Origin of the sequence: Pseudomonas anuradhapurensis (assembly GCF_014269225.2) — a bacterium.
GTDB classification, from domain to species: domain Bacteria; phylum Pseudomonadota; class Gammaproteobacteria; order Pseudomonadales; family Pseudomonadaceae; genus Aquipseudomonas; species Aquipseudomonas anuradhapurensis.
In genome coordinates, this window is the sequence record NZ_CP077097.1 from 360687 (window position 1) to 591372 (window position 230686).

The 230686-nt window shown below is 61.5% G+C and carries 198 protein-coding genes, 8 tRNA genes, 3 rRNA genes and 7 pseudogenes (2 of these 216 only partly in view); 153 read left to right on the forward strand and 63 right to left on the reverse strand.

Annotated elements, in window-relative coordinates; all coding sequences use genetic code 11:
- Window positions 1-461 carry the 3' portion of a lipopolysaccharide kinase InaA family protein gene (locus HU763_RS01595; RefSeq protein WP_186687487.1) on the forward strand. Its footprint begins 292 nt before the window's first position, so only the last 461 of its 753 coding nucleotides appear in the window; its start codon lies off the left edge, out of view; the stop codon is at window positions 459-461.
- The gene (locus HU763_RS01600) at window positions 461-1903 is read left to right on the forward strand and encodes a lipopolysaccharide kinase InaA family protein (RefSeq protein ID WP_170027899.1); all 1443 of its coding nucleotides are present in this window, start codon (window positions 461-463) and stop codon (window positions 1901-1903) included. The genes HU763_RS01595 and HU763_RS01600 overlap by 1 nt, the downstream gene beginning before the upstream one ends.
- On the opposite strand, the gene HU763_RS01605 is transcribed toward HU763_RS01600, so the two are convergent.
- The 8 genes from HU763_RS01605 to HU763_RS01640 form a co-directional block, all read right to left on the reverse strand.
- Window positions 1864-4887, reverse strand: coding sequence for a dermonecrotic toxin domain-containing protein (locus HU763_RS01605; RefSeq protein ID WP_186687484.1), 3024 nt, complete (start codon window positions 4885-4887; stop codon window positions 1864-1866). The genes HU763_RS01600 and HU763_RS01605 overlap by 40 nt on opposite strands.
- Window positions 4888-4958: 71 nt before the next feature.
- Entirely contained in the window at window positions 4959-5135 is a 177-nt protein-coding gene (locus HU763_RS01610; RefSeq protein WP_170027901.1) for a hypothetical protein, read from the reverse strand.
- Window positions 5132-6244, reverse strand: a complete 1113-nt coding sequence (locus tag HU763_RS01615; RefSeq protein ID WP_170027902.1) for a PepSY-associated TM helix domain-containing protein — start codon at window positions 6242-6244, stop codon at window positions 5132-5134. The genes HU763_RS01610 and HU763_RS01615 overlap by 4 nt, the downstream gene beginning before the upstream one ends.
- Window positions 6245-6298: 54 nt before the next feature.
- A complete protein-coding gene (locus tag HU763_RS01620) occupies window positions 6299-8731 on the reverse strand; it encodes a TonB-dependent siderophore receptor (RefSeq protein ID WP_186687482.1) in 2433 nt (810 codons plus the stop codon).
- A 199-nt stretch (window positions 8732-8930) separates the two neighbouring features.
- Complete coding sequence (locus HU763_RS01625) at window positions 8931-9887, reverse strand: FecR domain-containing protein (RefSeq protein ID WP_186687480.1); 957 nt, start codon at window positions 9885-9887, stop codon at window positions 8931-8933.
- Entirely contained in the window at window positions 9884-10402 is a 519-nt protein-coding gene (locus tag HU763_RS01630; protein WP_170027905.1) for an RNA polymerase sigma factor, read from the reverse strand. The genes HU763_RS01625 and HU763_RS01630 overlap by 4 nt, the downstream gene beginning before the upstream one ends.
- A gap of 396 nt (window positions 10403-10798) precedes the next feature.
- Window positions 10799-11509, reverse strand: coding sequence for a 3'-5' exonuclease (locus tag HU763_RS01635; RefSeq protein ID WP_200627265.1), 711 nt, complete (start codon window positions 11507-11509; stop codon window positions 10799-10801).
- Window positions 11506-13443 (reverse strand): DUF294 nucleotidyltransferase-like domain-containing protein, encoded by a 1938-nt coding sequence (locus HU763_RS01640; protein ID WP_186690768.1) that lies wholly within the window; start codon window positions 13441-13443, stop codon window positions 11506-11508. Before HU763_RS01640 ends, HU763_RS01635 begins: the two co-directional genes overlap by 4 nt.
- 116 nt (window positions 13444-13559) lie before the next feature.
- Here HU763_RS01640 and HU763_RS01645 point away from each other — a divergent pair, with 116 nt between their 5' ends.
- Entirely contained in the window at window positions 13560-14099 is a 540-nt protein-coding gene (locus HU763_RS01645; protein WP_186690759.1) for a response regulator, read from the forward strand.
- Between the two features lie 145 nt (window positions 14100-14244).
- Here the strand turns inward: HU763_RS01645 and HU763_RS01650 are convergent, their stop codons facing one another.
- Window positions 14245-16422, reverse strand: coding sequence for a malate synthase G (locus HU763_RS01650; protein WP_186690521.1), 2178 nt, complete (start codon window positions 16420-16422; stop codon window positions 14245-14247).
- 450 nt (window positions 16423-16872) lie between these two features.
- On the opposite strand from HU763_RS01650, the gene HU763_RS01655 reads away from it, so the two are divergent.
- Window positions 16873-17391, forward strand: coding sequence for a glycine cleavage system transcriptional repressor (locus HU763_RS01655; protein ID WP_170027910.1), 519 nt, complete (start codon window positions 16873-16875; stop codon window positions 17389-17391).
- Window positions 17392-17740: 349 nt separating this feature from the next.
- On the opposite strand, the gene rarD is transcribed toward HU763_RS01655, so the two are convergent.
- The 4 genes from rarD to HU763_RS01675 form a co-directional block, all read right to left on the reverse strand.
- Window positions 17741-18628 carry an EamA family transporter RarD gene (rarD, locus tag HU763_RS01660; protein ID WP_186690522.1) on the reverse strand — a complete coding sequence of 296 codons (888 nt, stop codon included), beginning with the start codon at window positions 18626-18628 and terminating at the stop codon, window positions 17741-17743.
- Between the two features lie 64 nt (window positions 18629-18692).
- Window positions 18693-19667 (reverse strand): serine/threonine protein kinase, encoded by a 975-nt coding sequence (locus tag HU763_RS01665; protein ID WP_186690523.1) that lies wholly within the window; start codon window positions 19665-19667, stop codon window positions 18693-18695.
- Window positions 19668-19762: 95 nt separating this feature from the next.
- Window positions 19763-20527 (reverse strand): TOBE domain-containing protein, encoded by a 765-nt coding sequence (locus tag HU763_RS01670; protein ID WP_186690524.1) that lies wholly within the window; start codon window positions 20525-20527, stop codon window positions 19763-19765.
- A gap of 177 nt (window positions 20528-20704) precedes the next feature.
- A complete protein-coding gene (locus HU763_RS01675) occupies window positions 20705-21436 on the reverse strand; it encodes a ComF family protein (protein WP_186690525.1) in 732 nt (243 codons plus the stop codon).
- Window positions 21437-21525: 89 nt separating this feature from the next.
- On the opposite strand from HU763_RS01675, the gene bioB reads away from it, so the two are divergent.
- The 9 genes from bioB to HU763_RS01720 all read left to right on the forward strand — a co-directional run bounded on the left by bioB (window position 21526) and on the right by HU763_RS01720 (window position 31930).
- Window positions 21526-22584: a biotin synthase BioB gene (bioB, locus tag HU763_RS01680; protein ID WP_170027915.1), complete on the forward strand. Its 1059-nt coding sequence runs from the start codon at window positions 21526-21528 to the stop codon at window positions 22582-22584.
- Window position 22585: 1 nt separating this feature from the next.
- The gene (bioF, locus tag HU763_RS01685; protein WP_186690526.1) at window positions 22586-23758 is read left to right on the forward strand and encodes an 8-amino-7-oxononanoate synthase; all 1173 of its coding nucleotides are present in this window, start codon (window positions 22586-22588) and stop codon (window positions 23756-23758) included.
- On the forward strand, window positions 23751-24482 hold the full coding sequence (locus HU763_RS01690) for an alpha/beta fold hydrolase (protein WP_186690528.1): 732 nt from the start codon (window positions 23751-23753) through the stop codon (window positions 24480-24482). The genes bioF and HU763_RS01690 overlap by 8 nt, the downstream gene beginning before the upstream one ends.
- The gene (gene bioC / locus HU763_RS01695) at window positions 24475-25293 is read left to right on the forward strand and encodes a malonyl-ACP O-methyltransferase BioC (RefSeq protein WP_186690530.1); all 819 of its coding nucleotides are present in this window, start codon (window positions 24475-24477) and stop codon (window positions 25291-25293) included. Before HU763_RS01690 ends, bioC begins: the two co-directional genes overlap by 8 nt.
- Before the next feature lie 10 nt (window positions 25294-25303).
- Entirely contained in the window at window positions 25304-25984 is a 681-nt protein-coding gene (gene bioD, locus HU763_RS01700; protein WP_170027919.1) for a dethiobiotin synthase, read from the forward strand.
- Between the two features lie 194 nt (window positions 25985-26178).
- Complete coding sequence (locus HU763_RS01705) at window positions 26179-26475, forward strand: pyrroloquinoline quinone biosynthesis protein PqqE (RefSeq protein ID WP_186690532.1); 297 nt, start codon at window positions 26179-26181, stop codon at window positions 26473-26475.
- Window positions 26476-26759: 284 nt separating this feature from the next.
- The gene (locus tag HU763_RS01710; RefSeq protein ID WP_186690533.1) at window positions 26760-28565 is read left to right on the forward strand and encodes a phenylacyl-CoA dehydrogenase; all 1806 of its coding nucleotides are present in this window, start codon (window positions 26760-26762) and stop codon (window positions 28563-28565) included.
- Window positions 28566-28745: 180 nt separating this feature from the next.
- The gene (locus HU763_RS01715) at window positions 28746-30029 is read left to right on the forward strand and encodes a GGDEF domain-containing protein (protein WP_186690534.1); all 1284 of its coding nucleotides are present in this window, start codon (window positions 28746-28748) and stop codon (window positions 30027-30029) included.
- A 122-nt stretch (window positions 30030-30151) separates the two neighbouring features.
- Window positions 30152-31930, forward strand: a complete 1779-nt coding sequence (locus HU763_RS01720; RefSeq protein WP_186690535.1) for an acyl-CoA dehydrogenase C-terminal domain-containing protein — start codon at window positions 30152-30154, stop codon at window positions 31928-31930.
- Between the two features lie 280 nt (window positions 31931-32210).
- Here the strand turns inward: HU763_RS01720 and HU763_RS01725 are convergent, their stop codons facing one another.
- Window positions 32211-33134: a LysR family transcriptional regulator gene (locus tag HU763_RS01725; RefSeq protein ID WP_186690536.1), complete on the reverse strand. Its 924-nt coding sequence runs from the start codon at window positions 33132-33134 to the stop codon at window positions 32211-32213.
- Between the two features lie 210 nt (window positions 33135-33344).
- Here HU763_RS01725 and HU763_RS01730 point away from each other — a divergent pair, with 210 nt between their 5' ends.
- Both HU763_RS01730 and HU763_RS01735 read left to right on the forward strand, forming a co-directional pair.
- Window positions 33345-34625, forward strand: coding sequence for an aspartate aminotransferase family protein (locus HU763_RS01730; protein WP_186690537.1), 1281 nt, complete (start codon window positions 33345-33347; stop codon window positions 34623-34625).
- A 152-nt stretch (window positions 34626-34777) separates the two neighbouring features.
- Window positions 34778-34936, forward strand: coding sequence for a YqaE/Pmp3 family membrane protein (locus HU763_RS01735; RefSeq protein ID WP_009681539.1), 159 nt, complete (start codon window positions 34778-34780; stop codon window positions 34934-34936).
- A 132-nt stretch (window positions 34937-35068) separates the two neighbouring features.
- Here the strand turns inward: HU763_RS01735 and HU763_RS01740 are convergent, their stop codons facing one another.
- The 9 genes from HU763_RS01740 to HU763_RS01780 form a co-directional block, all read right to left on the reverse strand.
- The gene (locus HU763_RS01740; protein ID WP_186690538.1) at window positions 35069-36889 is read right to left on the reverse strand and encodes an alpha/beta hydrolase family protein; all 1821 of its coding nucleotides are present in this window, start codon (window positions 36887-36889) and stop codon (window positions 35069-35071) included.
- Window positions 36855-38015 (reverse strand): pyrroloquinoline quinone biosynthesis protein PqqE, encoded by a 1161-nt coding sequence (gene pqqE, locus HU763_RS01745; RefSeq protein WP_170027927.1) that lies wholly within the window; start codon window positions 38013-38015, stop codon window positions 36855-36857. Before pqqE ends, HU763_RS01740 begins: the two co-directional genes overlap by 35 nt.
- Window positions 37987-38262, reverse strand: a complete 276-nt coding sequence (gene pqqD, locus HU763_RS01750) for a pyrroloquinoline quinone biosynthesis peptide chaperone PqqD (protein WP_186690540.1) — start codon at window positions 38260-38262, stop codon at window positions 37987-37989. Before pqqD ends, pqqE begins: the two co-directional genes overlap by 29 nt.
- A complete protein-coding gene (gene pqqC / locus HU763_RS01755) occupies window positions 38259-39014 on the reverse strand; it encodes a pyrroloquinoline-quinone synthase PqqC (protein WP_186690543.1) in 756 nt (251 codons plus the stop codon). The genes pqqD and pqqC overlap by 4 nt, the downstream gene beginning before the upstream one ends.
- A gap of 156 nt (window positions 39015-39170) precedes the next feature.
- Window positions 39171-40082 (reverse strand): pyrroloquinoline quinone biosynthesis protein PqqB, encoded by a 912-nt coding sequence (pqqB, locus tag HU763_RS01760; protein WP_186690545.1) that lies wholly within the window; start codon window positions 40080-40082, stop codon window positions 39171-39173.
- Between the two features lie 79 nt (window positions 40083-40161).
- Entirely contained in the window at window positions 40162-40233 is a 72-nt protein-coding gene (pqqA, locus tag HU763_RS01765) for a pyrroloquinoline quinone precursor peptide PqqA (protein WP_003243383.1), read from the reverse strand.
- A 159-nt stretch (window positions 40234-40392) separates the two neighbouring features.
- On the reverse strand, window positions 40393-42693 hold the full coding sequence (gene pqqF, locus HU763_RS01770) for a pyrroloquinoline quinone biosynthesis protein PqqF (protein ID WP_186690546.1): 2301 nt from the start codon (window positions 42691-42693) through the stop codon (window positions 40393-40395).
- Between the two features lie 124 nt (window positions 42694-42817).
- Window positions 42818-43612 carry a carbon-nitrogen hydrolase family protein gene (locus HU763_RS01775; RefSeq protein WP_186690547.1) on the reverse strand — a complete coding sequence of 265 codons (795 nt, stop codon included), beginning with the start codon at window positions 43610-43612 and terminating at the stop codon, window positions 42818-42820.
- A gap of 14 nt (window positions 43613-43626) precedes the next feature.
- The gene (locus tag HU763_RS01780) at window positions 43627-45309 is read right to left on the reverse strand and encodes a flavin monoamine oxidase family protein (protein WP_186690548.1); all 1683 of its coding nucleotides are present in this window, start codon (window positions 45307-45309) and stop codon (window positions 43627-43629) included.
- A gap of 808 nt (window positions 45310-46117) precedes the next feature.
- On the opposite strand from HU763_RS01780, the gene HU763_RS01785 reads away from it, so the two are divergent.
- Entirely contained in the window at window positions 46118-46408 is a 291-nt protein-coding gene (locus HU763_RS01785) for a hypothetical protein (protein ID WP_186690182.1), read from the forward strand.
- 12 nt (window positions 46409-46420) lie between these two features.
- Here the strand turns inward: HU763_RS01785 and HU763_RS01790 are convergent, their stop codons facing one another.
- Window positions 46421-46882: an Lrp/AsnC family transcriptional regulator gene (locus HU763_RS01790; RefSeq protein ID WP_112251518.1), complete on the reverse strand. Its 462-nt coding sequence runs from the start codon at window positions 46880-46882 to the stop codon at window positions 46421-46423.
- Window positions 46883-47040: 158 nt separating this feature from the next.
- Here HU763_RS01790 and HU763_RS01795 point away from each other — a divergent pair.
- The 4 genes and pseudogenes from HU763_RS01795 to HU763_RS01810 all read left to right on the forward strand — a co-directional run bounded on the left by HU763_RS01795 (window position 47041) and on the right by HU763_RS01810 (window position 51704).
- Window positions 47041-47596: pseudogene (locus HU763_RS01795) on the forward strand (serine acetyltransferase).
- A 511-nt stretch (window positions 47597-48107) separates the two neighbouring features.
- Entirely contained in the window at window positions 48108-49505 is a 1398-nt protein-coding gene (locus HU763_RS01800; protein ID WP_186690180.1) for an ATP-binding protein, read from the forward strand.
- A complete protein-coding gene (locus HU763_RS01805) occupies window positions 49502-50485 on the forward strand; it encodes an O-methyltransferase (protein WP_186690178.1) in 984 nt (327 codons plus the stop codon). Before HU763_RS01800 ends, HU763_RS01805 begins: the two co-directional genes overlap by 4 nt.
- A 130-nt stretch (window positions 50486-50615) precedes the next feature.
- On the forward strand, window positions 50616-51704 hold the full coding sequence (locus HU763_RS01810) for a DNA cytosine methyltransferase (RefSeq protein ID WP_186690176.1): 1089 nt from the start codon (window positions 50616-50618) through the stop codon (window positions 51702-51704).
- A gap of 2 nt (window positions 51705-51706) precedes the next feature.
- On the opposite strand, the gene HU763_RS01815 is transcribed toward HU763_RS01810, so the two are convergent.
- The 3 genes from HU763_RS01815 to HU763_RS24645 form a co-directional block, all read right to left on the reverse strand.
- The gene (locus HU763_RS01815) at window positions 51707-52114 is read right to left on the reverse strand and encodes a very short patch repair endonuclease (protein WP_186690174.1); all 408 of its coding nucleotides are present in this window, start codon (window positions 52112-52114) and stop codon (window positions 51707-51709) included.
- 340 nt (window positions 52115-52454) lie between these two features.
- Window positions 52455-52577: a hypothetical protein gene (locus tag HU763_RS24845; RefSeq protein WP_264081900.1), complete on the reverse strand. Its 123-nt coding sequence runs from the start codon at window positions 52575-52577 to the stop codon at window positions 52455-52457.
- 15 nt (window positions 52578-52592) lie between these two features.
- Window positions 52593-52826: a hypothetical protein gene (locus HU763_RS24645; protein ID WP_225931914.1), complete on the reverse strand. Its 234-nt coding sequence runs from the start codon at window positions 52824-52826 to the stop codon at window positions 52593-52595.
- Window positions 52827-53339: 513 nt separating this feature from the next.
- On the opposite strand from HU763_RS24645, the gene virB5 reads away from it, so the two are divergent.
- From virB5 to HU763_RS01845, 5 genes are all read left to right on the forward strand, one after another.
- Window positions 53340-54125: a P-type DNA transfer protein VirB5 gene (virB5, locus tag HU763_RS01825; protein ID WP_225931915.1), complete on the forward strand. Its 786-nt coding sequence runs from the start codon at window positions 53340-53342 to the stop codon at window positions 54123-54125.
- A 1-nt stretch (window position 54126) separates the two neighbouring features.
- Window positions 54127-54618, forward strand: a complete 492-nt coding sequence (locus HU763_RS01830; RefSeq protein WP_186690172.1) for a hypothetical protein — start codon at window positions 54127-54129, stop codon at window positions 54616-54618.
- Window positions 54615-54869: an EexN family lipoprotein gene (locus tag HU763_RS01835; RefSeq protein WP_186690170.1), complete on the forward strand. Its 255-nt coding sequence runs from the start codon at window positions 54615-54617 to the stop codon at window positions 54867-54869. Before HU763_RS01830 ends, HU763_RS01835 begins: the two co-directional genes overlap by 4 nt.
- Entirely contained in the window at window positions 54866-55951 is a 1086-nt protein-coding gene (locus tag HU763_RS01840; protein ID WP_225931916.1) for a TrbL/VirB6 family protein, read from the forward strand. The genes HU763_RS01835 and HU763_RS01840 overlap by 4 nt, the downstream gene beginning before the upstream one ends.
- A 287-nt stretch (window positions 55952-56238) precedes the next feature.
- Window positions 56239-56430 (forward strand): antitoxin VbhA family protein, encoded by a 192-nt coding sequence (locus tag HU763_RS01845; protein WP_186690168.1) that lies wholly within the window; start codon window positions 56239-56241, stop codon window positions 56428-56430.
- A 254-nt stretch (window positions 56431-56684) separates the two neighbouring features.
- On the opposite strand, the gene HU763_RS01850 is transcribed toward HU763_RS01845, so the two are convergent.
- The 8 genes from HU763_RS01850 to rpsU all read right to left on the reverse strand — a co-directional run bounded on the left by HU763_RS01850 (window position 56685) and on the right by rpsU (window position 67592).
- Entirely contained in the window at window positions 56685-57551 is an 867-nt protein-coding gene (locus HU763_RS01850; RefSeq protein WP_186690166.1) for a helix-turn-helix domain-containing protein, read from the reverse strand.
- Complete coding sequence (locus HU763_RS01855; protein ID WP_186690163.1) at window positions 57548-57772, reverse strand: DNA-binding protein; 225 nt, start codon at window positions 57770-57772, stop codon at window positions 57548-57550. Before HU763_RS01855 ends, HU763_RS01850 begins: the two co-directional genes overlap by 4 nt.
- A 212-nt stretch (window positions 57773-57984) precedes the next feature.
- Window positions 57985-59046, reverse strand: coding sequence for a site-specific integrase (locus HU763_RS01860; RefSeq protein WP_186690161.1), 1062 nt, complete (start codon window positions 59044-59046; stop codon window positions 57985-57987).
- Window positions 59047-59172: 126 nt separating this feature from the next.
- Window positions 59173-59249: transfer RNA gene (locus HU763_RS01865), tRNA-Ile, on the reverse strand.
- Between the two features lie 16 nt (window positions 59250-59265).
- Window positions 59266-63009, reverse strand: a complete 3744-nt coding sequence (locus HU763_RS01870; RefSeq protein WP_186690159.1) for an EAL domain-containing protein — start codon at window positions 63007-63009, stop codon at window positions 59266-59268.
- A 163-nt stretch (window positions 63010-63172) separates the two neighbouring features.
- A complete protein-coding gene (gene rpoD / locus HU763_RS01875) occupies window positions 63173-65023 on the reverse strand; it encodes an RNA polymerase sigma factor RpoD (RefSeq protein WP_170027940.1) in 1851 nt (616 codons plus the stop codon).
- 67 nt (window positions 65024-65090) lie between these two features.
- Complete coding sequence (dnaG, locus tag HU763_RS01880; RefSeq protein WP_186690157.1) at window positions 65091-67073, reverse strand: DNA primase; 1983 nt, start codon at window positions 67071-67073, stop codon at window positions 65091-65093.
- 303 nt (window positions 67074-67376) lie between these two features.
- Window positions 67377-67592 carry a 30S ribosomal protein S21 gene (gene rpsU, locus HU763_RS01885; protein WP_003255575.1) on the reverse strand — a complete coding sequence of 72 codons (216 nt, stop codon included), beginning with the start codon at window positions 67590-67592 and terminating at the stop codon, window positions 67377-67379.
- A gap of 204 nt (window positions 67593-67796) precedes the next feature.
- Between rpsU and tsaD the strand changes: the two genes are divergently transcribed.
- Complete coding sequence (gene tsaD, locus HU763_RS01890; protein ID WP_170027942.1) at window positions 67797-68822, forward strand: tRNA (adenosine(37)-N6)-threonylcarbamoyltransferase complex transferase subunit TsaD; 1026 nt, start codon at window positions 67797-67799, stop codon at window positions 68820-68822.
- 3 nt (window positions 68823-68825) lie between these two features.
- Here tsaD and plsY read toward each other — a convergent pair whose 3' ends face one another.
- Entirely contained in the window at window positions 68826-69395 is a 570-nt protein-coding gene (gene plsY, locus HU763_RS01895) for a glycerol-3-phosphate 1-O-acyltransferase PlsY (protein ID WP_170027943.1), read from the reverse strand.
- Between the two features lie 74 nt (window positions 69396-69469).
- On the opposite strand from plsY, the gene folB reads away from it, so the two are divergent.
- A complete protein-coding gene (folB, locus tag HU763_RS01900) occupies window positions 69470-69826 on the forward strand; it encodes a dihydroneopterin aldolase (protein ID WP_019471281.1) in 357 nt (118 codons plus the stop codon).
- Entirely contained in the window at window positions 69817-70326 is a 510-nt protein-coding gene (gene folK, locus HU763_RS01905; protein WP_186690155.1) for a 2-amino-4-hydroxy-6-hydroxymethyldihydropteridine diphosphokinase, read from the forward strand. Before folB ends, folK begins: the two co-directional genes overlap by 10 nt.
- Window positions 70327-70417: 91 nt before the next feature.
- Here the strand turns inward: folK and HU763_RS01910 are convergent, their stop codons facing one another.
- From HU763_RS01910 to HU763_RS01960, 11 genes are all read right to left on the reverse strand, one after another.
- Window positions 70418-71524, reverse strand: coding sequence for a multifunctional CCA addition/repair protein (locus HU763_RS01910; protein WP_186690153.1), 1107 nt, complete (start codon window positions 71522-71524; stop codon window positions 70418-70420).
- A 55-nt stretch (window positions 71525-71579) separates the two neighbouring features.
- On the reverse strand, window positions 71580-73148 hold the full coding sequence (locus tag HU763_RS01915) for a SpoVR family protein (protein ID WP_170027946.1): 1569 nt from the start codon (window positions 73146-73148) through the stop codon (window positions 71580-71582).
- Window positions 73145-74416 (reverse strand): YeaH/YhbH family protein, encoded by a 1272-nt coding sequence (locus tag HU763_RS01920; RefSeq protein WP_186690151.1) that lies wholly within the window; start codon window positions 74414-74416, stop codon window positions 73145-73147. Before HU763_RS01920 ends, HU763_RS01915 begins: the two co-directional genes overlap by 4 nt.
- Window positions 74417-74556: 140 nt before the next feature.
- On the reverse strand, window positions 74557-76479 hold the full coding sequence (locus tag HU763_RS01925; protein ID WP_170027948.1) for a PrkA family serine protein kinase: 1923 nt from the start codon (window positions 76477-76479) through the stop codon (window positions 74557-74559).
- Between the two features lie 281 nt (window positions 76480-76760).
- Complete coding sequence (glpE, locus tag HU763_RS01930; protein WP_186690149.1) at window positions 76761-77093, reverse strand: thiosulfate sulfurtransferase GlpE; 333 nt, start codon at window positions 77091-77093, stop codon at window positions 76761-76763.
- 14 nt (window positions 77094-77107) lie between these two features.
- Window positions 77108-77974: a symmetrical bis(5'-nucleosyl)-tetraphosphatase gene (locus HU763_RS01935; protein WP_186690147.1), complete on the reverse strand. Its 867-nt coding sequence runs from the start codon at window positions 77972-77974 to the stop codon at window positions 77108-77110.
- Complete coding sequence (gene apaG, locus HU763_RS01940) at window positions 77974-78354, reverse strand: Co2+/Mg2+ efflux protein ApaG (RefSeq protein ID WP_186675034.1); 381 nt, start codon at window positions 78352-78354, stop codon at window positions 77974-77976. Before apaG ends, HU763_RS01935 begins: the two co-directional genes overlap by 1 nt.
- A 144-nt stretch (window positions 78355-78498) precedes the next feature.
- The gene (rsmA, locus tag HU763_RS01945; RefSeq protein ID WP_186690145.1) at window positions 78499-79299 is read right to left on the reverse strand and encodes a 16S rRNA (adenine(1518)-N(6)/adenine(1519)-N(6))-dimethyltransferase RsmA; all 801 of its coding nucleotides are present in this window, start codon (window positions 79297-79299) and stop codon (window positions 78499-78501) included.
- Entirely contained in the window at window positions 79296-80285 is a 990-nt protein-coding gene (gene pdxA / locus HU763_RS01950) for a 4-hydroxythreonine-4-phosphate dehydrogenase PdxA (RefSeq protein WP_186690143.1), read from the reverse strand. The genes rsmA and pdxA overlap by 4 nt, the downstream gene beginning before the upstream one ends.
- Complete coding sequence (gene surA / locus HU763_RS01955; protein WP_170027954.1) at window positions 80282-81601, reverse strand: peptidylprolyl isomerase SurA; 1320 nt, start codon at window positions 81599-81601, stop codon at window positions 80282-80284. Before surA ends, pdxA begins: the two co-directional genes overlap by 4 nt.
- A complete protein-coding gene (locus HU763_RS01960) occupies window positions 81582-84389 on the reverse strand; it encodes an LPS-assembly protein LptD (RefSeq protein WP_186690141.1) in 2808 nt (935 codons plus the stop codon). The genes surA and HU763_RS01960 overlap by 20 nt, the downstream gene beginning before the upstream one ends.
- Before the next feature lie 130 nt (window positions 84390-84519).
- On the opposite strand from HU763_RS01960, the gene HU763_RS01965 reads away from it, so the two are divergent.
- From HU763_RS01965 to HU763_RS01975, 3 genes are read left to right on the forward strand one after another with little or no spacing between them, the layout of a single operon-like run.
- A complete protein-coding gene (locus tag HU763_RS01965; protein ID WP_186690139.1) occupies window positions 84520-85539 on the forward strand; it encodes an aminoglycoside phosphotransferase family protein in 1020 nt (339 codons plus the stop codon).
- Window positions 85536-86207: an N-acetylmuramate alpha-1-phosphate uridylyltransferase MurU gene (gene murU, locus HU763_RS01970; RefSeq protein WP_186690137.1), complete on the forward strand. Its 672-nt coding sequence runs from the start codon at window positions 85536-85538 to the stop codon at window positions 86205-86207. Before HU763_RS01965 ends, murU begins: the two co-directional genes overlap by 4 nt.
- A gap of 1 nt (window position 86208) precedes the next feature.
- A complete protein-coding gene (locus tag HU763_RS01975; protein ID WP_186690134.1) occupies window positions 86209-86976 on the forward strand; it encodes a TerB family tellurite resistance protein in 768 nt (255 codons plus the stop codon).
- Window positions 86977-87105: 129 nt separating this feature from the next.
- Here HU763_RS01975 and HU763_RS01980 read toward each other — a convergent pair whose 3' ends face one another.
- The gene (locus HU763_RS01980; RefSeq protein WP_186690132.1) at window positions 87106-88098 is read right to left on the reverse strand and encodes an alpha/beta hydrolase family protein; all 993 of its coding nucleotides are present in this window, start codon (window positions 88096-88098) and stop codon (window positions 87106-87108) included.
- A gap of 95 nt (window positions 88099-88193) precedes the next feature.
- On the opposite strand from HU763_RS01980, the gene HU763_RS01985 reads away from it, so the two are divergent.
- The 9 genes from HU763_RS01985 to trpE all read left to right on the forward strand — a co-directional run bounded on the left by HU763_RS01985 (window position 88194) and on the right by trpE (window position 99132).
- Window positions 88194-90581: a PAS domain-containing sensor histidine kinase gene (locus HU763_RS01985; protein ID WP_186690130.1), complete on the forward strand. Its 2388-nt coding sequence runs from the start codon at window positions 88194-88196 to the stop codon at window positions 90579-90581.
- A 7-nt stretch (window positions 90582-90588) separates the two neighbouring features.
- The gene (locus HU763_RS01990; RefSeq protein WP_170034010.1) at window positions 90589-91221 is read left to right on the forward strand and encodes a response regulator; all 633 of its coding nucleotides are present in this window, start codon (window positions 90589-90591) and stop codon (window positions 91219-91221) included.
- 306 nt (window positions 91222-91527) lie between these two features.
- Window positions 91528-92652, forward strand: coding sequence for an ABC transporter ATP-binding protein (locus HU763_RS01995; protein WP_170027961.1), 1125 nt, complete (start codon window positions 91528-91530; stop codon window positions 92650-92652).
- Between the two features lie 40 nt (window positions 92653-92692).
- Complete coding sequence (locus HU763_RS02000) at window positions 92693-93727, forward strand: ABC transporter substrate-binding protein (RefSeq protein ID WP_186690128.1); 1035 nt, start codon at window positions 92693-92695, stop codon at window positions 93725-93727.
- Window positions 93728-93787: 60 nt separating this feature from the next.
- On the forward strand, window positions 93788-95035 hold the full coding sequence (locus tag HU763_RS02005; RefSeq protein ID WP_170027963.1) for an ABC transporter permease: 1248 nt from the start codon (window positions 93788-93790) through the stop codon (window positions 95033-95035).
- An 11-nt stretch (window positions 95036-95046) separates the two neighbouring features.
- Window positions 95047-95874: an ABC transporter permease gene (locus tag HU763_RS02010; RefSeq protein ID WP_170027964.1), complete on the forward strand. Its 828-nt coding sequence runs from the start codon at window positions 95047-95049 to the stop codon at window positions 95872-95874.
- A 217-nt stretch (window positions 95875-96091) separates the two neighbouring features.
- Window positions 96092-96766, forward strand: coding sequence for a ribulose-phosphate 3-epimerase (gene rpe, locus HU763_RS02015; RefSeq protein ID WP_170027965.1), 675 nt, complete (start codon window positions 96092-96094; stop codon window positions 96764-96766).
- A complete protein-coding gene (locus HU763_RS02020) occupies window positions 96763-97581 on the forward strand; it encodes a phosphoglycolate phosphatase (protein ID WP_186690125.1) in 819 nt (272 codons plus the stop codon). Before rpe ends, HU763_RS02020 begins: the two co-directional genes overlap by 4 nt.
- Before the next feature lie 69 nt (window positions 97582-97650).
- Window positions 97651-99132: an anthranilate synthase component I gene (gene trpE / locus HU763_RS02025; RefSeq protein ID WP_170027967.1), complete on the forward strand. Its 1482-nt coding sequence runs from the start codon at window positions 97651-97653 to the stop codon at window positions 99130-99132.
- A gap of 137 nt (window positions 99133-99269) precedes the next feature.
- On the opposite strand, the gene estP is transcribed toward trpE, so the two are convergent.
- Entirely contained in the window at window positions 99270-101150 is a 1881-nt protein-coding gene (estP, locus tag HU763_RS02030; protein ID WP_186690123.1) for an esterase EstP, read from the reverse strand.
- A 368-nt stretch (window positions 101151-101518) separates the two neighbouring features.
- Between estP and HU763_RS02035 the strand changes: the two genes are divergently transcribed.
- From HU763_RS02035 to HU763_RS02050, 4 genes are all read left to right on the forward strand, one after another.
- Complete coding sequence (locus HU763_RS02035; protein ID WP_003259809.1) at window positions 101519-102112, forward strand: aminodeoxychorismate/anthranilate synthase component II; 594 nt, start codon at window positions 101519-101521, stop codon at window positions 102110-102112.
- A gap of 9 nt (window positions 102113-102121) precedes the next feature.
- Window positions 102122-103171, forward strand: coding sequence for an anthranilate phosphoribosyltransferase (trpD, locus tag HU763_RS02040; RefSeq protein ID WP_170027969.1), 1050 nt, complete (start codon window positions 102122-102124; stop codon window positions 103169-103171).
- Window positions 103168-104001, forward strand: coding sequence for an indole-3-glycerol phosphate synthase TrpC (gene trpC, locus HU763_RS02045; RefSeq protein ID WP_186690122.1), 834 nt, complete (start codon window positions 103168-103170; stop codon window positions 103999-104001). The genes trpD and trpC overlap by 4 nt, the downstream gene beginning before the upstream one ends.
- 113 nt (window positions 104002-104114) lie before the next feature.
- On the forward strand, window positions 104115-104819 hold the full coding sequence (locus HU763_RS02050) for a lipoate--protein ligase family protein (RefSeq protein ID WP_170027971.1): 705 nt from the start codon (window positions 104115-104117) through the stop codon (window positions 104817-104819).
- On the opposite strand, the gene crp is transcribed toward HU763_RS02050, so the two are convergent.
- On the reverse strand, window positions 104816-105460 hold the full coding sequence (gene crp, locus HU763_RS02055) for a cAMP-activated global transcriptional regulator CRP (protein ID WP_170027972.1): 645 nt from the start codon (window positions 105458-105460) through the stop codon (window positions 104816-104818). The two genes, HU763_RS02050 and crp, sit on opposite strands and share 4 nt — an antisense overlap.
- Window positions 105461-105650: 190 nt before the next feature.
- Here crp and HU763_RS02060 point away from each other — a divergent pair, with 190 nt between their 5' ends.
- Window positions 105651-106073: an OsmC family protein gene (locus HU763_RS02060; protein WP_170027973.1), complete on the forward strand. Its 423-nt coding sequence runs from the start codon at window positions 105651-105653 to the stop codon at window positions 106071-106073.
- Between the two features lie 133 nt (window positions 106074-106206).
- Here the strand turns inward: HU763_RS02060 and HU763_RS02065 are convergent, their stop codons facing one another.
- The 6 genes from HU763_RS02065 to hemJ all read right to left on the reverse strand — a co-directional run bounded on the left by HU763_RS02065 (window position 106207) and on the right by hemJ (window position 110632).
- On the reverse strand, window positions 106207-107247 hold the full coding sequence (locus HU763_RS02065) for a DUF2157 domain-containing protein (protein WP_186690120.1): 1041 nt from the start codon (window positions 107245-107247) through the stop codon (window positions 106207-106209).
- Window positions 107248-107257: 10 nt separating this feature from the next.
- Window positions 107258-107905, reverse strand: a complete 648-nt coding sequence (coq7, locus tag HU763_RS02070) for a 2-polyprenyl-3-methyl-6-methoxy-1,4-benzoquinone monooxygenase (RefSeq protein WP_186690118.1) — start codon at window positions 107903-107905, stop codon at window positions 107258-107260.
- 65 nt (window positions 107906-107970) lie between these two features.
- Complete coding sequence (locus tag HU763_RS02075; protein ID WP_011531867.1) at window positions 107971-108309, reverse strand: histidine triad nucleotide-binding protein; 339 nt, start codon at window positions 108307-108309, stop codon at window positions 107971-107973.
- Window positions 108310-108372: 63 nt separating this feature from the next.
- Window positions 108373-109155 (reverse strand): SDR family NAD(P)-dependent oxidoreductase, encoded by a 783-nt coding sequence (locus HU763_RS02080; protein WP_170027976.1) that lies wholly within the window; start codon window positions 109153-109155, stop codon window positions 108373-108375.
- Window positions 109156-109221: 66 nt separating this feature from the next.
- Complete coding sequence (locus HU763_RS02085) at window positions 109222-110178, reverse strand: NAD(P)H-dependent flavin oxidoreductase (RefSeq protein WP_170027977.1); 957 nt, start codon at window positions 110176-110178, stop codon at window positions 109222-109224.
- A 28-nt stretch (window positions 110179-110206) separates the two neighbouring features.
- Complete coding sequence (gene hemJ, locus HU763_RS02090; RefSeq protein ID WP_186690116.1) at window positions 110207-110632, reverse strand: protoporphyrinogen oxidase HemJ; 426 nt, start codon at window positions 110630-110632, stop codon at window positions 110207-110209.
- Window positions 110633-110773: 141 nt separating this feature from the next.
- Here hemJ and argC point away from each other — a divergent pair, with 141 nt between their 5' ends.
- Window positions 110774-111808, forward strand: coding sequence for an N-acetyl-gamma-glutamyl-phosphate reductase (gene argC / locus HU763_RS02095; protein ID WP_025337480.1), 1035 nt, complete (start codon window positions 110774-110776; stop codon window positions 111806-111808).
- A 145-nt stretch (window positions 111809-111953) separates the two neighbouring features.
- Window positions 111954-112304: an iron-sulfur cluster insertion protein ErpA gene (gene erpA, locus HU763_RS02100; protein WP_170027979.1), complete on the forward strand. Its 351-nt coding sequence runs from the start codon at window positions 111954-111956 to the stop codon at window positions 112302-112304.
- Between the two features lie 59 nt (window positions 112305-112363).
- On the opposite strand, the gene HU763_RS02105 is transcribed toward erpA, so the two are convergent.
- Window positions 112364-113455 carry an anhydro-N-acetylmuramic acid kinase gene (locus HU763_RS02105; RefSeq protein ID WP_186690114.1) on the reverse strand — a complete coding sequence of 364 codons (1092 nt, stop codon included), beginning with the start codon at window positions 113453-113455 and terminating at the stop codon, window positions 112364-112366.
- A 3-nt stretch (window positions 113456-113458) separates the two neighbouring features.
- Window positions 113459-114883 carry a peptidoglycan DD-metalloendopeptidase family protein gene (locus HU763_RS02110; protein WP_186690112.1) on the reverse strand — a complete coding sequence of 475 codons (1425 nt, stop codon included), beginning with the start codon at window positions 114881-114883 and terminating at the stop codon, window positions 113459-113461.
- 213 nt (window positions 114884-115096) lie between these two features.
- On the opposite strand from HU763_RS02110, the gene tyrS reads away from it, so the two are divergent.
- The 56 genes from tyrS (at window position 115097) to bfr (ending at window position 158792) form a co-directional block, all read left to right on the forward strand.
- Complete coding sequence (tyrS, locus tag HU763_RS02115; RefSeq protein WP_186690110.1) at window positions 115097-116296, forward strand: tyrosine--tRNA ligase; 1200 nt, start codon at window positions 115097-115099, stop codon at window positions 116294-116296.
- Window positions 116297-116868: 572 nt separating this feature from the next.
- Window positions 116869-118405: ribosomal RNA gene (locus HU763_RS02120) — 16S ribosomal RNA — on the forward strand.
- A 77-nt stretch (window positions 118406-118482) separates the two neighbouring features.
- Window positions 118483-118559, forward strand: a tRNA-Ile gene (locus tag HU763_RS02125).
- Window positions 118560-118565: 6 nt separating this feature from the next.
- Window positions 118566-118641 (forward strand) — tRNA-Ala (locus tag HU763_RS02130).
- A gap of 249 nt (window positions 118642-118890) precedes the next feature.
- Window positions 118891-121782: ribosomal RNA gene (locus HU763_RS02135) — 23S ribosomal RNA — on the forward strand.
- A gap of 134 nt (window positions 121783-121916) precedes the next feature.
- Window positions 121917-122032: ribosomal RNA gene (rrf, locus tag HU763_RS02140) — 5S ribosomal RNA — on the forward strand.
- The 16S, 23S and 5S rRNA genes sit together here with 2 tRNA genes alongside, the layout of an rRNA operon.
- Before the next feature lie 252 nt (window positions 122033-122284).
- On the forward strand, window positions 122285-123244 hold the full coding sequence (gene birA / locus HU763_RS02145; protein ID WP_170027983.1) for a bifunctional biotin--[acetyl-CoA-carboxylase] ligase/biotin operon repressor BirA: 960 nt from the start codon (window positions 122285-122287) through the stop codon (window positions 123242-123244).
- A complete protein-coding gene (locus tag HU763_RS02150; RefSeq protein WP_170027984.1) occupies window positions 123234-123983 on the forward strand; it encodes a pantothenate kinase in 750 nt (249 codons plus the stop codon). The genes birA and HU763_RS02150 overlap by 11 nt, the downstream gene beginning before the upstream one ends.
- A gap of 7 nt (window positions 123984-123990) precedes the next feature.
- On the forward strand, window positions 123991-124416 hold the full coding sequence (locus tag HU763_RS02155) for a hypothetical protein (protein WP_170027985.1): 426 nt from the start codon (window positions 123991-123993) through the stop codon (window positions 124414-124416).
- 152 nt (window positions 124417-124568) lie between these two features.
- Window positions 124569-124652, forward strand: a tRNA-Tyr gene (locus tag HU763_RS02160).
- 24 nt (window positions 124653-124676) lie between these two features.
- A tRNA-Gly gene (locus HU763_RS02165) sits at window positions 124677-124750 on the forward strand.
- Window positions 124751-124779: 29 nt separating this feature from the next.
- Window positions 124780-124855 (forward strand) — tRNA-Thr (locus HU763_RS02170).
- Between the two features lie 78 nt (window positions 124856-124933).
- On the forward strand, window positions 124934-126127 hold the full coding sequence (tuf, locus tag HU763_RS02175; RefSeq protein ID WP_170027986.1) for an elongation factor Tu: 1194 nt from the start codon (window positions 124934-124936) through the stop codon (window positions 126125-126127).
- Window positions 126128-126181: 54 nt separating this feature from the next.
- Window positions 126182-126257, forward strand: a tRNA-Trp gene (locus HU763_RS02180).
- Between the two features lie 44 nt (window positions 126258-126301).
- Window positions 126302-126670, forward strand: a complete 369-nt coding sequence (secE, locus tag HU763_RS02185; protein WP_003257081.1) for a preprotein translocase subunit SecE — start codon at window positions 126302-126304, stop codon at window positions 126668-126670.
- A gap of 9 nt (window positions 126671-126679) precedes the next feature.
- Window positions 126680-127213, forward strand: coding sequence for a transcription termination/antitermination protein NusG (gene nusG / locus HU763_RS02190; RefSeq protein WP_003255501.1), 534 nt, complete (start codon window positions 126680-126682; stop codon window positions 127211-127213).
- A gap of 119 nt (window positions 127214-127332) precedes the next feature.
- A complete protein-coding gene (gene rplK, locus HU763_RS02195) occupies window positions 127333-127764 on the forward strand; it encodes a 50S ribosomal protein L11 (RefSeq protein ID WP_003255500.1) in 432 nt (143 codons plus the stop codon).
- Window positions 127764-128459 carry a 50S ribosomal protein L1 gene (rplA, locus tag HU763_RS02200; RefSeq protein ID WP_170027987.1) on the forward strand — a complete coding sequence of 232 codons (696 nt, stop codon included), beginning with the start codon at window positions 127764-127766 and terminating at the stop codon, window positions 128457-128459. Before rplK ends, rplA begins: the two co-directional genes overlap by 1 nt.
- A gap of 197 nt (window positions 128460-128656) precedes the next feature.
- Complete coding sequence (rplJ, locus tag HU763_RS02205) at window positions 128657-129157, forward strand: 50S ribosomal protein L10 (RefSeq protein ID WP_003257082.1); 501 nt, start codon at window positions 128657-128659, stop codon at window positions 129155-129157.
- 80 nt (window positions 129158-129237) lie between these two features.
- Complete coding sequence (gene rplL / locus HU763_RS02210) at window positions 129238-129606, forward strand: 50S ribosomal protein L7/L12 (RefSeq protein WP_170027988.1); 369 nt, start codon at window positions 129238-129240, stop codon at window positions 129604-129606.
- A gap of 219 nt (window positions 129607-129825) precedes the next feature.
- The gene (gene rpoB, locus HU763_RS02215; protein WP_170027989.1) at window positions 129826-133899 is read left to right on the forward strand and encodes a DNA-directed RNA polymerase subunit beta; all 4074 of its coding nucleotides are present in this window, start codon (window positions 129826-129828) and stop codon (window positions 133897-133899) included.
- 64 nt (window positions 133900-133963) lie between these two features.
- Complete coding sequence (gene rpoC / locus HU763_RS02220; protein WP_170027990.1) at window positions 133964-138163, forward strand: DNA-directed RNA polymerase subunit beta'; 4200 nt, start codon at window positions 133964-133966, stop codon at window positions 138161-138163.
- A gap of 211 nt (window positions 138164-138374) precedes the next feature.
- Window positions 138375-138746, forward strand: a complete 372-nt coding sequence (gene rpsL, locus HU763_RS02225; protein ID WP_003257088.1) for a 30S ribosomal protein S12 — start codon at window positions 138375-138377, stop codon at window positions 138744-138746.
- A gap of 106 nt (window positions 138747-138852) precedes the next feature.
- Window positions 138853-139323, forward strand: a complete 471-nt coding sequence (gene rpsG, locus HU763_RS02230; RefSeq protein WP_003246741.1) for a 30S ribosomal protein S7 — start codon at window positions 138853-138855, stop codon at window positions 139321-139323.
- Between the two features lie 30 nt (window positions 139324-139353).
- The gene (gene fusA, locus HU763_RS02235; protein ID WP_186678990.1) at window positions 139354-141498 is read left to right on the forward strand and encodes an elongation factor G; all 2145 of its coding nucleotides are present in this window, start codon (window positions 139354-139356) and stop codon (window positions 141496-141498) included.
- Window positions 141499-141528: 30 nt separating this feature from the next.
- On the forward strand, window positions 141529-142722 hold the full coding sequence (tuf, locus tag HU763_RS02240) for an elongation factor Tu (protein ID WP_170027986.1): 1194 nt from the start codon (window positions 141529-141531) through the stop codon (window positions 142720-142722).
- Window positions 142723-142863: 141 nt separating this feature from the next.
- A complete protein-coding gene (gene rpsJ / locus HU763_RS02245) occupies window positions 142864-143175 on the forward strand; it encodes a 30S ribosomal protein S10 (protein ID WP_003186070.1) in 312 nt (103 codons plus the stop codon).
- A gap of 80 nt (window positions 143176-143255) precedes the next feature.
- Complete coding sequence (gene rplC / locus HU763_RS02250) at window positions 143256-143891, forward strand: 50S ribosomal protein L3 (RefSeq protein WP_003257089.1); 636 nt, start codon at window positions 143256-143258, stop codon at window positions 143889-143891.
- Between the two features lie 12 nt (window positions 143892-143903).
- Complete coding sequence (gene rplD / locus HU763_RS02255) at window positions 143904-144506, forward strand: 50S ribosomal protein L4 (protein WP_008089819.1); 603 nt, start codon at window positions 143904-143906, stop codon at window positions 144504-144506.
- Window positions 144503-144802 (forward strand): 50S ribosomal protein L23, encoded by a 300-nt coding sequence (gene rplW / locus HU763_RS02260; protein ID WP_003255484.1) that lies wholly within the window; start codon window positions 144503-144505, stop codon window positions 144800-144802. The genes rplD and rplW overlap by 4 nt, the downstream gene beginning before the upstream one ends.
- A 14-nt stretch (window positions 144803-144816) precedes the next feature.
- On the forward strand, window positions 144817-145641 hold the full coding sequence (rplB, locus tag HU763_RS02265) for a 50S ribosomal protein L2 (protein ID WP_170027992.1): 825 nt from the start codon (window positions 144817-144819) through the stop codon (window positions 145639-145641).
- A gap of 16 nt (window positions 145642-145657) precedes the next feature.
- Window positions 145658-145933, forward strand: coding sequence for a 30S ribosomal protein S19 (rpsS, locus tag HU763_RS02270; protein WP_003255482.1), 276 nt, complete (start codon window positions 145658-145660; stop codon window positions 145931-145933).
- Window positions 145934-145944: 11 nt separating this feature from the next.
- Window positions 145945-146277, forward strand: coding sequence for a 50S ribosomal protein L22 (gene rplV / locus HU763_RS02275; protein ID WP_003103908.1), 333 nt, complete (start codon window positions 145945-145947; stop codon window positions 146275-146277).
- 13 nt (window positions 146278-146290) lie between these two features.
- The gene (gene rpsC, locus HU763_RS02280; protein ID WP_003255481.1) at window positions 146291-146977 is read left to right on the forward strand and encodes a 30S ribosomal protein S3; all 687 of its coding nucleotides are present in this window, start codon (window positions 146291-146293) and stop codon (window positions 146975-146977) included.
- A gap of 12 nt (window positions 146978-146989) precedes the next feature.
- Window positions 146990-147403 carry a 50S ribosomal protein L16 gene (rplP, locus tag HU763_RS02285; RefSeq protein WP_003255479.1) on the forward strand — a complete coding sequence of 138 codons (414 nt, stop codon included), beginning with the start codon at window positions 146990-146992 and terminating at the stop codon, window positions 147401-147403.
- Complete coding sequence (rpmC, locus tag HU763_RS02290; protein WP_002555481.1) at window positions 147403-147594, forward strand: 50S ribosomal protein L29; 192 nt, start codon at window positions 147403-147405, stop codon at window positions 147592-147594. Before rplP ends, rpmC begins: the two co-directional genes overlap by 1 nt.
- A gap of 2 nt (window positions 147595-147596) precedes the next feature.
- Window positions 147597-147863 (forward strand): 30S ribosomal protein S17, encoded by a 267-nt coding sequence (gene rpsQ, locus HU763_RS02295; RefSeq protein ID WP_008089812.1) that lies wholly within the window; start codon window positions 147597-147599, stop codon window positions 147861-147863.
- Between the two features lie 23 nt (window positions 147864-147886).
- Window positions 147887-148255: a 50S ribosomal protein L14 gene (gene rplN / locus HU763_RS02300; RefSeq protein WP_003243907.1), complete on the forward strand. Its 369-nt coding sequence runs from the start codon at window positions 147887-147889 to the stop codon at window positions 148253-148255.
- 11 nt (window positions 148256-148266) lie between these two features.
- A complete protein-coding gene (gene rplX, locus HU763_RS02305; RefSeq protein WP_013970637.1) occupies window positions 148267-148581 on the forward strand; it encodes a 50S ribosomal protein L24 in 315 nt (104 codons plus the stop codon).
- Window positions 148582-148601: 20 nt separating this feature from the next.
- Window positions 148602-149141 carry a 50S ribosomal protein L5 gene (gene rplE, locus HU763_RS02310; protein ID WP_003257095.1) on the forward strand — a complete coding sequence of 180 codons (540 nt, stop codon included), beginning with the start codon at window positions 148602-148604 and terminating at the stop codon, window positions 149139-149141.
- Window positions 149142-149154: 13 nt separating this feature from the next.
- The gene (rpsN, locus tag HU763_RS02315; protein ID WP_003255472.1) at window positions 149155-149460 is read left to right on the forward strand and encodes a 30S ribosomal protein S14; all 306 of its coding nucleotides are present in this window, start codon (window positions 149155-149157) and stop codon (window positions 149458-149460) included.
- 209 nt (window positions 149461-149669) lie between these two features.
- The gene (gene rpsH / locus HU763_RS02320; RefSeq protein WP_009681971.1) at window positions 149670-150062 is read left to right on the forward strand and encodes a 30S ribosomal protein S8; all 393 of its coding nucleotides are present in this window, start codon (window positions 149670-149672) and stop codon (window positions 150060-150062) included.
- A 12-nt stretch (window positions 150063-150074) separates the two neighbouring features.
- Window positions 150075-150608: a 50S ribosomal protein L6 gene (gene rplF / locus HU763_RS02325; protein WP_170027993.1), complete on the forward strand. Its 534-nt coding sequence runs from the start codon at window positions 150075-150077 to the stop codon at window positions 150606-150608.
- Window positions 150609-150618: 10 nt separating this feature from the next.
- Window positions 150619-150969 carry a 50S ribosomal protein L18 gene (gene rplR, locus HU763_RS02330; protein ID WP_009397496.1) on the forward strand — a complete coding sequence of 117 codons (351 nt, stop codon included), beginning with the start codon at window positions 150619-150621 and terminating at the stop codon, window positions 150967-150969.
- Window positions 150970-150972: 3 nt separating this feature from the next.
- On the forward strand, window positions 150973-151473 hold the full coding sequence (gene rpsE, locus HU763_RS02335) for a 30S ribosomal protein S5 (RefSeq protein WP_003255465.1): 501 nt from the start codon (window positions 150973-150975) through the stop codon (window positions 151471-151473).
- A gap of 2 nt (window positions 151474-151475) precedes the next feature.
- Window positions 151476-151652 carry a 50S ribosomal protein L30 gene (gene rpmD, locus HU763_RS02340; protein WP_028690238.1) on the forward strand — a complete coding sequence of 59 codons (177 nt, stop codon included), beginning with the start codon at window positions 151476-151478 and terminating at the stop codon, window positions 151650-151652.
- A gap of 3 nt (window positions 151653-151655) precedes the next feature.
- Window positions 151656-152090, forward strand: coding sequence for a 50S ribosomal protein L15 (rplO, locus tag HU763_RS02345; RefSeq protein WP_170027994.1), 435 nt, complete (start codon window positions 151656-151658; stop codon window positions 152088-152090).
- Window positions 152091-153422 (forward strand): preprotein translocase subunit SecY, encoded by a 1332-nt coding sequence (gene secY, locus HU763_RS02350; RefSeq protein WP_003257108.1) that lies wholly within the window; start codon window positions 152091-152093, stop codon window positions 153420-153422.
- Between the two features lie 28 nt (window positions 153423-153450).
- On the forward strand, window positions 153451-153567 hold the full coding sequence (rpmJ, locus tag HU763_RS02355) for a 50S ribosomal protein L36 (RefSeq protein ID WP_002555468.1): 117 nt from the start codon (window positions 153451-153453) through the stop codon (window positions 153565-153567).
- Between the two features lie 131 nt (window positions 153568-153698).
- Window positions 153699-154055, forward strand: coding sequence for a 30S ribosomal protein S13 (gene rpsM, locus HU763_RS02360; protein WP_003257112.1), 357 nt, complete (start codon window positions 153699-153701; stop codon window positions 154053-154055).
- Between the two features lie 18 nt (window positions 154056-154073).
- Window positions 154074-154463 carry a 30S ribosomal protein S11 gene (gene rpsK / locus HU763_RS02365; RefSeq protein ID WP_003255454.1) on the forward strand — a complete coding sequence of 130 codons (390 nt, stop codon included), beginning with the start codon at window positions 154074-154076 and terminating at the stop codon, window positions 154461-154463.
- A gap of 15 nt (window positions 154464-154478) precedes the next feature.
- Complete coding sequence (gene rpsD / locus HU763_RS02370; protein ID WP_087503320.1) at window positions 154479-155099, forward strand: 30S ribosomal protein S4; 621 nt, start codon at window positions 154479-154481, stop codon at window positions 155097-155099.
- Between the two features lie 22 nt (window positions 155100-155121).
- Window positions 155122-156123, forward strand: coding sequence for a DNA-directed RNA polymerase subunit alpha (locus HU763_RS02375; RefSeq protein ID WP_003255452.1), 1002 nt, complete (start codon window positions 155122-155124; stop codon window positions 156121-156123).
- 42 nt (window positions 156124-156165) lie between these two features.
- The gene (rplQ, locus tag HU763_RS02380; protein ID WP_003255451.1) at window positions 156166-156552 is read left to right on the forward strand and encodes a 50S ribosomal protein L17; all 387 of its coding nucleotides are present in this window, start codon (window positions 156166-156168) and stop codon (window positions 156550-156552) included.
- Between the two features lie 172 nt (window positions 156553-156724).
- The gene (locus tag HU763_RS02385; RefSeq protein WP_186690400.1) at window positions 156725-158164 is read left to right on the forward strand and encodes a catalase; all 1440 of its coding nucleotides are present in this window, start codon (window positions 156725-156727) and stop codon (window positions 158162-158164) included.
- Window positions 158165-158327: 163 nt separating this feature from the next.
- Complete coding sequence (gene bfr / locus HU763_RS02390; protein ID WP_084857331.1) at window positions 158328-158792, forward strand: bacterioferritin; 465 nt, start codon at window positions 158328-158330, stop codon at window positions 158790-158792.
- 134 nt (window positions 158793-158926) lie between these two features.
- On the opposite strand, the gene uvrA is transcribed toward bfr, so the two are convergent.
- Entirely contained in the window at window positions 158927-161761 is a 2835-nt protein-coding gene (gene uvrA / locus HU763_RS02395) for an excinuclease ABC subunit UvrA (protein WP_186690399.1), read from the reverse strand.
- A 129-nt stretch (window positions 161762-161890) separates the two neighbouring features.
- Here uvrA and HU763_RS02400 point away from each other — a divergent pair, with 129 nt between their 5' ends.
- The 3 genes from HU763_RS02400 (at window position 161891) to HU763_RS02410 (ending at window position 164476) form a co-directional block, all read left to right on the forward strand.
- The gene (locus tag HU763_RS02400; RefSeq protein ID WP_186690398.1) at window positions 161891-163285 is read left to right on the forward strand and encodes an MFS transporter; all 1395 of its coding nucleotides are present in this window, start codon (window positions 161891-161893) and stop codon (window positions 163283-163285) included.
- Window positions 163286-163294: 9 nt separating this feature from the next.
- Entirely contained in the window at window positions 163295-163834 is a 540-nt protein-coding gene (locus HU763_RS02405) for a single-stranded DNA-binding protein (protein ID WP_170027998.1), read from the forward strand.
- Window positions 163835-164017: 183 nt separating this feature from the next.
- Complete coding sequence (locus tag HU763_RS02410; RefSeq protein WP_186690397.1) at window positions 164018-164476, forward strand: hypothetical protein; 459 nt, start codon at window positions 164018-164020, stop codon at window positions 164474-164476.
- A 222-nt stretch (window positions 164477-164698) separates the two neighbouring features.
- Here HU763_RS02410 and HU763_RS02415 read toward each other — a convergent pair whose 3' ends face one another.
- The gene (locus tag HU763_RS02415) at window positions 164699-166099 is read right to left on the reverse strand and encodes an aminotransferase-like domain-containing protein (RefSeq protein ID WP_186690396.1); all 1401 of its coding nucleotides are present in this window, start codon (window positions 166097-166099) and stop codon (window positions 164699-164701) included.
- 413 nt (window positions 166100-166512) lie between these two features.
- Between HU763_RS02415 and HU763_RS02420 the strand changes: the two genes are divergently transcribed.
- From HU763_RS02420 to HU763_RS24940, 23 genes and pseudogenes are all read left to right on the forward strand, one after another.
- Complete coding sequence (locus HU763_RS02420) at window positions 166513-167538, forward strand: TauD/TfdA family dioxygenase (RefSeq protein WP_170028001.1); 1026 nt, start codon at window positions 166513-166515, stop codon at window positions 167536-167538.
- A 31-nt stretch (window positions 167539-167569) separates the two neighbouring features.
- Complete coding sequence (locus HU763_RS02425) at window positions 167570-168355, forward strand: sulfite exporter TauE/SafE family protein (protein WP_170028002.1); 786 nt, start codon at window positions 167570-167572, stop codon at window positions 168353-168355.
- Window positions 168356-168378: 23 nt separating this feature from the next.
- Entirely contained in the window at window positions 168379-169140 is a 762-nt protein-coding gene (locus HU763_RS02430; RefSeq protein ID WP_186690395.1) for an SDR family NAD(P)-dependent oxidoreductase, read from the forward strand.
- A gap of 331 nt (window positions 169141-169471) precedes the next feature.
- Entirely contained in the window at window positions 169472-171028 is a 1557-nt protein-coding gene (tssA, locus tag HU763_RS02435) for a type VI secretion system protein TssA (RefSeq protein ID WP_186690393.1), read from the forward strand.
- Between the two features lie 33 nt (window positions 171029-171061).
- Window positions 171062-171562, forward strand: coding sequence for a type VI secretion system contractile sheath small subunit (gene tssB / locus HU763_RS02440; protein ID WP_170028005.1), 501 nt, complete (start codon window positions 171062-171064; stop codon window positions 171560-171562).
- 27 nt (window positions 171563-171589) lie between these two features.
- Window positions 171590-173062, forward strand: coding sequence for a type VI secretion system contractile sheath large subunit (gene tssC / locus HU763_RS02445; RefSeq protein ID WP_170028006.1), 1473 nt, complete (start codon window positions 171590-171592; stop codon window positions 173060-173062).
- Between the two features lie 9 nt (window positions 173063-173071).
- Window positions 173072-173488, forward strand: a complete 417-nt coding sequence (tssE, locus tag HU763_RS02450; RefSeq protein WP_170028007.1) for a type VI secretion system baseplate subunit TssE — start codon at window positions 173072-173074, stop codon at window positions 173486-173488.
- A gap of 85 nt (window positions 173489-173573) precedes the next feature.
- The gene (gene tssF, locus HU763_RS02455) at window positions 173574-175361 is read left to right on the forward strand and encodes a type VI secretion system baseplate subunit TssF (RefSeq protein ID WP_186690391.1); all 1788 of its coding nucleotides are present in this window, start codon (window positions 173574-173576) and stop codon (window positions 175359-175361) included.
- Window positions 175325-176332, forward strand: coding sequence for a type VI secretion system baseplate subunit TssG (tssG, locus tag HU763_RS02460; protein ID WP_170028009.1), 1008 nt, complete (start codon window positions 175325-175327; stop codon window positions 176330-176332). Before tssF ends, tssG begins: the two co-directional genes overlap by 37 nt.
- Window positions 176333-176338: 6 nt before the next feature.
- Window positions 176339-178963 carry a type VI secretion system ATPase TssH gene (gene tssH / locus HU763_RS02465; RefSeq protein WP_186690389.1) on the forward strand — a complete coding sequence of 875 codons (2625 nt, stop codon included), beginning with the start codon at window positions 176339-176341 and terminating at the stop codon, window positions 178961-178963.
- A gap of 10 nt (window positions 178964-178973) precedes the next feature.
- Window positions 178974-180494 (forward strand): sigma 54-interacting transcriptional regulator, encoded by a 1521-nt coding sequence (locus HU763_RS02470; protein ID WP_186690387.1) that lies wholly within the window; start codon window positions 178974-178976, stop codon window positions 180492-180494.
- 83 nt (window positions 180495-180577) lie between these two features.
- Window positions 180578-180718 (forward strand): type VI secretion protein, encoded by a 141-nt coding sequence (locus HU763_RS02475; RefSeq protein ID WP_170028012.1) that lies wholly within the window; start codon window positions 180578-180580, stop codon window positions 180716-180718.
- Window positions 180719-180736: 18 nt separating this feature from the next.
- Complete coding sequence (gene tagH, locus HU763_RS02480) at window positions 180737-181918, forward strand: type VI secretion system-associated FHA domain protein TagH (protein ID WP_186690385.1); 1182 nt, start codon at window positions 180737-180739, stop codon at window positions 181916-181918.
- 5 nt (window positions 181919-181923) lie between these two features.
- Entirely contained in the window at window positions 181924-182430 is a 507-nt protein-coding gene (gene tssJ, locus HU763_RS02485; protein ID WP_186690384.1) for a type VI secretion system lipoprotein TssJ, read from the forward strand.
- The gene (gene tssK / locus HU763_RS02490) at window positions 182427-183758 is read left to right on the forward strand and encodes a type VI secretion system baseplate subunit TssK (protein ID WP_170028015.1); all 1332 of its coding nucleotides are present in this window, start codon (window positions 182427-182429) and stop codon (window positions 183756-183758) included. Before tssJ ends, tssK begins: the two co-directional genes overlap by 4 nt.
- Before the next feature lie 2 nt (window positions 183759-183760).
- On the forward strand, window positions 183761-184630 hold the full coding sequence (gene icmH, locus HU763_RS02495) for a type IVB secretion system protein IcmH/DotU (RefSeq protein WP_186690382.1): 870 nt from the start codon (window positions 183761-183763) through the stop codon (window positions 184628-184630).
- Window positions 184631-184644: 14 nt separating this feature from the next.
- Window positions 184645-188160: a type VI secretion system membrane subunit TssM gene (gene tssM, locus HU763_RS02500; protein ID WP_186690381.1), complete on the forward strand. Its 3516-nt coding sequence runs from the start codon at window positions 184645-184647 to the stop codon at window positions 188158-188160.
- Window positions 188160-188888, forward strand: coding sequence for a PP2C family protein-serine/threonine phosphatase (locus tag HU763_RS02505; RefSeq protein WP_170028018.1), 729 nt, complete (start codon window positions 188160-188162; stop codon window positions 188886-188888). Before tssM ends, HU763_RS02505 begins: the two co-directional genes overlap by 1 nt.
- On the forward strand, window positions 188885-189964 hold the full coding sequence (locus HU763_RS02510) for a serine/threonine-protein kinase (RefSeq protein WP_186690380.1): 1080 nt from the start codon (window positions 188885-188887) through the stop codon (window positions 189962-189964). The genes HU763_RS02505 and HU763_RS02510 overlap by 4 nt, the downstream gene beginning before the upstream one ends.
- A 79-nt stretch (window positions 189965-190043) precedes the next feature.
- Window positions 190044-193019, forward strand: a complete 2976-nt coding sequence (locus tag HU763_RS02515; RefSeq protein ID WP_217884024.1) for a type VI secretion system Vgr family protein — start codon at window positions 190044-190046, stop codon at window positions 193017-193019.
- Entirely contained in the window at window positions 193016-197701 is a 4686-nt protein-coding gene (locus HU763_RS02520; protein WP_217884025.1) for an RHS repeat-associated core domain-containing protein, read from the forward strand. Before HU763_RS02515 ends, HU763_RS02520 begins: the two co-directional genes overlap by 4 nt.
- 8 nt (window positions 197702-197709) lie before the next feature.
- Complete coding sequence (locus HU763_RS02525) at window positions 197710-198099, forward strand: Imm50 family immunity protein (RefSeq protein WP_186690755.1); 390 nt, start codon at window positions 197710-197712, stop codon at window positions 198097-198099.
- A 217-nt stretch (window positions 198100-198316) separates the two neighbouring features.
- Window positions 198317-198682 (forward strand): annotated as a pseudogene (locus tag HU763_RS24940) (hypothetical protein); the annotation flags it as partial.
- A 25-nt stretch (window positions 198683-198707) separates the two neighbouring features.
- Here the strand turns inward: HU763_RS24940 and HU763_RS02530 are convergent.
- A complete protein-coding gene (locus HU763_RS02530; RefSeq protein WP_186690757.1) occupies window positions 198708-200342 on the reverse strand; it encodes a hypothetical protein in 1635 nt (544 codons plus the stop codon).
- 495 nt (window positions 200343-200837) lie between these two features.
- Here HU763_RS02530 and HU763_RS02535 point away from each other — a divergent pair, with 495 nt between their 5' ends.
- From HU763_RS02535 to HU763_RS02640, 24 genes and pseudogenes are all read left to right on the forward strand, one after another.
- Window positions 200838-201356: an Hcp family type VI secretion system effector gene (locus HU763_RS02535; protein ID WP_011531920.1), complete on the forward strand. Its 519-nt coding sequence runs from the start codon at window positions 200838-200840 to the stop codon at window positions 201354-201356.
- Between the two features lie 270 nt (window positions 201357-201626).
- The gene (locus tag HU763_RS02540) at window positions 201627-204647 is read left to right on the forward strand and encodes a type VI secretion system Vgr family protein (RefSeq protein ID WP_217884026.1); all 3021 of its coding nucleotides are present in this window, start codon (window positions 201627-201629) and stop codon (window positions 204645-204647) included.
- Complete coding sequence (locus tag HU763_RS02545) at window positions 204644-209326, forward strand: RHS repeat-associated core domain-containing protein (protein ID WP_225931917.1); 4683 nt, start codon at window positions 204644-204646, stop codon at window positions 209324-209326. Before HU763_RS02540 ends, HU763_RS02545 begins: the two co-directional genes overlap by 4 nt.
- Window positions 209326-209655, forward strand: a complete 330-nt coding sequence (locus HU763_RS02550; protein WP_186690747.1) for a hypothetical protein — start codon at window positions 209326-209328, stop codon at window positions 209653-209655. The genes HU763_RS02545 and HU763_RS02550 overlap by 1 nt, the downstream gene beginning before the upstream one ends.
- Before the next feature lie 174 nt (window positions 209656-209829).
- Window positions 209830-209969, forward strand: a pseudogene (locus HU763_RS24945) (IS5/IS1182 family transposase); the annotation flags it as partial.
- A gap of 765 nt (window positions 209970-210734) precedes the next feature.
- Window positions 210735-210911, forward strand: a complete 177-nt coding sequence (gene comJ, locus HU763_RS24950) for a competence protein ComJ (protein ID WP_186690751.1) — start codon at window positions 210735-210737, stop codon at window positions 210909-210911.
- Window positions 210912-210969: 58 nt separating this feature from the next.
- Window positions 210970-211125: a hypothetical protein gene (locus HU763_RS02560; protein WP_186690748.1), complete on the forward strand. Its 156-nt coding sequence runs from the start codon at window positions 210970-210972 to the stop codon at window positions 211123-211125.
- A 629-nt stretch (window positions 211126-211754) separates the two neighbouring features.
- Window positions 211755-212018: a PAAR domain-containing protein gene (locus tag HU763_RS02565; protein WP_170028031.1), complete on the forward strand. Its 264-nt coding sequence runs from the start codon at window positions 211755-211757 to the stop codon at window positions 212016-212018.
- A gap of 228 nt (window positions 212019-212246) precedes the next feature.
- Window positions 212247-212573 carry a hypothetical protein gene (locus HU763_RS02570; RefSeq protein ID WP_217884027.1) on the forward strand — a complete coding sequence of 109 codons (327 nt, stop codon included), beginning with the start codon at window positions 212247-212249 and terminating at the stop codon, window positions 212571-212573.
- 522 nt (window positions 212574-213095) lie between these two features.
- Window positions 213096-213188: pseudogene (locus HU763_RS02575) on the forward strand (transposase); the annotation flags it as partial.
- 2 nt (window positions 213189-213190) lie between these two features.
- Window positions 213191-214037, forward strand: a pseudogene (locus tag HU763_RS02580) (RHS repeat-associated core domain-containing protein); the annotation flags it as partial.
- The gene (locus tag HU763_RS24955; protein WP_225931951.1) at window positions 214038-214136 is read left to right on the forward strand and encodes an HNH endonuclease; all 99 of its coding nucleotides are present in this window, start codon (window positions 214038-214040) and stop codon (window positions 214134-214136) included.
- A gap of 8 nt (window positions 214137-214144) precedes the next feature.
- Window positions 214145-214576, forward strand: a complete 432-nt coding sequence (locus tag HU763_RS02585) for a DUF4265 domain-containing protein (RefSeq protein ID WP_186690750.1) — start codon at window positions 214145-214147, stop codon at window positions 214574-214576.
- Window positions 214577-214686: 110 nt separating this feature from the next.
- A pseudogene (locus tag HU763_RS02590) lies at window positions 214687-216705 on the forward strand (RHS repeat-associated core domain-containing protein); the annotation flags it as partial.
- Between the two features lie 5 nt (window positions 216706-216710).
- Window positions 216711-217304 (forward strand): hypothetical protein, encoded by a 594-nt coding sequence (locus HU763_RS02595; RefSeq protein ID WP_186689747.1) that lies wholly within the window; start codon window positions 216711-216713, stop codon window positions 217302-217304.
- 87 nt (window positions 217305-217391) lie between these two features.
- Window positions 217392-218192: pseudogene (locus tag HU763_RS02600) on the forward strand (IS5 family transposase).
- A 345-nt stretch (window positions 218193-218537) separates the two neighbouring features.
- On the forward strand, window positions 218538-218801 hold the full coding sequence (locus tag HU763_RS02605) for a PAAR domain-containing protein (protein WP_170028031.1): 264 nt from the start codon (window positions 218538-218540) through the stop codon (window positions 218799-218801).
- A gap of 199 nt (window positions 218802-219000) precedes the next feature.
- Window positions 219001-222069, forward strand: coding sequence for a formate dehydrogenase-N subunit alpha (gene fdnG, locus HU763_RS02610; protein ID WP_186689745.1), 3069 nt, complete (start codon window positions 219001-219003; stop codon window positions 222067-222069).
- Complete coding sequence (fdxH, locus tag HU763_RS02615; RefSeq protein ID WP_186689744.1) at window positions 222069-223019, forward strand: formate dehydrogenase subunit beta; 951 nt, start codon at window positions 222069-222071, stop codon at window positions 223017-223019. Before fdnG ends, fdxH begins: the two co-directional genes overlap by 1 nt.
- A complete protein-coding gene (locus tag HU763_RS02620) occupies window positions 223016-223672 on the forward strand; it encodes a formate dehydrogenase subunit gamma (protein WP_186689743.1) in 657 nt (218 codons plus the stop codon). Before fdxH ends, HU763_RS02620 begins: the two co-directional genes overlap by 4 nt.
- Window positions 223673-223676: 4 nt before the next feature.
- The gene (fdhE, locus tag HU763_RS02625) at window positions 223677-224597 is read left to right on the forward strand and encodes a formate dehydrogenase accessory protein FdhE (RefSeq protein WP_186689742.1); all 921 of its coding nucleotides are present in this window, start codon (window positions 223677-223679) and stop codon (window positions 224595-224597) included.
- 160 nt (window positions 224598-224757) lie between these two features.
- The gene (gene selA, locus HU763_RS02630; RefSeq protein ID WP_186689741.1) at window positions 224758-226185 is read left to right on the forward strand and encodes an L-seryl-tRNA(Sec) selenium transferase; all 1428 of its coding nucleotides are present in this window, start codon (window positions 224758-224760) and stop codon (window positions 226183-226185) included.
- Window positions 226182-228104 carry a selenocysteine-specific translation elongation factor gene (selB, locus tag HU763_RS02635; RefSeq protein ID WP_186689740.1) on the forward strand — a complete coding sequence of 641 codons (1923 nt, stop codon included), beginning with the start codon at window positions 226182-226184 and terminating at the stop codon, window positions 228102-228104. The genes selA and selB overlap by 4 nt, the downstream gene beginning before the upstream one ends.
- Before the next feature lie 6 nt (window positions 228105-228110).
- Window positions 228111-228206: transfer RNA gene (locus HU763_RS02640), tRNA-Sec, on the forward strand.
- 64 nt (window positions 228207-228270) lie between these two features.
- On the opposite strand, the gene HU763_RS02645 is transcribed toward HU763_RS02640, so the two are convergent.
- A complete protein-coding gene (locus HU763_RS02645) occupies window positions 228271-229257 on the reverse strand; it encodes an asparaginase (RefSeq protein WP_420831030.1) in 987 nt (328 codons plus the stop codon).
- Between the two features lie 72 nt (window positions 229258-229329).
- Window positions 229330-230686, reverse strand: the 3' portion of a protein-coding gene (locus HU763_RS02650) for an alanine/glycine:cation symporter family protein (RefSeq protein ID WP_186689736.1). 86 nt of this gene lie beyond the right edge of the window; the window shows 1357 of its 1443 coding nt (coding positions 87-1443); its start codon lies off the right edge, out of view; its stop codon occupies window positions 229330-229332.

The following is a 230686-nucleotide window of genomic DNA, read 5'->3' on the forward strand; positions in this document are numbered from 1 at the left end:
TGTTCTATGGCGAGCGCAAGCAAGCCGGCCAGCACCGGGCCATCCTGATGACACGCGCCCTGGACGAATGGGCCGACCTCGACAGCCTGCTGGCGCGCTGGGCACAACTGGGCGATGGCGATCGCAATGGCATCCTGCAGGCCTGCGGCCAACTGGCGCGTACCCTGCACAGCGCCGGGCAGGTGCACGGTTGCTTCTACCCCAAGCACATCTTCCTGCGCCAGCGCCGTGAAGGCTGGGACGCGCAACTGATCGACCTGGAAAAGACCCGACCCCTGCTGTTCGGCATGCGTGACCGTCTCAAGGACCTGGAGCCGCTGCTGCGCCGTGCCCCGGCCTGGAGCGAGCACGATGTCCGTACCTTGCTGGCCAGTTACCTGGCGCAGCCGGCCGATGGCACGCTGGTCGATACCTGGCTGCAACGCCTGACGCAACGCCGTCGTGAAAAAGAGGCCCGCTGATGCGTTTGTCCGAATTGAAAGAAGCCGGGCGCAACCCGTCGCTGCCCCTGAGCATTACCCTGGCCGACGCCGCCGGCAGCGCTGACTTGCAACTGCTCAGCCTGTTGCGCGTGCTGCCGGGCCAGCGCTATGTGGGCGCCGGGGTATGGCGCGGCACCCCGGTGCTGGCCAAACTGCTGGTCGGTAGCAACGCTGCGCGGCATTTCCAGCGCGAACTGCAGGGCGTGAAGCTGCTCGCCGAGCAAGGCCTGACCACGCCGAAGCTGCTGGCCGATGGCCTCAAGGAAGGCGAGGGCGGCTGGTTGCTGTTCGAGTTTCTCGACGGCGCCGAAAGCCTGGCCGATGCCTGGGCGGCCGTGCAAGACCTGCCGGTGCTGGCCGACGAGCAGCACCTGGTGCTGGGCGAGGCGCTCACTGCGGTGGCGCACATGCATGCCCAGGGCCTCTGGCAGGAGGACCTGCACCTGGACAACCTGTTGCGCCACGGCGGCAAGCTGTACCTGATCGACGGCGCCGGTATCAAGGCCGAAACGCCCGGCCAGCAACTGTCGCGCCCGCGTGTGCTGGAAAACCTCGGGGTGTTCTTCGCCCAGTTGCCCAAGCGCCTGGAGCCGTTCATCGAAGAGCTGCTGGTGCACTACCTGCTGGCCAACGCCGAGCACGCGTTGCCGCTCGAGGCGCTGCAGAAGCAAGTGGACAAGGTGCGCAGCTGGCGGCAGAAGGACTACCTGGAAAAGGCCGGTCGCGAATGCAGCCTGTTCAGCGTCCAGCGCAGCCTGTCAGGCCTGCGCGCGATCCGCCGTGACGAGGTCGAGGCCCTGTTGCCGGTACTGGAGCAGGCCGACCAGTTGCTCGACCAGGGCCACCTGTACAAGACCGGTGGCGCCGCCAGCGTGGCGCGCATCGAGGTGAAGGGGCGCCAGCTGGTGCTCAAGCGTTACAACATCAAGAACACCGCGCACTGGTTCAAACGCTTCTGGCGCCCGAGCCGGGCCTGGCATTCATGGATCGAAGGGCACCGCCTGGAGTTCCTCGATATCGCCACGCCGCGCCCGCTGGCAGTGCTGGAGCAGCGCGTGCTTGGCTTGCGCAGCCGCGCCTACCTGGTCACCGAGTACATCGATGGCCCGGACCTGGCTGCCTGTTTCGCGCCTTATGTGGAAAATGGCGACGCCCCTGAAGAGCAGGTGGATGCCTTGGTCCAGGTCATGCAGCAGCTGATTCGGGAACGCATCAGCCATGGCGACTTCAAGGGCCACAACCTGTTCTGGGACAACGGCCGCTGGTCGCTGATCGACCTTGATGCAATGTGCCAGCATGCCACCCAGCTCAGCTTCGCCCCGGCCTACGCCCGTGACCGGGCGCGGTTGTTGCGCAATTGGCCGAGCGGCAGTGCCTTGCATCAGCGCCTGGACCGGCTGCTGCCCAAGCTGGCCGAATAATCCTGCGGTAACGCCAGCCAGTCGCTGCCACGCCCGACCTGGCGCACCCGGATGCGCCATTCGCCGTCCTGATGACGCAGCACCGCCCAGGCAGGTACTGCGCCAGACAAGGCATCGGGGAAAATCAGGTGATAATGCCCGGCCAGCAGATGGCGCCGCACCGGCAGCTGCTGGTTGTGCAGCTGCAGGTAGTACCTGCCGTTGTCGTTGAACAGGTTGTTGTCCGTGCCATCCGCAGCGCCCTCAAGCAGTGTTTTCAGCCGGCACTGCTCGAGCAGGTGCGGGATGTCTGGCAAGCCGTCGTGCCAGAGCAGCGGAGAATCAACGACCCAGTTGCCATCCTGGTTACGCCTGATCGGCAGCTTCAGGTAGGCGTAAGGCTGGTCGGGGTCGGTGGCGCGCCAGCGCGCGCCGTCAAAACTGACATTGAAGTAACGGCCCAGGTTATCCCGTACGAAGTATTGGCTCAGCCCCGGGGAACTCGACGGTTGTTCATACACAGCCTCGCCATGCGCCGAATCGATCCGATAGCGCAGCCGGGCAGCGACTGGCGCTGTTTCGTAATGACCTGGCAGCGGCACCGGTGGTGGTTTGGGCAGCCCTCGCAAGGCGCGGCGCATCAGGCTGGAGCCTGCCATTTCGTTCAGCCCGGCGGTGGCATGGCCAAGGGCCGCGACAGCATGGTGCAAGGCGCTTGCATGGTCGTCCTGCTCGTAGGCCTCGAAGCCGTCCCATATGGAGATCGCCATGCGGCCGAATGCCAGGGCGATCAATGCCCGTTGCGGCAGTATGAACGTGACCATGTCCAGCACCAGCCTGAGCACGTTGACCGAGAATTCGCCCAGCAGTTCTTCATTGCTGCGGGTGACGGTATCGGTGTGGGCCATCAGGCTTTGCACCTCGGCGCGGTACAGCGCCTGATACAGGTTGCCGGTAATGGCATCGCGAGTGATCAACGCGCCCAGCCGGCCTTTCTGCAACCGCTCCTTGAGTTTTTTCCCGCTGGCCCGTGGCAGGCGCTGGACCAGGTAGTCTTGCAATGCCGGGTCACTGCGCATGGCCCGGATCAGCGCCTTGGTATCACTGTATTCGCGCCAGTAGCGCCGGTCCGGAACGTCGGGGCAGTAGACGACGATACGTTTCGAGTGCTCTGGCGAAACCAGCAGCAATACCCCCATCAGCGTGTCGCCCTGCACCAGCAGCTGCTGGACTGTCACACGCTGCTCATTGAAATAGGGGCGGGCGTGGCTGTCTGGGGCGCTGATGACCGTGCGGGCCCAACCGTAGCCCTGTTCGAGTGTGTCGGGGAGAAAATGGCCGACATAGCGTGCTTTCACTGCTTCGGCATTCATCCGTGCGCGGCTGATCTGCGCATGGGCTGTCTGGCGCCAACGGCCTTCGGGCGAGTCAAGCAGCTGGGTGCGCAGGTAAGCCTGATAGCCACTGCCCGCGTTCAGGCGTCTCACGATCTGTTTAACCCGCAGGGGTGTCAGCGCCGGCAGCGCTTCACCGTGCAGGTGGACATGCGCGGTAAGCCAGTAGTCCACGTCGAACCAGGCGATGTTCAGCAAGGCCAGCTCATCCAGCCGGTAGGTATGCCTGACCAACTCGATGGTGTCGCCTGCCTGGCGCCGGCTGGCTACCGGAACGTAGCCCGTGGTACTTCCCAGGGGTAGCGGGTTGATGATCGGCCCGACCTGTCGAGCCAGGGTGACACTGATGGTAATGTCACGCGGGTCGCAGTCCAGGCCCGGTTCGCGTTGCAGGTATTCACGCAGGCGCAGGTTGACCCAGTTCAGCAGGGAATGCCTGTGGTTGAACTGTTCCAGGCTGAGGATGCCGGGAGCGCTGGCCGCTTCGATGGCCACGACCAGTTCCTGCAGGGTCTGCATGATGTGGGCGACGCCCTGCTGCGAAGTGGCGCGTAACCAGTTGGGTAGATGCTTTTCGAGTAGCAGGCCGTAGCGGTTGGCCAGCGGGCCGCGGCTACTGACGGAGCGCCGTATGTCGAGCGCCGCAGCCAGGGCCAGATCCAGCTGCTCGATATCGCGCTGTTTGCCGAGCTTCCAGGCCTGTTGCCAGCTGTAGCTCAGTTGCCTGGCCTGGGCATCGCGCAGGGTCGAGGCGAGGTAGTCGGCCAGGTCTTCTGTATACCAGTCGTAGCGCAGGCGCTCTGAACGACGGGCGTTTTGCTGGTTGTCGGGGTCGATCATCAGTTGCAGCAAGTGTTCGCTCTGCTGCGGGTCTTCCAGGCGCTCGCATACCTCCGTGTGCAGGTCGGCCAGGTTGTCGAAGGCCTCGATGCCGTGTGCGGCACTGCACAGCAGTACCCGGCCAACCGGCTCAAGATGATCGAGCATTCGCCCTTCGGCGCCGTGTTCGGTGAGCACCAGGAAACCTGGTACATGGCTGCGCCAGTTGGGCGCCGTACTGTCGAGCAACAGGCGATAGGCCTGGGGACGCGCGGCGGTCGGCAAGTGGCGACGTTGCCAGGGCTGCGGCAGTTCCAGGTAGGTTCTCAATAGGTGTACATGCGCCGCTGACAGGGTCTGGTCGGTGGTGCGCAGGCGGATCTCCGCATCCAGTTGCTCGCGGTACAGCACGGCAAGGCGCACGGTGCGGGTCAGGCCTTTGTTGTCCGGCTCCAGCCAGTACGCTGCCAGGCGGGCATGTAGCGTCTGACGAATGGTTTTGCAAAAGCCGTCGATATGGCCGCTGAAATCCAGTGGCAGGTTGAGCGCCGGGTAGTCGGCATGCCTGATCGGGCTGCCTGCGGGCAGGCGGAAGGTACCGCCATCGAACAGATGGAAACCCACCAGCTGCAACAGTGGCTGGGCCCCGAAGTACAGCGTGCGGGCGTTGATGGAAAGGCCTGGGAATAGTCGCGCGAGCGTCAGGTCCAGGTGGTGCTCGACCCCCTCGATGGGTGGGAGCAGTGCATCAAGCTGGTTGTCCAGGGTCTGGAAAAGGGGGGGGATCGGCATGGTCCGTCTCCTGTAGTGAGGGCGGACCATGCTGCGCCAAGGCGCCAGGGCTGCTGTGTTAGCGGGCTACCTCAGCGGTGCCACAGGCCCCGTAGCGAAAACCACGCGGGCAGGCCCAGGCCTAGCCAGGAAAGCCCGTCCCACCAGCGGTCACCGAGCAGGGCGGCGAACAGCCCGAGTGCGGTCAGCGCGGCGATCAGCGCAGGCCAGGCGAAGATACGCGCAGTGGCTTGTGACCTGTGGCTCATGCACGTGCCTCCCTGGCTTTGCGTTGTTTGCCCCACCACAGGTACAGCCCGCTGCACAGCACCACAATGGTCAGCACATCGAGCACCGCCCAGAGGATCTGCATCGGCCTGCCGCCGTAATCACCGAAATGCAGCGGTTGCGACAAGCCCATGGCGTCCATGTACCAGGGGCGCTCGCCAACCGCGGTCAGTTCAAGCGTGCGGGCGTCGATCAGTACCGGTGTGAACAGGTGCGAACTCAGGTGCGTGGCGCCATTCATGAATACGGCGTAGTGGTGTTCGCTGGAGAAGCGCGTACCCGGGAACGCGATGAAATCCGGTCGCATGCCAGGCGCGGCCTGCGCGGCAATTTCCAGCAGGCGGGTGGCCGGGGCGCGCTCGCTGAGCGCTGGAGCGTCGCGGTACGGCGCGACCATGGCGGCCAGGCTGTCGTTGCGCCAGGCGGCGATGACCAGGTCGGACAGGGCACTGATCACTCCGGTTACACCTACCGTCAAGGCCCAGACAAGGGTGACCACGCCGATCAGGTTGTGCAGGTCGAGCCAGCGCAGGCGCCGCGACTTGTCGTGGCGGACTGTGGCGAACGCCAGGCGGCGCATGAACGGCGCATACAGCACGGTGCCGGAAACGATCGCGACGACGAACAGCAAGCCCATGAACGCCAGCAACAGTTTGCCCGGCAGCCCGGCGAACATGTCCACATGCAGGCGCAGCATGAGCATCATGAAGCCGCCGTTGGCCGCGGGCATGGCGACTGCTTCGCCGGTGCGTGCATCGAGCATGAAGGTGTGCGACGAGTTGGGCTCGGTACCGGCAGTGGCCGCGGTGATGGCGACCACGCCGTTGGGTTCGTCTTCGTCATAGCCGAAGTACTGCACGACCTCGCCGGGGCGGTGCTGCTCGGCCTTGATCACCAGCTGTTGCAGGTCGAGGTGCGGGGTGTCGGCTGGCATGTCGCGCAGCTTCGGCGCGTCGCCGAGCAACTGTTCGAGCTCGTGGTGAAAGATCAGCGGCAGGCCGGTCAGCGCCAGCAACAGCAGGAACAGGGTGCAGACCAGGCTGCTCCAGGTGTGGATCGTCGACCAGCGGCGGATGGTTGGGCTTTTCATCACTGTCGGGTATCTGCCTTGTTGGACCTGGGCCGCAAGGCGGCCCCAGCTCACTCAGAACTTGTAGGTGGCACTGGCCACGACGCTACGTTCGTCGCCGTAGTAGCAGTAGTAGGAATCACAGGTCGACAGGTAGTCCTTGTTCAGCAGGTTGGTCGCGTTGATCGCCACGGACGCGCCCTTGAGGCTGTTGTCCAGGCGCCCCAGGTCGTAATGCACCGCTGCATCGAACACCGTGTAGGCGTTGGCCTTGCCCAGGTAGGTATTGGCCTGGTCGCCATAGGTATTGCCGGTATAGCGCGCACCCAGGCCGATGCCGAAGCCATCGAGTACGCCCGCATGCCAGGTGTAGTCGCCCCACACCGACGCCTGCTGGTTGGGCATCAGTTGCAGGCGGTTGCCTTTGAAATCGCCGTCCTGCACTTCCGACTTGGCCAGGGTGTAGGCAGCAATCACCTTGAGGTTCTCGGTCACATCGGAAACCGCTTCAAGTTCCAGGCCACGCACCTTCACTTCGCCGGTCTGGCTGGTGATGGTCACGCCACCAACGGTGTCGGTCACCGCGACGTTTTTCTGGGTCAGGTCGTACACGGCTGCCGACAGCAGGGTGCTGGAGCCCGGTGGCTGGTATTTCACGCCCAGTTCCCACTGCTTGCCTTCGGTGGGCTTGAACGAGTCGGTTGCCGAGGCACTGGCATTGCTGGATGGCTGGAACGACTCGGCATACGACAGGTAGGGGACGAAGCCCGAGTCGAACACGTAGCTGATGGCTGCGTTGCCGCTGAACTGCTGGTCGCGCTGGGTATTGGTGGCATCGCCCTTGTTGAAGAACTTGGTGCTGGTATGCACCCAGTCTTCGCGCCCGCCCAGGGTCAGGCGCCAGTTGCCGAGCGCCATCTGGTCCTGGACATACACGCCGGTCTGGCGGGTTTTCTGGTTGTAGTCATAGAACGCGGTGGTGCGGTCCGGACGGGTGATCGGCAGCCCGTAGACCGGGTTGTTGACGTTGCTGTCCGGCACGTTGAAGCCGAATATCGACAGGTAGTTGGTGTTGATGCGCTGGTGGTCCAGACCGAGCAGCAAGGTGTGGCTGATGTCACCGGTGGCAAAGTCGGCCTGGAAGTTGTTGTCCACCGCGAACTGGCTGATGTCTTCGTCGGTGTTGGTGGACATGCGGCTGACCGTGCCGTCGTCCTTCACCGGCGGATTGTCCTTGTTGTAGCTGCCGGGCGTGATGGTCTGGAAGGCCAGATCCGACTTGGTGTAGCGCAGGTTCTGACGGAACTGCCACACATCGTTGATGCGGTGCTCGAAGGCGTAGCCCAGCGCGTAGTAGGTACGGTCGTAGAACTCGTAGTCAGGGTCACCCAGGTTCTTGTGGTGGGAGATCTTGCCGAACGGCATGTCGATCTTGGTGCCCTGGATCGGCCGGAACTGGCTGGTGGCACCGGTATCGTCGCGGGTGAACTGGGTGAGCAAGGTCAGCGAGGTGTATTCGTCGATGTTCCAGGTCAGGCTCGGGGCGATGTTGTAGCGCTTGTCGTCGATATGGTCGATCTGCGTGCCACCGTCGCGGATGACCCCGCTGACGCCATACAGAAAGCGGCCTTCGGCATCGATTCTGCCGGTGCTGGCAAAGTTGATCTGGCGATGGTTGTCATTGCCATATTGCAGCTCGATCTCATGCGCGCTGTCGGCCTGCGGGCGGCGGCTGAGCATGTCCAACAGGCCGCCGGGCGGGGTCTGGCCATAGATCGACGAAGCCGGCCCGCGCAGCAGGGCTAGGCGGTCGAGGTTCCAGGTTTCGGCTTTAGGGTTGGCGTATACGCCACGTGGCAACGGCAGGCCATCGAGAAACTGGGTTGGCTCGAAGCCCCGCACGCGCATCCAGTCATAGCGCGTGTCGCTGCCGAAGCTGGCCGACACGATACCCGGCATGTAACGCACGGCATCGTCGAGGCTATGCACGCCACGGTCTTTCATCTGTTCGCGGGTGGCGACAGAAACCGAACGCGGCAGCTCGACCAGTGCGGTATCGGTCTTGGTGCCGGCGGCGCTGCGCTTGGCCACGTAGCCTTCGACCGGGCCCCACGCGCTTTCGCTGATGCTCGCCGCCTCGATGGTGGTTGCCGGCAGCGCCAAGGTACCTTCCGCGACTGCCACCAGGCTGTAGCTGCCTGCGTTGCTCTGTTGCAGTTGTAACCCCGTGCCGCGCAGGGCCGCCTGCAGCGCGCCCAGGCCGTCATACTGCCCATGCACCGGCGCCGAGCTGCGGCCGCTGACCAGCGCCGGGTCGATGACCAGGGCGATGCCGGCCTGGCTGGCGATCTGGTTGAGGGTGGCGGCCAGCGGGGCGCTCGGCAGGTCGTAGCCGCGTGGGGCGGATTGCTCGGCGGCGCACAGGGCAGGGCTGGCCAATGGCGCGGCTACCGCGATGGCCAGGGCCACCAGGCTGGGGCGCAGGATACGTTCAACAGCACGGGACATGCAGCGGCTCCTCGACGGGTAAGTGCTTACTGCTTCCTTGCCGAGCGAGATTGGAAAAGTGACAGGGCGAATCTGAAAAATATCGAGAATTATTTGAAATTGGCTGTTCCTGTCTTGGCCTTTTCGTGGGTACCCGTACCCACGGGTATTCCACGAAGCTTGCAATCTGGGTGAGTCCTGCGTGAGCTGGCCTGTTTGCTTACTTGGGCACCACGTTCACCCACCACTGGGTATGTCGCTGGAGCTTCACCGGCAGTACCGGCAGCAACGACGCCAGGGCCAGGTCGGTATCGGTCAGCGGGAAGCTGCCGGTCACCCGCAGGTCGGCGACCTTGTCGTCCACCCCGAGGTAACCGCTGCGGTACTGGCCCAGCGCCGCCAGCAGGTCAGCCAGGCGCACGTTGTCCACCACCAGCATGCCGCGGGTCCAGGCGTCGGCACCGGCGGCTACCGCGCCGACCCGGCCAAGGCCGTTGGCGTGCATCAGCACTTGCTGGCCTTCGCGCAGCACCTGTTCCTCGCCGCTGTCCAGCGGCTGAGCAGCTACCGCGGCCTGTAGCACCTCCAGGCGCGTACCGTCGGCCTCACGGCGCACCAGGAAGCGCGTGCCCAATGGGCGCAGGCGCCCGTCGGCGGTACGGACCAGCAGCGGCCGCGGGTCCTGATGGCCGGTCTGTACCGAGATTTCGCCCTGGTGCAGCACGATGATCCGTTGTTCGCCCGCGTAGTCGATATCGACGGCGGTATGGCTGTTCAGGCTCAGCAATGTGCCGTCTTCCAGGCGCAGGGTACGCAGTTCGCCGGTAACGGTGCGTTGGTCAGCCAGCCAGTAGCTGGGCGCGAGCGACGGCGCGCCAACCCAGGCCAGCAGCGAGCCGAGCAGCAACATGCCAGCCAGCCCGCTGCCAACCTTGCCGATCCGTCGGCGCAGGCCGACGCGCGACTGCAGCAGGGCCTGGCGTGCCGGGCCGACGGCGGTGCCGACACGCTGGTCCATTGCGCCCAGCTGGCGCCAGGCGCGGGCATGCTCTTCGCTGGCAGCATGCCAGCGCATGAATTCACTGCGCTCATCGGCCGTACTGCTGCCACCGTCGAGGCTGAGTTTCCAGGCAATCGCGGCTTCCAGCACGCGGGACGAAACCGGGGCACTGCTCACGTCGGCTCCCCGTACAGGGCCGTGTAGCACTGGCGCAGGCCCTGGGCGATGTACTGGCGCACGCGCGACACCGAAACGCCCAGGCGCTCGGCAATTTCGGCATGGCCCATGCCATCCAGGCGGTTGTACAGGAAGGCTGCGCGGGCCTTGCTCGACAGCTTGCCCAGCAGGCGGTCGATGGCCTTGAGGTCTTCGAGGATCAGGTGTTGCAGCTCCGCAGACGGTTGCTCGGCTTGCGGCATCAGGGCCAGCTCGGCCAGGTAGGCCTGCTCCAGCGCGGCGCGGCGGAAGTGATCGAACAGCAGCCCCTTGGCCACCGCGGCGAGGAAGGCGCGTGGCTCACGTGGGGTGTCCAGTCGCTCGCGGCCGAGCAGGCGCACGAAGGTGTCCTGGCTCAGGTCTTCGGCACGCTGGCGGCAGGCCATGCTGCGCTGCAGCCAGGCGAGCAGCCAGCCGCGATGGTCGCGGTACAGCGCACCGACCAGATCGGCGTGTGGGCTCTGTGCAGAAGACAAGCAGCGTCCCCCCGGAACGTATGCATTAACTAACGATAATTATTCGCGATTGTTGCAGAGGCAAGGGGAGGGTGCAATGGGCGCTTATCGGATGACCAGTATGGCTGGGGTTGGCTGGTGTTGGGCGTGGGTGGTGTAGCGCCTGTGAGATCGCGCGCCGCCCGCGCGGCGCATCGCGAGCTGCGCTCGCTCCTACGTTTGTTTCGGGCCAATCATTCCTGTGAGATTTGCGCGCGAACGCCTTGGCGCATGACGGGATATCGCGTGGTATGAATCAGGCGGTCGCGCGCGCCTGTTACAGGCGTTACTGGCCTGAAACAAACGTAGGAGCGAGCGCAGCTCGCGATGCGCCGCGCGGGCGGCGCGCGATCTCACAGGCGCCGCACTACTCAAACCTCACAAGCCGTGACTCTGCACCTTGCGCCGCCGCCATCCGCGCAGCCGCTGTTCCAGTTGCAACGGGCTATCCAGCTGCTGGCGCCGGGCCTGGCTGAACAGGATCAGCGCCAGTTCGGCGGTCACCAGGGCATCGGCACTGGCATGATGGCGCTCTTCCACCTGCAGGCCGAAGCGCGCTACCCAGTCATCGAGACCGGCTTCGCGCAGTACCGTGTCGGGGTTGAGCATGGGGGCCAGTTCGGCGATGTCGAGGAAAGGCGACTGCAGGCGATAGCCCAGGCTGTCCTTCAATGCGCGGGCCAGCATGCGCTGGTCGAAGGGGGCATGGAATGCCAGCACCGGGCTATTGCCGATGAAGTCGAGCAGATCGAGCAAGGCTTCGGCCGGGTCGCAACCGGCAGCCAGGGCACTGGGGCCCAGGCCGTGGATCAGCACGCTGGGGTTGGTCTTCTGCGTTGGCCGGTGCAGAGTGCGCTCGAACTGCTGGGCAAAGTCGATGGCGCCGTCTTCGATCGCCACGGCGCCGATCGACAGCACCTGATCACGGTTGAGGTTGAGGCCGCTGGTCTCAAGGTCCAGTACCACCCAGCGCTGCTCACGCAGGGTACAGACCCCCAACGGTGCGGGTTTGGGCAGCCGGGCCAGGCGCTGGCGGGTGGCCGCATCCAGCTCGGGCGCGCTGGGGCGCAGCCAGGCGAACAGGCTCATAACTGGTACCGCAGCGCCAGGCTGCTCTGCAGGCGCTGGGCCTGGCGCAGGGATTCGCGCAGGATGCGCCGGTCAAGGTGGTTGAGGCTGTCCGGGTCGAGCCGGTTGGAGTAGGGCAGGTTATCGCGTGTCTGGCGCTGGTGCTGCTGCATGCGGGTTTGCTGGATGAAGTGGTAGGCCTCCTCATACGCGGCGCCGTCCTGCGCCTCGATGATGCCCTTGGCCACCAGCTGGCGCAGGCGCTCCAGGGTATTGCAGGCAGCAATGCCATTGGCCAGGGCCAGTAGCCGGGCACCATCGACGAAGGGCGTCAGGCCCTGCACCTTGAGGTCGAGGGTGGCGGCCTTGTCGTTACCCTGGCGGGTCAGCACGAACTCGCGCAGGCGGCCAACCGGCGGGCGCTGGCGCAGCGCGTTATCAGCCATCATGCGCTGGAACAGGCGGTTGTCGGCCACTTGCTCGAGCAGGCCCTGGCGCAGTTGCTCGCAACCCTGCTCGTCGCCCCACACCACCCGCAGGTCGAAGTAGATGGTCGAGCCCAGCAGGTTTTCCGGGCTGGCTTCGCGGACGAAACCGGCAAAGCGCCGAGCCCATTCGCTGCGCGACAGGCAGAGCTCGGGGTTGCCGGCCATGACGTTGCCCTTGCACAGGGTGAAGCCGCATTGGGCCAGGCATTGATTGATGTACTGCGCCAGCGGCAGCAGGCGGGTGCGGATGGCGTCGGCTTCGGCGCTGTCGGCTGCTTCGAAGAGGATGCCGTTGTCCTGGTCGGTATGCAGGGTTTGCTCGCGACGTCCTTCGCTGCCAAAGCACAGCCAGCTGAATGGCACGCCGGGGTCGCCGCGCTCGGCCAGCGCCAGCTCGATTACCCGGCACACGGTGTGGTCGTTGAGCAGGGTGATGATCTGGGTTATCTGCGTGGATGACGCGCCATGCGCCAGCATGCGTTCGACCAGCTGGCTGATTTCGCCGCGCAGCGAGACCAGGGTCTCCAGCCGTGGCGCATGGCGGATGGTGCGCGCCAGGTGTACCAGGTCGACTCGCTGCAGGGAAAACAGGTCGCGTTCCGAAACCACCCCGCACAGGCGGCGGTTTTCCACCAGGCATACGTGGGCAATGTGCCGCTCGGTCATCGCCATGGCCGCGTCGAAGGCGCTGGCCTGGGGGCTGAGGTAGAACGGCTGGGCGGTCATGTGTCGTTCGATCGGCGCGCCCAGCTCGGTATCGGCGGCGGCCACCACCTGGCGCAAGTCACGCAGGGTGAAGATGCCGGTCGGGTAGCGCTGTGCATCGACCACCACGATGCTGCCGACCTGCTGCTCGTGCATCAGCCTCACGGCATCGCGCAGCGGGGTGTCGGCGCTGCACACCACCGGGTGGCGCATGGCCAGTTCACCCAGGGGTGTGTTCAATGAATACTGGGTGCCGAGGGTTTCCACCGCACGCTGGCGCACCTGCTGGTTGACCTGGTCGAGCAGGCTGCTGACGCCGCGCAGGGCAAAATCGCGAAACACTTCCGACATCGAGAACACGCGGATGAACGCTGCCTTGTTCAGTTGCAGGCAGAAGGTGTCCTCACCGGCCAGGTGCTCCGTACGGGTCGCCCGCTCGCCGAGCAATGCCGCCAGCGGGAAGCATTCGCCGCTGGTGATCTCGAATGTGGTCTCGACGCCAGGCTTGACCAGGTGCTGGCGCTCGCCAACCACGCGGCCCTGCTTGACGATGTAGAAGTGCTCCACCGGCCCGTCGGCTGGTTTGACGATGCTTTCGCCGCTGGCATAGAAGCGCAGCTGGCACTGTTCGACCAGGTAGGCCAGGTGGCTGTGTTCCATCTGGTTGAACGGCGGAAAGCGCTGCAGGAACTGCAGGGTGCCCTGGATGTTCTGCAGCACTGCTGTCCTGCCCGCCTGGCTGTAGGCGTCCTTTTTGCTCATGAAACTGACCGTATCGCTATGCCGATCTATATATATCTATATATAGGTGCCGGCCATGTTGTTCTCTGCCTCCATGGTCGGCTTGCAGCGGGGTGGTGCCCATTGGACGTAAGTCTATGGGCCGCCCTGTCAAAGACCCGACGAAAGGCGAAACGGGTAACGCAAGTTCTGTGGTCCTAATGCTGAAGCGGAGTTTTTTTGACGAGATGACCATGGTTGAGCCACACGACATCCTGAGCGACGCCGAGCGCGAAGCCTTGGCCTTGGCCAATGCACCAGTAGCCGCCAGGCCACTGGTGCTGGTGGTGGATGACAATGCGGCGAACCGCGATGCACTGATCTACTACCTGAAAAGCCGGGGTATTGATTGCGTAGGGGCGGACGGCGCCGAGGAAGCCAGGCTGTACTTGCATTACCAGCCGCGGATAGGCTTGATGATCACCGATTTGCGAATGCAGCCCGAGGACGGCCTGACGCTGATCCGGCAGGTTCGCGAATCGGAGCGGGCGGCGTTGTCGATCATCGTGGTGTCAGGTGACACCGATGTCGAAGAGGCAGTGGACGTGATGCACCTGGGGGTGGTGGATTTCCTGTTGAAGCCGGTGGACCTGGACAGGCTGCTGGAGCTGGTGAGGAAAGAGTTGCAGATATTGTGAAGCAGGTGAGGGGCTACTTTGCAGCCCACTCGCGAAACAAGGCCGCTGCTACAGGAACGCCGCACGTTCGATGCCTGCGTTGTTCCTGTAGCAGCGGCCTTGTATCGCGATGGGGCCGCAAGGCGGCCCTTTTGGCGGATGCTACCTACAGCCCGTTACGCGCCTTGAACTCACGGCGACGGCGGTGCAGTACCGGCTCGGTGTAACCGTTCGGCTGCTTGCCACCTTCCAGCACCAGCTCCACAGCTGCCTGGAATGCGATGTTGTCGTCGAAGTTCGGCGCCATCGGCCGGTACAGGGCGTCGCCTGCGTTCTGCTGGTCGACCACCACGGCCATGCGCTTGAGGCTTTCCAGCACCTGCTCCTGGCTGACCACGCCGTGGCGCAGCCAGTTGGCCAGCAGCTGGGCCGAGATGCGCAGGGTGGCGCGGTCTTCCATCAGGCCGACGTTGTTGATGTCCGGCACTTTCGAGCAACCCACGCCCTGGTCGATCCAGCGCACCACGTAGCCGAGGATGCCCTGGGCATTGTTGTCCAGCTCGTTGCGGATCTCTTCGGCCGACCAGTTGGTGTCGGCCGCCAGCGGGATGGTCAGGATGTCATCCACCGATGCCGGGGTGCGCGAGGCCAGCTCACGCTGGCGCGCCTGCACGTCAACCTTGTGGTAGTGCAGGGCATGCAAGGTGGCGGCGGTCGGCGACGGCACCCAGGCGGTGTTGGCACCGGCCAACGGGTGGGCGATCTTCTGCTCGAGCATGGCCGCCATCAGGTCAGGCATGGCCCACATGCCTTTGCCGATCTGGGCACGGCCTTGCAGGCCGGTGGCCAGGCCAACGTCGACGTTGTTGTTCTCGTAGGCGCCGATCCACTTCTCGTTCTTCATGGCGCCCTTGCGCACCACGGCGCCGGCTTCCATCGAGGTATGGATTTCGTCGCCGGTGCGGTCGAGGAAGCCGGTGTTGATGAACACCACGCGCTCGGCTGCGGCCTTGATGCAGGACTTGAGGTTGACCGTGGTACGGCGTTCCTCGTCCATGATGCCGACCTTGACGGTGTTGCGCTTCATGCCCAGCAAGTCTTCGACGCGGCTGAAGATCTCGGCGGCGAAGGCGACTTCTTCCGGCCCGTGCATCTTCGGCTTGACGATGTACACGCTGCCGCTGCGGGTGTTCTTGCGGCTGGTGTTGCCGTTGAGGTTGTGCAGGGCGATCAGGTTGGTGAACAGGCCGTCCTGGATGCCCTCGGGAATTTCGTTGCCCTGGGCGTCGAGGATCGCCGGGTTGGTCATCAGGTGGCCAACGTTGCGCACGAACAACAGCGAACGGCCGTGCAGGGTCACGCTGCCACCGTTGGGCGCGGCGTACTCGCGGTCCGGGTTCATGGTGCGGGTAAAGGTCTTGCCACCCTTGCTCACGTTTTCCGCCAGGTCACCTTTCATCAGGCCCAGCCAGTTGCGGTAGACCACCACCTTGTCATCGGCGTCGACAGCGGCGACCGAGTCTTCGCAGTCCATGATGGTGGTCAGCGCCGACTCCATCAGGATGTCCTTCACACCGGCGGCGTCGGTGCTGCCGACCGGGGTGCTGGCATCGATCTGGATTTCGAAGTGCAGGCCGTTGTGCTTGAGCAGCACGGCAGTCGGTGCGCCGGCATCACCGTGGAAGCCGATCAGCTGGGCGTCGTCACGCAGGCCGCTGTTGCTGCCACCTTTGAGGGCGACGACCAGTTTGCCACCTTCGATGCGGTAGCCGGTGGAATCGACATGCGAGCCAGCTGCCAGTGGCGCGGCTTCATCGAGGAAGGCGCGGGCGAAGGCGATCACCTTGTCGCCACGCACCTTGTTGTAGCCCTGGCCTTTTTCGGCGCCGCCTTCGTCGCTGATGGCATCGGTGCCGTACAGCGCGTCATACAGCGAGCCCCAGCGGGCGTTGGCAGCGTTCAGGGCGAAACGGGCGTTCATCACCGGTACGACCAGCTGTGGGCCGGCCATGTGGGCGATTTCTTCGTCCACGTTCTGGGTGGTGGCCTGGAAATCGTCAGCTTGTGGCAGCAGGTAGCCGATTTCCTGGAGGAATGCTTTGTAGGCTGCGGCGTCGTGGGCCTGGCCTTTGCGTGCCTGGTGCCAGGCGTCGATCTTGGCTTGCAGCTCGTCGCGCTTGGCGAGCAGGGCTTTGTTCTTTGGAGCGAGGTCATTGATGATCTTCTCTGCACCCGCCCAGAACTGCTCGGCGACGATGCCGGTCCCGGGGATGGCTTCGTTGTTCACGAAGTCGTACAGGACCTTGGCGACCTGAAGGCCACCGACTTGAACGTATCCAGTCATTGCTTGCCTCACTCTGCTCAGCTATTTCGCTCTTCTGTATTAAGCCTGTAGCGCTTCTCTAAACACGGCACCAGTGCATGCGCCCAAGGAATGCCCGAGCGCGGCTGGGTGCGGCCTGCCAGACTGGCTGGCAGACAGTGTGCGTATTTTCACAGGCGCCTTGGCAGACATCCAAACAGCGTTTTGTAGTCCGCGCCACGGGATACTACATGAAGCAGTAGGCGGGGCAAAATCAGACTAAAAGCGCCGTTATGCGACCCGTTGGTCGCGTATGGTCACGCTGGGAGTGGGTATGTTCGCAAAAAACAGGTGGATTGTTCCAGATAAATCTTGAAACAGTACACGATTCGTTATGCAAATTGCCCTGCGGCAGGTTGCCGCGCCTTGCCTATACTGAGTCGATCCCCTGATTTCCTGCCGCCCGGCGCGGTCCGACACGAGGAACGGCTTGTGGATCATCTTGTACTGACTGTGATTGCCCCGGACAAGGCCGGGCAGGTCGAACGCATCGCCCAGTGCATTGCCGACCACAGTGGCAACTGGCTGGAAAGCCGCATGTCGCGCATGGCCGGGCAGTTTGCCGGGATCCTGCGGGTGGCGGTGCCGGCAGAAAACTACGCCGAGCTGGTGGCGTCGTTGCAGGGGTTGGTGCGGTATGACATTCGCGTGCTGATCGCCGAGAGCGGCATCGAGCCGTCATGCACCTGGAAACCGATTGCCATGGAGCTGGTAGGTAACGACCGGCCAGGGATCGTGCGTGACATTACCCGCTTGCTGGCGGACCTGGGCGTGAACCTTGAGCGCTTCACGACAGAGGTGCGCCCGGCGCCAATGAGCAGCGAGCCGCTGTTTCATGCCGATGCGTTGCTGGCCATGCCGTTGACCCTTTCGCTGGATGAGTTGCAACAGAAGCTGGAGAGCCTGGCGGATGACTTGATGGTGGAATTGAAGCTGCGGCCGCAGGAGTAATCAGAGAATGCCGGGGCCGCTTTGCGGCCCTTCGCGACACAAGGCCGCTCCTACAGCAAACCGGTTTACCCACAGCTTTCGCGATCCCAGGTAGGAGCGGCCTTGTATCGCGAAGGGCTGCAAGGCAGCCCCCTGCGGTTATCCCGATATCACGGGGAAGGCCCTGTGGATAACCTGGGGGTGCACCTCTCCAGCCCACAAGATCCGCGCTCTGCACAGCTTTGCTCAAAAAACACCCAAAAATCAGCAGCTTGTGCACAAAGCACGGGGACGAGGGTGTGGATAACCTTTGGAGATGTCGCTGCAGGCCCCGAGCCACGAGGCTTGCAGCATAATGGTTGTTTTTTGATCAGCTGCGCTTGCGCAAGCTCAACCACGCATCGACGCTGTACACCGCCAGCCCCGCCCAGATGAACATGAACGCCACCAGTGTGCTCGGCGACAGATGCTCATCGAACAGCAAGACTGCCTGCAGCAGCACCAGGGTTGGCGCCAGGTACTGCAGGAAGCCCAACGTGGTGTACGGCAGGTGCCGCGCGGCAGCGTTGAAGCACACCAGGGGTATCAGCGTTACTGGCCCTGCGGCCATCAGCCATAACGCTTCGCTGCTGGTGTAGAACGCGCCCTGGGCACTCATTGCCGCCGGGTGCAGCAGCAACCAGCCAAGGGCCAGCGGTACCAGCATCCAGGTTTCCACCACCAGGCCCGGCAGTGCCGCCACCGGCGCCTGTTTGCGGATCAACCCGTAAAAGCCGAAGCTCAGTGCCAGCGCCAGCGACACCCATGGCAGGCTGCCTACGTGCCATACCTGCTGGGCTACGCCCACGGCGGCCATCGCCACTGCCAGCCATTGCAGGCGGCGCAGGCGCTCGCCAAGAATCAGCATGCCCAGCAGCACATTGATCAGCGGGTTGATGTAGTAGCCCAGGCTGGCCTCGAGCATGCGGCCGTTGTTCACCGACCAGACGTAGGTCAGCCAGTTGCCGGCGATCAGCGCCCCGCTCAGGGCCAGGGTGCCCAGCCGGCGCGGGTTGTCGCGCAGCTCACGCCACCAGCCAGGGTGTTTCCACACCAACAGCAGCAGTGAGCCGAACAGTGCCGACCACAGTACCCGGTGGACAATGATCTCCACCGCCGGGACGCTCTGGATCGCTTTGAAGTACAGGGGAAACAGCCCCCAGATGATGTAGGCGCTGAGGCCCAGTAGGTACCCGCGACGCGGGTTTGCGGCGTGCATGCAAAATCCTTGCTTAGGTAGCTAAATAACGCGACGCCTATTGTAGACAGAGACGGGCATGCTTCTAGAACAATTTCAATGCCGGTTCATCCAAGGCCGCCAACTGTTCACGTAGTGCCAGAATCTGGTCGCCCCAATAGCGCGGCTGGCCGAACCAGGGGAAGCTGGGCGGGAAGGCGGGGTCGTCCCAGCGCCGAGCCAGCCAGGCGCTGTAGTGCAGTTGGCGCAGGGCGCGCAGCGGTTCGATCAAGGCCAGTTCGCGCGGGTCGAAATCGTGGAACTCGTTGTAGCCATCGATCAGCTCGGCGAGTTGCCCCAGGCGCTCCTCACGGTTGCCAGCCAACATCATCCACAGGTCTTGCACGGCCGGGCCCATGCGACAGTCGTCAAGGTCGACCACGTGGTACACCTCGTCGCGATGCATCAGGTTGCCGGGGTGCAGGTCGCCGTGCAGGCGGATGAGCTGGTGCGGTGTGCGGGTGTAGGTGTCTTCCACGCGCTTGAGCAGGTCGCGGGCCACCGACTCGAAGGCCGGCAGCAGGTCACGGGGCACAAAGCCGCCTTCCAGCAGGGTGTTCAGCGAGGCGTGGCCGAAGTTTTCCACAGCCAGCGCCTCGCGGTGCTCGAACGGTTTGCTGGCGCCTACGGCATGCAGGCGACCAAGCAGCTGGCCAAGGCGGTAGAGCTGGTCAAGGTTGCCTGGCTCCGGGGCGTGGCCGCCACGGCGGGGGAACAGCGCGAAGCGGAAACCCTGATGTTCGAACAAGCTGCGGCCGTGGTGCTGCAGTGGCGCAACCACCGGCACTTCGCAGTCGGCCAGTTCGGCGGTGAAGCTATGCTCTTCGAGGATGGCCGCATCGCTCCAACGGCCTGGGCGGTAGAACTTGGCCACCAGCGGCTGCGCGCCCTCGATACCCACCTGGTAGACGCGGTTCTCGTAGCTGTTCAGCGCCAGCACCCGGGCATCGCTGAGAAAGCCCAGGCTTTCCACGGCGTCCAGGACTAGGTCGGGGGTGAGGGTGTCGAAGGGGTGGGACATGAGGGCTCCGGGGGGTAAGCGGCATGGGGGCCATGGTACCGCGTTATGCCTGTGTCGGCCTCTTCACGGGCACACCCGCGCACCGCGCAACCAGCCTAGGCGGGAACCCCGATCAACACATAAGAAGGATGAAACTGCACCCGTACCGTACTGCCATTCGCCACCCGGTGCTCAGCCAGCCAGTGCGCCTCGGCAAACGCACACAGCGTCTGCCCGTTGCCCAGCGCCAGCCGCACCTCGCTCGGCCCATCAGGCTCCGCCAGCACTTGCTCCACCGTCGCCTTCAGGCAGTTGCTACCCGTTTCGGCCTCTTCCCCTGGCGCCAGCAACCGCACCCACCCGGCCTTGAGCAGCGCCACCACCGTTGTTCCCGGAGTCAGCTCCAGCCGGGCAGTGCTGTCATGCGTGATCAGCGCCTCGATCTCCAGCCCGCCGCCCAAGGCCAGGCTGACGCGATCATGCCGTCCCTCGCGGCGAAGGCCGCTGACCTGCCCCTGCAACTGGTTGCGCGCGCTGGTGCGCAGCATCAGGCGACCAAGCAGGTCGAGGTCACTGGACTGTTCGGCCGCTTCGAGGATTTGCGCCTGCAGGGCCTGCAGGCGCTGATACAGGCGCAGTACCCGCTCGCCTTCCAGCGACAAGCGGGCACCACCGCCGCCACGCCCGCCGGTGCTGCGCTCGACCAGCGGCCGGCTGGCCAGGTTGTTGAGTTCGTCGATGGCGTCCCAGGCGGCCTTGTAGCTGATCCCCGCTGCCTTGGCGGCGCGGGTGATAGAGCCTTGCTCGGCAATGTGATGCAGCAGGGCGATGCGCTGGGGGCGGCGGGCGATATGCTGGGTGAGGAGGGCGGGCAGGGACATAGGTAATGTAGTCGTCAACGGATAAAGGGACGGTGCCTCTCCTGTTCGGGCCAGTCAAGTGAGCCGGGGCCGTTTCGCGCCCCATCGCCGGCAAGCCAGTTCCTGCAGGGGCAACGTTGACTCCACGGCAACGCTCTCCGTGCAGGAGCCGGCTTGCCAGTGATGGGGCACCTGAAATCACACATGACCCGGCTTGGGCGTGCGTGCCAGGCAATACACATCGACCTGCCGCGCCCCGGCCTTGCGGAGTACTTCGGCAACCGCCTGCGCGGTGGCGCCGGTAGTCAGCACGTCATCGACGATGGCGACATGCCTGCCCGTCAACTCGCCTGCCACGGCGAACGCCTGGCGCAAATTGCGCCGCCTTGCCGATGCATCCAGTTGCTGTTGTGCAGGCGTGTCGCGGGTGCGTGCCAGCAACCGTTCGTCGCAATGTATGCCGAGTTGTGCCGACAACCAGCGCGCCAACATGCCTGCCTGGTTGAAGCCGCGCTCGCGCAGTCGACGCCTGGCCAGGGGCACCGGCAACAGCAGGTCGGGCCGGGCCAGCCCTTCGGCGAAGCGATGCAGCAAGCCATGCCCGAGCATTTGGGCCATCAGTCGCCCCAGGGGCCACTGGCGCTTGTGCTTGAAGCGGCTGACCAGCGTGTCTACCGGAAAGCCGAAATGCCACAGCGCAACCACCCGCTCGAAAGCCGGCGCACGGCGGCTGCACTGCGCGCAGGTCAGGCCAGCCATTGGCATGGGCAGGGCGCAGCGCAGGCATTGATCAACCAGCCAGGGCAGCTCCTGTTCGCAGGCGACGCACAACGGGTAGGCCTGCTCGGCACGTTCGTCGCACAATAGACACGTTTGATTAATAATTAACCACTTGTAAACCAGCCTTTTCCATTGCGGTTGACAGTTCATAGGCCTTCCATGACTATGCGAGCTATCCGTGATGCGCTGGCGGGCTTTCCTATCCCGGCGCCAGCTACAGCCTAAACAAGGAAACACCGATGAGCGCCAGCACAACTGCAACAACACGTCACGACTGGTCCCTGGCCGAGGTCAAGGCGCTGTTCCAGCAACCGTTCAATGACTTGCTGTTCCAGGCGCAGACCGTGCACCGCGCGCACTTCGACCCGAACCGCGTGCAGGTTTCGACCTTGCTGTCGATCAAGACCGGCGCCTGCCCGGAAGATTGCAAATATTGTCCGCAATCCGGCCACTACAACACCGGGCTGGAAAAACAGAAGCTGATGGAAGTGCAGAAGGTGCTGGAAGAAGCCGCACGCGCCAAGGCCATCGGCTCCACCCGCTTCTGCATGGGCGCGGCCTGGAAGCACCCGTCGGCCAAAGACATGCCCTACGTGCTGGAAATGGTCAAAGGCGTGAAGGCCATGGGCCTGGAAACCTGCATGACCCTCGGCAAGCTCGACCAGGAGCAGACCAAGGCCCTGGCCCAGGCCGGCCTGGATTACTACAACCACAACCTCGATACCTCGCCGGAGTTCTACGGCAGCATCATCACCACCCGCACCTACAGCGAGCGCCTGCAGACCCTGGCCTACGTGCGTGATGCCGGGATGAAGATCTGTTCCGGCGGCATCCTCGGCATGGGCGAGTCGCTGGACGACCGCGCCGGCCTGCTGATCCAGCTGGCCAACCTGCCCGAGCACCCGGAGTCGGTACCGATCAACATGCTGGTCAAGGTCGCCGGCACGCCGCTGGCCGAGGAAGAGGACGTCGACCCGTTCGACTTCATCCGCATGCTGGCGGTGGCGCGTATCCTCATGCCCAAGTCGCACGTGCGCCTGTCGGCCGGCCGTGAGCAGATGAACGAGCAGATGCAGGCCCTGGCCTTCATGGCGGGCGCCAACTCGATCTTCTACGGCGAAAAACTGCTGACCACTGCCAACCCGCAGGCCGACAAGGACATGCAACTGTTCGCACGCCTGGGCATCCAGCCCGAAGCACGTGAGGAACATGCCGACGAAGTGCACCAGGCAGCCATCGAGCAGGCGCTGGTCGAGCAGCGCAGCAGCGAGATGTTCTACAACGCCGCGTCTGCCTGAGATGGCCTTCGACCTGGCCGCGCGCCTGGCCGAACGGCGCGCGGCGGACCTGTATCGGCAGCGGCCACTGCTGCAGAGCCCGCAGGGGCCGCAAGTGGTGGTCGACGGCCAGCCCCTGCTGGCCTTCTGCAGCAACGATTACCTGGGCCTGGCCAACCACCCGCAGGTGATTGCCGCCTGGCAGGCCGGCGCCGAGCGCTGGGGCGTCGGTGGTGGCGCCTCGCACCTGGTGGTCGGCCACAGCACCCCGCACCATCAGGTGGAAGAGGCCCTGGCCGAACTCACCGGGCGCCCGCGCGCGCTGCTGTTCTCCACCGGCTACATGGCCAACCTGGGCGCTATCACTGCGCTGGTGGGGCAGGGTGACACGGTGCTGCAGGACCGTTTGAACCACGCTTCGCTGCTGGATGGCGGGCTGCTCAGCGGGGCCCGTTTCAGCCGCTACCTGCACAACGACCCGGCCAGCCTGGCCAGCCGCCTGGACAAGGCGGTCGGCAATACCCTGGTGGTGACCGATGGCGTGTTCAGCATGGACGGTGACCTGGCCGACCTGCCGGCACTGGCCGCTGTCGCCAAGGCGCGCGGCGCGTGGCTGATGGTCGACGATGCCCATGGCCTGGGCTCCCTCGGCAATCAGGGCGGCGGTGTCGTCGAGCACTTCGGCCTGGGCGTGGATGAGGTTCCGGTGTTGATTGGCACGCTGGGCAAGGCGTGCGGTACCGCCGGTGCCTTTGTCGCTGGCAGCGAAGAACTGATCGAGGCGCTGGTGCAATTCGCCCGCCCCTACATCTACACCACCAGCCAGCCACCGGCGCTGGCCTGCGCCACGCTGAAAAGCCTGGAACTGTTGCGCCGCGAAACCTGGCGCCGCGAGCACCTGGCGGCGTTGATTCGCCAGTTCCGCGAGGGCGCGCAGCAGATCGGGCTGCAATTGATGGACAGCCCGACGCCGATTCAGCCGATCGTCATCGGCGACAGCGCGCAGGCCCTGCGCCTGTCGCGCATGCTGCGCGAGCGCGGCCTGCTGGTGACGGCCATCCGCCCGCCTACTGTACCGGCGGGTAGCGCACGCCTGCGGGTGACCTTGAGCGCCGCCCACAGTGAGGCGCAGGTGCAGCTATTGTTGAATGCATTGGCCGAGTGTTATCCACAGTTGGAGAGCGCCGATGCGTAATCGACTTGTTCTGTTGCCCGGCTGGGGCCTGGGCACTGCGTCCCTGGAGCCGCTGGCCGCCAGCCTGCGCGGCCAGGACGCCCGCCTGCAGGTAGAGCTGATGCCCCTGCCGGAGCTGCCTCACAGCGATGTCCAGGCCTGGATCGAGTACCTCGATCGCAAGCTGCCGAACGATGCCTGGCTGGGTGGCTGGTCGTTCGGCGGGATGCTGGCCAGCGCCCTGGCGCACAAGCGCGGCGACCACTGCTGTGGCCTGCTGACCCTGGCCAGCAACCCTAGTTTCGTCGTGCGCCCGGGCTGGCCCCACGGCATGGCCGAAGATACCTTCGGCACCTTCCTCGACGGCTGCCGTAGCCATACCCAGGTCACCCTCAAGCGGTTCCGTACGCTATGCAGCGACGGTGCCCAGCAACCCCGTACCCTGCTGCGCCAGTTGGGTATCGGCGTGCCGGACACCGACCCGTTGTACCTGGCCACCGGCCTGGAAGTGCTGGCCAAGCTGGATACCCGCGAAGCCCTGCAGGCCTACGCCGGCCCGCAGCTGCACCTGTTCGCCGGCAGCGACGCACTGGTGCCGGCAGAAGCGGCTAAAACCCTGAGCGAGCTGTTGCCTGATGTGGAAGTGGGCCTGGTCGAAGACAGTTCCCACGCGTTCCTGCTGGAGTACCCGCAGGAGCTGGCGGCGGGCATCAAGAGTTTCCTGCATGAGAGTGGCGATGACTGACCTTTCCCGTCCGACCCTGCCTGGCGCACTGCCCGACAAGCGCCAGGTGGCGGCTTCGTTCTCCCGCGCTGCGGCCAGCTATGACAGCGTGGCGGCGCTGCAGCGTGCCGTGGGCCTGAACCTGCTGGCGCAGTTGCCGCAAGGCCTGCAGCCGTCGCGCTGGCTGGACCTGGGCAGCGGCACCGGCCACTTCAGCCGGGCGCTGGCCGAGCGTTTCGCCGCCGCCAGCGGCGTGGCGGTGGATATCGCCGAAGGCATGCTGCGCCATGCGCGCAACGAGCAAGGTGGGGCGCACTATCACGTCGCTGGCGATGCCGAGCGCTTGCCGTTGCGGGATGCCAGCGTCGACCTGGTGTTTTCCAGCCTGGCGGTGCAATGGTGCGACCAGTTTGCCAGCGTGCTGGCAGAAGCGCGGCGGGTATTGCGACCGGGCGGTGTGCTGGCCTTCAGTAGCCTGTGCGTGGGTACCCTGGATGAACTGCGCGCCAGTTGGCAGGCGGTGGATGGCCTGGTGCATGTGAACCGCTTCCGTCGCTTCGAAGACTACCAGCGGCTGTGTGCGGCCAGCGGCCTCGAGCAACTCCAACTGCAGCGTTGCCCGCATGTGCTGCACTACCCTGATGTGCGCAGCCTGACCCACGAACTGAAAGCCCTGGGTGCGCACAACCTGAACCCAGGGCGGCCTTCCGGGCTGACGGGCCGGGCGCGCATGCAGGGCTTGCTGCAGGCCTACGAGGCGTTTCGCCAGCCCCAAGGGCTGCCAGCCACTTATCAAGTGGTCTATGGTGTGTTGCGCAAGACACAGGCGTGAGGGGAGCGAGATGAGCCAGGCCTATTTCATTGCCGGTACCGATACCGACGTTGGCAAGACCACCATCGCTGCCGGGCTGTTGCATGCGGCGCGCCTGCAAGGCTTGAGTACGCTGGGGGCCAAGCCGGTGGCGTCGGGTTGCACGATGACGGCGAAAGGGCTGCGCAACAGCGATGCCCAGGCGCTGATCGATGAAAGCTCGATCAAGCTGCCCTACGAGCAGGTCAACCCGTTTGCCTTCGAGCCGGCTATCGCACCCCATGTGGCAGCACGTGAGGCGGGGGTGACCCTTGCGGTACCGGAGCTGCTCGCGGCGATGCGCAATGTGCTGCAACAGAATGCCGATTTCACCCTGATCGAAGGGGCCGGCGGTTGGCGCGTGCCGTTGTCGGGGCAGGCCAACCTGTCCGACCTGGCCATTGCCCTCAAGCTGCCGGTGATCCTCGTAGTGGGGGTGCGGCTGGGGTGCATCAGCCATGCCCTGCTCAGCGCCGAGGCAATCGCCCGTGACGGGCTGCAACTGGTGGGATGGGTGGCGAACATCATCGAACCCCGTACTTCGCGGCTGGAAGAGAACCTGGCCAGCCTGGCTGAGCGGTTGCCGGCGCCTTGCCTGGGGCGGGTGCCCAAGCTCAAGCAGGCCAGCGCCGATATGGTGGCCGAGCATCTGCAGCTGGATCTGCTGGATTAGGCGGTTCCAGGCCAGGCCCCTCCGCGGGCACGGCCGCTCCGGCAGGTACTGCGCGGGGTTCAGGTAATCGGGCTACCAGGTATACCCGGGGCCTATCGAATGGCACCAGGCCATTAGGGATTTAAACGGGCCTTTTTGCGCCCGGCCTGCTTTAATTGGGCCTGTTCGTCATCCAGCGTCAATGGAGTCCTGACATGGAAATCACCGGTAGCTCCGCCTACTACGCAGGCCTGAGCGCAATCCAGACCGGCCAGAACCGCGTCGATCAGGCTGCCAGCCAGATTGCCAATACCACCGCCGAACGTTCTGCCACCAGCCAGTCCAGCGACTTTCAGGCTGAACGCTTGCGCGCGGTCGACCGCAGCCAGCAGATGGACCTCGCCACCAGCACCGTGCAATTGGCCGTGGGCAACCATGAGGTCGAGCTTGGCGTGAAGATCGCCAAGGCATCCGACGAAATGCTCGGCCGGTTCATCGATACCTACGCCTGATACGGCGGCCTTTCCCGAACCCGACGCTATCCCTGTGGGAGCGGCTTTGCCCGCGAATGCGTCCGCCCGGACATCTCTGTTTTCCGGGCTGGCCCATTCGTGGGTAAACCCGCTCCCACAGGGGTTGTGTCATGGCTTGGCGTTTTTGCCATTTTTCGTGGCGTAAATGGCACCATAGTCCATCCTTGACATAAGACGGAGCTAAACGTAAGTTTCAAACAACTGTTTGATCGTTGCCGCATGGCGCGCGTCACCCCACAGAACTCACCTAGAGGTTCATCGCAATGCCTGACTACAAAGCCCCCTTGCGTGATATCCGCTTCGTTCGTGACGAACTGCTCGGCTATGAGGCGCACTATCAGAGCCTGCCGGGTTGCCAGGACGCCACGCCCGACATGGTCGACGCGATCCTTGAAGAAGGCGCGAAGTTCTGTGAGCAGGTGCTGTCGCCGCTGAACCGTGTGGGTGACCAGGAAGGTTGCACCTGGAGCGAATCGGGCGTGAAAACCCCGACTGGCTTCAAAGAGGCCTACCAGCAGTTCGTCGAAGGCGGCTGGCCGAGCCTGGCGCATGATGTCGAGCATGGTGGCCAGGGCCTGCCGGAGTCGCTGGGCCTGGCCCTGAGCGAAATGGTCGGTGGGGCGAACTGGTCGTGGGGCATGTACCCTGGCCTGTCCCATGGCGCGATGAACACCATTTCCGCGCACGGTACCCCTGAGCAGCAGCACACCTACCTGACCAAGCTGGTCTCTGGCGAGTGGACCGGCACCATGTGCCTGACCGAACCGCACTGCGGTACCGACCTGGGAATGCTGCGCACCAAGGCCGAGCCCCAGGCCGACGGCAGCTACAAGGTGTCGGGTACCAAGATCTTCATTTCCGCCGGTGAGCACGACATGGCCGACAACATCGTCCATATCGTCCTGGCCCGCCTGCCGGATGCACCGGCCGGCACCAAGGGCATCTCGCTGTTCATCGTGCCGAAGTTCCTGCCTGACGCCGAAGGCGGCGTGGGTGAGCGCAACGGCGTCAGCTGCGGCTCGATCGAGCACAAGATGGGCATCCACGGCAACGCTACCTGCGTGATGAACTTCGACGGCGCCACCGGCTTCCTGATCGGCCCGGCCAACAAAGGCCTGAACTGCATGTTCACGTTCATGAACACCGCCCGGCTGGGTACCGCACTGCAAGGCCTGGCGCATGCCGAAGTGGCCTTCCAGGGCGGCCTGAAGTACGCCCGTGAGCGCCTGCAGATGCGTTCGCTGACTGGCCCGAAAGCACCGGACAAGGCGGCTGACCCGATCATCGTCCACCCCGACGTGCGTCGCATGCTGCTGACCATGAAGGCCTTCGCCGAAGGCAACCGTGCAATGGTGTATTTCACCGCCAAGCAAGTGGACATCGTCAAGTACAGCCAGGATGAAGAGGAGCGCAAGAAGGCCGATGCCCTGCTGGCCTTCCTCACCCCGATCGCCAAGGCGTTCATGACCGAAGTCGGCTTCGAGGCCGCCAACCATGGCGTGCAGATCTACGGCGGCCACGGTTTCATCGCCGAGTGGGGCATGGAGCAGAACGTGCGCGACAGCCGTATCTCCATGCTGTACGAAGGCACCACCGGCATCCAGGCCCTGGACCTGCTTGGCCGCAAGGTACTGATGACCCAGGGCGAAGCGCTGAAGGGCTTCACCAAGATCGTGCACAAGTTCTGCCAGGCGCAGGAAGGCAACGATGCGGTGAAGGAGTTCGTCGAACCGCTGGCGGCGCTGAACAAGGAATGGGGTGAGCTGACCATGAAAGTGGGCATGGCCGCCATGAAGGACCGTGAAGAAGTGGGCGCGGCCTCGGTCGACTACCTGATGTATTCCGGTTATGCCTGCCTGGCCTACTTCTGGGCCGACATCGCCCGCCTGGCCGCCGAGAAGCTGGCTGCCGGCACCAGCGAAGCGGCGTTCTACACCGCCAAGCTGCAGACTGCGCGCTTCTACTTCCAGCGTATCCTGCCGCGTACCCGTACCCATGTGGCAGCGATGCTGTCGGGTGCCGACAACCTGATGGCGATGGACGAGGAAAGCTTCGGCCTGTCCTACTGATTCAACAGTTGTAACTGAAACCCGCCTGCCTTCACCGGCAGGCGGGTTTTTTTGTGTTTCAGGCCCGGCGCGGCCCCTTTTGCAGGGGCAGTGCCTGATTTGAAATTCAACTGTTCATGTGCACTGCCGATGAAGTATGGGCACAATGCCACCATTGATCTGCCGGGTTGGAGATTACCCTTGCTTCGTCTTAATGCTGTTCGCGCGAGCCACTTCCTGCCTTCGCTGATCCTGTTGCTGGCAGGCCTCGCCGCGGCTTATGTGAGAGACCTCAGTGTCTTTTTCACATCGCTGTTCAATGTCCTGCCCACCTTGGTCCTGCTGCTGGGCGGCGCCTATTGCGCGGTATACCGTCGCCAGCGCGAGCTGTTCCTGATGCTCACGGTGTATATCGCCTACTTTTTGCTCGACACCCAGACCGACTTCTACCGTGACCATGGTCGCGTACGCGAGGATGCGGCGTTGGTCTTCCACTTGGTGTGCCTGTTGCTGCCGGCCCTGTTCGGACTGTATGGCGCCTGGCAGGAGCGCACCCATTTGCTGCAGGACCTGGTCGCCCGTGGCGCCGTGCTGTTTGCCGTCGGCAGCGTGGCGCTGGCCCTCGAGCAAAGCTATCCCGAAGCGCTGCTGACCTGGCTGGCAGAAATCCGTTGGCCGTCCCTGCATGGCCAGTGGATGAGCCTGATCCAGATGGTCTACCCGCTGTTCCTCGGCGTATTGATCCTGCTGGTGGTGCAGTACCTGCGCGCTCCCCGGCCGCTGCACGCCGCGTTGATCTCGGGCCTGCTGGGTATTTTCTGGATGTTGCCGCAAACCTTCATCCTGCCGTTCACCCTGAACATCATGTGCAGCCAGGTGATGCTGATGATCGCGGCTGCGGTGGCCCACGAGGCCTACCAGATGGCCTTCCGCGACGAGCTGACTGGCCTGCCGGGGCGCCGCGCGCTGAACGAGCGCATGCAACGCCTGGGGCGCAACTACGTGATCGCCATGACCGATGTGGACCACTTCAAGAAGTTCAACGACACCCACGGCCACGATGTCGGCGACCAGGTGCTGCGCCTGGTCGCCAGCCGCCTGTCCAAGGTGACCGGCGGTGGCCGGGCCTACCGTTATGGTGGCGAGGAGTTCGCCCTGGTGTTCGCTGGCAAGACCGCCGAAGAATGCGTGCCGCACGTGGAGGCGGTGCGCGAGGTGATCGCCAATTACGTGATGCACCTGCGCGACCAGCATAGCCGCCCGCAGGACGATACCGCCGGGCGCCAGCGGCGTGCAGGCAGCAGCGGTGGGACGGTGTCGGTCACCATCAGCATCGGCGTAGCCGAGCGCCAGGCCGAGCATCGCAACCCCGAGGCTGTGCTGAAATCCGCCGACCAGGCGCTGTATAGCGCAAAGAGCGCAGGGCGCAATTGTGTCATGGTGCACGGGCAACAATCGCAGCGTGGCGCGGTGCGCATGGCGTGACTGAAACTGACTGTACGGTCTGGTGATGACCCTATGTGTCGTAAAAGTTGTTCGGTTACACTGCTCGTTACCCAGTGTCGCGGTTCCCCGAGACCGCCCCGACCGACTAGCGAGAGGTTGTCATGGCTGAATATAAAGCGCCCGTGCGCGACATGCGCTTCGTACTGAATGAAGTCTTCAACGTGGCCGAGCAGTGGGCGCAACTGCCCGGGTTGGCCGAGGTTGTCGATGCCGACACAGCCATGGCGGTGTTGGAAGAAGCCGGCAAGGTCACTGCCAGGTCCATCGCGCCGCTCAGCCGCGCCGCCGATGAAGAGGGCTGCCACTGGGACAATGGTGCCGTACGCACCCCGGCCGGCTTCATCGAGGCCTACAACACCTACGCCGAGGGTGGCTGGGTGGGGGTGGGTGGCGACCCGATGTTCGGCGGCATGGGCATGCCCAAGGCCATTTCGGCCCAGGTAGAAGAAATGGTCAACGCCTCCAGCCTGGCGTTCGGCCTTTACCCGATGCTGACCGCCGGTGCCTGCCTGTCGATCAATGCCCACGCCAGTGAAGCACTGAAGGAAAAGTACCTGCCGAACATGTACGCCGGTGTGTGGGCGGGCTCCATGTGCCTGACCGAGCCGCACGCGGGTACCGACCTGGGCATCATCCGCACCAAGGCCGAGCCACAGGCCGACGGCAGCTACAAGGTCAGCGGCACCAAGATCTTCATTACCGGGGGTGAGCACGACCTGACCGAGAACATCATCCACCTGGTGCTGGCCAAGCTGCCAGATGCACCGGCTGGGCCGAAAGGCATTTCGCTGTTCCTGGTGCCGAAGTTCCTGGTCAATGAAGACGGCAGCCTCGGCGCGCGCAACCCGGCCACCTGCGGCTCCATCGAGCACAAGATGGGTATCCAGGCTTCTGCCACCTGCGTGATGAACTTCGACGAAGCCGTCGGCTATCTGGTCGGCGAGCCGAACAAGGGCCTGGCGGCGATGTTCACCATGATGAACTACGAGCGCCTGGGCGTGGGTATCCAGGGCCTGGCCTCGGCCGAACGCTCCTACCAGAACGCCGTGGAATACGCCCGCGAGCGCCTGCAGAGCCGCGCCCCGACCGGGCCGCAAGCCAAGGACAAGGCCGCCGACCCGATCATCGTCCACCCGGATGTACGCCGGATGTTGCTGACCATGAAGGCACTGATCGAAGGTGGCCGAGCCTTCTCCACCTACGTGGCCATGCAGCTGGACAGTGCCAAGTACAGCGAGGACGCTGGCGTGCGCAAGCGCAGCGAGGAGCTGGTGGCATTGCTGACGCCGGTAGCCAAGGCCTTCCTCACCGACCTTGGCCTGGAGTGCGCGGTGCACGGCCAGCAGGTGTTCGGCGGGCATGGCTACATTCGCGAGTGGGGGCAGGAGCAGTTGGTCCGCGATGTGCGTATCACGCAGATCTACGAAGGCACCAATGGCATCCAGGCCCTGGACCTGATGGGGCGCAAGGTGGTGGCCAGTGGTGGCGCGTACTACCGCCTGTTCTCCGACGAGATTCGCCAGTTCATTGCCAGTGCAGGTAGCCAGCTGGAGGAATTTGCCAAGCCGCTGGCGGCCAGCCTCGACCAGCTCGACGGGCTGACCGAATGGGTGCTGGAACAGGCCAAGGGCAACCCGAATGAAATCGGCGCGGCTTCGGTCGAGTACTTGCACGCCTTTGGCTACGTGGCCTACGCCTACATGTGGGCGTTGATGGCGCGGGCGGCGCAGGCCGGTGACGGGGATGAGGCGTTCTACGCGGGTAAGCTGGGTACGGCGCGCTTCTACTTTGCGCGGTTGCTGCCACGGGTGGATTCGCTGGTGGCTGCGGTGAAGGCGGGCAGTGAATCGCTGTACCTGCTGGATGCTGAGCAGTTTTGACAGGTTATGGGGCCGCGCAGCGGCCTCGATTCCCAACCGGCATGCGAAAAATCTGCTCGTGTAAGCTTTTTCCTACATGACGTGGTGACTTTTCACCACTGTTCTCACATTGGATCCACGGTTAATCTTTCCCACATGGACGTTGCGCAGGAAGCGCAAAGTACAGATCACGGAAGACAACGAAGGAACACCTGCCAGGATGGCGGGGCGATACGGATGTCACAGGGAAACAGTCTGGAAAACCCCGCTTAGGCGGGGTTTTCTTTGTGCCCGCGTTTTCTCAGGCGAGCACATCCAGTGGCGATGCCCCCACCAGGCGGGCGTCGGTTTCTTCCTCCAGCAGCGTGCGCAGCAGCTCCACCGAGGCCTGCTGGCGCTGGGCATCGCGAAACACCAAGCCCACCTTCAGCGGCACGCGCGGCTCGCTCAAAGGCTTCCACAACAACGCCTGGTCATCCTCGGCGGCCTCCTTGGCCCGGCCCGGCAGGATGGTCGCCAACGCCGTGTGGGCCAGGCTGTCGAGTATTCCGGCCATGTTGTTCATTTCCGCCTGTACCTGCGGCCGACGCCCCTGGCTGGCCAGCTGCGCCTGCCAGATCTGGCGGATCTGGAATTCTTCGCCCAGCATCAGCATGGGCAGCTCGGCGGCCTGGCGGATGGATACCTTCTTGAAGTCCTTCAGCGGGTGCGTCGCGGGGATGACCAACTGCAGCTCATCTTCGTACAGCAACAGGCCATGCAGCCCCGGCTGGCGTGGCGGCAGGTAACTGATGCCGATGTCCAGGCTGCCGTTGAGCAGGCGCCGCTCGATTTCCAGCCCCGACAATTCGTAGATCTGCACCACAAGGTGCGGCTGTGCCCTGCGCAGGCGTTCGAGCAGTTGTGGTACGAGGCTGGGGCGCACGGTCTGCAGCACGCCGATGGCCAGGGTGCGCAACGACTGGCCCTTGAAGTTGCGCATCGCCTCGTGGGCGCGCTGCAGGCCGTCGAGCAGCGGCAGGGCATGGTTGTACAGGGTATGCGCAGCCAGGGTCGGCAGCAGGCGCTTGTTGCTGCGCTCGAACAGGCTCAGGTCGAGGCTGTGCTCCAGCTGGCGGATCTGTTGCGACAGCGCCGGCTGGGACAGTGACAGGCGTTCGGCGGCACGGCCCACGTGCCCCTCTTCATACACCGCGACGAAATAACGCAGTTGGCGGAAATCCATAAGTGATACTTATCGAAAATGCTGGAAAAACGAAATGGCCGAAACCCCCTGCGAGGCCTAGTCTATCGCTGTATTCCAAAGGGTTACAGCGATGAATGAATCGATTGTTACCCCGGATGAAAAACACTTTTGATAGGAAAGGCAAAATATCGAGTGGCGGCAAGCAGACCGCACCGACAACGCCTTCTACCGTGATTGGTTGGAGCCCTGATGAACCTGTTCAAGCTGCGCCGCCCGGCCCTCTCCGCCGTCGCCGAGCCCAAGCGTGCGCCGGTGATCGTGCCGGAAGCGCCGCAGCTGTCGCATGAGCGACTGATGCCTGGCAGCGAACGCGCCGCGCAGGTATTCGTACGTGGCCAGGGTTCCTGGCTGTGGGACAACGACGGGCATGCCTACCTGGACTTCACCCAGGGCGGCGCGGTCAACAGCCTGGGGCACAGCCCCAGCGTGCTGGTCAAGGCACTGGGCAACCAGGCCCAGGCGCTGATCAACCCGGGTTCGGGTTTCCGCAGCCGTGGTTTGCTGGAGTTGGCCGACCGCCTGTGCCAGAGCACCGGCAGCGACCAGGCCTACCTGCTCAACAGCGGTGCCGAAGCGTGCGAGGGCGCGATCAAGCTGGCGCGCAAGTGGGGTCAGCTGCACCGCAACGGCGCCTATCACATCATCACCGCCAGCCAGGCGTGCCACGGCCGTAGCCTGGGGGCGCTGTCGGCATCCGACCCACTGCCGTGCAATCGTTGCGAGCCCGGCCTCCCCGGCTTCAGCAAGGTGCCGTTCAACGACCTGGCGGCGCTGCACGCCGAGGTCAACTCACGCACCGTGGCGATCATGCTGGAGCCGATCCAGGGCGAGGCGGGTGTCATCCCGGCGACGCAGGAATACCTCAAGGGGGTGGAAACCCTCTGCCGCGAGCTGGGCATCCTGCTGATCCTCGACGAAGTGCAGACCGGCATCGGCCGCTGTGGTGCGCTGCTGGCCGAAGAAAGCTATGGCGTGCGTGCCGACATCGTCACCTTGGGCAAAGGCCTGGGGGGCGGTGTGCCACTGGCAGCGTTGCTGGCCCGGGGCACGGCGTGCTGCGCCGAACCTGGCGAACTGCAGGGTAGCCACCATGGCAATGCGCTGATGTGTGCCGCAGGCCTGGCTGTGCTGGACGCCGTGCAGGAGCCTGGCTTCTTTGCCCAAGTGCAGGACAACGGGCGCCACCTGCGCGAAGGCCTGAGCCGCCTGGCCGGGCGTTACGGCCAAGGGGAAGTGCGCGGGCAGGGTCTGCTGTGGGCACTGCAGCTGAAAGAGAGCCTGGCCCAGGAGCTGGTGAGTGCAGCCCTGCACGAAGGCCTGCTGCTCAGTGCGCCACAGGCGGATGTGGTGCGCTTCTCGCCGGCCCTGACCGTGAGCAAGGGCAACATCGACGAAATGCTGCTGCGCCTGGCCCGCGCCTTTGCCCGCCTGCACGCCCGCCAGCAGGCGCGCCGGGAAATGCCGGCATAGCGGGTTGGCGAAACCGAGAATTCTACGAACCGTCTGGCGTTCCTGCGCATCGCCCCTGGCCTGTTTCATTCGGCCCGGGGCGTTTTTTTTGCGCGTGGAACCTCTGTGGCGAGAGGCTAGTCTGTGAGGTAACCCCTTCAGGAGAGACTCGCATGGACTTCATACGCATCATCATCGCCATCATCCTGCCGCCGCTGGGGGTGTTCCTGCAGGTGGGGTTCGGCGGGGCGTTCTGGCTGAACATTCTGCTGACCCTGCTGGGTTACATTCCGGGGATCGTGCACGCGGTGTACATCATCGCCAAGCGCTGAGTCCTTCTGGGGCTGCTTTGCAGCCCATCGCGACACAAGGCCGCTCCTACAGGTGCATGCCCTATTCGGATTCACGCGATCCCTGTAGGAGCGGCCTTGTGTCGCGATGGGCCGCAAAGCGGCCCTCGAATCTCACCCCCCCAACACCCGACAATAGAACTTCCACTCTTCTTCCAGCGCGTGCGCCAGGTTCTCGGCCTTGCGGAACCCGTGCCGCTCGCCTGCATAGAAGTGCCCTTCGGCCTCGATCCCGTTGGCCTGTAACGCCGCTAGCATCGAGCGCGTCTGCTCCGGCACCACCACCGCATCCAGTTCGCCCTGGAAGAAAATCACCGGCACCCCGATCTGCCCGGCATGCAGCAGTGGCGTGCGCTGGCGGTAGCGCTCGGCGTCATGCTGCGGGTCACCGATCAGCCAGTCCAGGTAGTCGCCCTCGAACTTGTGCGTGGCCCGGCCAAGCGCCAGCGGGTCGCTGACCCCGTACAGGCTGGCACCGGCGCGGAATACATCATGAAATGCCAGGGCGCATAGCGTGGTATAGCCGCCAGCGCTACCGCCGCGAATGAACGCCTTGCTGCGGTCGATCAAGCCACGTGCCGCCAGGTGTTCGACAGCCGCACAGGCATCGGCCACGTCGCTTTCTCCCCAGCGCAGGTGCAAGGCCTGACGGTATTCCCGACCGTAGCCGGTGCTGCCCCGGTAATTGAGGTCGGCTACGGCGAAGCCGCGCTGGGTCCAGTACTGCACGCGCGTGTCGAGTACCGGATAACACGCCGAGGTCGGCCCGCCATGGATGAACACCACCAGCGGCGTGGCCCCTTGCGAGCGCGCTGCCGGATAGAAAAAACCGTGCGCCTGGTGGCCGTCACTGCCATAGTCGATCGGCTGCGGCAGGCTGATATGCGTGGCTGCAAGCACTTGCGCGCCACCAGCCAGAACGCTGACCTGGTGGTTGTTGCGGTCGATGCTGATGACTGCCGGCGGACTTATCGGCGAGGCGGCTATGGCGTACAGGTGGTCGGCATCCATGGCCAGGCTGCGAAAGCGCGTATAGGCACTGGCGAATCGCTCCAGGCCATCGACGGTGCGTAGCCCCAATTGCCCAAAGCCGTCTTCGAACCAGCTGGCCAGGTAACTCTGCTGCCCCAATGCCAACCAGGTGCTCGCGCCCAATTGCCAGGGGGCGGCGGCATGGTCCGCCGGCTCGGCAGGCAGCGCCTGCCAACCACCATCAAGCTCACCCCAGGGCTGCCAGAAGCCGTTACGGTCGGACAGGCAATAAAGCCGGCCTTGGGCATCGAAGCGTGGCTGCTGCAGTGACTCGTCGGCACCGGCCACATACTGCGCGGGCCCCCATTGGCCGCTGTTGTCGCGCGTGCGGCACATCAGCCGGGTGACCGTCCAGGGCTGCGCCGGGCGGTCCCACTCGATCCACGCCAGGCGCTGGCCATCGGCACTCACGGTGGGCGAGGCGTAGAAGTCGGCGCCTTCGGCAAGCACCTGCCGGCTTCGTTCCGCCAGGGCAACCAGTCGATGCTCGACCCGTTCGCCATGCCGCTCTTCGACCGCCAGCACCAGGCCGGCGTGCCACTGCAGGTCGCCGTAGCGGCAATTCGCGTCGTGGCTCAGAGGCCGTGGCGCTGCTGCTGCCAGGCCCTGGGTGTAGACCTGCTGGTCCTTTTCGTTGACGAACAGCAGTCCGTCGCCGCCCAGGCAGAAACTCCCCCCACCGTACTCATAGACCCGGCTGCGCACGCTGAAACCATCAGGTGTCAGGCAGCGGGCCTGCTGGTGCTGCCAATGCCAGATGCGGCACGCGCCATCGGCGGGGCGGAACTCGTTCCAGAACAGCCCGGCAGCGCTGACCTTGAGTTCGGCGAAGTCTGTGCCGGCCGCGACTGCCTGAGCCGCACTGAATTCAGCCGCGGGCGATGACACGGGAGTTTCGCTCATTGCGGAAGGTCATCTGTTCAATCGCGAGCTGGGCGCTTTCCGCCTCCTCGCGGGCCTTGAGGATGACGCCGTGGTCGGCCGACTTGGCGCACACCGGGTCGGCGTTGCTGGCATCGCCGGTCAGCATGAAGGCCTGGCAGCGGCAGCCGCCGAAGTCCTTTTCCTTCTCGTCGCAGGAACGGCAGGGTTCGCGCATCCATTCATAGCCACGGAAGCGGTTGAAGCCGAACGAGTCGTACCAGATATGGCGCAGGTCGTGGTCGCGCACGTTGGGGAACTGCACCGGCAACTGGCGTGCGCCGTGGCACGGCAGCGCGGTGCCGTCCGGGGTGATGGTAAGGAACAGGCTACCCCAGCCGTTCATGCAGGCCTTGGGGCGTTCTTCGTAGTAGTCCGGGGTGACGAAGATCAGCTTGCACGGGTTGCCTTCGGCCTTGAGCTTGTCGCGGTACTCGTTGGTGATGCGTTCGGCCCGTTCGAGCTGCGCGCGGGTCGGCAGCAGGCCCAGGCGGTTGAGATGGGCCCAGCCGTAGAACTGGCAGGTGGCAAGCTCGACGAAGTCCGCTTCCAGGGCGATGCACAGCTCGATGATGCGGTCGATCTTGTCGATGTTGTGCCGATGGGTGACGAAGTTGAGCACCATCGGGTAGCCGTGGGCCTTCACCGCACGGGCCATTTCCAGCTTCTGCGCAAAGGCTTTCTTCGAGCCGGCCAACAGGTTGTTCACCTGCTCGTCACTGGCCTGGAAGCTGATCTGGATGTGGTCCAGGCCAGCCTTCTTGAAGTCGGCGATGCGCGCCTCGGTCAAGCCGATGCCCGAGGTGATCAGGTTGGTGTAGTAACCCAGCCGGCGCGCCTCGCCGATCAGCTCGGCGAGGTCCTGGCGCACCAGCGGCTCGCCGCCGGAAAAGCCGATTTGCGCGGCGCCCATTTCCCGCGCTTCGGCCATTACCTTGAACCACTGCGCGGTGCTCAGCTCCTGACCCTGGGCGGCGAAGTCCAGCGGGTTGGAGCAGTACGGGCACTGCAGCGGGCAGCGGTAGGTCAGCTCGGCCAGCAGCCACAGCGGCAGGCCGACTGCGGGCGTGGGTGGTAACTCAGGCGAGGACGATCCAGTGTTCGGCACGGGCCACCTCCATGAACTGCTCGATGTCGTCGGCCACTTGCGGGACACCGGGGAACTGTTGTTCGAGTTCGGCAATGATCGCGGCAACGTCGCGCTGGCCGTCGATCAGGCCTCCGATCAGGGCTGCGCTGTCGTTGAGCTTGATCATGCCCTCGGGGTACAGCAACACGTGGCCCTTTTGCGCCGGTTCGTACTGGAAGCGGTAGCCGGGGCGCCAGTTCGGCACTTGATTACGATCGAAACTCATAGGGTGATCCCTTTGTGCCATACCCGTTCCTGGGTGACGGAGTGATAGGGCGGGCGGTTCAGCTCGTAGGCCATGCTCATGGCGTCGAGCATGCTCCAGAGGATGTCCAGCTTGAACTGCAGGATCTCCAGCATACGCTCCTGGCCTGCGCGGGTGGTGTAGTGCTGCAGGGTAATCGCCAAGCCGTGCTCGACGTCACGCCGGGCCTGGCCCAGGCGGGTGCGGAAGTATTCGTAGCCGGCCGGGTCGATCCACGGGTAGTGCTGCGGCCAGCTGTCCAGGCGCGACTGGTGGATTTGCGGGGCGAACAGCTCGGTCAGCGAGCTGCTGGCCGCTTCCTGCCAGCTGGTCCGCCGGGCAAAGTTGACGTAGGCGTCCACGGCAAAACGTACGCCGGGCAGCACCAGCTCCTGCGAGCGTAGCTGGTCCGGGTCCAGGCCCACGGCCTGGCCCAGGCGCAGCCAGGCTTCGATACCGCCGTCTTCGCCGGGTGCGCCATCATGGTCGAGCAGGCGCTGGATCCACTCGCGACGTACTTCGCGGTCCGGGCAGTTGGCCAGGATCGCGGCGTCCTTCAGCGGGATGTTGACCTGGTAGTAGAAGCGGTTGGCCACCCAGCCCTGGATCTGCTCGCGGGTGGCGCGGCCCTGGTACATCGCCACGTGGTAGGGATGATGGATATGGTAGTAGGCGCCCTTGGCGCGCAGGGCCTGCTCGAATTCGGCAGGGGACATTGGCAGTGCGTCGCTCATTCGGCTGGCTCCTGTATAGCTGAGTCTCGGCTCACCTCGCCCCCTGTGGGAGCGGGCATGCCCACGAACACCGGCCAAGCCGGTGCCATACACCGTGTCGGATTTTTCGCGGGCATGCCCGCTCCCACAGGGTTTGTGTCACCTCAAGGGCTGTGCTTACAACTCGATACTCATGCCGTCGAAGGCCACTTCCACACCCCGGCGCAGCACTTCGGCACGCTCGGGCGAGTCTTCGTCGAGGATCGGGTTGGTGTTGTTGATGTGGATAAGTACCTTGCGCTGGCGCGGGAAGGCCTCGAGCACCTCCAGCATGCCGCCAGGGCCATTCTGCGCCAGGTGGCCCATTTCACGCCCGGTACGGGTGCCTACGCCACGGCGCTGCATCTCGTCATCTTCCCACAGGGTGCCGTCGACCAGCAGGCAGTCTGCGCCGTCCATCATCGCCAGCAGCTTGTCGTCCACCTGGCCCAGGCCTGGGGCGTAGAACAGCTTGCCGCCGGTGCGGGTGTCCTCGACCAGCAAGCCAAGGTTGTCGCCGGGGTGCGGGTCGAAGCGGTGCGGCGAGTAGGGCGGTGCGGCGCTGCGCAGGGGGAACGGGGTGAAGAGCAGGTTGGGGCAGGCGTCGATCACGAAGCTGCCTTGCAGTTCGATGCGGTTCCATTGCAGGCCGCCGTTCCAGTGGCTGAGCATGTTGAACAGCGGAAAACCGGTGGTCAGGTCCTGGTGGACCATGTCGGTGCACCATACCTGGTGCGGGCAGCCTTCGCGCAGGCTGAGCAGGCCGGTGGTGTGGTCGATCTGGCTGTCCAGCAGCACGATGGCGTTGATGCCGGTGTCACGCAGGGCGCGGGCCGGTTGCATCGGCGCAAAGGCCTGGAGCTGGGCGCGGATATCGGGCGAGGCATTGCACAGTACCCAGTGCACGCCGTCGTCCGACAGGGCAATGGACGACTGGGTGCGTGCCGTGGCCCGCAAGGTGCCGTCACGGTAGCCCTTGCAGTTGACGCAGTTGCAGTTCCACTGAGGGAACCCGCCACCGGCGGCGGAACCGAGAACCTGGATATACATGGCCACTCTCTATGCAGAAAACCGTAGCGAATAAACGAAAACGCCCCGGCAGGCCGAGGCGTTGAACCCTAAGCCAGGCTTAGCGGTTGGCGAAGTACATGGTGACTTCGAAGCCGATGCGAAGATCAGTGTAAGCAGGTTTGGTCCACATGGAATTACTCCTTCCGGATGAGGGTTGGGTTTGTCAGCTAATACTAGGGTACCGCCATGGGCTGGAGGTTCCCTTGATTCGAGATTGCGCTATCTTACAAGAAATAGGTGTACCGAAAGGTTAATTATTAGCAAAGTGTCCTTGCAGCTAGCGTAATAATCACGCGGTCGCGGTCAACCAGGCGCCATCTGGCGCGGCGGCGTTGGCCAGGCACAGCCACCTGCTGTCGTTGCCGAGCAGGTGGTCCAGCAGGTCATCCAGATCCGCCTGCTGGGTGCCCATAATCGCCCTGCGCAGCGCATCCAGCCCACCAGCTTGCGTGGCCAGGCATGTCTGCCATGCCCATTCGGCAACTTCCTCGTTGGCCATCGCAGGTTCCGCGAATTGCCCGGCCAGTGCCCGGCGAGCGGCCGGATCGAAGGTAACGCCTTGGCGTAGCAAGGTGAGCAGGTGTTCGAGTATCTGCGCCTGGCTGGTGTGCGGCGACTGCACGCCGAACAGCAGGCCGCCGACCCCTTCGACCTGACGAAAGGCACTGAATACCGCATAGCCGAGCTGCAGTTCTACCCGCAGCCGTTGATAAACCGGCCCTTGCAGCGCTTGGGCGAGCAAGCGGCCAGCGGCTTCCATCGCCGCCGGCAAGGGGCAGAACAGCAGCAGGGCATGTTCACTGCCGGGGGCGTCGACCTGTTGCCAGCGGTGGTTGGCCCAGGCCGGTAGTGGGCCCGGCGCCGAACCTTGGCCGGGGCAATGCAGCAGCGCCGTCGCCAACGCATTCAGGGGGGGGGCGTCGAAGCCGACCGCCAGGCCATGCCAGCGCGCCTGCTGCCACAGGCTGTCGAGCTGGGCTTGTGCCAGCGTGCCGGGCGCACCAGGCGCCGGCAGCGCCCCCAGCACCGCGTCGGGTAGTTGCTTGAGCAGGGCCCTGAGCGGGATCAGTGCCGCAGGCGGCGGCGAGGACGCCTGCCAGCTGTCGGCCGGTGGCGATACAAGCAGCGTCAAGGCCTGCTGCACGGTGCGTAGTACCGCTGCCGGCAACCCGGCGCAGCGCAGTTGCCAGTATTCGCCAGCGGCACTGAACTGCAGCTGCACTGCCACGCGGGCGCAGCGCTCCTGCAGCGGCTGCAAGGCGCGTTCGAGGACCGGGTACAACTGTTGGCCTGCGGCTGAGGGAACCTGCCAGCGCAGGTACAGTGCCGCGTATTGGCGGGTACCGGGGAGCTGGTCGCTGATCTGCAGTGCCGCCGGCAGCGGTTGCGGCCTGGCAGCAGGCAGTTCGGCCTGGAGCAAGGGCTCGCCAGCGGGTAACTGCCAGTGCCCATGCACGCGACTCGGCAGGCCTGCCAGCAGGGCACGGAAGGCCTGCAGGGCTTGCCCAGGCAAACCGGCGAACGCTTGGCCGGCGCTGTCCCGTCGGGCCAGCTCAATGGCGCTGGCACTGCGTTCGCGGCTCTGCTGCAGCAACTCGAATTCGGCATTCAATGGCTCTGCCGCGGCCTGGCGGAGGAAGCCGAACCAACCCTGCAACAGGGCATCGACCTCTTCCCGGCAGGCGTCCTCGGTAAGCTGCAGGTCGATATGCCACAACAATTGCCCAGCGTACGCATACAGCGCCTCGGCCTTGAAACCCCGCAGCCAGCCACGCTGGCGAAGGGCCGCCAGCCAGGTGCCCGGGCGGCTGTCGCCAAGGCAGCTGATCAGCAGTTCCAGGGCTTGCTCGGCGCCCGCAGGCAGCTGCGCGTGGCTGAACACCCGCGGCAGGGTCGCGGCCGCCAGCGGCGGTGGCAGGGCCTGAGGTACACGTGCACCCGCGGTGAACTGCGCGGCATGCTGGCGGCCGAGCAGTTCCAGTTCATCCAGCGGCTGCGGGCCGCAGAGGCTCAGGGTAACTTGGCCGCCCTGGTAGAAGCGCTGGTGAAAACCCTGCAACGCTTGCTGGAAGGCCGGGTCGTGCAAGGCCAGGGTGTAGCGGTTGCCGGCATGAAAGGCAGCCAGCGGATGCTCGGGCGCCACCGCCTGCAGCAGGGCAAACTGCTGCTGGGCTTGCGGGTTGCGTGACCAGGCAATGAACTCGGCATGGATCACTTCGCGTTCGCGACGTTGGCGCTCGATGCCCAGGTCCGGTTCGGCGAGCATCTGGCACAAGCGCTCGAGCCCGCCTGCCAGGGCACTGGGCGGCACCTCGAAGAAAAAGTCGGTGGTGCGTTCCCGGGTGCTGGCGTTGACCTGGCCGCCCAGTGCCTGCACGTAGCGCATCAGGCCGTCTTCAAGCGGGAAGCGTGGGGTGCCGAGGAAGAACAGGTGTTCCAGAAAGTGCGCAAGCCCGGGCCATTTGCCCGGGGCATCGTGGCTGCCCGCGTGCACCCGCAGGGCCGCGGCCGACCGCTTCAGGCGCGGGGCGTGGCGCAGGGTCAGCTGCAGGCCGTTGGCGAGGCTCAGTTGGCGGGTGGCGTCAGGCATGGGGGCTCCGGTTGTTGCATGCCATGCTAACCCATTTGCTGGCAGGCTCGGCCTCTTTGCGGGTAAGCCCCTCAGGTCCGGAGCAAGCCTCGGTCCTGTGGGATGCATGCCCGCGAAAGGGCCTTCAGCTTTTACGCAGGTGCAGCTCCTGACGCAGATCGGTCAGGTAGGGGAATGCCGCCCGTCCCTGCACCACCCGGTCATGCTGGAGTTCGGCCAGCAACTGGCATTCGTCATGCCCGGCCATCGCCAGCAGGCTGCCATCGGGGCCGATGATGCTGCTCTGCCCACAATAGTGGATCTCGCCTTCCGCACCGCAGTAGTTGGCATACACCAGGTAGCACTGGTTCTCCTGTGCCCGTGCTCGCACGGTCACCTGGCAGACGAAGTCGTACGGCGCCATGTTCGCCGTCGGCACCAGGATCAGTTCGGCACCGTCCAGCGCCAGGCGGCGGGCATTCTCCGGGAACTCGATGTCGTAACAGATCAGCAGGCCGACCTTCCAGCCCTCCAGTTCCACCACTGGAAAGTGGTCGGGGCCTGCGCTGAACATCGAGCGGTCCAGTTCGCCGAACAGGTGGGTCTTGCGATAGTTGCCCAGGCTGCGACCCTGTGCATCGATCAACTGCACGCTGTTGTAGATCGCGCCGTCATCGCCGCGCTCCGGGTAGCCATAGACGATGGCGATGCGGTGCGCCTGGGCGATCTCCACTACCTCCATGGCTGCCGGGCCATCGTCGGCCTCGGCCAGGCGCCCGACCTGGGCCAGGCCGATGTTGTAGCCGGTCAGGAACATTTCCGGGCATACCAGCAACCGGGCGCCGCGTTCGGCCGCCAGTTGCGCCTGGTGGCGCAAGCGTTGCAGGTTGCCGGGCACGTCCAGTGGCTTGGGCGCGCCCTGGAACAGAGCGATGCGCATGCTGCCTCCTTGTCTCAGTCCGCCAGGGTGATCGGGCCGATTTCGTTGAACACGTCGCCTGGGCCAGGGTTTTCCGGGTGGGTGCGACCACCGAAGTGGTTCATGATACCCCACACCGCATTCAGCGAGGTTTGCACAGCGCCTTCGACCCAGGCGGGGGTCCAGGACACGTCGTCACCGGCGATGAAGATGCCACGCTGCTCGGCAGGCATGTCTTGCTGCATGAAATGGGCATACATGCGCTGGTTGTAGCGGTAATGGCCTGGCAGCGCGCCCTTGAAGGCACCGAGGAAGTACGGGTCGGCTTCCCAGGAAACGGTGATCGGGTCGCCGATGATATGCCCGGCGATGTCGGTCTTCGGGTAGATCTTCTTCAGCGCGTCCAGGGCCAGTTGCACGCGTTTTTCCACCGGGTGCGGGAGCATTTTCAGGGCGTCGCTCATCCAGGCGTAGGACAGGCAGATCACCCCCGGCTTGTCGTCGCCGTTGTCGAACAGGTAGGTGCCGCGGGTGAGGCGGTCGGTGAGGGTCATGCTCATCAGGTCGCGGCCGGTTTCCGGGTCCTTGTCCTTCCAGAATGGCCGGTCGACCATGACGAAGGTCTTCGACGATTGCATGTAGCGGGTGCGGTCCAGGGCCATCCACATCTTTTGCGAGAACAGCGATTCCTCGCAGTCGATCTGGGTGGTCAGCAGCCAGGTCTGGCAGGTGGCGAGCACGGCGCTGTAGTGCCGCGTGTCGCCCCAGTTGTCGGTGACCGCCAGGCGGCCGTCGGCAGCGCGGGCGATGCGCTTGACCCCGGTACGTGGCGCGCCGCCATGCAGCGCGCTCAGGCTGGTGCCTTCGGGCCAGTGCACGCAACGCTCCGGCACATGGCGCCAGATGCCTTGCGGCACCTGCTCCACCCCGCCGACCACCAGATGCTGGTGGTCGTCGCAATTGGTCATCACCACGCGGAAGATTTCCAGCATCGAGTTGGGGAAATCCGAGTCCCAGCCGCCGGTGCCGAAGCCGACCTGGCCGAACACCTCACGGTGCTGGAAGCTCAGCTTGGCGAACGAGCGCGAGGTGGCCACGAAGTCGTAGAAGGTGCGGTCGTCCCACAGCGGTACCAGCTTGTTCCACAGCTCTTTCAGGCGCGGCACGTCACGGTCGCGGATGGCCTGCTGGATGTCGGCGAACTGGGCGCCGCTTTCCAGCGCGTCGGCCCAGGCGTCGGCCACTTCCTGGAACAGCTTGGGCAGGTCGCCGGGTTTTTCGGCGTAGTAGGTCTGGCCTTCCAGGTCGATAACGGTGCTGCCCGAGGCCGGGGTCAGCGGGTTGGGGAAGGGCTTGGTTTCCAGGCCCAGCTTGTCCACATAGTGGTAGAAGGCGGTGGACGACACCGGGAAACGCATGCCGCCCAGTTCGGCGATGACCCCGTCGGTACCGTTGAAGGCTTGCGAGCGCAGCCGGCCACCCAGTTTGGAGGCCTCGTACACCACCGGCTTGAGGCCCAGCTTCATCAGCTCGTAGGCCGCCACCAGCCCGGCGATGCCGGCGCCGACGATGGCCACTTCCTCACCATGGCGCTCGGCCGGGATGCTGCCCAGGCCTGCGGGATGTTCCAGCCAGTCGTCGAAGGCGAAGGGAAAGTCCGGGCCGAAAATGGTGATGGGCTTTTTGCCGTCGGCGGGGTGGCGGTTTTTCTTGTTCATGGAGTGACCTTGCCAGAGGGGCTGCGCGAGGAGCGGAGCCTGAGTATAGGAGATGCCTGGGGTCATTTTAGGGAGTGGGGTGTTCGTTATTAAGGCTTATTGTGTTGTCTGAATGTAGGTTTTTTCGTCTAAATGATTGTTTGATTGTTATTTTTGACGGGTTTTCGTCTTGAGGTTTGTGGTGTCTGTGCGATCGAGCGCTGCCCGCGCGGCGCATCGCGAGCTGCGCTCGCTCCTACGTTTGTTTCGGGCTATTTATTCCTGGGGGATTGGCGCGCGGACCCTTTGGCGCATGGCACGATATCGTGTTGTATGCACCAGGCAGTCGCGCGCGCTTTTCACAGGCGTTACTGGCCCGAAACAAACGTAGGAGCGAGCGCAGCTCGCGATGCGCCGCGCGGGCGGCGCTCGATCGCACAGGCCCTGCAAATCGCAAGGCAAGCCCCTAGTGGCCCTCATGCGCCCTATCGGCATCCCGCGCATTTTGAAAGGCGCTGATCAGCCAATTCCTACACCCATCCCTAGATTCAAAGAATTACCCTACGCCAGCTATAGCCTCGGTCTGGCTGCGTGGGAAACGCCTCATCGTTAACTTCACTGGGTCGCCGCTGTTCGGGCGAGCGGGTGTGAGAACCCATCCTCCAACTTCGCACCAAGGCTTGTGTCATGGCAGCTGTGCGCGGGCAGGCTTCGGCCTGGCCGGATTTCCAAGTTGGCCGGTTTCTCACCCCGTGCATGGCTGCCGCCCATATCCCGTGAGAAGGAGTTGGCCGGCAGTTTCCTCAAGACTCAATTTGGAAATTGCATCGTGAAGAAATCTGATTCAGGCCAACCCGCAAAACTGCAACCCACCGCCGAAAAAACCTTCTGCAACTGCGAATCCAGCCACCCGCCGCTGTTCGCCATCCGCCCCGGCATCGACGCCGCAGACGCTCTGGTTCACGCCTGCCTTCTGGCCCGTGGCCTCGATCAGATCGTCACCGACTACGCCCAGCACCATGCACCCGAGCGCAGCCGCGACCTGGTCTGGGCGATGCAGCATTGCGCCGAAAGCCTCTCGGCGATCCTGGACAGCCTGCTCGACGCCCAGGAGGCCTGAGTGCCAGCCAGCTCAGAGCGGCTGCCCGCGGTCCACCTTGCTGCTGAGGATGATCGATGTGGTGGTCTTCTCCACCCCGTCGACACTGCCGATCTGGTCGAGCAACTGGTCCAGCTGTTCGGGCGAGTCGGTACGCAACCAAGCCACATAGTCGAACTCGCCGCTTACCGCGCACAGCTGCTGCACCTGCCCCATGGCACTCAAGCGCCGCACCACCTCCTTGCCCGAGCGCGGTTGCACCTTGATCCCCACATACGCTTGCAGGCCGCCGCCCAATACCCGCTGGCCCAGACGCACGCCATAGCCGGAGATGACCTTGTTCTTCTCCAGCCGCTCCAGGCGCGAGTTGACGGTAGTGCGGGCGATACCCAGCTGGCGGGCAAGGGTGGCGACACTTTCGCGGGCGTTGATCTGCAGCAGGGCGATCAGCTGGCGATCGATTTCATCCAGCGTGATGGAACGGGAATCCGACATGGCAAGTCTCTACGGTTGGCTCGCTAGCCTAGCCAGCGAGCGCTGACCAGAGCAAGTGCGGTTACAGAGGGCCTGCCGACACGATGCTCTGTCGACTGGACTGGCCAGGCGGCTGTGCCTTGGGCATCATGCAGAACATATCCAAATGGATCTTCAGCGTGAACCTCGACTATCTTTTCGAATGCTGGCGACTGGAAGTCTCCAACAAGAAAAAGGCCGGACGCCGCATCAGCCTACTGTTCAACGTGCTGCGTCGCGCACGCAAGGACAACAAACTACGGTTTCTCTTCGCCTTCCGCCTGGCCCAGTACTTCAGCGCCCGAGGCGGCGTGTTCCGGCGTCACGCGCGGCGCATGCAGCAACGGCTCAATCGCAAGTACGCCGTGGATATCGACATCGGCGCGCAGATCGCCCCCGGCCTGCGCATAGGGCACCTGCCCGGCGTGGTCATCACCCGGCACCGTTAGCATCGGGCGGAATTTTTTCATTCGGCAGAACTGCTCGATCGGCATCAAGACCCTGGGCTTGCAGGAATACGCGCTGCGCATTGGCGACAACGTGAGCATGGGGGCCAACAGCTGTATCGTTGCTGATCACATCGACATCGGGGACGACGTGGTGATCGGGGCAATGTCGCTGGTTACGCGGGATATTCCGGGCGGAATGACTTTCTACAATCCGCGACAGGTTGAGATGCGGCCGCGAGGGGAATAGCCAAAAACGTTTCGTTCATAACGGCTATTCATCAATGAGCCGAATACTGATCCTATTCGGCTCACTATCGGATGCAAGCGAGTTGTCTGGGGCAAGAAACACGAAAGCCGCGCAATTGCGCGGCTTCGTCGTAGCTGGTGGGCCCACACGGACTCGAACCGTGGACCAAAGGATTATGAGTTCGCCAATGACACCGCTGCGTTAGGTTTCATTGGGTTACACGAGAAAAAGGTACAGTACGCGAAAGGACGGGGCAATCAGTACGTTAGCGAACGCTACGTTACAGGCGAGGTCCTTCGTGGTGTACCGCTGGTGTACCTACGCTTCAGATGCGCGGCCTGAGGGCAGTCTTTACCGAGACTGCCCTTGGATCCGGGCGAACCATGGCAGCGGAAGCCCTTCGCGCTCGGTGAAGCCTTTTGGGGCGGTGCCTTGTGAACCAGGCTAGTACTCGTATAAATTCGCCTCATTCTAAGAGTGGCTATGGCCACAAGGTCTGGAAGGGACGCACATGACTCAACAGGTAAACGCTACTCCAGCAAAGCGTTTCTTCGTAGAGATGCTAACTCGAGATATTGAACTTAAAGATTCGATTCTCGATCTGCTTGACAACTGTATTGATGGTGTCATGCGAGAGCAGAAGGATGAGCTTGATGCTTCGCAGCCTTACAAAGGCTTTGAGGCGAAAATCACCTTCAATAAAGAGTTCTTCCAAGTTAAGGATAATTGCGGTGGGATCCCACGAGGTGTGGCGCTCGAACGTGCGTTTCGCATGGGGCGTCCGGATAGAGATACCGACAAAGATATACCTACCGTAGGTGTGTATGGCATTGGTATGAAGCGTGCCATATTTAAAATGGGACAGAATGCTGTTGTAACGTCCCATGCTTCAGATGCGGTGTATAAGGTCGAAATCACACCTGAATGGTTGGAGAAGGACGACGATTGGCTTTTACCTATCTCCGAAATCGAAGCTGTAGAACAAGAACCTCGCGGGACCACGATATACGTAGATCAACTGCACTCTGGCGTCTCTAGACTATTTTCTGATGCAACTGGATTTGTTGCTGACCTCATAAGATCAATTTCCGCCTACTATGGTGGAATAATCTTGAAAGGTTTTAAAGTGTATGTGAACGGTGAGCTCGTATCGCCGTTAGGTGCATCTTTTGTCTTGGATAAAGATACGTTTAAAGAAGATGCGCAGCTGGCGCCCTACGTTTATACAGGTGAATATCAAGGCGTTAAAATTGAGCTTGCTGTTGGGTTCTACCGTAATCTGCCTACAGACGACGAGGAGGAAGACTCTCTTTCGGGTAGGCCTTCTACGGAGCATGCAGGCTGGACTTTGATCTGTAATGATCGAGTCGTGCTGTATGCAGATAAAACAAAAGTTACCGGCTGGGGCGAAGCAGGTGTTCCTCAGTACCACACACAGTTTGTTTCTATTGCGGGAGTCGTGAGTTTTAAATCGAACGACGCCTCACTTCTGCCGGTTACCACAACTAAGCGCGGTATTGACGGAAACTCTGAGCTTTACCTTTCTGTAAAAGAATTCATGCGGGAAGGCATGAAGTTGTTCACCGACTATACAAATAAATGGAAAGGGCCGGCCCGAGATAGGCCCGATTTCAGCGGTCGCGCAGTGTCTGCAACCGCATCCGATATCGCTCGTATGATTCCTCAAGAACATTGGACTCAAGATAGAAAAAGCTCCATTAAGGGTAACAAGTACAAACCGGTCTTGCCTGTTCCGCCTAAGGAAGATGAATACAGATTCATTAGATTCTCTCGTCCTTTGAACGATATTCGTCGAATGGGCGAGCATTTCTTCGATAATGCGGACATTGCTCCTGGTGAAATCGGTGGCTTCTGCTTCGACGAAGTATTGAAGAGGGTGGACGAATGAGTACTGGTGGTAATATTCCTTACCACCTTAGGCAGAACAAAGCGATTGAACGTAATCTGTTCATAGATTTGCTTTCACGGATTGGTAGATATCGCAATATCTCTGCTTACCGATATGTAGGGTTTGGTGGCCCGTTTTTAGAAGACTTTAAGCATTTGCATTCGGCTCTTCGAATATCTGACATGATTTCGCTAGAAATTGATCAGAATGTATATGCGCGACAGAAGTTTAATAGGCCTATTTCTTGCGTGGAGCTGCGGAAAGAGTCTAGCGGTGACTTTTTGTCTAATTATGATTTTGAGGACGAAACAAACGCTATTGTCTGGTTCGACTACGCTACTCCCGACATTGGGGGGCAGTTATCGGAGGTGCAACGATTAATTGAAAAGCTAGGCCATGGAGATATTTTCAAGATCACAGTTAACGCCAGTCCTGGAACGCTCGGGCATACAGATGCTAATCATCAAGATATGCTCTCGCTTAGAGCGCAAACAGCATTAAATAGGCTTGGTGATTATGGGCCGCCAACGGTGAGCTCCACTGATGTGACAACTAAAAGCTATCCTGGTTTATTGTTGAAGGCACTTTTGAATGCTGCCAAACATGGTTTGTCAGGTGATCGTGGGCTGATAGTCCAAGGGCTTACAGCTTTTGTCTACAGCGATGGCCAGCAGATGCTTACCTTTACTGGCGCTCTTTTGCACGAAAACGAGCTTTCAGATTTTTTCGAAAAAACCAGACTCAATTCGTGGCCATTTTTTAATGACTGCACAAAAGCTCCTCGATTGATTAGTGTTCCAGCGTTTTCTGCGAAAGAGAGGGTGCATGTTGAGTCCATGCTTCCAGGCGCGGATGCTGATGAGATAATCGAATCTTTGCAGTACTACGTAGGCGGTACACAACAAGCTGCGAAAACGGAGATTAACAATTTTATAAATTTCTACCGTTTATATCCTTGGTATTCGCGAATAGTTCTGTGAGTGCCTCCGTTCCTTGGCGCTTGGCATAGGTGAGACAGAAGGCGAGCGCCTGGAGGGGGATTCTGTCGGGTTCCGATCGACAACGCGCCGCGAATGGGGTATAGTGCCGGGCATTTAAAGTGGGATTCTTATGCCGACGTTACTAGACCTTTTCAGCGGTTGTGGGGGACTGACACTCGGTTCCAAAAATGCTGGCTTTACTACGGAGCTGGCAGTCGATATCGACCCGATTTTATCCAGCTCGTTTGGAGTGAATTTTCCTGATACTCCGTTTCTGAATGCTGATGTAACCAGCCTTACTAAAGCGAAACTGAAGGCCTTACTGCCGTCGGGAGTGGACGGTGTGATTGGTGGTCCACCCTGCCAAGGCTTCAGCGGGATGGGTAAAGGCTCTCCAGACGATCCGCGACGTGCGCTTTTGGCTGAGTTTTTTAGGATTGTTTCTGATGTAAAACCAGCCTTTTTCTTGATGGAAAATGTTCCAGGCCTGATTTTCCCCAATAATAGGCAGGAGCTGGACACAGCTATAGCATCTCTCAAGGGAAAGTGGGAGATCATCGGCCCTATAATTCTTGATGCGTCAGATTTTGGAGCGCCGACTAAGCGACGGCGAGTTTTCGTATTTGGTTTTGACAAGCGAAAAATGGTTGTTCCAAAATTAGAGGACATCATTAAATGTGATGCTCCGCGTGTTTCTGTAAAAGATGCCATTTGGGATCTCGGTGGTGCTGTTTTGGCCGGCCAAGATTTTTGGCGTTATGGGGCGGAGAGTGATATCTCTGCATATGCCAAAAAAATGAAATCAAAGAGTGAGGGGTTCACTGCCCATCAGCTAACAGAGCATCGTCCCGAAACGCTGCGTCGCTTTTCTTTAGTGCCACAAGGTGGTGTCGATCCAGTTGGAAAGTATAAGCGGCTCTCTTGGGACGGGCTCTGCCCAACGCTCAGGGCTGGTACCGGAAGTGACCGTGGGTCGTATCAGGCGGTTAGACCGCTACACCCCGTAGAGCATAGAGTTATCACTCCTCGGGAGGCCGCGAGATTACAAGGTTTCCCTGATGATTTTGTTTTTCATGCCACCGTATGGCATAGCTGTCGCATGATAGGAAATAGTGTGTCGCCTATAATTGCAGAAACTCTTTTGAAAAATATTAGGAATTTTATGGGCAAGGGTTCAGGGAGTAAGCTCCAGCTTGCTGAGGAGGTTGATGGGGTCTGAGATTATTGTGGAGATAAGAAATTTTTCACAATTTCCGAAAGGGTTTGAAGATTCCTTGTTTCACATTGCCAAATGTCTAAGCATTTCCAATCAAGCTCGTCTAGTTTTTTGAGGTTTTGACTATCTCGGATACGATTTTTTTCTATTTTATCCTTCCAGAATTCTAATTTTGTTTTAGGTGGTCGGCCGTACTTACAATTGTGCCCATGCCAAAAGCAGCCGTGGATAAATATTATTTTTCGACGGCTGCGCAGCACGATGTCAGGGCTTCCTGGCAGGTCTTTTATGTGTAAGCGATATCGATAGCCGAGGCTAAATAACAAGCGGCGCACAATCATCTCTGGCTGTGTGTCTTTACTTTTGACTCTTGACATAAGCCAGCTTCGATGTTCAGTAGTCAGTCTGTCCATAGTTTAATTCAAGCACTAGGCGCACTGATTGCCAGGCGCTGCTATGGCTGAAGTAACTTGTCATTAGCTATCATATTGCGGAAGTTGGCAGTTGAAGGAGAAAAGTGGAAGCTCGGGCTGGGTGCGAGTACCCTTACCGTCACGTTAAACGATACCTTTCCACCGATCGCTCAGAGGATTTGAGTAGTGTTCAGCTTAATCTAGTTTCCACCTTTCTAGACTGGCCCGAATAGAATTACTGACCACATCCGAGTGCTTGTCGATCAGGCGGGTGAGCGCCTCGATCCGCTCCACGGCGATCGGCTCGTAATGACCTTCACTCAAGCGCCAGTCGATCTGGTTAAGGCCGGCCCAGGGCGAGTAACTGATCGTTGGACTCGCCTACGGCGTCGATTTCGGACATGCCGCACTGCGGTTCGTGGGTAAGCCCGGTGCGGATGGTATCGACAACCCAGCGCCGCATAGAACAGCGTTCAACCTAGGCGCGTTCTTTGACGGCTGCTTTTTCTGAGGCGGTCAGCAGGATTTTGAAGCGCTCCTTCGGCTCCTTGATTGTCTCTGCTTGTCGGTAGGTTTTCGGTTGGGGATTTGCATCTGCTTTGGCTAGCTGATGCTCAATAGCCTCTTTGAGCGCGCCCCCAGGTGTTTTACCTAGGCCGTCGCAATAGGCCACCCAGCGCGCTTGTAGCTCTGCGCCCAGGTGGACGTTCATAGCTCCTAGCCTTCTGCATAACGATCTTTCAAACGCTGCAATGCGAAGCGCAAGGGGGACCCTTGCAAACTGTGTGCGCACAGTTTACCGGCGGTTAGCCTATCCTGCGGTAGCTCTCACCTCGTCAACAGGTGTCGGTTTTTTCGTCATGACGAAATTCTTTTTCTGTGCGTGAACCGTATGGCTGTATGACAGAGTTACGGCGCTTTGCCTATCCTGCAGTAGCCCTCCTTAAAGATAAGAGTTTCGTCATGACGAAGAAATTGGATGTACGGCACGCCAAGAGATAAAGCCACAATGGGATAATTAATTTTGCCGATGTATAATATTTTGGTTAATTAAACGAGCGCTGCAACCGCCTCGCTGATGCTTTGCGCATTATGGGCGCGGCCCTTAAAAGACGGGGCCTACACCGGGTAAGACTGGCGCATAGTCACCCCAAGAACGGTGCAACCGTGCTGGGTGCGATTCCTAAACAGATCGACAGGCCGGACAGACGGCCCAGTGTTCACCATGTCCAATGGAGAGGTGACTATGGGGCTGTTCAAACGTCTCGCCTTTAAAGGCGTCCGACCGTTTAGTTTCGGGACAACACTCGCGTTGATGCTCGGCTCGCAACAGGGATATGCGCAAATCCCTGTAACCGTCACTACCCAAGTGACGGATTCCCCCCTGACTGTTGCAGAGTTTGCATCTAACACGACTCGCTGGGCCCAACAGGTTCAGCAGATGGCATCTCAGATTGATCAGATGAAGCAGCAGTACGGCGCACTCACGGGGTCGCGTGGGCTCGGTCGAGTATTTGATGATCCGCAGCTGCGAGAGTATCTGCCCCAAGATTGGCAGGCTGTGTATGACGCAGTGAAGCGTGGCGGCTATTCAGGCCTGAATAGCCGTGCTGGTTCGATCTATTCGGACAACAAGGTGTTCGATGCCTGCGAAAGCCTGGTTCAGGATCAGCAGCGCGATGCTTGCCGAGCACAGGCGGTGAAGCCGTCACAGGATAAAGCGTTGGCTCTGGAGGCCTATGACCAGGCCGAAGCCCGACTGCGTCAGATTGATCAGCTCATGGGGCAGATCAATCAAACGCAAGATCCCAAAGGGATCGCAGAGCTGCAAGGTCGCATCGCGGCAGAGCAAGCGATGATCCAGAACGAGCAGACCAAATTGCAAATGTTCCAAATGGTCGCTGAGGCTGAGGGCAAGATCCAAGAGCAGCGACAACGGGAATTGAATGCCCAGGTGCTCGACAAAAGGGGCTACAAGAATCGCGAAGTGCTGAACCTGGGAGGCAACTGAAATGATCTCGTACGCTCATATCCTCCCCTTGGTCGTGTGCTTCTTCATCCTCACTTCCTTACGACGATTCTGGATTTGCATCGGCCGGTTCGGGGCTTTGAAAGAGGTGTCACGACGTGCACCTGAGTTGATCCAGAGCGATCTCCTGGCTGCGTCGGCCGCGATCATGCCTTTTGTACTGGCGCTTGCCGATTGGTTGCAGATAGTGCCGCCCCGAGCAACAGGGCCAATCTCCTCAACGCTCGCCGTTTTGATCTCGTTCGCATGTGCACTGGGTTCGTCGCTATTGATTTCGAGGTCCGAATCCCGCATCGCGGGTAGTTGGGCAGGGACAAGGGAAAGCGCGTTGAGAACGCTTGCAGCACTTCAGATTATCAACGCTGCTGAGCTGGCCTATTCGCTGAAATTTGCTGGGGAGTTCCGCACGGAGGCGGAGCATGTGCTGCCTCGTGAAGTGAATGGGGCGGATCAGAATCGGGAGGGCCGGAAATGACAGCCTCTCGTTTCTCAATTGTTGTTTTGTTTCTGCTCACGGGCTGCGGGGCGGATGAACCGGTCCATTCTGTCGATTGGTACAAAGCCCACAGTTCGGAAAGGGATATCCATATATCGGAGTGCGAGCGACATGCCGGGACTCTGGCTCTTACGCCGAACTGCGTTAATGCCAAGCAAGCCAGGAATGAGCAGCAGCTTGATCAGCGCGGCTATCGGAAGCGTGACGTGCTGAATCTGGAGGGGAAATGACCATGGGGTCTAATATCTACGAATGGATAGGTGGCTCAGTCGACGCGGTGTTGAACAGCTACGTTCAGCTGATGGCCCATAGTGTCATTGATGACTTCTCGGGCTTGTTCGTTGTCGCCGGTGGCCTATTTTTCATGACCCTGGGCCTTTTGTCGATCGGTGGTTTCATCGAACATCCCCTTCCACATCTCTTTAAGCTGATGCTGAAGTGGGTATTTATCGGCGCACTGGCACTCAATGCTGATACGTACCTTGGTTGGGTGGTGGAAGCGATTCGCGGCCTGGAGGCTGGCTTGGCAGATGCATTTTCGCCAAACGGCGACGGTGTAGCTGCGACATCGGTCTATCAGGTGATTGATAGAGCTATGACCGACGGCTTGGATATCTTTTCCGATCTCATTGCGCGCGCAGGAAGGCGTGGGATTACCGAGATAGGCATGATTCTTTATGACGGGGTCATCGCTGGAACGATGCTCTTTGCAACATTCCTGATCACGCTACCCGCTGGAGCGATGATCATTACAGCGAAGGTACTTTTAGCGTTTTTGCTTGGGTGCGGCCCGTTGTTCATTGCAATGCTGCTTTTCGGCCAGATGACCAGCAAGTGGTTCGATCAATGGTTCGCCCAGGTGATGACCTATGTCATTCAGTGTGCTGCTGTCACGTCAGTGCTGACGCTTGGGATGAAATTCTTTTCGGTAATGTTGGCAGATGTGCAGCCCACTGCTGGAAACGGCCCAGCGACCGACATGCTGGAGATCCTCGCGTTGAGCGGGATCGTGCTCTACATGGTTTATCAGGCTTACTCTTTAGGAGGCCAGCTTGCAGGTGGTTTGTCGTCCAGTGCGATCACATTGCGGCAGATGGCTCAGGCTGCGATAAACCCAGCCAAGGCGGTCTTCAATACAGTTAATCCGATGTCAACGCGCCGTGACCTGCAGTCGGGCATGATGACCACTGCAAGAGGTTTGAATCATGTAATCGCAGGGAACAGCGTTTGGAATCCCGCCTACCGGCAGCATGTCATGCAGAACCTGGGCAAGAACTGGGGTAGGGCGAGAGGAGGGAAGGTCGGCAGTTAAGGGTCTACTGGTACCGTGGAGCATGCTGCGCGCCCTGGCGGGCTTACCCAAAGGGGCTCTGCCCCTCTGGACTTCCCGCCCTCGCCGGTAGCAGGGGCCGCTGGGAAAGGCATCCAGCAGCCCCCGCACATAGGATTGGAGGTGCACAGCGTCAAGGGTTCGCTTCGCCGTCATCCTCGCCCGGTCCCGTTTCACGGGCTGCGGCCTCCGGTGACGCCCTTGACCCTCGTTTATCTGTTTAGCGCTGAAATTGTCTTGCTTTAGTCACCGACACGAGGGGAAGGCCCGTGAATACTTCGGAGAGCATCATCATCACGAGTGCTGAGCGGGAGCGGCGTCGGAAGGCTGTCGAGTATGCTTGCGCCTCAATCGGGCTCGAGGGCTTTGTATTGAGCGTTGAAGAAAAGCGACGCACTCAAGCTTTTGTGGACGGGAAGCTCACCTTGACCGAATTTGTTTCAGCCAGCAGCCACGAATAGCTGGAAGCTGGGTCAAGGGCATCACCGCAAGCCGCAGCGGAGCGCAGCCCGGAGGGCGAGCACCGAACGGGTGAGGATGATGGGCGTAGCCGTACCCTTGATGCAGCTGTAAGCGACCAAGCCTAGCGACAGGGGGAGGAACAAGGCGAAGCCGCCGGACCTGCCCCTGCCGCCCGTCCGGCAAGGATAGGACGCGGGATGCAACCGAAGGGATTGCCCAAGCGAAGCGCGGAGCATCTGGATGCATGGCTTATCTAAAAACTGATTTTCGATCCTGAAGTAACTCCGTGTTTAATGTGCTGCCACCGTGCTCTTTTTTCTGCATCTGAAATGGTCGATGTTGGTTGATCCAACTGATCATTTGGCTTGGGCGTGTTGATGTCTAGTCTTCGTCGATTGCGTTTTTCTGCCACAGCTAAGCCTGCATTCGCTACGAATGTGCCTTTTCTGAACTTACTAATTATCCCCCTCATCCATCTGCTTGGGCTGGTTTTGATGCTGTGCGTAGCCAGTGCACCTTGCAGCTCGTCCAACAGCGTTTGTGCTGTCGTGCGTTCGAAACTTTCCATCATTTCCATGATTACCTTCTTCTCTGAACGGGAGGTGAGCATGTGAGGCCAGATTAGTTGACTTTTGGTGGTTTCCCCATGTTCGCTGTAATTCACGGGATCAGAGTCGCCGTGTAGATTGCCCTTCGGTAGTTGTTGTAGTGATTCTTTATTTGGATTCTCTGTAGGTTTATGGGGTGACAACATCTTGTCATCCCCCGGTGACATATGTGGCACCGAGGGAGAGACACTATGGTCGGTGGCCGGTGTCTTCCTGGCGGGGGGAGGGTCACATTTTGTCAGGGGGGTGAAAATTTCGAGCGTGTATCTATTCGAGCTCTGTCCGCCATCACTTCTGAACTGCTTGCTCACTGTCACGAATTTCTTTGCTTCGAGCTCCTTTAGTACCCTTTGTACAGTTCGCTCCGAAGTACAGCATTTTCTCGCTATGATGCTGATTCTCGGCCAGCAAACACCTAGGTCGTCAGCGGCATCCGCCAAGGCCATTAAAACAATTTTTGACGATGGCGGAAGGTGCTGATCCCATGCCCAGTTTGAGGCTTTGATGCTCATCCCAGAGCACCATCTAACTCCAGTACATCGTTAACTTGTATGGTTCGGAAAAACACTCGTCGCCCAACGCGAACTACAGTTGGCTTTAGCTTTTGTGCCAGATCCGAATTGTTGTACATGGCGACTCTGAACCCGGCTGGAGACTTGCCGAGCAAGCTTGCTACCTGGGCTAGACTCATCAGCGGGCCAAATCGGTCGAGGAGGTATTCTTCTGCAGTCATGGGCTTCTCCGTGCTTACGTTGATTAACGTCTCGTTGTAAGTACGGCTGAAGCTATCAGTATATTTTGGTGACAGTAAAGATGCAGATTTCTAGTGCTACTGTCACCAATTTCGAGTTTAGGTCCTCTGGAAAACAACTCGGAAAACAATTTGAAAACACGTTGACAACAGTGTGGCAACAGAAAGAAAACAATAGGAAAACGAAGTGGAGGTTATTTAGTTCCTAGTTTGTCTAGCTTGTGAACTAACTCTTCAGCCCGCAGATGAGTGTAACGCTTGAGCATCTGCATCGATTTATGCCCGCTGATTGCCGAGACTTCTTGATCTGAAAGGCCGCCCTCAACCAGTCTACTCACGGCTTCGTGCCGCAGATCGTGAAAACGGAAGTCCGGCACGCCAGCCTTTTTCTTGATGACGGCCCAGATCTTGGTGAACGCATAGGGGCGACGCTTTCCATCACGCCCGGGCTCACCGAAAAAAACCAGATCGCAGTCAATTGGCCGCACGGGATTCGCCAAGGCGACGCGGAAAACCTCGGTAGCGAGCTTCGTCAACGGAACCGTGCGAGCACTATCATTTTTTGTATCCGACAGCCGGACGATCCGTTTTTGGACATCCACCTGTGATCGCCGCAGGCCTGCGATCTCTGATGCTCGCATACCCGTTGCCAAGGCTATCTGGACGATCCAGCCCAGCATTGGATTGCTGTGCTTGCCCACAGCGGCCATAAGGCGCTTTTCCTCATCAGCCATCAGGCGCCTGTTACGACCTTCACCGGGGCTCGGTTTTCGAATGTTGAGCACGGGGTTAAAGGTGAGGCCAAGTCCCCACTCCTGAATTGCGACTGTGAACAGGTGGCTGAGCAGGGCAAGCTCCAGCCGCACAGTGTTATTACTCGTGGGTTGGCCGCGGTTGGTCAGCGAGCCCAGACGTGTATCGCGATAGTTGGCGATCACCTCGGATGACAGAGCTGCAAGCGAATACTTTCCCAGGTGCTGGATCAGCTGCTGAGCCTTGGTCGCCTCGGCCTTCTGCGTGGTGGGCTTCTTGGTAGGGCTAACTTCGCGCAGATATCGCTGCAGCGCATTTTCGAGTGTCAGTCGCTCGGACCCGCTGCGCTGGATATAGACACCCCGCACCATTTCATCTTCGGTGCGCCGCGACCAATCCTCGGCGTCGCGTTTGGTGCGGAAGGTTTTGGCGTTGGTCGGCCATCCGGTCTTACGGATGACGGCCTTCCAAGTGCCGGCAGGGGTTTTGACGATTGTGGCCATCTGAAGGACTCCAAAGGCGTGCAAGCGAAGCCGCACTGTACCTAATTTGTACCTTCGGACCATAGGACTGATCCGGCTACCACAAACCCAAAAAGCCGAAAGCCGCGTAGTACGCGGCTTCAAGGTTGGTGGGCCCACACGGACTCGAACCGTGGACCAAAGGATTATGAGTCCTCTGCTCTAACCGACTGAGCTATAGGCCCTCAGTAAGTGGCCGGATTATAACGAGGGTTTCGCACCTGTGCCATCTGAAAGATCCGATAGTGCTATGCGAAGGAACCCTGCCGCAAACTCCTCCGGTGGCAGCGGCAGGCTGACGATGTAGCCCTGGATCTGTTCGCACCCTTCAGTTGCCAGAAAACGCTGCTGGGCCTGGTTTTCCACGCCTTCGGCAATGATGGTCAGCTGCATGCTGCGGCCCAGGGCGATGATTGCCCGGGCGATGGCTGCATCGTGCGGGTCATCGGGCAGGCCGCGGATGAACGACTTGTCGATCTTGAGAATGTCCAGCGGCAGGCGTTTGAGATAGCTCAGGGAGGAATACCCGGTGCCGAAGTCGTCTATGGCCAGTTGCACGCCCAGCTTCTTCAATTGGTACAGCACGGCCAGGGCTTCTTCTGCCTGGCTCATGATGAAGTTTTCGGTGATTTCCAACTGCAGGTCGCCAGCTTGCAGCTGGTATTGCCTGAGCAACTGTTCGATACGCCGGGCCAGGTGCGGGTGGCGCAGCTGCGCGCCGGCGAGGTTGATCGACAGCGGGCCGAAGGGTTCGTAGTGCTGCTTCCAGGCCTGTATCTGGCGGCAGGCCTGCTCCAGTACCCAGTCGCCAAGCTGGAGAATGGTGCCGTTTTCTTCCGCCAGGTGGATGAAATGTTCCGGCGGCACTTCACCAAAGGTCGGGTGGCTCCAGCGGATCAATGCTTCGGCACCCACCAGGCTCTGGGTCCTGAGGCTGAGCTTGGGCTGGAAGCACAGGCTCATTTCATTACGTTCGATGGCGCGGCGCAGCTCGTGCTCCAGGGCAATGCGTTCACTGGCTTGGGCAGTGAGGTCGAGGGTATAGGCTTCGACGCGGTTGCGGCCTTTGGCCTTGGAACGGTACATCGCCGCGTCGGCGTTGCGAATCAATGTGGAAACGTCGGTGCCGTCCTGTGGATAAAGGCTGATGCCGATGCTGGCGCTGGTGAAGAACTCATGTTCGCCGGCCTGGAACGGCGCGTTGAAACAGGCCAGCAGCTTGTTGGCGATGGTGCTGGCGTCGCTGGGTTTGTGCAGGCCCGGCAGCAGGATGATGAATTCGTCACCGCCCAGGCGGGCCACGGTGTCGACGTCGCGTACCTGCTCCTTCAGGCGTTGGGCGATGCCCTTGAGCAGCAGGTCGCCGACCGGGTGACCGAGGCTGTCGTTGATGTGCTTGAAGCGGTCGAGGTCGAGGAACAATACCGCGCCCTGGCGGTTGGACTCCTGTTCACTGGTGAGTACGGCCTGCAGGCGGCTTTCGAACAGGGTGCGGTTTGGCAGCCCGGTGAGCGGGTCGTGGTGAGCCTGGTAGTCCAGCTTGGCCTGGGCGTGCTTGAGGCTGGAGATGTCGGCAAACACCGCGACGAAGTGGGTGATTTCGCGCTCGCTGTTGCGCACGGCGCTGATGGTCAGCCAGCCGGGGTACAGCTCGCCGTTCTTGCGTTTGTTGTAGATCTCGCCTTGCCAGTGGCCTTCGTCGGTCAGCTGGTGCCACATGGCTGCATAGAAGGCGCTGTCGTGCTGGCCGGAGGCGAGCAGGCGCGGGGTCTGGCCGAGTGCTTCAATCTCGCTGTAGCCGGTGATTTCGGTGAAGGCGCGGTTGACCGCACTGATGCGCTGGTCGATGTCGGTGATCAGCACCCCTTCGGCAGTGTTCTCGAACACGGTGGCAGCCAGTTGCAGCTTTTCCTGCATCAGGTGGCGCTCGGTGATATCGCGGGCGATGGTCAGCATGCAGTCTACGCCGGCAATCGGCAGGGGCCGGGCGGACAGTTCGCAAAGGCGGATCTGCCCGTCGCTGCGGCGAATGTGGCAGATGAAGTCACGCACGAAACCGTCGCGGTTGAGCTGCTCGACCAGGCGCTTGCGCTCGTTGAGGTCGACCCAGATGCCCAGGTCCAGCGAGGTCTGGTCGAGGGTCGGGTTGAGGTCGTAGCCGGTGAGGCGACAGAAGCCCTCGTTCACTTCAAGCAGCAAGCCGTCGGTCTGGCGCGACAGCAGCAGGCCGTCGGGGGAGGCGTGGAAAGCCTTGGCGAATTTTTCTTCCGAGGTTTGCAGCTGTTCCTGGGTTTCCTTGAGCTGGCTGATGTCGCGCACGGCCACCACCAGTGCTGGGGTGCCGTCGAGCTCGAAGGTTTCCGCCGAGGTCAGGCCGGTGAACAGTTGGCCGTTGCTGCGTCGGAAGCTCATCTCCAGGTTACGGATACCGCCCTGGTGCAGACGTTCGAGCAGGCGCGGGCCGGTACCTTCGACGCCCCACAGGTTCAGGTCGGTGGCCGTACGGCCGATGACCTGGTCCGGGGTCAAGCCGATCTGCTCTTCGAAGGCTTCGTTCACCTCCAGCAGGCAGCCGTCGCTGTGGCGGGCGATCAGCAGGATGTCCGGGCACTGCTGGAACACCGAGGCGAACTTCTGTTCCGACAGGCGCAGGGCGTTCTCGGTGCGCTTGGTCTCGCTGATGTCGATCATCAGCCCGCGCATCACCGGTTTGTGGCCGTACTCAATCATGCTGACGATGTTGCGCACCCACAGCGGCTGGCCATCGGCGCGGATCACCCGATAATCCAGGCTGTGATCACGCCCAGCCGCCGTTTCGCTGTCGCAATAGGCCTGGGCCCAGAGGGCGTCATCCGGGTGCAGGATGCTGCGCCAGAAGCCGGGCTTGAGCCATTCGCTGAGTGGATAGCCCAGCAGGTCCTCGGCGTGTGGCGAAACGTAACTGTAGATGAAGTCGTTGGCGTCGGCTTCCCAGGCAATGGCGGAAAGGCTCTCGACCAGGCTGCGGTAGCGGTATTCGCTGCTGCGCAGCTCCTGTTCGAGGGCGATGCGCCGGGAAATTTCTGAGCTGAGGCGGCGGTTGATGCGGATGACCACCGCCAGCACCACCATCAGCAGCAGTACCGCCGGCAGGCCGTAAGTCAGCAAGTCGGACCAGAACATCCGTTGGTCGACCACATTGCCCACCCAGCGTTGCTGGATCTGGCTGACTTCGCCGCTGCTCATGTCGGCAATCACCTTGTCCAGAATCCCGACCAGTATCTTCTTGTCACGCGGCACACCCATGGCCAGTTGGTAGCGGTAAGGGGTCTCGCCGCTGACGTAGAGGCCATCGAGCTTCAGCTGGCGCAAGCTCCAGATACTCGAGGCGAGGTCGCCGACCACGGCGTCTACCTGGTCGGTGGCCAGGGCCTGCAGCGTGGAGCTGACATTGGGCAAGGCCACCAGGTTGAGGTCTGGGTGGTGCGTGCGCAGTAATTCGTGCGGGGCGTAGTTCTCCACCACGGCAACCTTCAGGCCGTACAGCTCGTCGAGGTTGCGCGGCTGTGCAGCGCCTTTATGGGCGAGGATGACGATGGGGAAATCGAGGTACGGGCGGGTGAAGGCCAGGTAGCCTTGGCGCTCGGGGGTGGACATGATGCCGGGCAGCAGGTCGATGCGGTTTTCCCGCGCCATCGCCAACACTTCGGTCCAACTGCGCGGTTCGACCGGTTTGAGCGTCACCTCCAGGCGTTGCTGGATGGTGGCGATGTAATCGGCGGCCAATCCCTGGTACCGGCCCTCCTGGTCGCGAAACTCGAACGGTGGCCAAGAGGCGTCTACACCCAGGCTCAACTGCGGATGGGCAGCCAACCAGGCTTTTTCCTCATCTGTCAGGGTCAGGGCGCCGGCCGCTGTGTTCCACAAAAGCAGGAACATCAACAGGATGGCCGGCAACAGGGACATAGCGGCCTCGCTTTCAGGGGGGACTGAAGTCGAGTGTAGACGGGCATTGCTGCTGGTGTTGGGTGGAAGGTGGAGTCTTTCGTGCAGGCCTGCACGATCCATGCGGGAGTGGCAGGTTGCACAGGGCGGAAAGAAAAACCCCGGCCTGGGCCGGGGTTTGTCATCACTCGTCGAGGAAGGAGCGCAGGTGCTCGCTGCGAGTCGGGTGGCGCAGTTTGCGCAACGCCTTCGCTTCGATCTGACGGATCCGCTCACGGGTCACGTCGAACTGCTTGCCTACCTCTTCGAGCGTATGGTCGGTGTTCATGTCGATACCGAAGCGCATGCGCAGTACCTTGGCTTCACGCGCGGTGAGGCCGGAGAGCACGTCGCGGGTGGCTTCCTTGAGGCTTTCGACCGTGGCCACATCGATCGGGGACTGCATGGTCGAGTCCTCGATGAAGTCGCCCAGGTGCGAATCTTCGTCGTCACCGATCGGGGTTTCCATGGAGATCGGCTCTTTGGCGATCTTCAGTACCTTGCGGATCTTGTCCTCAGGCATTTCCATGCGCTCGCCAAGTTCTTCCGGGGTCGGTTCGCGACCCATTTCCTGCAGCATCTGGCGGGAAATACGGTTGAGCTTGTTGATCGTCTCGATCATGTGCACCGGAATACGGATGGTGCGTGCCTGGTCGGCGATCGAACGGGTAATCGCCTGACGGATCCACCAGGTGGCATAGGTCGAGAACTTGTAGCCGCGACGGTATTCGAACTTGTCCACCGCTTTCATCAAGCCGATGTTGCCTTCCTGGATCAGGTCGAGGAACTGCAGGCCACGGTTGGTGTACTTCTTGGCGATGGAAATCACCAGACGCAGGTTCGCCTCGACCATTTCTTTCTTGGCGCGGCGGGCCTTGGCTTCACCGATCGACATGCGACGGTTGATTTCCTTGATCTCGGCAACGGTCAGGCCGCTTTCGTTCTCAAGGTCGATCAGCTTCTGCTGGCAAGCGACAATGGCAGCGTCCTTTTCACCCAGGGCGGCAGCCCACTTGGTGTTGCGCTTGGCCAGGTCACCGCTCCAGGTCTGGTCGGTTTCGTTGCCCGGGAACATGCGCAGGAAGTCGGCGCGCGGCATGCGCGCATCACGTACGCACAGCTGCATGATGGCGCGTTCTTGCTGGCGCAGACGGTTCAGGGCGTCACGCACACGCTCTACCAGTACCTCGAACTGCTTGGGTACCAGCTTGATCGGCATGAACAGGTCGGCCAGGGCCTGCAGGGCCTCGATGCTTTCCTTGTGGGCGCGACCGTTTTTCTTCAGGACCTTGTTGGTGGCCTGCAGCTGATCGGCGACGGCACCGAAACGCTGGCGGGCGACTTCCGGGTCCGGGCCGCTCTCGGCCTCTTCCTCGTCGTCACCGCTTTCGGATTCTTCCTCGTCGTCGTCGGACTCTTCCTTCGCGGTCGCGGCCTTGGCGCCCGGGATCGGCACTTCCTCGGTCGGTGCAGCGATGTTGTCGTCAGGGTCGATGTAACCGCTGAGAACGTCGGACAGCCGGCCACCTTCGCTGGTGACACGGTCATATTCGCCGAGAATGTAGTCGACAGTGCCCGGGAAGTGGGCGATGGCGCCCATGACTTCACGGATGCCTTCCTCGATACGCTTGGCGATTTCGATCTCGCCTTCGCGGGTCAGCAGCTCGACGGTACCCATTTCGCGCATGTACATGCGCACCGGGTCGGTCGTGCGGCCGATATCGGTTTCAACTGCCGCCAACGCAGCAGCGGCTTCTTCGGCCGCAGCTTCGTCGGTGTCGGCTTCCGCCAACAGAAGGGCATCCGCATCCGGAGCACTCTCGAATACGTTGATCCCCATGTCGTTGATCATGCGGATGATGTCTTCCACCTGTTCCGGATCTGAAATATCCTCAGGCAGGTGGTCGTTGACCTCCGCGTAAGTCAGGTAGCCCTGCTCACGACCGCGGGTGATCAACTCTTTGATACGAGACTGCTGTTGCGCTTTTCCGGACATAACACCCTATCCACTGAAGGTCTTGGCGGGCAAAAAACAAGCCGAGGATTATACCCGAGCATGGGCCTCACGCGCCAGATGAGGTCGGCGTTTGTGCGGGAACATTCCGGCTCAGCAGGGCGAGGAGCTGGGATTTCTCCTCGCTGGTCAATTCGCTTTGACGTGATTTCCTGAGCAGTTGTTCCAGGCTGCGCTCGCGTTGGCGGGCGGACAAGCTAGTTATAGTGTCGAAAAACTGTTGTTCAAGGTTGTCGGCCACGATCAGCCATTCCTTTTCCGCCAGCGCCCGTAGCAGGCGGCCCTGTTCGGTGCCGTGCCAACGTGCGATCAACTGCATTGAGCTTAGCCCAGGATTTTTCTGCGCGGCTTCGATCAGGGCCACCAGCAGCTGGCTGTACAGGTGTTCTTCGTCGGCAAAATGGCTGGCATCTTCCACCTTGCCGGCCAGCAGCGGGTGGTGCAGCAGCGTGCGCAGGGCGGCCAGGGTTGGCGGTTCGACCGGGGCCGGCACGCGCGGTGGCGCTTCGTCACGTTGTTGCCAGGGTTTGCTGCCCTTGCGGTTCTTGTCCCAGGGCTTGTCGCCCCATTGCTTCTTGCCGGCGCCCTTGTTCGGCTTCCACGCCTGTTCCTGCTGGGCAGGGGCGTAGTCGTGCTGCGGCATGTCGCCGTAGTCGGGGGTGTAGCTGGCCATGGCGTCGTAATCGTAGCCAGGGTCGTAGTCCGGCACGTTGCCGGGGGCCGGGGCGTGTTGCGCCAGTTGCTCGACCTGCTGCGGGTCGAGGCCGGTAATTTCGCGCAGGCGGTTGCGCATCAGCTGGCGCAGGTTGGCGCCGGGGATCTTTTCGATCAGCGGTGCTGCCAGGGTCGCCATGTGCGCCTTGCCTTCCAGCGAGCGCGGGTCGGCTTCCACGCCCAGTTGCTCGAAGAAGTAGTCGGCCAGCGGCTGGGCGTGCTGGTTGATGCGGGCCATGAAGGCATCGGTGCCTTCGGCGCGCACCAGGCTGTCCGGGTCTTCGCCTTCGGGCAGGAACAGGAAGCGCGCACGGCGGCCGTCCTGCAGGTTCGGCAGGGTCGACTCCAGGGCGCGCCAGGCGGCCTTGCGCCCGGCCTGGTCACCGTCGAAGCAGAACAGCACGCTGGGCACCACGCGGAACAGGCGCTTGAGGTGCTCTTCGCTGGTGGCGGTGCCAAGGGTGGCCACGGCGTTGCGCAAGCCCTGCTGGGCCAGGGCGATGACGTCCATGTAGCCCTCGACGACGATGATCTCGTCGAGGTTGCGGTTGTGCTTGCGTGCCTCGTACAGGCCGTACAGTTCCTGGCCCTTGTGGAACACCGGGGTTTCCGGGGAGTTCAGGTACTTTGGCTTGTCGTCGCCGAGCACCCGGCCACCGAAGGCGATGATGCGCCCACGGCTGTCACGGATCGGGAACATCACCCGGTCGCGGAAGCGGTCGTAGCGCTTGCCGCTTTCGGCGTTCTCGATCAGCAGGCCGGCGTCGATCATCACCTTCTGCTGCAGGCTGTCGGCACCCAGGTGCTTGAGCAGGTTGTCCCAGCCTGGCGGGGCGAAGCCCAGGCCGAAGTCGCGGGCGATTTCCCCGGACAGGCCGCGGCCCTTGAGGTAATCCACCGCCGCCTTGCGGGTCGGGTGGCTGCGCAGGGCCTGGCGGTAGAACTCCGAAGCGGCGTCCAGCAACGGGTACAGCGGCGAATCGGTGGGCTGGCGCGGTTTGTGCTCGCGGCGACCTTGCTCGCGGGGTACTTCCATGCCAGCGGCGCGGGCCAGCTCCTCGACCGCCTGGGGGAAGTCCAGGTTGTCGTGGTCCATGACGAAGCCCAGGGCGTTGCCACCGGCACCGCAGCCGAAGCAGTAGTAGAACTGCTTGTCGGGGCTGACCGTGAAGGAAGGGGTCTTTTCCTTGTGGAACGGGCAGCAGGCGGAGTAGTTCTTGCCGGTCTTTTTCAGCTGGACGCGCGAACTCACCACGTCGACGATGTCGAGGCGGTTGATCAGGTCGTCAATGAAACTCTGGGGAATCAGCCCGGCCATGGCAGTCTCGTCATCTGGCAACTGGCAAGTCTAATCGCTCACACGCCGAATGGGGCGGGTGCCGCTTGGAGAAGTACGAGGGAAAATGTGCTCGTCGCCAGCCCGGTGGGGCCCGTCAGTCGGACGTGCACGTCTGGTCATACAACAAGAAGGACCAGCTCTGACGTTTCAGGCAGGTTGCCCATGTGCAGTTCGCAAGAAGCTTGTGCAGGGCCTTGAGCTAGCTGCTCTAGTTTGAAGCGACCACTGCCATCGCCCGGCGGTTAGCCGGGCAGGGCAGAAGCTTTGCGTAGAACGCCTGTATTAGTACAGACGAACGGCGCGGCGCTGTTCGCGCTGAACTTTCTTGGCGTGACGCTTAACAGCAGCAGCTGCTTTGCGCTTACGCTCGGCGGTCGGCTTCTCGTAAAACTCGCGGCTACGAACTTCAGCCAGTACACCGGCTTTTTCGCAGGAGCGCTTGAAACGACGCAGAGCTACGTCGAAGGGTTCGTTCTCTTTAACTTTGACGGCTGGCATCCAGGGCTACCTTAATTCATTACCGGGGTAGACGTGCTCCTGGCAAAACAAAGGTGTGCTGGAGAACGTCGGTTTTCAAGGGTTGCGGATGTTAACCCTTAGCAAGCCGGAATGCAAAGCCTCTGATCGAAAACCGCTGGTCGGCATCCGACACGAGGACTATCATGCGCGGCTTCGAATTCAGCCCCCACAAGGGACGAGCCCATGCTAGTACTGGGATTGGAAACATCCTGCGACGAAACTGGCGTCGCATTATATGACAGCGAGCGTGGTTTGTTGGCCGACGCACTGTTCAGCCAGATCGACCTGCACCGTGTGTTTGGCGGTGTGGTGCCCGAGCTTGCCTCGCGTGACCACGTCAAGCGCATGCTGCCGCTCATCCGCCAGGTGCTGGACGAGGCCGGCTGCGTCGCCACCGAGATCGACGCCATCGCCTACACCGCCGGCCCTGGCCTGGTCGGTGCCTTGCTGGTGGGCGCGTCCTGTGCGCAGGCACTGGCCTTTGCCTGGGATATCCCGGCGATTGGCGTGCACCATATGGAAGGCCACCTGCTGGCACCGATGCTGGAGCAGAACCCGCCGGAGTTTCCGTTCGTCGCCTTGTTGGTTTCGGGTGGCCACACCCAGCTGGTGCGCGTCGACGGCATCGGCCAGTACGAGCTGTTGGGCGAGAGCCTGGACGACGCCGCTGGCGAAGCGTTCGACAAGACCGCCAAGCTGATCGGCCTGAACTACCCCGGTGGCCCGGAAATCGCTCGCCTGGCCGAGCGCGGTGTGCCGGGGCGCTTCGTCTTCCCGCGGCCGATGACCGACCGCCCGGGCCTGGAGTTCAGCTTCAGCGGCCTGAAAACCTTCGCCCTGAACACCTGGCAGCAGTGCCGCGATGCTGGTGACGACAACGAACAAACCCGTTGCGACCTGTCCCTGGCGTTCCAGCAGGCGGTGGTGGAGACTCTGACCATCAAGTGCAAACGGGCGCTGAAGCAGACCGGCCTCAAGCGCCTGGTCATCGCCGGTGGCGTCAGCGCCAACAAGGCCTTGCGGGCGTCCCTCGAAGACATGCTCGCCAGCATCAAGGGCAACGTGTACTACGCGCGCCCGCAGTTCTGCACCGACAACGGCGCGATGATCGCCTACGCTGGCTGCCAGCGGTTGTTGGCCGGGCAGCAGCAGGACCTGGCCATCAGCGTGCAGGCACGCTGGCCGATGGAGCAGTTGCCGCCGGTCTGATGGCTAGAAATGCCGTTCCCGCCCGGCGAACAGGTCGCGCAGGTTGTTGCGGTGGCGCCAGACGATCATCAGCGTGAGCACGCTGATCGGCAGCAGCGCCTCTGGTTCGCGCCAGGCGAGCAGGGGCAAGGTCAGCGGCGTGGCGATCAGCGCCGCCAGCGAACTGGTGCGGGTAAGGTAGAAGGTCAGCAGCCAGGCGCCGATGGCCAGCAGTGCGGCCGGGAAGTACAGGGCCATGAGCATGCCGGCGGCAGTTGCCACGCCCTTGCCGCCGCGGAAGCGGAAGTACAGCGGAAACAGATGGCCCAGCACCGCGCACACGCCAACCCAGGCCTGCGCGTGCAGGTCCAGCCCGGCAAGGCGGGCGAGCCATACCGGCAACAGGCCCTTGCACAGGTCGCCAAGCAGGGTCAGGATCGCCAGCTTGCGGCCTGCCAGGCGTAGCATGTTGGTGGCGCCAGCATTGCCTGAACCGCTGGAACGCGGGTCCGGGCTGCCCGCAAGGCGGCTTAGGACGATGGCGAAGGACAGCGAGCCGAGCAGGTAGGCGAGCAGCGCCAGTAACCAAAACATGCTAACTATTCCGGGCGAGGACGCCCTGATTCTAACGGCGCCAGTCGCCCTTGTCGTGCTGTGGAGAGAAGTGCTTGGACAGAGTGTTCATCGAAGGCCTGGAAGTCGATACCGTCATCGGTGCCTATGACTGGGAGCGGGATATTCGCCAGTGCTTGCGCCTGGACCTGAGCTTCGCCTGGGACAACCGCCCGGCTGCGGCCGGTGACGACCTGAGCCTGGCGCTGGATTACGCCAGTGTGTCGGCGCGTATCCAGGCGTTTGCCGAGCAGGCCCGTTTCGAACTGGTGGAAACCTTTGCCGAGCGCCTGGTGGCAACGCTGATGGAGGAGTTCCACATCCCATGGGTGCGGTTGAAGCTGACCAAGCCGGGTGCGGTGCCTGCGGCCCGTGGTGGTGTTGGCGTGGAGATCGAGCGCGGATGTCTCTGAGCACGGTGTACCTGGGCCTTGGCAGCAACATCGATCGCGAGGCGCACCTGTGTGCCGGGCTCGATGCACTGGCCGGCATCCTGACCGACATGCGTTGTTCGCCGGCGTTCGAAAGCCAGGCGGTGGGTATCAAGAGCGGGCCGTTCATCAACTTCGTGGTGACTGGGCAGACGGCGCTGCCGTTGATCGAGCTGGACCGCCGGTTGAAGTTCATCGAGGCCGACAACGGCCGCTATGCGCCAGACCGCAAGGGGCTGCCGCTGGATATCGATGTGCTGATGTATGACGATTTGTTGGGCACGTTCGATGGGCTGGTGCTGCCCCGTGCCGAGATTCTGAAGAATGCCTTCGTGCTGTGGCCGCTGGCGTTGCTGGCGCCCGACCTGGTGCATCCGGGGGTGGGCAAGAGCATGGCGCAGTTGTGGCAGGAAGCGCGGATTGACCAGGTACTGGCACCTGTTGCCTTCGAGTGGCGTGGGTTGCAGCTGACGCCGGCTTGAGCCTGTACCGGCCCTTTCGCGGGCACGCCCGCTCCCACAGGTAAAGCACTGTTCTGTGGGAGCGGGCGTGCCCGTGATGAGGCCGGTGAGATCAGCCGAGCTGGTAAGTCTCAAGCGCTTTTAACCGCTCAGCTTTGAGCGCTTCGCCCAGTGCCTGCCCAGTCAGCCCGGCCTGCACCAGCGGTTTCACATCCACCGCCCGCGCTGCCACTGCTGCCCCTCGCAGGTAATCGGCCTGTGGATAACCTACTTTGCCCTCGCCCAGTGCGATCATCTGGCAAGCGATCAGGAAGTCCTCGAACCGCTGCGGCCGCCGGTACACATCGAACTTCTGTAACAGCTCCAGCAACGCCGTCGCTGGCAACGCCAGCGCCTGGTTGCCTTGCGCCAGGCACTCCCCGGTCAGCAACGCCAGCTCCTGGCATTCCCGCGGCGCCTTGAAGCGCTGGTTGACGGCTTTGATCGAAGCGGGAGCCAGCCCGTGCAGCAGGCAGGCCCAGCGTACGTGCAGGGCCTGCTCATGCAGTGCAGCCTGCTCCAGCGCCAGCATTGCCTGGGTATGCTCTCCCAGCTCGGGCAGCAGCTCCGCCAGGGCGCCACAGGCCTGCAGGACCTGGAAGAACACCTGCGGCTGCGCTTCCATCAGCGCCAGCTCGATTTCCTTCCAGCTGCGTTCGGCAGTCAGCGCCTGCAGCTCGCCGGAAGCACTGATCTGGCGCATCAGCTCCAAGGTTTCCTCGGCCACCCGGAAACCCAGCGGTGCATAACGGGCAGCGAAGCGCGCAACGCGCAGCACACGCAAAGGATCTTCGGCAAATGCCGGGGAAACGTGGCGTAACAAGCGTTGATCAAGATCGTTCTTACCGTGATAGGGGTCGTACAAGACGCCCGCTTCGTCCTCGGCCATCGCATTGATGGTCAGGTCGCGGCGTATAAGGTCTTCTTCCAGCGTCACTTCGGGGCTGGCGTGGAAGGTGAAGCCACCGTAGCCACGCCCGCTCTTGCGCTCGGTGCGTGCGAGGGCGTATTCCTCGCCGGTGGTCGGGTGCAGGAACACCGGGAAGTCGGCGCCGACCGGCCGAAAGCCCTTGGCGTGCATTTCCTCGACGGTGGCGCCGACCACCAGCCAGTCGATATCGCTGACCGGGCGGCCGAGCAGGCGGTCGCGCACGGCGCCGCCGACTTTGTAGATGTGCATGTGCAACTCTCCATAACTGCCGACAGGATAACCTGTCGACAGCCATGGCGTTGCATCAGAGGTGGTGGATGACGGCCAGGTCCATGCGCCCGTAGTCGGCGTTTTCGCCGTGCTCGCCGCGCGGTGGCATGTGGTGGGTCTTCATCACCTGGTCGCCCTGCACGGTCTCCAGGTGGATGTCGAAGCCCCACAGGCGATGCAGGTGCTTGAGCACTTCATCGGTGGAATCGCCCAGCGGTTTACGGTTGTGTTGTTGGTGGCGCAGGGTCAGCGAGCGGTCGCCGCGGCGATCGACGCTCCAGATCTGCACGTTCGGTTCGCGGTTGCCCAGGTTGTACTGCGCCGCCAGTTGCTCGCGAATGATCCGGTAGCCGGCCTCGTCATGAATGGCGGGCACCAGCAGGTCGTCGCGCTGGTCATCATCGAGAATGCTGAACAGCTTGAGGTCACGCATCACCTTGGGTGACAGGTACTGCAGGATGAAGCTCTCGTCCTTGAAGCTGCTCATGGCGAACTTGATGGTAGAAAGCCAGTCGCTGCCGGCAATGTCGGGGAACCAGCGGCGATCTTCTTCGGTCGGGTTTTCGCACATGCGGCGGATGTCGGTGTACATCGCAAAGCCCAGTGCGTACGGGTTGATGCCGTTATAGTAGGGGCTGTCGAAGCCAGGCTGGAACACCACGCTGGTGTGCGACTGCAGGAACTCCATCATGAAGCCTTCGGTGATCAGGCCCTCGTCGTACAGGTCGTTCATCAAGGTGTAATGCCAGAACGTCGCCCAGCCTTCATTCATCACCTGAGTCTGGCGCTGTGGGTAGAAGTACTGGGCAATCTTGCGCACGATGCGCACCACTTCACGCTGCCACGGCTCCAGTAGCGGGGCGTTCTTCTCGATGAAATACAGGATGTTTTCCTGTGGTTCGGCGGGGAAGCGCGCATCATCGCGTTCGTTGCCCTTGTCAGCGCTTTTCGGGATGGTCCGCCACAGGTCGTTGATCTGCCGTTGCAGGTGCTCCTCGCGTTCTTTCTGCCGGCGCCGTTCCTCTTCGGCGGAAATCGGGTAAGGGCGCTTGTAGCGGTCGACGCCATAGTTCATCAGCGCATGGCAGGAGTCGATCAGGTCCTCCACGGCATCGATGCCGTGGCGTTCCTCGCACTGGGCGATGTACTGCTTGGCGAACACCAGGTAGTCGATGATGGAGCTGGCGTCGGTCCAGGTGCGGAACAGGTAGTTGCCCTTGAAGAAACTGTTATGGCCGTAGCAGGCATGGGCGATCACCAGTGCCTGCATGCACATGGTGTTCTCTTCCATCAGGTAGGCGATGCACGGGTCGGAGTTGATCACGATTTCGTAGGCCAGGCCCATCTGGCCCCGGCTGTAGGACTTTTCCGTGCTGAGGAACTGTTTGCCATAGGACCAGTGGTGATAGCCCAGTGGCATGCCGACCGAGGCATAGGCGTCCATCATCTGCTCGGCGGTAATCACCTCGATCTGGTTGGGGTAGGTGTCCAGGGCGTAACGCTCGGCCAGGCGGCTGATTTCCCGGTCGTAGGTCTGGATCAGTTCGAACGTCCACTCGGACCCGGTGGAAATGGGTTGGCGTCTCTGTGCTCTGGCGGTCATGTGGCTAACCTGCGCTGGAAGAGTTCACGGAAGACCGGGTAGATGTCGCCGGCCGATACCAACTGCTGCTGGGCGAACGTGTCGGGGAAGGCTTCGCCGATGCGCTCGTATTCGTACCACAGCGCCTGGTGCTCACGTGGGGTGATCTCGACGTAAGTGTAGTACTGCACATGCGGCATGATCTGCTTGGACAGGATCTCGCGGCAGATCGGCGAGTCATCGTTCCAGTTGTCGCCGTCCGAGGCCTGGGCGGCGTAGATGTTCCAGTCGCTGGCCGGGTAGCGCTCGGCCATGATTTCCTGCATCAGCTTGAGCGCGCTGGAAACGATGGTGCCGCCGGTTTCCCGCGAATAGAAGAATTCTTCCTCGTCGACTTCACGAGCGCTGGTGTGGTGGCGGATGAATACCACTTCGATGCGGTCGTAGTTACGCTTGAGGAACAGGTACAGGAGAATGAAGAAGCGTTTGGCAATGTCCTTGGTGGCCTGGGTCATCGACCCGGACACGTCCATCAGGCAGAACATGACCGCCTTGGAGCTGGGGTTGGGCTGCTTGACCAGCAGGTTGTACTTGAGGTCGAAGGTGTCGAGGAAGGGCAGGCGGTTGATCCGTGCCTTCAGGCGTTCGATTTCCTGTTCGACTTCCTGGATATCGCTGAAGTTGTCCGGCTCTTCGATCTTCAGGCGGGCAAGTTCCTTCTGCGCCTCGCGCAGCAGGGCACGGCTGCTGCCGGTGAGGGCGATACGCCGGGCATGGGCCGAGCGCAGGGTGCGCACGATATTGATGCGCGACGGGTTGCCTTCGTTGGCGATGCCGGCGCGCACGGTCTTGAAGGTGTCGGCACCGGTCAGGTGGCGTTTGACCAGGTTGGGCAGTTCGAGGTCCTCGAACATGAATTCGAGAAACTCTTCCTGGGTGATCTGGAAGACGAAGTCGTCCATGCCCTCGCCGGAATTGCCGGCCTTGCCACGCCCGCTACCACCCCCGCCTCCTTGTGGCCTGGGGATGTGTTCGCCGGCGGTGAATTCCTTGTTGCCCGGGTGCACGATGGTCTGCTTGCCGCCGCGGCCATGGTGCAGCACCGGTTCGTCGATGTCGCGCCCCGGAATGCTGATCTGCTCGCCATGTTCCATGTCCATGATGGAACGGCGGCTCACCGCCTCTTCGACGGCTTTCTTGATGTGTTCGCGGTACCGCCGCAGAAAGCGCTGGCGGTTGACCGTGCTCTTGTTCTTGCCGTTCAGGCGTCGGTCTATAACGTAGCTCATGGTCCCTCCGGTAGCTGGAGCAGCTGCAAGCCACAAGCTTCAGGCTGCAGGAAAGAGCAGCCACCGCTGCTGCAGGCTGCAGCGCCGGGCTTGCGCTCGGCGCCGTGCAGCCTGGAGCTCGCGGCTTGTAGCTTGCCGCTTTATTGCGATTTCCTGACCCGCAGGTACCATTCCGACAGCAGACGAACCTGTTTGTCGGTGTAGCCACGCTCCACCATGCGCGTGACGAAGTCGTTGTGTTTCTGTTGGTCCTCCTTGCTGGCCTTGGCGTTGAAGCTGATGACTGGCAGCAGGTCCTCGGTGTTGGAGAACATTTTCTTCTCGATCACCACCCGCAGCTTCTCGTAGCTCAGCCAGCTCGGGTTCTTGCCGTTGTTGTTGGCCCGGGCACGCAGCACGAAGTTGACGATTTCGTTGCGGAAATCTTTCGGGTTGCTGATGCCGGCCGGCTTCTCGATCTTCTCCAGCTCTTCGTTGAGGGCGATACGGTTGAGGATTTCGCCGGTTTCCGGGTCGCGGTATTCCTGGTCCTGGATCCAGAAGTCGGCGTACAGCACGTAGCGGTCGAAGATGTTCTGCCCATACTCGCTGTAGGACTCCAGGTACGCAGTCTGGATCTCCTTGCCGATGAACTCGATGTAGCGCGGTGCCAGGTACTCCTTGAGGTAGCGCAGGTAGCGTTCGCGCACTTCGGCAGGGAACTGTTCCTGCTCGATCTGCTGCTCCAGCACATACAACAGGTGTACCGGGTTGGCGGCCACTTCGTGCGGGTCGAAGTTGAACACCTTGGACAGGATCTTGAAGGCGAAGCGGGTCGACAGGCCGTTCATGCCCTCGTCGACGCCTGCGGCATCGCGGTATTCCTGGATCGACTTGGCCTTTGGATCGGTGTCCTTGAGGTTTTCCCCATCGTACACCCGCATCTTCGAGTAGATATTGGAGTTTTCCGGTTCCTTGAGGCGCGACAGCACGGTGAACTGGGCCAGCATCTTCAGCGTGTCCGGGGCGCAGTGGGCCTTGGCCAGCGAGCTGTTGACCAGCAACTTGTCGTAGATCTTGATCTCATCGCTGACGCGCAGGCAATACGGCACCTTGACGATGTAGATCCGGTCGATGAACGCCTCGTTGTTCTTGTTGTTGCGGAAGGTGTGCCACTCCGATTCGTTGGAGTGGGCCAGGAGGATCCCGGAGTAGGGGATGGCGCCGAGGCCTTCGGTACTGTTGTAGTTGCCCTCCTGCGTGGCAGTGAGCAACGGGTGCAGGACCTTGATCGGTGCCTTGAACATTTCCACGAATTCCATCAGGCCCTGGTTGGCCCGGCACAGCGCACCCGAATAGCTGTAGGCGTCGGCGTCGTTCTGCGGGAATTCCTCGAGCTTGCGGATATCCACCTTGCCGACCAGGGCCGAGATGTCCTGGTTGTTCTCGTCACCCGGTTCGGTCTTGGCAATGGCGATCTGGTTGAGGATCGAGGGGTACAGCTTGACCACCTTGAACTTGCTGATGTCACCGCCGAACTCCTGCAGGCGCTTGGTGGCCCAGGGCGACATGATGGTGTTCAGGTAGCGCCGGGGGATGCCGAATTCCTCCTCGAGAATCGCCCCATCTTCGCTGGCGTTGAACAGCCCCAGGGGCGACTCGAACACCGGCGAACCCTTGATGGCATAGAACGGAACCTTTTCCATCAGCTGCTTGAGTTTTTCCGCCAGCGACGATTTACCGCCGCCCACCGGGCCCAGCAGATAGAGGATCTGCTTCTTCTCTTCCAGGCCTTGGGCGGCATGGCGGAAGTACGAGACGATCTGGTCGATGCACTCTTCCATGCCATGGAAGTCGGCAAACGCCGGATAGCGGCGGATGACCTTGTTGGAGAAGATACGCGACAGCCTGGAGTTGGTAGAGGTGTCGATCAGCTCTGGCTCACCGATGGCCAGCAACAGGCGTTCGGCCGCCGATGCGTAGGCACTGCGATCCTCTTTGCACAGCTCGAGGTACTCCTGCAGCGTTAATTCTTCCTGGCGCGTTGACTCGAAACGTTGTTGGAAGTGGCTAAAAATACTCATGACGTCACCTCGCTCGATACGTTGAGACGACGCCGGATCAGTCAGCTGATGCTGGCACGCAACCGGGTTGCCGATTGCTGTATACCCCCCAAACACCCTGTAACGCTACCGATGACCCGCACGCCGGTGTACCGGCTCTCCCCTTTTTCTGGATGGCCTGCGCTTAAGAATAGTTGGTTATCCGCAAGGTCAAGGGCGAGGGATGGAGAAGTTGCGAACGACCGTTCGTCAGATAAGGCGCGAGCCCGCACAGGGCGCGGGCTGCAGTGTAGATGAAAAATTTATTCGGCAGCGCCCTGGGCGGTCTCGGCCGGGTAGGTGGCGCGCCACAGCTCGAAGCCGCCGTCGACACTGTAAACGTCGGAGAACCCTTGGTTGACCAGGTAGGCTGCGGCGCTCTGGCTGGAGTTGCCGTGGTAGCACACCACCAGGGTCGGGGCATCGAGGTCGGCATTGCGGATGAACTCGGCGACCGAATGGTTATCCAGATGCTTGGCACCGGTAATGTGGCCGGCGGCGAAAGCCTGGGAGTCGCGAATGTCGACGACCACCGCACCTGGTTGCTTGCGAAGCTCCAAGGCCTGCTCGGGAGGGATGCGCTTGAATTCGCTCATGGGTACTACTTCCTTCAGGTGTGGTCGTTGAGTGTAGTGGGTTGTGCCGGTTGGCGCAGGGTGCCGTCGTCGGCGCAGTCACAGCGGTGGTATTCGCCGCTGTCGACGTTATACAGGGTCATGGCGCCACCCCATACGCAGCCGGTGTCCAGGGCAATGATGCCGGGTTCGTCAACCTGGCCCAGCAGGGCCGCCCAGTGGCCGAAGATGATCTTCACGTGGCGTGAGCGGCGCTCCTTGTGGGCGAACCAGGGCTTGTAGCCTTTGGGGGCGGTGTCCAGGCCTTCCTTGCTCTTGAGGTCGAGTTTGCCCTCGGCGGTGCAGAAACGCATGCGTGTGAGGTAGTTGGTGATGACCCGCAGGCGTTCGACGCCGCAGAGGTTCTTGCTCCACTTGTTCGGTTCGTTGCCGTACATGCCGTCCAGGTACTGCTTAAGGCGGCTGTCGTCTCGCAGCACCTCTTCGACTTCACCGGCCAGCGCCAGGGCTTTGCCCAAGGTCCATTGCGGTGGGATGCCGGCGTGGACCAGGGCAATGCCACGGGGCTCGTCGTAGTGCAGCAGCTTTTGCTGGCGCAGCCAGTCGAACAGCAGGTCGGCGTCGGGCGCTTCGATGATTTCGCGCAGGGTGTCGCTTTTCTTCAGGCGCTCGACGTTATGCCAGACGGCCAGCAGGTGCAGGTCATGGTTGCCCAGCACACAGACCAGCGACTGGCGGATCGAATACAGGAAACGCAGGGTCTCCAGCGACTCGGGGCCACGGTTGACCAGGTCGCCGACCAGCCACAGGCGGTCGACGGCGGGGTCGAAACTGACGCGTTCGAGCAGGCACTTGAGTGGCTGCAGGCAGCCCTGCAGATCCCCGACAGCGTAGGTAGCCATCAGTGCAGCGCCCCGGGCACCGCCAGGCGGAAGGGTGCGATCTGGGCATCGAAGCGTTTGCCGTCTTCGGCGAACATCTGGTAGCTGCCCTGCATGGTGCCTACGCGGGTGCTGATGACGGCGCCGCTGCTGTAGGTGTGGCTCTGGCCGGGGGCGATGTTGGGCTGCTGGCCGACCACGCCGGCACCGCGTACTTCCTCGACCTCGCCGTCACCGTTGGTGATCAGCCAGTGGCGCGACAGCAGCTTGGCGTTGAGCGAGCCGTTGTTCTGCACGGTGATGGTGTAGGCGAAAGCGAAACGACTGTTTTCGGGGTCGGATTGTTCTTTGAGGTAGCGGGTCACGACGCTGACGTCGATCTGATAGCGGGGGTCGGACATGCAAGGGCCTTGGGAAAACTGACGCAGTAATGCAGTCTAGGCCATTGAGCGGGGGGAGGGCCAGCGGTGTGGGGGGTTGAGGGCTTTGTTGTCAATCCCGGCCCTTTCGCGGGTTTACCCGCGAAGAGGCCGGTACAGGCTGAATCAGGCTTGCTGATCGGCCAGTTGGTCAGCCAGGCGCACGAAGGCCGCCAGGTCCAGCTGTTCAGGGCGCAGGCTGCCGTCCACACCCGCAGCCTCGATGGCCGCGCTGTCGAGCAGGCCTTTCATGGTGTTGCGCAGGGTCTTGCGGCGCTGGTTGAAGGCTTCGCGTACCACCTGCTCCAGCAGCTTTGCATCCTTGGCCGGGTGCGGCAGCACTTCGTGCGGTACCAGGCGGACGATGGCCGAATCCACTTTTGGTGGCGGGTTGAAGGCACCTGGGCCCACATTGAACAGATGCTCCACACGGCAGTGGTACTGCACCATGATCGACAAGCGCCCCCAGTCGCCACCGCCAGGGCCGGCGGCCATGCGCTCGACCACTTCCTTCTGCAACATGAAATGCATGTCGCGGATCAGCCCGGCATGGCTGAGCAGGTGGAAGATCAGCGGGGTGGAAATGTTGTAGGGCAGGTTGCCTACTACCTTCAGGCTGCGCGCTGGCACGCCCAGCTGGTTGAAGTCGAACTTCAGGGCGTCGCCCTGGTGCAGGCGGAAGTTGCTGCGGTTGGCGAACTTGTGCTGCAGGATCGGCACCAGGTCCTTGTCCAGTTCCACCACGTCCAGCTGTGCGCCGCTGCCCAGCAGGCCTTCGGTCAAGGCGCCCTGGCCCGGGCCGATTTCCAGCAGGTGTTCACCAGCCTTGGCGTTGATGGCACGCAGGATGCGGTCGATGATGCCGGCGTCGTGCAGGAAGTTCTGGCCGAAGCGCTTGCGCGCCCGGTGTTGGTATTGCTCGTTCATGGTCGGTTCTCGGCCATCTGGTAGGCGGTGTCCAGCGCGACGCGCAGGCTGCCGGTGTCGACCTTGCCAGTGCCGGCAAGGTCCAGGGCGGTGCCGTGGTCAACCGACGTGCGGATGATCGGCAGGCCCAGGGTAACGTTCACGGCTGCGCCAAAGCCTTTGTACTTGAGTACCGGCAGGCCCTGGTCGTGATACATCGCCAGCACCGCATCGCAGTGCTCCAGATATTTGGGGGTAAACAGGGTATCGGCCGGCAGCGGCCCGCGCAGGTCCATGCCCTCGGTGCGCAGGCGGGCCAGGGTCGGCTCGATGATGTCGATTTCCTCGCGGCCCAGGTGGCCACTTTCACCCGCGTGCGGGTTGAGGCCGCACACCAGGATGCGCGGGTTGGCAATGCCGAACTTGTCACGCATGTCTGCGTGCAGGATGCGGGTCACACGTTCGACGCGCTCGGCAGTGATGGCGTCGGCAATGTCGCGCAGCGGCAGGTGGGTGGTCACCAGGGCGACGCGCAGACCGTGGGTGGCCAGCATCATCACCACTTGTGCGGTGTGGGTCAGTTCGGCAAGGAATTCGGTATGCCCGGAGAAGGCGATGCCGCTTTCGTTGATGACGCCCTTGTGCACGGGCGCGGTGATCATCCCGGCGAAGTGCCCGTCCAGGCAGCCTTGCCCGGCGCGGGTCAGGGTTTGCAGCACGAACGCAGCATTGGCCTTGTCGAGCTGGCCAGGAATTACCGGGGCCGCCAGGGGCGTGTCCCAGACGTACAGGCTACCCGCCGGTGCGGGCTGCTCGGGCCATTGGCCCGGCGCTACCGGCAACAGCTTGACGGCCAGCCCCAGCTGGGTGGCCCGCTCGGCGAGCAGGTCACGGCTGGTGATGGCAATCAGGGGGTGGGGCTGGGCGTCTGCGGCGAGCAGCAGGCACAGGTCGGGACCTATGCCGGCTGGTTCGCCGGGGGTGACGGCGAAGCGCAGGGGCTTCACGGGGCGGCCTGGTCAGCGCCAGGCAGCTTGATTTCAACGTAGGCTTCGTCGCGAATCTGGCGCAGCCAGGTTTGCAGCTCTTCGTCGTACTTGCGGTTGCGCAATACGTTCATGGCCTGCTGTTCGCGAGCCTGCTCGGTGCTGTCGGTGGCGCGGCGGCCCAGCACTTCGAGGACATGCCAGCCGTACTGGGTCTTGAACGGACGGGTGACTTCGCCTTGGGTAGCGTTGGCCATCTGCTCGCGGAACTCCGGTACCAGGCTGTTCGGGTCGACCCAGTTGAGGTCGCCACCGTTGAGCGCGGAACCCGGGTCTTCCGAGAAGCTCTTCGCCAGTTCGCCGAAGTCCTCGCCGTTCTTGATGCGCTCGTACAGGCGCTCGGCCAGTTGCTCGGTGGCCGCTTCGCTGCGGATTTCGCTCGGCTTGATCAGGATATGGCGTACGTGCACTTCGTCACGCAGCACGTTCTCGCTGCCGCCGCGCTTCTCCTCGAGCTTGAGGATGATGAAGCCGTTGGGGATGCGGATCGGCTGGGTGATTTCACCCACCGGCATGCTGCTGAGCATCTTGGCGAAGTCCGGTGGCAGCTGGCCGGCTTTGCGCCAACCCATCTCACCGCCTTCCAGGGCGTTTTCGCTGGCCGAGTGGGCAATCGCCATCTGGCCGAAATCGGCGCCCTGGCGCAGTTGCTGGTACAGGTCACCGACCTTGCGTGCAGCCTTCTGGATATCGTCCGAGCTGGCCGCTTCCGGCGTCGGGATCAGGATGTTGGCCAGGCGGTACTCTTCCGACATCTGCATCTTGCCCAGGTCGGAGTTGAGGAAGTTCTTCACTTCCTGCTCGGACACCTGGATGCGTTCGGCCACACGACGCTGGCGCACGCGGCTGATGATCATCTCGCGCTTGACCTGCTCGCGGGCGTCGTCGAACGACAGGCCGTCGCGGGCCAGGGCGGCACGGAACTGGTCCAGCGACATGCCATTGCGCTGGGCAATGGTGCCGATCGCCTGGTTCAGTTCTTCATCGGTGATGCGGATGCCGGAGCGTTCGCCGATCTGCAATTGCAGGTTCTCGACGATCAGGCGCTCCAGTACCTGCTGGTCCAGCGCGCCGGCAGGCGGCATGCCGCCTCCGCGCTTGGCGATGGTTTGCTGAACTTCGCGGACGCGCTGGTCGAGCTGGCTTTGCATGACCACGTCGTTGTCGACGATGGCCACCACGCGATCAAGAGGTTGTACCGCGGCATGCACCGCGCCACTCAGCAATGCGACGCCCAGCAGCGCTGGGCGCAGTCGATCAATAAGCTTGGTCTTCACGTTCACGGTAACCTTGAATGCCTTGGTCGAGGAAAGATTCGACCTTGTTGCCGACGACACCACCGAGGCCCTTCAGGACGATCTGAAGGAAGATGCCGTGGTCGCCTTTCTCGTTCTGCGGAAGCGCCTGGCTGAAGTCGTCGTAGTCGATCCAGTAACGGTTGATCAGGCGCAGCTTCCAGCAGCAGTTGTCGTACTCGAAACCACCCATGGCTTCCAGGGTGCGGTTGCGGTTGTAGTCATGCTGCCAGCGCGCGATGACGCTCCACTGCGGAACGAGTGGCCAGATGACCGAGAAGTCATGCTGCTGGATCTTGTAGTAGTCCTTCACGTAGTTAGGACTGCCCGGGGTGCCATAGTCGCCGCCGCCCACTTTCCAGGTACCGGTCGTGGAGTCGTAGGCGATGGTGTCGTTACGGTAGCGATAACCGAGGTTGACCACCTTGTTCGGGTTGTCTTCAGGCTGGTAGTGGAACATCGCGCTGCCCGAGCGTGGGCTGCGGGTGTCCGGGTCCCAGTTGTAGGTCGAATTGAAGCGCCAGTCGCGGTTGAAGTAGTAGTTGTACAGCAGCGCGTAAGGCGACACGTCGGACTGCGAGTCGGCGCGGGTGCGGTAGTCGATACCCGGCAGCTGGACTTTGCGATCCTTGAAGTAGTACGCCTGGCCGATGCTGAAGTTCTGGCGCTCGAAACCGTTCTCTTCGATCCAGCGGGTAGTCACGCCCAGCGACAGCTTGTTCTCGTCACCGATGCGGTCGGTACCGCTGAAGCGGTTTTCACGGAACAGCGACTCGTAGCTGAACAGCGATTCACCGCTGTCGAACAGCGGGATGTCCACCTGGTCCTTGTACGGGACGTAGAGGTAGAACAGGCGCGGTTCAAGGGTATTGCGATAGTTGGTGCCGAACAGCGAGGTGTCGCGGTCAAAGTACAAGCCGCTGTCGACGCTGAAGATCGGGATGTCACGGTTCTGGGTGCTCGAGAAGTCACCACGAAGGTCACGGGTGGTTTGCGAGGCGCCAGCCAGGTCGGCTTTACCTTCGCTGTCCAGATCCAGGTCGTACTTGGTGTACATGTAGGTCAGCTTCGGCTTGATATAGCCGTAGCTGGCGTCCAACGGCAGGCTGATCGACGGTGCGAGGTTCAGGCGAGTGCCGTTGGCCCTGGCGAGGCCGAATATGTTCTCATCAAGGCGTCGCCCGTCGGCACCGGCCGTGGTGTCCAGCTGCCCGTCTTCGTTGAACACAGGGCCGGTCTTCAGATCGCGATCGAAGCGCACGGCTTCGGTCTTGTAGCTGAAATCGAAACCGCCTGGGTGATACGGCAACATGCCGTTAAGAGTTAGCTGCGGCAGGCGATCATACGGCGTGATCTTCGAAATGGTAGCCATTTCGTAGGCGTGCACGTTCAGGCGAGCCTGGTAATTATCGCCACGGTAGGTCAGTGCGCCGCGCTGATTGAGCAAGTCCTTGGACTCTACGCCAATCTGGTCGGACTCCAGGTCCTGGAAGTAGAACGGATCGCTGATGTCGGTGTAGTCCACCTCGGTCATCAGGCGCTCGTCCAGCCCGCCCTTGTGCTGCCAGTTGACCATCCAGCGCTGTTCTTTGTAGTCAGTCTGGTCTTTGCGGTCGTCGTTCTTGTCGTTGAGGTACGCACCACCGAACTGGCCTTCGCTGGAAGGCGTCAGGTAGCGGAACTCGCCTTCCATCAGCAGGCCGCGCTTGGTCATGTAGCGCGGGTACAACGTGGCGTCGTAGTTCGGTGCCAGGTTGAAGTAGTACGGCGTGACCAGCATGAAGCCGGTGTCGCTGGTGCTGCTGAACGATGGCGGCAGGAAGCCGGACTGGCGACGGTCGTCGATCGGGAAGTAGATGTACGGTGTGTAGAACACCGGGAAATCCTTGACCCGCAGCGTAACGTTGGTCGCGGTACCGAAGCCGGTGGCCGGGTTAAGGGTGATGTTGTTGCCCTTCAGCTGCCAGGCGTTGCTGCCCGGTTCGCAAGTGGTGTACGTACCGTCCTTGAGGCGGATGATGGCGTTTTCGCCACGCTTGGCGTACAGGGCACTGCCGCGGATGTGCGACTTGTGCATCACGTATTCGGCGTTGTCGACCTGGGCTTCGCCAGTGTCAAGCTGGATCTGCGCCTCGTCACCGACTACCAGCGAACCGTTGTCACGGATCTTGACGTTGCCCTTGAGCTCGCCACGGTTTTCGGTCTGATAGAGGTTGGCCTCGTCGGCCTCGGCCTGCATGCTGCCCTGGCGCATCACCACGTCACCGGCGAGGGTAGCGATCTGCTGCTCCTGCTGGTACTTGGATACCTTGGCATTGATGTAGGTCGGCGACTCATCCTTCGGCGTGGTGTCGGCCATGCCCGGGCGGGTTGGCTCGATGTACGCGCCACCACAGTACGGGCCGGTTTCGGCCAGCTGCGCGGCAGTGAGCTTTTCTCGCGGTACCCAGTCCAGGTGGCTGTAGTCTTCGCTGCGCGACTTCAGGGCGCGGCCCTTGGCCTCGGTGACCAGCATCGGCCGGTCCGCAGTTTCGCCTTCGTTCGCGGCTTCGGTGCCGGCGCTGACGGCAGCACCCTCATGCACCGGGCGCGGCGGCAGGTTGTTGACTGGGGTCTTGGGCTTGCAGTCCCAACCACCGGAGGCGGACACTTGGCAGTCGAACTGTTCGGCTGCCACCACGTACGACGTGGCCAGAGGTTGCAGGGCCAGCAGACCGCCGGTTACCAGCAACGGAAACTTTCTACGAAACGCGGGGGATTTCAATGCCATCTTATTAGTCCGGGCTTCCTGCGTGCCATCTGCCCGCGTGTGGGGCCGCACGCCTCTCGATGGTCTGAAAAAGATGCTGGATAATAAAGCATGACCCGCTTGACGGCTAGGGCCGTCGGAGACCCTTGTAATGCCTGAACACGATGTACGCCTGCAACAACTGACGGTCTGGCTCGATGAGCAGCTCAATGATCTTTTCCACAGAAACGCCTGGGGCGAAGTGCCCGCAGGCAGCCTGACCGCGGCCAGCAGCGACGCCAGCTTCCGTCGGTATTTCCGCTGGCAGGGCGCTGGGCACAGCTTCGTGATCATGGATGCGCCCCCGCCACAGGAGAATTGCCAACCGTTCGTCGCCATTGACCACCTGCTGGCCAGCGCCGACGTGCACGTGCCGCTGATTCACGCTCAGGACCTGGAACGCGGCTTCCTGCTGCTGGGCGACCTGGGCCACCAGACCTACCTCGACATCATCGATGCCGACAACGCCGATAGCCTGTTCAGCGATGCCATCGACGCCCTGCTGGCCTTCCAGCGCCTGCCGATGGAAGCGCCGCTGCCGAGCTACGACGACGCCCTGTTGCGCCGCGAAGTCGAGCTGTTCCCCGAATGGTACGTGGGGCGTGAGCTTGGCCAGACCTTCAGTGACGCCCAGCAAGCCACCTGGCAGCGTGTCAGCCAGCTGCTGATCGACAGCGCCCTGGCCCAGCCCAAGGTGCTGGTGCACCGTGACTACATGCCGCGCAACCTGATGCAGAGCACGCCCAACCCCGGCGTGTTGGACTTCCAGGACGCGGTGTATGGCCCGGTCACCTACGACATCACCTGCCTGTTCAAGGACGCCTTCGTCAGTTGGCCACAGGCGCGGGTCGAAGGCTGGTTGCGTGATTACTGGCAAAAGGCGCGGGCTGCCGGTATCCCGGTGCAGGCTGACTTCGAGGCATTCCAGCGCGCCAGCGACCTGATGGGGGTGCAGCGCCATCTGAAGGTGATCGGCATCTTTGCCCGAATCTGCCATCGCGATGGCAAACCGCGCTACCTGGGCGACGTGCCGCGTTTCTTCGCCTATATAGAAGAAGTGATCGGTCGCCGGCCCGAATTGGCGGAGCTGGGCGAACTGATTGCCGAGTTGCAGGCCGGAGCGCGTGCATGAAGGCAATGATCCTGGCGGCAGGGAAAGGCGAGCGCATGCGCCCGCTGACCCTGCATACACCCAAACCGTTGGTCCCGGTCGCGGGTCAGCCCCTGATCGAGTATCACTTGCGCGCCCTGGCGGCGGCGGGCGTCAACGAGGTGGTGATCAACCATGCCTGGCTTGGCCAGCAGATCGAAGACCATCTGGGCGATGGCAGTCGCTTCGGCCTGAGCATCCGCTATTCGCCCGAGGGCGAGCCGCTGGAAACCGGCGGTGGCATCTTCAAGGCATTGCCACTGCTGGGCGACGCGCCGTTCCTGCTGGTCAACGGCGATGTCTGGACCGATTATGACTTCAAGCACCTGCAGTCTCCCGTGCAAGGCCTGGCTCACCTGGTGCTGGTCGACAACCCGGGCCACCATGGCCGTGGCGATTTCCGCCTGGTGGGCGGCAAGGTGGTGGATGGTGATGACGCCCCTGGCACGCTGACTTTCAGCGGCCTCTCGGTGTTACACCCGGCGCTGTTCGAGGGCTGCCAACCGGGTGCCTTCAAGCTCGCGCCGCTGCTGCGCCAGGCCATGGCAGCAGGGCAGGTGAGTGGCGAACACTACCGCGGGCACTGGGTGGATGTGGGAACCCTCGAGCGCCTGGCCGAAGCCGAACGCCTGATCGGCGAGCGTGCCTGACATGTGGTGGCCAAGCACGGTGATTGGCGCCGGTGCCGGCTTTGCCGTTGCCAGCATCCCCGGTGCCTTGCTCGGCGCATTGCTCGGTCAGTTCATTGACCGCCGCCTGCGTTTGCAGGGCTGGGAAGACCTGCGCGAACGCCTGGGCGGGCGCCCGGCCTTGCAGGATGACGAGTTGCTGTTCGTGATGCTCGGTCGCCTGGCCAAGTGCGATGGCCGGGTGGCCGAGCAGCATATCCAGCAGGCGCGTCAGGAAATGGTGCGCCTGGACCTGGCCGAAGAAGCCCGGCTGCGTGCGATTGCCGCGTTCAACCGCGGCAAGGCAGGCAAGGACCGGCTGGGTGGGCACCTGCGGCGTATCCGCCAGCAGCCACATGCGGCGGAAGGCACCTTGCGGGCCTGTTGGCGCATGGTCTGGGCCGACGGCAAGATGGGCAACAAGGAGCGCGAGTTGCTGCTGGAATGGGGGCACAAACTGGGCCTGAGCCGGCGCCAGGTCCAGGCCATGTCGCTGGAGTACGAGCCGCGCAGGGCTGCCGGTGCCCGTGAGGTACCCATGACCTACGCGGCTGCGCTGAGGCTGCTGGCAGTCGAGGCGGACACCGAAGGCGACAAGATCAAGCAGGCCTATCGGCGGCTGGTCAGCCGCCACCATCCGGACAAGCTGGCGGGCACGGGGGCGAGCGAGGCACAGTTGCGTGAAGCGACCGAGCGCACCCGCGAGTTGCACCAGGCCTATGCCATGATCCGCAAGCGGCGCGGCCTGTAAAAGCCTGCGCGGTACATGTAGGAGCGGCCTTGTGTCGCGATGGGGCGCGCAGCGGCCCCAAGTGGCCAGCTTCGCAACTGATACCGCAGGGGGGCCGCTTTGCGGCCCTTTCGCGACGCAAGGCCGCTCCTACAGGCTCATCCACCCTCGCACCCGGCGGAACAGTTGCTCTTGTTCCGCTGCCTTGTTCCCCGGCATGGCAATCAGCGACAACTGCCGGTACTGGCTGTCCTTCTGCCGCTTGCTGGCCTGCAGGCGCTGCGCGGCCGCGCTGCGGTCGGCGCTGCGGGTGGCGTAGTAGATGTCGGCAGTGGGCACTTTCAGGATGGGAACCAGGCTTTCCAGGTCATGCTCCACCCGCGCCGGTGTCTGTGCAGCCACCAGCACCAGCTTTTGCACCTGCGGTGGCTGCTGTTCGCTCAGGTAGCGGGCCGCCCAATACGCGCCGCTGCCATGGCCAATCAGCACGATGCTGCGAGCGTTATGCTGCTGGGCAAAGGCCACTGCAGCATCCAGGCGCGCGAAGATGCGCGCGGCATCGGCCGGGTCGGTTTGCTCGCTGGCCTGTGCGGCATCAGTGCTTTCTGCCGTGTCGGCATCGGCCGCAGTGGCTTGGGCGACATTGGCGTTGGCATCGGCTGGCAAGTCCTTGGCCGGGGCGCTTTCGCCCTGTTCTGGCGCTGGCTTGGCCGCCGGCTTGGCTTCGACCCGCGCCTGCGGGCTGTCGGCCAGCAGGTCGGGCAGGCTGATGCTCAGGCTGTGCCAGCCGACATCGGGGAACTTGCGCCGCAGCGGACCGACCGCGTTTGGCCAATCCGCCGTTTCACCGGCGCCGGGCACGATGATCACAGCCCCTTGCGGGTCGCTGTCGTTGGCCGGTTTCCACAGTGCAAGGAAGCTGTCGGCGCCGCCTTGCAGCGTCTGTTGCTCGGCCTTGGGCACCAGCCGTTCGAGCGCCTGGGCGTCCTCCTGGCTACGCTCCAGCAACGGCGGACGCGGGGCTGGAGCAGCCGGGGCCTCGTTGGTGACAGGTGGTTGTTCGGCATCGGCGGCCAAGGCGCCGAGTGGAAGGAACGAGGCCAGGCAGCACATTGCCAGCGTCGTGCGATAAAGTGTGGACATGAGTCAACCCAAGGCCAGAATGATACCGGCAGCCTAATAGTATTTGCCCGTGACGGCCATGCTGCATGGCCGCCTTTGCCAAGACGAGCGTGTAGATGAAGCGAGTGCGTCGCCTGTTGGTTATCGGCTGTTTATGGCTGCCCTTGATTGCATTGGCCAGGCCCGAGGCGCTGCCCTCGGTAGTGCTGGAGCCTGCCCAGCAGCAATGGCTGGACACGCATCGCAGCCTGCGCGTGGGCTTGGTGCTGCAGGCACCGTACGCGCAGTTCGACCGACGTCTGCAGCAACTCTATGGGGCCAATGTCGAGTTGGTCAGTAGCCTGGCGCAAGCGCTGCAGCTGGACCTGACCTGGCGCAATTTCGCTGACCAGGCCAGCCTTGAGCACGCCCTGCAGGCGGGGGAGATCGACTTTGCCCCGGGCCTGACCCAGACCCCGGCCAGCTTGCGCCTGTGGCTGTTCAGCGACCCGTACATGCGTGTACCGCAACTGGTGGTCGGGCCACGCACCGGGGCGATGGCCGTGGAGCTGGAAAGACTCGAGGTCGAGCAGCGTGTGGCGGTACGCATGCCCAGCCAGCTGGCGGACTACCTGCGCGCCAACTACAACAACCTCAACCTGCAAGGGGTGCCCAACGAGCGCGAGGCGTTGCAGCTGGTGGTGGGCGGCCAGGCCAGTTTCGCGGTGCTGGATGAAGCCCAGCTCAGCCGCCTGTCCCGCGAGAGCGAGTTCGGCGAGCTGGCAGTGGTCGGCGACATCGGTTTGCCGCAGTTGCTGCGCATCGGTTCGCGGCGCGACTGGCCGCTGCTGGCCGATGTGCTCGAGCGTGGCCTGCAGGCGCTGCCGGCCAAGGAGCTGGAGCAACTGCACCAGCGTTGGTTGCAACCGAAGTACCCACGCCTGAGCGAGTCGACCGGCTTCTGGCAGAACCTGGCCTTGCTGTCCGCCATGCTGTTGCTGTGCGCGCTGGCCACCCTGGTATGGCAGCGCCGACAGCAGCGCCAGCTGGAGCGCAGCCTGCTGGCCACGCGGGAAACCCTGGCAGAGCGACAGGTCCGCGAAGAAGCGCTGCGCCTGAGCCAGTTCGCCATTGACCAGAGCACCGTGGGCATCCTCTGGGTCAACTGGGACAGCCATGTACGCTATGCCAACCATGCCGCCGAACGCATGCTCGGCTATGGCGAAGGCGAGCTGCTGGAACGGCCGCTGAGCACCTTCGAGCCCAACCTGACCATGGATCGCTGGCTCGAGCTATGGAAGGGCGCGCGCGCCGGCGAGGTGGGTGTCGGCCAGTTTGAAACGCATTGCCGGCGGGCCGACCAGAGCCTGCTGCCGGTGGAATTGTCGCTGAGCTTCCTGCGCTTTCGTGATTCCGAGTACCTGGTGGTCTACCTCGCCGATGTCACCGAGCGCCACCGCGCCCTGGCGGCGCTGCGCGAAAGCGAGGCGCGGCTCAAGGGGATTGCCGGCAACGTGCCGGGGCTGGTGTTCCGCCTCGAACGCGACCCGGCCGAGGGTGACCTGGAGTTCCCCTACATCAGCGAGGGCAGCGAGGCGCTGGTGGGCTATGCGCCCAGCGAGATCCAGCACCCGCAGATGGGCCTGCGCAACCTGGTGCACCCCGACGACCGTGCCGATTACCACCGGGTACAGGACTTGGCCCTGGCCAGCGATCAGGACTGGTCCTGGCAGGGGCGTATCCTCACCCGTCAGGGCGAACAGCGCTGGGCCGACATCAAGGCCAGTACCCGGCGCCTGGTTGATGGCCGGGTGGTTTGGGATGGCGTGGTGTGGGACATCACCCAGGGCAAGCGGGCCGAGTTGGCGCTAGCCAAGTCCCAGGAGCAACTGCGCGAATTGTCGGCCCATCTGGAGAGCGTGCGCGAGGAAGAAAAGGCCCGCATCGCCCGCGAAGTGCACGATGAGCTGGGGCAGATGCTGACCGTGCTCAAGCTGGAAGTGTCGATGTGCGAACTGGCCTTCGCTGGACTGGACCCGGGCCTGCACGAGCGCCTGGACAGCATGAAGCGCCTGATCGCCCAGCTGTTCCAGCTGGTGCGCGATGTGGCCACCGCCCTGCGCCCACCGATCCTCGATGCTGGCATTGCCTCGGCCATCGAGTGGCAGGCGCGGCGCTTCGAGGCGCGCACGCAAATCCCCTGCCTGGTACAAGTACCGGATAATCTGCCAGCATTGAGCGATGCCAAGGCCACTGGGCTGTTCCGTATTCTCCAGGAGGCGCTGACCAATGTGATGCGCCATGCCCAGGCACACAGCGTGGAGATCGAACTGGTGCATGAGCACGGGCAATTGCGCCTGACCGTCAGCGATGATGGGCAAGGGTTTCGCCGCGACCAGCCCCGGCCTGCGTCGTTTGGCCTGGTAGGTGTGCGTGAACGGGTGCTGATGCTGGGCGGCAGCATGGCGCTGGACAGTGAACCGGGCGAAGGCACCAGCCTGAGCGTGGCCATTCCGTTGGAGTAGGAGAGCGATCGTGATTCGAGTGCTGGTGGCCGAAGACCACACCATTGTCCGTGAAGGCATCAAGCAGTTGATTGGCTTGGCCAAGGACATGCAGGTGGCGGGGGAGGCAGCTAACGGCGAGCAACTGCTGGAAACCTTGCGCCATACGCCGTGCGAGGTGGTGTTGCTGGACATCTCGATGCCGGGCGTGAATGGCCTGGAGGCGATCCCGCGCATCCGTGCCCTGCATGACGCGCCGGCGATCCTGATGTTGTCGATGCACGATGAGGCGCAGATGGCGGCGCGCGCGCTGAAGGCCGGGGCGGCGGGCTATGCCACCAAGGACAGCGACCCGGCGTTGTTGCTGACCGCCATTCGCCGGGTTGCTGCAGGCGGGCGCTATATCGACCCGGCGCTGGCCGACCGCATGGTATTCGAAGTGGGCCTGACCGAGTCACGGCCGTTGCACACACTGTTGTCGGAGCGCGAGTTTTCGGTGTTCGAGCGCCTGGCCCAGGGCGCCAACGTCAATGACATCGCCCAGCAGCTGGCGCTGTCGAGCAAGACCATCAGCACGCACAAGGCGCGCTTGATGCAGAAGCTGAAGGTGAACTCGCTGGCAGAGTTGGTGAAGTACGCCATGGAGCACAAGCTGGTCTGATTGCGACACTCATCTGGCTTTGCGCGGGTTTTGTAGGAGCGGCCTTGCGTCGCGATGGGCTGCGAAGCGGCCCCGGCAACATGTGCCTATTGGCTGGCGCCTGGGGGCCGCTTCGCAGCCCATCGCGACGCAAGGCCGCTCCTACAGGAAAATCGTATCTGTCCTGAACGCGTCATCCTTGTAGGGGAATCCCTACAACAAATCTTCCAACCGGATGATGGCATTCTCTCAGCACCCCCGATTTCCGGGCGCATGCGCCTTGTCTAATCTTTTGCCTACGCAGTCATCCAACAAGAAGGTGCAGGCATGAGCGAGGCGAAGTCGAACGCTGCAACCAGCGAAACGCTGGTCAGCTTCCGTGGTGTGCAGAAGAGCTACGACGGCGAGTCGCTGATCGTCAAAGACCTCAACCTGGATATCCGCAAGGGCGAATTCCTTACCCTGCTCGGCCCGTCCGGCTCGGGCAAGACCACCAGCCTGATGATGCTGGCCGGCTTCGAGACCCCAACCGCCGGTGAAATCCAGCTGGCCGGGCGTTCGATCAACAACGTGCCACCGCACAAGCGCGACATCGGCATGGTGTTCCAGAACTACGCGCTGTTCCCGCACATGACCGTGGCCGAGAACCTGGCGTTCCCGCTGACCGTGCGCAACCTGAGCAAGACCGACATCAGCGAGCGGGTCAAGCGCGTGCTGAACATGGTCCAGCTCGACGCCTTCGCCAAGCGCTACCCGGGGCAGCTGTCCGGCGGCCAGCAGCAGCGCGTGGCCCTGGCCCGCGCCCTGGTGTTCGAGCCACAGCTGGTGCTGATGGACGAACCGCTGGGTGCGCTCGATAAACAGCTGCGTGAGCACATGCAGATGGAGATCAAGCACATCCACCAGCGCCTGGGCGTGACCGTGGTCTACGTGACCCACGACCAGGGCGAAGCGCTGACCATGTCTGACCGTGTGGCGGTGTTCCACCAGGGCGAGATCCAGCAGATTGCCGACCCGCGTACCTTGTACGAAGAGCCCTGCAACACCTTCGTCGCCAACTTCATCGGTGAGAACAACCGCATCAACGGCACCTTGCTGGCCAGCGATGGCAAACGCTGCCAGGTGCAGCTGGCGCGTGGCGAGCGGGTCGAGGCGCTGGCGGTGAATGTCGGCCAGGCCGGTGAGCCGGTGACCCTGTCGATCCGCCCGGAGCGTGTGCGCCTGAACGGCCACAGCGAGCGCTGCGTAAACCGCTTCTCGGGGCGGGTGGCCGAATTCATCTACCTGGGCGACCACGTACGGGTGCGCCTGGAAGTTTGCGGCAAGGGCGACTTCTTCGTGAAGCAGCCCATTGCCGAGCTCGACCCGGCCCTGGCCGTGGGCGATGTAGTACCCCTGGGCTGGGAGGTGGAGCACGCCCGCGCGCTCGATCCGATTGCCGAAGCCCATTGATGGATTGCTTCACCAACCCTGTACTGTGGAGAGAATAATAATGCGCAAGCAGTTGAAACTGACCGCCCTGGCCCTGGGGCTGTTCGCCGCTGGCCAGGCCATGGCCGCAGACCTGACCGTGGTGTCCTTCGGCGGTGCCAACAAGGCGGCCCAGGTCAAGGCGTTCTATGAGCCATGGGAGAAGGCCGGCAAGGGCAAGATCGTCGCTGGCGAGTACAACGGCGAAATGGCCAAGGTCAAAGCCATGGTCGACACCAAGAGCGTGTCGTGGAACCTGGTGGAGGTGGAATCGCCAGAGCTGGCCCGTGGCTGTGACGAGGGCATGTTCGAAGAACTCGACCCGGCGCTGTTCGGCAATGAGGCCGACTATGTGCCAGGCGCCATCCAGCCTTGCGGCGTAGGCTTCTTCGTGTGGTCCACGGTGCTGGCCTACAACGCCGACAAGCTCAAGACCGCACCTACCAGCTGGGCGGATTTCTGGGACACCAAGAAATTCCCAGGCAAGCGCGGCCTGCGCAAGGGTGCCAAGTACACCCTGGAATTCGCCCTGATGGCCGACGGTGTGGCACCGAAGGACGTGTACCAGGTGCTGGGCACCAAAGAGGGCGTGGACCGCGCCTTCAAGAAGCTCGACGAACTCAAGCCAAGCATCCAGTGGTGGGAAGCCGGTGCCCAGCCGCCGCAGTACCTGGCCTCGGGTGACGTGGTCATGAGCTCGGCCTACAACGGCCGCATCGCCGCGGTACAGAAAGAGAGCAACCTGAAGGTGGTGTGGAACGGCGGCATCTACGATTTCGACGCCTGGGCCATCCCGAAAGGGGCCAAGGATGCCGACGAGGCGAAGAAATTCATCGCCTTCAGCGTGCAACCCGAGCAGCAGAAGACCTACTCCGAGAACATCGCCTACGGCCCGGCCAACTCGAAAGCCGTGAGCCTGCTGTCGGACGAGGTGAAGAAAGACATGCCGACCACGCCTGAGAACATTGCCAACCAGGTGCAGATCGACGTGGCCTTCTGGGCCGACAACAGCGAGCAACTGGAGCAACGCTTCAACGCCTGGGCGGCGAAGAAGTAACAGCCCGGTGTGTGGGGCCGCATGGCGGCCCCTATTTCAGCCTGTATTGCGGAGTTCGCCATGGCCATTGCAGTGCCCCTCAACGAAGGCGCAGGTCCAAGTCTCAAGCAGCGCCTCAAACACGCCGAGCGGGTCAACCGCTGGAAGGCGCAGGCGTTGATCGCGCCGCTGGCGCTGTTTCTCCTGCTGGTGTTCCTGGTGCCGATCGCGGCATTGCTGTACAAGAGCGTCGGCAACCCGGAAGTGGTTGGCGGGCTGCCGCGTACGGTGGACGTCATCACCCAGTGGGACGGCAAGAGCCTGCCGGGCGAGGACGTCTACAAGGCGCTGAGCCAGGACCTGGCCGAATCGCGCAAGAACCAGACCCTGGGCGACCTGTCCAAGCGCCTGAACATGGAGCTGGCCGGCTATCGCAGCCTGTTGGCCAAGACCGCGCGGGCGCTGCCATTCAAGAGCGAACCCGCTTCCTATAAAGATGCCTTGCAGGCACTCGACGAGCGTTGGGGTGACCCGGCCTACTGGCAGGCGATCCGCCGCAACACCAGCACGGTGACCTCGTTCTACCTGCTGGCTTCGCTCGACCATCGTATCGACGACCTTGGCGAACTGGCCAAGGCCACCCCTGACCAGGCCATCTACCTGGACATCTTCGCCCGCACCCTGTGGATGGGGGTGGTGATTACTGCCATTTGCCTGGTGCTGGCCTACCCGTTGGCCTACCTGCTGGCCAACCTGCCGACCCGGCAGAGCAACCTGCTGATGATCCTGGTGCTGCTGCCGTTCTGGACTTCGATCCTGGTGCGAGTGGCCGCGTGGATCGTGCTGTTGCAGTCCGGTGGCCTGATCAACAGCGCGCTGATGGCCATGGGCATCATCGACCAGCCACTGGAACTGGTGTTCAACCGCACCGGCGTGTACATCTCGATGGTGCACATCCTGCTGCCGTTCATGATCCTGCCGCTGTACAGCGTGATGAAGGGCATTTCGCCCAGCTACATGCGCGCGGCGATCTCGTTGGGCTGCCACCCGTTCGCCAGCTTCTGGCGGGTGTACTTCCCGCAGACCTACGCCGGTGTAGGCGCGGGTTGCCTGCTGGTGTTCATTCTGGCCATCGGCTACTACATCACCCCGGCCTTGCTGGGCAGCCCGAACGACCAGATGGTCAGCTACTTCGTCGCCTTCTACACCAACACCAGCATCAACTGGGGCATGGCCACCGCGCTGGGCGGGCTGTTGCTGCTGGCGACCGTGCTGTTGTACCTGATCTATAGCTGGCTGGTCGGCGCCAGCCGCCTGCGCCTGAGCTGAGGAGCCTTGTCATGCTGAGCCCTTACATGTCGCCCGTGGAGCGGGTGTGGTTCTACAGCCTGCGTATTCTTTGCGGTCTGGTCCTGCTGTTCCTCATTCTGCCGGTGCTGGTGATCGTGCCGCTGTCGTTCAACAGTGGCAGCTTCCTGGTGTACCCGTTGCAGGGCTTCTCGCTGCACTGGTACCAGGACTTCTTCGGCTCGGCCGAATGGATGCGCGCCTTGAAGAACAGCATTATCGTCGCCCCGGCGGCCACGGTGCTGGCCATGGTGTTCGGTACCCTGGCGGCGATCGGCCTCACCCGTGGCGATTTCCCGGGCAAGTCGCTGGTGATGGCGCTGGTGATTTCGCCGATGGTGGTGCCGGTGGTGATCATCGGTGTGGCCAGCTACCTGTTCTTCGCCCCGCTTGGCATGGGCAACAGCTTCACTTCGCTGATCCTGGTGCACGCGGTGCTGGGGGTACCGTTCGTCATCATTACCGTGTCGGCGACCCTGCAAGGCTTCAATTACAACCTCGTGCGCGCGGCGGCCAGCCTGGGCGCCTCGCCGCTGCTGACCTTCCGCCGGGTGACCCTGCCGCTGATCGCGCCCGGGGTCATCTCGGGGGCGTTGTTCGCCTTTGCCACGTCGTTCGACGAGGTAGTGGTAACACTGTTCCTCGCCGGCCCGGAACAGGCGACCCTGCCACGGCAGATGTTCAGTGGCATCCGCGAAAACCTGAGCCCGACGATTGCGGCGGCGGCCACCTTGTTGATCGCCTTCTCGGTGATACTGCTGCTGACCCTGGAGTGGTTGCGTGGGCGTAGCGAGAAGCTGAGAACCCAGCAACCGGCCTGATTGTCAGTTGTCTGAACTGGCCTCTTCGCGGGCACGCCCGCTCCCACAGGATTTCCACTGCCCTTGGGCCTTGTGGGGTACCTGTGGGAGCGGGCGTGCCCGCGAAGAGGCCAGTTCAGGTTGAAACAGCTGGTCGAAACCCGTTGATACCAATCAGCCCTCATCCGCTTGCCTGGGTTACAATGCGCGCCACCGTGATTCTGCCAACAGGTGCGCCATGCAGCCCTACGCTATTGCCCCCTCCATTCTCTCCGCCGATTTCGCCCGTCTGGGCGAGGACGTCGACAAGGTATTGGCGGCGGGTGCCGACATCGTCCATTTCGATGTCATGGACAACCACTACGTCCCCAACCTGACCATTGGTCCGATGGTCTGCAGCGCCCTGCGCAAGTATGGCGTCACCGCCCCGATCGACGTGCACCTGATGGTCAGCCCGGTCGACCGCATCATCGGCGACTTCATCGAAGCCGGCGCCACCTACATCACCTTCCATCCAGAAGCCTCGCAGCACATCGACCGCTCCTTGCAACTGATCAAGGACGGTGGCTGCAAGGCCGGCCTGGTGTTCAACCCGGCCACCAGCCTGGATGCCCTGAAGTACGTGATGGACAAGATCGACATGGTGCTGCTGATGAGCGTCAACCCGGGCTTTGGCGGGCAGAAGTTCATCCCCGGCACCCTCGACAAGCTGCGTGAGGCGCGTGCGCTGATCGATGCCAGTGGCCGTGATATCCGCCTGGAAATCGACGGTGGCGTCAACGTCAACAACATCCGCGAGATCGCTGCCGCTGGCGCCGACACTTTCGTGGCCGGTTCGGCGATCTTCAACGCCCCGGACTACCAGGAAGTCATCGCCAGGATGCGCGCCGAACTGGCTCAGGCGCGCCCATGAGCGGCTTCGAGCAGCTGTTCCCGGGGACGCTGCCCAGGCTGGTGATGTTCGATCTGGACGGTACCCTGATCGACTCCGTGCCAGATCTGGCTGCCGCCGTGGACCGCATGCTGCTCGAACTGGGGCGCCCGCCCGCTGGCCTTGCGGCGGTGCGCCACTGGGTGGGTAACGGCGCCCAGGTGCTGGTGCGCCGGGCGCTGGCCGGCGACATCGAACATGCCGCCGTGGACGACGCGTTGGCCGAAAAGGCGCTGGCGCTGTTCATGGACGCCTATGCCGAAAGCCACGAACTGACCGTGGTCTACCCCGGCGTGCAGGACACCCTGCGCTGGCTGCACAAGCGGGGCGTGGAGATGGCGCTGATCACCAACAAGCCCGAGCGCTTCGTCGGCCCGCTGCTGGACCAGATGAAGATCGGCAAGTACTTCCGCTGGATCATCGGCGGCGACACCCTGCCACAAAAAAAACCGGACCCGGCGGCGCTGCTGTTCGTCATGCAGATGGCCGGCGTCACCCCGCAGCAGTCGCTGTTCGTCGGTGACTCGCGCAGTGATGTGCTGGCCGCCAAGGCAGCTGGTGTGCAGTGCGTGGGCCTGAGCTACGGCTATAACCATGGCCGGCCGATCCACGACGAATGCCCCAGCCTGGTGATCGATGACCTACGTGCACTGCTGCCTGGTTGCGCAGACCTGGCCACTGGGATAACGTTGGCGGACCTTCAAGCCTCACAAGACAGAGAGTCCACCGTGGCGGTTACTGGCAAGTTCTGGATGAAAGTCATCAAGGCCCTGGCCCGTTGGCGTTGGCGCGCCTGACTTCTGCCTGCCGGCGCGTGCCGGCCCATCCGTTTGCCTGACCCATTGCTGCTTGCCACGAGGCTACCCATGACCCGCGAAGAATTCCTGCGCCTGGCCGCTGCCGGCTATAACCGCATTCCCCTGGCCTGCGAAACCCTGGCCGACTTCGACACACCGCTGTCGATCTACCTGAAACTGGCCGACCAGCCCAACTCGTACCTGCTCGAATCGGTGCAGGGCGGCGAGAAGTGGGGTCGCTACTCGATGATCGGCCTGCCGTCGCGCACGGTGATGCGTGTACACGGTTACCACGTCAGCATCCTGCAAGATGGCGTGGAGGTAGAAAGCCACGACGTCGAAGACCCGCTGGCCTTCGTCGAAACCTTCAAGGACCGTTACAAGGTCGCCGACATCCCTGGCCTGCCGCGCTTCAACGGCGGCCTGGTCGGTTACTTCGGCTATGACTGCGTGCGCTACGTGGAAAAACGCCTGGGAGCCAGCCCCAACCCAGACCCGTTGGGTGTGCCGGATATCCTGTTGATGGTGTCGGACGCGGTGGTGGTGTTCGACAACCTGGCGGGCAAGATGCACGCCATCGTGCTGGTCGACCCGGCTGAAGAGCAGGCATTCGAACGCGGCCAGGCGCGGCTGCAAGGGCTGCTGGAAACCCTGCGCCAGCCGATCACGCCACGCCGTGGCCTGGACCTGAGCGGCCCGCAGGCCGCCGAGCCGGCATTCCGCTCCAGCTATACCCGCGAGGACTACGAGAACGCCGTTGGCCGTATCAAGGAATACATCCTGGCCGGCGACTGCATGCAGGTGGTGCCATCGCAGCGCATGTCGATCGACTTCAACGCCGCGCCCATCGACCTCTATCGCGCGCTGCGCTGCTTCAACCCCACGCCGTACATGTACTTCTTCAACTTTGGCGACTTCCACGTAGTCGGCAGTTCGCCCGAAGTGCTGGTGCGGGTCGAGGACAACCTGGTCACCGTTCGCCCGATTGCCGGTACCCGCCCGCGTGGTGCCACCGAAGAGGCCGACCGCGCGTTGGAAGACGATCTGCTGTCGGATGACAAGGAGATCGCCGAGCACCTGATGCTGATCGACCTGGGCCGCAACGATGTCGGCCGTGTGTCTTCCACCGGTAGCGTGCGCCTGACCGAGAAGATGGTGATCGAGCGCTATTCCAATGTGATGCACATCGTGTCCAACGTCACCGGCCAGCTGCGTGAAGGGCTGACGGCGATGGATGCGCTGCGGGCTATCCTGCCGGCCGGTACGCTTTCCGGGGCGCCGAAGATTCGCGCGATGGAGATCATCGACGAACTGGAGCCGGTCAAGCGCGGGGTCTACGGCGGGGCGGTCGGTTACTTTGCCTGGAATGGCAACATGGATACCGCGATTGCCATCCGTACCGCTGTGATCAAGGACGGCGAGCTGCATGTGCAGGCTGGTGGCGGCATCGTTGCCGACTCGGTGCCAGCGCTGGAGTGGGAAGAAACCATCAACAAGCGCCGGGCGATGTTCCGTGCGGTGGCGTTGGCAGAGCAGACCTCGGCCAAGTAGCTCTGGCCCCAGGGGCTGCCGTGCAGCCCTTTCGCGACACAAGGCCGCCCCTACCGGCGATCACGTTTCCTTCGGGTCACGCGTCCCCTGTAGGAGCGGCCTTGTGTCGCGATGGGCCGCAAGGCGGCCCCGGCAATCTAGAAGTCGATACTAACCCCCAGGCTAACCCCCTGTTGCGTCAGCTCATCACTCTTGCGCCAGTTGTAGTTCCCACGCAGGTGCACCCCCGCTACCACCTCATGGCTCACCCCAAGGCTGGCCCGGGTCAGGTCGCTGTGTGGCGTATACCCGGTCAGGGTGAAGTCATTCGCCGGCAGACTGGTCAGGTGCATCGTCACATCCTGCTGGTCATCTTCAAACTCATGCTCCTGTGCCAACTCGGCGAACAGCCGGGTGCCTGATGAAACCTGCACGCTGCCCAGCAACCCCACGCCCAGCCGACGTGACGTGCGCTCCTGATCATCGAAGCCCAGCGCCGTCGAGCGCCCGCTCTTCTCGTCATAGCCATCCACCTTTACCCGCGCATAGTCGGCGCTGATGAACGGCGCCAGCTGCCAGCTGCTGCTCTCGGCTGCGAGGTTGTAGCCCAGTCGCCCCGACATCGCCCAGGCCTCGCCGTCGGTATCACCCTTTTCGCTGCGGTCGTTCACGCCAAGGGCGAAGGTACGCTTCAGATCGCTGTAGTCCAGGTGCCCGGCAGTCAGCGCAGCATCGGCCCACCAGCGGTCCTGGCGGTATTGGGCGAAGGCGCTGGCCAGGTAGCTGTCCAGCTTGTAGTCCGAGTCCTGTTCGCCGGCTTCCAGCTTCTGCCGATACACGCCGCCGGCCAGGCCCAGGCGCCAGGCGTCGTTCAACCGATAGCTGCCGCCCAGCGTCAGGTTGTAGCCGCGGCCATCTCCGCTGGCCGCGCTGCTTTGCTCATCGAAGTCCAGGTCCTGGGCACCGGTGGAGACGAAGGCCTGCCATTGGCCAACCGCCTGCCAGGGCGTCTGCCACTGGTTGCGCAGTTCGTCCTGGTGGGCGCGCAGGCTAGCGTGGGCCATTTCCGGTAGCAGGGTCAGCTCCCAGGGGGCTGCGAGGATCGAATAGGCGTAGTCGGCAATCAGTTGCTGACCGGCGATGGTCGGGTGCACCGAGTCGTTGAACAGCAGCTTGGTAGGGTCTGGCGCGCTGCCATTGATGCCATACACCGGGTTCTCCACGCAGCCTTCGCCGCTGTAGCAGGTGCCGACCAGGTTCTGGCCACTGGCCAGGCCATACTGGCTGGGATCAGCCAGCGCTTCGCTCAGCAGCACGGGAATGTTGAGCGGAATGATTTCGGCATCGATCTGCCCCAGCTGGCCGAGCAACGCCTGGTTGAACGCGCCAGACAGCAGCGACAGCTGGTTTTGCTCGGGCGTGCCACTGAAGTTGGGGGTTTGACCGAGGTCGGGTAGCAGCCAGACCATGATGTAGCGGGCGCCACCTTGTTGCAGGGCCTGGGCGCTGGCGGCCAGGCGGGCACCGGCGGCCACCGCGTCGGTGGGGCTGCTGATCAACCCTTGCAGGAAATCATTGCCGCCGCCGGTCAGGTAGTACAGCGCGTTGGGGTCGGCGCGCAGGCCATTGGCCAGGTAGCCCGGTCTGTCACGCAGGACCAGCCCGGCACCGGGGCGCCCGGGCGGGATGACGACCTCGGACGTGGTGGTGATCGAATCCAGGATCTGTTGGGTGGTGTAGCCGCCTACCGCCCAATTGTTGCCGTCAGGCAGCCCGAGGGCCGGGTTGACCGGCGAAGTGGAGGGGCCAAGCTCTGCCGGGTTAACGCCCAGGCGCCCACCCAGGATCATGGGGGAAACGGGCGCATAGTTGCCGTTGGCATCGCGGTTGGTGAAGCGTATGCCACCGAACTGCCCGGAATCACTCAGGCTGTCGCCAAACACGATCATGGACGAGTAGGGCGAAGGTGCAGCGAAAGCCTGGCTGCAGGCTAATGCCAGTGAGGCGACGGTAAAACGTACGAACGCAGCTTTTCGCATCAGAGAACATCCTTTTCTTTGTTTTTATCTGGACAACCCGATCGACCTTAGCAAATCGCAGGGCATCCCTCCCAAGTCCATTCGTTTCCCCGTGTTTACGGGCATATTGCGCCCGTCGCCCCGGTAGGCTACTGTGCCGTGACGTATGAGCGAGACCTATCCTGTGTTGATCGTCAGCAAACTCTTGATGCGCGTAATCAAGGCCCACGCCCGTTGGCGTTGGCGCGCCTGACTTTATCTCCTGCCGGCCCGCCCGGCCCGTCCCCGTTTGCCTTCCTGTCTACCGCCCCTTGTGGCAAAGCTGCGCCTGTTGGCTGGCGCAGGAAGGTTCGAATTCTGAAGTCAGTAGATTCAAGAGGTTTAACCCGATGTTACTGATGATCGACAATTACGACTCATTCACTTACAACGTCGTTCAATACCTTGGCGAGCTGGGTGCCGAGGTCAAGGTCATTCGCAACGACGAAATGACCATCGCCCAGATCGAAGCCCTGAACCCCGAACGCATCGTCGTTTCCCCAGGGCCATGCACGCCGAGCGAGGCGGGTGTGTCCATCGAGGCCATCCTGCACTTTGCCGGCAAGCTGCCGATTCTCGGGGTATGCCTGGGCCACCAGTCGATCGGCCAGGCCTTTGGCGGTGACGTGGTGCGTGCCCGCCAGGTGATGCATGGCAAGACCAGCCCGGTCCACCACCGTGACCTTGGCGTGTTCGCCGGCCTCAACAACCCCCTGACCGTGACCCGCTACCATTCCCTGGTGGTCAAGCGCGAGACATTGCCCGAGTGCCTGGAAGTGACGGCCTGGACCGCCCACGCTGATGGTTCGGTCGACGAAATCATGGGCCTGCGCCACAAGACCTTGAATATCGAAGGGGTGCAGTTCCACCCTGAATCGATCCTTACCGAACAGGGCCACGAGCTGTTCGCCAACTTCCTCAAGCAGACCGGCGGCCGCCGCTAAGGATTGACCATGGATATCAAGAGCGCGTTAAGCCGTATCGTCGGCCACCTGGACCTTTCCACCGAAGAAATGCGCGACGTCATGCGCCAGATCATGACTGGCCAGTGCAGCGAAGCGCAGATCGGTGCCTTCCTGATGGGCATGCGCATGAAAAGCGAAAGCATCGACGAAATCGTCGGTGCGGTATCGGTGATGCGTGAACTGGCTGACAAGGTCGAGCTGCAAAGCCTCGATGGCGTGGTCGATATCGTCGGCACCGGCGGCGATGGTGCCAACATCTTCAACGTCTCCACCGCCTCGTCGTTCGTTCTGGCAGCGGCAGGTTGCACCGTGGCCAAGCATGGTAACCGCGCGGTTTCGGGCAAGAGCGGCAGTGCCGACCTGCTGGAGGCGGCAGGCATCTATCTGAACCTCACACCCACCCAGGTGGCTCGCTGCATCGACAGCCTGGGCATCGGCTTCATGTTCGCTCAAAGCCATCACAGTGCCATGAAGCATGCCGCTGGCCCGCGCCGCGACCTGGGGTTGCGTACCCTGTTCAACATGCTCGGCCCGCTTACGAATCCGGCCGGAGTGAAGCATCAGGTGGTTGGGGTGTTCACCCAGGCCCTGTGCCGCCCGTTGGCCGAGGTACTGCAACGTCTGGGCAGCAAGCACGTGCTGGTGGTGCACTCGAAGGACGGCCTGGATGAGTTCAGCCTGGCTGCGCCCACCTTCGTCGCCGAACTGAAAAACGGCGAGATCACTGAATACTGGGTCGAGCCGGAAGACCTTGGCATGAAGAGCCAGAGCCTGCACGGCCTGGCGGTCGAGAACCCGCAGGCGTCGCTGGAGCTGATCCGCGACGCGCTGGGGCGGCGCAAGACCGAGAACGGCCAGAAGGCCGCCGAAATGATCGTGCTCAATGCCGGCGCAGCGCTGTATGCCGCTGACCATGCCATGAGCCTGAAGGCCGGTGTGGAACTGGCCCACGACGTACTGCACACCGGGCTGGCCTGGGAGAAGCTGCAGGAACTGGGTGCCTTTACTGCAGTATTCAAGGTGGAGAACGAAGCATGAGTGTGCCGACGGTGCTGGAAAGGATCATTGCCCGCAAGTTCCAGGAAGTGGCCGAGCGCAGTGCGCGCGTCAGTCTTGCTGAACTGGAAGCGTTGGCCAAGGTTGCCGACGCCCCGCGTGGCTTTGCCAAGGCGTTGATCGAACAGGCCGGGCGCAAGCAGCCGGCTGTGATTGCCGAAATCAAGAAGGCCTCGCCGAGCAAGGGTGTGATCCGTGAGCATTTCGTGCCGGCGGAAATCGCCGTCAGCTACGAAAAAGGCGGGGCGACCTGCCTGTCGGTGCTGACCGATGTGGATTATTTCCAGGGTGCCGATGCCTATCTGCAGCAGGCCCGCGCGGCAGTTTCGCTGCCGGTGATCCGCAAGGATTTCATGGTCGACCCGTACCAGATCGTCGAAGCCCGGGCTTTGGGCGCAGACTGCGTGCTGCTGATCGTGGCGGCTCTGGATGACGTGAAGATGGCCGAGCTGGCGGCCACGGCCAAGGATGTAGGCCTTGACGTACTGGTGGAAGTGCACGATGGCGATGAGCTGGAGCGCGCGTTGAACATCCTGGATACACCGCTGGTGGGGGTCAACAACCGCAACCTGCACACCTTCGAGGTCAGCCTGGAAACCACCCTTGACCTGCTGCCGCGCATTCCGCGTGATCGCCTGGCTGTTACCGAGAGCGGTATCCTGAACCGCGCCGATGTGGAGCTGATGGAAATCAACGAGGTCTATTCGTTCCTGGTCGGTGAGGCGTTCATGCGTGCCGAACAGCCTGGGCTCGAGCTGCAGCGGTTGTTCTTCCCGGAACAGGTGAAGAAGACTGTTCAGCAACTGGACTGATCGAAACCAAGCCGGCGTCAATGCCGGCTTTTTTGTATGCCTGCAATGGGCTCTTCGCGGGCGTGTCGAGCCGCCGCGAAGAGCCCTGAAAAAACAACATCAAAGGTGGATCAATGACCGATCAACCCCTGGCCCTGACTGTCGAACAAGGCCTGCACGCCGAACAGGAGCTGTTGGCCGCCGTGTGCCGCGGCGAGCGCGACAGTGGCGTACTGTTCTGGCGCCCTACCGACCACGCCCTGGTCATGCCGCGGCGCATGAGCCGCCTGGATAATTTCGAAGCCGCCTGTGCGGAGCTGGCGATTGCCGGCTGGCCGGTGCTGCTGCGCGAAACCGGCGGCGAGCCCGTGCCGCAGTCGCATGCGACGGTAAACGTTGCACTGGTCTATGTCGCCCCCCGCAGCGAAGGTGACCATGGCCGTATCGAAAACGCATACGAGCGCCTGTGCCTGCCGCTGTGCGACGTGCTGCGCGAGTGGGGCGGCGTGGCCTCGGTGGGTGAGATCGACGGGGCCTTCTGCGACGGCCGCTACAACGTCAACCTCAATGGCCGCAAACTGGTGGGCACCGCACAACGCTGGCGCCAGGGGCTGGGCGGCAAGCGCCCGGTAGTGCTGGTGCATGGTGCGCTGCTGCTGGACAACGAGCGCGAGTCGATGGTGGCAGCGGTGAACCGCTTCAACGAGTGCTGCGAACTGGACCAGCGCTGCCGTGCCGACGCACACATCGCCTTGCATGAAGTGGCGCCCGAGGCGCCCTGGTTCGAGCGCCTGTCGCAGGCCTATGCCAAGGTGCTGGCGGACCTGCCCAGCGATTAGCGCGTGCCGTAGACCACCATGGTCTTGCCTTTGACCTGCACCAGGCTGCGTTCTTCGAGGTCCTTGAGGACGCGGCCGACCATTTCCCGCGAGCAGCCGACGATGCGGCCGATCTCTTGGCGGGTGATCTTTATCTGCATGCCGTCGGGGTGGGTCATGGCGTCAGGTTGCTTGCACAGGTCGAGCAGGCAACGGGCAACCCGCCCGGTGACGTCGAAGAACGCCAGGTCGCCGACCTTGCGGGTGGTGTTGCGCAGGCGCTGGGCCATCTGGCTGCCCAGCGCGTAGAGAATCTCCGGGTCCTGGCGTGCCAGTTCGCGAAATTTCTCGTAACTTATCTCGGCCACTTCGCATTCGCTTTTCGCGCGCACCCAGGCACTGCGGTGCTGCTCGCTATTGGCGGGCTCGAACAGGCCCAGTTCGCCAAAGAAATCGCCGCTATTCAGGTAGGCGATGATCATTTCATGGCCTTCGTCGTCCTCGATGAGGATGGTCACCGAGCCTTTGATGATGAATGATAGTGTTTCGGCCCGGTCGCCGGCGCAGATGATATTGCTCTTGGCGGGATAGCGGCGGCGCTGGCAGTGCACCAGCAGTCTGTCGATGTTCTTTATCTTGGCGGGTAAGGCAGAGGCAACCATCACGAAATCCTGTTCGATGCGACGCATTGGCTTTTTCAAAGGGCAGCTGGCGACAGGCGCCAGTCAATTGGCGCCAGCTTATCAGACACTCCAGGATGTTTCGGTAATAAACCGACAGGACACGTACTTTTCCCACAGCCATACAAGGTCTAAGCTGACACCCTTTTCCCAAAATCAGGAGTCCGGGTAGATGAAGGCACGTATCCAGTGGGCCGGTGAGGCAATGTTCCTCGGCGAATCGGGGAGCGGCCACGTCGTCGTGATGGACGGCCCGCCCGAGGCCGGCGGCCGCAACCTGGGTGTGCGACCGATGGAGATGCTGTTGCTGGGCCTGGGTGGCTGCAGCAGCTTCGACGTGGTGAGCATTCTGAAAAAGTCGCGGCAGGCGGTGGAAAGCTGCGAGGCGTTCCTCGAGGCCGAGCGTGCAGGCGAAGACCCGAAGGTGTTCACCAAGATTCATATGAACTTCGTGGTGAAAGGGCGCGGGCTGAAAGAGGCGCAGGTCAAGCGTGCGGTGGAGCTGTCGGCAGAGAAGTACTGCTCGGCTTCGATCATGCTGGAGCGTGCCGGGGTCGAAATCAGCCACGGCTATGAAATCGTAGAGCTGGGTTGAAGCCACGGTTCCTGGGCTGCTGCGCAGCCCATCGCCGGCAAGCCAGCTTCCCCAAATGCGGCAGGCTCAGGCCCGCGCGGCACCTGCGGGAGCTGGCTTGCCGACGATGGGGCGCCAAGCGGCGCCAACACTATCAGCTGCGAAGCGCAGGCAATGCAGCCAGCACCCATTCAGGCAGCCAACCCCGCATCACCTTGCTCAGTTGCTCCCGCCGCTTCTGGTAAGCCAGGCCCAGTCCGATCACCCCGAGCCCGATCAAGGTGACCACCACCGGGAACAGGAGTGACTCGGCAAACACCTCATACGACAGGTAGCCGAGGTAAGCCGCTACCCCTAATGCGCCAAATACCATGAACACCGGCCGGCGCAGCAGTACCGCCATGCCCATGAGCGCGATATTGATCAGGCAGTACATGGCCTTGCCCAGCTCGCTGCCGCTGTCCATCAGCGTCATCCCGCCCCAGAACGCCGCCAGCCCGGCCAGATAGCCCCAATGCGCGTAGTCCTCGCGTGTGCGACCGTCGACCACGATGAATACAGCCAGCAAGCCCAGCCCGAACCACAACGACACTTCGCGGCGTTGCTCCCAGCTGAACGGCGAGCCGAAGAACCATTCGCTCAGGTCCATCGACATGAACCACAAGGCCACGGCAACCGGCATGACGATGAACGGGTAGGGGATCAGCCTCAGCATCAGCAGCCCGGCGACTACCGTGGCCGCTTCCATTGCCAGCCAGCCGCCCTGCACATAGGTGTAGTACTGGTGATAGTCAGCCTGCACATCGTCCAGTGGCCACCAGCCGGCCAGGCGTTCGACGGCGAATACCGCCAGCGGCACGATGCTGACCGCGACCGCCGCCAGCACTCCGGCAGCGACCGGCTGGGCGCGATGTTGCAGGTTAACGGCGAACAACGTGAGCAACAGGATATAAAGGCTGGCGATGGCCAGCAGTGCCCAGTCGCCAATGCTCATCCAGGCTTCGGTGAGCAGCCAGCCCATGGCCGCCATGATCAGCATGGCGCCGAAGTAGAAGGCCACGTGAGCCAGCTGGAAACTGCCGCGTGGTGCCGACTGCTGGCGCAGGAAGGCCACAAGGGCCTGGTCCTGGCCAGGCTGAAGAATGCCGGCGTGCACGGCGCGCGCCAGGTCCTTGGCGTCGAAACGATCCGTCATGGTAATGCCTTCAGATACGGTAGGTGCTCTTGGTCATGACCTTGGCCAACAGGCTCATGCCAAAGCGGACCGGGGCGGGGAAGCGATAACCGCCGGCGGCCAGTGCAGAATCGGCGTGCTGTTCTTCATCGATACGCATCTGTTCGAGGATGGCCCGGGACTTTTCGTCTTCCTGCGGGATCTGTTCCAGGTGTTCGTCGAGGTGCTTGCACACCTGGTGCTCGGTGGCAGCGACGAAGCCCAGGCTGACCTTGTCGCTGACCAGCCCGGCGAGTGCGCCGATACCGAACGACATGCCGTAGAACAGCGGGTTGAGCACGCTGGGGTGGCTGTTCAGCTGGCGGATACGCTGTTCGCACCAGGCCAGGTGGTCCACTTCTTCCTCGGCGGCGTGCTCCATGGCCTTGCGTACTTCGGGCAGCTTGGCGGTCAGGGCCTGGCCCTGATACAGCGCTTGGGCACAGACTTCACCGGTGTGGTTGATGCGCATCAGCCCGGCAACGTGGCGGGCCTGCTGCTCGTCCAGGTCGATGTCCGGCTGCACGATAGCCGGCGAGGGGCGGGCGGGTTGGCCGCTGAAGGGCAGCAAGGTGCGCATGGCGGTATCGGCCTGCAGCAACAAGCGGTCGAGCGGCGAGTAGTGACGTTCGGTAGCCATCGGGCACCTCCGCAAGAATGTGCCCGACAGTTTACCGCAATAGTGGCAGGGTGGCTTGCCGTGGATCAGCCCGGTGGCCAGTGCATCTGGCGCTGGCCAAGCACGTGCATGTGGATGTGGTACACGGTCTGGCCGCCTTTCGGGTTGCAGTTCATGACCACGCGGAAGCCTTCCTCGCAGCCTTGCTCGACGGCCAGGCGCTGGGCGGTGAACAGGATGTGGCCGGCCAGTGCCTTGTCCTCTTCGGTCAGGTCGTTGAGCGTACGGATGTGCTTTTTCGGGATGACCAGAAAATGTACGGGGGCCGCGGGTGCAATATCCTTGAAGGCCAGGATCTGGTCATCTTCGTAGATGATATCCGCCGGGATTTCCCGGTTGATGATTTTGAGGAATAAATCGTCCACAGCACTTGCTCCATGGTGAGGGTCGGGCCGAGTGTACTCAGCCAGGCGCCGCTCGCCCAGTGGCTATTCCATGCCGAGCGGGCAGTAGCGGCGATGGATGACGCCGGCCAGCTTGCGCACCAGCCAGCGGGGCAGCAGGCGCGGGGCGAACGCCAGCCAGCGGTTGCGTCGGCCGGGCATGATCAGCGCGCGGTTCTTGTCGAGCGCGCGCACGGTGTACAGCGCCACTTCCTCCGGGCTGAGGCAGCGTGGCTTGCCATCGAGCCGTGGGATGCGCCGACGCGCAGAGCGCACCGGGCCCGGGCACAGCACCGACACCTTGATACCGGTACGCTTGAGTTCTTCGCGCAGGGCCTGCGAGAAGCTCAATACATAGGCCTTGCTGGCGGCATAGGCGGCCATCCACGGTCCCGGCGCCACGCCGGCCAGGCCGGCGACGTTGAGGATCTGCCCGCCACCCTGTACCGCCATCAGGTTGCCGATGGCGTGGCACAGGCGGCTCAGCGCCAACACGTTGACTTCCAGCAGGTCCTGCTCGTCGGCCCATTCATGAGCCAGGAATGGGCCGTAGGTACGCAGGCCGGCACAATTGACCAGCAGGTCGATACGCCGCTCACCTTCTTCCAGTTCCAGCACAAAGCCCGACAGGCGCAGAGGCTGGCTGAGGTCGCAGGCGCGGAACAGCACTTCCACGCCAAAGCGCTGGGTAAGCTCGATGGCCACTGGCTCCAGCGTTTCACGCTGGCGTGCCACCAGGATCAGGTTGCGCCCGCGCCGCGCCAGCGCTTCCGCCAGGGCCAGGCCCAGGCCGCTGGAAGCACCAGTGATCATGGCGTAACGGGTCATGCAAGGCTCCTGGGGGCTGAAGAGGCGCCTAGTGTACAGCTTGGCCGGGGCAGGTGTTGCCTTTTGCTACGAGCCGCGATGCCCCAGGGCCTGGCAGCGCTGCACGGCATCCCGGTATTCGTGGTAGAGCCGTTCGATCAGCGCACCGGCATCCGGCAGGTCGTCGATACCGCCGACACCCTGGCCCGCCGACCACACGGTCTTCCAGGCCTTGGCTTCGTCGTGTATCGGCTTGAGCTTGCCTTGCTCGTGGCCGCGCTTGAGGGCGTCCAGGTCGTAGCCGGCCTGCTCCAGGCTCGCGCGCAGAAAGCTGGCAGGCACGCCGGACACTGCCGGAGTGTGGATGATGTCGGCGGCATGGGCATCGAGCAGCATCTGCTTGTAGGCATCCTGGGCCTGGCTTTCGGCCGTGGCGATGAAACGGGTGCCCATGTAGGCCAGGTCAGCGCCGAGCATCTGTGCCGCCAGGATCTCGTGGCCATGGTTGAGGCAGCCGGCCAACAGCAAGGTCTTGTCGAAGAACTGGCGAATTTCCGCGACCAGGGCGAACGGGCTCCAGGTGCCGGCATGGCCGCCTGCGCCTGCGGCCACCGCGATCAGCCCATCGACTCCGGCCTCGGCGGCCTTTTCGGCATGGCGGCGGGTGGTGACATCGTGGAATACCAGGCCGCCGTAGCCGTGCACGGCATCGACCACTTCCTTCACCGCGCCCAGGCTGGTGATGACGATCGGCACGCGGTGTTCCACGCACAACGCCAGGTCGGCCTGCAGGCGCGGGTTGGTCGAATGAACGATCAGGTTCACGGCATACGGGGCTGGCGCCGGCAGTTGCCCCAGGCCGTTCTCGATCTCCTCCAGCCAGGCCTTGAAACCGCCGCTGTCGCGCTGGTTCAGGGCCGGGAAGCTGCCGACTATGCCAGCGGCGCAGCACGCCAGCACCAGCCTGGGGTTGGAAATCAGGAACATCGGTGCGGCAACCACTGGCAGGCGCAGGCGTTGTTCGAGCGAGGCGGGTAGCGCCATGGCGAGGCTCCTTGAGCGGCGGGCGGTGTCAGAACGGCTTGACCACCACCAGGATCACGATGCCCAGCAGGAACAGCACGGGCACTTCGTTGAACCAACGATAGTAGACGTGGCTGCGGGTATTGCTGCCGCTGGCGAAGCGTTTGCGCTGGGCGCCGCACATGTGATGGTAGACGGTCAGCAGGATGACCAGGGTCAGCTTGGCATGCAGCCAGCCCTGGCTGAGCCAGCCCGGGGTGAGGTACAGCATCCATCCGCCGAACACGTAGGTGGCGATCATCGCCGGGTTCATGATGCCGCGGAAAAGCTTGCGTTCCATGGTCACGAAGCGTTCCTGGCTGATGCTGTCCTGGCTCTGGGCGTGGTAGACGAACAGCCGCGGCAGGTAGAACAGGCCGGCGAACCAGCAGACCACGCTGACGATGTGCAGCGCTTTGATCCATAGGTAAAGCATGGGGGAGTTCCTTCAGGTATTCACGGTCGTCAGATAGTAGTGGTCAAGCGCCCGAAGGGTCATCCGAAGAGTTGTTACAGGCGCCTTGCGCCCCTATTATCGTGCGCTTTCCAGACGGCTCGTTGATAAGGGGCAAGCGTTATGATCAAGGTCGGTATCGTCGGCGGCACGGGTTACACCGGCGTCGAACTGTTGCGTCTGCTGGCACAGCATCCACAGGCCGAAGTGGCGGTCATCACTTCGCGCTCCGAGGCGGGCGTGGCGGTGGCGGACATGTACCCGAACCTGCGCGGCCATTATGACGGGCTGGCATTCAGCGTGCCCGACAGCAAGACCCTGGCGGCCTGTGACGTGGTGTTCTTCGCCACACCGCACGGCGTCGCCCATGCACTGGCCGGTGAACTGCTGGCGGCCGGTACCAAGGTGATCGACCTGTCGGCCGACTTCCGTTTGCAGGACGCCGCCGAGTGGGGCAAGTGGTACGGCCAGCCGCACGGCGCACCGGAGCTGCTCAAGGACGCGGTTTACGGCCTGCCTGAAGTCAACCGTGAGAAGATCCGCCAGGCACGCCTGATCGCCGTGCCGGGCTGCTACCCGACCGCTACCCAGCTGGGCTTCCTGCCGCTGCTGGAGGCAGGCCTGGCCGACCCGTCGCGCCTGATTGCCGACTGCAAGTCCGGGGTCAGTGGTGCTGGCCGTGGTGCGGCGGTGGGCTCGCTGTTCTGCGAAGCCGGCGAGAGCATGAAGGCCTATGCAGTCAAGGGCCATCGCCACCTCCCGGAAATCAGCCAGGGCCTGCGCCTGGCGGCTGGCAAAGACATCGGCCTGACCTTCGTGCCGCACCTGACGCCGATGATCCGTGGCATCCACGCCACCCTGTACGCAACCGTTGCCGACACTTCGGTCGACCTGCAGGCGCTGTTCGAGAAGCGCTATGCCGACGAGCCGTTCGTCGACGTGATGCCGGCCGGCAGCCACCCGGAAACCCGCAGCGTGCGCGGCGCCAACGTCTGCCGCATTGCCGTTCATCGCCCACAGGGCGGCGACCTGGTGGTGGTGCTTTCGGTGATCGACAACCTGGTCAAGGGCGCATCCGGCCAGGCGGTGCAGAACCTCAACATCCTGTTCGGCCTGGACGAACGCATGGGCCTGTCCCACGCTGGCCTGTTGCCGTAAGCCGCCATAGGTGGAAAGGCCCGCGTCGTGCGGGCCTTTTTGTTTGTCGCGACTAAAGCCGCACAATTCTTGACCGATTTTCTCGGGAAAGCGGATAATGCGCGTCATCGAGTTTTATGGCGGCTACCGCGCCGGGAGAATCAACATGAGCGTCGAAACCTTCACCCCCACGGCTTTGGAATTCACCCACGGCGCTGCGCAGAAGGTGAAGAACCTGGTGTCCGAAGAAGGCAACGATCGTCTGAAGCTGCGCGTGTTCGTCACCGGTGGCGGTTGCTCGGGCTTCCAGTATGGCTTCACCTTCGATGAAGACGTGGCCGAAGATGACACCATCGTCGAGCGCGAAGGGGTGTCCCTGGTGGTCGACCCGATGAGCTTCCAGTACCTGGCCGGCGCCGAAGTGGACTACCAGGAAGGCCTGGAAGGCTCGCGCTTCGTGATCAAGAACCCGAATGCCACCACCACCTGCGGTTGCGGCTCGTCGTTCTCGATCTGAGCCCTGCTCATACGAAAACGCCGCGCAATTGCGCGGCGTTTTACATTGTGGCGTAGTGTTCAGGCCGGGTAGATCGCACCCAGTACACGCAGGCCCTTGGCCGCTGTCACGCTGGGGCGATTGGCCGCGATACCTTCCAGGCAGCAATGGGCCAGCCAGGCGAACGCCATGGCCTCGACCCAGTCCGGGTCAACGCCATGGATGCCGGTACTGGCGACCCGGGCTGCGGGTAGCAGTTGGCCGAGGCGCGCCATCAGGGCGCCATTGCGCGCGCCGCCACCGCACACCAGCAGCGCTTCGGTGCCTTGCTGGGCATTGCTCAGCGAGTCGATGATGCTGCGTGCGGTCAGCTCCAGCAGCGTCGCCTGCACATCCTCGTCGCGATAAGCAGGGAGGCGAGCGAGGTGGCCATCCAGCCAGGCCAGGTTGAACACTTCGCGGCCTGTACTCTTCGGGCCGCTGCCTGCGAAGAACGGGTCGGCCAGCAGGGTGTCGAGCAAGTCCGCCTGTACCCTGCCGGTAGCCGCCCAGGCACCATCCGCATCATAGGCCTGGCCGCGCTTGCGCTCGATCCAGGCATCCAGCAATACGTTACCGGGGCCACAATCGAAGCCATGGACCGGCTTGTCGTGTTCGATCAGGCTGAGGTTGCTGAAACCGCCGACGTTGAGCACGGCCAGGCGCTGCCCGAGATGGCTGAACAAGGTCTCGTGGAAGGCCGGGACCAGCGGTGCACCTTGGCCACCGGCTGCCACATCGCGGCGGCGGAAATCAGCGACCACACTGATGCCGGTAAGCTCGGCCAGCAGCGCCGGGTTGCCGATTTGTACGGTAAAGCCGCGCGCGGGCTCGTGACGGATGGTCTGGCCATGGCTGCCAATGGCGCGGATGGCGTCGGCCTGCAGCCCCTGGTCGGCCAGCAGCTGGCGGATGCCTTCGCTGGCAAGCGTGGCCCAGCGGTTTTCTGCCAGCGCGGCGCGCGCGATCTCGTCCGCGCCGCTGCTGCACAAGGCAAGCAGCTCCTGGCGCAGGTCGCCGGGCATGGGCAGGTAGTGGGTGGCGAGCAGCTCAGGCTGCTCGCCTTGTGCGATCAGGGCAATGTCCAGGCCATCGAGGCTGGTGCCGGACATCACCCCCAGGTAGAGCGCCATGGCTCAGCGCTTGTTCGCGGCGAGCAGGGTGGCCTTTTCCTGATCCATGCGGGCAATCAGGGGCTGGCTCTGCTGCAGGAAGCGCTGGCGCTCGTTGCGGGCGATCGGGTCGGCCATTGGCACTTTCTGACTCAGCGGGTCGACGTGCACACCGTTGACCTGGAACTCGTAGTGCAGGTGCGGGCCGGTGGACAGGCCGGTGGTACCGATATAGCCGATGATCTGGCCTTGCTTGACCATGCTGCCGGTCTTGATGCCCTTGGCGAAGCCCTGCATGTGGCCATACAGCGTCTTGTAGCGGTTGCCGTGCTGGATGATCACGGTGTTGCCGTAACCGCCACGGCGCCCGGCCAGTTCGATGCGGCCATCACCAGCTGCCTTGATCGGGGTGCCGCGAGGGGCGGCATAGTCGACACCCTTGTGCGCGCGGATCTTGTTCAGGATCGGGTGCTTGCGGCCTGCGGAGAAGCGCGAGCTGATGCGGGCGAAATCCACCGGGGTGCGGATGAACGCCTTGCGCAGGCTGTTGCCGTCGGCGGTGTAGTAGCTGGTGTTGCCCTGCTTGTTGGTGTAGCGCACGGCGGTGTAGGTCTTGCCGCGGTTGGTGAACCGCGCAGAGAGGATATTGCCGGTGCCGACGACTTTGCCGTCCATCACCTTCTGCTCGTAGACCACGTCGAATTCGTCGCCCGGGCGAATGTCCTGGGCGAAATCGATGTCATAGCCGAGCACCCGAGCCATGTCCATGGTCATGCTGTGGGACAGGCCGGCGCGCTGTGCCGAGGCCGACAGCGAGCTTTTGATCACGCCATGGGCATAGGCGGTCCGCACGACCGGCTTGCTGATCTCGCGATTGAAGGTATAGCCCTTGTCGGTCTTGGTCAGGCGAATGGTTTCAAGGTTGCTGACCTTGCTGTGCAGGCTGGCCAGCTGGCCGTCCTTGTCGAGTTCGAACTGCAGCACCTGGCCGTGCTTGAGCTGGCTGAACTGCTTGGCCTGCTTGTTGCTGGCCAACAGGTCGTGCACTGCATTGCTCGGCAGGCCGACCTTGGCGAACAGGGTGGACAGCGTGTCGCCACGGGCCACTGTGACTTCACGGTGGCCGGGCTCCTTGGCGGTTTCGGCGACCGGTTCTGCGGCAGGGGCGTCTTCCTGCTTGGCGTTCTGGGTTTCGGGGGCGGCGTCCTCGATCTGGGCGAATGGCGAGCCTTGCTCACCTTCTGCCTGCACCAGGGGCGCAGCGCGGGATTCGTCCTTCAACTGCTCGGCAGGGCTCTCCAGCTCGAGGTTGAGGGTGGTTTTCTTGGCTTCCACTTCGCTGGAGGGAAACACCAGCAGGGCCAGGCTGAGCAGGGCGGCGATGCCGCTGGCGGCCAACAGATGGCTTTTCGGATAAAGCGGGGGCGCTTTAGGCGGTTCGTTGGTCATGGGCACGGTGACTTTGAAAAAGGTGAAATGGAAAAGATGAATGACATGATGAAGATGAAATAACTGTATAAAATATAACCAAAACCATTTTCACGCAAGGGCGCGTAGACGCCGCAAGCCTGTGCCCGGGTCACATTCCTTTGCGAAACTTGTAATTGACGGCCGATCTTGTATGGTTGGCTCCCCCTGAATCTGAGCCTTGCGGGTTTGTCTATGAAGTCGGTTGAAGAGCAGCTGGCGCTTATCAAGCGCGGTGCGGAAGAAGTACTGGTCGAGTCGGAACTGGTGGAGAAGCTCAAGCGCGGCCAGCCTCTGCGCATCAAGGCCGGCTTCGACCCGACCGCGCCGGACCTGCACCTTGGGCACACGGTGCTGATCAACAAGCTGCGTCAGTTCCAGGACCTCGGGCACCAGGTCATCTTCCTGATCGGTGACTTCACCGGCATGATCGGCGACCCGAGCGGCAAGAGTGCCACCCGCCCGCCGCTGACTCGCGAGCAGGTGCTGGAGAACGCCGAGACCTACAAGCAGCAGGTGTTCAAGATCCTCGACCCGGCCAAGACCGAGGTCGCGTTCAATTCCACCTGGATGGACAAGCTGACCCCGGCTGACTTCATTCGCCTGGCTTCGCAGTACACCGTGGCGCGCATGCTCGAGCGTGACGACTTCCACAAGCGCTACACCACCAGCCAGCCGATCGCCATTCACGAGTTCCTGTACCCGCTGGTGCAGGGCTACGACTCGGTGGCGCTGAAGGCCGATGTCGAACTGGGTGGTACCGACCAGAAATTCAACCTGCTGATGGGGCGCGAGTTGCAGCGTGCCTATGGCCAGGAAGTGCAGAACATCGTGACCATGCCGTTGCTCGAAGGGCTCGACGGTGTGAAGAAGATGTCCAAGTCGCTGGGCAACTACGTAGGTATCCAGGAAGCACCGGGGGTGATGTACAGCAAGCTGGTATCGATCCCGGATACCTTGATGTGGCGTTACTTCGAGCTGCTGAGCTTCCGCTCGATGGAGGAGATCGAGCAGTTCCGTGCCGACGTCGCCAATGGTGCCAACCCGCGCGATATCAAGATCAAGCTGGCGGAAGAAATCGTGGCGCGCTTCCATGGCGAAGAGGCTGCGGCCAATGCCCACCGTGCAGCAGGTAACCGCATGAAGGATGGCGAGTTGCCAGAAGATCTGCCGGAGGTCGAAGTGGCTGCGGCGGAAAGCCTGCCGATTGCTGCCGTGCTGAACCGGGCTGGCCTGGTCAAGAACTCGGCGCAGGCTCGGGACCTGCTGAGTGGGGGGGCGGTGAAGGTTGATGGTGCGGTGGTTGATCGCGATTTCGTGTTTGCGCTGGGTGCTACGCATGTGTGCCAGGCGGGCAAGAAGTCGTTTGCGCGGGTTACCCTCAAGGCTGAGTGATAGCCGGCGGGTGTAGCTATATAGAAGCGGGGAGGCCGGTAGGCCTCCCCGCTTTGTTTTTCAGTGATATGAAGGTTTCTTGAAATTAAAGGTTGACGCGGTTTCGAATGCCCTTATAATGCGCCCCACTTCCAGCGACATCGGAACGAAAAACTCCTTATTGATCAATGAGTTAAGGAGTGATGAAGAAGCTGAAAGGGCTACGATCGAATGATCGGCAGCGGTCGAGATGAAGGTTGACAGCGTTTCAAAACGCTGTATGATTCGCCTCCCGCTACGAGCGATCGCAGCGAGTCAAGTGTTTGAAGCTAAACGAGTTTCTCGCAAAAAACTTCAAGATAAACGCTTGACAGCAAATGAGGAGAGCGTAGAATGCGCGCCTCGGTTGAGACGAAAAGCTCTTAACCAAACGCTCTTTAACAAATCGAATCAAGCAATTCGTGTGGGTGCTTGTGAGTACGGACTGATAGTCACAAAGATTATCAGCATCACAAGTGGCCATGCGAGAAATCACATAGTCATTTGAGATTGCTGAGCCAAGTTTAGGGTTTCTTAAAAACCCAAGCAGTATTGAACTGAAGAGTTTGATCATGGCTCAGATTGAACGCTGGCGGCAGGCCTAACACATGCAAGTCGAGCGGATGACGGGAGCTTGCTCCTTGATTCAGCGGCGGACGGGTGAGTAATGCCTAGGAATCTGCCTGGTAGTGGGGGACAACGTTTCGAAAGGAACGCTAATACCGCATACGTCCTACGGGAGAAAGTGGGGGATCTTCGGACCTCACGCTATCAGATGAGCCTAGGTCGGATTAGCTAGTTGGTGAGGTAATGGCTCACCAAGGCGACGATCCGTAACTGGTCTGAGAGGATGATCAGTCACACTGGAACTGAGACACGGTCCAGACTCCTACGGGAGGCAGCAGTGGGGAATATTGGACAATGGGCGAAAGCCTGATCCAGCCATGCCGCGTGTGTGAAGAAGGTCTTCGGATTGTAAAGCACTTTAAGTTGGGAGGAAGGGCAGTAAGTTAATACCTTGCTGTTTTGACGTTACCGACAGAATAAGCACCGGCTAACTCTGTGCCAGCAGCCGCGGTAATACAGAGGGTGCAAGCGTTAATCGGAATTACTGGGCGTAAAGCGCGCGTAGGTGGTTCGTTAAGTTGGATGTGAAAGCCCCGGGCTCAACCTGGGAACTGCATCCAAAACTGGCGAGCTAGAGTACGGTAGAGGGTGGTGGAATTTCCTGTGTAGCGGTGAAATGCGTAGATATAGGAAGGAACACCAGTGGCGAAGGCGACCACCTGGACTGATACTGACACTGAGGTGCGAAAGCGTGGGGAGCAAACAGGATTAGATACCCTGGTAGTCCACGCCGTAAACGATGTCAACTAGCCGTTGGAATCCTTGAGATTTTAGTGGCGCAGCTAACGCATTAAGTTGACCGCCTGGGGAGTACGGCCGCAAGGTTAAAACTCAAATGAATTGACGGGGGCCCGCACAAGCGGTGGAGCATGTGGTTTAATTCGAAGCAACGCGAAGAACCTTACCAGGCCTTGACATGCAGAGAACTTTCCAGAGATGGATTGGTGCCTTCGGGAACTCTGACACAGGTGCTGCATGGCTGTCGTCAGCTCGTGTCGTGAGATGTTGGGTTAAGTCCCGTAACGAGCGCAACCCTTGTCCTTAGTTACCAGCACGTTATGGTGGGCACTCTAAGGAGACTGCCGGTGACAAACCGGAGGAAGGTGGGGATGACGTCAAGTCATCATGGCCCTTACGGCCTGGGCTACACACGTGCTACAATGGTCGGTACAGAGGGTTGCCAAGCCGCGAGGTGGAGCTAATCTCACAAAACCGATCGTAGTCCGGATCGCAGTCTGCAACTCGACTGCGTGAAGTCGGAATCGCTAGTAATCGCGAATCAGAATGTCGCGGTGAATACGTTCCCGGGCCTTGTACACACCGCCCGTCACACCATGGGAGTGGGTTGCACCAGAAGTAGCTAGTCTAACCTTCGGGAGGACGGTTACCACGGTGTGATTCATGACTGGGGTGAAGTCGTAACAAGGTAGCCGTAGGGGAACCTGCGGCTGGATCACCTCCTTAATCGACGACATCAGCCTGCTGATGAGCTCCCACACGAATTGCTTGATTCATGGTTGAAGACGATCAAGACCCTATATAGGTCTGTAGCTCAGTTGGTTAGAGCGCACCCCTGATAAGGGTGAGGTCGGCAGTTCAAATCTGCCCAGACCTACCAATATGCGGGGCCATAGCTCAGCTGGGAGAGCGCCTGCCTTGCACGCAGGAGGTCAGCGGTTCGATCCCGCTTGGCTCCACCACTTTCTGCTGTTGTGAAGTGTTGCACTTGATCAAACTCAGAAATGAGCATTCGCCTCGAATGTTGATTTCTGGCTTTTGTCAGATCGTTCTTTAAAAATTCGGATATGTGATAGATATAGACTGATGACCAGTTTCACTGCTGGTTAATCAGGCTAAGGTAAAATTTGTGAGTTCTGCTCGAAAGAGCAACATGCGAATTTTCGGCGAATGTCGTCTTCACAGTATAACCAGATTGCTTGGGGTTATATGGTCAAGTGAAGAAGCGCATACGGTGGATGCCTTGGCAGTCAGAGGCGATGAAAGACGTGGTAGCCTGCGATAAGCTTTGGGGAGTCGGCAAACAGACTGTGATCCAGAGATCTCTGAATGGGGGAACCCACTCAGCACAAGCTGAGTATCTTGTACTGAATACATAGGTGCAAGAGGCGAACCAGGGGAACTGAAACATCTAAGTACCCTGAGGAAAAGAAATCAACCGAGATTCCCTTAGTAGTGGCGAGCGAACGGGGACCAGCCCTTAAGTTGATTTGAGATTAGTGGAACGCTCTGGAAAGTGCGGCCATAGTGGGTGATAGCCCCGTACACGAAAATCTCTTGTCAATGAAATCGAGTAGGACGGAGCACGAGAAACTTTGTCTGAACATGGGGGGACCATCCTCCAAGGCTAAATACTACTGACTGACCGATAGTGAACCAGTACCGTGAGGGAAAGGCGAAAAGAACCCCGGAGAGGGGAGTGAAATAGAACCTGAAACCGTATGCGTACAAGCAGTGGGAGCCTACTTTGTTAGGTGACTGCGTACCTTTTGTATAATGGGTCAGCGACTTATATTCAGTGGCGAGCTTAACCGAATAGGGGAGGCGTAGCGAAAGCGAGTCTTAATAGGGCGTTTAGTCGCTGGGTATAGACCCGAAACCGGGCGATCTATCCATGGGCAGGTTGAAGGTTAGGTAACACTGACTGGAGGACCGAACCGACTACCGTTGAAAAGTTAGCGGATGACCTGTGGATCGGAGTGAAAGGCTAATCAAGCTCGGAGATAGCTGGTTCTCCTCGAAAGCTATTTAGGTAGCGCCTCATGTATCACTCCAGGGGGTAGAGCACTGTTTCGGCTAGGGGGTCATCCCGACTTACCAAACCGATGCAAACTCCGAATACCTGGAAGTGCCGAGCATGGGAGACACACGGCGGGTGCTAACGTCCGTCGTGAAAAGGGAAACAACCCAGACCGTCAGCTAAGGTCCCAAAGTCATGGTTAAGTGGGAAACGATGTGGGAAGGCTTAGACAGCTAGGAGGTTGGCTTAGAAGCAGCCACCCTTTAAAGAAAGCGTAATAGCTCACTAGTCGAGTCGGCCTGCGCGGAAGATGTAACGGGGCTCAAACCATGCACCGAAGCTACGGGTGTCATCTTTGATGACGCGGTAGAGGAGCGTTCTGTAAGCCTGTGAAGGTGAGTTGAGAAGCTTGCTGGAGGTATCAGAAGTGCGAATGCTGACATGAGTAACGACAATGCGAGTGAAAAACTCGCACGCCGAAAGACCAAGGTTTCCTGCGCAACGTTAATCGACGCAGGGTTAGTCGGTCCCTAAGGCGAGGCTGAAAAGCGTAGTCGATGGAAAACAGGTTAATATTCCTGTACTTCCAGTTATTGCGATGGAGGGACGGAGAAGGTTAGGCCAGCCTGGCGTTGGTTGTCCAGGTTTAAGGTGGTAGGCTGAAATCTTAGGCAAATCCGGGATTTCAAGGCCGAGAGCTGATGACGAGTTGCCTTTAGGCGACGAAGTGGTTGATACCATGCTTCCAAGAAAAGCTCCTAAGCTTCAGATAACTGGGAACCGTACCCCAAACCGACACAGGTGGTTAGGTAGAGAATACCAAGGCGCTTGAGAGAACTCGGGTGAAGGAACTAGGCAAAATGGCACCGTAACTTCGGGAGAAGGTGCGCCGGCGAGGGTGAAGGACTTGCTCCGTAAGCCCATGCCGGTCGAAGATACCAGGCCGCTGCGACTGTTTATTAAAAACACAGCACTCTGCAAACACGAAAGTGGACGTATAGGGTGTGACGCCTGCCCGGTGCCGGAAGGTTAATTGATGGGGTTAGCGCAAGCGAAGCTCTTGATCGAAGCCCCGGTAAACGGCGGCCGTAACTATAACGGTCCTAAGGTAGCGAAATTCCTTGTCGGGTAAGTTCCGACCTGCACGAATGGCGTAACGATGGCGGCGCTGTCTCCACCCGAGACTCAGTGAAATTGAAATCGCTGTGAAGATGCAGTGTATCCGCGGCTAGACGGAAAGACCCCGTGAACCTTTACTATAGCTTTGCACTGGACTTTGAATTTGCTTGTGTAGGATAGGTGGGAGGCTTTGAAGTGGGGACGCCAGTTCTCATGGAGCCATCCTTGAAATACCACCCTGGCAACTTTGAGGTTCTAACTCAGGTCCGTTATCCGGATCGAGGACAGTGTATGGTGGGTAGTTTGACTGGGGCGGTCTCCTCCCAAAGAGTAACGGAGGAGTACGAAGGTGCGCTCAGACCGGTCGGAAATCGGTCGTAGAGTATAAAGGCAAAAGCGCGCTTGACTGCGAGACAAACACGTCGAGCAGGTACGAAAGTAGGTCTTAGTGATCCGGTGGTTCTGTATGGAAGGGCCATCGCTCAACGGATAAAAGGTACTCCGGGGATAACAGGCTGATACCGCCCAAGAGTTCATATCGACGGCGGTGTTTGGCACCTCGATGTCGGCTCATCACATCCTGGGGCTGAAGCCGGTCCCAAGGGTATGGCTGTTCGCCATTTAAAGTGGTACGCGAGCTGGGTTTAGAACGTCGTGAGACAGTTCGGTCCCTATCTGCCGTGGACGTTTGAGATTTGAGAGGGGCTGCTCCTAGTACGAGAGGACCGGAGTGGACGAACCTCTGGTGTTCCGGTTGTCACGCCAGTGGCATTGCCGGGTAGCTATGTTCGGAAGAGATAACCGCTGAAAGCATCTAAGCGGGAAACTTGCCTCAAGATGAGATCTCACTGGAACCTTGAGTTCCCTGAAGGGCCGTCGAAGACTACGACGTTGATAGGTTGGGTGTGTAAGCGCTGTGAGGCGTTGAGCTAACCAATACTAATTGCCCGTGAGGCTTGACCATATAACACCCAAGCAATTTGCTGACGCAGATTGCGGTGGTGAAGATGATACGAACCGAAAGTTCGCAACGAACCACGAACATCACATATCCGGATTCGCTGGAGTGTCTATCAGGACCTTCTGGCAACAGAATTTCTTGACGACCATAGAGCATTGGAACCACCTGATCCCATCCCGAACTCAGTAGTGAAACGATGCATCGCCGATGGTAGTGTGGGGCTTCCCCATGTGAGAGTAGGTCATCGTCAAGATTCATTTCGCAAAACCCCTATCTGCGCATGCAGGTAGGGGTTTTGTCTTTGCGCCGGTAAAACCAGCGTGATCCCTGCAACCCTGATCTACCTGGCAAACCGCGCCGCCTGCGTCGCGGCTGAAAACACTCTCGCGCCGGCCGCCCCAAAAGGCCAGAACCAAGCCCGCTCGCGCCTGTCGACAGGCCCTTTTCCTATGCAAGCCAACAACCCATAGCTATCATGCCTGCCTTATTCCAAGTCGAGACTGGCATGCTGAAGTTGTTGAATCTTCTCAAGGATGGCAAGTTCCATTCCGGAGAAGCTCTGGGGGCAGCCCTCGGGGTGAGTCGCAGCGCCGTTTGGAAGCAGCTGCAGCACCTGGAGAGCGAGCTGAACCTCACCATTCACAAGGTTCGTGGGCGCGGCTATCAGTTGGCTGCGCCACTGGCTTTGCTCGATGCGCAGGCAATCGCCAGTTTTGCTGCCGGCGAGCAGTGGCCGGTTTTCATTCATGAGACGATCGACTCGACCAATGCCGAAGGCCTGCGGCTGGCAGGCGAAGGGCAGGCGGCTCCATTTTTGGTTCTGGCCGAACGGCAGAGCGCCGGCCGTGGTCGGCGTGGGCGGCAATGGGTCAGCCCGTTTGCCGAGAACCTCTATTACAGTCTGGTGCTTCGTGTGGATGGCGGCATGCGCCAGCTCGAGGGCCTGAGTCTGGTGGTGGGGTTGGCGGTAATGCGTACCCTGCAGGCGTTCGGGGTGAAGGATGTTGGGCTCAAGTGGCCCAACGACGTCCTTGTTCGCGGGCAGAAGATTACCGGCATTCTCCTTGAGCTGGTCGGCGACCCGGCAGATGTCTGTCATGTGGTGCTGGGTATCGGTATCAATGTGAACATGCAGGCCAACGATCAAGTCGACCAGCAATGGACTTCGATGCGCCGTGAGGTGGGTGCAGCAATTGACCGCAACCGCCTGGTCGCACTGCTCAGCCAACAGTTGCAGCATGAATTGGCCCGGCATCGTCGTTATGGTTTTGCCGCGTTCCAGGAAGAATGGGAGCAGGCGCACCTCTGGCAGGGGCGTAACGTTTCACTTATCGCCGGTAGCACGCGTATTGATGGCGTGGTTCTAGGCGTCGACGGGCAGGGCGGCTTGCGCCTTGAGGTGGACGGGGTGGAAAAGAGCTTCAGTGGTGGTGAGCTCAGTTTGAGGTTGCGTGATGATTCTTGAGCTCGATTGCGGTAACAGCTTTATCAAGTGGCGGGTAATCCATGTCGCTGATGCAGCGATTGAGAGCGGCGGTATCGTCGACTCGGATCAGGCCTTGGTGGCTGAAGTGGCTGCGCTGGCTTCGGTGCGTTTGACCGGCTGCCGTATTGTCAGTGTGCGCAGTGAGGATGAAACCGACGCGCTTTGCGCATTGATTGCCCAGGCATTTGCCGTGCAGGCGCTCGTGGCTCACCCAGCCCGGGAAATGGCCGGGGTGCGCAATGGCTATGACGACTACCAGCGCCTGGGCATGGATCGTTGGTTGGCAGCGCTGGGGGCGTTCCACCTGGCCAAAGGTGCTTGCCTGGTCATTGACCTGGGGACGGCTGCAAAAGCGGATTTCGTTGCTGCGGACGGCGAGCACCTGGGTGGCTACATCTGTCCGGGCATGCCGTTGATGCGCAGCCAGTTGCGCACGCACACCCGACGTATTCGTTATGACGATGCTTCCGCTGAGCGTGCTTTGACCAGCCTGGCGCCTGGGCGCTCGACTGTCGAAGCGGTCGAACGCGGCTGCGTATTGATGCTCCAGGGTTTTGCGCGTACCCAGCTCGATCAGGCGCGTGCCTTGTGGGGGGAAGATTTCGCAGTGTTCCTTACCGGAGGTGATGCGCCGCTGGTGAGGGAGGCTGTGCCACAGGCGCGGGTCGTGCCTGACCTGGTTTTCGTTGGCCTGGCCATGGCCTGCCCATTGGATTGAGGTGCCTATGCGTTGGTTGTTTCTGTTGTTGCTGGTGCTCAACGTCTTTTATTACGTATGGCATCAGCAGGAAGCCCCGCTGAAGGTCAAGGAAGTCGCCCCGCTGTCGCTGTACAAGGGGAATCAGCAGGAAATCCGTCTGTTACGTGAAACAGGCGTGTCGACGCCGCCCAAGCGCCGGGATGAGTGCCTGGTAGTCGGTGGCATGATGGGGCAGGGCGAGCTCGAGGCGCTGCGTCAGCGTCTGATGAGCCTGGATATCGCCACGCTCCCGGTGGTGGGGCAGTTGCCTGGTGCGGAGGGGCGCTGGCTCAAGGTTGCCCCGGAAAGCGAGCGTTTGTTGGACCAAACGGTCCTCGCCGCTCTTTCCAATGATTTCAAAGACTTAAAACACAAAATTATTTTCTGCCAGGGTATTGCAACTGGCGAATAGCTTGATAGAATGGCGCCCGCTTCACAGGGAACACCACTCAGGTGGTAGAACTGGAAGCGGTGTCAAAGCAGCTAAGTTTCAGATTTGATTGAAAAAATTTGAAAAAACGCTTGACACTGGGGCGGCAGGCAAATAGAATGCCGGCCACATCTGGAGGGATTCCCGAGCGGTCAAAGGGGACGGACTGTAAATCCGTTGCGAGAGCTTCGAAGGTTCGAATCCTTCTCCCTCCACCAGTTTTAGCGAGAGCCGCAAGCTCCGCGGGTATAGTTTAGTGGTAGAACCTCAGCCTTCCAAGCTGATGATGCGGGTTCGATTCCCGCTACCCGCTCCAAGTTTGCTGGATTTTGCACAAAGTGTTTCGCTCTTGTAGCTCAGTTGGTAGAGCACACCCTTGGTAAGGGTGAGGTCAGCGGTTCAAGTCCGCTCAAGAGCTCCATATAAACAAGGCAGATATGAAAATATCTGCCTTTGTTTTATCAGCGCAAGACTATTTCTTCTGCGGAGGATTGTATCGATGGCTAAGGAAAAGTTTGATCGTTCCCTTCCCCACGTTAACGTCGGCACTATCGGCCACGTTGACCACGGTAAGACCACTCTGACCGCAGCTCTGACTCGCGTCTGCTCCGAAGTATTCGGTTCGGCAGTCGTTGAGTTCGACAAGATCGACTCGGCTCCGGAAGAAAAAGCGCGCGGTATCACCATCAACACCGCTCATGTCGAGTACAACTCGAACATTCGTCACTACGCTCACGTTGACTGCCCAGGTCACGCTGACTACGTGAAGAACATGATCACCGGTGCTGCCCAGATGGACGGCGCGATCCTGGTTTGCTCGGCCGCTGATGGTCCGATGCCACAAACCCGTGAGCACATCCTGCTGTCCCGTCAGGTAGGCGTTCCGTACATCGTGGTCTTCCTGAACAAGGCTGACCTGGTAGACGACGCTGAGCTGCTGGAACTGGTCGAGATGGAAGTTCGCGACCTGCTGTCCACCTACGACTTCCCAGGCGACGACACCCCGATCATCATCGGTTCGGCTCGTATGGCGCTGGAAGGCAAAGACGACAACGAAATGGGTACTACCGCTGTCAAGAAGCTGGTAGAAACTCTGGATGCCTACATCCCTGAGCCAATCCGTGCCGTTGACCAGCCGTTCCTGATGCCGATCGAAGACGTATTCTCGATCTCGGGTCGTGGTACCGTTGTTACCGGTCGTATCGAGCGTGGTATCGTCCGCGTTCAGGATCCGCTGGAAATCGTTGGCCTGCGCCCAACCACCAACACCACCTGCACCGGTGTTGAAATGTTCCGCAAGCTGCTGGACGAAGGCCGCGCTGGCGAGAACTGCGGCGTTCTGCTGCGTGGTACCAAGCGTGACGAAGTTGAGCGTGGTCAGGTTCTGGTCAAGCCAGGTTCGGTCAAGCCGCACACCAAGTTCACCGCAGAAGTCTACGTTCTGTCGAAGGAAGAAGGCGGCCGTCACACTCCGTTCTTCAAAGGCTACCGTCCTCAGTTCTACTTCCGTACCACTGACGTGACCGGTAACTGCGAACTGCCGGAAGGCGTTGAAATGGTAATGCCAGGTGACAACATCCAGATGACTGTCACCCTGATCAAGACCATCGCAATGGAAGACGGTCTGCGCTTCGCTATCCGTGAAGGCGGTCGCACCGTCGGCGCCGGCGTCGTAGCAAAAATTATTGAATAAGTAGTTGATTTACTTGATCAGGCCGGTATAATGGCCGGCCTGATACAGCGTTACAGGTCAGTAGCTCAATTGGCAGAGCGACGGTCTCCAAAACCGTAGGTTGGGGGTTCGATTCCCTCCTGACCTGCCATTTCACCTCGGTGTGATGGCTTTCTTCTCACAGGATCCTCCTCGATGACTCCCAAAACTGAAGCCCAAGAATCGCGTTTTGATCTGTTCAAGTGGCTGGCTGTAGTGGCTTTGGTGGTTGTCGGCGTAGTGGGTAATCAGTATTACTCCGCCTCTCCGATCCTGTATCGCGTCCTTGCACTTCTCGTCCTGGCTGCTGTCGCGGGCTTTGTAGCTCTGCAGACTGCGAAGGGCAAGTCGTTCTTTGCGCTGGCGAAGGAAGCTCGTACCGAGATTCGTAAAGTCGTGTGGCCGACCCGCCAGGAAACCACCCAGACCACGCTGATTGTCGTGGCTGTCGTGCTGGTTATGGCACTGCTGCTGTGGGGTCTTGATTCCCTGCTCGGCTGGGCGGTCTCCTTGATCGTTGGCTAAAGGTGTCCCGTGGCTAAGCGTTGGTATGTTGTGCATGCTTACTCGGGTTACGAGAAGCATGTAATGCGCTCTCTGATCGAGCGCGTCAAGCTGGCTGGCATGGAAGACGGTTTCGGCGAGATCCTGGTCCCGACCGAAGAAGTCGTCGAAATGCGCAATGGCCAGAAGCGCAAGAGCGAGCGTAAATTCTTCCCTGGCTATGTTTTGGTCCAGATGGAGATGAACGAAGGGACTTGGCACTTGGTCAAGGATACCCCTCGCGTGATGGGCTTTATTGGTGGTACAGCAGACAAGCCTGCGCCAATCACCGATAAGGAAGCCGAGGCTATCCTGCGTCGCGTTGCCGACGGTAGTGACAAGCCGAAGCCGAAGACGTTGTTCGAGCCAGGTGAAGTGGTTCGGGTCATTGACGGTCCGTTTGCTGACTTCAATGGCAGCGTCGAAGAGGTTAACTACGAAAAGAGCCGCCTGCAGGTTGCAGTGCTCATTTTCGGTCGCTCTACTCCGGTGGAGCTCGAGTTCAGCCAGGTCGAAAAGGTCTAGGCGAACGCAGCATCCCATACCCCGCAGCCCTGTGTGCTGCGGGGTTTTGTCGTCACTGGGATAAAACGCAAGTCATCCGGGGAGCCATCAGGCGTTCGTACCCGATTTTGGAGTAGCTCATGGCTAAGAAGATTCAGGCTTACATCAAGCTGCAAGTTAAGGCCGGCCAGGCCAACCCAAGCCCACCCGTTGGTCCAGCACTGGGTCAACACGGTGTGAACATCATGGAATTCTGCAAGGCCTTCAACGCCCGTACTCAGGGTCAAGAAGCCGGCCTGCCGACTCCTGTGATCATCACTGTCTACAGCGACCGTAGCTTCACCTTCGAGACCAAGAGCACCCCTGCCTCGGTTCTGCTGAAGAAAGCTGCTGGCCTGACCAGTGGTTCGGCTCGCCCGAACACCGTTAAAGTCGGTACCGTTACCCGCGCTCAGCTGGAAGACATCGCCAAAGCCAAACAGGCTGACCTGACTGCCGCTGACCTGGACGCTGCTGTACGCACCATCGCTGGCTCTGCCCGCAGCATGGGCCTGAACGTGGAGGGTGTGTAATGGCTAAGCTGACCAAACGCCAAAAGGCAATCGCCGAGAAAATCGAAGCAGGCAAAGCCTACAACTTCGAAGAAGCGGCCAATCTGCTGGCCTCGCTGCCGGCTGCCAAGTTCGTAGAGTCCTACGACATCGCCGTTAACCTCGGTGTTGACCCGCGTAAATCCGACCAGGTCGTACGTAGCGCTACCGTGCTGCCGCACGGCACTGGCAAGACCGTTCGCGTTGCCGTCTTCACCCAGGGTCCAGCTGCTGAAGCCGCTCTGGCTGCCGGCGCTGACCGCGTAGGTATGGACGATCTGGCTGCCGAAATGAAAGGCGGCGACCTGAACTATGACGTCGTCATCGCATCGCCTGATGCCATGCGCGTTGTAGGTCAGCTGGGTCAGGTTCTGGGTCCTCGCGGCCTGATGCCTAACCCGAAAGTTGGTACCGTGACCCCAGACGTAGCCGGCGCCGTCAAGAACGCCAAGGCTGGTCAGGTTCGCTACCGTACCGACAAGAACGGTATCATCCACACCTCCGTTGGCAAGATCGGCTTCGAAGCCGGCAAGCTGAAGGAAAACGTTGAAGCCCTGATCGCTGATCTGAAGCGTATCAAGCCAGCTTCCTCGAAAGGTATCTACGTCAAGCGCGTTACCCTGAGCACCACCATGGGCCCAGGTCTGGTCATCGATCAGAGCTCGCTGAACGTGTAAGAACATGGTGGCGCGACCTGTCGCGCCACCAGCAAAAATTGGGGTCCCTGCCTGGCGGGGGCTATCCAAGACCGTAGGCGGCGCAAGCCTTAAAAAACCAGCCCACGCAGATGGTGCTCCCGATTCGTTACCGAATCAGACACCAAAACGACATCCGGCTTCGGCCAGATGAAACGGTAAAAACCAGGAGTAAACCCGTGGCAATTAAACTCGAAGACAAGAAGGCCATCGTCGCTGAAGTCAACGAGGCTGCCAAAGTCGCTCTGTCCGCTGTCGTGGCTGATGCCCGTGGTGTGACTGTAGGCGCAATGACCGGACTCCGTAAAGAGGCCCGCGAAGCTGGCGTTTACGTACGTGTCGTACGTAACACCCTGCTGAAGCGCGCTGTTGAAGGCACCGAATTCTCGATCCTCAACGACGCGTTCAAAGGCCCGACCCTGATTGCTTTCTCCAACGAACACCCGGGCGCTGCTGCCCGTCTGTTCAAAGAGTTCGCCAAGGGTCAGGACAAGTTCGAGATCAAGGCAGCTGCGTTCGACGGCAAGTTCCTTGCCGCTAACCAGATCGACGTGCTGGCAACCCTGCCAACTCGCGACGAGGCTATCGCACAGCTGATGAGCGTAATCCAAGGTGCAACCAGCAAGCTGGCTCGTACCCTGGCAGCTCTGCGCGACCAGAAAGAAGCTGCTGCTGCCTAAGGCCGCGTAGCACCTTTCGAAATCAAACGTTTAATTTGATGGCCGCGTAGGCTGTCACCCCAATACAGGAATTCATAGTCATGTCTCTGACTAACGAGCAAATCATCGAAGCGATCGGCCAGAAAACTGTTCTGGAAATTGTTGAACTGATCAAAGCGATGGAAGAAACCTTCGGCGTTACCGCTGCTGCTGCTGTTGCCGCTGGCCCAGCTACCGCTGCTGCCGCTGTTGAAGAGCAGACCGAGTTCAACGTCGTTCTGACCGAAGCTGGCGACAAGAAAGTAAACGTGATCAAGGCCGTTCGTGAGCTGACCGGTCTGGGCCTGAAAGAAGCCAAAGAGAAAGTCGACGGCGCTCCTCAGGTTATCGCTGAAGGCGTTTCGAAAGAAGCCGCTGAAGACGCGAAGAAGAAGCTGGAAGAAGCTGGCGCTAAAGTCGAGCTGAAGTAATCTCGACCTTGCGACTCCAGTCCGAGCGTTGAGCGAAGGGCTGATGGCTGGTGGCTTATGCCACCGGCCTTTTTCCGTTATTGGTGGTCGGTCAAGCCGGCCCCGATAACAAGCTGCAAGACACCCATGTGGGTGCGCAAACCAAGGGGTTTGCACGATTTTCTGGCTGCTCCCGCCGGGAGAAGCCAAACAAGCAGGTGACCAAGCTGGGGAACGCTGATGGCTTACTCATACACTGAGAAAAAACGTATCCGCAAGGACTTTAGCAAGTTGCCGGACGTCATGGATGTGCCTTACCTCCTGGCCATCCAGCTGGATTCGTATCGCGAATTCCTGCAAGCGGGAGCATCCAAGGATCAGTTCCGCGACGTCGGCCTGCACGCGGCCTTCAAATCGGTATTTCCGATCATCAGCTACTCCGGCAATGCTGCCCTGGAGTACGTAGGCTACCGCCTGGGCGAACCCGCCTTCGATGTGAAGGAATGTGTCCTGCGTGGCGTGACCTTCGCGGTCCCACTGCGGGTCAAGGTGCGCCTGATCATTTTCGACAAGGAATCGTCGAACAAAGCGATCAAGGACATCAAAGAGCAAGAAGTCTACATGGGTGAAATCCCCCTGATGACTGAAAACGGTACCTTCGTTATCAACGGTACCGAGCGTGTGATCGTTTCCCAGCTGCACCGTTCGCCTGGTGTGTTCTTCGACCACGACCGTGGCAAGACGCACAGCTCCGGCAAGCTGCTGTACTCCGCTCGCATCATCCCTTACCGCGGTTCCTGGCTGGACTTCGAGTTCGACCCGAAGGACTGCGTGTTCGTGCGTATCGACCGTCGCCGCAAACTGCCGGCTTCGGTGCTGCTGCGCGCCCTGGGCTACAGCACTGAAGAAGTGCTGAACACCTTCTACACCACCAACGTCTTCCACATTTCCGGCGAGAAACTCAGCCTGGAACTGGTGCCGCAGCGTCTGCGTGGTGAAGTTGCCGTCATGGACATCCATGACGAAACCGGCAAGGTCATTGTCGAGCAGGGCCGCCGTATTACCGCGCGCCACATCAACCAGCTCGAGAAGGCTGGCGTCAAGCAGCTGGACGTCCCGATGGAATACGTCCTGGGTCGCACCACTGCCAAGGCCATCGTGCACCCGGCTACCGGTGAAATCCTGGCCGAATGCAACACCGAGATGACCACCGAGCTGCTGATCAAGGTCGCCAAGGCACAGGTTGTCCGTATCGAGACCCTGTACACCAACGACATCGATTGCGGTCCGTTCATCTCCGACACCCTGAAGATCGACACCACCAGCAACCAGCTGGAAGCCCTGGTCGAGATCTATCGCATGATGCGTCCTGGCGAGCCGCCAACCAAGGATGCCGCCGAGACCCTGTTCAACAACCTGTTCTTCAGCGCCGAGCGTTACGACCTGTCCGCCGTTGGCCGCATGAAGTTCAACCGTCGTATCGGTCGTACCGAGATCGAAGGTTCGGGCGTGCTGAGCAAGGAAGATATCGTCGAGGTTCTGAAGACCCTGGTCGACATCCGTAACGGCAAAGGCATCGTCGACGACATCGACCACCTGGGTAACCGTCGCGTGCGTTGCGTCGGCGAAATGGCCGAAAACCAGTTCCGCGTTGGCCTGGTGCGTGTCGAGCGCGCGGTCAAGGAACGCCTGTCGATGGCGGAAAGCGAAGGCCTGATGCCGCAAGACCTGATCAACGCCAAGCCGGTTGCGGCGGCGGTGAAAGAGTTCTTCGGTTCCAGCCAGCTGTCCCAGTTCATGGACCAGAACAACCCGCTCTCCGAGATCACCCACAAGCGCCGCGTCTCCGCACTCGGCCCAGGTGGTCTGACCCGTGAGCGTGCCGGCTTCGAAGTCCGTGACGTACACCCGACCCACTACGGCCGCGTGTGCCCGATCGAGACCCCTGAAGGTCCGAACATCGGTCTGATCAACTCCCTGGCAGCCTATGCCCGCACCAACCAGTACGGCTTCCTGGAAAGCCCGTACCGCGTGGTGAAAGAAGGTGTGGTCAGCGACGACATCGTGTTCCTGTCGGCCATTGAAGAAGCGGATCACGTCATCGCCCAGGCTTCGGCCGCGATGAACGAGAAGAAGCAACTGATCGATGAGCTGGTAGCGGTTCGTCACCTGAACGAATTCACCGTCAAGGCGCCGGAAGACGTCACCTTGATGGACGTTTCGCCGAAGCAGGTTGTTTCGGTCGCTGCGTCGCTGATTCCGTTCCTCGAGCACGACGACGCCAACCGTGCGTTGATGGGTTCGAACATGCAGCGTCAGGCTGTACCGACCCTGCGCGCCGACAAGCCGCTGGTAGGTACCGGCATGGAGCGCAACGTTGCCCGTGACTCCGGTGTCTGCGTGGTTGCTCGCCGCGGTGGTGTGATCGACTCGGTCGACGCCAGCCGTATCGTTGTCCGCGTTGCCGACGACGAAGTGGAAACCGGCGAAGCAGGTGTGGATATCTACAACCTGACCAAGTACACCCGTTCGAACCAGAACACCTGCATCAACCAGCGTCCGCTGGTGAGCAAGGGTGACAAGGTTCAGCGTGGCGACATCATGGCCGACGGCCCGTCCACCGACATGGGTGAACTGGCACTGGGTCAGAACATGCGCATCGCGTTCATGGCGTGGAACGGCTTCAACTTCGAAGACTCCATCTGCCTCTCCGAGCGTGTGGTTCAGGAAGACCGCTTCACCACCATCCACATCCAGGAACTGACCTGTGTGGCGCGTGACACCAAGCTTGGCCCAGAGGAAATCACTGCGGACATCCCGAACGTGGGTGAGGCCGCACTGAACAAGCTGGACGAAGCCGGTATCGTCTACGTGGGTGCCGAAGTCGGCGCTGGCGACATCCTGGTCGGCAAGGTCACGCCAAAAGGCGAAACCCAGCTGACTCCGGAAGAAAAACTGCTGCGCGCAATCTTCGGCGAGAAAGCCAGCGACGTTAAGGACACCTCCCTGCGCGTGCCAACCGGCACCAAAGGTACCGTCATTGACGTACAGGTCTTCACCCGTGATGGCGTCGAGCGCGACAGCCGCGCCCTGGCCATCGAGAAGATGCAGCTGGACGAGATCCGCAAGGACCTCAACGAAGAGTTCCGCATCGTCGAAGGTGCAACCTTCGAGCGTCTGCGTTCTGCCCTGAACGGCCAGGTGGTCGACGGTGGTGCGGGCCTGAAGAAAGGCACCGTGATCACTGACGAAGTGCTGGACGGTCTGGAGCACGGCCAGTGGTTCAAACTGCGTATGGCTGAAGATGCACTGAACGAGCAGCTGGAAAAGGCTCAGCAGTACATCGTCGACCGTCGCCGTCTGCTGGACGACAAGTTCGAAGACAAGAAGCGCAAGCTGCAGCAGGGCGATGACCTGGCGCCGGGCGTACTGAAGATCGTCAAGGTTTACCTGGCAATCCGCCGTCGCATCCAGCCGGGTGACAAGATGGCCGGTCGTCACGGTAACAAGGGTGTGGTCTCGGTGATCATGCCGGTCGAAGACATGCCGCACGACGCCAACGGTACTCCGGTCGACGTCGTACTGAACCCGCTGGGCGTACCTTCGCGTATGAACGTCGGTCAGATCCTCGAAACCCACCTGGGCCTGGCGGCCAAGGGTCTGGGCGAGAAGATCGACCGCATGATCGAAGAACAGCGCAAGGCCGCTGAACTGCGCGTGTTCCTGACCGAGGTCTACAACGAGATCGGTGGTCGCCAGGAAAACCTGGACGAGTTCACCGACGAAGAGATCATGGCCCTGGCCAACAACCTGAAGAAGGGCGTGCCTATGGCTACCCCGGTCTTCGATGGTGCCAAGGAGCGCGAGATCAAGGCCATGCTGAAGCTGGCCGACCTGCCAGAGAGCGGCCAGATGGTGCTGTTCGACGGCCGCACCGGCAACAAGTTCGAGCGTCCTGTGACCGTTGGTTACATGTACATGCTCAAGCTGAACCACTTGGTGGACGACAAGATGCACGCGCGTTCCACTGGTTCCTATAGCCTGGTTACCCAGCAGCCGCTGGGTGGTAAGGCGCAGTTCGGTGGTCAGCGTTTCGGGGAGATGGAAGTGTGGGCGCTGGAAGCATACGGCGCGGCATACACCCTGCAAGAAATGCTCACAGTGAAGTCGGACGACGTGAACGGCCGTACCAAGATGTACAAGAACATCGTGGATGGCGATCACCGTATGGAGCCGGGCATGCCCGAGTCCTTCAACGTGTTGATCAAAGAGATCCGTTCGCTCGGTATCGATATCGATCTGGAAACCGAATAACACGTGACGCGAAGGGGAGTGGGGCAGGTAATGCCCGCTCCCTGCTCCGCCAGGAGGAAAGGCCTTGAAAGACCTACTGAATTTGCTGAAAAACCAGGGTCAAGTCGAAGAGTTCGACGCCATCCGCATCGGTCTGGCGTCGCCTGAAATGATCCGTTCGTGGTCGTTCGGTGAAGTTAAGAAGCCGGAAACCATCAACTACCGTACGTTCAAGCCTGAGCGTGACGGCCTGTTCTGCGCCAAGATCTTTGGCCCAGTCAAGGACTACGAGTGCCTGTGCGGCAAGTACAAGCGCCTCAAGCACCGCGGCGTGATCTGCGAGAAGTGCGGCGTTGAAGTTGCCCTGGCCAAGGTTCGTCGTGAGCGCATGGCGCACATCGAACTGGCCTCGCCGGTTGCCCACATCTGGTTCCTGAAGTCGCTGCCGTCCCGTATCGGCCTGCTGATGGACATGACCCTGCGCGATATCGAGCGCGTGCTCTACTTCGAGAGCTACGTGGTTATCGACCCGGGCATGACCACCCTGGAAAAGGGCCAGCTGCTGAACGACGAGCAGTATTTCGAAGCGCTGGAAGAGTTCGGTGACGACTTCGACGCCCGCATGGGTGCCGAGGCTGTCCGCGAGCTGCTGCACGCTATCGACCTGGAGCACGAGATCGGTCGCCTGCGTGAAGAGATTCCGCAGACCAACTCGGAAACCAAGATCAAGAAGCTGTCCAAGCGCCTGAAGCTGATGGAAGCGTTCCAGGGCTCGGGCAACCTGCCTGAGTGGATGGTTCTGACCGTCCTGCCAGTGCTGCCGCCGGACCTGCGTCCGCTGGTGCCGCTGGATGGTGGCCGCTTCGCGACTTCCGACCTGAACGACCTGTATCGTCGGGTGATCAACCGTAACAACCGTCTGAAGCGCCTGCTCGATCTGTCGGCGCCGGACATCATCGTGCGCAACGAAAAGCGCATGCTGCAGGAAGCGGTCGACGCCCTGCTGGACAACGGCCGTCGCGGTCGCGCCATCACTGGCTCGAACAAGCGTCCTCTGAAGTCCCTGGCCGACATGATCAAAGGTAAGCAAGGTCGCTTCCGTCAGAACCTGCTCGGTAAGCGTGTGGACTACTCTGGCCGTTCGGTAATTACCGTAGGCCCGACCCTGCGTCTGCACCAGTGCGGTCTGCCGAAGAAGATGGCCCTCGAGCTGTTCAAGCCGTTCATTTTCGGCAAGCTGGAAATGCGTGGTCTGGCGACCACCATCAAGGCTGCCAAGAAGATGGTCGAGCGCGAGCTGCCAGAGGTTTGGGACGTGCTCGCCGAGGTGATCCGCGAACACCCCGTACTGCTCAACCGTGCACCAACCCTGCACCGCCTGGGTATCCAGGCCTTTGAGCCGGTTCTGATCGAAGGCAAGGCTATCCAGCTGCACCCGCTGGTCTGTGCCGCGTACAACGCCGACTTCGACGGTGACCAGATGGCCGTTCACGTGCCGCTGACCCTGGAAGCCCAGCTCGAAGCGCGCGCGCTGATGATGTCGACCAACAACATTCTGTCGCCAGCCAACGGTGAGCCAATCATCGTTCCGTCGCAGGACGTTGTACTGGGTCTGTACTACATGACCCGCGAAGCCATCAACGCCAAGGGCGAAGGTCGCGTGTTCGCCGACCTGCAGGAAGTCGACCGCGTATTCCGCGCCGGCGAGGCTGCCCTGCACGCGAAAATCAAGGTTCGTATCAACGAAACCGTGAAAGAGCGTGACGGTTCCGTGGTCAAGAACACCCGCATCGTCGACACCACTGTCGGCCGTGCGCTGCTGTTCCAGGTTGTACCGGCAGGCCTGCCGTACGACGTGGTCAACCAGCCGATGAAGAAGAAGGCGATCTCCAAGCTGATCAACCAGTGCTACCGCGTGGTTGGTCTGAAAGAGACCGTTATCTTCGCTGACCAGCTGATGTACACCGGTTTCGCTTACTCGACCATTTCCGGCGTTTCCATCGGTGTTAACGACTTCGTTATCCCGGACGAGAAAGCCCGCATCATCGGTACCGCTACCGACGAAGTGAAGGAAATCGAGAGCCAGTACGCTTCCGGCCTGGTAACCCAGGGCGAGAAGTACAACAAGGTCATCGACTTGTGGTCGAAGGCGAACGACGAAGTGTCCAAGGCGATGATGGCCAACCTCTCGAAAGAGAAGGTCATCGACCGCGAAGGCAAGGAAGTCGAGCAAGAGTCCTTCAACTCGATGTACATGATGGCTGACTCCGGTGCGCGGGGTTCCGCGGCCCAGATCCGTCAGCTGGCCGGTATGCGTGGCCTGATGGCCAAGCCGGACGGCTCGATCATCGAGACGCCGATCACGGCGAACTTCCGTGAAGGCCTGAGCGTTCTGCAGTACTTCATTTCGACCCACGGTGCTCGTAAGGGTCTGGCGGATACCGCACTGAAGACTGCGAACTCCGGTTACCTGACTCGTCGTCTGGTAGACGTTGCCCAGGATCTGGTGGTTACCGAGATCGACTGCGGCACCGACCAGGGCCTGCTGATGACCCCGCACATCGAAGGCGGCGACGTTGTAGAGCCGCTGGGTGAGCGTGTACTGGGTCGTGTCATCGCCCGTGACGTGTTCAAGCCAGGCACCGAGGACGTCATCGTTCCGGCCGGTACCCTGGTCGACGAGAAGTGGGTCGAGTTCATCGAGCTGAACAGCATCGACGAAGTGGTCGTGCGTTCGCCGATCAACTGTGAAACCCGCTACGGCATCTGCGCCAAGTGCTACGGTCGTGACCTGGCTCGCGGTCACCAGGTGAACATCGGTGAAGCTGTCGGCGTTATCGCTGCCCAGTCGATCGGTGAGCCGGGTACCCAGCTGACCATGCGTACGTTCCACATCGGTGGTGCTGCAAGCCGTACCTCGGCTGCCGACAGCGTCCAGGTGAAGAACGGCGGTATGGTCCGTCTGCACAACCTCAAGCAGGTAGAGCGTGCCGATGGCAACCTGGTTGCCGTATCGCGTTCGGGCGAACTGGCCATTGCCGACGAATTCGGTCGTGAGCGTGAGCGCTACAAGCTGCCTTACGGTGCGGTGATCTCGGTCAAGGAAGGTGAAAAGGTCGAAGCTGGCGCCATCGTCGCCAAGTGGGACCCGCACACCCACCCGATCGTTACCGAGCTGAAAGGTACCGTGACCTTCGTGGGCATGGAAGAAGGCATCACCATCAAGCGTCAGACCGACGAACTGACCGGTTTGACCAACATTGAAGTCCTGGACGTCAAGGATCGCCCTGCCGCTGGTAAGGAAATCCGTCCGGCAATCAAGATGGTCGACGCTTCTGGCAAGGACCTGTACCTGCCAGGTACCGACGTACCTGCCCAGTACTTCCTGCCGGCCAACGCCCTTGTCGGTGTGGCTGACGGTGCGCAGATCGGTGTTGGTGACGTTATCGCGCGTATCCCGCAAGAAACGTCGAAGACCCGTGACATCACCGGTGGTCTGCCGCGCGTTGCCGACCTGTTCGAAGCGCGCCGTCCGAAAGAAGCCTCGATTCTGGCTGAAGTCAGCGGCACCATCGCCTTCGGTAAAGAGACCAAGGGCAAGCGTCGCCTGGTCATTACCCCGACCGATGGCAGCGAGCCGTACGAAGAGCTGATTCCGAAGTGGCGTCACCTGAACGTCTTCGAAGGCGAACAGGTAAACCGCGGCGAAGTTATCTCCGACGGCCCGAGCGATCCGCACGACATCCTGCGTCTGCTGGGTGTGAGCGCGCTGGCGAAGTACATCGTCAACGAGATCCAGGACGTTTACCGTCTGCAGGGCGTGAAGATCAACGACAAGCACATCGAGACCATCCTGCGTCAGATGCTGCGCAAGGTCGAGATCACCGAGTCGGGCGATTCCAGCTTCATCAAGGGCGACCAGATGGAACTGACCCAGGTGCTGGTAGAGAACGAGCGTCTCGCCGCCGAGGACAAGTTCGTCTCCAAGTTCACCCGCGTGCTGCTGGGTATCACCAAGGCCTCGCTGTCGACCGAGTCGTTCATCTCCGCGGCTTCCTTCCAGGAAACCACCCGCGTACTGACCGAAGCGGCGGTAACCGGCAAGCGCGACTACCTGCGCGGCCTGAAAGAGAACGTGGTCGTGGGTCGTCTGATCCCGGCCGGTACTGGTCTGGCCTACCACAGCGAGCGCAAGCGCCGCCGTGACGCCGACAAGCCGCTGCGTGTGAGCGCCAGTGAGGTGGAAGCCGCACTGACCGAAGCGCTGAACTCCAGCGGTAACTAAGTACAGGGCAGGGCCCCGGCGCATCTCGCAAGGCCATCGGTGACATCAATTGTTGCCGATGACCGGGCGGGGAGGGCCGGGGCCTCGTCTTGACTGGGTGCAAGATCCTCTTTAGACTTTTGTACCCTTAAATTTGGTGAGGCTCCGTCTCGCCAATTTTTGGCTTTCTTGCAAGACAATAGCGTCGCAAGACAATCAGTGGAGCTAGTAGATGGCAACTATCAACCAGCTGGTACGTCAGCCGCGTAAGCGTACCGTCGAGAAATCCGACGTACCTGCGCTGCAGAACTGCCCGCAGCGTCGTGGCGTGTGCACCCGTGTGTACACCACCACGCCGAAAAAACCTAACTCGGCACTGCGTAAAGTATGCCGTGTGCGTCTGACCAACGGTTTCGAGGTTTCCTCGTACATCGGTGGTGAAGGTCACAACCTGCAAGAGCACAGCGTCGTCCTGATCCGTGGCGGCCGTGTAAAAGACTTGCCAGGTGTTCGTTACCACACCGTTCGCGGCTCTCTGGATACTTCGGGCGTTAAAGGCCGTAACCAGGGTCGTTCGAAGTACGGTACCAAGCGTCCGAAGTAATCGGCCGTTTGCAGACATCCATTTATTTGAGTCGATAAGAGTAAGGTCGGGCAGGGGTCGAGAGACCTGGTCCCGGGCTAACCTGAAGACCGTTTGAGGGCTTATCATGCCAAGACGTCGTGTAGCAGCAAAACGTGAGATCCTTGACGATCCGAAGTACGGATCCCAGATTCTCGCCAAGTTCATGAACCACGTGATGGAAAGCGGCAAGAAGGCCGTAGCCGAGCGCATCGTTTACGGTGCCCTGGATACCGTCAAAGCACGCAAGAACAGCGACCCCCTGGAAATCTTCGAGAAAGCTCTCGACGCCATCGCTCCGCTGGTCGAAGTTAAGTCCCGCCGTGTCGGCGGTGCCACTTACCAGGTTCCGGTTGAAGTTCGTCCATCCCGTCGTAACGCTCTGGCAATGCGCTGGCTCGTAGACTACGCCCGCAAGCGCGGCGAGAAGTCGATGGCCCTGCGCCTGGCCGGCGAACTGCTGGATGCTGCTGAAGGCAAGGGTGCTGCAGTCAAGAAGCGTGAAGACGTGCACCGTATGGCCGAAGCCAACAAAGCGTTCTCGCACTACCGCTTCTAATTCAAGCATCAATCATTTTGCGAGGGCTTTATGGCTCGTACTACAGCAATTAACCGCTACCGTAACATCGGTATTTGCGCCCACGTTGACGCGGGCAAGACTACCACTACCGAGCGGATCCTGTTCTATACAGGTCTGAGCCACAAGATGGGCGAGGTGCACGACGGCGCCGCTACCACCGACTGGATGGTGCAGGAGCAGGAGCGCGGTATCACCATTACCTCCGCTGCCGTTACCACCTTCTGGAAAGGTTCCCGTGGTCAGTACGACAACTACCGCGTAAACGTCATCGATACCCCCGGCCACGTTGACTTCACCATTGAAGTAGAGCGTTCGCTGCGCGTACTCGACGGCGCGGTCGTTGTGTTCTGCGGTACCTCCGGCGTTGAGCCGCAGTCCGAAACCGTATGGCGTCAGGCCAACAAATACGGCGTTCCACGTGTTGTCTACGTGAACAAGATGGACCGTGCCGGTGCCAACTTCCTGCGCGTTGTCGGCCAGATCAAGAACCGCCTGGGTCACACCCCGGTTCCGGTCCAGCTGGCTATCGGTGCAGAAGACGACTTCCAGGGTCAGGTCGACCTGATCAAGATGAAAGCCATCTACTGGAACGAAGACGACAAGGGCACCACCTACCGCGAGGAAGAGATTCCTGCCGAGCTGGTTGACCTGGCCAACGAATGGCGCAGCAACATGGTCGAGGCAGCTGCCGAAGCCAACGAAGAGCTGATGAACAAGTACCTTGAAGAAGGTGACCTGTCCGTCGAAGACATCAAGGCTGGTCTGCGCGCCCGTACTCTGGCGAGCGAGATCGTTCCTGCTGTCTGCGGCTCCTCGTTCAAGAACAAGGGCGTGCCCCTGGTTCTCGACGCCGTTATCGACTACCTGCCGGCTCCGACCGAGATCCCTGCAATCAAGGGTATCAACCCGGACGACGCCGACCTGGCCAAGGACGACCCGGCTGTTCGCCAAGACGAGCGTCACGCCGACGACAACGAGCCGTTCTCGGCTCTGGCGTTCAAGATCGCTACCGACCCGTTCGTAGGTACCCTGACCTTCGTTCGCGTCTACTCGGGCGTTCTGAGCTCCGGTGACTCGGTCATCAACTCGGTAAAAGGCAAGAAAGAGCGCGTTGGTCGTATGGTGCAGATGCACGCCAACCAGCGTGAAGAGATCAAGGAAGTACGCGCTGGCGACATCGCGGCCCTGATCGGCATGAAGGACGTTACCACTGGTGAAACCCTGTGCGACGCCGACAAGCCAATCATCCTTGAGCGTATGGACTTCCCTGAGCCGGTAATTTCCCTGTCGGTTGAGCCGAAGACCAAGCAAGACCAGGAAAAGATGGGTATCGCTCTGGGCAAGCTGGCCCAGGAAGACCCGTCGTTCCGCGTCAAGACCGACGAAGAAACCGGCCAGACCATCATCTCCGGTATGGGTGAGCTGCACCTGGACATCATCGTTGACCGCATGAAGCGCGAGTTCAACGTTGAGGCCAACATCGGCAAGCCGCAGGTTTCCTACCGCGAGAAGATCACCAAGTCTGGTGTCGAGATCGAAGGTAAGTTCGTTCGTCAGTCCGGTGGTCGTGGTCAGTTCGGTCACTGCTGGATCCGCTTCTCCGAGCCGGATCAGGACGAAAAAGGCAACATCACCGAAGGCCTGGTCTTCACCAACGAAGTCGTTGGCGGTGTGGTTCCTAAGGAATACATCCCGGCGATCCAGAAGGGTATCGAAGAGCAGATGAAGAACGGCGTTGTTGCCGGCTATCCTCTGATCGGTCTGAAGGCTACCGTGTTCGACGGTTCGTACCACGACGTCGACTCCAACGAGATGGCGTTCAAGATCGCGGCCTCCATGGCGACCAAGCAGCTGGCCCAGAAGGGCGGCGGTGTTGTGCTTGAGCCGATCATGAAGGTTGAGGTAGTAACCCCTGAGGACTACATGGGTGACGTGATGGGTGACCTGAACCGTCGTCGTGGTCTGATCCAGGGTATGGATGACTCGGTTTCCGGCAAGGTTATCCGTGCAGAAGTCCCGCTGGGAGAGATGTTCGGTTATGCGACCGACGTTCGTTCCATGTCTCAGGGTCGCGCAAGCTACTCCATGGAATTCTCCAAGTACTCCGAAGCTCCGTCGAACATCGTCGAAGCACTCGTTAAAAAACAAGGCTAATCCAGCCCTTTAGGCAAGAGGTTCACTGTCGTGGCTAAAGAAAAATTTGATCGTTCCCTTCCCCACGTTAACGTCGGCACCATCGGCCACGTTGACCACGGTAAGACCACTCTGACCGCAGCTCTGACTCGCGTCTGCTCCGAAGTATTCGGTTCGGCAGTCGTTGAGTTCGACAAGATCGACTCGGCTCCGGAAGAAAAAGCGCGCGGTATCACCATCAACACCGCTCACGTCGAGTACAACTCGAACATTCGTCACTACGCTCACGTTGACTGCCCAGGTCACGCTGACTACGTGAAGAACATGATCACCGGTGCTGCCCAGATGGACGGCGCGATCCTGGTTTGCTCGGCCGCCGATGGTCCGATGCCACAAACCCGTGAGCACATCCTGCTGTCCCGCCAGGTAGGCGTTCCGTACATCGTGGTCTTCCTGAACAAGGCTGACCTGGTAGACGACGCTGAGCTGCTGGAACTGGTCGAGATGGAAGTTCGCGACCTGCTGTCCACCTACGACTTCCCAGGCGACGACACCCCGATCATCATCGGTTCGGCTCGTATGGCGCTGGAAGGCAAAGACGACAACGAAATGGGTACTACCGCTGTCAAGAAGCTGGTAGAAACTCTGGATGCCTACATCCCTGAGCCAATCCGTGCCGTTGACCAGCCGTTCCTGATGCCGATCGAAGACGTATTCTCGATCTCGGGTCGTGGTACCGTTGTTACCGGTCGTATCGAGCGTGGTATCGTCCGCGTTCAGGATCCGCTGGAAATCGTTGGCCTGCGCCCGACCACCAACACCACCTGCACCGGTGTTGAAATGTTCCGCAAGCTGCTGGACGAAGGCCGCGCTGGCGAGAACTGCGGCGTTCTGCTGCGTGGTACCAAGCGTGACGAAGTTGAGCGTGGTCAGGTTCTGGTCAAGCCAGGTTCGGTCAAGCCGCACACCAAGTTCACCGCAGAAGTCTACGTTCTGTCGAAGGAAGAAGGCGGCCGTCACACTCCGTTCTTCAAAGGCTACCGTCCTCAGTTCTACTTCCGTACCACTGACGTGACCGGTAACTGCGAACTGCCGGAAGGCGTTGAAATGGTAATGCCAGGTGACAACATCCAGATGACTGTCACCCTGATCAAGACCATCGCAATGGAAGACGGTCTGCGCTTCGCTATCCGTGAAGGCGGTCGTACCGTCGGCGCCGGCGTCGTAGCCAAAATCATCGAGTAATCACTCGACCGATTGAAAAAACCCCCGCTCAGCGGGGGTTTTTTTTATTGGGTTGACACTAAATGGGGGCGTCTATAGAATCACGCCTCCTTTTAGCGGGCGTAGTGCGTCCGTTGGGAACAGCCTGGAGTCTGAAATCCAATGCAAAATCAGCAAATCCGTATCAGGTTGAAGGCTTTCGACCATCGCCTGATCGACCAATCCACCCAGGAAATCGTGGAAACCGCGAAACGTACTGGTGCACAAGTGCGTGGTCCAATTCCACTGCCTACCCGCAAAGAGCGTTTCACCGTTCTGGTTTCCCCGCACGTCAACAAAGACGCGCGTGACCAGTACGAGATCCGCACTCATAAGCGTGTTCTGGACATCGTCCAGCCAACGGATAAAACCGTTGACGCGCTGATGAAGCTTGATCTGGCGGCAGGTGTGGAAGTACAGATCAGCCTCGGCTAAGACTTCGGTCTGGTCGTGTAACGCTCTGAAATGGGCGGCCATAGCGGGTGAAAGCCCCGTACACTCATGAGGTTTACAACATGACTATTGGTGTAATCGGTCGCAAGTGCGGTATGACCCGCATTTTCACCGAAGAAGGTGTCTCCATTCCGGTCACGGTCATCGAGATCGAGCCGAATCGCGTCACCCAGTTCAAAACTGAAGAAACCGATGGCTACCGTGCAGTGCAAGTCACTGTCGGCGAGCGTCGTGCTTCGCGTGTGACTGCCGCTCAGGCAGGCCACTTCGCCAAGGCCAACGTTGCCGCTGGTCGCGGTGTCTGGGAGTTCCGTCTTGAAGAAGGCGATTTCCAGGCTGGCGATCTGATCAAAGCTGAACTCTTCACTGCAGGCCAGCTGGTAGACGTTACTGGTCAGTCCAAAGGTAAAGGCTTCGCCGGTACCATCAAGCGCTGGAACTTCCGTGGCCAGGACAACACCCACGGTAACTCCGTGTCGCACCGTGTCCCAGGTTCCATCGGCCAGTGCCAGACTCCTGGTCGTGTGTTCAAGGGCAAGAAAATGTCCGGTCACATGGGCGCCGAGCGCGTGACTGTTCAGTCCCTGGAAGTAGTTCGCGTAGACGCTGAACGCAACCTGCTGCTGGTCAAGGGTGCCGTTCCAGGCGCTACTGGCGGCGACGTGGTTGTACGTCCAGCTGTCAAGGCTCGCGGTTAAGGGGAAACTGACATGCAACTCAATGTAAATGACGCTCAGGCGATCGAAGTTTCCGAACTGACTTTCGGTGGCGAATTCAACGAGACGCTGGTACACCAAGCAGTCGTGGCCTACATGGCCGGCGGCCGTCAGGGCACCAAGCAGCAAAAGACCCGTTCCGACGTGGCTGGTGGCGGTAAGCGCCCATGGCGTCAGAAGGGTACTGGCCGTGCTCGTGCTGGTACCACTCGTGGTCCGATCTGGCGTGGCGGTGGTGTTACCTTCGCAGCTCGCCCTCAAGATCACTCGCAAAAGCTCAACAAGAAGATGTACCGCGCAGCCCTGCGCTCCATCCTCGCTGAGCTGGTGCGTAGCGACCGTCTGGTCGTGGTTCAGGACTTCGCTGTCGAAGCACCGAAAACCAAAGATCTGCTGAACAAGCTGAACGGCATGGGTCTGAACGACGTACTGATCGTTTCCGACGCTGTTGATCAGAACCTGTACCTGGCTGCTCGCAACCTGCCGCACGTCGATGTACGTGACGTACAAGGTTCCGACCCGGTCAGTCTGATCGCATACGAGAAAGTGTTGATCACTGTCTCGGCCGTGAAGAAATTCGAGGAGCTGCTGGGATGAACCAGGAACGCGTATTTAAAGTCCTCCTTGGCCCGCACGTTTCCGAGAAGGCTACCGTTCTGGCTGAGAAAAAAGGCCAGTTCGTATTCAAGGTTGCTACCGATGCAACCAAGCTGGAAATCAAGAAAGCTGTCGAAGGCCTGTTCAACGTAAAAGTTGAAAACGTGTCGACTGTTAACGTTCTGGGTAAAACCAAGCGTACCGCACGTGGTCTGGGCAAGCGTAATGACTGGAAGAAGGCGATCGTCTCCCTTCAGCCAGGCCAAGATCTCGATTTCAGCAGCAGTGCTGAGTAAGGAAGGGGTGCATCATGGCAATCGTTAAATGCAAACCGACTTCCCCTGGCCGCCGTTTCGTGGTCAAGGTGGTCAACCAGGAGCTGCACAAAGGCGCTCCTCACGCACCGCTGATCGAGAAGAAATCGAAGTCTGGTGGTCGTAACAACAATGGCCGCATCACCACTCGTCACGTTGGTGGTGGTCATAAGCAGCATTACCGTCTGGTCGACTTCCGTCGCAACGACAAAGATGGCATTCCAGCCACTGTCGAGCGTATCGAATACGACCCGAACCGTACTGCTCACATCGCCCTGCTGTGCTACGCAGACGGTGAGCGTCGCTACATCATCGCCCCTAAAGGCGTGAGCGCTGGCGACCAGCTGATCGCAGGTGCCCTGGCCCCAATCAAGGCCGGTAACTCCCTGCAGCTGCGCAACATTCCAGTAGGTAGCACCGTTCACGGCATCGAACTGAAGCCGGGCAAAGGTGCTCAGATCGCTCGTTCCGCTGGTGCTTCGGCTCAGCTGATCGCTCGCGAAGGTGTCTACGTGACCCTGCGTCTGCGCTCTGGTGAAATGCGTAAAGTCCTGGCTGAGTGCCGTGCGACCCTGGGCGAAGTCTCGAACTCCGAGCACAGCCTGCGTTCGCTGGGTAAAGCTGGTGCCAAACGCTGGCGCGGCGTTCGCCCAACCGTTCGTGGTGTTGCCATGAACCCGGTTGACCACCCACACGGTGGTGGTGAAGGTCGTACCTCCGGTGGTCGTCATCCGGTATCGCCATGGGGCTTCCCAACCAAGGGTGCGAAGACCCGTGGTAATAAGCGTACCGACAATATGATCGTCCGTCGTCGCAAGTAACTAGAGGGATACGACAGTGCCACGTTCTCTGAAAAAAGGTCCTTTTATCGATCTTCACCTGCTGAAGAAGGTCGAAGTGGCGGTGGAGAAGAACGATCGCAAGCCAGTTAAAACCTGGTCGCGCCGTTCGATGATCCTGCCACAAATGGTCGGTCTGACCATCGCGGTACACAACGGTCGTCAACATGTCCCAGTTCTGGTGAACGAAGACATGGTCGGCCACAAACTGGGCGAGTTCGCCGGTACCCGCACCTACCGCGGGCACGTGGCTGACAAGAAAGCCAAGCGTTAAGGGGTAAGGAAATGGAAGTAGCCGCTAAGTTGTCGGGCGCTCGCATCTCCGCCCAGAAAGCCCGCTTGGTCGCCGACCAGATCCGCGGGAAGAAGGTGGGCGAAGCGCTCAACCTGTTGGCCTTCAGCAGCAAAAAAGCCGCTGAAATCATGAAGAAAGTCCTCGAGTCGGCCGTAGCCAACGCCGAACACAACGAAGGCGCAGACGTTGATGACCTGAAGGTCTCCACCGTCTTCGTCAACGAAGGGCGTTCGCTGAAGCGCATCATGCCACGTGCCAAGGGCCGTGCTGATCGCATCGTCAAGCGGTCTTGCCATATCACTGTCAAGGTTGCGGACAAGTAACGGAGTCGATCAGATGGGTCAGAAAGTACATCCCACTGGCATTCGCCTGGGAATCGTCAAGGAGCACACCTCCGTCTGGTACGCAGACGGTGCTACTTACGCAGATTACCTGTTGAAGGATCTGAAAACGCGTGAGTACCTCCAGGACAAACTAAAAAGCGCGTCCGTAAGCCGTATCGATATTCATCGTCCGGCTCAAACTGCACGCATCACCATCCACACCGCTCGTCCCGGTATCGTTATCGGTAAGAAAGGTGAAGATGTCGAGAAGCTGCGTCAGGACCTGACCAAGCAGATGGGTGTGCCTGTGCACATCAACATCGAAGAGATCCGCAAGCCGGAACTCGACGCCATGCTGGTTGCGCAGAGCGTAGCTCAGCAGCTGGAACGCCGCGTAATGTTCCGTCGCGCCATGAAGCGCGCCGTACAGAACGCCATGCGTATTGGTGCCAAGGGCATCAAGATCCAGGTGAGCGGTCGTCTCGGCGGTGCTGAGATTGCTCGTACCGAGTGGTATCGCGAAGGTCGTGTGCCTCTGCACACCCTGCGTGCCGATATCGACTACAACACCTACGAAGCTCACACCACTTACGGTGTGATCGGTGTGAAGGTTTGGATCTTCAAAGGCGAAGTGATTGGTGGTCGCCAAGAAGAACTGAAACCACAAGCACCAGCGCCTCGTAAAAAAGCTGCTAAGTAAGGGGTACGCCAAATGTTGCAACCAAAGCGTACAAAATTCCGCAAGCAGATGACTGGCCACAACCGTGGTCTGGCACTGCGCGGTAGCAAAGTCAGCTTCGGCGAGTTCGCCCTGAAAGCTGTTGCTCGCGGTCGCCTCACCGCTCGCCAGATCGAGTCCGCACGTCGTGCGCTGACCCGTCACGTTAAACGTGGCGGCAAGATCTGGATCCGTGTGTTCCCGGACAAGCCGATCTCCAAGAAGCCTCTCGAGGTTCGTATGGGTAAAGGTAAGGGCTCCGTGGAATACTGGGTTGCCCAGATTCAGCCAGGCAAAGTCCTGTATGAAATCGAAGGTGTTTCTGAAGAGCTGGCGCGCGAAGCTTTCGCCCTGGCTGCTGCAAAGCTGCCTCTCGCCACCTCCTTTGTTAAGCGGACGGTGATGTGATGAAAGCGAATGAACTTCGTGAAAAATCGGCACAGCAACTGAATGAGCAACTGCTCGGCTTGCTGCGCGACCAGTTCAATCTGCGTATGCAGAAAGCAACTGGCCAGTTGGGGCAGTCGCACCTGCTCTCGCAAGTTAAGCGTGACATCGCTCGCGTGAAAACTGTGCTCAACCAGCAGGCAGGTAAGTGATCATGGCTGAAGCTGAAAAAACCGTCCGTACGCTGACTGGCCGTGTCGTCAGCGACAAAATGGACAAGACCATCACCGTTCTGATCGAGCGTCGCGTCAAGCACCCGATCTACGGTAAATACGTTAAGCGTTCGACTAAGCTGCACGCGCACGACGAATCCAACCAGTGCAAAATCGGCGACAAGGTTTCCATCCGTGAAACCCGTCCGCTGGCCAAGACCAAGTCCTGGGCACTGGTTGAAGTCCTCGAACGCGCTGTTGAAGTCTAAGGGCTAAGGGTCGGAGAAATTTTATGATTCAGACTCAATCCATGCTCGATGTGGCCGATAACAGCGGCGCTCGTCGCGTCATGTGCATCAAGGTACTCGGCGGTTCGCACCGCCGTTACGCCGGCATCGGTGACATCATCAAAGTAACCGTCAAGGAAGCAATTCCGCGCGGCAAGGTCAAGAAAGGCCAGGTGATGACCGCTGTTGTCGTCCGCACCCGTCACGGTGTTCGTCGCGCCGACGGTTCCATCATTCGTTTCGACGGCAACGCTGCTGTTCTGCTGAACAACAAGCAAGAGCCGATCGGCACTCGCATCTTCGGGCCAGTGACCCGTGAGCTTCGTTCCGAGAAGTTCATGAAGATCGTCTCGCTCGCCCCTGAAGTGCTGTAAGGAGATCCGACATGCAAAAGATTCGTCGTGACGACGAGATCATCGTGATCGCCGGCAAAGACAAGGGTAAGCGCGGTAAGGTGCTGAAGGTTCTGGCTGACAACCGTCTGGTTGTTGGTGGTGTGAACCTGGTCAAGCGTCATACCAAGCCTAACCCGATGGCGGGCGTACAGGGCGGTATCGTCGAGAAAGAAGCGCCTCTGCACGCTTCCAACGTTGCCATCTTCAACGGTGAAACCAACAAGGCTGACCGCGTTGGTTTCAAAGTAGAAGACGGTAAAAAAATTCGTGTCTTCAAGTCGACCCAAAAAGCGGTTGATGCTTGAACACTGCTAGGTAGAAGACCATGGCACGACTGAAAGAGATTTACCGGAACGAAATCGCTCCTAAGCTTAAGGAAGAACTTAAGCTGTCGAACGTGATGGAAGTTCCGCGCGTTACCAAGATCACCCTGAACATGGGTCTGGGCGAAGCGATCGGCGACAAGAAAGTCATCGAGCACGCTGTTGCCGACCTGGAAAAGATCACCGGTCAAAAGCCGGTCGTGACTTTCGCTCGTAAATCCATCGCGGGCTTCAAAGTCCGTGAGGGCTGGCCGATCGGCGTCAAGGTGACCCTGCGTCGCGACAAGATGTACGAATTCCTGGACCGCCTGCTGGCGATCTCCCTGCCTCGGGTACGCGACTTCCGCGGCCTGAATGCCAAGTCCTTCGATGGCCGTGGCAACTACAGCATGGGCGTGAAAGAGCAGATCATCTTCCCGGAAATCGACTACGACAAGATCGATGCTCTGCGCGGTTTGGACATCACCCTGACCACCACTGCTCGTTCGGACGACGAAGGCCGCGCTCTGCTGCGTGCTTTCAAGTTCCCGTTCCGCAACTGATTGGAGTAGGAAAATGGCCAAGAAGAGCATGAAAAACCGCGAGCTGAAGCGTCAGCTCACGGTAGCCAAGTTCGCTAAGAAGCGTGCTGAGCTGAAAGCGACCATCGTCAACCTGAACGCCTCTCCTGAAGAGCGTTTCGCTGCCGTTGTCGCTCTGCAGAAGCAGCCACGTGACGCTAGCGCCTCGCGCCTGCGCAACCGTTGCCGCCTGACCGGTCGTCCTCACGGTGTATACCGTAAGTTCGGCCTGGGCCGTAACATGCTGCGTCAAGCTGCAATGCGCGGTGACGTACCGGGTCTGGTCAAGGCCTCCTGGTAATCGCTGCCGGTGTGATCCCGGTGGAAGGGGAGTAATCTTCCGACCGCCGGTGACCTCACCAACAAACAAGCCCCTATATGGGGCTTGTTTCGTTTCTGCCTTGTGTCTAGAATGACCGGCTCACCTGAGCCTGGGTTTTTTGCCCTGCCTGCTCGGGTGGTTGTGATAGCCGCAAGGCTAATAATTCTTGTATCAGGAGCATCTAGCCCATGAGTATGCAGGACCCGTTAGCGGACATGCTAACTCGCATCCGTAATGCCCAGATGGCTGAAAAGTCCGTCGTAAGCATGCCTTCCTCCACCCTGAAGGTCGCGGTTGCCAAAGTTCTGAAGGACGAAGGTTACATCGCTGGCTACCAGGTAACTGGTGAGGCCAAGCCTTCCCTGTCGATCGAACTGAAGTACTTCGAAGGCCGTCCGGTCATCGAGGAACTGAAGCGCTCCAGCCGTCCAGGCCTGCGCCAGTACAAGTCCGTCGCAGAGCTGCCGAAAGTACGTGGCGGCCTGGGCGTGTCTATCGTCTCCACCAACAAAGGTGTGATGACTGATCGCGCTGCGCGCGCTGCCGGTGTCGGCGGCGAAGTTCTGTGCACAGTGTTCTAAGGGGAGATAGGCATGTCTCGCGTCGCTAAGAACCCCGTTAAGCTGCCAGCAGGCGTCGAAGTCAAATTCGCCGGCCAGCAGCTTTCGGTGAAGGGTGCCAAAGGCACTCTCGAACTGAACGTTCACTCGTCTGTTGAAGTTACCGAAGAAGCTGGTGAGCTGCGTTTCGCTGCTCGCAACGGTGACCAGCAAGCTCGCGCCATGGCCGGTACCACCCGCGCTCTGGTGAACAACATGGTCCAGGGCGTAAGCCAAGGCTTCGAGCGCAAGCTCCAGCTGATCGGTGTTGGTTACAAGGCACAGGCCAAGGGCACCGTCCTGAACCTGGCTCTGGGCTTCTCGCACCCAGTGGACTACGAACTGCCAGCCGGTATCACCGCTGAAACCCCAAGCCAGACCGACATCCTGATCAAGGGTATCGACAAGCAGCTGGTGGGTCAGGTGGCCGCTGAAATCCGCGACTTCCGTCCGCCAGAGCCTTACAAAGGCAAGGGTGTGCGTTACGCGGACGAAGTAGTCCGTCGTAAAGAAGCCAAGAAGAAGTAGGGCCTAGCAAATGACCGACAAAAAAGTTACTCGACTGCGTCGCGCTCGCAAAGCACGCCTCAAGATGCACGAACTCGAAGTCGTGCGCCTGTGCGTGTTCCGCTCCTCGCAGCACATCTACGCCCAGGTCATTTCGGCCGACGGCAGCAAGGTTCTGGCAAGCGCCTCGACCTTGGACAAAGAACTGCGTGATGGCGCCACTGGCAACATCGACGCGGCCACTAAGGTTGGCAAGCTGGTAGCTGAGCGTGCGAAAGCCGCCGGTGTATCTCAAGTTGCCTTTGACCGTTCCGGCTTCAAGTACCACGGCCGCGTCAAGGCGCTGGCTGATGCTGCTCGTGAAGGCGGGCTGGAGTTCTAAGTTATGGCAAATAACGATCAAAAGCGCGACGAAGGCTACATCGAGAAGCTGGTTCAAGTTAACCGCGTTGCCAAAACCGTAAAAGGCGGCCGTATCTTCACCTTCACCGCGCTGACCGTGGTAGGTGATGGCAAAGGTCGTGTTGGCTTCGGCCGTGGCAAGTCGCGCGAAGTACCTGCTGCGATCCAGAAGGCTATGGAAGCTGCTCGCCGCAACATGATCCAGGTTGACCTGAAGGGCACCACCCTGCAGTACGCCACCAAGGCTGCCCACGGCGCCTCGAAGGTTTACATGCAGCCTGCTTCGGAAGGTACCGGTATCATCGCCGGTGGCGCAATGCGTGCTGTCCTGGAAGTTGCTGGTGTTCAGAACGTTCTGGCCAAGTGCTACGGTTCGACCAACCCTGTGAACGTGGTTTACGCCACCTTCAAGGGTCTGAAAGCCATGCAATCTCCTGAATCCATTGCTGCCAAGCGCGGCAAGAGCGTTGAGGAGATCTTCTGATCATGGCAACCGTAAAAGTAACGCTGATCAAGAGCACTGCCGGCCGTCTGCCTAACCACAAACTGTGCGTTAAAGGCCTGGGTCTGCGTCGCATCGGTCACACTGTAGAAGTCCAGGATACTCCCGAAAACCGCGGGATGATCAACAAGGCTTACTACATGCTGAAGGTCGAGGGTTAATCGATGAAACTCAATGATCTGAGTCCAGCGCCGGGTTCCCGTCGCGAGAAGCATCGTCCGGGTCGTGGTATCGGTAGCGGTTTGGGCAAGACTGGTGGCCGTGGTCACAAAGGTCAGACCTCCCGTTCCGGTGGCACCATCGCTCCGGGCTTCGAAGGCGGTCAACAGCCGCTGCACCGTCGTCTGCCGAAATTCGGCTTCGTTTCCCTGAAAGCCATGGACCGCGCCGAAGTGCGTCTGTCCGAGCTGGCCAAGGTGGAAGGCGACGTGATCTCCGTGCAATCCCTGAAGGATGCCAACGTGATCGGCCAGAACGTACAGCGCGTGAAAATCATGCTGTCTGGCGAAGTCACTCGCGCAGTCACCATCAAGGGTATCGCAGCCACCAAGGGTGCGCGTGCGGCTATCGAAGCAGCTGGCGGCAAGTTCGAGGAATAAATGGCTAAGCAAGGTGCTCTCTCTTCGCTCGGTAAGGGCGGGATGTCGGAACTCTGGGCTCGTCTGCGCTTTCTGTTCATGGCGATCATCGTCTATCGGATAGGTGCGCATATCCCGGTTCCTGGCATCAATCCAGACCGTCTGGCGGATCTGTTTCGGCAGAATGAGGGGACCATTCTTAGCTTGTTCAACATGTTTTCCGGTGGCGCGCTCGAGCGCATGAGCATCTTTGCACTGGGGATCATGCCGTACATCTCGGCATCGATCATCATGCAGCTGATGACGGCGGTCAGCCCGCAACTGGAGCAGTTGAAGAAGGAAGGTGAAGCTGGCCGTCGCAAGATCAGCCAGTACACCCGCTACGGCACCGTTATCCTGGCACTGGTCCAAGCCATTGGCATGTCCATTGGCCTGGCCAACCAGGGCGTGGCGTTTTCTGTAGGTCTGGGCTTCCATGTCGTCGCCGTCTCCACCTTCGTGGCAGGCGCGATGTTCATGATGTGGCTGGGCGAGCAGATCACCGAGCGCGGTGTGGGCAACGGTATCTCGATGTTGATCTTCGCAGGTATCGTTGCCGGTCTTCCGAGAGCAATCGGGCAGTCTTTCGAGTCTGCACGCACAGGCGATATCAACATTTTCGCCCTGGTCGCTATCGGTTTGCTGGCAGTAGCGATTATCGGCTTCGTGGTGTTCATTGAGCGTGGTCAGCGTCGTATCGCCGTTCACTACGCCAAGCGTCAGCAGGGCCGCAAGGTCTTCGCTGCGCAGACCAGCCACCTGCCGCTGAAGGTGAACATGGCGGGGGTTATCCCGGCCATTTTCGCGAGCAGCATTCTGCTGTTCCCGGCTTCGCTGGGTGCCTGGTTCGGTCAGTCCGAAGGTATGGGCTGGCTGCAGGACATCTCGCAGTCGATCGCTCCTGGTCAGCCGTTGAACATTCTGCTGTTTAGTGCAGGGATCATTTTCTTCTGCTTCTTCTACACAGCGCTGATGTTCAACCCGAAAGACGTAGCGGAAAACCTGAAGAAGTCCGGTGCCTTTATTCCGGGTATCCGTCCTGGTGAGCAGTCGGCACGCTACATTGATGGCGTTCTGACCCGTCTGACCATGTTCGGTGCTCTTTACATGATGGCCGTCTGCCTTCTGCCCCAGTTCCTGGTGGTGGCAGCAAATGTGCCGTTCTACCTTGGCGGGACCTCGTTGCTGATTGTGGTAGTGGTTGTGATGGACTTCATGTCCCAAGTACAATCGCACCTCGTTTCGCACCAGTACGAATCCCTGATGAAGAAAGCCAACCTGAAAGGCTACGGTGGCAGCGGTTTGCTGCGCTGATACGCCCCTAAGGTTCGAGGAGTCGGTAATGAAAGTTCGTGCATCGGTGAAAAAGCTGTGCCGTAACTGCAAGATCATCCGTCGCGAAGGCGTCGTACGAGTGATCTGCAGCGCGGAACCGCGTCACAAACAGCGCCAAGGCTGAGTGTGATCTGCGCTTCAAACCCAGCAGCTAGTGTGCTGCTGGGTTGATTATTCGTTTCTACAGCGATATTATCTCGCGCCCTATTTCTTGGCTTCCGGGGCGTAGGTAGCTGTCAATTGGAGTCCCACTGAATGGCCCGTATTGCAGGCGTCAACATTCCAGATAACAAGCATGCTGTTATCTCGCTGACCTACATCTATGGTGTCGGTCGCACTACTGCACAGAAGATCTGTGCAGACGCTGGTGTAAACCCAGCCGCTAAGATCAAGGATCTGAGCGACGAGCAAATCGAAACCCTGCGTGGCGAAGTCGCGAAGTTCACCACCGAAGGTGACCTGCGTCGTGACATCAACATGAAGATCAAGCGCTTGATGGACCTGGGTTGCTACCGCGGCCTGCGTCATCGTAAAGGTCTGCCGGTTCGCGGTCAGCGCACCAAGACCAACGCACGCACCCGTAAGGGCCCGCGTAAGCCGATCCGCAAGTAATCGCCCAGGAATATAGACATGGCAAAACCTGCTGCTCGTCCTCGTAAGAAAGTCAAAAAGACAGTGGTTGATGGCATCGCCCACATCCATGCCTCTTTCAACAACACCATCGTGACCATCACCGACCGTCAGGGCAACGCTTTGTCCTGGGCGACCTCCGGTGGTTCGGGTTTCCGTGGTTCGCGCAAATCCACCCCGTTCGCAGCTCAGATCGCTGCTGAGCGTGCTGGTCAAGCTGCGCTGGAATACGGTCTGAAGAACCTCGACGTGAACGTCAAGGGTCCAGGTCCAGGTCGTGAGTCCGCCGTTCGTGCACTGAACAGCTGCGGCTACAAGATCGCCAGCATCACCGACGTGACGCCAATCCCGCACAACGGGTGCCGTCCGCCGAAGAAGCGTCGCGTGTAATCAGGAGACAGATAAATGGCACGTTACATTGGTCCAAAATGCAAACTGTCTCGCCGTGAAGGCACTGACCTGTTCCTGAAGAGCGGCGTTCGCGCTCTGGAATCGAAGTGCAACATCGAAGCAGCCCCAGGTATCCACGGCCAGCGCCGTGGCCGTCAGTCCGACTACGGTACCCAGCTGCGCGAGAAGCAAAAAGTTCGTCGTATCTACGGTGTTCTGGAGCGTCAGTTCCGCGGTTACTACCAGGCTGCAGCCTCGAAAAAAGGCGCAACCGGTGAGAACCTGCTGCAACTGCTCGAGTGCCGTCTGGATAACGTCGTCTACCGTATGGGCTTCGGTTCGACTCGCGCCGAATCCCGTCAGCTGGTTTCGCACAAAGCGATCAGCGTCAACGGTAAGACTGTGAACATTCCATCCTACCAAGTTCGTCCGGGTGACGTGGTCGCGGTTCGCGAGAAGTCGTCGAACCAGCTGCGCATTGTTCAAGCCCTTGAACTGTGCGCCCAGCGTGGCCGCGTTGAGTGGGTTGATGTGGATGCTGCTAAAAAGTCGGGCGTTTTCAAGAACGTTCCTGCTCGCAGCGACCTGTCTGCCGACATCAACGAGAACCTGATTGTCGAGCTCTACTCCAAGTAAGGGCTAGAAAATAGGTGCATCCATGCAGATTTCGGTAAATGAGTTCCTGACTCCCCGCCACATTGATGTGCAGGTAGTCAGTCCGACCCGCGCCAAGATCACGCTCGAGCCTCTCGAGCGTGGTTTCGGCCATACCCTGGGCAACGCGCTGCGCCGCATCCTGTTGTCCTCCATGCCTGGCTGTGCAGTAGTCGAGGCCGAGATCGATGGCGTACTCCACGAGTACTCCGCGATCGAAGGTGTACAGGAAGACGTCATTGAAATCCTGTTGAACCTGAAGGGCCTGGCTATCAAGCTGCACGGTCGTGACGAAGTTACGCTGACCTTGTCGAAAAAGGGTTCGGGGGTGGTTACCGCTGCCGATATTCAGCTGGATCACGATGTCGAGATCGTCAACCCCGATCACGTAATCGCGAACCTGGCGTCGAACGGCGCCCTGAACATGAAGCTCACCGTAGCTCGTGGTCGTGGTTACGAGCCGGCCGACTCCCGTCAAACCGACGAAGACGAAAGCCGTAGCATTGGCCGTCTGCAGCTGGACGCTTCGTTCAGCCCGGTGCGTCGTATCGCCTACGTGGTCGAGAACGCCCGTGTTGAACAGCGTACCAACCTGGACAAGCTGGTCATTGATCTGGAAACCAACGGCACCCTGGACCCTGAAGAGGCTATCCGCCGCGCTGCGACCATCCTGCAACAGCAGCTGGCCGCGTTCGTCGACCTCAAAGGTGACAGCGAGCCTGTCGTAGTCGAGCAGGAAGACGAGATCGATCCGATCCTGCTGCGTCCGGTTGACGACCTGGAACTGACTGTACGTTCGGCCAACTGCCTCAAGGCGGAGAACATCTACTACATCGGCGACCTGATTCAGCGTACCGAAGTAGAGCTGTTGAAGACTCCTAACCTGGGCAAGAAGTCCCTGACTGAAATCAAGGACGTGCTGGCCTCTCGTGGTCTGTCTCTCGGCATGCGCCTCGACAACTGGCCGCCTGCAAGTCTTAAGAAAGACGACAAGGCGACCGCCTGATCGTCGTAATCACCGAACGTAGTGTTTGGTAAGGAATGAATCATGCGTCATCGTAAAAGTGGACGTCACCTGAGCCGTACCAGCTCTCACCGCAAGGCTATGTTCCAGAACATGGCAGTGTCGCTGATCGAGCACGAGCTGATCAAAACCACCCTGCCGAAAGCCAAGGAACTGCGCCGCGTTGCCGAGCCGCTGATCACCCTGGCCAAGGAAGACAGCGTAGCTAACCGCCGTCTGGCCTTCGACCGTACCCGTTCGAAGTCCGCTGTTGGCAAGCTGTTCAACGACCTGGGCAAGCGTTACGCCACCCGTCAGGGCGGCTACCTGCGCATCCTGAAGTGCGGTTTCCGCGCTGGCGACAACGCGCCTATGGCGTACGTCGAGCTGGTTGATCGTCCGGTCGGCGGTGCTGTAGAAGCTGCTGAGTAAGACGTTCTGTCTGCTACAAAGAACCGGGCCTAGTGCCCGGTTTTTTGTTTCTGGATGTATTGTTTATTTCTATTGATACAAGTCATGTAATGAATTTGTTCTTGTAACCTTGCTCGTCAATACTCTCTCCACAGCCGATCAGCCGGCGCTTGTAGACCGATAAGGAGAGCCCATGAGCAAGATTCTCACCACCGCCAGCGGTGCCCCTGTAGCCGATAACCAGAACTCCCGTTCCGCCGGCCCACGCGGCCCGTTGCTGCTCGACGACTTCCACCTGATCGAGAAGCTTGCCCATTTCAACCGCGAGAACATCCCTGAGCGCCGCGTCCACGCCAAGGGCTCGGGTGCCTACGGTACCTTTACCGTCACGCGCGATATCACGGCTTACACCAGTGCCAAGCTGTTTGAGCAGATCGGCAAGCAAACCGAGACGTTCCTGCGCTTTTCCACCGTGGGTGGCGAGCGTGGTTCGGCCGACACCGAACGCGATCCGCGCGGCTTTGCCGTGAAGTTCTACACCGAAGAAGGCAACTGGGACATTGTGGGCAACAACACGCCGGTGTTTTTCATCCGCGACCCGCTGAAGTTCCCTGACTTCATCCACACGCAGAAGCGCCACCCGCAAACCAACCTGAAAAATGCGCAAATGATGTGGGACTTCTGGTCGCACTCCCCCGAGGCGCTGCACCAGGTCACTATCCTGTTCTCCGACCGCGGCATTCCGGACGGCTACCGCCACATGCACGGCTTCGGCAGCCATACCTACAGCCTGATCAATGCCGAGGGGCAACGTACCTGGGTCAAGTGGCACTTCAAGACTCAGCAAGGCATCAAGAACCTCGCCCCGGCGGATGCTGCACGCCTGGCCGGTACCGATCCGGACTACGCTCAGCGCGATCTCTTCGAAGCGATCGAGCGCGGCGACTATCCACGCTGGACCCTATGCATTCAGGTAATGAGTGAAGCCGAGGCAGCCAACCGCGACGAGAACCCCTTCGACGTCACCAAGACCTGGTCGCAGAAGGACTACCCGCTGATCGAGGTGGGTGTGCTTGAACTCAACCGCAACCCGCTGAACTACTTCGCTGAGGTCGAGCAAGCTGCATTTGGCCCAAGCAACATGGTGCCAGGTGTCGGTCTGTCGCCGGACCGCATGCTGCAAGGTCGGGTATTCGCCTACGCTGATGCGCACCGCTACCGGGTGGGTACCAACCACCAGCAGTTGCCGGTTAACGCGCCACGTTGCCCGGTTAACAGCTACCAGCGCGATGGCTCCATGGCCAGCGGCACGTACGGTAGCGCGCCGAACTATGAGCCCAACAGCTATGGCGACGCGCCGAAGCAGTCACCACGTCATGCTGAGCCCGCGCTGGCGTTGGAAGGGGCGGCGGACCGTTACAATCATCGCGAAGACAGCGATTACTACAGCCATGCCGGTGCGCTGTTCCGCTTGATGAATGATGAGCAGAAAGCCCTGTTGATCAACAACATCGCGGGAGCCATGGCAGGTGTAAGCCAAGACGTGGTCCAGCGCCAGCTGCAGTACTTCTTCAAGGCCGATCCGGCCTACGGCGAAGGGGTTGCCAAGGCTTTGGGCATCGATCTCGCCTAAGTCGAAGTGATAAGAAGAACCGCCCTCATTTGGGCGGTTTTTCAATGAATATCACTACTGTTCAGGGCTTTTTTTGCTTCTTATTGCGCATTTTTCAGTGACCGCAAGTAAAAGCTGGTTCACACTATGGGTAATAGACGTTTTCACATGGAGAAGCAGGGCGATGCAAGGCCACCCGGACGTAATCAACTACCTCGTCACGCTGTTGAAGGGCGAACTGGCTGCGCGCGACCAGTACTTCATTCACTCGCGTATGTATGAAGATTGGGGCCTGTCCAAGCTCTACGAGCGCATCAACCACGAGATGGAAGAGGAGACGCAGCACGCCGATGCCCTGATGCGTCGTATCCTCATGCTCGAAGGCACACCTGACATGCGCGCGGACGACCTGGAAGTGGGCAGCACCGTGCCGGAGATGATCGAAGCTGATCTCAAGCTCGAGTACAAGGTGCGTGCCGCGTTATGCAAAGGTATCGAACTGTGTGAGCTGCACAAGGATTACGTCAGCCGAGATATCTTGCGCGCGCAGCTGGCTGATACCGAAGAAGACCACACCTATTGGCTGGAGAAGCAGCAGGGGCTGATCAAGGCCATTGGCCTCGAGAACTACCTGCAGTCGCAGATGTAAACAGATGCTGGGGGCTGCTTTGCAGCCCTTCACGATACAAGGCCGCTCCTACAGCCGGCCGCATTTATCCGAGGATAATGCGGCGGTCTTTAGGCGCGGCCTTGTATCGATAGGGGCAAAGCGCCCCATTTCCCTCAAGCCCGATCCCGCTCCAGAAGCGGTTTCAGGTAATGCCCGGTATAGGACTGCTTCATCTCGCTGAGTTCTTCCGGTGTGCCACAGGCAATGATCTGTCCACCTTTCGAGCCACCCTCCGGCCCAAGGTCCACCAGCCAGTCCGCAGTCTTGATCACATCCAGGTTGTGCTCGATCACCACCACGGTATTGCCGTGGTCGCGCAGGCGATGCAGCACGTCCAGCAACTGCTGGATATCGGCAAAGTGCAGGCCTGTGGTCGGCTCGTCGAGAATGTAGAGGGTCTTGCCGGTATCACGCTTGGACAGCTCGCGCGACAGTTTCACCCGCTGTGCCTCGCCACCCGACAACGTAGTCGCCGATTGCCCCAGCTTGATGTAGGACAGCCCCACGTCCATCAACGTCTGTAGCTTGCGCGCGAGCGCTGGTACCGCGTCGAAGAACTCGCGGGCATCCTCGATGGTCATTTCCAGCACTTCGTGGATGTTCTTGCCCTTATACTTGATCTCCAGCGTTTCGCGGTTGTAGCGCTTGCTCTTGCACACGTCGCACGGCACGTAGATGTCCGGCAGGAAGTGCATCTCCACCTTGATCAGGCCATCGCCCTGGCAGGCCTCGCAACGGCCGCCTTTGACGTTGAACGAGAACCGCCCGGGGCCATAACCGCGCGAGCGCGATTCCGGAACGCCGGAGAACAGCTCGCGGATAGGCGTGAAGATGCCGGTATAGGTTGCCGGGTTCGAACGAGGAGTGCGGCCGATCGGGCTCTGATCGATATCCACCACCTTATCCAGGTGCTGCAGGCCATCCATGCTGCTGTGGGGCGCAGCCTCCAGGCTGCTTGCGCCATTCAGGGCGGTGGCGGCCAGCGGGAACAGCGTGTTGTTGATGAGCGTCGACTTGCCCGAACCGGACACCCCGGTCACGCAGGTCAGCAGGCCGATCGGAATTTCCAGGTCGACGTTTTGCAGGTTGTTGCCGCGCGCGCCCTTGAGCTTGAGTTGCAGCTTCTTGTTGCGCGGCGTGCGCTTGGCCGGCACGACGATCTTCTTGCGCCCGGACAGGTACTTGCCGGTCAGCGAGTCGGGGTGGGCCATGACTTCCTGTGGCGTGCCCTCGGCGACGATCTTGCCGCCATGTACGCCGGCACCGGGGCCGATGTCCACGACGTAGTCGGCCAGGCGGATGGCGTCCTCGTCGTGTTCCACCACGATCACTGTATTACCCAGGTCGCGCAGGTGATTGAGGGTGGCCAGCAGACGGTCGTTGTCGCGTTGGTGAAGGCCGATGGACGGCTCGTCGAGGATGTACATCACCCCCACCAGGCCGGCGCCGATCTGGCTGGCCAGGCGAATACGCTGTGCCTCGCCACCGGACAGGGTATCGGCGCTGCGGTCGAGGGTGAGGTAGTCGAGGCCGACGTTGACCAGGAACTGCAGGCGCTCGCAGATTTCCTTGAGGATCTTCGCGGCGATTTCGCCACGGCGACCGGTCAGGGTCAGGGCGCCGAAATAGTTGCTGGCTTCACCGATCGGCAGGTTGGTCACCGCCGGCAGGGTCTTTTCACCCACCCACACATGGCGCGCTTCGCGGCGCAGGCGAGTACCGCGGCAATCCGGGCAGGGCTGGGTGCCGAGGAACTTGGCCAGCTCTTCACGCACGGTGGCCGACTCGGTTTCGCGGTAGCGCCGCTCCAGGTTCGGCACGATGCCTTCGAACGGGTGCGAGCGCTTGACGATGTCGCCGCGGTCGTTGAGGTACTTGAAGTCGACACTCTGCTTGCCGCTGCCCTGCAGGATCACCTTCTGGTGTTCTGCCGAGAGCTCGCCGAACGGCTCTTCCAGGCTGAAGCCATAATGCGCAGCCAGCGAACCGAGCATCTGGAAGTAGTAAACGTTGCGCCGGTCCCAGCCGCGGATCGCACCTTCGGCCAGGGTGAGCTCGGCATTGACCAGGCGCTTGGTGTCGAAGAACTGCTTGACCCCCAGGCCATCGCAAGTCGGGCAGGCACCGGCAGGGTTGTTGAAGGAGAACAGCTTCGGCTCCAGCTCGCTGATGGCGTGGCCACAGACCGGGCAGGCGAAGCGTGCGGAGAAGATCGTCTCTTCGCCCGGTTCATCGTCCATCGGCGCCACCAGGGCGATGCCGTCGGCCAGTTTCAGCGCGGTTTCGAACGACTCGGCCAGGCGCTGTTGCAGGTCGGCACGTACCTTGAAGCGGTCGACTACCACATCGATGCTGTGCTTTTTCTGCTTGTCCAGCTTGGGTAGCTCATCGAGTTCGTAGAGCTTGCCGTTGATGCGTGCGCGGACAAAGCCTTGCGCACGCAGCTCGTCGAATACTGCCAGGTGTTCGCCCTTGCGCTCGCGAACCACCGGGGCCAGCAGCATCAGCTTGCTGCCTTCCGGGCGCTCCAGCACCAGGTCGACCATCTGGCTGATCGTTTGCGCCTCCAGTGGAATATCGTGGTCCGGGCAGCGCGGGGTACCGACGCGGGCATACAACAGGCGCAGGTAGTCGTAGATTTCGGTGATGGTGCCGACCGTGGAGCGGGGGTTGTGCGAGGTCGACTTCTGCTCGATGGAGATGGCCGGCGACAGGCCTTCGATGGTGTCGACGTCGGGCTTTTCCATCATCGACAGGAACTGCCGGGCATAGGCCGAGAGCGATTCCACGTAGCGACGCTGGCCTTCGGCGTAGAGGGTGTCGAACGCCAGGGATGACTTGCCCGAACCGGACAGGCCGGTGATCACGATCAGCTTGTCCCGGGGCAGGGTCAGGTCGATGTTTTTCAGGTTGTGGGTGCGTGCCCCACGAATCAGGATCTTGTCCACTGCGGCCTCGCTCGGCGGGCATAAACAAGGAAGTATACGGCGCGCTGCCAGTACGCGGCAAAGCGTCGCGTAGATGCCGTCAAGCTGTCGGACTGATAGAATCGCCGCCGGTTCACACGAGATTAATCCATGCACGACACCCACAACGAGCGCATGAGTGGCGGCGAAACCCGCGCCGCTGGCGGCCTGGCCCTGGTCTTTGCCTTTCGTATGCTGGGCATGTTCATGGTCTTGCCGGTGCTGGCCACCTACGGCATGGACCTGGCCGGTGCCACCCCTGCACTGATCGGCCTGGCCATTGGTGCCTATGGCCTCACCCAGGCCATACTGCAGATCCCGTTCGGGATGATTTCCGACCGCATCGGCCGTCGGCCGGTGATTTACCTGGGTTTGATAATCTTTGCCCTGGGCAGTGTCCTGGCGGCCCAGGCCGACTCCATCTGGGGGGTGATCGCCGGGCGTATCCTGCAGGGGGCCGGGGCGATTTCCGCTGCGGTCATGGCGCTGCTGTCCGACCTTACCCGCGAGCAGCACCGGACCAAGGCCATGGCCATGATCGGCATGAGCATCGGCCTGTCGTTTGCCGTCGCCATGGTCGTCGGCCCATTACTGACACGTGCCTTTGGTTTGTCAGGATTGTTCCTCGCCACGGCAGGACTCGCCCTGGTGGGTATCCTGCTGATTGCCTTTGTCGTGCCCAATACCAACAGCATCCTGCAGCACCGCGAGTCGGGCGTGGCGCGCCAGGCTATCGGCCCGACCCTGCGCCATCCGGACCTTCTGCGCCTGGATGCGGGCATTTTCATCCTGCATGCCATTCTCATGGCCAGCTTCGTCGCGCTGCCACTGGCCTTTGTCGAGCGTGGCGGCCTGCCCAAGGAGCAACACTGGTGGGTGTACCTGACCGCGTTGTTCATCTCATTTTTTGCAATGGTCCCGTTCATCATCTACGGCGAAAAGAAGCGCAAGATGAAACGCGTGTTGGCCGGCGCGGTGAGTGTCCTGCTGCTGACGGAGATATACTTCTGGGAGTGGGCTGACGGTTTGCGCGGACTGGTGGTTGGCACCGTGGTATTCTTTACTGCATTCAACCTGCTGGAGGCATCGCTGCCTTCGCTGGTGAGCAAGGTGTCGCCGGCAGGTGGCAAGGGAACGGCAATGGGGGTTTACTCCACCAGCCAGTTCCTCGGCGCTGCCCTGGGAGGAATCCTCGGCGGCTGGCTGTTCCAGCACGGCGGGCTGAACATGGTGTTCCTCGGTTGTGCGGTGCTGTGTGCCATCTGGTTGGTCGTCGCCTTGCGCATGAACGAGCCGCCCTATGTGACCAGCCTGCGCATGCCGCTGACGCCAGAGGCAGTCCGGGAAGCCGGCCTGACCGAGCGCCTGATGGCCGTGCCGGGTGTGACCGACGCCGTTGTGGTGGCAGATGAAGCCGCCATCTATATCAAACTGGATACGAAAATTTTGGACCGTACGACCCTCGAGCGCCTGGTGAACCCGGCCTCTTCGGCGTGCGAAGCCTAGGAGAACGTTATGGCCCGTGGGGTTAACAAAGTCATTCTGGTCGGCACCTGTGGCCAGGATCCCGAAGTCCGCTACCTGCCCAACGGTAACGCCGTGACCAACCTGAGCCTGGCTACCAGCGAGCAGTGGACCGACAAGCAGTCGGGCCAGAAGGTCGAGCGTACCGAATGGCACCGTGTGTCGCTGTTCGGCAAGGTTGCCGAAATCGCCGGCGAGTACCTGCGCAAGGGTTCGCAGTGCTACATCGAAGGCAAGCTGCAGACCCGTGAATGGGAAAAAGACGGTATCAAGCGCTACACCACCGAGATCATCGTCGACATCAACGGCACCATGCAGCTGCTCGGCGGTCGTCCGCAGGGCCAGCAGCAGGGCGGTGACCCGTACAATCAAGCTGGCGGCAACTATGGCGGTGGCCAGCAGCAGTACAACCAGGCCCCACGCCAGCAGGCCCCGCGCCCGCAACAGGCTCCGCAGCGCCCAGCGCCGCAGCAGCCAGCGCCGCAACCGGCAGCTGACTTCGACAGCTTCGATGACGATATTCCGTTCTGATCAGAGCCGCTAAACAGCTGGAAAGACTAAAAGCCCAAGGCAGTTGCCTTGGGTTTTTTTTCGAGCGAACCCGAGGCTTTAGGAAGAGCTAACCTTGAGTATCAGAGATTTCTGAAGTTCTAGTGGCGCGCAGTTTTCGCTGCCTGGATCGCTTAGTATCCACCATTTGTAATGAGGTGGGTCATGCAAAGCGGTGAGGGGGAATGCTTATTAGGTCAAGTAGACCTGAGGTCAGATGCACAAGAGTATACTGTCTCCGGTTTTTCGAAGATGTATGCAGATCATCTTGAGGGACCTGCTGGAGACCCTGTGTTTTACGGCAGGGTACTAATAGTCATTGGTTTCGCAGTGTCGGCGCTGGGCATTGGCATCAAGTTATGGGGGCCTGAGGTCATCTATTATGATCGGTTTTCAGGCCCTACCCTGTTCCAATACATACAAGCGAACTCCGGTCTCGTTGCAATGGCCGGCGGGTTGATGATGGCACGGGGCGGCAAGCAGCGGAATGAAGGTACTATTTATCCAGAGGATTTCCTTCTGTCTCGTTACAAGTTCGTAACGGAAGAGGGGCGAGATGTTAGCGGCCAGGTTTCCGTACGACACCTGGAAGGAGACAACTTCAATGTGTCTCTCAACTCGTAGTCGGTGAGTATGTCCGAACCTTATTAGTTAAAATCATCTTGATTTGAATAATGCCTCTTACCCGACGGTCTGCCCGCCGTTCTTTTGGCGGGTACCGTTCTGGGCATTTGTTTGGGCGACAAATACAGTTGTGTAACGGTCAGTGCCTGTTGGGGCGGCCTCGTGTCGCGAAAGGGGCGCAAAGCACCCGCAAATGACGCGGCAAGCCCATACCGGTTCAATTCAATAAAACAACCGCGGCTCCGGCGAGTCCAGCAGGCTTGCCAGCTTGGTCAGGGCAAAGCCCAGTTCCTGTCGGCTGGGGGCCATCAAGGCGATACGCACCCCGCAGGTGGCACGGCTGCGTTCTGGCAGGAACTGGCTGCCACTGACTACCGTGACGCCGTTGTTGCGCGCCAGGTTGGCGAATTCGTCGCTGGTCCATGGCTCGGGCAATTCCAGCCAGATGTGGAAGCTGTTGGGTTGGCTGCGGATCTGGTATTTGCCAAGGATCTCCCGGGCCATTTGCTGGCGCGCCGCTGCCTCGTCCTGCTGAACCCGCACCAGTTGGTCGGCCATGCCGCTGTTGATCAGGTTGCTGGCCAGTTGCGCCATCAGTGGCGATGGCATCCAGACGCTGCTGCGGACCATCGACGATAACCGCGAAAGGGTTTGCGGCGGGGCGTACAGGTAACCGATGCGCAGTGCCGGCAGGACACTCTTGGACAGGCTCGTGAGATATACCGAGCGCTCGGGTGCATACGCAGCCAATGGCTGGTAGTCCGCAGCAGGCTCGAGGAAACCATAGATATCGTCATCGACGATGAAAAGGTCGAACTCACGGGCAATCTCGGCGATGGCCTGGCGCCGGGCATGGGGCATGATCGAGTTGGTCGGGTTCTGGTGGGTGGTCACGCACACCAGCAGCGACGGGCGGTGCTCCAGGCAGGCTGCGCGCAATGCCTCGGGAATCAGGCCGTGCTCGTCCATGGCCACGCCGCGCAGGCGACGGCCCATGCTGTGGGCCAGGGAGATAATGCCCGGGTAGCAGAACGACTCGCACAGCACCACATCGTCGCTTTTCGACAGGCTGCTGATGGCCACCAGCAGGCCATGCTGGGCTCCTGAAGTCAGCACCACCTGTTGCCAGCGTGCCTCTGGCAGCCAGCGCTGGATCCAGCTTGCGCCGGCTTGCTTGTGGGTGGCGTGGCCGCCCTCGGTGACGTAGTCGAGCACCTGTGCCAGGCCGGGCGACGCGGCCAGTTCGTTGATGGCGCCGCGCAGCCAGTCGGTCATGTGGGCATCGTTGGGCTTGATGATCGAAAGGTCGATCTGGCCACTTTGACGCTCCGCGGGTGCTGGCGGCGGTGCGACGCTTGGTGCCGGGGCAGCGCTTTGCACCGGCCGCTGCGGCAGCACGAAGGTGCCGCGCCCCACTTCGCCTACCACCAGGCCACGCTTGGCGGCTTCGTCGTAGGCTCGGCCGATGGTGCCTGGGGTGACATTCAGGGTTTCGGCCAAGTCCTTGAGTGTCGGCAGGCGCTCGCCGGGCATAAGCCTGCCGCTGCCGATGTCTTGCTCCAAGGCGTCGGCGATCATCAGGTAGACCGGCTGTGCCAGGTCGCTGTAGTGAGGAACCCACATAGAAATGGCACCCAGAAAATGCGATAGCGCGGAAGCCTAGCACGAAAGCCTCAATGGGAGTAATTCTGTTTTTGTGTAGGTAAATTGCACCGATTACGTTGCAGGGGGAGGGCGCGCCCCAGGCAAAGGCGTTGCCGGTCCATCACAGGACAAAACAGAAATCTTTTGAAATCAATAGCTTGATTGAATCGATTCAATCGATCATTTGGTTCTGAAAGAAATAAATTGAATCGACGATATTTTTGAAATTACAATGATTGAGTCGATGCAATGTGCAGGCACCATGATGGCTCGCCTGCTTGGCCATCGCACAGCTGTGAACGGCTTAACAAAACCACGTCTGAAGCCGCTTCTGCCCGGCTTGGAACGACACCGAACGGCTTCGCGCCTGCTCAATGGAATACCAGTTCGAAATGGAAAGCGCACACCTGCAACAAGGGGCCGAGCCTCAGACCTCCCTCGAGATCCGCCTGCCCTGGGTCATCTCCAGTGCCTGGCAAACCCTGCTGAACAATACCCCGCTCGATTTCGAGGCGAGCAAGGAACTCTATCCGCAACTCAAGGACCAGGCCGAGGACGTGCTGGGCAGCGCGCTTTGCCAACAGATCCGCAGTTTTGTCGAAACACCGCACCTCACCAGCATGATCGTGCGCAACTGCCCACGGGACCGTGATATTCCGCCCACGCCCTATTCGGGGGTGCTCAGTCCGCGCAGCACACCTATCGCCTGCCTGGTCAGCCTGACCATGCAGAGCCTGATGGGGATCCACCCGGTCGTCTACGAGGGAGAGAATGACGGCCGTCTGTTTCGCCATGTCATTCCATCGCGCAGCTCGTCCAGCCACAAGAGTTCACATGGCTCGCGCCTGCGCTTTTCCTACCATGTGGACAACCCGGACCTGCCGCTCTCCAGCGAACCTCTCGGTACCGCGTCCTGCTGCCCGGAGTACCTGTCCTTCTTCGGCATGCGCTGCGACCCGCGCATCAGCACCACCCTGGTCAACCTCGATGCGGTGATCGCCGCGCTGTCGCCATCGACGGTGCGTGAGCTTTGCCTGCCACAGTTCGAAATCCGCCGCCCGGACTCATTTGCCAGCAACCGTCGTCGTACGGCCGAACTGCCGGTGCTGGCGCGTGGCCACACAGGGGAGTGGTTGTGCCGCTTCGACAGCGAGAACACCCACGGCCTCAACCTGCGCGCCGAGCAGGCCTTGGGCAACCTGCGCAGCGTGCTGGAAAGCCGCCGCTTCGATGAGCCGCACCTGCTGCTGCCAGGCGATTTCATGGTGTTCAAGAACCAGCGCGTGCTGCACGCCCGCGATGGCTTCGAGCCGCAGAACGACGGTGCCGACCGCTGGTTGTTGCGCGTGTTCGCGGTCAACGACCTGAGCCGCGTGCATTTCGCCCGGGCCGACCATCTCTACGAAGTTCTCTCCTGATCCCTTTTACTGACTCGATGGAAGTATTGCTATGGAACTGTTAGGCGCTTTCTGGGCGGAACACTGGTTACTCGCCATCCTCATGCTCGGCGCAATCGCCTTTGTCGCGGGCTTCGTCGACAGCATCGCCGGGGGCGGCGGGTTGTTCCTGGTGCCGGGCTTCCTGCTGGTCGGCATGCCACCGCAAGTGGCCCTCGGCCAGGAAAAACTGGTGAGTACCCTCGGCACATTGGCTGCTATCCGCAACTTCCTGGCCAACAGCAGGATGGTCTGGCAGGTAGCGCTGGTCGGCGTGCCGTTCTCGCTGCTCGGAGCCTACCTGGGGGCGCACCTGATCGTGTCGATCTCCCAGGAGACCGTAGGCAAGATCATCCTGGCGCTGATTCCGTTCGGCATCCTCATCTTCCTCACACCGAAGGATCGCCCAGTCGAGGAGCGCGAGCTGTCGTCGCGCATGCTGTTCACCGTGGTCCCGCTGACCTGCCTGGCCATCGGTTTCTATGACGGCTTCTTCGGCCCTGGTACCGGCAGCATGTTCATCATCGCCTTCCATTACCTGCTGCGCATGGACCTGGTTTCCAGCTCGGCCAACTCCAAGACCTTCAACTTCGCGTCCAACATCGGTGCGCTGGTGGCCTTTGTCATGGCCGGCAAGGTTGTCTACCTGCTGGCGCTACCACTGGTGGCCTGCAACATCCTGGGTAATCACCTGGGCAGCGCACTGGCCCTGCGCAAGGGGAACGAAGTGGTGCGCAAGGCGCTGGTGTTCTCGATGCTCTGCCTGTTCACCAGCCTCGGCGTGAAGTACTTGGCCTGACCCATCCCATTAGGAGACAACTGATGAAAACCGCATTCGTAACCGGCGCTTCCGCAGGCTTTGGCCGTGCCATCTGCCGCACGCTGGTCGGCAAGGGCTATCGCGTGATCGGCGGTGCCCGGCGCATGGATAAATTGCAGTCGCTGGAAGCCGAACTGGGGGTCAACTTCATCCCGCTGGCGCTTGACGTCACCGAACCTGCCTCGATCGCGGCCGCGATGGCGCAGATTCAGGACGCATCGCTGCACATCGACCTACTGGTCAACAACGCCGGGCTGGCGCTGGGCGTAGACCGTGCCCAGGCCAGCAGTGCGGAAAACTGGCAGCGCATGATCGACACCAACATCACCGGCCTGGCCATGGTCACGCACAAGATCCTGCCGCAGATGGTCGAGGCCGACAGTGGCATGATCATCAACATGGGTTCCATCGCCGGCACCTATCCCTACCCAGGCGGTAACGTCTATGGCGCCAGCAAGGCCTTCGTCCGCCAGTTCAGCCTCAACCTGCGTGCCGACCTGGCCGGTACCCGGGTGCGGGTGAGCAACATCGAGCCGGGGCTGTGCTCGGGCACTGATTTCTCGGTGGTGCGCCTCAATGGCGACCTGGAGGCCGTGCAGGCCCTGTACCGTGATGTACAGGCCATTCTGCCCGAGGACATTGCCGCCACGGTGGCCTGGATTGCCGAGCAGCCGGGGCATGTGAACATCAATACCGTCGAGATCATGCCCGTGGCCCAGAGCAGCGCCGCGCTGAATGTGGTGCGCAACCTGCCGCGCTGTTGATAGCACCCAGGCAACTTAAATGTCGAGCTGAAGTTGCTCGACATTTAAGGACGCTCAACTTTTGAACTATCCAAATTTAAAGCAGATATTGAAAGTCCAAGGTGCTGTTTCAATTACTCAGGGTAAACATTAGCGGCATCGGGGAAACCCTTAGGTATCCATTAATCTCTTGGTTTTCACCTGTATGGCTGATTGCAAATGGCTATTGGTGGCATTAGGCTATTAATGTGTTTTATTAGCCGCTCACCGGATTGTGAGCTGAGTAGAAAGAACTTTCAGGTTCAGGCATCTGAGTTGCCAGTTTCCTGCAAGTTTAAACTGAGAGAAATGGATGTCTTACGCTGCGAAACTGATTGCGCGCTATCTTGACCTGGGCAAGAGTGCCGTCTCGCCTGGTTCATTCGGCGGCCAGGACGTGCGTTTTTCCACAGAGTTCGAAGCCCTCGAAGGCGAGCTCAGCCGCGCCCAGTCGATCCATGCCAGCGGCCAGTTGGACTGGCTGAAGATCCTCGAGAACAGTGAAGCGCTGCTGCGCGACCAGTCCAAGGACCTGCGCGTGGCTTCCTGGCTCACCTGGGCGCTGTTTCAGCGCGAGTCCTATGCTGGCCTCCTGGCAGGTATCAGCCTGCTTCGCGAGCTGTGCGAGCACCATTGGGACGATATCCACCCCGCCAAGCCCCGTACCCGCGCCGCCGCCATTGGGTGGTTGGTGCCGCGCCTCGAACAAGCGCTGGGCACTGACATTGCTATCAAGGAGCAGCTGCCGCTGTTCCAGCAGATGGTCGAGCAACTCGGCGAGCTTGAGACATCGCTGTCGGCCCGGCTGGGCGATGATGCGCCGCTGCTGTTGCCGATATGCCGATCATTGAAGGGCCAAGTCCAGCGCTCGGCCAGCAACGAACCACAGCCCGGCGCGGTGGGTGCCATTGTTGCCCAGGTCAAGCAGGCGGCAACTCAGCTGTTCACCCCGGGCGAACCGGTGGAGAACGAAAAGGACGCTAGCAAGGCCTTGCGCGCCCAGCAGGAGCAAGGCCGCCAGCTGTGCATCTGGTGGCAGCGGCAGAAAGCCACCGACCTGCGTGCATTGCGCCTGAACCGCACGCTGCTGTGGCTACCCATCGAGGCGATGCCCGAGCGCAACGCCGAAAACGTCACCGCGTTGCGCGGCCTGCCTGCCGACAAGCTCAAGAGCTACAACGAGCGGTTCGAACAGGGGCACTACGCAGACCTGCTGGTGGAACTGGAGAACAGCGTGGCCAAGGCCCCGTTCTGGTTCGATGGCCAGCGCATGGTCTGGGAGTGCTGCCAGGCCCTGAACGTCGAGGCTGGCATGCGCGAGGTGGAGATGAACTTCGCCTCATTGCTGCAACGCTTGCCCGGCGTCATCGAGCTGAAGTTCCACGACGGTACGCCCTTCGCCGACCCCGAGACTCGCGCCTGGATCGCCGCCCAGGTCATGCCCCATCTGCAAACCGCTGTGGCCCAGCCCGTGGCCGAGCCAGGCATGCGCCAGGCGCCCTGGGAAGAGGCTTTGGACGCAGTGCTGCCAATCCTGCGCAAGGATGGCCTCAAGAGTGCGGTTCAGAATCTCAAGCAGCAGATGCAGGGCGCGCATGGCGGGCGTGAGCGTTTTTTCTGGCAATTGAGCCAGGCGCGTCTCTGCTACACGGCCAAGAAGTACGAGCTGGCCAAGACCCAGCTCGAAGCCCTCGACCAGCAACTGAGCCAGTCCGGCCTGGATGCCTGGGAGCCCGAGCTGTCGCTGCAGGTGCTGCACCTGCTGCACACCTGTTGCGAGCTGCTGCCGCAGAACCATGTGGTGCGCGAACGCAAGGACGAGATCTACCGCCGACTGTGCCATCTCGATCTCGAAGTCGTACTCGAATAGGCCCAAGGGCCATAACCCTCAAGGAGAAAACCAATGGCCAAAGAAGGCTCGGTAGCACCCAAGGAACGCATCAACGTCACCTTCAAACCCGCCACCGGTGGGGCTCAGGAAGAGATTGAACTGCCGTTGAAACTACTGGCGATCGGTGACTACACGCTGCGCGCCGACGATCGCAAGATCGAAGACCGCAAGCCGATCAGCATCGACAAAATGAACTTCGACGAGGTACTGGCCAAACAGGAACTGAGCATGACCCTGGCCGTGCCCAACCGCCTGCAGGAAGGCACTGAAGGTGAAGAGCTGGCGGTCAGCCTGCGCGTCAACACCATGAAGGACTTCAACCCGGCCAGCCTGGTCGAGCAGGTGCCGGAGCTCAAGAAGCTGATGGAGCTGCGTGAAGCGCTGGTCGCCCTCAAGGGCCCGCTGGGCAACGCCCCGGCGTTCCGCAAGGCCATCGAGGGCGTGCTGGCTGACAGTGAGTCGCGCGAGCGTGTGCTCGGTGAGCTTGGCCTGAACGCCCAGCCAGACGCCTGAATCCCCTAGTCAAGGAAGCTAATTGCCATGAGCACCGCCGCACAACAACAGAGCGCCGAGAACAGCGAATTCAGCATTCTCGACAGTATCATTGCCGAAACCCGCCTGACGCCGGACGACGAAGCCTACGACATTGCCAAGCGCGGCGTGTCGGCCTTCATCGAAGAGTTGCTCAAGCCGCAGAACGACGGGGAGCCGGTCAAGAAGGCGCTGGTCGATCGCATGATCGCCGAGATCGACGCCAAGCTCAGCCGCCAGATGGACGAGATCCTCCACCACCCGGACTTCCAAGCCATGGAATCGGCCTGGCGAGGCCTGCAGCTGCTGGTCGATCGCACCAACTTCCGCGAGAACATCAAGATCGAGATTCTCAACGTCTCCAAGCAGGACCTGCTGGACGACTTCGAAGACTCGCCGGAAGTGATGCAGGCCGGCCTGTACAAGCACATCTACACCGCCGAGTACGGCCAGTTCGGTGGCCAGCCGGTCGGCGCAGTCATTGCCAACTACTACCTGTCGCCGAGCTCGCCGGACGTCAAGCTGATGCAGTACGTCTCCAGCGTCGCCTGCATGGCCCACGCACCGTTCATTGCGGCCGCCGGCCCGAAATTCTTCGGCCTGGAAAGCTTCACTGGCCTGCCGGACCTCAAGGACCTGAAGGATCACTTCGAAGGGCCACAGTTCACCAAGTGGCAGAGCTTCCGTGAGTCCGAAGATGCCCGCTATATCGGCCTGACCGTACCGCGCTTCCTGCTGCGCAACCCGTACGATCCGGAAGAAAACCCGGTCAAGTCGTTCGTCTACAAGGAAACCGTGGCCAACAGTCACGAGCACTACCTGTGGGGCAACACCGCATACGCCTTCGGTACCAAACTGACCGACAGCTTCGCCAAGTTCCGCTGGTGCCCGAACATCATCGGCCCACAGAGCGGCGGCGCAGTGGAAGACCTGCCGCTGCACCACTTCGAGAGCATGGGCGAGATCGAGACCAAGATCCCGACCGAAGTGCTGGTGTCTGACCGTCGCGAATACGAGCTGGCCGAAGAGGGCTTCATCGCCCTGACCATGCGCAAGGGCAGCGACAACGCGGCGTTCTTCTCGGCCAACTCGGCACAGAAGCCGAAGTTCTTCGGCATCAGTGCCGAAGGCAAGACCGCCGAGCTGAACTACAAGCTGGGCACCCAGCTGCCGTACATGATGATCGTCAACCGCCTGGCCCACTACATCAAGGTCCTGCAGCGCGAGCAGCTGGGCTCCTGGAAGGAACGCACCGACCTGGAGCTGGAGCTGAACAAGTGGATCCGCCAGTACGTGGCCGACCAGGAGAACCCGAGCGCCGAAGTGCGTGGCCGTCGCCCCCTGCGCGCCGCCCAGGTGATCGTCAGCGATGTGGAAGGTGAGCCGGGCTGGTACCGCGTCAGCCTGAACGTGCGTCCGCACTTCAAGTACATGGGCGCCGATTTCACCCTGTCGCTGGTCGGCAAGCTGGACAAGGAGTAAGCGTCGATGATGGGTGGCTACGGAAGCCTGTTCGAACGCTTGAGCGGCGAGTCCGACCAGCGTGCCAACTGGCGGCGTGAAGACGCCGCGATGGCTTCCGTGGCTGCTCATCTGGCGAAGATGCTCAGCACCCGGGCCGGCAGCGTGCAAACGCTTGCCGACTACGGGTTGCCGGACCTCAACGACATGCGCCTGAGTCTTCATGATGCGCTCAGCCAGGCCCGTCGGGCCATCGAGCACTTCATCGAGGCCTACGAGCCGCGCCTGTCCGATGTCCGGGTGATTTCCAGGCCGCGTGGTCACGATCAGCTCAAGCTGGCTTTCAGTATCGAAGGCCAGCTTGAGGTGGACGGCATCAGGCGCTCTGTCAGTTTTGCCGCGCGCCTGGATGGCAGCGGGCAAGTCAGTGTCAGTCAAGGAGACTAACGATGTCGCGCCTCCCATAGCCCTGGATTACCCGAACCCTGCGTCACTGGCGGTACTCGAGATCTGAATTCAGGCGGAACGACGGATGTCCTTCAACTACTACTACCAAAGCGAGCTGACAGCGCTGCGCCAGCTAGGGCGGCGCTTTGCCGAGCGCAGCCCGGCGCTGGCGCCATTCCTCGGCCAGGCTGGGCGCGACCCGGACGTCGAGCGCCTGCTCGAGGGCTTTGCCTTCCTCACCGGCCGCCTTCGGCAGAAGCTTGATGACGAGCTGCCCGAGCTCACCCACTCGCTGATGCACCTGCTGTGGCCTAACTACATGCGCCCGCTACCGGCCTTCAGCATCCTCCAGTTCGACCCGCTGCGCCAGGCCGGGCCGGCCCTGCGGGTTGCGCGTGACACACCGGTGGAAGGCAAGCCGATCGATGGCGTCCGCTGCCGCTTTCGCACCTGCTACCCGACCGATGTGCTGCCCCTGCGCCTTAGCGCGCTGAACTACTCGCTCAATGGCCAGGGCGCGCTGCTGAGCTTGCGCCTGGAGATGAACTGCGACGGCAACCTCGGCGACGTGAAGCTCGCCAGGCTGCGCCTGCACCTGGCCGGCGAGCGCTACATCAGCCAGATGCTCTACCTGAGCCTGCTGCGCAGCCTGGCCGGGGTCGAGCTGATGCCGCTGGACAGCCACGGCAAGCCGATGCTCAACGTCAAGGGCGAGCCGCTGCTGCTGCGCGCGCCAGCGGCCAAGGTGCACCCAGTGGGCTTCGCCGAGGAAGAAGCGCTGGTTCCCTATCCGCTGAACACGTTCCGTGGCTACCGCTTCCTGCAGGAGTACTTCGCCTTCCAGGACAAGTTCCTGTTTGTCGACGTCAGTGGCCTGGAGGTGCTGCAGAGCCTGCCGGAGGAAACCCTCAAGCAAGTGCACGGCGTCGAGCTGCGTTTCGACATCCGCCGTGGCGAGGCCCAGCGGCTGCGCCCGACCCTGGACAACGTCAAGCTGTACTGCACGCCGATCACCAACCTGTTCAAGCATGATGCGCTGCCGATTCGCCTGGACGGCAAGCAGGACGAGTACCTGCTGCTCCCGGCAGAACTCGACCCCGAGCACTGCGGGGTGTTCTCGGTCGATGGCGTGACCGGTTGGAGCCCGGGCGGGCTGGGTTACCAGAATTACGTGCCGTTCGAATCGTTCGAACACGACGCCAGCTTCGACGTGCCGGAGAATCGCCCGCACTACAGCATCCGCCAGCGTTCCTCGCTGCTGCACGACGGCCTGGACACCTACCTGAGCTTTGGCGTGCACCAGGCCGAGTCGCACGAGACGCTGTCGATCGAGCTGACCTGCACCAACCAGAACCTGCCGCGCCGGCTCAAGCTCGGCGACATCTGCATGCTCAGCGAGGAGACGCCCGAGTTTCTCTCCTTCCGCAACATCACGCCGGTCACCGCCAGCTACGCGCCGCCGCTGAACCGCGACTTCCTGTGGAAGCTGATCAGCAACATGTCGCTGAACTACCTGTCGCTGGCCGACGTCGACGCGCTCAAGGTGATCCTCGAAACCTACGACCTGCCGCGCTACTACGACCAGCACGCGGAAAAGGTCAGCCGACGCCTGCTTGGCGGGCTCAAGTCGATCCGCCACCAGCATGTCGACCGCCTGCACCGCGGCTTGCCGCTGCGCGGTCTGCGCACCGAGCTGACCATTGATCCGGAGGGCTACATTGGCGAGGGCGACCTGTTCGTCTTCGCCTCGGTGCTCAATGAGTTCTTCGCGCTCTACGCCAGCCTCAACTCGTACCACGAGTTGCGGGTGAAAAGCACACAGGGGGAGGTGTACCAATGGACACCACGCATGGGCCTGCAACCGCTGCTGTAAGCCGGCTGAGCCGGAGCATCCGCGAGTACTCGCTGTTCCAGGCCGTGCTGCTGGTGCTGGAGCAACTACGCGAGGCCTATCCATACCTGGAGGACGAGGAACTCTATGACTTGGTGGAGTTCCAGGCCAACCCCAGCCTGGGTTTTCCCGGCAGCGACGTCGACCGCATCGAGTTCTTCCACGAGCATGGTCGGCTGCGCGCGCGCATGCGCTTCAACCTGATCGGCCTGGTCGGCTCCAGCTCGCCGTTGCCGGCGTTCTATGGCGAGCAGGCGCTGGGCGACAACGAGGATGGCAACCCCACGCGGATGTTCCTCGACCTGTTCCACCACCGCCTGCAACGCCTGTTGCTACCGATCTGGCGCAAGTACCGCTACCGCGCCAGTTTCGAGAGCGGCGCCCTGGATGGATTCTCGTCGCACCTGTTCGCCCTGATCGGTCTGGGCGGCGACCAGATACGCCATGCCAAGGAACTGAACTGGAAGCGACTGCTGCCGTACCTGGGTGTGCTCAGCCTGCGTGCCCACTCGGCAGCGCTGATCGAGGCCGTGCTGCGCTACTACTTCAAGCACGCCGACCTGGTCATCGAGCAATGCCTGGAGCGGCGCGTGGACATCCTCGAGGAACAGTGCAACCGCCTGGGCCTGGCCAATAGCCTGCTGGGCGAGGACGCCGTGCTCGGCGAGCGCGTGCGCGACCGCAGCGGCAAGTTTCGCATCCACATCACCGAACTGGACTGGCAGCGCTTTCACGAATTCCTGCCGATCGGCTTCGGCTACCAACCGCTGTGCGCGCTGACGCGCTTCACCCTGCGCGACCCACTCGACTACGACATCCGCCTGGAGCTGCGCCGCGAAGAAATCCGAGAGCTGCGTATCGGTGAACAGAATGTCTGCCACCTGGGCTGGACCAGTTGGCTGGGTCGCGAACGCGCCGATGGCGTGGTGACCCTGGGAAGCAAAATTCATTAAGGACCAATGGCCATGATCAACGTAGACCTGCAACAACTCGTCCAGGCCCTGGACGCCGACAGCCGCCGTGACCTGGAGCGTTCCGCCGAGCGCTGCGTGGCCCGTGGTGGCAGCAAGGTGCTGGTGGAGGACCTGCTGCTGGGGTTGCTCGAACGCAGCGACAGCCTGTTGCTGCGTGCCCTGCAGGATGCCGCGGTCGACTCCGGCGAGTTTCGCTCCGCGCTGCAGCCAAATGTCGAGCACAGCGCAACTCGCAACCCGGTGTTTGCGACAGAGCTGGTGCAATGGCTGCAGGATGCGTTGCTGGTCTCCAACCTCGAACTGGGCCAGAGCCAGGTCGACCAGGCCGCATTGATCCTCGGCCTGCTGCGCAACCCACTGCGCTATGCTGGCAGCCGCTACCACAAGCTGCTGGCCGGCCTGGATATCGAACGCCTCAAAGGCTACGCGCTGTCGCAATCGCCAGCTGCGCCGAAGGCTGCCGGCGCGCCCCAGGGCGAGTCGATGCTGCAGCGCTTCACCCACAACCTCACGCAGCAGGCCCGCGACGGCAAACTCGACCCGGTACTGTGCCGCGATGCGTCGATCCGGCAGATGATCGATATCCTGGCCCGGCGCCGCAAGAACAACCCGATCGTGGTCGGCGAGGCGGGCGTGGGCAAGACCGCCGTGGTCGAAGGCCTGGCTGCACGCATCGTCGCCGGCGAAGTGCCGCCGGCCCTGCAAGGCATCGACCTGCTGGCTCTGGACATGGGCCTGCTGCAGGCCGGGGCCAGCGTCAAGGGCGAGTTCGAACGACGCCTCAAGGGCGTCATCGATGAGGTCAAGGCCGCACCGCGCCCGGTCATCCTGTTCATCGACGAAGCCCATACGCTCATCGGCGCGGGCGGCACCGCCGGCGGCTCGGATGCCGCCAACCTGCTCAAGCCGGCGCTGGCACGAGGCGAACTGCGCACCATTGCCGCAACCACCTGGGCCGAATACAAGAAATACTTCGAGAAGGACCCGGCCCTTGCCCGTCGCTTCCAGCCGGTGCAACTGCATGAACCGACCGTAGCGGAGGCAGTGACCATCCTGCGTGGCCTGGCCCAACTCTACGAGAAGAGCCACGGCATCTACCTGCGCGACGACGCGGTGGTCGCCGCTGCCGAGCTGTCGGCGCGTTACCTGACCGGCCGGCAATTGCCCGACAAGGCCGTCGACGTGCTCGACACTGCCTGCGCCCGCGTGCGCATCAGCCTGGCTGCGGCGCCGGATGCCCTCGAGCGCTTGCGTGCCGAACTGGCCGAGGGGGAACGCCAGCGCAACGCCCTGCAGCGCGATGCTGTGGCGGGGCTGCCAATCGATCAGGAAGCCTTCGAGCGCCTGGAGCAGCGCCTGGCCGAAGCCCGGCAACAGGAGGCCCAACTGGCCGCGCGCTGGGCCCGTCAGCGCGAGCTGGCCGAACAGGTGCTGGAGCTGCGCCAGCAGGTCGCCAATGCCCCCATCGAGGCGCCAGCGCAAGGCGATGTGGAGGAGAACGAGGAAGCCGTGGTCGGCGAGAGCCGCGAACAGCTCCAGCAGCGCCTGGCCGAAACCCATCAAGCCTTGCTCGATGCGCAAGCCGCAGAGCGCCTGGTCAGTGCTGAAGTGTGCCCGCGCCTGGTGGCTGAGGTAATCAGCGCCTGGACGGGTGTCCCCCTGAGCCAGCTGGCACGTGAACACAATGCCAAGGTGATCAGCTTCGCCGACGACCTGCGCGCCCGCATCCGCGGCCAGGAACAGGCCGTGCACGCGCTGAACCGCGCCATGCGCGCCACGGCAGCCGGCCTGAACAAGCCCGATGCGCCGGTCGGCGTATTCCTGTTGGTCGGCCCCAGTGGCGTCGGCAAGACCGAAACCGCGCTGGCGCTGGCCGACCTCCTGTACGGCGGCGACCGCTTCATTACCACCATCAACATGTCCGAGTTCCAGGAGAAGCACACCGTCTCGCGCCTGATCGGCGCGCCGCCCGGCTACGTCGGTTATGGCGAGGGCGGCATGCTCACCGAGGCGGTGCGCCAGAAGCCCTACTCGGTGGTATTGCTGGACGAGGTGGAGAAGGCCGATCCGGACGTGCTCAACCTGTTCTACCAGATCTTCGACAAGGGCGTGGCCAATGATGGCGAAGGGCGCCAGATCGATTTTCGCAATACCCTGATCCTGATGACCTCGAACCTGGCCAGCGAGCAGATCAGCGCGCTGTGTGAAAACGGCGAGCGGCCTGATGCCGATTTGCTCGAACAGCACATCCGGCCGGTGCTTAGCCGTCACTTCAAGCCGGCGCTGCTGGCGCGCATGCGCGTGGTGCCGTACTACCCGGTGGGTGGCCCGGTGCTGCGCGAGCTGATCGAGATCAAGCTGGGGCGCCTGGGCGAGCGCCTGCAGCGTCGGCAACTGGCGTTCAGCCACTGCCAGGCGCTGGTGGACCACCTCGCCGAGCGTTGCCGCCAGAGCGAAAGTGGCGCGCGCCTGATCGACCACCTGATCGACACTCATGTGCTACCCAAAGTGGCCGACCACCTGCTCGACGCCATGGCCACTGGCGAGGCGATCAGCCGCGTGCACGCCACCCTCGATGGGGATGCCGGCGTGATCTGCGAGTTTGCCTGAGGTGGGGGTGATGTTCACGCACGTGCCCCACCCGCTGGCCTACGCCGAATCGCTGCTGGGCACCTTCACCGAGCTGGCCCGCGCGGCGGACGACCGGTGTCTGCTGCAGGCACTGGTGCAGGCTGTGGCCGGGCTCAGCGGCTGCGCGCTGGTGCAGCTGTACCTGCTCGACTCGACCCATACCCGGCTCGGGCTGGAGGCCGCCTGGCTCGACGGGCAGTTGCTGGCACCTGATTGCGCCAGCCTGCCGGCCGACTACAACGGCGAGCAGCTGTTGCAGTTCGCCCTGTGCCAAAACCGCGTGGTGAACATCGCCGACCTCTCTGCCAGCCTGTTCGACACCTGTTTCCTGCCGAACCAGCCGACCCCCTGGCAGGCACTGCTGGCGGTGCCGTTGCTGACTGCGCAGCAGCAGGTGGTCGGCGTGTTGCTGTGCGTCAACCGCGAACGCGGCGGTTTGCAAGCCTTCGCCGACTCCCTCGGCCAGTTGGGCGGCTTTGCCATCGGCCACCTGCAACTGCTGCGCCGCCTGCGCCAGCCACTGGCACCACCGCCTGCGGCCAGCCGTGCACCGGTTGCCGCCAACCGCTACGGCCTGATCGGTCAGAGCGCGGCCATGGCCCAGACCTGCCAGATGATCAGCAAGGTCCTGCACAGCCCGTTTACCGTGCTGCTGCGCGGCGAGACAGGCACCGGCAAGGAGCTCGTGGCCCGCGCTATCCACGATTACGGCCCGCGCCGCTCCGGCGCGTTCGTGGTGCAGAACTGCGCGGCCTTCCCAGAAACCCTGCTGGAAAGCGAACTGTTCGGCTATCGCAAGGGGGCCTTCACCGGTGCCGACCGCGACCGCTCCGGGCTGTTCGACGCCGCCGATGGCGGCACCTTGCTGCTCGACGAGATCGGCGACATGCCCCTGGCCCTGCAGGCCAAGCTGCTGCGCGTGTTGCAGGAGGGCGAGATCCGCCCGCTGGGTTCCAACGTCACCCACAAGATCGACGTGCGCATCATCGCCGCCACCCACCGTGACCTGGTGCAGATGGTCAGCGACGGCCTGTTCCGCGAAGACCTCTACTACCGCCTGGCGCAGTTCCCCATCGAGCTGCCGCCGCTGCGCCAGCGCAGTGGTGACGTCATCACATTGGCCCGGCATTTCTGCGACAAGGCCTGTGCCTTCCTCCAGCGCAGCCCGGTGGGCTGGTCCCAGGCCGCCCTTGAGCACCTGGAAAACTATGCCTTCCCAGGCAATGTGCGTGAGCTCAAGGGTTTGGTGGAGCGCGCAGTGCTGCTGTGCGAGGGCGACCAACTGGAGGTGGGGCACTTCGCCTTGAGCCTGGCCGAGCCAGCGCCGCAGGACTGCGAGCTGAACCTGCGCGAGCGCCTGGAGAAGGTCGAGCGCAGCCTGCTGCTCGACTGCCTGCGCAAGCACGACGGCAACCAGACCCTGGCGGCCCGCGAACTCGGCCTGCCACGGCGAACCCTGCTGTACCGGCTGGGGCGCCTGAACATCCAGATCGGCGAATGCGAGGGCTGACCGGCATGACCCCGACACTTACCCATTCCAACCCAGGCTCGCCCCTGGCGGCGCATGCCTCATTCGAACATGGAGTCGTTTCAATGCCTCACCGTCACTGGCGGGCCACGTTGCTGGCCCTGGTTACCGCTTTCACCCTGGCAGGGTGTGCTGGCAACTACAAGTTCGACGACGACAGCTACCGCCCCCTGGGAGATCCCCAGGCCCTCAACCGTGACAACTGAGCACAAGGAGCCCTGACCATGGAACTGGTTTTCGAACTGCTCGACAAACGCCAGCACGGCCGCACCGACGCGCCAAGCAAAACCTTTGGCCGCGCCGGTGGCGATATCGGCCGGGCCAGGGATTGCCACTGGTGCATCGAGGACGACAAGCGCCACCTGTCCAGCCACCATGCCCAGGTGTCCTTCGATAACGGCACATTCTTCCTCACAGATATCAGCAGCAACGGTATTCGCCTGGCCAGCAGCGGTGCGCAGTTGCGCAAGGGCGAGGCCTACCGGATCGAGCAGGGCGCGGTGTACCGCATGGGCGATGTCGAGGTGCGCGCGCGCCTGATCGATCCCGAGCCCGGCCTGGACGTCGGCCTGGGTATGCCGGGGGCCAACATCATCCCCGACGATGCGTTCCTCGAACTCGACCCGATCAGCGCACTGGACAAGGAAGAAACCCGCCTGCAGCCCATCGACGAGCTGGTGGCCATGGCCATGCCGGAGGCGCCGGCCCGTCAGCGCGCCGACTATGCGCCAATCGACCAGGAGAACCTGATCGTACCGACCCTGGTGCCCGCCCCGGCGCCAGAGCCGGTGGCCGTGCCGGCGCCGCGCGAGGCACGTGGCGACGCCTTCTGGAGGCGCTTCGGCGCGGCCCTGGGCGTGGCCCTCGACGAGCTCGACGAGCAGGCCCGCGAGGACTTGGCGGTGCAGGCTGCCGCGCTGCTGCGCCAGAGCGTCGCGGGGCTGCAGCAGAGCCTGCGCACCCGCAGCGAGCTGAAGAACGAGTTGCGCCTGGCGCTGACTACGCCGCAGGGCGCCAGCCGCAACCCGATCAAGGCTTCGCCGGATGCCGACCAGGCGCTGGACGAGCTGCTCAAGCCACGGCGCGGCGGCCAGTTGGCCGGTGAACACGCCGTGGCCCAGGCCTTCCGTGACCTGCAGGCGCACCAGGTGGCCATGCTCGGCGCCAGCCGCCAGGCCCTGCGCAGCACCTTGGAGCATTTTGCCCCGGAGCAACTGACCCTGCAGTTCGAACGCCAGGGCCGCAAGGGGCCGTTCAGCAGCCGCTGGAAATCCTACGTGCGCTATCACCAGGCCCTGATGGCCAACGAGGACTGGAGCGAGCGCCTGCTGGTCAAGGATTTCGCCCGAACCTACGAAGAGCAGGTGCGCCTGATCGCTTCCCTTCATCACGACCCGCAAGGATGACTTCCATGATTCGCATCACTCGCATGGTGTTCAGGGCGACCTGGGCCTTGGCCGCCCTGTCCTGGCTGGCCGGCTGCAGTGCCCTGTCACCGTACTCGCACCTGACCAAGCTGGATCTGACGCTCACTGCCACCGACCAGCTCAACCTCGACATCAACGGCCGGCCGTCACCGGTGGTGGTACGGCTGTTCGAACTCAAGCATCCGGTGGCTTTCGAGAGCAGCGACTTCTTCAGCCTGTACCAGCGCCCCAAGGAAACCCTGTCCCAGGACATGGTGGCCAGCGAGGAGCATGAGCTGCGTCCGGGCGAGACCCTGGCCCTCAAGTTGAGCATCGACCCTGACAGCCGCTTCGTCGGCATCCTGGCCGCCTACCGCGACCTCGACCAGGCGCATTGGCGCCGGGTGCAGGCGATCCGCGCTGGCGAGCGCGTGGTTGTCAACCTCTACCTGGACCAGGCGGGTATCCATAATGGCGTGCCATCCGTGGCACAAGCGGGTGAGCGCCCATGAACGTGCACAAGGTAGTCTGGCAGGAGGGGATGCTGCTGCGTCCTCAGCACTTCCAGCACAACGACCGCTACTACGACAGCCAGATGAAGACCCGTACCCAGCTGCTGGGCACCTATACCTGGGGCTTCATCAACCTCGAGATCGACCTGCAGTTCCTCAACATGGGCAAGCTGGTGATCAGCCGCGCCGCTGGCATCCTGCCCGACGGCAGCCTGTTCGAGCTCGACGGCAGCAGCGAGCCACTGGCCCTGGACGTGCCGCCCAACACCGGCGCGACGCCGATCTTCATGGCCCTGCCGCTGGTTACTGGCAACCACATTGAGGCGCGCCGCCCCGAGCAATCCGACGTGCTGACCCGCTACACCACCTACGAGGTGGAGGTATCCGACTCCAACGCCGGTGACGACAACAGTAGCCAGATCAATTGCGCACGCCCTGACTTCCGCCTGCTGCTGGGTGAGCAACAGACCGACCAGGCCTACGTCAAGCTGAAGGTCTGCGAGATCCTCGATACCTCGCCAGACGGGGTCATCAGCCTCGATCCGGAATTCGTGCCGACGTTCATCCGCACCCACTCATCGGTATACCTGCTGTCGTGCCTGAAGGAAGTCATCAGCATGCTGGCACTGCGCGGCGACACCCTGGCCGAGCGTATCCGCTCCAACGGCAAGGTCGGCGGCGCCGAAGTCGGTGACTTCATGATGCTACAACTGATCAACCGCACCGAGCTGCTGTTGCGCCATTACCTGAACCTGGAGCAGGTGCACCCCGAGGAGCTGTACCGCACCTTCCTGGTCATGCTTGGCGACCTGGCGACCTTTTCCAGTGACACCAAGCGCCCGCGCCTGGATGCGCGCTACCAGCACAGCGACCAGGGGGCGAGCTTCCGCAAGCTGATGGAGTCGATCCGCCAGGTGCTGTCGATGGTGCTCGAGCAGCACGCCATCGAGCTTGAACTGCAGCAGCGCCAGTACGGCATCCTGGTGTCGCCGTTGCACGACCCGGGCCTGCTCACCACCGCCTCGTTCGTGCTGGCCGCCAGCGCCAACTGCGAGTCCGAAGCGCTGCGCCAGCGCCTGCCGTCGCACCTGAAGGTCGGCCCGGTGGAGCGCATCCGCCAGCTGGTCAACCTGCACCTGCCGGGGCTCAAGGTCAAACCGCTGCCGGTGGCGCCGCGGCAGATCCCGTTCCACGCCAACAAGACCTACTTCATCGTCGAACTCGACGCTGCGGACCGCGCCAAGATGGACGGTTCTGGTGGCTTCGCGTTCCACGTCACCAGTGAGTTCTCCGATCTCGAACTGAAATTCTGGGCCATCAGGAACTGAGCATGAGCAAGGACATGGAACACCCGCAGGACGACAAGACCGTCCTGTACAACCAGGATGGCTCGGCACCGGAAGGGCAGGCGCTGACCGCCCTGGGCAGCACGGCGCGAGCCGAGCCGCTGGAACAGCGCATGGTCTATTCGGCGCGCCTGCCTGCCAGCGGCAGCTTCAACGTCGGCCTCAACCCGTTGGTGGCCGCCGCCGGCGAGCTGCTCTCGGAGGTGGTGCGGCTCAAGCACAGCGACACCGCGGAAGACCTGGCCAGCCTCAAGGAACGCTTGAGCGCCTGCATACGTGCGTTCGAGGCACGGACCCACTACGAGGGCGTGGAGAACGGCCAGGTCACGGTGGCCCGCTACCTGCTGTGCACCGTGGTCGACGAGGCGGTGGTCACCACGCCATGGGGCAACGAGAGCCAGTGGTCGCAGATGAGCCTGCTCAGCGCCTTCCACAACGAGACCTTCGGTGGCGAGAAGTTCTTCGCGTTGCTCGACCGCATGTCCAAGAACCCGATCAAGCACCTGGCGATGCTCGAACTGATGTACCTGTGCCTGTCCCTGGGCTTCGAGGGCAAGTACCGGGTCATCGATCGCGGCATGTCCGAACTCGAAGGCATCCGCGACGCGCTGTACCGGCAGATCCGCCAGCTGCGTGGCGACGTGCCGCGCGAGCTGTCGCCGCGCTGGGAAGGGTTGGACCGGCAGCGCAACAGCCCGGTGCGCATCGTGCCGTGGTGGAGCGTGGCGCTGTTCACCCTGGTATCCCTGGTGGTGATGTATTCCGGTTTTGCCTGGGTGCTGGGTGAGCAGCGCACGGCCGTCCTGCAACCCTTCCAGACGCTCGAGCAGACAGCGCCCCAGCCGCGGTCGTGACACAAGGACTTGTGATGAAGATTTTTTTCAAGAAAGTGGGCGCCTTCCTCGCCCGGACCTGGGTCTGGAGCCTGTTGCTGGTGCTCGCCCTGGCCCTGCTGGTGTGGTTCGCCGGGCCGTTGCTGGCGGTGGCCGACAACAAGTTCTGGGAAGACGCTGCCGCGCGGCTGCTGACCATCAGCGTACTGTTCCTGGTGTGGGGCCTGTGGATGGTGTTTGCCAGCTGGCGCGCCAACCAGCGCAAGCAGGAGCAGCTCGAGAGCGAGGGCGGTCGCGAACGCCTGGAGCGTGAAGAGCGCATGGACGAGGAGGGCAAGGAGATCAAGGCCCGTTTCAAGCATGCCTTGTCCACCCTCAAGCACTCGAGCCTGTACGGCGGGCGCAGCGAGCGCTGGCGCCGCGACTTGCCCTGGTACCTGGTTCTCGGCCCGCAGGGCGCGGGCAAGACCAGCCTGATCGACCACTCGGGCCTGGAATTCCCGATCAACGCCCTGGAGCGCAAGCTTGCGCGTGATCCCTCCAGCGGCGACTTCTGCGATTTCTATTTCGCCGAACAGGCCGTGCTGGTGGATACCGCCGGGCGTTTCCTCAACCAGGCCGACAGCGAAGTCGACGGCCATGCCTGGCGCGTGCTGCTCGACCAGTTACGCCTGCGCCGGCGTAACCGCCCGCTCAACGGTGTGGTGGTCACAGTGCCGCTGGACACCCTGCTTGGTGGTGAAGCGGCAGTGAACGAGCTGGCGCAGAAGGTCCGTTCACGCCTGCAGGAGCTGCGCCTGCGCCTGCATGTCGAGGTGCCGGTGTACCTGGTGCTGAGCAAGACCGACCGCCTGCAAGGCTTCGACGCCTTCTTCGACCAGCAGTCGCGTGAAGAGAACGAGCAGGTATTCGGCATTACCTTCGGCAAGGGCCAGAACGGCGCCGACACCGAGCTGTTGGCCAAGGAATTCCAGGGCCTGCTGCAACGCCTGGGTGACCAGGTCACCCAGCGTATGCACCACGAGCGCAACACTCAGCGCCGCGCGCGGATCCTCGACTTCCCGCACCAGCTGGGGCGTATCGGCGATCAGCTGTGCCTGTTCGTCGACGCCGCCTTCACCGGCAACCGCTACCAGCGCGCCAGCCAGTTGCGCGGCTTCTACCTCACCAGCGCGCCGCACCAGGCGCCAAGGGTCGACAGCGACAACGGCTACCACCCCGGCACGGCCGGCCGCGCCGCGCCCCAGGGGCGCTCGCGGTTCATCCTGCAGCTGTTCAGCCGGGTGATTTTCCCCGAGTACGACCTGGCCGGGCTCGACCAGCGCGAACGCCGCCGCATCCACTGGGGCCAGCGGGCTGTCTATCTCGGTGCGCTGGGTGCACTGGCGCTGTTCGGCGTGCTCTGGGCCGGCAGCTTCTCCGGCAACCACGAGCGCCTGGAGCAGGTGCGCGACCTGGGCCGCCAGTGGCAGCGCCAGCACACCGGCCTGGAAGCCCGCGACGATGCGCTGGCCGCGCTCAAGCCCCTGGATAGCGCCTGGCAGGCCACGCGGGTGTTTCCGGCCAGTGGCGATGTCTCCTGGTTGCAGCGCGGTGGCCTGTACCAGGGCGCCCCGGCCAATGAAGTACTGCAGCCTGCCTATCAGCGTGAACTGGAAACCGTCCTGCTGCCACGGGTAGCGCAGATGGTTGAAGGGCAGATCCGCAGCAACCTGAAGAACCGCGAGCGCCTGCTCAACAGCCTGCGCGCCTACCTGATGCTGGGCCTGCCCGAGCGCCGCGACCAGGCCTGGCTCAAGGACTGGGTGGCGGCCGGCTGGTCGCAGCGCTACAACGGCAACACCGCCGCGCAGGAAGGGTTGAACGCGCACTTCGAGCGCCTGCTGAACCAGTCATTCAGCTACCCGCTCAACGACACCCTGGTAGCCCAGGCGCGCCAGGTGCTGCGCGCCGAGTCCCTGGCCAGCGTGGTCTATCGTGTGCTGCGCGAGCAGGCACGCAGCTTGCCGGAGTACCGCCTGAGCCAGCAGCTCGGACCGCAGGCCAGCCAGTTCGTCGGCATCGACTACCCGATCCCCGGCTTCTACACCTCGCAGGGCTACCAGCAGTACTTTTCCGTGCAGGGCACCAACCTGGTCAACGATATCCTGCGCGACAACTGGGTGTTGGGCGAGGGCCGCGGCATCAGCGACATGGATATGCGCCGGCTGATGGTCGAACTGGAGCAGTTGTATTTCCGTGACTATGCCAATTACTGGGGCGAGGCCATCAACCAGGTCGGGCTTATTCCGTTCAGCGATGCCGGTGAAGGCGCCGACCAGCTATCGGCGCTTACCGCCGCCAACTCGCCGCTGCTGCTGTTGCTCACCGAGGTGCGCGAGAACACTCGCTTCCCGGTACTGGCCGAGGCCGCAGACGAGGGCAACCCGGCCGTCGAGGCCGCCGCTACCAAGAAACTCGGCAAGGGTGGTGCGGCGGTTGCTGGCGCCGTGGCCGACAAGGCCCGCGACGCCCTCGCCAGGAAACCGCTGCCGGACACCGCACGCATGGCCCTGCAGCGGCGCTTCGAACCCCTGCACCGGCTGCTCGACGACAACAATGGCCCCGGCCCCGACCTGGCGCCGACCCTGCAGGCGCTGAACGACCTGCAACAGCAACTGGCCAGCCTGGCCCGTTCCAACCAGGCCGAGGAAGCCTCGTACCAGATGGCCAAGGCCCGCATGGCCGGGCAACGTGATGCCCTGAGCAGCCTGCGCAACGGCACCGTGCGCCTGCCGCGTCCGGTGGCCGGCTGGTTCAACCTGCTGTCCGACGACATCTGGCGCATGGTGCTCAACGACACCTACACCTACCTGAACCAGCGCTACCAGAACGAGCTGTACAGCTTCTACGGCCGCGCCATCGAGTCGCGCTACCCGTTCAACGCGCATGGCACCAGCGACGTGGCGATCAGCGATTTCCGCGACTTCTTCAAGGCCCAGGGGGTGGCGGACCGCTTCTTCGACACCTACATGCGTCCTTTCGTCAGCGGTGAACCGGGCAGCTACCGCCTGCGCAGCCTGGACGGCCAGAGCCTGCCGATGACCAAGGCATTCCTCGACCAGATGAGCGCTGCCCAGGTCATCCGCCAGAGCTTCTTCGCGCAGAACCCCGACGAGCCACAGGTGCAGTTCAAGCTTGAGCCGTACACCCTTGACCCATCGGTGAGCCGCGCAGAGTTCCGCTTCGGCGATTCGGTGATCGACTATCGCCATGGCCCGATCGTTTCCACCAGCCTGAAGTGGCCGACCGATGCCCAGGACGGTAACAGCAGCCTGACCCTGGAGCAGCTCAACGGCCGTCCGATGGCGCTGGAAAAGAATGGTGGGCCATGGTCGCTGTTCCGCCTGCTCGACCTGATGCAGGCCGAGTATCTCAAGGGCCGCGACACCATGGTGCTCAAGGCCAATGTCGGCGGCATGCGTGCCAACTACCTGCTGACCAGCCAGCGCGCGCCGAACCCGTTCGACATGAGCGTGCTGCGCGGCTTCCGCCTGCCAGGGGAGCTGTGATGCTGCCAGCCACCCCCTGGCGCAGCGCTGCGCGCACCGACCCGGGCAAGGTCCGGGCGCGCAACGAGGACGCCTTTCTCGACTGCCCGCAGCATGGCCTGTGGGCGGTCGCCGACGGCATGGGCGGGCATCAGGCCGGCGATCTCGCCAGCCAGATGATCGTCGAGAGCCTGGCCGAACTGCCGGCCGGCAGCAGCTTCGACGAACGCGTGGTCGCCGTGCGCCAGTGCTTGCATTGGATCAACCGGCGGCTAGGCCAGGAACTGACGGTGAGTGTCGAGGGCAAGGCCCGTATTGTCGGCAGCACCGTGGTCACCCTGCTGCTCGAAGGCCGCCGCGGCGCCTGCGTGTGGGCCGGCGACAGCCGCTGCTACCTCTGGCGCGGCCAGCGCCTGTACCAGCTGACCCGCGATCACTCGCTGCAGCAGCAATTGATCGACCAGCAGCGGATGAGCGCCGAGCAGGCCCGCGTGCACCCTTCGGCCCGGGCCCTGACCCGTGCCGTCGGCGCCAGCGCCAGCCTGACCCTGGAGGTACTGGAGTTCGAAGCTCAGCCGCGCGATGTATTCCTGTTGTGCAGCGATGGCCTCTACGACGGCCTGGAAAGTGGCGGCCTGGGCCACGCCCTGGACCTCGCCTCGCCCGGCGAGGCCCTGCAACGCCTGTTCGACACCGCCTTGCGCGGTGCAGCCAAAGACAACCTGACTGCAGTGGTGATCCACCGATGAACCTTGGCAGCGGCGACGCACTCGATGTGCTCGATGCCCTTGAGCGGGGCAGCGAGCCGACCTATTTCGCTTTCACCCAGGCCAGCGAGCCCGAGCCCGAGCCCGAGCGCAGTGGCAAGGCGCGGCGCAAACGGCGTGGCAAAGGGCGCGCGCAAGCTGCCACGCAGCCGCCGACAACGGCTACGCCGTTACCGCCGATTCCCGGCGTGCTGGCCGGGCGCTATCGCCTCGAGCGGCTGCTCGGCGCTGGCGGCATGGGCCTGGTGTACCGGGCCCGTGACCTGCTGCAGGAGCGTTTCGGTGATCCTCAGCCGCTACTGGCGGTGAAGCTGATGAGCGACCAGCTGGCCACGGCACCCGATGCCAATGCCCTGTTGTTCAACGAGTACGCCCTGACCAGCAGCCTGCGCCACCCTAACCTGGTGCGGCTGCAAGGCTTCGCCGTCGACCCGCAGAGCGAGCGCGGTTTCATCACCATGGAACTGATGCAGGGCGCGTCGTTGGACCGTCTGCTGTGCGACCAGCCACTGGGGCTGGGCTGGGCGCAGGTGCGCGAGATTGCCGTGCCGCTGCTCGACGCCCTGGCCTGCGTGCATGGCCAGGGGGTGGTGCACGGTGACCTCAAGCCCAGCAACGTAATGCTCAGCGACGATGGCCTGCGCCTGTTCGATTTCGGTCTGGGCATGGCCCTGGACGGACCACTGGCGGGGCTGCCGCACCTGAGCCATGGGCGGTTCGAGGCCTGGACCCCGGCCTACGCTGCGCCCGAGCTGTTCGAGGGTGGCACGCCCAGCAGTGCAAGCGACCTCTATGCGGTGGCTTGCGTGCTGTATGAGCTGGTCACCGGGCGCCACCCGTTCGAACGGCTGCCGTCGCTGAAGGCGCGCAACCAAGGCATGCAGTTGCCGGCCAAAGCGCCGCCCGGCATGCCGGGCAAGGCCTGGACAGCCCTGCGCGCGGCGCTGGCCTTCAACCCCGAGCAACGCAGCATTGGCGCCGCGCAACTGCGTGATGCCTTCGCCGTGCAGGGGTTCTGGTCAAGCTGGCGCCGGCGAAAGCCGGCGTCCGCAACCTGAGATGACTCATGCCGTGAGCTACCGCGTTCGTCGTAGGTCACGGTCGTTTTGCCACCGCTTTCGTACATGAGGGACAAGGATGTTTGCCGCCGCAAACCAGACCCATTTCAGCCTGCACATCGACGGCCTGGAGCACGACTTCCAGGTCCTCGCTTTCGACGGCAAGGAAGCCATCAGCCAGCCCTACGCCATCGACCTGGAGCTGGTCAGCGAACGTCCCTCGCTGGACCTGGAGAACCTGCTGCACAAGCCCGCGTTCCTTCAGTTGGGCGATGCCGGACGCGGCCTGCATGGGCTGATCTACCGCGCCGCGCAAGGCGAGGCGGGCAAGCGCCTGACCCGCTACCAGGTGACCCTGCGCCCGCAGCTGGCCTACCTGGCCCACCGTATCAACCAGCGCATGTTCCAGCACATGAACGTGCCGAAGATCATCGCCCAGGTGCTGGAAGAGCATGGCATCCTGGCCAACGCCTACCAGTTCCAGCTGGGCGCCGTTTACCCGGACCGCGAGTACTGCGTGCAGTACGACGAGTCCAACCTGCAATTCATCCAGCGGTTGTGTGAAGAAGAGGGCATCCACTACCACTTCCGCCACAGCGCCGAAGGCCACCAGCTGGTGTTCGGTGACGACCAGACGGTGTTCCCGAAACTGGCCCCCGTACAGTTCCAGCACGACTCCGGGCTGGTCGCCGACACGCCGATGATCAAGCGTTTCGGCCTGCGCGTGGAAACCCGCACCAGCAGCGTCACCCGCCGCGACTACGACTTCAAGAAGCCGCTGATCCAGCTCGAAGGCGCCGCCGACAGCCACGCCGAGCCGGCCCTGGAAGACTACGACTATCCCGGCCGCTTCCTCGACCGCTCGCGCGGCAAGCACTTGGCCACCCGCGCCCTGGAGCGCCACCGCAGCGACTACCGCCAGGCCGAGGGCCAGAGTGACCAGCCGCTGCTGGCCAGCGGGCACTTCCTGATCCTGGCCAGCCACCCCAACGCCCAGTGGAACGACCTGTGGCTGCTCACCGAGGTGCGCCACCAGGGCCGCCAGCCGCAGGTGCTGGAAGAAGCCATCACCAGCGACGTCGACCCGCGCGTCGACGGGTTCCAGCAGGGCTACCGCAACGTCTTCGTGGTCACGCCCTGGGAGCAACCCTATCGCCCGCCGCTGAACCACCCCAAGCCCAAGGTGCTGGGCGAGCAGCGCGCGGTGGTCAGCGGCCCCGAGGGCGAAGAGATCTACTGCGACGAATATGGCCGGATCAAGGTGCAGTTCTTCTGGGACCGCGAAGGCCAGGCCGATGACAAATCCAGCGTGTGGATGCGCGTGGCTTCGAGCTGGGCCGGGCAGGGCATCGCCGGCCTGCAGCTGCCCCGAGTGGGCATGGAAGTGCTGGTCAGCTTCCTCGAAGGCGACCCCGACCAGCCGCTGGTGACCGGCTGCCTGTACCACGGCGTGAACATGCCGCACTACAAGCTGCCCGACCTTAAGACCCTGGCGACGATCAAGAGCAAGGAATACAAGGGCAGCCGCAACAACGAACTACGCATCGACGACACCACCAGCGAGATCAGCATCGCCCTGCGCAGCGACCACGGCGCCAGTGCCCTGAACCTCGGCTACCTGACCCACCCACGGCCGAGCGGCGGCGCGCCACGGGGTGAGGGCTTCGAGCTGCGCACCGATCGCCACGGCGCCGTACGCGCCGCCGGCGGCCTGCTGCTCACCACCGAACCGCGCCCGAACGAAGCCCGGCACCACAAGGACCTGCCCGAAACCGCCGAACGCCTGGCCACTGCCAGCGAGCAGCAGGACAGCCTGGCGCAGCTGGCCAAGCAGATGCAGGCCCAGGAACCGGGCGACCAGGATCAGGTCGCCAAGGACCTGCACGCCCAGCACCAAGGTATCCTCGGCAGTGGCCCAGGCGACCTGACCAAGAACGAGTTCGCCGAATTCACCCAGCCGCACCTTGTGGTGTCCAGCCCGGCCGGCATCGCCCTGACCACGCCTGGCCCGAACCACCTCACCAGCGGCAGCCACCTGGCCTTGAGCAGTACCGGCCACACCAGTATGTCGATCGGCAAACGCCTGCTGGCCAGTGCCAGCCAGGGCATGCGCCTGTTCGTGCAGAGTCTCGGTTTCCGTCTGGTGGCGGCTGCAGGCGACATCGACTTCCGTGCGCTGAAGGACAGCATCAACTTGCTGGCCAAGCTGGACATCACCGCCAACGCCGAGCGCATCATCCTCAAGGCCAAGACCGAACTGGTGGTGCAGGGCGGCGGCAGTGCCACCACCTACAACGCCAGCGGCATCACCCACGTCACCAGCGCCAACTACACCGCCCACGCCGCGCAGTTCGCCCATATCGGTGCGGCGAGCAAGGCCGGCGCCTTCCCCGAACCGCCCAAGCCCGGCAAGGGCGCGCTGGAACTGTTCAACCTGTACGCCAACAGCAAGGGCATCCAGGCCGGCGACTACGAAGTCACCGATGCCCTGGGCACGCTGCTCAAGGGCACGCTGGACGGGCAGGGCTTCAATGCCGTGTCCGGCGCGGCGCCGGGGCCGGCCACGGCGAAATTCGGCCTCGACACCGTGGACACCTGGAGCCTCGGCAGCTTCGTCAAGGGCCTGCCTTGGCCGAAGCTGGCGGCGACCGAAGCGGGCACGCCATCGATGCTCGATTCGATGATCGACACGCTCACGCCTGATGGCAGCGGCGCGGCGATGGCCAAGGTCAAGCAACGGGCCAGCAGCGGCATGGCCGCGGCCAAGACCGGCATCAGCCTGCTCAAGACCGGGCAGGCTGCAATGCAGACCGTGCAGCAGGTGCAAGGTGCGCTCCAAGGCGGCGTCGCCGGCCTGCCGCAGCTGGCCAGCGTCGCCAGTTCGGCACTGCCCGCCGCCTCCAGCACCCTGGGCGCTGCGAGCAGGGCCGGTGCCGCCGTGCAGGGGGCCATGGCCAGCCTGCCAAAACTGCCGGCGCTACCCGAACGCCCTGCCTTCAAGGCACCGAACCTCAACACCCTGACTGACCTGATGCCAGGCGAGCTGATTTCATGACCACACAGACTTCCCAACCCGGTGGCCGCGAAGTCGCCATCGTCCCCCTGAACGAAATCCATATCGAAGACGTCGGCCGTGGCGCGGCGGTGTTCGATGCCTGGCTGCGCGATATCAGCGACGGTTATGTCACCCTCGAGCGCATCAAGAACGTCGCAGGTGCCTTGCCGGTGGTGGGTAACATCATCGCCCTGATCGACGCTTTGGGCGACATCGTCACCCTGGCGGAGAGCGACAAGCCGGACCCGTGGGACTGGGTCAGCCTGGGCATCAACCTGATCGGCGTAGTGCCGGTGCCACCGAACATGGCCGCCGCACGCATGAGCCTGCGGCCGATGTTGTTCATGGTGCGCCAGGAGGGCAAGCAGATCCTCGGCGACGCGCTGATCGAGATCATTGCCGGGCACCTGAACGCCGACATCATCGGTAGCCTGGATGACTTCGTCAGCCAGGCCGAGGGCAAGCTCAAGGAAACCCTGGCGGCAGCGGGTGGCAAGGGCGAGGAAATTCTCAACGAGATCTGCAAAGGCCTGGATGCCCTGATCGATGGCGACCTCGACAGCGGCAAGGACCTCGGCGAGGCAGGCAAGAAGGCGAGCAAGGCGGCCGAGCAACTGCTGCACGATCCGCTGGCCAGTATCGACAACATCTTCGACGCGGCCTGGAGTGCCTACAAGGCCGCTGGCAAGGGCATGGCCAACATGGCCGCCAGCGCGACGATCAGTGCCGAGGCCAAGCTCTACGGCCACCAGCAAGTCGCCAGGTTGCGCGTGCTGGCGCCTCGCATCAAGAGCGAGATCCTCAAGCTGGGTTCGGCCAGCAACCCACATTCGATCGAGGCGTTGCGCCTGATCCTGGCCGGTAGCGTCGCGCTGTGGCGCAAGCGCAATCCGCAGCTTGTGAACGCCAACATCAAACCCAACGCCACCAGCACCGCGCGGCACCAGGCCACGCAAGGCAAGCTCGAAACCCAGCGCGAGGAAGCACCACCCAGGAACGCGGCCAACCGCTGCAAGAACGGCCCCTGCCCAGGAACCACCCGCGACATCAACTTCGCCCTGGGCAGCGAAACCCTGCAGCACGTCGACTTCAGCCTGCCCGGGCCATTCCCGGTCACTTGGGCGCGGACCTATAACTCACGCCTGGCCGAGCTGGACGACAGCAGCCTGGGCGCCCGTTGGCTGACCGAGTTCAGCACCTGCATCGACGTGATCGACGACGGCCTGCTATTCCACGACGTCGACGGCCGCAGCCACCCGTATCCGCTGCCCAGGCAGGGCAAGCCGCACTACGATCCGATCGAGTACCGGAGCCTGGTGCGTACCAGCGACACTCAGATCATCCTCCTGCGTGGGCTGGAGCGCCGTGAGACCTACGAGCGGGTCGGTGATCGGTTCTATCTGGTTCATATCGTCCTGCGCAGCGGTGCCGGCGCGATGCTGCATTACGAGCATCACTACAACGGCCGCCCGGTGTTGTCCGACATCAACACCTATGAGGACAACGACCCGAGCAAGGTGCACTTGCAACTGGGCACGCTGCTCGACGACCACGGGCATATCCAGGGCGTGTGGCAGGTGGTCGACGGCAAGCCGCTGCGCCAGCTGTGCGCCTACCATTACGACGACCAGGGCGACCTGATCGCCGCCCAGGACGAGCACGGCGCCGCCTGGCACTACCAGTACCAGCATCACTTGGTGACGCGCTATACCGACCGGACCCAGCGCGGCTTCAACCTCGAATGGGACGGTACGGGGGCGCATGCCAAGGCCATCCGCGAGTGGGCCGACGACGGCAGCTTCGAAACGCGCCTGCAATGGGACAAGCACATCCGCCTGACCACCGTGACCGACGCCCACGGCCAGCAGACAAAGCACTATTACGACATCCTCGGCTACACCTACCGCATCCAGCATTCGGACGGTAACTCCGAGTGGCTGTTCCGCGATGAGCGCAAGAACATCATCCGCCACGTTCACCCCGACGGCAGCCAGGACCGCTTCACCTACGACGCGCGCAGCAACCTGCTCGAGCACATCCGCGCCGACCACAGCGTGGTGCACTACGCCTATGACGACCAGGACCAGCTGATCAAGATCGGCGATGCCGAAGGCGGGCAGTGGCTGCGTGATTACGACGAGCGCGGCAACCTGGTCGAGACCGTCGACCCGCTGGGCAACAAGACCGAGTTCGCCTACACCCCGGCCGGCTTGGTCAAGGCGATCAAGGATGCCATCGGCAACGAGAAGAAACTCGTCTACAACGACGCCGGGCAGTTGCTCGAGTACACCGACTGCTCCGGCAAGACCAGTCACTGGGCCTACAACGCCTTCGGCCAACTGAGCGAGTTCACCGATGCGGCGGGCAACAAGACCGCCTATGAATACCAGGCTGGCCAACTGGCCAAGGTCACCCACCCGGACAAGACCGAGGAGCGTTTCAACTACGACGCAGAAGGCCGTCTGCTGGCCCATGTGGACGCCCTCGACCGCTGCACCACTTGGTCCTATAACGCTGTCGGGCTGCTGGCCGAGCGCGTCGATGCGGCGGAACATACCCTGCGCTACCGTTGGGACAAGCTTGGGCGTTTGATCGGGCTGGAAAACGAAAACGAGAGCAAGGCGAGCTTCCTCTACGACCCGGTCGGCCGTTTGTTGCAAGAGACGGGTTTCGATGGCCTGGTCACCCGCTACCAGTACGACCCGCACAGCGGACGCTTGGCGAGCACCCAAGTCGGCCAGCGCCGTATCGAACTGCGTTTCGACCGCATGGGCCGCCTGGCCGAGCGCACCGCCCGCCTGGGCGAGCAGAGCCAGAGCGAGACCTTCGCCTACGACGGCAACGGCAAGCTGATCCAGGCGATCAATGCCGCCAGCAAGCTGCAATGGTTCCACGATGAAGCGGGCAACCTGACCCGTGAGCACCAGCATTACCTGGCCACCGGCACGCCGATGGTCGCGGTGTGGCAGCACGAATACGATGCGCTCAACCAGCGGATCAGCACGATCCGCCCGGATGGCCACAAGGTCAGCTGGCTGACCTATGGCAGCGGCCACCTGCTCGGCATGACCCTCGACCAGCACGAGATGCTGGCCTACGAGCGCGATGACCTGCACCGCGAAGTGGTGCGCCATCAAGGCAACAAGCTGATGCAGAGCCAGGGCTGGGACCCGGTCGGGCGACTGCAGGAACAACTGCTCGGCAGCCATGACGGGCAGTCCACATTGCTCAAGCGCCAGTACCGCTACGACGCCGCTGGCCAGCTGACCAACATCCACGACAGCCGCCGTGGCCCGCTGGAGTACCAGTACGACCCGGTGGGACGCCTGCTCAAGGCCACCAGCCGCCTGGGCGTGGAAACCTTCGCCTTCGACCCGGCCGGCAACTTGCTCGACCAGAAGCGCCAGGAACTGAACCGCCCGCTGGAAGCCGATCCACGGCGCAACAAGCTGATGGACAACCTGCTGCGCGAGTACGCCGGGACCCATTACAAGTACGACGAACGCGGCAACCTGATTCATCGGCTGCACAACGGCTCCCATGCCCATTTCAGCTGGGACCTGTTCGACCGGCTAACGGGGTACAACGACGACAAGCTCAAGGTCGACTACAGCTACGACGCCCTGGGTCGACGGTTGCACAAGCACTCGGTGGCGCACTTCTGGGACAGGCCGGAAGCGGGCACCGGTTGGAACCAGCTGCAACGGGCCAAGCGCCAACGTGAACTTGGCTGCGGCTTTACCCTGTTCGGCTGGGATGGCGACACCTTGGCCTGGGAAAGCTCACCGCCAAGGGACGATGGCGATACTGGCCGTACCGTGCATTACCTGTACGAGCCGGGCAGCTTTGTGCCGGTCGCTCAGGCGCTGCGCAAGAGCCCGATCCGCTTGCACAAGCAACCGGACTGGAGCCAGCGCGAATACGATTTTGACCAGGATCCGTTGTGGCATACGGAGGTGAAACCGCAGGCGTTTGACGCAATTGCCTGGTATCAGTGCGACCATCTCGGTACGCCGATGGAGCTGACCGATGAGCACGGCCATATCGCCTGGGCCGGGCAGTACAAGGCGTGGGGTGAAGTCAAAGAGGAGCGCTCGGACTGGGCCAGACAACACGGGCTGGGCAACCCGATTCGGTTCCAAGGCCAGTATCACGATCATGAGACGGGGCTACACTACAACCGGTATCGATATTACGATCCTCAAGCTGGTCGATTTATCGTGCAGGACCCGGTCCGTTATGCAGGAGGCCTCAATCTTTACGCTTTTGCCCCTGACCCGCTTAACTGGATCGATCCGCTCGGACTAACAAAATGTCCACGGAATAAGAAAACAACATATGACGGCGCTAGTCGCCGAGATGCATTTAGACAAGCGAAGCGAGATATGGGTATACCTAATAGTCAACAACCTTGTAAAGTCAGTAGGGTTGAGTTGGGTGATGGTAATGGTGGCTTTGTTCGTGATGCTTCCGGTGTTCCAGTAGAAACTAGGCAGTATCACTATAAAAACAAAAGTGGCGCAGCGGTGGTGATCCAAGAGCATAGTTTAGGTCACGCTAAGGCAACCCCGTTGCATGGTGCAGAACCACATTTTAATGTTAGGCCTACTGATTCTGGAACCGGTGAAATATTAAATACAAGTACTGCTTCTGGTGCGCATGGGCACTACAATTTTAAATGAGGCTCTGTATGTGGATTGAATGTGCTTTAAATAGAGATAAAGTTGTACATATGTTCGGCGGTTCTTTAGATATAACGGGCGCTGAATTGCTAGGGGTGTATGTTCATGAAGGGTTCGTGGTTAAGTTTTTGTTTTGTGTTAAAGGTATACCTGAGAAGCATCCCGAGAAGTGGAATGGGAAAGGCTATAATTCAATGACCATATCGTTGCGTTTTGTGGGCGTTAAAAAGTTTCAGGCGAACTTGGAGCGTATAGGGTTTAGCTGTTGTCCGGAAATTAGAAGCTCAAAGGAAGGGGCTTGTATTAATATTGTTTCTGACGAGGGTTCAATTTTTTGTGAGTCTGAATTTGTCAGTATTGATGATATCACTCCGCGCGATGATCTAAGATGGGGTTGATTTCGCCAGTTGTCAGATATGTAATCGCCGTAAAGGTAGTGCAGATTGACGCTCCCAGTTGAAACTGTTTTTGGAAATTGAGCGAGGCTGGTCGTTTCAGTGTGGGTTTCACTCCTATAAAGTCTTGGAATGTTTGGGAGGGCGGCTGGAAGGAATTTCTACATATCGTACTGTGGGAGTATCTCGTGCAATTTTAATAAGGGGGCGATAAACCTCGCCGGAAGCGGGCACCGGTTGGAACCTGCTGCAACGGGCCAAGCGCCAACGTGAGCTTGGCTGCGGCTTTACCCTGTTTGGCTGGGATGGCAACACCTTGGCCTGGGAAAGCTCACCGCCCAGGGACGATGGCGATACTGGCCGTACCGTGCATTACCTGTACGAGCCGGGCAGCTTTGTGCCGGTCGCTCAGGCGCTGCGTAAAAGCCCGATCCGCTTGCACAAGCAACCGGACTGGAGCCAGCGCGAATACGATTTTGACCAGGATCCGCTGTGGCATACGGAGGTGAAACCGCAGGCGTTTGACGCGATTGCCTGGTACCAATGCGACCATCTCGGTACTGGAAGCCGACCCACGGCGCAACAAGCTGAAGGACAACCTGCATCTTCGCCTAGTCGTCTTGTTGCCCAGCAACCCCAAACCCATAACCCTGCAGCCAATCTTCGCGAATCCTGCTACCCAAGCCGTACAGCCACACCTGTTGTGGCGCAACCCAGTCCAGCGCCGCACTCGCCAGGGTCAGGATCAACCCGTTGGCCTCCGCGCGCTCCTGCGGCAGCTCGTCAGTCGTCACCTTCGTTTTGCCAGCGACCAGCGACAGGCTTGCCAGCAGCAGGACATACAGCCCCAGCAGCTTCAGGTACAGGCCCAGCGGTTGCGGCAGCGCCAGGCGTAGCAGGTAGGACAGTGTGCGGAACAGATGCACGGCCAGCCCGCAGAGTATCAGCAGGATCATCACGCCCGGCGTGATCAGGTCACGGTAACTGTCGCGGCCGAGGGTGGACAGGTCGCTTGTCGACGCCACGCGCTGTTTGATCATCTCCCGCGCATCATGCTGCAGCGCCGGCAAGTACACCGAGCGCTCGAAGGCTTCCTCGGTCAGGTAGGCGTACAGGGTGATGCCCGAGGGCAGCGCCAGGTCCTGACGCCATTGCGCCTGGATGGCGCCCACGGCCAGGAACGCCGGGCGATTGAGGCCTGGCTCGATCCAGCCGGCGTTGATACGTTGCTGGATGGATTCGGCGTAGCGGTTGCGCGCCTCGCTCCGTACCTGGCTGGCCACCGCCTGATTGAACCCACGGCGATCGTCAGGGCGCCACAGATCATTGACCGGCACGTTCATCTGCTCGCGTAGCACATGCCGTACGGGTTGCCACTCACTGACGGGCAGGTTCCAGGGGTTCAGATTGCGCCCCCGCTTGCTCAGCAGGCGCTGGTAGTCGGTCCAGGCCTGGCCCTTACGCTGGAGAATGGCCAGGCGGCTGCTGGCACCGGCGTAGAACAGGCTGGCGCGACGGTACTGCCGATAGTGGTCTTCCTGCCGTTCAGTGGCTGTACGGTAGCGCTGGTAGTTGTATTGCAGGCCGCCGCGCTGCTGGTCGGCAAGCTGTTCGAAAAGGGTTTGCACTGCCAGCCCTTCGACAGGTACCAGGGGCGTGATATCGGGCAGGCGCAGGGCCAGCTCAGCCAACCGCCACCGACCTTCGGGGCTGCGCAGTTGCTCACTCGTGCCCTGCTGGCCCTCCAGCTGCTGCCCATGGTGCAGCAGCTGGTTCATCAGCGGGACAGCAATGGCCGCCTGTGCCTGTTGCTCTGGGCTGGCCTGCTCGACCAGCCCGTCCATCAGCAGGCGTTGGGCCTGGTAGCCCAGGTACACGGTGCTGGAGCAGGTGATCAACGCCCACAACAGCGTGCGCCCGAACGGCCATTGCTGGCGCAGGCTCTTGCGCAGCAGACAGCTGAGCGCGAGCAGGGCCAGGGCGACGCCACCCAGCCATTGGCCCTGGCGAGCGAAGCCCTGCAGCAGCACATGCGGTGCAAGGCTGCCGAGCAAGTCGGTCAGTTGTGCCAGATAGGCAAGGGCGAGCAGCAAGTAGATCAGGCTCGGCAGCAGCATCAACCCGGCAAGCCGACATTCCTGGGCGCGGGTCAACGGCAGGTCGCCCCCCCAGATGGCCCGGGCCAGGCGCTGCCACGGCGTGTACTGCTGGCCATGGCTGGAGCGTTGCAGCAGGGCGCCGATCATCAGGCGTTGTCCGGCAGGGAGGTGCGGGCAGAGCTTGGCGAGGTGGGCTCGAAGGTATTCACGCGCGGCTTTCCTTGTCGAAACGATGTAGCGTCCTGATACACGACGCGATAGTAGCATATTGATATCCGCGGCGAGGCAGCGTCCGTTCATGCCCGGCGCTCCGGCAGGCGGGACAAGGGATATTGACTCTCTAGTCAACTGCGCAAGAAGTTGCGCAGTTGAATGTGGATAAGTGTGTGGATAGTTCCTCGCAGGCCTTAGCAGACGCCATGTACAACCAACTGCGCAACTTTTTGCCAGCACTGCGCAAAAAGTTGCGCAACTTTTGGATAGCAGGTCGCTAAAAATCTATCCAAATGAGTGTGTAGCATTTTTAAGCTATTGATTTAAAAGGATAAAAAATACCTGGCACGGGGCTTGTATAAGGAGATGTCCCCCGCCTGGCAATTTCCTGCCACCGGGCGACTTTCTCAAGCATGGAGAGCATCACTCATGGCAACTCCCGCCTACATGGCCGTCACCGGCGAAAAACAAGGCCTGATCACCGCTGGCGCGTTCACCGCCGACTCGGTAGGCAACACCTACCAGGAAGGTCACGAAGACCAGGTCATGGTCCAGGGCTTCGAACACGAAGTGATCATCCCGCGTGATCCACAGTCCGGCCAGCCGACCGGTCAGCGCGTGCACAAGCCGGTGAAGATCACCAAGGTCTTCGACAAGGCTTCGCCGCTGCTGCTGGCCGCCCTGACCTCGGGCGAGCGCATGACCAAGGTCGAGATCAAGTGGTACCGCACCTCGGCCCAGGGCACCCAGGAGCACTACTACACCACCGTCCTGGAAGACGCAATCATCGTCGACATCAAGGACTACATGCACAACTGCCAGGACCCGGCCAACGCCCACTTCACCCACCTGGAAGACGTGTATTTCACCTACCGCAAGATCACCTGGACCCACGAAGTGTCCGGTACTTCCGGTTCTGACGACTGGCGCGCACCGGTCGCCGGCTAAGGCTCGGGGTCTCTGGGTGATCGACGCCAGCGTTGCATCGCCCATGAGATCGAGCGCCGCCCACGCGGCGCATCGCGGATGAATCCGCTCCTGCATCGGTTGCAAAGTGCCGCACCTGTGAGGCCCTGGTTGCCTGCCTGATCGGCCCGACGCGATGTTTCGGCTGGCGCCGCTGCCCGCCTGCCTGCAGGAGTGGATTCATCCGCGATGCGCCGCGTGAGCGGCGCGCTACCCCGAGGTCGTTTCACTCCCCAGGAAAGAGGGACAAGGATGTTTGCCGCCGCAAACCAGACCCATTTCAGCCTGCACATCGACGGCCTGGAGCACGACTTCCAGGTCCTCGCCTTCGACGGCAAGGAAGCCATCAGCCAGCCCTACGCCATCGACCTGGAGCTGGTCAGCGAACGTCCCTCGCTGGACCTGGAGAGCCTGCTGCACAAGCCCGCGTTCCTTCAGTTGGGCGATGCCGGACGCGGCCTGCATGGGCTGATCTACCGCGCCGCGCAAGGCGAGGCGGGCAAGCGCCTGACCCGCTACCAGGTGACCCTGCGCCCGCAGCTGGCCTACCTGGCCCACCGTATCAACCAGCGCATGTTCCAGCACATGAACGTGCCGAAGATCATCGCCCAGGTGCTGGAGGAGCATGGCATCCTCGCCAACGCCTACCAGTTCCAGCTGGGCGCCGTTTACCCGGACCGCGAGTATTGCGTGCAATACGACGAGTCCAATTTGCAGTTCATCCAGCGGTTGTGTGAAGAAGAGGGCATCCACTACCACTTCCGCCACAGCGCCGCTGGCCATCAACTGGTGTTTGGCGACGACCAGACGGTGTTCCCCAAGCTGGCGCCGGTGGCCTACCAGCAGGATGCCGGGCTGGTGGCCGACACGCCGATGATCAAGCGCTTCGGCCTGCGCGTGGAAACCCGCACCAGCAGCGTCACCCGCCGCGACTACGACTTCAAGAAGCCGCTGATCCAGCTCGAGGGCGAGTCGGTCAGCCACGCCGAGCCCGAGCTCGAAGACTACGACTACCCCGGGCGCTTCCTTGACCGCACCCGGGGCAAGCACCTGGCCACCCGCGCCCTCGAGCGCCATCGCAGCGACTTTCGCCTGGCCGAGGGCCGCAGCGACCAGCCGCTGCTGGTCAGTGGGCACTTCCTGCCGCTGACCGCGCACCTGAATGCAGCCTGGAACGACCTGTGGCTGCTCACCGAAGTGCGCCACCAGGGCCGCCAGCCGCAGGTGCTGGAAGAAGCCATCACCAGCGACGTCGACCCGCGCGTCGACGGGTTCCAGCAGGGCTACCGCAACTTCTTCAGCGCCACCCCCTGGGAAGCGGTCTACCGTCCGCCGCTGAACCACCCCAAGCCGCGCATCCTCGGCACCCAGCGCGCCGTGGTCAGCGGCCCCGAGGGTGAGGAGATCTATTGCGATGAGTTCGGCCGGGTCAAGGTGCAGTTCTTCTGGGACCGCGAAGGCCAGGCCGACGACAAGTCCAGCATCTGGATGCGTGTGGCCTCCGGCTGGGCCGGGCAGGGCATTGCCAGCCTGCAGCTGCCACGGGTGGGCATGGAAGTGCTGGTCAGCTTCCTCGAAGGCGACCCTGACCAGCCGCTGATCACCGGCTGCCTGTACCACGGCGTGAACATGCCGCACTACAAGCTGCCCGAGCTGAAGACCCTGGCTACCATCAAAAGCAAGGAATACAAGGGCAGCCGCAACAACGAACTGCGCATCGACGACACCACCAGCGAGATCAGCATCGCCCTGCGCAGCGACCACGGCGCCAGTGCCCTGAACCTCGGCTACCTGACCCACCCACGGCCGAGCGGCGGCGCGCCACGGGGTGAGGGCTTCGAGCTGCGCACCGATCGCCACGGCGCCGTGCGCGCCGCCGGCGGCCTGCTGCTCACCACCGAACCGCGCCCGAACGAAGCCAAGCACCACAAGGACCTGCCCGAAACCGCCGAACGCCTGGCCACTGCCAGCGAGCAGCAGGACAGCCTGGCGGAACTGGCCAAGCAGATGCAGGCCCAGGAACCGGGCGACCAGGATCAGGTTGCCAAGGACCTGCACGCCCAGCACCTGGGCATCCTCGGCAGTGGTCCGGTCAACCAGAGCGCCAACGAGTTCCCCGAGTTCGCCCAGCCTCACCTGGTGCTGTCGAGCCCGGCCGGCATCGCCCTGACCACGCCTGGCCCGAACCACATCACCAGCGGCAGCCACCTGGCGCTGAGCAGCACCGGGCATACCAGCCTGTCGATCGGCAAGCGCCTGTTGGCCAGTGCCAGCCAGGGCATGCGCCTGTTCGTGCAGAGCCTGGGCTGGAAACTGGTGTCGGCCTCCGGCGACATCGACATCCGCGCCCTGAAGGACAACATCAACCTGCTGGCCAAGCTCGACATCACCGCCAACGCCGAGCGCATCGTGCTCACCGCCAAGACCGAGCTGGTGATCCAGGGCGGCGGCAGCGCCACCACCTACAACGCCGGCGGCATCACCCACGTCACCAGCGGCAACTACACCGCCCATGCCGCGAAGTTTGCGCACATCGGCGCCGCCAGCAAGGCCGGCACCTTCCCCGAGCCGCCGAAACCCGGCAAGGGCGACCTGGAGCTGCTGTACCAGTACGCCAACAGCAAGGGCGTCAAGACCGGCGACTACGACGTGCTCGACGCGCTGGGCAAGTCGATCAAGGGCGCGCTCGACGGCAACGGTTTCAACCAGGCCAGCGGCGCTGCCGCCGGCCCGCTGTGGGTCGACTTCGGTCTCGACCCGGCCGACACCTGGGCCGAGGGCAGCCACTTCGGCCCCGGTAGCTGGCCGGCGAAGACCGAGTTCAACGATATCGCCCCGGGCCAGCAGGCCGTGGTGGGTGAGGTGCTGAGCGCCGGCAAAGGCGAGGACGGGCTGCTGGGCAAGGGCCTGGCACTGGCACAGCAAGGCATGGACAAGGGCAAGGGACTGATGCAGAACGCGATGGCACAAGGTAAATCGATGGCCCAGGGCCTGATGGGCCCGGGCGGCAACAGCCTGCTGGAACAGGGCAAGGCCCTGGCCGGCACCGGCATGCAACTGGCGAAAAGCGGCCAGGCCGCACTGCACAAGGCGCAACAGGTCAAGGCCGCCGTCGGCGGCGACACCGGCGCCATGGCCCAGCTGGCCAGCAACGTGGTGCCCGGCGCTGCGCCCACGCTCAAGGCCGCCAGCGCCCTCAAGCAACTGCCGAGCCTGCCCAAGCTCAGCGCCCCGGCTAACCCGGCCAAGCTGAACCATGAGGTGCTGGCATGACCGACGCCAAACAACGCGAACCCCAGGTCGCCGTCGCCCCGCTCAACACCATCGACGCCAAGGACGTCGGCCGTGGCGCCGCCGCCTTCGATGCCTGGCTGCAGTCGGTCAGCGGCGGCTACGTCACCCTCGAACGGATCAAGACCGTGGCCGGCGCCTTGCCGGTGGTGGGCAACATCATGGCCCTGGTCGATGCCCTGGGCGACGTGGTGACGCTGGTCAAGAGCAAGAACCGCCAGCTGCTCGACTGGGTCAGCCTGGGCATCAACCTGATCGGCGTGCTGCCGGCACCGCCAACCATGGCCGCGGCGCGCATGAGCCTGCGCCCGACCCTGTTCCTGGTGCGCCAGGAGCTGCGCAACAGCGCCAAGATGCTGCTGGGCGATGCGCTGATCCAGGTACTGATCGGCCACCTCAACGCGACCATCGCCGGCACCATCGACGACTTCGTGGCCAAGGCGCAGCCGAAGATCGCCGGCATCCTGGCCGACGCCGGCGCGTTGGGCATAAAGATGACCAGCGAGATCGCCACCGGGCTGGAGAAGGTCGCCCTGGGCCAGCTGGACGCCAAGGGTGACCTGTCGAAGGCGGGCAAACAGGTGTCCGCCGCCGCCGACAAGCTGCTCAACGACCCGAAGGCGGCGTTCAGCAACATCTTCGGTGCCGTGCACAACGCCTACAAGGCCGCCGGCAAGGGGCTGGCCAACAGCGCCACGAGCAAACTGCTGCCGGATCAGATCAAGACCAAGGTCCTGGCCAACACCGGGCAACTGCGCGCGCTGGGGCCGGAGATGGCGCGGCAGTTGAACAAGCTGGCGGACCCGGGCACGCAGATGAGCATCGGCTGGATGCTGAATGTGCTGAGCGGGGCGGTGAAGGGCTTTCGCAAGCGCAACAGGAATGGGCAGCCGGGGGTGAGCAAGCCGGGGACCGTGACGCAGGTGCAGCGGGAGAAGGGCAAGGGCGAGTTGGCGGTCAGCAGTGCCCAGGCCAAGGCCACTCAAACACCAAGCCCTGTAGAGCCTGGCTGCCCGATCCCCAGGCCGACGCCGAAGTCCACCACCGGGCGCAGTATCAGTTTCGCCCTGGGTTCCGAATTCATCATCCACACGGATTTCAGCCTGCCCGGCGCATTCCCGATCGATTGGCAGCGCATCTATCACTCCCGCCTGGCCGAGTATGACCAAGGTTGCCTGGGGGCTCGTTGGGTCACCGAATTCACCACCCGCATCGACGTGGTGGGCAACGGCCTGCTGTTCCATGACTTCGATGGCCGCAGCCATGAATTCGAGTTGCCCAAGGTCGGCAAGTCGCAGTTCAACGCCATCGAGGACCTGCTGCTGGTACGCAGCAGCGACGATGAGCTGGTGATCTGCCGTGGTTTCGTGCGCAAGGAGTATTACCTGCGCGTGGGCGACCGCTATTACCTGCGCAAGGTCCTGCTGCAGAACGATGCCGGTTGCATGCTGCACTACGAGCATCATCACGAGGGGCGTCCGGTGCTGTCGGACATCATCACCTTCCAGGGCGATGTGAAGGACGTGCTGCGCCACCTCGGCACCTTGATCGATGACCACGGCCAGATCACCGGCCTGTGGGAGATGCGCGACGGCCAGCCGCTGCGTCAGCTGTGCGCCTACCACTACGACAGTCAGGGCGACCTCGTTGCGGCCCAGGATGAGCACGGCGCTGCCTGGCACTACCAGTACCAGAATCACCTGGTTACCCGTTACACCGACCGCACCGGTCGCGGCATGAACCTGCAGTGGGATGGTAGCGCCTCCGACGCCAAGGCCATTCGCGAATGGGCCGATGACGGTAGTTACGACACCCGCCTGGAATGGGACGAGAACATTCGCCTGACCTACGTCACCGACGCCCACGGCCAGGAGACCTGGTACTACTACGACATCCTCGGCCACCTGTACCGCGTGCGCTATCCGGATGAGCGCTCGGAGTGGATCTTCCGTGACGAGCGCAAGAATGTGGTGCGCCATGTGCACGCCGACGGCAGCGAAGACCGTTACGACTACGACGAGCAAGGCAGCGTCATCCGTCATATCCGGGCTGACCACAGTCAGATCCACATCGCCTATGACGACCGCCGCCATCCGATCAAGATCCGCGATGCCGAAGGTGGCCTGTGGCTGCGTGATTACGACAAGAAAGGCAACCTGGTCGAGACCACCGACCCGCTGGGCAACAAGACCGAGTTCGCCTACACGCCTTCCGGGCTGGTCAAGGCGATCAAGGATGCCAACGGCAACGAGAAGAAGCTGGCCTACAACGCCGCGGATCAACTGGTCGCATACACCGACTGTTCGGGCAAGACCAGTCAATGGGAATACGACGACTTCGGCCAGCTGGTGCAGTTCACCGATGCGGCGGGCAACAAGACGGTCTACCAATACAAGGCCGGCCAGCTGGCAAAAGTCATTCATCCGGACGCCACCGAAGAGCGCTTCGAGCGCGATGCCGAAGGCCGGTTATTGGCCCACGTTGACGCACTGGACCGCTGCACCACCTGGGCCTACAACGCTGTGGGCCTGCTCGCCGAGCGGGTGGATGCCAATGAACACACGCTGCGTTATCGCTGGGACAAACTCGGCCGCCTGATCGGCCTGGAGAACGAGAACGAGAGCAAGGCTGACTTCCTCTACGACCCGGTCGGGCGTTTGCTGCAGGAGCAAGGCTTCGACGGGTTGGTGACGCGTTACCAGTACGATGCTGATACGGGCCGGCTGGCAAGTACCCAGGTCGGCCAGCGCCGCATCGACATCACCTTCGACCCGGTGGGGCGCCTGGTTTCACGGGTTGCCAGCCAAGGAGATCAAAGTCAGGAAGAGACCTTTGCCTACGATGGCAACGGCAACCTGATCCAGGCGATCAACGCCGCCAGCAAGCTGCAATGGTTCCATGACCAGGCGGGCAACCTGACCCGCGAGCACCAGTATTACCTCGGCACCGAGGTGCCGATGGTCGCGGTGTGGCAGCACGAGTACGACGCCCTCAACAACCGTATCGCGACCGTTCGCCCCGATGGCCACAAGGTCAGCGTGCTCACCTACGGCAGCGGCCACGTGCTGGGCATGACCCTCGACCAGCATGAACTGCTGGCCTACGAGCGCGATGACCTGCACCGCGAAGTGGTCCGGCATCAGGGCAACCAGCTGATGCAGGCCCAGAGCTGGGACCCGGCTGGCCGCCTGCAAGAGCAGTTGCTGGGTAGCCACGATGGCAAGTCCACGTTGCTCAAGCGCCAGTACCAGTACGATGCCGTGGGCCAGCTGACCGATATCCACGATACCCGTCGTGGTCACCTGGCCTATCGGTATGACCCGGTCGGGCGCCTGCTGCAAGCCACCAGCCGCCTCGGTGTCGAGACCTTCGCCTTCGACCCGGCCGGCAACGTGCTGGACGACAAGACCCAGGAGCTCAACCGTCCGCTGGAAAGCGACCCGCGGCGCAACAAGCTGATGGACAACCTGCTGCGTGAATACGCCGGGACCCACTACCAGTATGACGAACGCGGCAACCTGATCCATCGCCTGCACAACGGCGAAAAGGCGCGCCTCAGCTGGGACCTGTTCGACCGTTTGGTGCGCTTCGACGATGACAAGCTCAGCGTGGTGTACAGCTACGACGCTCTGGGCCGCCGTCTGCACAAACATTCCACCGCGCACCACCAGGATGATCCGCGAGCGGGCAGTGGTTGGAACCAGATGCAGCGGGCCAAGCGCCAGCGCGAACTGGGTTGTGGTTACACCTTGTATGGCTGGGATGGCGATAACCTGGCTTGGGAAAGCTCACCGCCGCAGGGTGAGGGCGAGACCGGGCGCACTGTGCATTACCTGTACGAGCCGGGCAGCTTCGTGCCGGTGGTCCAGGCGCAACGAAACAACCCGATCCGCCTGCTGCGCCAGCCGGACTGGAGCGACCGGGAATACGATTTTGATCAGGACCCGCTGTGGCACACCGAGGTCAAGCCGCAGGCATTCGATGCGATTCTCTGGTATCAGTGTGACCATCTGGGTACGCCGATGGAGCTGACCGACCATAACGGTGAGATGGCATGGACGGCGCAGTACAAGGCGTGGGGTGAGGTCAAGGAAACCCGCTCGGAGTGGGCCAAGCAAGTCGGCCTGAGCAACCCGATACGGTTCCAGGGGCAGTACCACGATCACGAGACTGGGCTGCATTATAACCGCTATCGGTACTATGATCCGAGGGTTGGGCGGTTCATCAACCAGGATCCAATAAGCTACTTGGGTGGGGCCAACCTCTATCAGTATGTTCCGAACCCGATCGGTTGGATTGATCCGTGGGGGCTGAAGCGGATCAAGAATGCGGTTGAAGGAGATCGCCGTCACCAAGAATTTAATGCTGAGATTAAAACGAAGCATCCGAATGCGACGATACAAAGTGAGTGTTATCTGCGAGATGCGAACGGGAAATCTGTCAGGGATCCTGAAAGCGGTGAGCGGCGTAGGGTGGATACAGCTGTTATTGAAAATGGGCAGGCAACAACTTATGAGGTGACAAGTCTGACTGCTGATAAATATGATCAGCAAATGAAAGAAAGTCGAATTCTCGCGAGTGGTGGGACATTTATTAGAGATAGGACTACTGGGAAGCTGGTGCCGGTTGCAGGGTTATCTCAAGTAGAAAGGAGACTGTAATGACAAATGACTATCCAGTTTGGGATATCGATGTGTTGATGTCGGCCTATAAGAGCGCTCCGGACTGGCAGAAAAACATTGAGCTGTCGACGGAGAATCTCTTCGTTTTTATGGAGCGTAATGGTCTTCTGAAATGCCGAGTTACTGATGAGGAAGGGCGGGTTGTGAAGCGCGTGATTATGAAAAGCGAGATTACTGAGGAAGGCAATAAGCTTGTTGAAGGGCCTAAAAGCGCTGTAAGTCGATGGGCTAAGTCAAAAAGTAGATTTAATGATCCTGGGAATGTCAGCGTGCTGGAGAAAGCCTTGGCTGAAATCAGAAAGTCATAGAGGGTTTAGGGGGTGAGTTTGATCTTGAATAATAGATCGTTAGCTCGCCTTTCTGTGCTTTTTGGTATTGCTAATGCAGAGTTAGTACCTAAGGATTCTCCGATCAAGTCAGCACAGGCCGCCTGACCTGTGCTGAAATGGCCTTCCGTTCAGTCAGCCCTCCAAGTCTTGCCCATGAGTCAGATGAGCTTTCCGATTTCGAGTACGCCGCTAAGTGCAAGCAGACCTGCCATGAGCGCTTCCTGGTAGAGATGGAGCAGGTCGTGCTGTGGAGCGGACTGGTCGTCGGAATCAACTGGAAACATCCAAGCTCGCTGTATTCCCTTACGTCTCGGAGGCCGATTTCGGGGTAATTTTTCTATCAAGAGGGTGATTAGGCTTAGTGAACTTAATGCGCAAAGTAAGTATAGCGTGCGGGCCGAAGAATCCTGTCCATCGATGGTTGGCTTCGAAGGGGTCTCAAAAAAACCTCCGGATATGAAGATGCTTGAGAAGGCACTTCTCGAGGCAAGATCCTGACTTAAGTTTTAGGTTTGACTTACATTTGGTCGCAAAAAACTTTCAATTCTCGTCAAAAATTATCAAGTTTTTGGTGGAGATTGATTTTCTGTCACTGCGCCACCGAAGATTGTAAAAGGCGTTGAGCTTGGCACATGGCCGGTGATGAACTGATTAGCTCACAGGCAAGTCAGGGCGGTCTACGGTTCATAGGATCGGATGTTAGGAGTGAATTTGCCGTATGCACAATACTTGGAAGCATGCCAGCATATGTTGTACGCTTAGGCTCAAGGGTATCCGATTATCTTGATATGGGACCCTAGGGATGCTCTAAGCGAGCGACGGAATCCCAGGGCAATAAGCAGAAAGTTCCAGACGCGTATCTGGATTAGTATCCTCAGGTATCAACCCGCGAAGAGAGGGAAGGAGAAAATATTAGAGTGATTTCCTTCCGGCAGCCGAGGGGCTGGTGCGTTTTTGGGTAATAAGTGCAAGAAGCTGAAACCTAAAGGTAACTTAAGGTTAACGTGCTTGGTAAATGAAACAAAAATTATGAATATTTGGGTTTCATATAATCAAATCTGTGTGTTTGGCTCAATTTAGATGAGCCGTTCAATGACTGGTCAAATAATCATGTTAAACAGGGTTTTAGATGGAGAGAGGGGAGCGTTTTTTTCGGAGCGGTGGAAAATGACAATACTGACTTGGAGGTGGTGGTAAGTAGCTCAAATCTAGCGATCGATTCTGCCTCGTTTTAATGGGCTACTGAGTTGCCGGGTAAGTGATGAAAACGGCAAGGTGGTAAAGCGCGTCATTATGAGTAGTGAGATTACTGCAGAGGGTGACTTGCTATCAAATGGTCGTAACAATGCGGTTGATAAATGGCTACGTTCAAAAGCGAGACTAAAAGATCCAAATGATTTGAAGTCTCTTGAAAAGGCTTTGGCAGATATTCGCGCTAAGAAGTCCTAGTTGCACTACTTCTTGAACTGGCTGGCCAATAGGTGTCAGAGCCTAGGTGAGCTGGTTGGGAGAGTTGCGTGTTTAGAGTTTTGGACACGGGACGGTAGTACAGGTTATTGCTGGGTTGGTAAAGAGTTTGAGCTGCCTTGTGGAACAGTAAAATAGAGTATTGTATCGATAGTTATGCCTCATGAGCGCATCGATGATTATCCAGAAGTCAGGCGTTATCATAAATCTAGTAAAGATATTGGTCTGAGAGTACAGCTGCCTTTCAATGAGTTTAAAGAGGCTTACAAGAATCAGCAAATTAATATGGTGCTTCACTGGTTCGCTCAGTTGATCTTGCGAGCGGAATAAAGAGCCTGAAGCTGCCAGAGGACGATGCTTACGTGTTTAAGGAAACTATTGAGAGGCGCGGCTAACTGGCCCAGAAAATCAAAAGCCTGCCTGATGGTGCGAAATTGAAGTTGCAGGCCGGTGAGTGATACGCGTGTAGTCAGGTACCGCAGGATAAAACGCATCCGACCCAATGGGATCCTCAGGGCCCAGCCCATCCCCCGCCCAATTGCCTATGGCCCCACTATTTTAGGCTTTAACCCACTGGCATCGACGCCTCCTTCCAGACACGGAGTTCACCCATGAAAGACATTATCCGCCTTGGCGATTCCACCACCCACGGTGGCAAGGTGCTCGGCTCCTTCGGCAACACCAACGTCAACGGCAAGCCTATCGCCGGGGTCGGCCACATGGTCAGCTGCCCGTTGTGCAAAGGCGTGTTCCCCATCGTTGAAGGTAGCGCGACCTACAGCGTGGACGGCACACCCGTCGCCCTCGATGGGCACAAGACCGCGTGTGGCGCGGCGCTGATCGCCAGCGGCCCGAAGAGTGGCGTTGCCAGCTGAGGCCGGGTTGTTCGGTACCTGACAAACCGCTCGCCTGGCGCATGCGGCGCCCGCTTCTCTGGTGTGATGATCTGCGTCGGCACACTTCCCTGATTCTTGGCCGGCTTAACCCTTGGCGGGTACGACCCGGTTGGCCGCCTGCTGGGTGGATAATCCTCGCTATCATAGAAAAGAACTTACGGTTAAGGGTGATCTTAAGCTGAAGAATCATGCGGTAGTGCAAGGGAAATGATGATGAGAAATACAAATGAAACGATTTTCCTCAGTAAAAAAGATGTGGAGTATTTATTGAGAGAGGTTGAGTTCGTCTTGGTTTCGCTTGTTAGGCTAAATAATTTCTATAAAGAAAAGTTAGGTCAGGCTTTTTCGATACATGATGAGTATTGTGAGGCCGTGACTGAGTTTATTGATGCTGAACGGGTAAATGATAGGCTGGCAAAAATGCGAATGGTAATTGCTTCAAAATTTGACGATACGCTAGGTGATGATGATATGGATGATTTGGAGAGAGTGCTAGATAAGATTGAATTCTGGGAGAGACCGAAAAATGTTTGATAAATAAGTGGGGCTTTAGTTAAAGCATTCGTAGAGGGAATGGTTTTGAGTAAACAGAAAGATATATTGGTCTCGGGTGAGGAAGCAGTAGCGGTTCTTTGGGATCTCGAGTATTTGCTCATATCTTTAAGAAATATTGGTCTATATTATTTATGTGCGAGATGAAGTCACTGCAGATGATGAAAAGGACTATCGAAGGGAGACTGCCAAGTTTATAGATGAGTCTAATATGATTGTTAAGCTTGAAGAAATTAAAGAAAAGCTGTCGGATAAGTTAGAGGCGTGCTGTGGGCGAGATGAATTAGATTCGCTTCGTCAAAGGCTTAAAAGGAAGCGTTTTTGGGAACAAAAGAAGCTCAGTTGAGACTTGTTTAGATTTAGTGTCTTTTTATTTGAAATGTCTATTGTAACGGGGGTGTGTCGGTTGATAAGTTTCGAGTTGTATTGTGGATGGTCAAGTGAATCGCCCCTAGTTTCGTAGACACCTCCAAGCCTCATAATGAGGCCCAAATAGGAGGTGCCATGAGTCGTCTGCGTTACCCCGAAGAATTCAAGATCGAAGCGGTCAAGCAAGTGACCGAGAAAGGCAAGCCTGTCGCCGATGTCGCTCAGCGCCGCTAGGCATGACCCTCGACCAGCATGAGTTGGCCTAGGAGCGCGATGACCTACACCGCGAAGTGGTGCGCCATCAGGACAACCAGCTGATGCAGACCCAGAGCTGGGATCCGGCTGACCGCCTGCAAGACCAGTTGCTGGGTAGCCATGACGCAAGACCACCCTGCTCAAGCGCCGGTACCAGTACGATGCCGTCGGCCAGCTGACCGATATCCACGACACCCGTCGTGGCCACTAGGCCTATCAGTACGACCCGGTTGGTCGCCTGCTGCAAGCCACCAGTCACCTGGGTGTCGAGACCTTCGCCTTCGACCCGGCCGGTAACCTGCTAGACGACAAGGCCCAGGCGCTGAATCGCCCGCTGGAAAGCGACCCGCGGCGCAACAAGCTGATGGACAACCTGCTGCGTGAATACGCCGGGACTCACTACCAGTACGACGAACGCGGCAACCTGATCCATCGCCTGCACCACGGCGAAAAGGCGCGCCTCAGCTGGGACCTGTTCGACCGTTTGGTGCGCTTCGACGATGACAAGCTCAGCGTGGTGTACAGCTACGACGCGCTGGGGCGCCGTCTGCACAAGCACTCCACCGCGCACCACCAGGATGATCCGCGAGCGGGCAGTGGTTGGAACCAGATGCAGCGGGCCAAGCGCCAGCGCGAACTGGGCTGCGGTTACACCTTGTATGGCTGGGATGGCGATAAACTGGCTGGGAAAGCTCACCGCCGCAGGGTGAAGGCGAAACCGGGCGCACTGTGCATTACCTGTACGAACCGGGCAGCTTCGTGCCGGTGGTCCAGGCGCAACGAAACAACCCGATCCGCCTGCTGCGCCAGCCGGACTGGAGCGTGATACCTAAATCTAAAGGAGGTTCTGGTACGCCAGAAAATGGACAAGTACTGTGTAGGGTGTGCAATATTGAAAAAAGTGACTCCTGTGAACTTTAGGTGAAGCGATGGAAAAAGTGTTTCTAAAGCTAGAAATTATTGATGGTTATCCGCCGGTCTCTATGGAGAGCGTGTGGGCTGAAAAAAGGGGGGGAAATAAATATAGAATAAAAAATATACCATTTTATTCTAAAGAAGTATGTCTGGATGATGAGGTTAGTACTTCTATAGGTGATGACAATGAGCTGCTATTCAATGCAGTAGTTTCCGATGAAGGGAATAGTACTGTGCGGGTGATTTTCTATAGCCATGACGAAAGCGTGCCGCGGCTGATAATGGATGATATCGCTAATATGGGTTGCTCGTGGGAAGGTATGAGCAAGAAATTTTTTGCGATAAATGTCCCTAAGCATGTTGACTTTGATTTGGTTGTGGGTTTTCTAGAGGAGAAAAGTAATGCTGGCGAGTTGGACTACGAATATGGAATGGTTCGCCAATAAAGTAGTTTTATTGATTCGTTGATGTTGAGGGGGCGTCTACGTAACATTTGAGGTCGGTGATGTCACAATTTGAAGGGTTTTTCAAATCTGGACAATATGCTTGGTCGTCTGTGGAGGAAAAGGGTTTCGATGGACTGGTGACGCGTTACGAGTACGACCCTGATGCGGGCCGGTTGGCAAGCACCCAGGTCGGCCAGCGCCGCCTCACATCACCTTCGACCCGGTGGAGCGCCTGATGACAGCCAAGGAAATCAACGTCAAGAAGAGACCTTTGCCTACGATGGCAACGGCAAGCTGATCCAGGCGAACAACGCGGCCAGCAAGTTGCAATGGTTCCATGACGAGGCGGGCAACCTGACCCGCGAGCACCAGTACTACCTCGGCACCGAGGTGCCGATGGTCGCGGTGCGGCAGCACGAGTACGACGTACTGAACCTGCGCACGGCGACGATTCGCCCCGATGGCCACAAGGTCAGCGTGCTCACCTACGGCAGCGGTCACGTGCTGGGCATGACCCTCGACCAGCATGAACTGCTGGCCTACGAGCGTGATGACCTGCACCGCGAAGTGGTCCGCCATCAGGACAACCAGCTGATGCAGACCCAGAGCTGGGATCCGGCTGGCCGCCTGCAAGACCAGTTGCTGGGTAGCCATGAGGCAAGACCACCTTGCTCAAGCGCCAGTACCAGTACGATGCCGTGGGCCAGCTGACCGATATCCACGACACCCGCCGTGGTCACCTGTCTTATCAGTACGACCCGGTTGGCCGCCTGCTGCAAGCCACCAGTCGCCTGGGTGTCGAGACCTTCGCCTTCGACCCGGCCGGTAACCTGCTGGACGACAAGGCCCAAGAGCTGAATCGCCCGCTGGAAAGCGACCCGCGGCGCAACAAGCTGATGGACAACCTGCTGCGTGAATACGCCGGGACCCACTACCAGTACGACGAACGCGGCAACCTGATCCATCGCCTGCACAACGGCGAAAAGGCGCGCCTCAGCTGGGACCTGTTCGACCGTTTGGTGCGCTTCGATGATGACAAGCTCAGCGTGGTGTACAGCTACGACGCTCTGGGCCGTCGTCTGCACAAGCACTCCACCGCGCACCACCAGGATGATCCGCGAGCGGGCAGTGGTTGGAACCAGATGCAGCGGGCCAAGCGCCAGCGCGAACTGGGTTGTGGTTACACCTTGTATGGCTGGGATGGCGATAACCTGGCTTGGGAAAGCTCACCGCCGCAGGGTGAGGGCGAGACCGGGCGCACTGTGCATTACCTGTACGAGCCGGGCAGCTTCGTGCCGGTGGTCCAGGCGCAACGAAACAACCCGATCCGCCTGCTGCGCCAGCCGGACTGGAGCGACCGGGAATACGATTTTGATCAGGACCCGCTGTGGCACACCGAGGTCAAGCCGCAGGCATTCGATGCGATTCTCTGGTATCAGTGTGACCATCTGGGTACGCCGATGGAGCTGACCGACCATAACGGTGAGATGGCATGGACGGCGCAGTACAAGGCGTGGGGTGAGGTCAAGGAAACCCGCTCGGAGTGGGCCAAGCAAGTCGGCCTGAGCAACCCGATACGGTTCCAGGGGCAGTACCACGATCATGAGACCGGGATGCATTACAACCGCTATCGGTACTATGATCCGAGGGCTGGGCGCTTCATTAATCAGGACCCTATTAGTTATGGTGGAGGATTGAACCTCTACGAATATGCGGCCAGTTCGACTGGCTGGGTTGATCCACTAGGTTTAGCGAAGAATAAATATGGTGTTGGCGCCAATACTGCAGGGAAAGATGTACTCGCGCGGGGCGTCCACGTTAATGTCGAAGGACCGGGTCTACCGAGGAAGGGAGGGCATGTAAGTTTGCAGCCAGATGCAGATGGAAAGCATGTGAAGCTAGCTCCTGCGGACAAGGCGACGAGAGATATGTCACCTTCTCAGTGGCGTAATGCATGTGAGGCAGTTTCAGGCCATCTAGACGATCCTAAAAATGTTGATCGGTTGGCAAAATCAGCGCAGTCGGGCATTGACGAAAATCCGAAATCAAATCGAGTGTCTGAGTTGACGGAAGTGAAAGGGATTCTTCAACGGCATCACATGCAGGGCACAAATCCAGTTAAAAGGTAGGAAGTGTGAGTTATTTGAATTTTGATTTCATGCACTTGTTTATAATGTTTTTACGTGATGCTGAGTCTATTCATCCTGAGATGTTCGGGCTTGGCAGTTTTGGAGAAGCTGAGCTTTTGTTGCATGGGTTTGATAGAGTTGGCGATGTGGATGACTACTGCCTCTATGAAAAAGATTATCAAGCGATTTACTTCAGGTCTTCGGCGGCCCTATCGCTGAAATGTTATTTCTATAAAGGTGAGCCGCAGGGTCTGGGTATTTCCGTGGCACCAGGAGTGCGCCTGATCACGCTGCTAAAGCATTTGTTTTCGCAACAGCCGAGGGACTGGCGTGAAAGATTAAAGTTTTACTTCTATGAAGATGAGGATGAGGGGGCGGTGATAGTAGATTCCGTGACGGTAATCAGGTTTGGTGCTGATACTGGACGATCCGCTTATCATGTGAGAGAGCTGGAATCTGATCAAAAGGAGGGCGGGGCAGCTATTTCGGTCGGCACTGTAATACGGACAATGGTAAGCTACGATTTCTCGGTGTGGGATAGAAGAAGCAGTAGTTTGGCACTCTCTCAGCTTTTCGAGCTTTTAAATAACATTCACTAAGGATTCTCCGATCAAGTCGGCACAGGCCGTCTGACCTGTGCTGAAATAGCCCTCCGTCCAACAGCCCCTTTACAAGCCCTCCATCCCATGAGTCAGATGAGCTTTTCCGATTTCGAGTACGCCGGTAAGCGCAAGCAAACCCGTCGCGAGCGTTTCCTGGCTGAGGTGGAGCAGATGGTACCGTGGAGCGGTTTGCTGGCATTGGTCGAGCCGCATTACCCAAAGGCCGGCGGTGGTCGCAAGCCGTACCCACTGGAAACCATGCTGCGTATCCACCTGCAATTACCTGCGAGACCAGGGCCTGTCGTTGCGCCAGGGCACGATTGTCGACGCCACCATCATCCACGCGCCCAGCTCGACCAAGAACAAAGAAGGCAAGCGCGATCCGGAGATGCATCAGACGAAGAAGGGAAACCAATACTTCTTCGGCATGAAAGCGCATATCGGCGCCGACGCTGAGTCGGGTCTGGTGCATCACGTCCACGGCACCGCCGCCAACGTGGCTGACGTGCGGAGGTCGCTCATCTGTTGCACGGTGACGAAAACATTGTCTGTGCTGACGCGGGTTACACCGGCGTAGAGAAGCGACCTGAGCACGACGGTCGGCAAGTGATCTGGCAGATCGCTGCACGACGCAGCACCTACAAGCACTTGAGCAAACGCAGTGTTCTCTACAAAGCCAAACGTCAGATCGAGAAGGTCAAAGCGCAGACACGGGCGAAAGTCGAACATCCCTTTCGCGTGATCAAGCGCCAGTTCGGTGATGTGAAAACCCGCTTCCGTGGCTTGGCCAAGAACACGGCGCAACTGACCACGCTGTTTGCGCTGTCGAATCTGTGGATGGTACGCCGGCAATTATTGACTGCTACGGTAGAGGTGCGCCCGTAAGGCCTGATGACTAGGGTTTTTCCTGGTTGTTCAACAATCAGCGCCTGTAAATCGAGCTTTCCTTAGGCCAAAAGTCGTCCATTGTCGGTTGCTCGGCGACTTGTTCGGAGCTTCCCTAACTGACCCAGAAAATCAAAGGTCTGCCTGATGGTGCGAAATTGAAGTTGCAGGCAGGTGAGTGATGCGCGTGTAGTCAGATACAGCAGGATAAAACGCATCCGACCCAATGGGATCCTCAGGGCCCAGCCAATCTCCCGCCCAAATTGCCTATGGCCTTTAATTCCCCATTATTTTAGGCTTTCCCCCACTGGCAACGACGCCTCCCTTCAGACACGGAGTTCACCCATGAAAGACATCATCCGCCTTGGCGATTCCACCACCCACGGTGGCAAGGTGCTCGGCTCCTTCGGCAATACCAACGTCAACGGCAAGCCTATCGCCGGGGTTGGCCACATGGTCAGCTGCCCATTGTGCAAGGGCGTGTTCCCCATCGTGGAAGGCAGCGCCACCTACAGCGTCGACGGTACACCTGTCGCCCTCGATGGGCACAAGACCGCCTGTGGCGCGGCGCTGATCGCCAGCGGCCCGAAGAGTGGCGTCGCCAGCTGAGGCCGGGCTGTTCGGTACCTCACAAACCGCTCGCCCGGCGCATGCGGCGCCCGCTTCGCTGGTGCCATGATCTGCGTCATCACACTTCCCTGATTCTTGGCTAGGCTTAACCCTTGGCGGTATCTGTCTACCGCCACCGTGATGACCTAGAGGCACCGGCTGCACGCCAGGTGCCCGAGAACCCGTTCAGGAGTGCACGATGGATCTGAACCGTCGGCAATTCTTCAAGGTCGCCGCCGTCGGCCTTGGAGGCTCGAGCCTTGCGGCGTTGGGCATGGCCCCGACACCGGCATTCGCCGAGCAGGTGCGCCACTTCAAGTTGGCGCATACCAAAGAAACCCGCAACACCTGCCCCTACTGCTCGGTCGGCTGCGGCCTGATCATGTACAGCCAGGGTGATGCGGGCAAGAACGTCAAACAGAACATCATCCATATCGAAGGTGACGCCGACCACCCGGTCAACCGCGGCACCCTCTGCCCGAAAGGCGCCGGCCTGCTGGACTTCATCCACAGCCCGAGCCGCCTGCAGTACCCCGAGGTACGCAAGCCGGGCAGCAAGGAGTGGGTGCGGGTCAGCTGGGACGAGGCGCTCGACCGCGTCGCCGAGCTGATGAAGCAGGACCGCGATGCCAACTTCATCGAGAAGAACGCCCAGGGGCAAACGGTAAACCGCTGGCTCACCACCGGTTTTCTCGCTGCTTCTGCCGCCTCCAGCGAGGCGGGCTACCTGACCCACAAGGTCATCCGCGCAACAGGCATGCTGGGGTTCGATAACCAGGCACGTGTCTGACATGGCCCGACGGTGGCAAGTCTTGCCCCGACGTACGGCCGTGGCGCCATGACCAACCACTGGTCCGATATCGCCAACGCGAATCTGGTCCTGGTGATGGGTGGCAACGCAGCAGAAGCGCATCCGTGCGGCTTCAAATGGGTGACCGAAGCCAAGGCGCACAACAAGGCGCGGCTGATCGTGGTCGACCCACGCTTTACCCGTACCGCTTCGGTGGCGGACTACTACGCGCCAATCCGCACCGGCACCGACATCGCGTTCATGGGCGGGCTGATCAACTACCTGCTGAGCAACGACAAGATTCAGCACGAATACGTGCGCAACTACACCGACGTGTCGTTCATCGTCAAGCAAACCTATGGCTTCGAGGACGGGCTGTTCAGCGGCTACGACGAAGCCAAGCGCGTGTATGCCGACAAGTCCGGCTGGGGCTACGAGCTGGGTGAGGATGGTTTTGCCAAGGTCGACCCGACCCTGCAGCACCCGCGTTGCGTGTTCCAGCTGATGAAGCAGCACTACAGCCGCTACACCCCGGAACTGGCCAGCATGACCTGTGGCATGCCGCAGGACGCCATGCTGAAGATCTGGGAAGAGATCGCCACCTGCGCGGTACCGGGCAAGACCATGACGATCCTCTACGCCCTCGGCTGGACGCAGCACTCGATCGGCGCGCAGATCATTCGCAGTGCGGCGATGGTCCAGTTGCTGCTGGGCAACGTCGGCATGCCGGGTGGTGGGGTCAACGCCTTGCGCGGGCACTCCAACATCCAGGGCCTGACCGACCTCGGTCTGCTGTCCAACTCGCTGCCGGGTTACCTGACCCTGCCCGGCGATGCCGAGCAGGACTACGCCGCCTACATCGACAAGCGCGCCTCCAAGCCACTGCGCCCGGGCCAGCTGTCGTACTGGCAGAACTACGGCAAGTTCCACGTCAGCCTGATGAAGGCCTGGTACGGCGCCAACGCCACGGCAGAAAACAACTGGGGCTACGACTGGCTGCCCAAGCTCGACGTGCCAGCCTACGACGTGCTGCGCATGTTCGAGATGATGGGCCAGGGCAAGGTCAACGGCTACATTTGCCAAGGCTTCAACCCGATTGCCGCGCTGCCAGACAAGAACCGTGTCACCGCGGCCCTGGGCAAGCTCAAGTGGCTGGTGATCATGGACCCGCTGGCCACCGAGACTTCGGAGTTCTGGCGCAATGCCGGGCCGTTCAACGACGTCGACACGGCCAATATCCAGACCGAAGTGATCCGCCTGCCCACCACCTGCTTCGCCGAGGAAGACGGCTCGCTGGTCAACAGCAGCCGCTGGCTGCAGTGGCACTGGAAGGGCGCCGACGGCCCGGGCGAGACCCGCACCGACGTGCACATCATGAGCGAGCTGTTCCTGCGCCTGCGCCAACGCTACCAAGCCGAGGGCGGCGCCTACCCGGACGCGCTGATGAACATCAGCTGGCCATACAAGATTCCCGCAGAGCCGTCCCCGGAGGAACTGGCCAGGGAAATGAACGGCTGGGCAGTGACCGACGTCACCGACCCGACCGGCGCAGTGATCAAGGCCGGCCAGCAGCTGGCCGGCTTCGGCCAGTTGAAGGACGACGGCAGCACCGCGTCCGGCTGCTGGATCTTCGCCGGCTGCTGGACCGAGCAGGGCAACCAGATGGCTCGCCGCGACAACAGCGACCCGTACGGCATGCACCAGGTGCAGAACTGGGCCTGGGCCTGGCCGGCCAACCGCCGCATCCTCTACAACCGTGCCTCCAGCGACCCGCAAGGCAAGCCGTGGGACGCCGAGAAGAAGCGCCTGGTATGGTGGAACGGCAAGGCCTGGACCGGCACCGACGTGCCCGACTTCAAGGTCGACTCGCCACCCGAGGCGGGGATGAACCCGTTCATCATGAACCCCGAGGGGGTGGCCCGGTTCTTCGCCATCGACAAGATGGCCGAAGGGCCGTTCCCCGAGCACTACGAGCCGTTCGAGACGCCGATTGGCATCAACCCGCTGCACCCGCAGAACAAGAAGGCCACCAGCAACCCGGCCGGGCGGATCTTCGATTCGGTGTGGGACACCCTCGGCAAGCACGAGGAGTTCCCGTATGCGGCGACCACCTACCGGTTGACCGAGCACTTCCACTTCTGGAGCAAGCACTGCCGGCTCAACGCCATCGCCCAGCCCGAGCAGTTCGTCGAGATCGGCGAGGTGCTGGCCAACGAGAAGGGCATCAAGGCCGGCGACCGGGTGCGGGTGTCGAGCAAGCGCGGGCACATCGAGGCGGTGGCGGTGGTGACCAAGCGGATCCGCCCGCTCCAGGTCAACAACCAGACCGTGCACCAGATCGGCATCCCGTTGCATTGGGGCTTCACCGGTACCACCCGGCACGGCTACCTGACCAACACCCTGGTGCCGTTCCTCGGTGACGGCAACACGCAGACGCCGGAGTCCAAGTCGTTCCTCGTCAAAGTGGAGAAACTCTGATGGCCAGCCAAGACATCATCGCCCGCTCGGCCACCACCACCGTACCGCCTTCGGTACGCCAGCAGCAGGAAGTCGCCAAGCTGATCGACACCACCAAGTGCATCGGCTGCAAGGCCTGCCAGGTGGCGTGTTCCGAGTGGAACGAACTGCGTGACGAGGTCGGCCACAACCACGGCACTTACGACAACCCCCAGGATCTCACTGCCGAGACCTGGACCCTGATGCGCTTCACCGAGCACGAGCGCGACGACGGCAACCTGGAGTGGCTGATCCGCAAGGACGGCTGCATGCATTGCGCCGAGCCAGGGTGCCTGAAGGCCTGCCCGAGCCCGGGCGCGATCATCAAGCACGCCAACGGCATCGTCGATTTCAACCAGGACCACTGCATCGGCTGCGGCTACTGCATCACTGGCTGCCCGTTCAATATCCCGCGGATCTCGCAGAAGGACCACAAGGCATACAAGTGCACCCTGTGTTCCGACCGGGTGACCGTGGGCCTGGAGCCGGCCTGTGTGAAAACCTGCCCGACCGGGGCGATCGTGTTCGGCAGCAAGGACGAGATGAAGGTGCATGCCGCCGAGCGCATCGTCGACCTGCAGTCGCGGGGCTACGACAAGGCCGGGTTGTATGACCCGGACGGCGTCGGCGGTACCCACGTGATGTATGTGCTGCACCATGCCGACACGCCGAAGCTGTACGCCGGCCTGCCGGACCAGCCGGTGATCAGCCCGCTGGTAGGGCTGTGGAAGGGCATTACCAAGCCGCTGGCGCTGCTGGCCATGGGCGCGGCGGTGCTGGCCGGGTTCTTCCACTATGTGCGGGTCGGGCCGCAGCGCGTGGAGGAGGACGAGCACCCGTCACCGCTTGACGAAAGCGTGCATCAGGTGGACCCGTCGGTGCATGTCTATGACCCGACCCGGCCCGGTGGCCAGGAGGAGCAGCGACCATGAACGACAACAAACCCATCCTGCGCTACAACGCCAACGAACGCAGCAACCACTGGGTCGTCGCGATTCTGTTCGTCCTCGCCGGGTTGTCCGGGCTGGCGCTGTTCCATCCAGCGCTGTTCTGGCTCAGCCATTTGTTCGGTGGCGGGCCATGGACGCGTATCCTCCACCCGTTCCTGGGCGTGGCCATGTTCGTGTTCTTCCTCGGCCTGGTGCTGCGGTTCTGGCGGGCAAACTTCATCAGCGCCAACGATCGCCTATGGCTGCGTCGTATCGATCGGGTCATGCTGAACCAGGAGGAGGGCGTACCGCCGATCGGCAAGTACAACGCCGGCCAGAAGCTGCTGTTCTGGACCTTGCTGGTGTGCATGCTGATCCTGTTGGTCAGCGGTGTGGTGATCTGGCGTGCCTGGTTCAGCCAGTACTTCGACATAGGCGCCATTCGCCTGGCCACCTTGCTGCATGCCCTGGCGGCGTTCGTGCTGATCCTCAGTATCATCGTGCACATCTACGCCGGCATCTGGATCAAGGGCTCGGTCGGCGCCATGCTGCATGGCCGGGTCAGCCGCGCCTGGGCGCGCAAGCACCATGAATTGTGGTACCGCGAAGTGACCGGCGACAAGACCCCGGGCAGCCACGGACGGAAAGAAGGATGAGCGCTTGAGCACGATACTCGAACCCGGGCAGATCGAAGCGTCGGCAGTGATGCCGCCGTTTCTGCATCTGCCTCCTGCCAACCTGTTCGAGCTGCGCGCCGCGCGGCTGGAGCAACTGGCCGAGGGCAATGCCCTTGGCGATTACCTGAGGCTGGTGGCACGCTTGTGTCGCATTCAGCAGCAGCTTGTGGATAACCCGCCCGGTGGCATGCCGGTGGCCGAGGAGCGTCAGCGCCTGTGCATAAGTCATGGTTTGCCGCCCCTGGCGGCGGACAGCCTGGTGCGGGAAGGGCCGTGGCTGGTCTGGTTAAAGGCCTTGCTCGAACACTTCAACGTGGCCACCAGCGGTCCTTTGGCTGAGGCGCTGCAAGCCCTGCGTGGCAGTGACGACAATCAGTGCAAGGGCTGGGGTATTGCCTTGCTCGCCGGTCAGTACGATGCAGTGCCTGCGGCGCTAGTGCCGTTCATTGGCGCGGCCTTGCAGGCGGCCTGGTCCAGTTGGTTGCTGGCGCTGCCCACCCCAGAGCTCAAGCCTGCCGGCAGCCTGGCCCAATGCCCGGCCTGCGGTTCGCCGGCAATGGCCGGGGTGGTGCGCAACCGTGGCAAGCACAATGGCCTGCGCTACCTGGCCTGTTCGCTGTGTGCCTGTGAATGGCATGTGGTGCGGGTCAAGTGCGTGTACTGCGAGTCGAGCAAGGACCTGCGTTATACCAGCCTCGACGATGACCGTCATGCGCCGGGCAAGGCGCCGCTGCGGGCCGAATGCTGCCCAGGGTGTGACAGCTACCTGAAACAGAACTACCTGGAAAACGATGCAGCAGCCGAGCCGCTGGCCGATGACCTGGCCAGCCTGGCCCTGGACATTCGCCTGGACGAGGAGGGCTTCCATCGGTTGGCACCGAACCTGATGCTCGCGCCCGGGTAGTGGGTGAGTGTCTACACTGTAAGACCGAGTCGCCTTCTTCGCGGGTAAACCCGCTCCCACAGGTACCGCGCAAGCCTCAAAAACTGCGCGGGCCTTGTGGGAGCGGGTTTACCCGCGAAGAGGCCAGTACAGACAACGGAATAGTCCAAGGTAGTACCGCATGTCCTCCAGCCTAGCCAGCGACACCCCACGCCTGCCCTCCATCGATACCCTGCTGCGCCACCCGGCCTGCCTGCCGCTGATCGACCGCCACGGCCGCGACGCCGTGCTGGCTACCCTGCGCCAACTGCTCGACGACCTGCGTGACCCCGCCCGCAACGGCCAGCTCAGCGCCGCCGAGCTCGCCGCCGAGGTTCTGCTGGGCCGCGCCGGCGAACGCCTGGCCCACCAGCAACGCAGCCAGGTCCGCCGCGTGTTCAACCTCACCGGTACCGTGCTGCACACCAACCTTGGCCGCGCCCTGCTGCCGGAGGAAGCCATCGAGGCCATGCAGACCGCCGCCCGCTACCCGCTCAACCTCGAATTCGACCTGGCCACCGGCAAGCGTGGCGACCGCGACGACCTGATCGAAGGCGTGATCCGCGAGCTGACCGGCGCCGAAGCCGTCACCGTGGTCAACAACAATGCCGCCGCCGTGCTGCTGGCGCTCAACAGCCTGGGCGCGCGCAAGGAGGGCATCATCTCCCGTGGCGAACTGATCGAGATCGGCGGTGCTTTCCGTATTCCCGACATCATGGCCCGCGCCGGCGTGAAGCTGCACGAGGTCGGCACCACCAACCGCACCCACGCCCGCGACTACGAGGCCGCCATCAATCCGCGCACCGGCTTGCTGATGCGGGTGCATTGCAGCAACTACAGCATCCAGGGTTTCACCACCCAGGTGCCCACCGCCGAGCTGGCGCGCATCGCCCACCAACATGACTTGCCGTTGCTTGAAGACCTGGGCAGCGGCAGCCTGCTCGACCTGACCCGCTGGGGCCTGCCTGCCGAGCCGACCGTGCGCCAGGCCCTCGCCGACGGCGCCGATATCGTCACCTTCAGTGGCGACAAGCTGCTGGGCGGGCCGCAAGCCGGGATCATCGTCGGTCGCAAGGCGCTGATCGCCAGGATCAAGAAGAACCCGCTCAAGCGCGCGCTGCGTGTCGACAAGATCACCCTCGCGGCCCTCGAAGCGGTGCTGGCGCTGTACCGCAACCCCGACCGCCTGGCCGAACGCCTGCCCAGCCTGCGCCTGCTGACCCGCAACCCGGCCGAAATCCAGGCCCAGGCCGAGCGCCTGGCGCCTGAGCTGAAGGCCTGCCTCGGTGAGCAATGGCAGGTCAGCGTGGCGCCGGCACTGGGCATGATCGGCAGCGGCAGCCAACCGGTAGCGCGCCTGCCAAGCGCAGCGCTGTGCCTGCGCCCACAGGTGTCGAAGAAGCTGCGTGGGCGCAGCCTGCATGTGTTGGAGCGGGCCCTGCGTGACCTGCCGGTGCCGGTGCTCGGCCGTATCGACGACGACGCCCTGTGGCTGGACCTGCGCCAGCTGGATGACGAAGCCGAGTGGCTGGCGCAGTTGCCTGCCCTGCAACTGGGGCCGGTGCAGTGATCGTAGGAACCGCCGGCCACATCGACCATGGCAAGACCGCATTGCTGCAAGCCCTGACCGGCCAGGCCGGGGACCAGCGCCAGGAAGAGCGCGCCCGTGGCATGACCATCGATCTTGGCTACCGCTATGCGGCGCTGTCCGAAGGGGCCGCGCTGACCGGCTTCATCGACGTCCCGGGCCATGAGCGCTTCATTCACAACATGCTGGCCGGCGCCCATGGCATCGACCTGGTGCTGCTGGTAGTGGCTGCCGACGATGGGGTGATGCCGCAGACTCGCGAGCACCTGGCCATCATCGAACTGCTGGGTATTCCCCAGGCCCTGGTGGCGATCAGCAAATGCGACCGGGTTGAGCCGGCGCGCCTGGCCGAAGTGCAGGCGCAGGTCGATGCACTGTTGGCGCCGGGGCCCTATGCCGGGGCGCGGCAATTTCCGTTGTCGAGCGTCACCGGCGAAGGCGTCGATGCCCTGCGCCAGGCCCTGCTGGCGGCGCAACAGCAAGTGCGCCAGCGCAGTACCCGCGGCGGTTTCCGCCTGGCCGTCGACCGTGCCTTCGCCGTTACCGGCGCGGGTGTGGTGGTGACCGGCACCGCGCTGGCCGGGCGAGTCAGTGCCGGCGAAACCTTGTTGTTGGGCAAGGCTGGCAAGCCGGTGCGGGTGCGCGGCCTGCATGCACAGAACCAGGCCGCACTGGTCGCCGAAGCGGGCCAGCGGGTGGCACTGAACATTGCTGCCGAACGCCTGGCGGTAGAGCAGCTGCATCGAGGTGACTGGCTGGTGCCCGAGTGGCTGCATGCGCCCAGCATGCGGGTCGATATCGAGCTGAACCTGTTGCCGGGCGAAACCCGCACCTTTGAACATTTCAGCGCCGTGCACGTGCACCTCGGTACCCAGGATGTCACCGCCCGGGTGGCATTGCTCGAAGGGGAAACCCTGCTGGCGGGCCAGCGCATGTTCGCCCAGTTGCTGCTCAACGCGCCGCTGCAAGCGGTGCACGGCGACCGCCTGGTACTGCGCGACCAGCGCGCCCAGCGCACCCTGGGCGGTGGCAGGGTACTCGACCCGTTTGCGCCAAGCCGTCAGCGCCGCAGCGAACAGCGCCTGCGCCAGTTACAGGTGCTGCGCGATGCCGAGGACCTGGAGCAGGCCCTGCCGGCTCTGCTCGCCAGCGCCCCGGGAGGCATCGACCCGCAGCGCCTGGAGCGGCAGTTCAACCGCCTGCGCGATACCTGGCAGTTGCCGGATGATGCGCGGGTGGTGGCCACCCGGCAGGGTCAATTGCTGTTTGCCAGCGACCAGTGGCAGGTGCTCAAGCGTCAGGTGCTGGTGCAGTTGGCGCTATTCCACGAGCAGGAGCCCGACCAGCTGGGCCCGGACCGCGATCGCCTGCGCCGTTTTGCCGCGTTGCCGCTGGAACGGCCCGCTTTCGTCAGCCTGGTGGAAGAGCTGCTCGATGAGGGCTCCATCGCCAGCAGCGGCCCCTGGCTGCACCTGCCGGAGCACAAGGTGCAGCTGAGCGAAGCCGACAGTGCATTGTGGGCCCGCTTGCAGCCCAGGTTGCTGGCGGGGCAATACGATCCGCCATGGGTCAGGACACTGGCGAGCGAGGAAAATTGTGCCGAAGCCGATGTGCGCCTGTTGCTGCGCAAGCTGGCCCGGCTGGGCCTGGTGCACCAGGTGGTGCGCGACCTGTTCTACCCCGAGGCGACGCTACGGTGCATGGCAGAGCTGCTGCTGGGGCAGGCCAGGGAAACGCCGATAGTGCAGGTTGCCGCGTTTCGCGATATGTTGGGCATCGGTCGTAAACGCAGTGTGCAGATTCTGGAGTATTTCGACCGCATTGGCCTGACCCGGAGGGTGGCCGATCAGCGTCACATTCGCGCCGACAGCGCCCTGGCCCAACAGCATGCCAGGCACTGAGTTCAAGGAAGGCAATCGCGCCCGGTGGCGCGGCCGGGCTTCAAACCCGGTTGGGGACGGCAGCCGTTCCCGGGCAGGTTCGACTCCCGCTGCCTTCCGCCATTTTTCTTGTATGTCAGGGCCTCTTTCGCGGGTTTACCCGCGAAGAGGCCTTGAAGCGAGAGGGCTAAGCCCGCTCCCCACACAGATCCAGCGCAAACCACCGCTCTGCGGTATCGACGTCCAGGCCAGCCCCCAGCAGCGCAAGCATCTTGCCCAGCGCTGCCTCGCGGGTCATGCCGCCACCGCTGACCAGCCCGGCCCCGCGCAAGCGGTTACCGGCTGCATAGGTGTCGAATACCACCGAGCCTTCCGGGCATTGGCTGATCGCTGCCAGCAACACGCCGCGCTGGCGCGCCGCGCTCAGCACATCCAGCAGCGCCTGATCGTCCGACGGCCCGGTACCGCTGCCATAGCACTCCAGCAGCAACCCTTGCACGCCACTGCCCAGCACGGCTTGCAGATGGCTGGCCTGCAGGCCCGGGAACACCGGCATTACTGCCAGGTTGACCGGCTGACGCGGATGCCGGTAGCCCAATTCGGCGGGAATCGCCGCCGCCCGCTCGCCGTCGCGATGACGCGGCAGCGCGGCAAAGGCATCGAAGGCCTCGCTGCGCAGCTTCGATGCGCGGCAGCCATGCAACAACTGGCCGTGGAAGTACAACTGCACGCCATCCAGCAGGCCGTGTTCGAACTGGCGCAGCGCGCCACACAGGTTATCCCAGGCATCGCTGCCAGCCGCACCTGCCGGCAGCATCGAGCCGGTCAGCAGCACCGGCACCGGCAGGCCCAGCAACAGGAACGACAAGGCAGCAGCACTGTAGGCCAGGCTGTCGGTGCCGTGCAGTACCAGCACACCGTCGTGGCCAGCGTCCACGGCTGCGACGATGGCATCGCGCATCGCCAGCCAGTTGTGCTGTTGCATGTTGGCGCTGTCGAGCAGCGGGTTCATTTCCTGCAGGGCCCAATTTACCTTCGGCGCATCGGCCATCAAGGCGAAATGCTCGCGCATCCGCGCTTCGAAACCACCTGCCGGCGCCAGGCCTTCGGGGGTTTCGAGCATGCCGATGGTGCCCCCGGTATAAAGTACGAGGAGATTCTTTACTGCACGCATGGAAAGCATCCGTAGCGGTGAGCGGAAAAAGAAAAGCCGCCCGCGGATGGGGCGGCTTGGCAGGCCAGGATATCAGCGCTGGGTTTGCGCTTGGCCAACTGCTTTGTCAGTGGCGCTTTCCACCTGCGGATTGGCAGGCCAGGCGTTGCGGTCCAGGTCGAGGTCGGCGAATTTGGCCGAATCGAACACCGGCTGGTCGACACCCGCCTTGCGCTGGTCGTCGTAGTCGCGCATGACTCGCAGGCCGACCTTGAACAGCAGGGCCAGGGCCACCAGGTTGACGAACGCCAGGCAGGTCATGGTGATGTCGGCGAAAGCGAACACGGTCGACAGGTCTTGCAGCGAACCCCATACCACCAGCGCCAGCACCAGGCCGCGGAACACCATCAGCACCACGCGGTTGCGGCTGAGGAACTGCAGGCTGTTCTCGCCCAGGTAGTAGTTGTAGAGGATGCAGGTGAAGACGAACAGCGACAGTGCAACGCTGACGAACACACGACCCCAGTCACCGACCACGGCGGCCAGCGAGTTCTGGGTCAGGACGATGCCGTCACCTTCGAAGCCTGGGGTGTAGAAGCCCGACAGCAGGATCAGCAGGGCGGTGCAGGTGCAGATCACGAAGGTGTCGAGGAACACGCTGAAGGCCTGGACCACGCCCTGGGCACCCGGGTGTTTCACCGCGGCCACGGCGGCGACGTTCGGCGCACTGCCCAGGCCCGCTTCGTTGGCGAACACGCCACGCTTCACGCCCATGACGATGGCGCTGCCGAGCAGGCCGCCAAACGCCGGGTCGAGGCCGAAGGCGCTCTTGAAGATGGTTTCCAGCATGGCTGGCACGTGCTCGATCTGGGTGCCGATCACGTACAGGGTCACGCCGATGTAGGCCAGGGTCTTGACCGGTACCAGCAGGTCCGACACCGCGGCAATGCGCTTGATGCCGCCGATGAAGGTGATGGCCAGCAGCACGGCGAGGACGATGCCGGTGTGCTTGGGGTCGAAGGCGAAGGCGTTCTGCAGCGAGTGGGTCACGGTGTACGACTGCAGTCCAATGAAGGCGAAGCCGTAGGTGACCAGCAGCAGCAGCGAGAACACGATGGCCATGCTTTTCAGCTTCAGGCCGTGCTCGATGTAGTAGGCCGGGCCGCCACGGTACAGGCCATCGCCGTCGGCGCGCTTGTAGACCTGGGCCAGGGTGCATTCGAAGAAGCTGCTGGACATGCCTACCAGTGCGGTAACCCACATCCAGAACACCGCGCCTGGGCCACCCAGGGTCACGGCAATACCGACACCGGCGATGTTACCGGCGCCAACACGGCCGGCCAGGCTCAGCATCAGGGCCTGGAACGAGCTCAGCTGGCCTGCCTGGCCACGCAGCGATTCTTTGAACACACTGAACATGTGAGCGAAGTGACGGAACTGGACGAACCGG

Excerpts from the sequence above, each read along its gene's own strand:
- rpsH (WP_009681971.1), top strand. The coding sequence starts at position 149,670 with ATGAGTATGCAGGACCCGTTAGCGGACATGCTAACTCGCATCCGTAAT.
- HU763_RS01610 (WP_170027901.1), bottom strand. The coding sequence starts at position 5,135 with ATGAGCCACAGGTCACAAGCCACTGCGCGTATCTTCGCCTGGCCTGCG.
- trpE (WP_170027967.1), top strand. The coding sequence starts at position 97,651 with ATGACCCGCGAAGAATTCCTGCGCCTGGCCGCTGCCGGCTATAACCGC.
- HU763_RS01725 (WP_186690536.1), bottom strand. The coding sequence starts at position 33,134 with ATGGATTTCCGCCAACTGCGTTATTTCGTCGCGGTGTATGAAGAGGGG.
- HU763_RS02010 (WP_170027964.1), top strand. The coding sequence starts at position 95,047 with ATGCTGAGCCCTTACATGTCGCCCGTGGAGCGGGTGTGGTTCTACAGC.
- folK (WP_186690155.1), top strand. The coding sequence starts at position 69,817 with ATGTCTCTGAGCACGGTGTACCTGGGCCTTGGCAGCAACATCGATCGC.
- HU763_RS01640 (WP_186690768.1), bottom strand. The coding sequence starts at position 13,443 with ATGAGCAAAAAGGACGCCTACAGCCAGGCGGGCAGGACAGCAGTGCTG.
- HU763_RS01985 (WP_186690130.1), top strand. The coding sequence starts at position 88,194 with ATGAAGCGAGTGCGTCGCCTGTTGGTTATCGGCTGTTTATGGCTGCCC.
- selA (WP_186689741.1), top strand. The coding sequence starts at position 224,758 with ATGTCCTCCAGCCTAGCCAGCGACACCCCACGCCTGCCCTCCATCGAT.
- rplL (WP_170027988.1), top strand. The coding sequence starts at position 129,238 with ATGTCTCTGACTAACGAGCAAATCATCGAAGCGATCGGCCAGAAAACT.
- rpmJ (WP_002555468.1), top strand. The coding sequence starts at position 153,451 with ATGAAAGTTCGTGCATCGGTGAAAAAGCTGTGCCGTAACTGCAAGATC.
- HU763_RS02530 (WP_186690757.1), bottom strand. The coding sequence starts at position 200,342 with ATGATCGGCGCCCTGCTGCAACGCTCCAGCCATGGCCAGCAGTACACG.
- plsY (WP_170027943.1), bottom strand. The coding sequence starts at position 69,395 with ATGTTTTGGTTACTGGCGCTGCTCGCCTACCTGCTCGGCTCGCTGTCC.
- HU763_RS02620 (WP_186689743.1), top strand. The coding sequence starts at position 223,016 with ATGAACGACAACAAACCCATCCTGCGCTACAACGCCAACGAACGCAGC.
- HU763_RS01925 (WP_170027948.1), bottom strand. The coding sequence starts at position 76,479 with ATGAGTATTTTTAGCCACTTCCAACAACGTTTCGAGTCAACGCGCCAG.
- HU763_RS01870 (WP_186690159.1), bottom strand. The coding sequence starts at position 63,009 with ATGTCCCTGTTGCCGGCCATCCTGTTGATGTTCCTGCTTTTGTGGAAC.
- secY (WP_003257108.1), top strand. The coding sequence starts at position 152,091 with ATGGCTAAGCAAGGTGCTCTCTCTTCGCTCGGTAAGGGCGGGATGTCG.
- bioF (WP_186690526.1), top strand. The coding sequence starts at position 22,586 with ATGGCCTTCGACCTGGCCGCGCGCCTGGCCGAACGGCGCGCGGCGGAC.
- HU763_RS01855 (WP_186690163.1), bottom strand. The coding sequence starts at position 57,772 with ATGACTGCAGAAGAATACCTCCTCGACCGATTTGGCCCGCTGATGAGT.
- HU763_RS02525 (WP_186690755.1), top strand. The coding sequence starts at position 197,710 with ATGTGGATTGAATGTGCTTTAAATAGAGATAAAGTTGTACATATGTTC.
- rsmA (WP_186690145.1), bottom strand. The coding sequence starts at position 79,299 with ATGAACGAGCAATACCAACACCGGGCGCGCAAGCGCTTCGGCCAGAAC.
- HU763_RS01980 (WP_186690132.1), bottom strand. The coding sequence starts at position 88,098 with ATGTCCACACTTTATCGCACGACGCTGGCAATGTGCTGCCTGGCCTCG.
- bioB (WP_170027915.1), top strand. The coding sequence starts at position 21,526 with ATGAGCGCCAGCACAACTGCAACAACACGTCACGACTGGTCCCTGGCC.
- bioD (WP_170027919.1), top strand. The coding sequence starts at position 25,304 with ATGAGCCAGGCCTATTTCATTGCCGGTACCGATACCGACGTTGGCAAG.
- trpD (WP_170027969.1), top strand. The coding sequence starts at position 102,122 with ATGGATATCAAGAGCGCGTTAAGCCGTATCGTCGGCCACCTGGACCTT.
- HU763_RS01720 (WP_186690535.1), top strand. The coding sequence starts at position 30,152 with ATGGCTGAATATAAAGCGCCCGTGCGCGACATGCGCTTCGTACTGAAT.
- HU763_RS02080 (WP_170027976.1), bottom strand. The coding sequence starts at position 109,155 with ATGACCCGTTACGCCATGATCACTGGTGCTTCCAGCGGCCTGGGCCTG.
- pqqB (WP_186690545.1), bottom strand. The coding sequence starts at position 40,082 with ATGTATATCCAGGTTCTCGGTTCCGCCGCCGGTGGCGGGTTCCCTCAG.
- rplF (WP_170027993.1), top strand. The coding sequence starts at position 150,075 with ATGTCTCGCGTCGCTAAGAACCCCGTTAAGCTGCCAGCAGGCGTCGAA.
- tssE (WP_170028007.1), top strand. The coding sequence starts at position 173,072 with ATGGGTGGCTACGGAAGCCTGTTCGAACGCTTGAGCGGCGAGTCCGAC.
- HU763_RS01620 (WP_186687482.1), bottom strand. The coding sequence starts at position 8,731 with ATGTCCCGTGCTGTTGAACGTATCCTGCGCCCCAGCCTGGTGGCCCTG.
- HU763_RS02420 (WP_170028001.1), top strand. The coding sequence starts at position 166,513 with ATGGAAAGCGCACACCTGCAACAAGGGGCCGAGCCTCAGACCTCCCTC.
- HU763_RS02060 (WP_170027973.1), top strand. The coding sequence starts at position 105,651 with ATGAAGGCACGTATCCAGTGGGCCGGTGAGGCAATGTTCCTCGGCGAA.
- HU763_RS02430 (WP_186690395.1), top strand. The coding sequence starts at position 168,379 with ATGAAAACCGCATTCGTAACCGGCGCTTCCGCAGGCTTTGGCCGTGCC.
- rplE (WP_003257095.1), top strand. The coding sequence starts at position 148,602 with ATGGCACGACTGAAAGAGATTTACCGGAACGAAATCGCTCCTAAGCTT.
- HU763_RS02505 (WP_170028018.1), top strand. The coding sequence starts at position 188,160 with ATGCTGCCAGCCACCCCCTGGCGCAGCGCTGCGCGCACCGACCCGGGC.
- rpoB (WP_170027989.1), top strand. The coding sequence starts at position 129,826 with ATGGCTTACTCATACACTGAGAAAAAACGTATCCGCAAGGACTTTAGC.
- HU763_RS01675 (WP_186690525.1), bottom strand. The coding sequence starts at position 21,436 with ATGAACTGTCAACCGCAATGGAAAAGGCTGGTTTACAAGTGGTTAATT.
- HU763_RS02000 (WP_186690128.1), top strand. The coding sequence starts at position 92,693 with ATGCGCAAGCAGTTGAAACTGACCGCCCTGGCCCTGGGGCTGTTCGCC.
- rplK (WP_003255500.1), top strand. The coding sequence starts at position 127,333 with ATGGCTAAGAAGATTCAGGCTTACATCAAGCTGCAAGTTAAGGCCGGC.
- rplA (WP_170027987.1), top strand. The coding sequence starts at position 127,764 with ATGGCTAAGCTGACCAAACGCCAAAAGGCAATCGCCGAGAAAATCGAA.
- tssF (WP_186690391.1), top strand. The coding sequence starts at position 173,574 with ATGTCCTTCAACTACTACTACCAAAGCGAGCTGACAGCGCTGCGCCAG.
- murU (WP_186690137.1), top strand. The coding sequence starts at position 85,536 with ATGAAGGCAATGATCCTGGCGGCAGGGAAAGGCGAGCGCATGCGCCCG.
- HU763_RS01600 (WP_170027899.1), top strand. The coding sequence starts at position 461 with ATGCGTTTGTCCGAATTGAAAGAAGCCGGGCGCAACCCGTCGCTGCCC.
- HU763_RS02545 (WP_225931917.1), top strand. The coding sequence starts at position 204,644 with ATGACCGACGCCAAACAACGCGAACCCCAGGTCGCCGTCGCCCCGCTC.
- rplV (WP_003103908.1), top strand. The coding sequence starts at position 145,945 with ATGGAAGTAGCCGCTAAGTTGTCGGGCGCTCGCATCTCCGCCCAGAAA.
- HU763_RS02085 (WP_170027977.1), bottom strand. The coding sequence starts at position 110,178 with ATGGCGCTACCCGCCTCGCTCGAACAACGCCTGCGCCTGCCAGTGGTT.
- HU763_RS02385 (WP_186690400.1), top strand. The coding sequence starts at position 156,725 with ATGAGCAAGATTCTCACCACCGCCAGCGGTGCCCCTGTAGCCGATAAC.
- tssJ (WP_186690384.1), top strand. The coding sequence starts at position 181,924 with ATGATTCGCATCACTCGCATGGTGTTCAGGGCGACCTGGGCCTTGGCC.
- HU763_RS01780 (WP_186690548.1), bottom strand. The coding sequence starts at position 45,309 with ATGAACAAGAAAAACCGCCACCCCGCCGACGGCAAAAAGCCCATCACC.
- HU763_RS01645 (WP_186690759.1), top strand. The coding sequence starts at position 13,560 with ATGGGCCGCCCTGTCAAAGACCCGACGAAAGGCGAAACGGGTAACGCA.
- rplC (WP_003257089.1), top strand. The coding sequence starts at position 143,256 with ATGACTATTGGTGTAATCGGTCGCAAGTGCGGTATGACCCGCATTTTC.
- pqqC (WP_186690543.1), bottom strand. The coding sequence starts at position 39,014 with ATGAGCGACGCACTGCCAATGTCCCCTGCCGAATTCGAGCAGGCCCTG.
- HU763_RS01800 (WP_186690180.1), top strand. The coding sequence starts at position 48,108 with ATGACTCAACAGGTAAACGCTACTCCAGCAAAGCGTTTCTTCGTAGAG.
- HU763_RS01710 (WP_186690533.1), top strand. The coding sequence starts at position 26,760 with ATGCCTGACTACAAAGCCCCCTTGCGTGATATCCGCTTCGTTCGTGAC.
- tssA (WP_186690393.1), top strand. The coding sequence starts at position 169,472 with ATGTCTTACGCTGCGAAACTGATTGCGCGCTATCTTGACCTGGGCAAG.
- tssH (WP_186690389.1), top strand. The coding sequence starts at position 176,339 with ATGGCCATGATCAACGTAGACCTGCAACAACTCGTCCAGGCCCTGGAC.
- erpA (WP_170027979.1), top strand. The coding sequence starts at position 111,954 with ATGAGCGTCGAAACCTTCACCCCCACGGCTTTGGAATTCACCCACGGC.
- tuf (WP_170027986.1), top strand. The coding sequence starts at position 124,934 with ATGGCTAAGGAAAAGTTTGATCGTTCCCTTCCCCACGTTAACGTCGGC.
- secE (WP_003257081.1), top strand. The coding sequence starts at position 126,302 with ATGACTCCCAAAACTGAAGCCCAAGAATCGCGTTTTGATCTGTTCAAG.
- rplN (WP_003243907.1), top strand. The coding sequence starts at position 147,887 with ATGATTCAGACTCAATCCATGCTCGATGTGGCCGATAACAGCGGCGCT.
- bfr (WP_084857331.1), top strand. The coding sequence starts at position 158,328 with ATGCAAGGCCACCCGGACGTAATCAACTACCTCGTCACGCTGTTGAAG.
- rplX (WP_013970637.1), top strand. The coding sequence starts at position 148,267 with ATGCAAAAGATTCGTCGTGACGACGAGATCATCGTGATCGCCGGCAAA.
- tyrS (WP_186690110.1), top strand. The coding sequence starts at position 115,097 with ATGAAGTCGGTTGAAGAGCAGCTGGCGCTTATCAAGCGCGGTGCGGAA.
- HU763_RS01975 (WP_186690134.1), top strand. The coding sequence starts at position 86,209 with ATGTGGTGGCCAAGCACGGTGATTGGCGCCGGTGCCGGCTTTGCCGTT.
- HU763_RS02375 (WP_003255452.1), top strand. The coding sequence starts at position 155,122 with ATGCAGATTTCGGTAAATGAGTTCCTGACTCCCCGCCACATTGATGTG.
- estP (WP_186690123.1), bottom strand. The coding sequence starts at position 101,150 with ATGCGAAAAGCTGCGTTCGTACGTTTTACCGTCGCCTCACTGGCATTA.
- HU763_RS02645 (WP_420831030.1), bottom strand. The coding sequence starts at position 229,257 with ATGCGTGCAGTAAAGAATCTCCTCGTACTTTATACCGGGGGCACCATC.
- HU763_RS01910 (WP_186690153.1), bottom strand. The coding sequence starts at position 71,524 with ATGCACATCTACAAAGTCGGCGGCGCCGTGCGCGACCGCCTGCTCGGC.
- HU763_RS02605 (WP_170028031.1), top strand. The coding sequence starts at position 218,538 with ATGAAAGACATCATCCGCCTTGGCGATTCCACCACCCACGGTGGCAAG.
- HU763_RS01860 (WP_186690161.1), bottom strand. The coding sequence starts at position 59,046 with ATGGCCACAATCGTCAAAACCCCTGCCGGCACTTGGAAGGCCGTCATC.
- tssG (WP_170028009.1), top strand. The coding sequence starts at position 175,325 with ATGGACACCACGCATGGGCCTGCAACCGCTGCTGTAAGCCGGCTGAGC.
- HU763_RS02400 (WP_186690398.1), top strand. The coding sequence starts at position 161,891 with ATGCACGACACCCACAACGAGCGCATGAGTGGCGGCGAAACCCGCGCC.
- HU763_RS02565 (WP_170028031.1), top strand. The coding sequence starts at position 211,755 with ATGAAAGACATTATCCGCCTTGGCGATTCCACCACCCACGGTGGCAAG.
- tssM (WP_186690381.1), top strand. The coding sequence starts at position 184,645 with ATGAAGATTTTTTTCAAGAAAGTGGGCGCCTTCCTCGCCCGGACCTGG.
- HU763_RS02585 (WP_186690750.1), top strand. The coding sequence starts at position 214,145 with ATGGAAAAAGTGTTTCTAAAGCTAGAAATTATTGATGGTTATCCGCCG.
- HU763_RS02020 (WP_186690125.1), top strand. The coding sequence starts at position 96,763 with ATGAGCGGCTTCGAGCAGCTGTTCCCGGGGACGCTGCCCAGGCTGGTG.
- fdxH (WP_186689744.1), top strand. The coding sequence starts at position 222,069 with ATGGCCAGCCAAGACATCATCGCCCGCTCGGCCACCACCACCGTACCG.
- rplQ (WP_003255451.1), top strand. The coding sequence starts at position 156,166 with ATGCGTCATCGTAAAAGTGGACGTCACCTGAGCCGTACCAGCTCTCAC.
- rplR (WP_009397496.1), top strand. The coding sequence starts at position 150,619 with ATGACCGACAAAAAAGTTACTCGACTGCGTCGCGCTCGCAAAGCACGC.
- rplO (WP_170027994.1), top strand. The coding sequence starts at position 151,656 with ATGAAACTCAATGATCTGAGTCCAGCGCCGGGTTCCCGTCGCGAGAAG.
- HU763_RS01840 (WP_225931916.1), top strand. The coding sequence starts at position 54,866 with ATGACCATGGGGTCTAATATCTACGAATGGATAGGTGGCTCAGTCGAC.
- HU763_RS01605 (WP_186687484.1), bottom strand. The coding sequence starts at position 4,887 with ATGCCGATCCCCCCCCTTTTCCAGACCCTGGACAACCAGCTTGATGCA.
- HU763_RS01935 (WP_186690147.1), bottom strand. The coding sequence starts at position 77,974 with ATGGCTACCTACGCTGTCGGGGATCTGCAGGGCTGCCTGCAGCCACTC.
- HU763_RS02410 (WP_186690397.1), top strand. The coding sequence starts at position 164,018 with ATGCAAAGCGGTGAGGGGGAATGCTTATTAGGTCAAGTAGACCTGAGG.
- HU763_RS02065 (WP_186690120.1), bottom strand. The coding sequence starts at position 107,247 with ATGACGGATCGTTTCGACGCCAAGGACCTGGCGCGCGCCGTGCACGCC.
- tsaD (WP_170027942.1), top strand. The coding sequence starts at position 67,797 with ATGCTAGTACTGGGATTGGAAACATCCTGCGACGAAACTGGCGTCGCA.
- HU763_RS01815 (WP_186690174.1), bottom strand. The coding sequence starts at position 52,114 with ATGGACAGACTGACTACTGAACATCGAAGCTGGCTTATGTCAAGAGTC.
- HU763_RS02005 (WP_170027963.1), top strand. The coding sequence starts at position 93,788 with ATGGCCATTGCAGTGCCCCTCAACGAAGGCGCAGGTCCAAGTCTCAAG.
- coq7 (WP_186690118.1), bottom strand. The coding sequence starts at position 107,905 with ATGGCTACCGAACGTCACTACTCGCCGCTCGACCGCTTGTTGCTGCAG.
- rpsE (WP_003255465.1), top strand. The coding sequence starts at position 150,973 with ATGGCAAATAACGATCAAAAGCGCGACGAAGGCTACATCGAGAAGCTG.
- HU763_RS02550 (WP_186690747.1), top strand. The coding sequence starts at position 209,326 with ATGACAAATGACTATCCAGTTTGGGATATCGATGTGTTGATGTCGGCC.
- HU763_RS01915 (WP_170027946.1), bottom strand. The coding sequence starts at position 73,148 with ATGACCGCCAGAGCACAGAGACGCCAACCCATTTCCACCGGGTCCGAG.
- HU763_RS01615 (WP_170027902.1), bottom strand. The coding sequence starts at position 6,244 with ATGAAAAGCCCAACCATCCGCCGCTGGTCGACGATCCACACCTGGAGC.
- icmH (WP_186690382.1), top strand. The coding sequence starts at position 183,761 with ATGAGCAAGGACATGGAACACCCGCAGGACGACAAGACCGTCCTGTAC.
- HU763_RS01740 (WP_186690538.1), bottom strand. The coding sequence starts at position 36,889 with ATGAGCGAAACTCCCGTGTCATCGCCCGCGGCTGAATTCAGTGCGGCT.
- HU763_RS01995 (WP_170027961.1), top strand. The coding sequence starts at position 91,528 with ATGAGCGAGGCGAAGTCGAACGCTGCAACCAGCGAAACGCTGGTCAGC.
- HU763_RS01965 (WP_186690139.1), top strand. The coding sequence starts at position 84,520 with ATGCCTGAACACGATGTACGCCTGCAACAACTGACGGTCTGGCTCGAT.
- HU763_RS02535 (WP_011531920.1), top strand. The coding sequence starts at position 200,838 with ATGGCAACTCCCGCCTACATGGCCGTCACCGGCGAAAAACAAGGCCTG.
- HU763_RS01830 (WP_186690172.1), top strand. The coding sequence starts at position 54,127 with ATGATCTCGTACGCTCATATCCTCCCCTTGGTCGTGTGCTTCTTCATC.
- rpsC (WP_003255481.1), top strand. The coding sequence starts at position 146,291 with ATGGGTCAGAAAGTACATCCCACTGGCATTCGCCTGGGAATCGTCAAG.
- HU763_RS01735 (WP_009681539.1), top strand. The coding sequence starts at position 34,778 with ATGGACTTCATACGCATCATCATCGCCATCATCCTGCCGCCGCTGGGG.
- HU763_RS02155 (WP_170027985.1), top strand. The coding sequence starts at position 123,991 with ATGCGTTGGTTGTTTCTGTTGTTGCTGGTGCTCAACGTCTTTTATTAC.
- rpsM (WP_003257112.1), top strand. The coding sequence starts at position 153,699 with ATGGCCCGTATTGCAGGCGTCAACATTCCAGATAACAAGCATGCTGTT.
- rplB (WP_170027992.1), top strand. The coding sequence starts at position 144,817 with ATGGCAATCGTTAAATGCAAACCGACTTCCCCTGGCCGCCGTTTCGTG.
- tssK (WP_170028015.1), top strand. The coding sequence starts at position 182,427 with ATGAACGTGCACAAGGTAGTCTGGCAGGAGGGGATGCTGCTGCGTCCT.
- HU763_RS01835 (WP_186690170.1), top strand. The coding sequence starts at position 54,615 with ATGACAGCCTCTCGTTTCTCAATTGTTGTTTTGTTTCTGCTCACGGGC.
- rpsN (WP_003255472.1), top strand. The coding sequence starts at position 149,155 with ATGGCCAAGAAGAGCATGAAAAACCGCGAGCTGAAGCGTCAGCTCACG.
- HU763_RS01790 (WP_112251518.1), bottom strand. The coding sequence starts at position 46,882 with ATGTCGGATTCCCGTTCCATCACGCTGGATGAAATCGATCGCCAGCTG.
- HU763_RS02415 (WP_186690396.1), bottom strand. The coding sequence starts at position 166,099 with ATGTGGGTTCCTCACTACAGCGACCTGGCACAGCCGGTCTACCTGATG.
- trpC (WP_186690122.1), top strand. The coding sequence starts at position 103,168 with ATGAGTGTGCCGACGGTGCTGGAAAGGATCATTGCCCGCAAGTTCCAG.
- HU763_RS02425 (WP_170028002.1), top strand. The coding sequence starts at position 167,570 with ATGGAACTGTTAGGCGCTTTCTGGGCGGAACACTGGTTACTCGCCATC.
- HU763_RS02520 (WP_217884025.1), top strand. The coding sequence starts at position 193,016 with ATGACCACACAGACTTCCCAACCCGGTGGCCGCGAAGTCGCCATCGTC.
- HU763_RS02050 (WP_170027971.1), top strand. The coding sequence starts at position 104,115 with ATGACCGATCAACCCCTGGCCCTGACTGTCGAACAAGGCCTGCACGCC.
- HU763_RS02110 (WP_186690112.1), bottom strand. The coding sequence starts at position 114,883 with ATGACCAACGAACCGCCTAAAGCGCCCCCGCTTTATCCGAAAAGCCAT.
- HU763_RS02515 (WP_217884024.1), top strand. The coding sequence starts at position 190,044 with ATGTTTGCCGCCGCAAACCAGACCCATTTCAGCCTGCACATCGACGGC.
- rpmC (WP_002555481.1), top strand. The coding sequence starts at position 147,403 with ATGAAAGCGAATGAACTTCGTGAAAAATCGGCACAGCAACTGAATGAG.
- pqqF (WP_186690546.1), bottom strand. The coding sequence starts at position 42,693 with ATGCCTGACGCCACCCGCCAACTGAGCCTCGCCAACGGCCTGCAGCTG.
- pqqD (WP_186690540.1), bottom strand. The coding sequence starts at position 38,262 with ATGAGTTTCGATCGTAATCAAGTGCCGAACTGGCGCCCCGGCTACCGC.
- tssC (WP_170028006.1), top strand. The coding sequence starts at position 171,590 with ATGAGCACCGCCGCACAACAACAGAGCGCCGAGAACAGCGAATTCAGC.
- birA (WP_170027983.1), top strand. The coding sequence starts at position 122,285 with ATGCTGAAGTTGTTGAATCTTCTCAAGGATGGCAAGTTCCATTCCGGA.
- rpe (WP_170027965.1), top strand. The coding sequence starts at position 96,092 with ATGCAGCCCTACGCTATTGCCCCCTCCATTCTCTCCGCCGATTTCGCC.
- HU763_RS02510 (WP_186690380.1), top strand. The coding sequence starts at position 188,885 with ATGAACCTTGGCAGCGGCGACGCACTCGATGTGCTCGATGCCCTTGAG.
- tssB (WP_170028005.1), top strand. The coding sequence starts at position 171,062 with ATGGCCAAAGAAGGCTCGGTAGCACCCAAGGAACGCATCAACGTCACC.
- HU763_RS02405 (WP_170027998.1), top strand. The coding sequence starts at position 163,295 with ATGGCCCGTGGGGTTAACAAAGTCATTCTGGTCGGCACCTGTGGCCAG.
- HU763_RS02475 (WP_170028012.1), top strand. The coding sequence starts at position 180,578 with ATGCCTCACCGTCACTGGCGGGCCACGTTGCTGGCCCTGGTTACCGCT.
- rpsG (WP_003246741.1), top strand. The coding sequence starts at position 138,853 with ATGCCAAGACGTCGTGTAGCAGCAAAACGTGAGATCCTTGACGATCCG.
- HU763_RS02560 (WP_186690748.1), top strand. The coding sequence starts at position 210,970 with ATGAGTAGTGAGATTACTGCAGAGGGTGACTTGCTATCAAATGGTCGT.
- rarD (WP_186690522.1), bottom strand. The coding sequence starts at position 18,628 with ATGCACGCCGCAAACCCGCGTCGCGGGTACCTACTGGGCCTCAGCGCC.
- fusA (WP_186678990.1), top strand. The coding sequence starts at position 139,354 with ATGGCTCGTACTACAGCAATTAACCGCTACCGTAACATCGGTATTTGC.
- tagH (WP_186690385.1), top strand. The coding sequence starts at position 180,737 with ATGGAACTGGTTTTCGAACTGCTCGACAAACGCCAGCACGGCCGCACC.
- hemJ (WP_186690116.1), bottom strand. The coding sequence starts at position 110,632 with ATGCTTTACCTATGGATCAAAGCGCTGCACATCGTCAGCGTGGTCTGC.
- HU763_RS24845 (WP_264081900.1), bottom strand. The coding sequence starts at position 52,577 with ATGCGGCGCTGGGTTGTCGATACCATCCGCACCGGGCTTACCCACGAA.
- dnaG (WP_186690157.1), bottom strand. The coding sequence starts at position 67,073 with ATGGCCGGGCTGATTCCCCAGAGTTTCATTGACGACCTGATCAACCGC.
- HU763_RS01810 (WP_186690176.1), top strand. The coding sequence starts at position 50,616 with ATGCCGACGTTACTAGACCTTTTCAGCGGTTGTGGGGGACTGACACTC.
- HU763_RS01690 (WP_186690528.1), top strand. The coding sequence starts at position 23,751 with ATGCGTAATCGACTTGTTCTGTTGCCCGGCTGGGGCCTGGGCACTGCG.
- rplW (WP_003255484.1), top strand. The coding sequence starts at position 144,503 with ATGAACCAGGAACGCGTATTTAAAGTCCTCCTTGGCCCGCACGTTTCC.
- HU763_RS02570 (WP_217884027.1), top strand. The coding sequence starts at position 212,247 with ATGATGATGAGAAATACAAATGAAACGATTTTCCTCAGTAAAAAAGAT.
- argC (WP_025337480.1), top strand. The coding sequence starts at position 110,774 with ATGATCAAGGTCGGTATCGTCGGCGGCACGGGTTACACCGGCGTCGAA.
- glpE (WP_186690149.1), bottom strand. The coding sequence starts at position 77,093 with ATGAGCGAATTCAAGCGCATCCCTCCCGAGCAGGCCTTGGAGCTTCGC.
- HU763_RS24645 (WP_225931914.1), bottom strand. The coding sequence starts at position 52,826 with ATGAACGTCCACCTGGGCGCAGAGCTACAAGCGCGCTGGGTGGCCTAT.
- rpsL (WP_003257088.1), top strand. The coding sequence starts at position 138,375 with ATGGCAACTATCAACCAGCTGGTACGTCAGCCGCGTAAGCGTACCGTC.
- apaG (WP_186675034.1), bottom strand. The coding sequence starts at position 78,354 with ATGTCCGACCCCCGCTATCAGATCGACGTCAGCGTCGTGACCCGCTAC.
- rpsJ (WP_003186070.1), top strand. The coding sequence starts at position 142,864 with ATGCAAAATCAGCAAATCCGTATCAGGTTGAAGGCTTTCGACCATCGC.
- HU763_RS01635 (WP_200627265.1), bottom strand. The coding sequence starts at position 11,509 with ATGAGCCTGTTCGCCTGGCTGCGCCCCAGCGCGCCCGAGCTGGATGCG.
- HU763_RS01960 (WP_186690141.1), bottom strand. The coding sequence starts at position 84,389 with ATGGCATTGAAATCCCCCGCGTTTCGTAGAAAGTTTCCGTTGCTGGTA.
- rplD (WP_008089819.1), top strand. The coding sequence starts at position 143,904 with ATGCAACTCAATGTAAATGACGCTCAGGCGATCGAAGTTTCCGAACTG.
- bioC (WP_186690530.1), top strand. The coding sequence starts at position 24,475 with ATGACTGACCTTTCCCGTCCGACCCTGCCTGGCGCACTGCCCGACAAG.
- HU763_RS02035 (WP_003259809.1), top strand. The coding sequence starts at position 101,519 with ATGTTACTGATGATCGACAATTACGACTCATTCACTTACAACGTCGTT.
- virB5 (WP_225931915.1), top strand. The coding sequence starts at position 53,340 with ATGTCCAATGGAGAGGTGACTATGGGGCTGTTCAAACGTCTCGCCTTT.
- HU763_RS02105 (WP_186690114.1), bottom strand. The coding sequence starts at position 113,455 with ATGGCGCTCTACCTGGGGGTGATGTCCGGCACCAGCCTCGATGGCCTG.
- HU763_RS01670 (WP_186690524.1), bottom strand. The coding sequence starts at position 20,527 with ATGTCCCTGCCCGCCCTCCTCACCCAGCATATCGCCCGCCGCCCCCAG.
- HU763_RS01805 (WP_186690178.1), top strand. The coding sequence starts at position 49,502 with ATGAGTACTGGTGGTAATATTCCTTACCACCTTAGGCAGAACAAAGCG.
- HU763_RS01650 (WP_186690521.1), bottom strand. The coding sequence starts at position 16,422 with ATGACTGGATACGTTCAAGTCGGTGGCCTTCAGGTCGCCAAGGTCCTG.
- rpmD (WP_028690238.1), top strand. The coding sequence starts at position 151,476 with ATGGCAACCGTAAAAGTAACGCTGATCAAGAGCACTGCCGGCCGTCTG.
- HU763_RS01730 (WP_186690537.1), top strand. The coding sequence starts at position 33,345 with ATGAACCTGTTCAAGCTGCGCCGCCCGGCCCTCTCCGCCGTCGCCGAG.
- HU763_RS02540 (WP_217884026.1), top strand. The coding sequence starts at position 201,627 with ATGTTTGCCGCCGCAAACCAGACCCATTTCAGCCTGCACATCGACGGC.
- crp (WP_170027972.1), bottom strand. The coding sequence starts at position 105,460 with ATGGTTGCCTCTGCCTTACCCGCCAAGATAAAGAACATCGACAGACTG.
- HU763_RS01665 (WP_186690523.1), bottom strand. The coding sequence starts at position 19,667 with ATGTCCCACCCCTTCGACACCCTCACCCCCGACCTAGTCCTGGACGCC.
- rpsK (WP_003255454.1), top strand. The coding sequence starts at position 154,074 with ATGGCAAAACCTGCTGCTCGTCCTCGTAAGAAAGTCAAAAAGACAGTG.
- HU763_RS01850 (WP_186690166.1), bottom strand. The coding sequence starts at position 57,551 with ATGAGCATCAAAGCCTCAAACTGGGCATGGGATCAGCACCTTCCGCCA.
- HU763_RS01775 (WP_186690547.1), bottom strand. The coding sequence starts at position 43,612 with ATGCGCATCGCTCTGTTCCAGGGCGCGCCCAAGCCACTGGACGTGCCC.
- HU763_RS01705 (WP_186690532.1), top strand. The coding sequence starts at position 26,179 with ATGGAAATCACCGGTAGCTCCGCCTACTACGCAGGCCTGAGCGCAATC.
- rplP (WP_003255479.1), top strand. The coding sequence starts at position 146,990 with ATGTTGCAACCAAAGCGTACAAAATTCCGCAAGCAGATGACTGGCCAC.
- HU763_RS02150 (WP_170027984.1), top strand. The coding sequence starts at position 123,234 with ATGATTCTTGAGCTCGATTGCGGTAACAGCTTTATCAAGTGGCGGGTA.
- rpsU (WP_003255575.1), bottom strand. The coding sequence starts at position 67,592 with ATGCCAGCCGTCAAAGTTAAAGAGAACGAACCCTTCGACGTAGCTCTG.
- rpsD (WP_087503320.1), top strand. The coding sequence starts at position 154,479 with ATGGCACGTTACATTGGTCCAAAATGCAAACTGTCTCGCCGTGAAGGC.
- rpoD (WP_170027940.1), bottom strand. The coding sequence starts at position 65,023 with ATGTCCGGAAAAGCGCAACAGCAGTCTCGTATCAAAGAGTTGATCACC.
- HU763_RS01920 (WP_186690151.1), bottom strand. The coding sequence starts at position 74,416 with ATGAGCTACGTTATAGACCGACGCCTGAACGGCAAGAACAAGAGCACG.
- rpsQ (WP_008089812.1), top strand. The coding sequence starts at position 147,597 with ATGGCTGAAGCTGAAAAAACCGTCCGTACGCTGACTGGCCGTGTCGTC.
- HU763_RS02470 (WP_186690387.1), top strand. The coding sequence starts at position 178,974 with ATGTTCACGCACGTGCCCCACCCGCTGGCCTACGCCGAATCGCTGCTG.